The following is a 230,686-nucleotide window of genomic DNA, read 5'->3' as shown; positions in this document are numbered from 1 at the left end:
GATCCACACCGCGGCGGTGCCGTCCGCCTCGACCCGGACCTCGCGCAGGATGCCGAGGTCGGCGAGGGTGAGCATGGGCAGTTCGGGGTCGGTGACCGAGGCGGCGGCCGCCCAGAGGCGTTCGGTGGCCCCGTCGACCTCGGTGGGCTCGGTGTGTGCCGTGGTTACCATGTCGCCTCCGGGTGTTCCCGGGCCACACGCTGGAGCTCCTCCAGCAGCGGGGCGAGGTGCTCGGTGTGCGCTCCGTCCCGGCCCGCGGTCGCCTGGCCGGGGAACCGCGCCGGGGCGGGCAGGGTTGCGGCGGTCAGCACCCGGGTGACCACCTCGTGGACCTCCTCGCGCACGGAGGCCGGGTCCACTCCCACACTCCGCCCCGCGAGGGCGGCTTCGAGGGGGTGCGTGGCGAACAGCTCCCCGGTGAGCGGCCACACGTCGTCGACGGCGGCGCGCATCCGTTCGTGGGAGTAGGGGGTGCCGTCTCCCAGGCGCAGGACCCAGGCCACGGCGTACTCGCGGTGGTAGGCGAGCTCGTTGACGCCCTTGGCGGCGATGGCGGCCAGGACCGGGTCGGCGCTGTCCGTGAGGCGGGTGAACAGCGCCAACCGCCAGCTGGAGAGCACGAGCAGCGTGGTGACGGCCCGGGCGAAGTCACCGCGCGGAGCCTCGGCGAGGCGCACGTTGCGAAACTCCTCGGGGTCCCGGTGGTAGGCGAAGGCGTCCTCGTCGCGGCCGCTGCCGTCGGCCTGCCCGGCCCGGGCCAGCAGGAGCCGGGCCTGGCCGAGCAGGTCCAGGGCGATGTTGGCCAGGGCGACCTCCTCCTCCAGTTCGGGGGCGTCGGTCACCCACTGGACCAGGCGCTGTGACTGGACGAGCGCGTCGTCGCCGAGCATCTGGCAGTAGACCGCCAGGTCGGCTCCGTCCACTCCCGCGGGAAGGGTGGTGTCCACGCCCGCGAGCGCCTCGGTGAATCCGGTGCCGAAGGCCCAGCGGGCGTCGCCGTCGTGCTCCTCGGTCAGTCCGGTGAAAATGTTCTCGCCACTCATGCTTGTTCCTCGAAGAATCGTGCCGACCCGTACCCGCCCTCCCGCTAGATGTGCGGGACGTCCTCGGGGATGGGGTAGAAGGTCGGGTGGCGGTACACCTTGTCGCCGCTGGGCGCGAAGTAGGGGTCCTTCTCGTCGGGACTGGACGCCGTGACGTCCTCGGCGAGCACGACCCAGATACTCACGCCCTCGTTGCGCCGGGTGTAGAGGTTGCGGGCGTTGTGCAGCGCCATGGTGGCGTCGGGGGCGTGCAGCGAACCCACGTGCACGTGGTTGAGGCCGCGTTTGCCGCGGACGAAGACCTCGTAGAGCGGCCATTCGGGGCGGGGCGGGGCGGCGTCGTCGTTCCTGCTCATACCGTGGCCTCCCGGGCGCTCTGGTGGTGCTTCCTGGCGTGGGCGGTGGCGGCCTCGCGGACCCACGCGCCCCTCTCGTGTGCGGCGCGCCTGCGGGAGACGCGCTCGGCGTTCTTGGGGCCGTCGCCCCTGATGACCCGCTTGAGCTCGTCCCAGTCCGGGGTCCCGAAGTCGTGCTGGCCGCGCTCGGCGTTCCAGACCAGGTCGGGGTCGGGCAGCGTGACTCCGAGCCTCTCCGCCTGGGGGACGGTCATGTCGACGAACCGCTGGCGCAGGTCGTCGTTGGTGTCGATCTTGATGCCCCAGGTCATGGACTGGCGGGTGTTGGGCGAGTCGGCGTCGGGGGGGCCGAACATCATCAGCGACGGCCACCACCAGCGGTCGACGGCGTCCTGCACCATGCGGCGCTGGCCCTCGGTGCCCTCCATCATGCGCATGAGGAGTTCGTAGCCCTGCCGCTGGTGGAAGGACTCCTCCTTGCAGATGCGCACCATGGCGCGGGCGTAGGGGCCGAAGGAGGTGCGGCAGAGGGGGACCTGGTTGCAGATCGCGGCGCCGTCCACCAGCCAGCCGATGACGCCGACGTCGGCGTAGCTGAGCGAGGGGTAGTTGAAGATCGACGAGTACTTCTGGCGGCCCTCGATGAGCCGTTCGGTGAGGTCGTCGCGGTCCACGCCGAGGGTCTCGGCGGCCGCGTACAGGTAGAGGCCGTGCCCGGCCTCGTCCTGGACCTTGGCCAGGAGGATGGCCTTGCGACGCAGGCTGGGCGCGGACGCGATCCAGTCGCCCTCGGGCTGCATGCCGATGATCTCGGAGTGGGCGTGCTGGGAGACCTGGCGGACGAGGGTCCTGCGGTAGGCCTCGGGCATCCAGTCACGCGGCTCGATGCGCTGGTTGGCGGCGATCCGGGCGTCGAACTCCGCCTGGAGCGCCTCGTCCGCGCCGGGGGGCGCTTCCTGGGCCGTGGTCGGCATTGATCATTCCCCATTCATAACCGAACGTTCGGTCAGTAATTAGTATCCCCGGAGCCGGGGGCCCGGCGCAAGCCCCCGGGACCCCGGAATCCGGGCAGGTCACCGTCGCCGCCCACCCCGGCTCCGGCGCACCGGCGGTCGACCGTGCGACGGAACCGGCCCCGCCCGCCGGTACCGGGCGGCACCGGCGGGCCCGGGCCGCTACCTCCCGGTGAAGACCGGCCTCTCCTTGTTCAGGAAGGACGAGACGGCGCCGACGTGGTCGGCGGTCACCCCGAGCTGGTTCTGGAGGTCGGCCTCCTCCTCCAGCAGCTCGCGTAGATCGCTCTGTCCCTCCGCCGCCGAACGCACCTCGCGTTTGGCCGCCACGAACGCCGCCGTGGGCCCCGAAGCGAGCTGGACGGCCACCTCACGGGCGCGCGTCTGCCACTCCTGGTCGTCCACGACCTCCGTGACCAGGCCCAGCTCCAGGGCGCGCTCGGCACCGAACACGGTGCCCAGCAGCATGAGCTCCATGGCACGCGCCTGGCCGAGCGAGCGCACCAGCCGGTAGGCCAGACCGGAGTCCGAGGCCAGCCCGATCCCGGTGAACGCGGTGCCGAACTTGGCGCGGCCAGCGGCCACCCGTACGTCACCGGCCAGGGCGAACCCCAGCCCGGCGCCCACGCACGCGCCGCCGATCCCGACCACGACAGGCACCTGCACGCTCTCCAGTGCCAGAACGATCCGGTTGTAGTGCTCGCGCACCGTACTGAGCGCCTGGTCGGGGGTCTCCTCCAGAATCCGCGCGTGCTCCGCCAGATCCTGCCCCAGGCAGAACGCCCGGTCCGAACCCAGGAACAACACGGCGCGGGCGGTGGTGGACTCCGCCGCCCGGGTCACCGCCTCCAGCAGCTCCTCCTTCGCACGCCGGGTCAGCCCCGGGCGGTTGAGCCTGATGGTGGCGACCCCGTCGACCTCGCCGAACTCCGCGGCCCTGTCCTCACTCACGCCTTGTCTCCCTTGTCCCAGAGGTGGAATCCCTCGCCGCTCTTGCGGCCGAGCCTGCCCTCGGCGACCTTACGGCGCAGGAGCTCGGGGGGCGAGAACCGGTCCCCCAGTTCGCCCGCCAGGTACTCGGCGATGGCCAGGCGGACGTCGAGCCCGACCAGGTCGGTGAGCCTGAGCGGGCCCATCGGGTGGCGGTAGCCGAGTTCCATGGCGGTGTCGATGTCGGCAGGCGAGGCCACGCCCTCCTCCACCATGCGGATGGCCTCCAGCCCCAGCATGACGCCCAGGCGGCTGGTGGCGAACCCGGGGGCGTCCCGGACCACGATCTCGGTCTTGCCGAGGGCGCCGACCCAGCCGCGCACCGTCTCCAGGACGGCGGGGTCGGTTTCGGGCGTGGTCACGATCTCCACGAGCTTGGAGGCGGGGACCGGGTTGAAGAAGTGCGTGCCCAGGAACCGGCCGGGACGCTTGAGGGCCGCCGCCAGTTCGGTGACCGACAGGGAGCTGGTGTTGGAGGCCAGGACGGTGTCCTCGCCCACGGCCGCCTCGGCGGCGGTGAGCACCGCGATCTTCAACGCGGGCCGCTCCGGGACGGCCTCGACGACGAGGCCGGTGTCGGCGGGCAGCTCCGAGGCGTCGGTGACGGTGCCCAGACGGGCCAGGTAGTCGGCGGGGGCCGCCTCGATCTTGCCGCGTTCCCGGGCCTTGTCGAGCCCGGCCGACACCCGGCCCACCCCCGCCTCGGCGGCGTCCGTCGTGGCCTCGACCAGCACCACGCGCGCCCCGGCCATGAGGAACTGCTGGACGATCCCGGCGCCCATGGTGCCGCCGCCGATGACGGCGACGGTGTCGGGCACGCCCTGCGGGGTGATCTCGCTCAACGCTTCTTCCTCTCCAGGAAACGGGTCATACGGTCGTGCTTGTCGGCGCTCTCGAACAGCACCGCCTGGGTGAGGTCGTCGGCCAAGGGGTGCGCTCCCTCGGCGTCCAGCACCAGCTTGGTCATGCGCAGGGCGGTCGCCGATGAGGCGGCCATCCGGTCGATCAGGGCGTGCGCGCGCTCGCGCAGCTCCTCGGCGGGGACGACCTCGGCCACCAGCCCGTGGCGCAGCGCCGCCTCGGCGTCCAGGCGGTACCCGCCCAACAGCACCTGTTTGGCCACCGAGGCGCCCACGAGGTCCCTGAGCCGCCAGCACGCCCCCGCCCCGGCGATGATGCCCAGCCCCGGTTCGGGCTGGGCGAACACGACGGTGGGGGTGGCGATACGGATGTCGCAGGCGTAGGAGAGCTCCGCGCCCCCACCGAGCGCGAACCCGTCGACGGCCGCCACCGTGGGGGCGGTGAGGCGGTGCAGCCGCTCGAACAGACGGCTGTTGATCCCGGCCAGGGCCTCCTCACGGCCGCGTTCGCGCAGCTCGGCGATGTCGGCGCCGCCCGCGAACACGGTGCCGTGACCGGTCAGCAGAAGGGGGCGGGGATCGGCCTCGATCCGGGAGCACACCTCGTGCAGCTCGGCGATCATCCGCCCGTTGATGGCGTTGCGTGCCTCGGGGCGGTGCAGTTCCACCACCGCGCGGTCCTCGCGCCAGTCGACGCGCAGGGTCTCGAAGTCCATGGTCGGGCCGTCCTCGGTGGGGTGGGGGGCGGTGCTCTCCGGCCCGGAGCGGTCCGGACCGGTGCCAGCGGGGTCGGAACGCGGCGTCACGGGCGCTCCACCAGCAGTGCGGTGCCCTGGCCGACGCCCACGCACAGGGTGGCCAGGCCCCGCCGGGCGTCCTCGCGTTCCATGCGGTTCACCAGTGTGACGACCAGACGCGCACCGGAGGAACCCAGGGGGTGGCCCAGGGCGATCGCGCCGCCGTCCGCGTTGACGCGGGACTCGTCCAGGTCGAGCCGTCGCAGCACGCCCAGCGCCTGGGCGGCGAAGGCCTCGTTGAGCTCGACCGCGCCGACCTCGTCCAGCGTCCACCCGGCCCGGCCGAGGACCTTGCGGGTGGCCGGAACCGGCCCCAGTCCCATGACCTGCGGGTCCACTCCGGCCGAGGCGGCCGCGACGATCCGGGCGCGGGGGGTCAGGCCGTACCTGCGCACGGCCTCGCCGCTGGCCAGGACCAGCGCGGAGGCGCCGTCGGAGAGCGAGGACGAGTTGCCCGCCGTGACGATGCCGCCCTGGCGGAAGACCGGGCGGAGCTGGGCGAGGCTCTCCATGGTGGAGCCGGGGCGCGGGCCCTCGTCCCGGGTCACCTCCTGGGTCTGCCCCTTGCGGCCGCGCACGGTGACGGGGACGATCTCGTTCGCGAACCGGCCCGCCTCGGCTGCGGCCACGGCCCGCTGGTGGCTCCGCAGAGCGAAGGCGTCGCACTCCTCACGGGTGAGGCCCTCCAGGGTGGCGACCTCCTCCGCCGTCTCGCCCATCGACAGGGTGTAGCGCAGCTCGTCCGGTGAGGCGCCCGGCGGTGTGTCGGCGTCGGCGTCGGCGAAGCGCGGGTTGGTGAAGCGCCAGCCCAGGGAGGTGTCGGCGACCTCGCCGGGCTTGGCCCAGGCGGTGCCGGGCTTGGCCATCACCCAGGGCGCGCGGGTCATGGACTCCACCCCGCCCGCGACCACGAGATCGGCCTCGCCCGCGCGGATGGCCTGCGCGGCCGAGGCGACGGCGGTGAGACCGCTGGCGCACAGCCGGTTGACGGTGTAGCCGGGGACCGAGGTGGGCAGCCCGGCGAGGAGGGCCGCCATGCGGGCGACGTTGCGGTTGTCCTCCCCCGCCTGGTTGGCGGCGCCGAGGATGACCTCGTCCACGTCCTCGCCGGGCACCCCGGCGCGGCGGACCGCCTCGGCCACCGCTCCGGCGGCGAGGTCGTCGGGACGGACGGCCGCCAGGGCGCCCCCGTAACGGCCCTGGGGGGTGCGCACCCCGTCGACCACGTAGACGTCGCTCACGAACGGCCTCCCTTGCTGGTGGCGGTGGCCTGTGCCACCGTCCTGTGTGAACTGATCAACACGTCTCCTTGACACGGCCACACGGAGACTGAATAAATGCATTAGTAACCGAACGTTCGGTCAGTAAGCAAGTCGGTCCCCTCCACGGACCGGCGAAGACCCACCTCGGCGCGGTCGCACCGCCAGAACGTGCGCCGCGGCTCAGCACGGCGGACCCCGCCCCCCTCTCACGGGACGGCCGACCGAGCCCGGCCCGGCGGAAACACCGTGCACAGTACCCGGAGAGGCCCATGGCAAGCCAGGACACCACCACGCAGTCGGCCGGAACCGCCCTCCAGAAGCGTCTCGGGCAGGCCCCCGCGCCCGAGACCCTGGACCCGGCCGAGCGCATGAGTGTCGACGAGCTGCGCTCCCTCCAGTTCGAGCGCCTGCGCTGGACCCTGGAGCACGCCTACACGAACGTGCCCCTCTACCGGCGCAAGTTCGACGAGGCCGGGGTGCGCCCCGAGGACCTCGGGTCACTGGAGGACCTCGCCCGCTTCCCGCACACCACCAAGGCCGACCTGCGCGACAACTACCCGTTCGGGATGTTCGCGGTACCGCAGGAGCGGGTCAGCCGCGTCCACGCCTCCAGCGGCACCACCGGCCAGCCCACCGTGGTCGGCTACACGCGCGAGGACATCGACACCTGGGCCACCGTCGTGGCGCGCTCGATCCGCGCCTCCGGGGGCCGCCCCGGCCACAAGGTCCACGTCTCCTACGGGTACGGCCTGTTCACCGGCGGCCTCGGCGCCCACTACGGCGCCGAGAAGCTCGGCTGCACGGTCATCCCCGCCTCCGGCGGCCAGACCGCCAAGCAGGTCCAGCTCATCCAGGACTTCCGGCCCGAGATCATCATGGTCACGCCCAGCTACATGCTGACCCTGATGGACGAGTTCGAGCGCCAGGGCATCGACCCCCGCACGACCTCGCTCAAGGTGGGGATCTTCGGCGCCGAACCCTGGACCGAGCGGATGCGCCTGGAGATCGAGGAGCGCTTCGACATCAACGCCGTGGACATCTACGGCCTCTCCGAGGTGATGGGGCCGGGCGTGGCCAACGAGTGCGTGGAGACCAAGGACGGCCTGCACGTGTGGGAGGACCACTTCCTCCCCGAGGTACTCGACCCGGTCACGCAGGACGTGCTGCCCGACGGCGAGAACGGCGAACTGGTCTTCACCTCGCTGACCAAGCAGGCCATGCCGGTCATCCGCTACCGCACGCGCGACCTCACCACCCTGCGCCCGGGCACGGCCCGCCCGATGCGCCGCATGGACAAGATCACCGGCCGCAGCGACGACATGATCATCCTGCGCGGGGTCAACGTCTTCCCGACCCAGATCGAGGAGATCGTGCTCGGCCTGGACGGGCTCGCCCCGCACTTCCAGCTGGTGCTCACCAAGGAGGGGCGCCTGGACCGCATGGCCGTCAGGGTGGAGGCGTCCCCGGACTGCACCTCCGACCGGCGTACCGTCCTGAGCCGGGAGATCACCGCGACCATCAAGGACCGGGTGGGCGTGAGCGTCACCGTGGACGTGGTAGATCCCGAGCAGATCGAGCGTTCGGTGGGCAAGTTCCGCCGCATCGTCGACCAGCGCCCCAAGGGGTGACCACGGGAACGCCCCCGGCCGCACCCACCACCGCGCGTGATCACCGGGCGTGCGTGGGGCGGTGGTCCCGGGGGCTGCTCCCCAACAGCCGCGCGAAGGCCGCGGAGAACGCGGCCGGACTCCCGTACCCCAGGTCCGCGGCCACCCGGGCGACCGCCTCCCCCCGAGCCAGGGCGGGCAGCGAACGCAGCACGCAGGCGCGCTGACGCCACCGCGCGAAGCCCATCCCGGTCTCGGCCCGGAACAACCGGTTCACCGTGCGCTCGCTCACGTGCAGCCGCCCCGCCCACCGCGCGAGCGGGTCGTGCACGCGCGGTTGCTCCAGGAACTCCTCGCACAGAACGCGTAGGCCCTCGTGGCGCGGCAGGGGAAGGTCCAACGGCAGCGGCACCAGGCCCCTCAGCTCGTACAACAACAGCTCGACCAGGGCCGCGTCACGCCCGTGCCGGTCGTGGCGCGGCTCGATGTCCACCGCCGCCGACAACAGCTCCCGCAGGAGCGGGGACACCTCCACCACCTGACAGCGGACCGGGAACCACGGCACCGAGGCGGGTTCCACGTACAGGCTCCGGGTGCTGACCCCCTCCATCGTCACCTCGTGGTCCGTCCCGGCGGGCACGAGCACCGCGCGCTGCGGCGGCACGGTCCACGCCCCGTCGTCGGTGACCACGCGCATCACCCCGGTCGACCCGTACAGGAACTGGGCGCGGCGGTGCCGGTGCCGGGCCAGGACGAACCCGGGCGGGTAGTCGGTGCCGATCGCCAGCACGGGCCGGTCGACGTGGTCCACTTCGGCGATGGGGACGTTACGCACGGAAGCCGACACTAACGTGTCCGTTGCGCGATCGTTCCCGTCCGCCCATCGAATGCGCGCCACGACCGTGGTCCCTACGGTGGTGCGGGTGCTCTCCTCGACCCTTCTCCTCCTGGCCCTGGGCTGCCTGACCGGCGTCACCACGGTGGTGTTCGGCTTCGGCGGCGGCTTCGTGACCGTCCCGGTCGTGTACGCCGTCACCCTGGCCCGTGCCGAACCGGGCGTGGACGCCATGGCGGTGGCCGTGGCCACCTCCACCGCCGTCATGGTGGTCAACTCCCTGAGCGCCACCTGGGCCCAGCACCGTGCCGGGCGGCTGCGCCGGGCGTATCTGTGGCCCCTGGCCGCGCCCATCGGCCTGGGGTCGGCCGCCGGAGCCCTGGCCGCCACCGTGGCGGGCGGCACGGCCCAGCACGCCCTGTTCGTGGCCTACCTGGCGGTGACCATCGCCGACAGCGTGCTGCGCCGGGGGTTCCTCACCCCGTCGCCGGGGAGCACACCCCGAGTCCCGCGCCCCGGAACGACCCGAGCCGTCGGGTTGGGGATCGGCGCCGTCACCGGGTTCCTGGGCGTGGGCGGCAGCGTCATGACCGTGCCCCTACTGCGCCGACGCGGCCTGTCCATGGGCGAGGCCACCGCGACGGCCAACCCGCTCACCGTGCCGGTCGCGCTGGCCGGGACCCTGGTGTACGCGCTGTGCGGTACCGGTGGCGCCGGGACCGCCCACGGGCACCTGGGTTCGGTGGACCTCGCGGCCGGTGCCCTGCTCCTCACCGGTTCCCTGCCCACCATCGCCGTGGTCCGCCGCGTCACGGGCCGGATTCCCGACCGCGCGCACGCCGTGTCGTACGTGATCCTGCTGACCGTGGTGCTGGTCGTGTTCCTGGTCCTGTGAGGTGGCGGCCCGCCCAGCAGACCCGGTGTGTTGGGGAAGCGGTGCTCTGTTGTCCCGCCCCGTGAGTCCTCTGGTGCGGCGCGTACGGGGTGACGGCCCCCGAAAACGGTTCGTGGCCCCCGACTCCGCCCCGATAGGTTGCGGCCACCACGATCCGCCAAAGGGGGAGACCCAGGTGAAGCACTCCAGCGAGGAGTTCGCCCGCATCGCCGAGCGCGGCACCGTCCTGCGCTGCCAGGTCGGCTCCGTCGTCCACGGCCTCAACCTCGAAGGCCAGAACGATCGTGACGAGATGGGGATCTGCGTCGAACCGCCCGAATACGTCATCGGCCTGCGCTCCTTCGAGCAGTTCATCCTCCGCGACCAGGGCGAACACGCCCGGTCCGGTCCGGGAGACCTGGACCTGACCGTCTACTCGCTGCGCAAGTGGACCCGTCTTGCTCTGGAGGGCAACCCCACCATCCTGCTGCCGCTCTTCGTCCCCGAGGAGGCGATCGTCACCCTCACCCCCGTCGGCCGCGAGCTGCGCGCCAACGCCCACCGCTTCCTGTCCCGGCGCGCGGGTGAGCGCTTCCTCGGCTACCTGCGCGCCCAACGCGACCGTATGGCGGGCACCCGGGGCGGCAGGCACACCAACCGTCCCGAACTGGTCGAGAGGCACGGCTTCGACACGAAGTACGCGTATCACATGGTCCGGCTGGGCCTCCAGGGCGTGGAACTGATGGAGTCCGGTGGCATCACCCTGCCCATGCCCGAGCCCGACCGGGACTGGCTCCTGGCACTGCGCCGGGGCGAGCACACCCGAGACGAGGCCCTGGAACGGACCGGGGAGCTGGAGGGACGCCTGGAGGATCTGTGCCGGACCTCCCCCCTGCCCGCGGCACCCGACACCGGCTGGGCCGACGCCTGGCTGGTCCGGTCCTATCAGCGGTTCTGGAACGAGAGCTGAACCACGCTGGTCAGAGCGGCGACCCGAGGCGGCGTCCCCGCGACGGAGAGATAGGGTGATCCACCGAAGAGGTAACATGCCGCGCCCGAGACTCCGGGTGTCCCGGTGTGCCGGGCGCCGGGGGAAACGGCCCACGGCGCCCGGGGGACGACACAGTGAAGGAAGCACCATGATCGGAACCATCGCGTTCGTGCTCATGATCGTCAGCCTGTCCATGATGATCATCTCGGGCCTCATCGCGACCCTCGTGAAGACCCGCTAGGGTCCGGACGTCCCGACACCGGGTTGACGGGTGCGCCACGCGTGCGCGCGGGCGCCCGTCACCCGTCGTCCGCCGACGGGGTGAGGTAGGGGGGATGCCAACGGAGCCGCCGCGTGACAGGGTGAAGGCGGCCCGTTACCGGGGCCACACCCCCGCTCGCGAAGGACCCCCATGCTCACCCTCCCCTCCGCCGCCACGGCGCTCCCCCGACGTACCGGGCCGGTTCTGACGGCCCTGATCCTCGCCGGTTCACTCCTGTCCGCGCTCTCCCCCGCCGCCCCGGCCGCGGCCGAGGACGGACCCGACACGGCGCGCGCCACCTGGATGGCACCGATCCCCGACGGCACCAGCCTGGCCGCGCTGTCGATCCCGGGCACCCACGACACCGGTGCCTGGACCGGCACCGTGTGGTCGCGCACCCAGGACCTCACGCTCTCCGAGCAGCTCGGCTCCGGGGTGCGTTTCCTGGACGTGCGCACCCGCCACTACCGGGACGCCTTCCCCATCCACCACGGTGTCGAGTACCTGAACCTGAACTTCACCGACGTGGTCACCGACATCGGGGCGTTCCTCGACGCGAACCCCTCCGAAACCGTGCTCATGCGGATGAAGAAGGAGCACACCGAGGAGGAGAACACCCGGAGCTACGAGGAGACCCTCGACCACTACATCGAGGAGAACCCGGACACCCGGGACATCCTGGGAGAGCGGCTGTGGGTTCCCGAGCAGGGCGTCGACCGCGTGCCCGACCTCGGCGAGGTCCGGGGGCGGATCGTCATCGTGCAGGACTTCGCGGCCTCCCGTGACTACGGCGTCCACTGGAACGGCTCCTCGCTGGACATCCAGGACGACTACCGCGTGCCCACCCTCTTCGACATCCCCGCCAAGTGGGACAAGGCCCGCACGCACTTCGACCGGACCGCCGACGGCGCCGACGAAACCCTGTACGTCAACCACCTCAGCGGCAGCGGAGCCCCCTGGGCCAACCCCCGCGAGGTCGCCTGGGGCGGGCTGGGCATCCGGGGCGTGAACCCGCGCGCCGTCGACCACCTGCGCCCGGTGTCGGCGCCCCGTACCGGCGTGGTGGTCATGGACTTCCCCAGCCAGGAGCTGACCGACCTGGTCATCGCGCACAACCCCGGCTGAGTCGTCCGCGCGCGGGCCGTCGGTGCGGATCACCCGTTCCGCACCGGCGCTCGCGCGGGCCCCGAAGACGCGGGGACCTCAGGTCGGACGCACGGCGAGGGGGTGGTAGACGCGCTCCAGATCCCCGAGGGCGTCCGTGACGGCCGCCCCGAGGCTGTTGCGGATGTGGGAGCGCACCAGAGCGGCGGCGGCCGTACCGTCACCGGCGACGACGAGTTCCAAGATCCTGTGATGCTGGTTCAGGTCGAGGGTGCGCGGCTCGGCGCCCGCGGGCAGTTCCAGGCCGATCCGCCGGTAGCGGTCGGCCTTGTCCCACAGGTCGTCCAGCAGCCCGATCATCACCTTGTTGTGGGAGGCGGTGTAGATGGCCCGGTGGAAGGCCCGATGGGCGGCGATGGCGTCCTCTCCCCAGGTACGGGTGACCGGCAGGAGCGCGTCGGCCGCCGACCGCATCGCGGCGATCTCCCCCTCCGTCCTGCGGAGGGCGGCGAGCTCGGTGGCCGACGGTTCCAGCGAGAAGCGGGCCTCCAACAGTTCACGCGCCTCGGAGGCGCTCATGGGAGCCACCCGCACGTCACGGTGAGCGTCCATCTCGACCCACCTCTCACTGACCAGGCGCCTGATCGCCTCGCGCAGAGGGGTGATGCTCATCCCCAGCTCCTCGGCCAGGGCGTACTGCGACAGACGTGACCCCGGGACGAGCTCTCCGACGGTGATACGGCGACGCAGTTCGGTGTAGGCCAGCCCGCCCTTGCTGGAGAAGGCGTTCTCGCTGGTCATGGTGACCTCTCTCCTATTTTCCCCACCCACGGTCTTGTGACCCCCGTCTCATTCAGCTTAGACTCCGCCCCGTACTTATAAGAGCCTTATAAGTCCCTGCCGCAGAGAGAAGTCCATGAGAATCGTTTCCGCCCATGCCGGCACCATCCCCATCAGCTCATCGATGCGCAACGCCTACATCGACTTCAGCAACATGGACTGCACGATCCTCGCGCTGGTCAGTGACGTGGTGGTCGACGGCAGACCCCTGGTGGGCTACGGCTTCAACTCCAACGGCCGTTACAACGCCACGGCCATCCTGAACGAGCGGGTGCTGCCACGGTTGCGCAACGCCGCCGCGGAGGAACTGCTGGACGAGCACGGCGCGCTCTCCCCCGCCCAGGCGTGGGAGGTCGTGATGCGCAACGAGAAGCCCGGCGGACACGGTGAACGCTCCGTCGCCGTCGGCGTGGTCGACATGGCGCTGCACGACCTCGCCGCCAAGGCCGCGGGGGTGCCGCTGTACCGGTGGATCTCCGATCACTACGGGGACGGCGACCCCGACGAGGACGTCTTCGTCTACGCCGCCGGCGGCTACTACGCGCCCGGCAAGACCCTGGACGACCTGCGGGACGAGATGCGGGGCTTCCTCGACGCCGGGTACGAGATCGTCAAGATGAAGATCGGCGGCGCCGACCTGGCCGAGGACCTCAGGCGCATCGAGGCGGTCATCGACGTCCTGGGCGGTGACGGCTCCCGCCTGATGGTCGACGTCAACGGGAGGTTCGACCTGCGTACCGCCCTGGACTACGGCCGAGCCATCGACCAGTACGGCCTCTTCTGGTACGAGGAGGTCGGCGACCCGCTGGACTACCGTCTCAACGCGACGCTGTCGGAGGAGTACCGCCATCCCATCGCGACCGGGGAGAACCTCTTCTCGTTGCAGGACGCCCGGAACCTCATCCGCTACGGGGGGATGCGCCCGGACCGCGACTTCATCCAGGTCGACCCGGCACTGAGCTACGGGCTCACCGAGTACCGCCGTGTCCTGGCCATGCTCGACCAGCACGGCTGGTCCTCCCGCCGGTGCGTCCCGCACGGCGGGCACCAGTTCTCCCTGCACATCGCCTCGGCCCTCAAACTCGGCGGCAACGAGTCCTACCCCGGAGAGTTCCAGCCGACCGGTGGCTTCACCGACGACGCGGTGATCACGCACGGCCGCGTGGCGCCGGGTGAACTCCCGGGCATCGGGCTCGAAGGCAAGGCGGAGTTCCACAAGGTCCTCCGGAGCCTGCACGACTGACCGACCGAGAGCGAGGGCGCCGGACACGGGCGGCCGCCCCGCCCTCACGCGGGCAGCGTCGAGGCGACGCGCACCGACTCCCTGACCACGAGTGCCGCCTGGGACCCGGTTCCACCCCCGAACCGATCTCCGCAACCACGCCGAGCCGAAGAACCAGAGAAGGTACCGCAATGGCACACTCCTATCCGCATTCCCTCTGGTGGAGCCTGTGGGTGTCACACCGGCAGATCAAGGACCTACTGACGTTCTCCAAGCGCGGGACGCCGCGACGGAAGGAGCCGGTGCCGTCCGCGGCGGGCGAGGGCGCCGGTGCCGCCGAAGCGCCCGGCGATCCCGGGCCCCCGGAGTCGGACCAGGAGCCCGACGGCTCCGACCCCGGGTACACGCCCGCGCGGCTCATCGGCCTGGTCCTCGGGCCGCTGCTGTTCCTGATCACGCTGCTGGTCTTCGAACCCGCGGGGCTCTCCCCCGAGGGCAGGGCGGTCCTCGCCACCACCCTCTGGGTCGCTACCTGGTGGATCACCGAGGCGATCCCCATCCCGGTCACGTCCCTGCTCCCCATCGTGCTCCTGCCGCTCACCGGCGCGCTGGACGGGGACACCGTGTTCTCGGCCTACGGCAACGACATCATCTTCCTCTTCCTGGGCGGGTTCTCCATCGCGATCGCCATGGAGAAGTGGAACCTCCACCAACGGATCGCCCTCACCATCGTCTCGGCGATCGGCACGAGCCCGCGCCGGATCATTCTCGGCTTCATGGTCGCGACCGGATTCCTGTCGATGTGGGTCTCCAACACGGCCGCCACGATGATGATGATCCCCGTGGGGCTGGCGGTCGCCTACCAGGCCGCCCGTTCGCTGCGCGGCGGGGAGTTTGCCGACGACCTGCCGAAGTTCGAGAAGTCGATGGTCTTCGGCATCGGGTACGCGGCCACCATCGGCGGCCTCGGAACGCTGATCGGCACACCGCCGCTGGCCATCCTCGCCGCGACCTCCGGAGAGCTCTTCGGCCAGACCATCTCGTTCGGCGGATGGATGATGTTCGGCGTCCCGATCGCCGCCCTCCTCCTCGCCTTCACCTGGTTCTACCTGACGGGCATCAAGTTCAGGGTCGGGTTCAAGCACCTTCCCGGCGGCAAGGAGATCATCCGGGAGGAGAGGAGGTCCCTCGGCAGGACGTCCACCGAGGAGAAGGTCGTGTTCGGCGTCTTCCTCACCGCCGCGTTCCTGTGGGTGACCCGCTCCTTCCTCTGGGAGGACCTCCTTCCGGGCATCAGCGACGGAGTGATCGCGATCGCCGCGATGGCGGCCCTGTTCACGCTGCCGACCCGTGGTCGCAGGGACAAGAGAATCCTCCAGTGGGAGGACTCGAAGCGCATCCCCTGGGGCATCCTCCTGCTGTTCGGCGGCGGACTGGCCATCGCGGCCGGGTTCGTCGAGACCGGCCTCTCCTCGTGGATCGGCGCACAGCTGCGCACGCTCGACGGGATCAGCGTGGTGCTGATCATCATCATCTCCACCGCGCTCGTGCTGTTCCTCACGGAGATCACCTCGAACGCCGCGACGGCGACGATGATCCTCCCGGTCATGGCCGCCTTCGCGGTCTCCCTGAACATTCATCCGTACGCGTTGATGGTCCCCTGCGCGATGGCCGCGAACTGCGCGTTCATGCTCCCGGTGGGAACCCCGCCGAACGCGATCATGTTCGGCACCGGGAAACTGACGATCATGGAGATGGTCAGGGCCGGTTTCTGGTTGAACTGGGTCGCCCTGGCCCTCATCGCCGGGAGCGTCCTCTACGTCCTGCCATGGATGTGGGGCATCGATCTGATGACCGTGCCCCCCGGCTTCCTGTGACCGGGCCGGCGGCCGTCTCCCGAGCCGCGCGGTCACGACACGGCGGCCACAAACGGTGTCCCGGCCGCTGACGCCGTCGCCCCGCCGTGACCGCCACGAGGGCTGGTCAGCCCGGTGGCGTGCGGCCCGAGCGGCGGCACGACCCGCCACCGTCAGCGGCACCACGCCGCTCGGGAACCGACCAACCGCACGACCCCGGCCCGTGCCCGCGCCACCCGCATCGTGGGGGTGGCGCGGGCACGACGCTGATGGTCGCCGGTGCGGATCACCCACCCACCACGTTCCGCCCCGGCGCTCACGCGAGTCCGGAGTACGTGTCTCAGGCCCCTTCCTCGTGCGTGAACTCGGCATGTTTCTTGGATGGAGAGTGCGTCCTGGGAGCCCCACCTTTATGTCGTAGATTTTCTACTGGCACATGCCGCCTCGCGCGGGGTCGACTCACTCTCCGTGTCGAGCAGGGCCTCCGGCCACCGCGACTCCGGCCCCCGGCGCCGTGGCCGATTCCGGCCATCCTCACGTGAGGGTGCACGTGCAACGGTGCCGACGGTGGTATCACTGGGAACAGAGTCCCCCACCCGGTCGGGGACGCCAGCGCTCCGTCAACCGGGTGTACCAGGTCGGGTTCGCTTTGCCGCGAACCTCCCGCGATCCCATGGCGCGGCCGCACCGGAGACGGACGCGGCACCGCGTTCGGCCACGCGCTGTAGTTAGGGTGAACGTATGTCGATTTGGGCGCGGGGAGACCGTACCGGGCGGGTCGGGGAGGCCCTCCTGATGCTGGAGGGTCAGGGGATCATCGACGGGCTGGAGTTCCTGCCCGCCGAGGAGAAGCCCTACCGTGTGCGCATCCCGGCCGGGATCGTGCACATGGACGAGGACGAGGCCTCCATGTTCGCGTTCGGGGCGGTCGTCGGCTCGTTCGGCAAACTGGCCCGGCAGCGGTCCTGAGCCCCCGGGGCCCGGACCGCGAGCCTACCTGCGGCCCATGACGCGCAGAATCGCGTCGAGCAGCAGGTCCCGCACCATCGCCCGGTGCTCGGGGGTGCCCGGAACCGTCAGCTCGTTGTTGAACGTGGACAGGCACAGCCCCACGGTCATCTCGGCGAGCGGCAGGGCCGGGCGCCCGTCCCTGGGCAGTTCCTCGACGAAGCGCGCCACCTCGATCGCCTCGCGGACCGCCTCGGTCCAGGGTTCGGTGCGCTCGCGCCACCACAGGCTCTGCTCCCCCGGTTCCGAACCCAGGCCGGAGGCGGCGGCCAGCAGGGCTCCCGACTCCAGCCACAGCGCCATCCAGGCGTCCACGAGGCGTCCCATGTAGCCGTCGATGGACTCCATCCGGCCGAAGGTGAGGTCCACCTGGGAGGCGAAGGCGGTCAGGCGCACGTCGACGGCGGCCTGGAGCACCTGGTTCTTGTGGTTGTAGTACCGGTAGACGGTGGAGCGGTCGATGTCGACGCCCTCGGTGATCTCCTTGTACGTGATCTGGCTGAACGGTTTGGCACGCAGTAGTTCCACCAGGCTGTTCTGCAACTGGAGCATGCGCTGAGCGGCCCTGAGGCTCCCGCTGGTCCCCGAACCCGTGTCCCGCGGCAGCGTCATACCCGATCCGTCCGTCATGAGCCTGCGCGGCCCCCGTGTGCCAACGCCCACCAGCTTGCCCCAGATCGGAACGGATGCCAACACGCCGTTGGGCTGCCAGGGAACCCTGTGGGCGCGGGGTCCGGGTACCACTCGGCCCCGTGTCCGGGCCTCCCCTCCCCCGCGCACCACGGGCCGGTCCGCTTCGGGCCCCGGCGCCCCTACTCCCGGCGGGCCCGGTGCGCGGCGACGTGGTCGCGGTACCAGTGGTAGCTGTCCTTGGGGTGGCGTTCCAGGCTGTCGTAGTCCACGCGCACCAGGCCGAACCGGCGCTCGTAGCCGTAGGCCCACTCGAAGTTGTCCAGCAGCGACCACACGAAGTAGCCCCGCACGTCCACTCCCGCGCGGATCGCGCGCCCGAGGGCGTCGAGGTGCTCGTTCAGGTAGGCGATGCGGTCCGTGTCTCGGACGCGGCCCCCGGCGTCGGGCTCGTCCGGTTCGGCCGAGCCGTTCTCCGTGACCAGGATCGGCGGCAGCCCCGGGTACCGACGGTCGAGGTCCACCAGCAGCTCCTCGAAGCTCTCCGGAACCACGGGCCAACCCATGGTGGTGGTCCGGTACCCGTCGAGGTCCACCTGTTCGGCGCCCACGTCCACGGCGGTGCGCAGGGCAGGGTCGGGTTCGGTGTGCGGGGCGGCGCGGAACATGAGCGGCCGGTAGAAGTTGACTCCGAGGAAGTCCAGGGGGCGGCCGATGGTCTCCAGGTCCCCTTCCTCGCGATGGGGCATGTCGGCCAGCGGCCCCCAGACCTCGCGCTCGTTGTCCGGGTAGGCACCGGTGAACAGGGGGTCGAACCAGGTCCGGTTGTGCAGGGTCCGCACGCGTTCGACGGCGGCGAGGTCGGCCTCGGAGCCGGTGGCGGGAATCAGGTGGTCGGGGTTGAGCGTGATGCCGACCTGGCCTGCCCCGGCGTCACGGAGCTCCGCGACGGCGTGGCCGTGGGCGAGGAGGAGGTGGTGGGCGGCGGCCAGGGCGCCGGCGCCCTCCCGGGTGCCCGGCGCGTGTCGGCCGACCGCGTGCCCGACGAAGGCGCTGCAGAAGGGCTCGTTGAGGGTGATCCAGCGGTCGACGCGGTCGCCGAGGCGATCGGCGACGATCCTCGTGTAGTCGGCGAAGCGGTGCGCGGTGTCACGGACCCGCCAACCGCCCGTCTCCTCCAGTGCCTGCGGCAGGTCCCAGTGGTAGAGGGTGAGGACGGGTGCGACTCCCGCCTCCAGGAGGGCGTCGACGAGGCGGTCGTAGAAGGCCAGGCCCCGGGGGTGGGGGCGGCCCCCGCCGTCGGGCTGGACCCGGGGCCAGGAGACCGAGAACCGGTAGAGGTCCACGCCGAGCCCGGCGATCAGGGCGACGTCCTCGGCGTAGCGGTGGTAGTGGTCGCAGGCGACGTCGCCGCTCTCGCCCCGGGCCACGCGCCCGGGCGTGCGGCAGTAGGCGTCCCAGATGGACGGCCCCCGGCCGTCCTCGGCGGCCGCCCCCTCGACCTGGTAGGCGGCGGTGGCGGTGCCGAACAGCAGGTGCGGGGGCAGGTGTGGCGCGTTCATGGGTGGGCCCTTCGTTGTGGGAGCGCTCCCAGTCTGGACTCCCCGCCCGCCTCGGGGCAACCCCCCGCGAACCAGGACCGCGCGGGGGCCGTCACAGTCCCGTGTGCGCCCCCGCGACCGCAGGCGCGCAGGGAAAGGGAACCCATGAGCTACACCGACTACTCGCAGATCTTCTTCAGCAGGGACGGTCGCCAGGACCGCCGAATCCGCGCGCTCCAGGACGACCTCAGCGACGCGTACTCGCAGATGCATCGCGAGCGCAGCCGGATGCGGTCCGAACTGAGCCGGGTGCGGGGCACTTTGGAGCAGCGGTTGGACCGGGTGTCGGCGACCCTGGACGCCTTCATCGAACTCAGCGACGTGCGCGCCACCCTGGCGATGTTCGACCACGCCGCCATCGCCCGCCACCGCACCCTCCAGCTCCTCGACGGCACCCCGATGCCCAGCCTGGATCTGCGGGACGTCCCCGGGTACTGGCTGGTCCCGGCCGCCCGCGGCCTGCACTCCCTGCTGGCCGACGACGTCTCGCGCGCACGCCTGCACTTCGACGAGGCCTCCCGGATCGACGCCCCGCGCGCCCGGAGCTTCGCCGCGCTCTCCTGTGCCCTCACCCGCGCCGAGCACGCCCGCAGCCTCGGGGAGAGCGTGTCGGCCGACCTGCTCCCCCGCCTTCCCGGCCCCGACACCCAGGTGACCCGCGGCCAGCGCGCCCTGTGGATGCTCACCGCCGACGGCTCCTTCGGCGACGACCCCCGCGAACACCTGCTGCTGTCCACGCTGCGCGGCTGGTCGGCGGAGGGCGAGCGGGCTCCTGCGGTCGACGCGTGGTCGGTGCCCGACTCCGGCGGCCGGGTCCGGGGACCCAACGGCAGGAACTCCCCGCGCGTCTCGGCCACCGCCGATCCGCAGCGAAGGGCCGCCCGTGGGCTGGCCGAACTACGGGAGCAGATCACCGGGATCACCGCCCCGGACGGCGGGATCGGCTCACCCGAGGCGCTCAGTCCGGACCGGGACAGCTCCGACTTCCTCTGGGAGACCCTGCGACTGCTCGTGGAGGAGGGCAGCCGGGAGGAGGCCCCGCTCCTGCTCGAGGCCAACCGCCTGCGCGCGGTGATCGAGAACAACGGCGAGGCGGGCACCCCGGCCGCCTGGGGCGACGACCTCGGCACCGCGAGCTCCCTGCTGCTGCGGGACCTGACCCGGGAGGACGCGCCCCCGCACCGCCGGACGTTCTCGCTGGTACTCCTGCGCACCGCCGTCCTGGACACGGCCCAGGACCTGGCCGCTCGGGCGGGGGAGCAGTTCCCGGCCGCGACCGACCTGCGGCTCCACGGGACGACGGTCACCCTCACGTCCTCCGGCGCCGACCGCCAGCAGGTGGAGGAGGCCCGACGGCGACTGCGTCAGCGGGCCGCCTCCGAGGGCGGCACCGGCGGGGTCCTGTGGGGCGTGGCCGCCGTCACCGGCGTCATGCTGCTGTTGTCCCTGGCGACCGGTAACACCGTCCTGTGGACCCTGACCGTGGCGGGGGCGGCCGCGGCCGCCTACGTCTTCTTCGCGGCCGAGCGGGAGAAGGGCGACGCCGAGGCCGTGCTCCGGCTCCAGGAGCGCAAGCTGGACCAGCAGGTCGAGGAGGCGGTCCAGGAGTGGCGCCGGACCCGGGTCGAGGCCGAGGAGCACGCCGCCGAGGCCCACCGCGAGCTGGAGGCGATCCGTTCCCTGCTCGACCCGTGAGCCCCGCGCCGAGGGCCTCACAGCCAGTCGTTGCGCCGGAAGAGGAGGTAGAGCAGGAGCGAGGAGAGGAACATGAAGGTCAGGACCAACGGCCAACTGAACACCCAGTGGAACCCGGGCTGCGGGGCGATGTTCATCCCGAAGATCGACGCGATGAGCGTGGGGACGACCAGGATGCCGCCCCAGGACGACACCTTCTTCATCGCCTCGTTCTGGGCCCGGTCGACGAGGTTGCTCTCCACGGTCATGATGTTGCCGAGCAGCTGACGGAAGCCCTCCACGTGGTCCTGGGCCGAGGCCACGTGGTCGGCCACGTCGCGCAGGTGCTCGCGCAGCTCGTCCCGGTGGCTCTCGCCCGGCTTGGGCATGTTCGGCCCGAACCGTTCGGGGCGGTCCAGCGGGGCCATGATCTCCTCCAGGACCCGCCCGAGCGGGTAGACGGCCCGTTGCAGCAGGATGATCTCCCGGGCCAGCCGGTAGGTGCGCCGGGAGGCGTTCCTGGCTCCCGACAGGACCGCGCTCTCCACCTCGTCGATGTCCTCCTGAAGGGCCGCGACGACGGGAGCGTAGTCGTCCACCACCCGGTCCAGGACGGCGTAGATCACGCCGAGGGCGCCGTGCCCCATCAGGTGCGGGTTGGCCTCCAGCCGTGCGCGAATCCGTTCGACGTCCACGGAGGGGTCGTGGCGGACGGTGATGACCACGTCGCTCTTGCCGAAGACGTGCACCTCGCCGACCCGCACCGTCTCCTCCCGTTCGTCGTAGGCCGCGGGGCGCAGCACCAGGAAGAACACGTCGCCGTAGATCTCGGCCTTGGGCCTTTGGTGGGCGACGATCGCGTCCTCCACCGCCAGACGGGGCAGGTCGAACTCGCGGGCGGCCTCCAACAGCTGGTCGCGGTTGGGTTCGGTGAGGCTGACCCAGACCCCCAGTGAGGGGTCGGCCCGCACGGCGGCGTGGGCCTCGGCGAGGGTGGCCGCCTCGTGCTGGCGTTCACCGGACCGGTACAGCGAGATCCGGCACTCGCCAGGTGGCGCGTCCGTCGGGAGCGCCGCCTTCGCGCGTCCCAGCGCCATGGTGCGTTCGGGCGCGGAATCGGTCATGGTGTGCCCTTCCCTGCCTGGCCTGACCAGCCCGATCCTGACGCGGGCGGGGCCGTGGTGACGGCCCGACACGCCGGGTCGCCGGGGAGGGCTCACGGGGGCGGCGGCTCTACGGGGCCGGGCCGCCCCCGGGCCCGGTCCCGCAGCCCCGAGGCCCGCAGGGTGATGTTGAGCCGTCCCTCCAGGCCCAGGGCGGGGCCGGCGGTGCCCGGCCGCGTACGCGGGACCCCGTGGAAGGCCAGACGGGAGGGGCCTCCGAAGACGAACAGGTCGCCGCTTTGGAGTTCGACGTCGGTGTAGGGACGGGCGCGGGTCTCGGTGTTGCCGAACCTGAAGACGCAGGTGTCGCCGAGGCTGATCGAGACCACCGGCGCCGGGGAGCGTTCGTCGCGGTCCTGGTGCATGCCCATGCGCGCGTGGGCGTCGTAGAAGTTGACCAGGGCCACGTCGTAGGGGTCGCCGTCGTGGGGGGTGCCGTAGGCGTCCCGGACGGCGCGCGCCGCCAGGTCGCCGAGCAGGTCCGGGAAGGGCTGGACGGGGGTGCCGTCGGGGAGCCGGCGGGCGTAGGAGGAGCCGCCGCGGCGGCCCGCCCCCGGGCCGCCCTCCGCCTCCGGTCGCGGGGCGTACGGGTTGGGTCCGGGGCTCCAGTGCCACCCGAGGGAGGTCATCGAGACGCTCATGACGCCGCCGCGCGGCATCGGATGGCGGCGTGTTCCGGCCGGACCCCGGGCCCACCCCCGGCACCGGCGGACCAGGTCGGCCTGGTCCCGCGCGGGAAGCCAGCCGGGCAGGTGGACCGCCCCCGGGGCGACGGTGACCGGGGGTCGTGCGAACAGCGCGTCGTCCATGGGACCATCATGCCCGTTCGCGACGGCGTCCCCCGGCGCGGGCGGTCCGGACCCGGAACCGGGCGGGGCCCGCCGGTCAGCGACGCAGGAGGTCGCGGATGTTGACCACCAGGAGCACGACCACGATGAGCACGATCGGGACGGTGACGGCGATACGCCAGTCCGCGACGAAGGCCGCCACCACCCCCACGACCAGCCCGACGACCACCGCCGCGATCGCGATGCCGGTCAGGTACTGGACGAACTTGCGGCGGGCGACGGAGTCGATCGCGGCGAACGCGAGCACCACGCCGAGCATGGCCCACAGCGTCATCTGGCCGTCGAGCAGGAACAGCGTCAGCGCCAGCGAGATGAGCAGCAGCGGTGTGCTCAGCGCGACCCACAGGTGGAGGAAGCGGTTGGCGCGCTGCTCACCGGAGGCGTAGGGCATGTGCGGCGCCCTCAGGTGGCCCGTGGGTGAGGGCACGAGCGGCGTGTCGCTGGCCAGGGCCCGGAGGAGGGTGTCGCGCTCGTCGGCGAGCAGGACGCGCTTCTCGTAGACCTCGGCGAGCTCCTTCTCCAGGACCTCGATCCGCTGGGCGTACTCGCGGGCGCGCGGCCGGGAGGCGGCCTCCCGTTGCAGGGCCATGCGGGCGGAGTCCAGTTGGCGCAGGCCGTCGCGACGGCTGACGACGTCGCCGTCGAGCCCGCGCAGGCGCGTCTCCAGGCCGCGCACGTGGGAGCGGAGTTCGGAGCGGGCGGCGCTCTCGGTCGGTGCGACCTTCTGGAGTCCGACCCACGCGAGCGGGTCGGCCCAGGAGCGGCGGATGGTGCCGTCGCGTTCGTAGCGGGGGCCGCTGGGGGCGCGCTCCCCCTCGAAGAAGTCGCGGGTGTCGCGGCCCCACAGGCCGCGGAAACCGTTCACCCAGGGGGTGTCGTCGTCGATGAGGACGGCGTTCCACTCGCGGTCGCCGCCGGGGCCGAGGCGCTCACCGTCACCGCGCGCGTAGTCGACGAAGGGCACGCCGATGCCGTGCCGGTTGATGGCCGCGTCGGCGCGGAACAGCCGCTCGGAGATCCGCCGCCAGCCGCGTACCAGACCGCGCAGGAAGGAGGGGTCGACCTGGATGAGGTAGTCGCCGGGGAGCATCTGGTGCGAGTGCGAGCCCGCTCCGACGTAGATGACCGGGTGCGACCCGTCCCGGTGCAGGTCCGGGTCGGCCCAGGAGCGCCGCAGGTCGTCGCCGTGGTACTCGTGCGAGGACGCGCCGACCCAGACCGGGCGCGTGGTGCCGTCGGGGTTCTCCACCACGTAGACGGTGACGCGCTCCCAGTCGGCCTCGTGGTCGTTGACCCCGCCGTAGATGGTGCGCCAGTCGTTCATCGCGTAGAAGAACCAGTACTGGAGGACGACGTAGCCGCCTTCGCGGGTCACACGGCCGTAGTAGGTGGCTCCGCCGTTGTCCACGCGCTCGCGGTAGCGGGTGACCGCCGCGAAGGTCACGCCGCCGGGGACGGCGCCCCGGATGAGCAGGGAGAGCTTCATGAGGATGTCGAGGACGCGGCCGAGGACGCCGACGGCGGCGAGGCGGCCGCTCTTGGGGATGACCGAGCGGGCCATGCCCCTGAACCGGCGGGCCTCCTCCCGCAGGGACTCCTCCTGGACGAAGCGCAGGTGCTTGTGGCGGCCCGGCCACTCCTCCTCGGCCCGGGAGAGCCGGTCGAGGGTGAGCTCTCCGGCGGGGACGATGACGCTCTCGCGTCCGCCGGGCTCCTCGATCCAGAGGCTGCAGTTGCGTACGTAGGCGTCCACGTCGGTGGGGAAGAAGAGTTCCCCCTTGGTGCACATGAGCACGGGTTCGTGGGCGCGCAGGAGTTCGAGGTCAGATGTGGCCGCCATGATTCGGACCAAGGTAGTACATGGAGGGGCGGCCGCGCGCGCCGAGGAGCGGTTCGGCGCGGTGGCGCGCGTCATGTCGCCGCCGCGCCGGGAGGGCCGTGGCAGCGGGCCCGACGCGCGGTCGTCCACACCACCGGCGGACGTCACTTGCCCGAACGGAAAGTGAGTGCGAGCATAGAAACATGACAGCGATCGAAGGAGCCCCCATGCGCCGCGAGGACGCCTACGACGCCCTGGAGCGGGCCCGGTTACTGGACGCGAGGATTCGCCCGAGGGGCCGTTGGTACACGCTCTACGGTGTCGTCTTCGGCCTGACGAGCGCGGTCCTTCTGCTGATCGTCGGGATCACCGGGACGGTCACGGGGGTCGTGGTGGGCCTGGCGCTCTACGCGGCCGTGCTCGGTGCCCTGATCGTCTACAGCGTGCGCCAGCCCGTGAAGCCGTTGGACTACGCCAGGCTGCACAACTGGGGCATGGCGGGGTGGACCCTGGTCTACACCGTCGCGATCGTGGCCGGGTCGGTGTTCTTCCGGGGCGAGCCGCTGTGGTGGGTGCCGATGGCCGTGCTGAGCGCCGTCCCCACGACCGTGGTCGGGCTCGTCGTCCTGCGCCGCAGCGGGAGAGGCCGGTGAACCACCCGCGCAGCAGACTGGACGAGGTGATCCACTCCCCCGTCCGGTTCTCCATCGTCGCGGCACTGGCCTCGGCCAGCCAGGTCGAGTTCCGGGTCCTACGGGACACGGTGGAGGTCAGCGACTCCGTGCTGTCCAAGCAGATCGCGACGCTGGAGGAGGCCGGGTACGTGGGGGTGAGCAAGTTCCGGGTCGGCCGCCGGACCCGCACCTCCCTGACCCTCACCCCTCAGGGGAGGGAGGCCTTCGAGCAGCACGTGCGGGCCCTGCGGGACATCGTCTCGGGCGCGGACCTGCGCCTACCCGCGGGCCTGCACCTGCCGGAGACCACCTGAGCCGTATCCGGCCGCGCAGCGTCGCGCCGCTCCCAGCGAGGGGGCGCCCCGTGCTCGGGACGGGCTGGCGGCGCCCTGCGCTCCCACCGTCCCCGGTAGGCGCACGGCGCGTGAGCGGCCAGGTGTGAGAACGCCCCCGCTCCCGCCTCGCCATGCGGGAAACGGGCTGGCGGTTCCCCGCCGCGCCGCGTCCGCCCTCTTGGGGGCACGCGGCGGGGAACCGGGTTCGGGCGGCCCGTGAAGGCCTGTGGGCGGGGCCCGGACGCCGGGGAGGACGACGGGGTCACGGAGCGCTCGGGGCGGCGGACGCCACCGGCGCGGCCCGCCCGGCGCCCGGCCCCGTGCCCGGGTCCGTGGTGAGCGCGGTCCCGGACTCCTCGGCGGCGCCCACAGTCACTCTCGGACACTCGTCGGTCGGCGGGGCGCCCACCCCGGCCTCCCCTGCCGCCCCGGCGGGGGACCGGCGCACACGCACGGTCTCGCGCCGGGGGACGGCGGGGCGCGATCCGCGGTCGCCCCGCGCGGCACCCACGCCCGCGACCACCACCAGTCCCATGCCCACCAGTTGCACGGCGACGGGCGCCTGACCGATGACGATCATGCCCATCACCAGTGCCACGGCCGGTTCGAGGCTGCTGAAGGTGCTGTAGGCGGTACGGCTCATCCGCTGGAGGGCGACCATCTCCAGCAGGAACGGCACCATCGGGAAGAGCAGAGCGATGAGCAGGGTGAACGCGATGAGCCCGAGGTCGGGCTCGGCGACCGCGGCCGGCGCCCCCAGCGGCGCGGTGACCAGCGCGCCCACGGTCATCGCCAGGGCCAGGCCGTGCACCGCGCCGAACCCGGCCCCGACCCGTTGGGTGAGGACGATGTAGCCGACGACGCAGACGGCACCGGCCAGCGCGAAGCCGATGCCCGCGAGGTCGAGTTCGCTCTGCCACGGGCGGGTCAGGCAGACCACGCCGACCACCGCCGCGACGATCCACACGAGTTCCCTGCGGCGGCGCATGGCCGCGACGGCGACCACGAGGGTGCCGAGGAACTCGATGGAGGTGGCGGTGCCGAGCTCGATGCGTGCCGTCGCCTCGGAGTAGAACAGCATCATCCCCGCGCTCGCTGTGCCCAGGATCACCACCGCACCCAGCTCTCGCGGGGTCGCCGCGCGCACGGCCCGCCACAGGGAGGGGCCGCCCAGTGCCAGGAGCAGGAGCGCCGCCCACGTCAGCCGGAGCCAGGTGACCGTCGCCGGGCTCGCCTGGTCGAAGGCGGTCACGGCCAGGGCGCTGCCCGTGTGCAGCGTGAACATGGCGACGAGCAGCATCAACGGTGCCGGGACCTGAATCCGGGCATGGCGGGGCGAGGTGAGGAAGGAGCGGATCACCCGACCATTGGACTCATTTCATTCGTTTCTGTCCACGGACTGATGGTTGATGAACCATGTACCTTTGGTTGATGGACTTCACCCGGCTCCGCCTGCTCGTCGAACTGGAGCGACTCGGCACGATGGCGGCCGTGTCCGAGGTCACAGGCATGAGCACGTCGGCCGTCTCGAAACACTTCGCCGTCCTGGAGAGGGAGGCGGGCGTGCCGCTCCTGGCCCCGGACGGCCGCCGGGTGCGCCTCACCCCGGCGGGGCGCCGACTCGCCGAGCACGCCGTGGACATCCTCGCCCGGGTGGAGGCCGCCCAAGCCGAGTTCGACGGCGACACCGACCCCGTCGGCCGCGTCGACCTGGTGATGTACACGTCGGCCGCGCCCGTCGTCCTGCCCGCCCTGCGCCGCCTGCGCCGCGACCACCCCGGGATCGACATTCGCCTCACCGAGTACGAGTCAGACCAGGCGCTGGATCTGCTCCAGGACGGAGGGGCGGACCTGGGGGTGGTGTACCAGTACAGTCTTCTCCCCCGGGAATTCCCGGGCACGCTGACGGTGTATCCGGTGGGCACCGAGGCCCTCCTGCTCTCCCAGCCCTCCCAGGGCGCGGACAGCCGGACGCTGACCCGGCGCCGCCTGCGCGAACTGGCCGACGCCTCATGGATCGCCAGCCCCTTCCGGGGCGACGAGGAGGCCCTCCTGCAGCGGATGTGCGCCGACGCCGGGTTCACCCCGCGCATCCGGCACCGGGTGGACACCCTGGAGCTGTTCGAGGAACTGGTGGCCACCGGGGTGGGTGTGGGGGTCGTGCCCAGGTTGTCGACCAGTACGCGGCGCGGGGTGGCCCACGCGCCCCTGGGCGAGCTGGGCGGGGTACGGCAGGTCTACCTCGCGGGGCGCACCGGCGGCTGGGCCTGGCGCCCGATCCGCGTCGTCGCCTCCTATTTGCACCAGGCGGCCGAGGACGTCCTCGACGAGGTGCCCGCCCTGCCCTTCTGAGCCCGAGGGCGCGGACGGCCGGGTGCGCCCGACCGGTCAGCCCGCGATGGCGAAGGGTCCGACCGAGGGGACCGGAACCTTGCTGGCGGCCTCACGGATCGCGGTGAGCAGCGGTTCGGGGGTGGACCCGGCCCGCGACAGCACGATGATGTGGCGGCGCGCGGTCTCGCGCACCCCGCGTACGACGATCTGCGGGTGGTTCAGCCCGGTCCAGGCCAGTCGCGGCATGAGGGCGACCCCCAACCCCGCCTGGACCATGGAGAACACCGCGCTGAAGTCGTCGACCGTGTGCACGACCCGCGGCTGGAAGCCGGCCTGGTTGGCGGCGGCGGTCACGCACGAGTTCCAGGCGGTACCCGCTCCGGACATGATCCAGTCCTCGTCGGCCAGGTCCTCCGCCAGGTGCAGGCTGGTACGCGTGGCCAGCGGGTGCTGGTAGGGCAGGATCGCGTCGAAGAGCTCGACCATCACCGGGTCGCTGCGAAAGTCCGGGTCGCCCGCCGGGGGCAGGTGGCTGGTGGACATGGTGACGGCCACGTCGAGTCGGCCGGAGCGCACCATCTCGGCGCTCTCCTCGGGTTCGGCCTGGACGACCTCGAAGGTCCAGCCGGGGTGGCTGGTGCGCAGCCGGGCCAGGGCGGGGGCGACGAGGTCGCTGATGCCGGTGGAGAAGGAGCCGACCCGGACGACACCGCGGTCGCCGTCGGCGTACTCGGCGAGGTCGGCGGCGGCGCGCTCCATCTCCGCGAAGATCACGTGCGCGCGCTTGAGGAGCACCCGGGCGGCACCGGTGAGCAGGAAACGGCGGCCCTGGCGTTCGACGAGGGGGACCCCGGCCTCCTTGGCCAGGGCGGCGAGCTGTTGGGAAACCGCCGACGGGGTGACGTTGAGCGCCTCCGCGGTGGCGGCCACCGTGCGGTGGTGGTCAAGGGCCTGAAGGAGCTGCAACCGCCGAACGTCGATCATGCGTTCCAATTTAGGACAGAACGGCCAGGTTTCGATCGTGTTCCGGTCTGATGACCCGCACTTTGATGGTGATTCCGTACACATCGTCCACCGGAGCCCGGGCCGACACGTGAGAAGCCGCGGCGAAGAAAGATTCGATATTTTTCCTTCATGGGCATGTCGTGCACGCTTTTTTTCCGTGTCGCACCTGTTCCGATTGATACCGGCACGTACAGTCAGATCCACAGCTCAACCAAGGAGGCGCAGAGCGCGACTCCCGGGGGATCGCACCCCCTGCTGGTGGAACGGGTGAGAAGAACATGCAAACTTCGCTGATGACCAAACCTCGTTCGTCGAACGTCGGCGTTCTCGGCTTCCGTTACCTCGGCGCCCACGAGGTGGAGGAGCTGGCGGACCTGTGGGGCGCCCTGCACCAGCAGCACCGGGTGAGCGCACCGCACCTGGAGGACATCATCAGCGCGGTGAGTCTGGACGAGTCGTGGCGTCGCCGCAGGTCCCAGTACCTGGCCTGGCTCCGCGACCCCGACACCATGGCGATCCTCGCCGAGCACGACGGCGACCTGGCCGGGTACGCCATGGTCACGGTCCGCGAGAGCGCCCAGGGCAGCTGGGACCGGGGCGAGCGGGTCGCCGTGGTGCAGACCTTCGCGATCGACCCCGAGTACACGGGTCTCGGCGTGGGCTCCAAGCTCCTGGAGGAGGTCCGGCGCCAGCTCGCCGCGATGGGCGTCCGGGACATCGAGTTCTCCGCCCTGGCCACCGCCTCCGAGGACATCAGCTTCCTGGAGCAGGAGGGCTTCCGCCCCTTCGTCACCACGATGGTGTGCCGCGTGGACGGGTTCGGCGCCCACGACTAGACACTCCCGACCGACCGCCTCCGGCCGCCGTCGCCCGCCGGGTCGGTACCGGTCCCTTGATCCAGCCCCCGCGCGGTCCTACCCACGTCCCGCGCGGGGGCTTCTCGCGTCCGGCGACACCCCGCGACACACCCCGGCACAGGCGGGGCGCGAACCGCTACGCTCGGGCCCGTGGCCTCCTCCGACTCCAGCACCTGCATCTTTCCCGGCTGTTCGCGCCCGGTCCCCCGCGGCTCCTCCCCGGGTCGTCCTCCGCAGTACTGCGACCTGCCCGAACACACCCGCTGGCGGGCGTGGAAGGAGCGTCAGCGCCTGGCGCAGGAGGCGGAGAACGCCGAGGAGGCGGCCCGGGCCGAACCGGACGAGCGGGCCCAGCCCGCGGCGCCCGCCCGTGCCGAACCCGTGACCGCCGCCCGGCTGCGCGCCGACGACCTCCTCACCCGGTTCGCCGTCCAGGCCGAGCAGCTCGGCGCGACCCTGGAGTCGGCCACCGAGGCCTTCGCGACGATGTCCGACCCGGCCGCGGCCGAGGCCCAGGTGGAGGCGGCCCGGCTGGCCGCGGCCCGACAGGTGTCCGAAGCCGACTCCGCGCGGCTGGAGGCGGAGAACCGCCGCCGCGAGGCCGAGGCGGCCCGCCGGTCCGCGGAGGAGACCACGGCCGCCGCCGTCTCCGCCACCCAGGAGGCCGAGCGCATGGCGGAGGACGCCCTGCGCCGCAGGGACGACGCCGAGACCGAACGGGACCGGCAGGCGGAGGTGGCCCGTACCGCCGCGGCCGAACGCGACGCGGCGGTCGCCGAGGCCCACGCCGGGCTGGCCGCGGCCGAGCGCCGGGTCACCGAGACCTCCGAACGGGCCCGTACCGAACTCCTGCGGGAGAGGGCCGAATCCGCGGAACTCCTGGAAAGCGTCCGGGCGGAGGCCGACGGCCTGCGCGCCGAACTGGCCGAGCAGTCCCGCCGCCGGGACGAGGCCGAACTCGCCGAGCGCGGTGCCCGGGCCCGGGCCGAGGACGCCGAGGAGCGGGCCGGTCGTCACGCCCGGACCCTGGAGGAGGAGCGCTCCCGCTTCGACACGGAGCTGGACCGCGCCCACCAACGGCTGGAGTCGGACCGCGTGGCCGCCGGAGCGGAGCGCGCCAGGCTCACCGCCGAGCTGGAACGGCTGACCCACGAGCTGGAGGCCCAGCGCCGCAACGCGGAGATCACCCTGGCCGAGGCCCGTGAGGCGGCGGCCGCGCGCCTGTCCGTGGCGGAACAGGCACGGGACCGCGCCCTGGAGCGGGCCGAGCGCGCCGAGCGGTCGGAGGCCCAGCTCAGGCAGGCTGCCGAGACCGTACCCCCGAGTGCCTGATAGCGCACATCCGCCACCTACGTGCCCTTTCGTCACGATGTATCGGCTTAGGATGGCCACGTGCGAGATCTGGGAACCACTGGCGAGACCGGCCCGATGAACCTGGGCGGGAGCGAGTCCGCGAGAGCCCCGGAGCGCGTCACGGTGGGTGAGCGCCCGCGACCGCGCGTCGACCTCAAGGCGGTCTTCGGCCTGGAGGCGGGCCCCTGGGCCTGGACGACCGCGCTCCAGGCGGCCGTCGCCATGACGGTGTCCTTCGCCCTGGCCTCGGTCATCTTCGGACCCCAGATCGGCACGCTGGCCGCCCTGGGCTCCATGACCGTCCTGTACGAGAAGAAGACCCCCTACGCCTACCGTGCGGCCGCACTGGCCCTGGTCGGCCTCGGCTTCGTGGCGGCGGTCACCGTCAACTCGCTGGCGGCCTCGCTCTCGCCGTGGGCGGCGGTGGCCTCCATCGGGCTGACGGCGGGCATCGCCACCTGGGTGTGCGCCGCCTGGCGGGTGGACAAGCCCGGCACCATGTTCTTCGTCCTGGTCGCCACCATCTCCACGATCGCCCCCGGCGGTCTGGCCGAAGTCCCCCTGCACGCGCTGGTCGCCGCCCTGGGTGCCGCGGTGGGGTGGGCGGTCTCGATGTCGGGCGCGCCGTTGCGCGCCCGGCACCCCGAGTACAAGGCGGTGTCCGCGGCCTACCGCGAGCTGGCCACGCTGTTGCGCGCGGTGGGAACCGCCGAGCTCGACCACGCGCAGCACGCGGCGTCGGTCGCGCTCGCCGACGCGTGGCGGATCGTGCTCCTCGGCCAGACCCGCGGCTACCGCACCACGGCCGAGGCCGCACGGCTGCGGGCGCTGCTGCGCTGGGTGTCCGACATCCACCTGGCCGCGACCCAGGTGTGCATGGCCCGGCCCACGCCGCTGCCCCAGGAGGCCGCGGAGTTCGCCGACCGGATGGCGTTGGCCGTCGCCGACCCGGCGGGCGCCCCCGACCCCGACTCGTTGGACGAGCTGCGCCGGGGCATGCGCCCCCGTTCCCTGGAGGCGCGGCTGTACAACCTGCTGTCGCGTGCGGCCCAGTCCGCGCGACGCGGGTCCGAGGACGAGGAGGACTCCCGGCGCACCGCCGACCTGCACGACGACCGCTACCCAGCGCTGTGGAGCTCGCTGCGGTCGAGCCTGAGCGGCGACTCCCTGATCCGCCCGACCGCGCTGCGCATGTGGTTGACGGTGACCCTCGCGGGCGCGTTCGGGCTGTCGATGGGGCTGGACCACTACTACTGGGTGGCCCTGACCACCACCGCGGTCCTCCAGGGCGGCAACGTGGTGCTGACCCTGAACCGGTCGGTGCAGAGGTCGCTGGGCACCCTGCTGGGCGTGCTGGGCGGTGTCGCGCTGCTCGGCTTCGACCTGCCGCTGGTCGTGGTGATCGTCCTGGCCGGGCTGCTCCAGGGTGCCACGCAGCTGGTGGTGGGCCGCAACTTCTTCTACGGCTCGGTGCTGTTGACGCCGATGGCGCTCATGCTGTCGTACACCGCCAACCCCTACCCGGTGGCCGAGCTGGCGGGGTCCCGGATCATCGACACCCTGGTGGGTTCGGCGTTCGGCATGGCGGGCGCTCTGCTGCTGTGGCGCAGCGCGTCGGCGACCCGGCTGCCGCAGGCCATCGCGAAGGTCCTGGAGAGCACCCGGCAGTGCATGATGGCGGTGCTCGACCAGGACGTGGAGATCACCGAGGAGCGCCGCTACCGGCTGCGCCGCGACATGCGGGCGGCCCTGGTCAGCCTGCGCGGTGTGTACGACAGCGCGATCGGCGACGTCCCCCGCGCGGCCTCCACCCGCCCGCTGTGGCCGGTGGTGGTGGCCACCCAGCGCATCGGCTACCTGGCGCTGGCCGCGCTGTCACAGGACCGCAGCCCGGACCCGGCGGGCACCATCACCCTCCAACGCGTGGACCTGGCCTTCCACGAGCTCATCTCGGCCATGAGGGAGCGACGCACGCCGAGGCTGGGCGCCCTGCCCCGCCTGCCCGCCTACCCGAGGATCAACATGGAACTGCGGGCGCTGGCCAACGCGATGACCAGCGCGGTGGCCCAGGACGAGCGCTCCGCCCAGCAGGAGGCCGAACGCCGGGCCCAGCGCGAGCGGCGCCGCGCCCAGAAGGACGTGGACGCCGACCTGTAGGGGGCCGGGCCCGGAACGGCGCGCCTCAGGGGACCACGGCGAAGGCCCGAACGGGGAAGGCCGCCATCCCCCTGACCTTGGCGGGGACGGCGTGGAACCGGAACCCCTCCTCCGGCAGCCGGTCGAGCAGGCACAGGTGGGTGACGATGGGGACGCCCGCGGCGAGGAGCACGGCCTGGGCGGGCCTGGCCCCCTCGGTGGCGGGGGCGGTGTCGTCGACGCTGACCGAGTCGATGCCGACCAGGACGGCACCGGCCTCGACCAGGGTCTTGGCGGCCGTCTCCGTGAGGTGCGGGTGGTCGAACGACCCGTAGGCCTCGGTACGCCAGTGCCGGTCCCAGCCGGTGCGGACCAGGACGGCCCGGCCCCGCAGGTCGAGCCCGGCGAAGGACTCGGGGCCGATCCCGCGCGCTCCGGTGGCACCGACCACCACACCGGGCAGGTCGGCGACGCGTTCCAGGTCGAGGTCGGCGGGGTCGGCCCCGTCCCGGTACCGGTGCGCGGGGATCTCGACGTGGGTACCGGTCGCTCCGACCAGGGTGACGCGACCGCTGCTGTCGCCGTGCCCGGGGACGCCCCCCGCGACGGTGGTGCTCTCCTCGACCACCGGTCGTGGCAGGCCGGGGCAGGTGCTCATCCCGTCGGTGATCTGGTGGCTGACGTCGACCAGTTGCGCCATGGCTGTGTTCCTCGCTCGCGTCCGGAGGGGACCCCCGACCGGGATCAGAGGTCTAGACCATCACCCTAGCGCGCGTGCCCCAGGTCACGGCAGTGGTCGACGGCACCGAACTTCGACGGACCTGCGCCGACGGCCCGTCCCGAACCCGGATAGGCTCTGGTGGCGCGTCGTGGCGGCCACCCCCTGCCGGAGCCCGCACACCCGCGCCGTCCCCGCGTATCCCGCGAACCACCGAGAAGGGGCTACCTGTGTCACCGTACGGAGCGGCCAAGGCCGTCGTCGCACCCGTCACCCGCGTGGTGTGGCCCCAGAGGGTGGAGGGCGCCCACTTGGTTCCGGAGGACGGGCCGGTGATCCTGGCCTCCAACCACCTGTCGAACATCGACCCCCTCTTCCTGGGCCTGGCCTGTTCCCGCCAGGTGCGGTTCATCGCGAAGAAGGAGCTCTTCGACGAGAGCACGTTCCCGCGCAGGCTGCTCTCGCGCGCTCTGAAGCTGCTGGGGCCGGTCTCGGTCGACCGACGCCCGGGGCAGAGCTCGCAGGAGGCGATGAACAACAGCGTCGAGGTCATCAACGGCGGCGAGGTGTTCGGTATCTTCCCCGAGGGCTCCCGTTCCCCTGACGGGCGCCTGTACAAGGGCCAGACCGGCCTGGCGTGGCTGGCGCTGAGCACGGGGGCGCCTGTGGTGCCGGTGGCACTCACGGGGACCGACCGCATCCTCCCGCCCGGCCGCAGGGTCCCGTCGTTCAACCGTGTGGGCGTGCGTTTCGGGGAGCCCGTCGACCTGTCACCCTGGGAGGGGAAGGCGGACCGGGCCAAGGCCCGGCGCGAGTCGACGGACGCGATCATGGCGGCGATCGCGAAGCTGTCCGGGCAGGAGCAGATCTCCCGGTACGCTTCCTCAGTCAAGGCGGAGCTGGAGAAGTAGTGACTTTCCCCACAGGCCGCTCGGGGCTGAATCGGCCTTGACGGGGCGTTGACCCCAGACTGAAGGCCCCTTGCGGCGAGGTCGGACCCGGCCCCCGCCTGGAACGCGGCCTCGGGGCGGCGGCGCGGAGCCCTTCCCCTCCCCGGCGGGAAGAGAAGAATTCCCTACCCTTATAGTAGGTTTTTCCGGTGGCGACATCGGATAGATTAGGCAAGCCTTACCTATGGCGTCCGACCCTGGCGCGAAGACTTGGAGCTGTGCGATGACGCGACCACTGCGAGTGGGAATCGTTGGTGCGGGCCCCGCGGGAATCTACGCCGCGGACCTGCTCACCAAGGACGAGACCCTGTCCTCGTGCGGCACGTCCGTCAGCATCGACATCCTCGACAAGCTGCCCTCCCCCTACGGCCTGGTCCGCTACGGCGTGGCCCCGGACCACCCCCGGATCAAGCAGATCCAGGGTGCCCTGCACAAGATCCTGGACAAGCCGGAGATCACCTTCTACGGCAACGTCGAGTACGGCGTGGACCTCAAGCTGGAGGACCTGCGTCGGCACTACGACGCCGTCGTCTTCGCCACCGGCAGCGACCGCGACCGCCCCCTGGACATCCCCGGCGTGGACCTGCCCGGCAGCCACGGCGCCGCCGACTTCGTCTTCTGGTACGACTCCCACCCGGACGTGGCCCCCTCCTGGCACGTGGACGGCACCAGTGTGGCCGTGATCGGCGCGGGCAACGTGGCCGTGGACGTCGCGCGCATCCTCGCCAAGGACGCCGACGACCTGCTGTCCACCGACATCACCGACAACGTGTACGAGGGCCTGCGCGCCAAGCGGATCACCGACGTGCACGTCTTCGCCCGCCGGGGCATCGCCCAGTGCAAGGCCACCCCGATGGAGCTGCGCGAGCTCGACAAGCAGCCCGGCGTCGAGGTCCTGGTGTACGCCGAGGACTTCGAGATGGACGAGGGCAGCCTCCGGGCCTGCGAGGAGTCCAACCAGGTCAAGACCAACGTCAAGGTCCTCCAGAACTGGGCGATCCGCGACGAGCGCGGGGCCGAGCGCCGCCTGCACCTGCACTTCCTGCACTCGCCCGTGGAGATCCTCGGCGAGGACCGGGTCAGCGGCATCCGCACCGAGCGCATGGAGCTGACCGGGGACGGCAGCGTCAAGGGCACCGGCGAGTACGTGGACACCGAGGTCCAGGCCGTCTACCGGGCCATCGGCTACCTGGGCTCGCCCCTGGCCGACCTGCCCTTCGACGAGGAGCGCGGGGTCGTCCCCAACTCCGGCGGCCGCGTCCTGGACCTGGACGAGCGCCACGTCGACGGCGTGTACGCCACCGGCTGGATCAAACGCGGCCCGGTCGGCCTCATCGGCCACACCAAGGGCGACGCCCTGGAGACCGTGACCAACCTGGTCGCGGACCGTGAGACCTTCACCCCCGCCGCGGAGCCCGACCCCTCGGCCTTCCGCTCCCTGCTCGCCGAGCGCGGTGTCGAGTACACCACCTGGGAGGGCTGGCAGCGCATCGAGGCCCGCGAGGAGGAGCTGGGCGCCGAGCGCGGCCGTAAGCGTCTCAAGCTGCTCACCCGCGAGGAACAGACCAGCGTCGCACGCCAGGTCTAAGGGCGTGTGAGCTTCCCGGCCGGTCCCGTACCCCTTTGCGGGACCGGCCCTTCGTTCTCCCCCGTGCCACACGTGAGATTGCGCATGGGGTTCTCCTCCGTCGCGTGGAACAACTCCTCGGACGTATGGGTTAGAGTCACTGTTGGTCGGTGTGGTAGCAAGTGTCCCCCGGGCCTCAACAATTGCCTTCGCGGAATACCGCGTCCGGCACCCGCCCTTCGCGGACGGGCTGATCGGACGGCCAGGAGCCCCGTTGTGCCCCGCGCCGAGAGGCGACCGCCATGCCGACCTCATCCTCGTGCCCCGCTCCCACCGAGGTGGGAGCGGGGCATCGTGGTCTCTCCAGGAAAACGTAACGAAGGACGGTCAGGCGTGGACGAACGGTCCCCCCGGCAGCCGGATTCCTCCGGGCCGCCCGAGGATTCCGACGGTACAGAGGCGCGTCGACCGCGCCCGGAGAACCCCTACCGCATCCCGGAACGGCCCTCGGGCGCCCGCCCCTCGGACACCGGGAACTTCGGGCTGGGACACCCGCGCCCGATGGACCCGCCGGTGGCACCGGCGCCCGAGCCCGGCACGTACTCCGAGCCCTGGGGCTCCCCCGTGCACGATGACAGGGCGCCCTCACCCGACCCGCGCGAGGAGGCGGACGCCCCCTACCGGGGCACCCACCAGGCCTCCGGCACCGGGTCCGCCACCGACGACTCCCACGAGCCGTGGGGGACTCCCGTCGCACCGCGGCCCTCCGAGCGGGACCGGGGTGTCATCGGCGACCCCGAGGGCTCTGTGGCGGGCTGGTCCGGGTCGCCCGAACCCCGGGAGCCGTGGGGCGCTCCGTCCGACGCGCGGCCCGCCGTCGAGGACCGGGGTCCGCTCGACGCTCCCGCCCCGTGGGAGACCTCCGCGCAGTCCTCCTCCAGCGAGGACTGGAACACCACCGCCCCGGCGGAGCCCGCCACCGACGGCTGGGGCACCCCCGAACCGTCACCCGGCTCACGTGAGTCCTGGGACACCACGGCGGACACACCCTCCTCCCCCGCACCGTGGGACACCTCCGCACCGCCCTCCTTCCGGGACGACTGGAACACCACCGCCCCGGCAGAGCCCGACACCGACGGCTGGGGCACCCCGGAACCGGCGGACGACACCTCCGGCGGGTGGAACGCGCCCTCGGGACCGCAGGCCTCCCTGTCCGGGAACGGGGACGTCCCGTCGGGACCGCAGGAGGCGGCGCGGGCCTGGGACACCACGGCGGACACACCCTCCTCCCCCGCGCCATGGGACACCTCCGCGCCGTCCTCCTCCAGCGAGGACTGGAACACCACCGCCCCGGCGGAGCCCGCCACCGGCGGCTGGGGCACCCCCGTACCGGCACCCGGTACCCGGGACGAGTGGGAGTCCCCCTCCGGCGCGCCCTCGGCTGGAGGGGGCTGGGGCACCCCCGTACCCGCACCGGGGACCCGGGAGGGCGCCGACGCCTCCGACGAGGAACCCTACGAGCCGTGGGGCACACCGGTCGCGCCCAGGCCCCGCGACACGGCCGCGCCCGTCTCCCAGGAGGGGTGGCCGCAGACCGCCCGGGGCCACGAGGCCCAGGGCGGCCCTCCGGGGTCTTGGGAGACCCCGTACGCCGGGCAGCCCGCCTACGAGGGCGACACCCCCTACCCCGGTACCGCCCCCGAGCCGCCCTCAGGGGACGAGCCCCAGCCGCAGGGCCGCGACGGCGCGGGCGAGGGCTACGAGTACCTCTACGGTGCCGCGGGCGCCCCGAGCGGCCCCGAGGGTCCGCGCGGCCCCGGAGGACCCGACGACGGCCATGACTATGACGGCTACGACGACGGCCCCCCGCCCAGGAAGTCCAGGCGGGGTCTGGTCATCGGCGTGGTCGCGGCCGTGGTGGTGCTGGCGCTGGTCGGCGCCGGAGCCGGTTGGTACGTCTACACGTTGCCGCAGCCCGAGGAGGCCACGGCCGAGTTCGAGGCGGCCTGGGAGGAACAGGACTACGGCCGTCTGGCCGCCGTCACCCGGGGCGCCGACGCCGAGGCGATCCTCGGCGGAATCGACTCGGGTCTGGGCGTGAGTGGCGTCGACGTCGAGATCGGCGCGCCCACCACGGACGGCGGTACCGGAAGTGCCCCCTACGAGGTGACGCTCTCGCTGACCAACGCCAGCGACTTCGGTTGGGAGGGCGAGCTGCCGTTGGTCCGCGAGGACGGCGCGTGGCTGGTCGAGTTCTCCCCCGAGGTCGCCTACCCCGGGCTGGCTGAGGGCCAGACCCTGACCCGCACGGCCGTGTGGGGCGAGCGCGGCCAGGTCCTGGCCGCCGACGGCACCCGCCTGGACGCCCCCGACGTGTCCGGATCGATCCAGATGATCGTGGGCGAGCTGGGTGAGGCCGACGAGGAGGACGTCGAGCGGTTGGGTCCGGCCTACAACGTGGGCGACACCATCGGCAAGACCGGTCTCCAGCGCACCTACGAGGAGCGTCTGGCCGGTGAGGCCGCCACCACGATCGTCATGGTGGACACCGCCGAGATCGAGGACGGACAGGCCCCGGAGGTGACCGAGGAGAACACCGTCGCGTCCCTGGACGGCTCCGACGGCGAGTCGATCACCACCAGCTTCGACATGGGCGTCCAGAGCGCCGCCGCGAACGCGATCATCGACGCCGACGACCCCGCCGGTCTGGTGGCGGTGCGCCCCTCCACGGGTGAGGTCCTGGCGGCGGTGAACGTCCCGGGCGGGTTCAACCGGGCCTTCGAGGGCCAGTACGCGCCGGGTTCGTCGTTCAAGATCGTCACCTACAGCGCGCTGCTGGACAACGGCCTGTCGGTCGACGCGACGATGGACTGCCCCGAGGAGTACGAGCTGGGCGGGTGGCCGTTCCGCAACGCGGGCGGTGCCGAGTACGGCCAGCAGTCGGTGACCGAGGCGTTCGCGACGTCCTGCAACACCTCCCTGGTGCACGAGATCGGTCAGGTCCTCAGCCCGGAGACGCTCCAGGCCAGCGCGGAGCAGTTCGGCATGAACGCCCCGCTGGACCTCGGCGTGAGCACGCACGAGCCCAGTTTCCCGCCCGTGGACAGCACCACGATGATGGGCGCCCAGGGCATCGGCCAGGGCCAGATCCTCACGTCGCCGCTGCACATGGCGACCGTGCCCGCCGCCGTGGCGGACGGTTCGTGGCGCGCCCCGGTGCTGGTCACCGAGCCCGCCCGGGACGACCTGCGCGACCCCACGCCCATCGCGAACGCGCAGGCCCTGCGTCCGATGATGCGGGCGGTGGTCACCGAGGGCACCGCGAAGGACGCCGGTTTCCAGGGTGAGGTGTTCGGCAAGACGGGAACCGCCGAGTACGGCACCGCCGACGACGCGGACGAGGACGGCGAGCTGCCCAGTCACGCGTGGATGGTGGGGTACAAGGGCGACGTGGCCTTCGCCCTGGTGGTCGATGGCGGTGGCGGCGGCGGTTCGGTCGCCGGTCCGCTCGCGGCCGCGTTCACCAACGCGCTGTAGCCGCGGACGCCGTCGGCCCCGTCCGGGAGTTCCGGGCGGGGCCTTGGCCGTGGTGGCGCCGCGGCCCGGTTGTCGGTGGTCGCGGCGACCCGTTTCAGTCGGCGGGCGCGGGTATGCGGTCCGCCGTGCCGCCCTCCGGCGCCGGGTCGGCGTCCTGGGAGCTCTCGGCGGGGCGCGGTGTGTCGGGCTGCTGGGCGCTCGGCGTGAGCACGAACAGCAGGACGAGGAGACCGGCGGTGACGGCGGCGATCAGTCCGCAGGCGACCCAGGGTCTCCAGCTCGTCAGGCCGGGGTCGACGGGGGCGTCGGGATCATCGCTCCCGAAGGCCTCCAGGCGTCCGGCCAGGGCCGGAGCCTCCTCGCTGAGCTGTCGCTCTATTTCCGCGAGGATGCGTCGTTCGTGCTCTCGCAGGGACATGGAACCCTCCTCGGTCACTGAGGGAAGGACTGTCGTCGCCGGATGTTCTACAGTCTCCCCCGCGAGTAGGCCGGATATCCAAGGGTCCGTCGGATTTCCGTACCATTTTTTCACGTTTGACGTGGAATGAAGCGTTTGTTCCGTGATGTGAGAACGGTGTGTCACGGACGCCGCTGGGAGACCGGGCGGCCTCCTCCGTGGCCGCCGCCCGCCCGGCGCCGGCCTCACCCCGGATAGCACTCCACCTCGGTCGCCTTCACCCCCGCCCACACCGGATCGCCCCGGGACAGCCCCAGCTCCGCCAGGGCGGCCGGAGTGATGTCCGCCGCCAGGGCCAGCGTGCCGCCCAGGTGCACGCGGACCTGGTCGCCGAAGCGCTCGATCCCCTCCACCCTCAGGCGCCACACGTTGCGCGTGCTGCCGTGGGGGTGTTCCGGGTACAACGCCACCGCGCGCGGCGGGAAGGCCACCAGAGCCGGGCCCTCGTGGGGTTCGCGGACCGCCACCCGGGCGGTGTCCGCCAGAGCCGCCCGATCCCGGTTCCGCGCCCCCGCCTCCTCGGCGGGTTCCAGGCGCACCGTCCGCCCCTCGCCCACCCCTCGGAAGAGATTGAGCCCCACCAGCCGGGCGACGTAGGAGGTGCGCGGGCGGCGTGCCACCTCCGCGGGATCGCCCCGCTGCACGACCCGGCCGTCCTCGATCACCGCGATGCGGTCGGCCAGCACCATGGCGTCGAGCGGGTCGTGGGTGACCAGCACCGTCACCCCGTCGAAGTCCTCCAGCAGGTGCCTCAGACGCGCCCGCACGTCGATCCGGGTGCTGGCGTCCAGGGCGGCCATGGGCTCGTCGAGCAGGAGCAGGCGCGGCCGGACCGCCAGAGCGCGGGCCAGCGCCACCCGCTGGGCCTGCCCGCCGGAGAGCTCGCGCGGCCGGGAGCGGGCCTGGTCGGCCAGGCCCATGTGGTCGAGCAGCGCCGCCGCCCGGGCACGGGCTCGCGCTCGGCCCTCGCCCTGGCAGCGCGGCCCGAAGGCCACGTTGTCGAGGGCGCTCAGGTGCTCGAAGAGGAGGTAGTCCTGGAAGACCATGCCGATGGGCCGGTGTTCGACGGCGGTGGTGGTCTCGTCGGCGCCGTCCAGGAGCAGGCGCCCGCCGGTCAGCGGGACGAGTCCGGCCAGGGCGCGCAGGGCCGAGGACTTGCCCGCCCCGTTGGGGCCCAGCAGGGCGATGATCTCTCCCGGTCGCGCGGTCAGCGCCACGTCCAGGGTGAAGTCGCCGCGAGTCAGCCGCAGCTCGGCGTCGAGCCCGCTCGCCGCGGGGTCCGGGGAGGTCCGCTTCACGACGCGTTCACCCACCTCTCGCGCAGGGTGGCCAGGACCACCAGGGACACCAGGAGCAGGACCAGGCTGAGCACGATGGCCGCCTCGGGGTCGCGCTGCATGGCCATGTACACCGCCAACGGCATGGTCTGGGTCGTGCCGGGAAAGTTCCCGGCGAAGGTGATGGTGGCGCCGAACTCGCCCAGGGCCCGTGCCCAGCAGAGCACCGCTCCGGCCCCGATGCCGGGCAGCACCATCGGGAGGGTGACGCGCGTGAAGACGGTGACGCGGTCGGCACCCAGGGTCGCGGCGGCCTCCTCGTAGCGCCGGTCGGCGCCGCGCAGGGCGCCCTCCACGCTGATGACGAGGAAGGGCATCGCCACGAACACCTGCGCCACGACCACGGCGGCGGAGGTGAAGGGGAGGGTGAGGCCGAACCAGTCGTCGAGGTAGCGGCCCACCAGCCCGTTGCGCCCCAGGACCAGCAGGAGCGCCACGCCGCCCACCACCGGGGGGATGACGAGTGGGACGGTGACCAGGGCGCGCACGAACCGGCGTCCGGGGAACTCGGTCCGGGCGAGCAGCCAGGCCAACGGGACGCCGAGGAGGAGGGACACGACGGTGGCGACGGTGGCGGTGGACAGCGACAGCCACAGGGCGGAGAGCACCGCCGGGTCGGTGACGCGCTCCCCCATGGTGGCCCAGGGCGCGCGCACGAGCAGCCCGGCGAAGGGCAGGACGAGGAAGAGCACGCCCGCCACCGCCGGGACCACCAGAATCCAGGGCGCGCGCCCGCGCCGGGGGCGGGAGGACGTCGCCGCGCTCACGGGGTCGCGAAGCCCGCGTCGCGCAGGACGGCCGCGCCGTCGTCGGAGGTGACGGCCTCGACCCAGGCGGCGGCCAGGGCGGTGTCGCGGGACGCGGACAGGACGCCGAGCGGGTAGTCGTTCACGGCCTGGTCGGCCTCGGGGAACTCCAGCCCCTCCACCCGCCCCTCGGCGGAGAGGACGTCGGTGGTGTACACGAGCCCGGCGTCGACCTCGCCGAGCTCGACCTTGGTGAGGACGGCGCGGACGTCCTCCTCGTAGGTGACCGGGGTGATCTCCAGACCGGCGGCGTCCAGAACGGCGTCGGTGGCGGCCCCGCAGGGGACCTCCTCGGCGCAGAAGGCCGCCTGCACGCCGTCCCCGGCGAGATCGGCCAGGTCGACGATCCCGGCGGGGTTGTCCGGCGGCACGGCGATGCGCAGGGTGTTGGTGACGAAGACCAGACCGTCGTGACCGTGCTCGTCGGCCCAGTCGGTGTCCAGGCCCTCGCCCTCGACCACCTGGTCCATGGTGGCGGTGTTGGCTGCGGCGAACACGTCGGCGGGCGCCCCGGAGTTGATCTGCTGGGCGAGTTCGCTGCTGCCCGCGAAGTTGAAGGTGACCTCGACGCCGGGATGGCGCGCCTGGAAGTCCTCGGCGATCTCGGTGAAGGCGTCGGTGAGGGAGGCGGCGGCGAACACGGTGAGCTCCCCGGACAGGGTGCCGCCCGAGGGCCCGGAGGGGTCGCCGGGGCCGGTGTCCTCGGTGGCGCAGGCGGCCAGCGCGACCAGGCCGAGCAGGGCGACGGCCCCGGCGACCGGTCGTCGGGGGGCGCTGCGAGGGGTGGTCTCACGCATGGTGGTCTCCGGTGGTCTCGACGATGACGTTGGTGGACTTCACCACGGCCGTGGCCGTGCTGCCGACCTCCAGGCCGAGCTCGTCGGCGGCCTCGCGACTCATCAGGGAGACCACCCGGTGCGGTCCGGCCTGGATCTCGACGCTGGCCATGACCTCGTCCCGGATCACGTGCGTGACCAGGCCGCGGAAGCGGTTGCGCGCGGAGGAGACGCGGCGGCCGGGGTCGTCGTCGGCCCCGGCGCGCATGAACGCGGCGAGTTCGGCCCCGTCCAGGTGGCGGCGGCCGGAGGGGGCGCGGGTGGCGGCCAGGCGACCGGAGTCGACCCAGCGGCGGACGGTGTCGGCGCTGACGCCGAGCAGGTCGGCCGCCTCGCTGATCTGGATGGTCGGCATAGGACGAACCTACTCCTCGCACCTACGAGGTTTCTAGGGCGAAAGGACTGGCACATCCTCACTTTCGCGGCTGATTCCCGGCGGATGTGCCAGGAAGCTCCGATGGTTGCCGCGCGGGATGGAGTGCGCGGAGGGCCGGACAGCACCACGGGCCCGCCCCCCGTGTGGGGGCGGGCCCGTGGGTCCTTCGAGGTCAGCCGCGCGGGTCGGCGATCTCGCTGACCGGCCCCTCGGCCCGGTAGTCGTCCAGGGCGGTGACCACGTACCCGGCGCCGTCGTCCAGCGGGGCGGTGTCGGTGAGGGTCGGCTCACCGGTCATGCCCACCAGGCTCTCCGGGGAGAGCGCGGCGCAGTACGCCCCGTCGTCACCGGCCTCCAGGGCCTGGGCGGCCTCTGCGGACAGGCGGTAGACCGCGTAGAAGCGCGCGTCCTCGATGGCCTGCCACTCCACCTCGACCCCGCCGTCCGCCTCGCGGGCGGAGACGCCGGTGGGAGCGCCGACCTCGGTCCGCGCGCCCTCGGGAGCGTCGATCACCGGGGGCAGAGCGGGCTGGCCGTAGTGGGCCTCCTTGAGGTGGTCCACGGCCTCCGGGTTGTCGCGCATGCTCTTGATCGAGAAGTAGACGTCACCGGTGACCTGGTCGATCTCGCCCGAGTAGTCGAGCTGGGTGCTGAGCGCGTCCTCGTCCTTCCAGCCGCTCTCGCCGAGCCGGTAGGCGCCCTGACCCACGTACAGGTCCACGTCGGTGCCCTCGACCTCTTCGGCCCACCAGTCGGTCATGGCCTCGTAGTCGGCGGTGGAGAAGCCGCGCTCCCAGTACAGCTGGGGCGCGACGTAGTCCACGGTCCCCTCCTGAATCCAGGTGCGGGTGTCCGCGTACTGGGCGTCGTAGGACTGGAGCCCCGAGCTGGGCGAGCCGCTCGGGTCCGTGGAGTCGTTGCGCCAGATACCGAACGGGGAGACGCCGAAGCTCACCCACGGCTTGGTCTCCTGGATCTGGCCGTGCACGTCGCGCATGAGCTGGTTGACGTTGTCGCGCCGCCAGTCGCCGCGGTCGTCGAAGTCGCCCCCGTACTCCTCCCAGGTGGCGTCGTCGTCGAAGGTCGCGCCCTCCTGCGGGTACGGGTAGAAGAAGTCGTCGAAGTGCATGCCGTCGACGTCGTAGCGTTCGACGACGTCCATGATGACGGAGGTGACCCACTCCCGGACCTCGGGGTTGCCCGGGTCCACGTAGGCCTCCTTGCCGAAGTCCACCAGCCAGTCGGGGTTCTGCTTGACGGGGTGGTCGTCGGTGAGGTTCTCGACGTCGGGGTCCTGGAGGCCGACGCGGTACGGGTTGAACCAGGCGTGCAGCTCCAGGCCGCGCTTGTGCGCCTCCTCCACGGCGTACTCCAGCGGGTCGTACCCGGGGTCGCCGCCCTGCTCGCCGGTGAGGTAGCGCGCCCACGGTTCGAGGTCGGAGTCGTACACGGCGTCGGCGGTGGGCCGGGCGTGCAGGAACACGGCGTTGAGGCCCATGTCGACGGACTCGTCGAGCCACTCGTCGAGTTCGGCCTTCTGCTCGTCGGCGGACAGGCCCGGCTCGGAGGGCCAGTCGATGTTGCGGACAGTGGTGAGCCAGGCCCCGCGCATCTGGCGCTTGTCGCCATCGTCCCCGCACTGGGCGGGGGCTGCGATGCCCTCACCACCGGGGACAGCGGCCTCGGCCCCGGTCTGGGCCGGGTCCTCCTTCGCGGAGCACCCGGCCAGCAGCACCGCCGCGGCGGCCGCGGCCGCCGTCCACCGTGCTCCGGCTCGGGGCGAGGTCAGGGCCCGTGCGTTCCAACGCTTCAACAAAAGTCCCTCCGGGAGGTCCGCGCGCCTGCCGTCCCCCCGGCAGCACGCCGCGACCCAGAGTAGAGCAAGATGTCAATTTTCGGACACGATTCGGGCAAGTTGTGGATAACGTCGCACAACGCGCCCAACGGGAATCTTTTGCCTGGTCAACGAAGCGTCGTCCCTCGCGCCCTTCCCGGCAGGCCACACCCCCTTCCGGGCACGATCCTCCGCCGGGTTCCCGGGGGCGGACCGGCGGAAGCCCTACCCCGAGACGCCCAGACGTGGGCCGGCCCAGGACACAACGTCCCAGGCCAGGTCCTAGAATCGGGTCCCGTGAACGCCGTGCCCCACCCCCAGAAGCCGAGCCGCCCGATCCCCGACGCCAGGAAGCTGTACGTCCGAACCGTCGCCCTGCGTGACCGTGCGGGCAGCGGCCTGGTGGGACGTCTGCCCGCCGGGGTCCCACTGGCCTGGCTGACCGGGGACGACGGCATCGTGGGCTGGGGCGAGGCCGCCCGGTTGGAGTGCGCACCGCTTCCGGCGGGCACCGAGCCCACCGACACCACCCGCTTCGACGACGCCGCGCGCTGGTTCGACTCCCTGCTGGAGAACGCCGAGGTCCTGGACGAGGTCGGCCTGCCCGGCACCGGTCTGGTCACCTTCGGCACCTTCACGTTCGCCCCCACCTCCTCCGGTTCGGCACTGATCGTGCCGCGTGTGGTCGTGGGGCGCCGTGCGGGCCGTACCTGGCTGACCACCGTCTCCGACGCCCCCGGAACCCACCCCGGGGAACTGCTGCGCCCCCGTTCGGCCCCGCGCCCGGTGGGCCCCGTGCGGTGGCGGCCCGGGTCGCTGACCCGCGAGGAGTGGATGGGCGCGGTCGCCGGGACGGTCGATCGCATCCGCGCCGGCGGGCTGGAGAAGGCCGTGCTGGCCCGCGACTCCTTCGCCGACGCCGACGCCCCCATCGACGTGCGGGTGCTCCTGGAGAGGCTGCGCGCACGCTTTCCCGCCTGCTTCACCTTCTCCGTGAACGGCATGGTGGGCGCCACCCCCGAACTCCTGCTGCGCCGCGAGGGCGACCAGCTCACCTCGCTGGTCCTGGCCGGGACCCGCCCCCGGGGCGAGGACGCCGAGGCCGACCAGCGCCTGGGCCAGGAGATGCTGTCCTCCGCCAAGGACATCGAGGAACACGGGCTGGCGGTGGACTCGCTGCGCGTGGCCCTGGAACCGCTCTCCGAGGAGCTGGCGGTGCCCGCCTGGCCGCACCTGCTCAAGCTCGCCAACGTGCAGCACCTGGCCACCCGGGCCCACGCCCGGCTCTCCGCCGGGGTGTCGGCCCTGGACGCGGTGGCCGCCCTGCACCCCACGGCCGCCGTGGGCGGCACCCCCACGGCGACGGCGATGCGGCTCATCGCCGAGGTGGAGGGCATGGACCGGGGCGGGTACGCAGGTCCGGTGGGCTGGCTGGACGGCGCCGGGAACTCCGAGTGGGGCATCGCCCTGCGCTGCGCCCACGTGGACGGCGCCCACGCGCGGCTGTACGCGGGAGGCGGGATCGTGGCCGGTTCCGATCCCGCCTCCGAGGTCGCCGAGGCCGAGTCGAAGTTCCGTGTGATGCGCGAGGCCCTCACCGACCCCGAGGGCTGAGGGTCCGGGAGCGCCCGGCCCGGTCCGCGGTCGGTCCGCTCCCCCGCCCGAACGGCGGGGTCACGGGGCCGGAACCCGTCGTTCACACTCCCGGAACACGCGGGCGTGATACTGCCGACCGTGAACGTCGAAACGGTCCCCTGGGACCACCCCGAGGCAGCCGCCCTGCGTGCGGGCCAGCGGCGGGAGATCGCCGCCCGCTACGGCACCCCCGACTCCGAGCCCGGCACCCCGCCCTCCGCCTCCGACATCGCCGTGTTCGCGGTGGTGCGCGACGGGGGCGGCGCCGCCGTGGGCTGCGGGGGCCTGCGCGACCTGGGCCGGGGTGCCGGCGAGGTCAAACGGATGTTCGTGCTCCCGGACCACCGCGGTTCCGGGGCGGCCCCCGCCCTGCTGCGGGCCCTGGAGGACTGGGCCCGCGTACGGGGCTGGGAACGCCTGCTGCTGGAGACGGGCGACCGCCAGCCGGAGGCGGTGCGCTTCTACACACGCGAGGGGTACAGCCCCGTCGCCCCGTTCGGCGCCTACGCGGACGCGCCCGGCTCCCTGTGCTTCGAGCGGGCCCTGTAGGGGGTCCGGCACACGCGGAACCGGCCCCGGTTCCTCCCCCACGACAGAGGGAACCGGGGCCGGTGGTCCGCTCCGGGCCGACGCGGTCGGCCCGGTCACGCCCCCACGGGGCGCGGGTCAGCTGCCGATGTCGCGGCCGCCCTTGTGCCAGGCGCACACCACGGACGGGCGGGGGAAGTCCCCGTCCGGCCAGACGCTGGTCGGCTGCTCGGCGGTCCCGTTCTCACCCGGGTGCTGAGGGGCGAGGAAGACGGTCTTCTGGTCGTCGGTGATGAGCGGACCGCAGGTCTCGGCCTCGATCGGAACGGTGGCGAAGGTGCGCAGCTCGCCCCGGAAGCGCCCCTCGACCGGGACCACGTGCAGGGCGTCGTTGATGCCCAGGCTGCCGGGCTGGCCGTCGGTGGAGATCCACAGGTTGCCCTGCTTGTCGAACGCCACGTTGTCGGGCGCCGAGATCGGCATGACCTTGGACTTGTCGTACCCGGCGAAGTAGGTGGACTCGTCCTCGGGGTCGCCGCAGACGATCGGGACCACCCAGGTGAACGTGGTGGCGGCCGAGTCGGCCCCGTCCTCGATGATCTCCAGGATGTGCCCGTATTTGTTGGGGCCGCGCGGGTTGGGCTCGTCGGCCTGGCCGGGCTCGCGGGCACTGTTGTTGGTCAGCGCGCAGTAGACCTTCCCGGTCACCGGGCTCGGTTCGAAGTCCTCGGGGCGGTCCATCCTGGTGGGGCCGACCCGGTCGGCGGCCAGACGGGTGTGGACGAGCACCTCGGCCACGGAGAAGCCCTCGACGAAGCTCTCGGTGTCGCTGCACAGGGGAATCCACTCCCCCGTGCCGTCGAACTCGCCGTCCGAGGGCAGCGCGCCCGTGCCGTCGATCTCCTCCCGGGGGCTGTTGCCCTCCAGGCGGGCCACGTACAGCGTGCCGGTGTCCAGCAGTGTCATGTTGTGCTTGCGGGAGCCCTCGACGTACTTCTTCGCGCTGACGAACTTGTAGATGTAGTCGAAGCGCTCGTCGTCGCCCATGTACGCGGCGACACGGCCGTCCTCGGTGAGGTTGACGTTGGCGCCCTCGTGCTTGAAGCGGCCGAGCATGGTGCGCTTGGCCGGGGTGGAGTCGGGGTCGTGCGGGTCGATCTCCACGATGTAGCCGAAGCGGTGCGCCTCGTTGGGGTGCCTGGCCAGGTCGAAGCGCTCATCGACGCGGTCCCAGCGGCGGCCGTCGTAGCCCGTGGAGAAGCCGTAACGGGCGTAGGACTCGGTCGCGGGGGCTCCCACGAAGTACTGGTTGAAGTTCTCCTCACCGCTGAGGATGGTGCCCCAGGGGGTGGTGCCGCCCGCACAGTTGTTGAGCATGCCCAGGACCCGGGTGCCCTCGGGGTCGGCCCCGGTGCGCAGGAGTTCGTGCCCGGCGGCGGGACCGGTGAGCCGGAACTCCGTGCCAAGGTGGACGCGCCGGTTGAAGGGGCGCTCGCCCTCGGAGAGCACCCACTGGCCGGTGCCGTCCACCCGCTCCAGTTCCACCACGGAGCCGCCGTGGGCGGCCATCGCGACGCGAATCCACTCCAGGTCGGCGTCGGCGCCGCCGGAGTACCCGCGAAACATCAGCTCCTCGTTGGTGTACTCGTGGTTCACCCAGAGCAGGCCGCTGTCGTCGTCGAGCGGGAGGAAGCCGACGTAGTCGCAGTTGTAGCCGAACTGTCCCGCCTGCGCCTCGGCGGTCTGGTTGTCGAAGTCGAAGGCGGGCGCGTCGGGGAGCACGGGGTCGCCCCAGCGGACGATCACGTGGTGGTCGTAGCCCTCGGGAACGGTGACCGCGTCGAGGTTGTTGGGCCGCACGCTCTTGAAGGTGGGCCGGGGCGAGGGGTGCGGGCGGTGGGGGCCGCGGTCCGCGGCGGCGGGGCTCAGGGCCGCCAGGCCCAGGGCGCCGGCGCCCGCGCCGACCGCCGCGCCCCTGAGGGCGGCGCGCCGGGAGAGCACGCCCTGGAAGACGTCACCGAAGTACGGGTTGTCACTCCTGTTGGGAGCGGGGTGGAAGCAGGCGTTGCCGCACCGGTACTCGCAGGTCTTGGGGGAACGTCCTCCTCCGACTCCGAGCAGGGGCAGGAGGCGGCGGCGGGGCGCGGATGGGGTCACACGTTCTCCTCGGGGATCGTGACCGCTGACGTGGTCCCGGCCGAGCCGCTGGGCTCGGGCGCCGGGGCACGACGCGATCGTGCAGGAGGTCCTGCCTGGTCGCTCACGACCTTGGCCGAGCTTTCACACGCCGTGGTGAAAGCCGGGTGAACGCGTCGCCAACTCCCCAGGCACGCCCGGGGGCATCACCGTGCAAAGTCGTACGAACACGCTCCGTCGGACCTTTGTCGCGATCCTCGCTCACCGGGCCGATCACGTCCAGATGCCTCGCCCGACATCGTGGACCGCTTTCCACGATGTGGGCCCCCTGCGTCACGGGAGCCCTGGGGGCAACGCGTTCGCCCCTGTGCCGCGTCGTGGTTCAGTGCCCTGTGCGCCCCACCGGTACCACCAGCGGCCCTCCGGAGACCGGGTCCTCGGTGACGACGGCCTCCAGGTCGAAGGCCCTCCTCAGAAGTTCGGGGGTGAGCACCTCCGAGGGCGGTCCGCTGGCCACCACCCGCCCGTCGCGCATGGTGACCAGGGTGTCGGCGTAGCGGGCGGCCAGGTTGAGGTCGTGGAGCACCATGACGATGGTCCGTCCGCCCTGCCGGTGCAGGTCGCGCACGAGGTCGAGGACGTCGACCTGGTGGACCAGGTCCAGGAACGTGGTGGGCTCGTCCAGCAGGAGCAGGTCCGTGCCCTGGGCCAGGACCATGGAGATCCAGGCCCGCTGGCGCTGGCCCCCGGACAGTTCCTGAAGCGGGGTGTCCGCGAACTCCAGCAGACCGGTGCGCTCCAGGGCGGCGGAGACGGCCTGGTGGTCGTCGCCGGACCACTGCCGGTACCACCGCTGTGACGGGTGGCGCCCGCGCGCGACCAGGTCGGCGACGGTGAGGCCGTCGGGGGCGACGGGCTGCTGCGGAAGGACGCCGAGCACCTGGGCGACCTCGCGGGTGGGTACCCGGTGGATGTCGCGTCCGTCGAGTTCCACCACCCCCGCCCTCGGGCGCATGAGACGGCCCAGGGCGCGCAGCATCGTGGACTTGCCGCAGCCGTTGGGACCGATCACACAGGTGACGGTCCCTTCGACGATGTCGACGTCCAGGCCGTCGACGATGGCGCGCTCGTCGTAGGCCAGGGTGAGGCCGCGCGCGCTCAACCGGGTCCGGTGCGCCTGGGGGCCCACGGCGGGGGCGACACCCGGAAGGGGCCTGGGATGGGTCTGTTCGGTCGTCACGCCTGGACCTTTCGATTGCCGTGGACGAGCAGGTACACGAGGTAGAGGGCGCCCAGGCAGCCGGTGACGATGCCCACCGGGAGCTGGACGGTTCCGAAGAGGTTGCGGGCGACGAGGTCGGCACCGGCCACCAGAGCCGCGCCGACCAGCGCCGAGAGCAGCACCGGCGGCCGGGCGGCGCGCCCCAGCCGAAGGGCGATCTGGGGGGCCGCCAGCGACACGAACAGGATGGGTCCGGCCGCGGAGGTCCCGAAGGCGGCGAGGAGCACGGCCAGCACGAGCATGCCGGTGCGGGCCGTCTCCACCCGCACGCCCAGGCCGCGTGTGACGTCGTCGCCGAAGGACAGGGCGTCCAGGGTGCGTGCTCCGACCAGGGCCAGCGGCAACAGGACGGCCAGGGCGACCGCCACGGGCAGGGCGTGCGCCCAGGTGCGCATCGACAGGCTGCCCGCGATCCACACCATGGCCCGGCCGCTGTCGTTGACCTCGCCGAGGGTGAGCATCCAGAGGGTGAGGTTCATCAGGACGGTGGACACTCCCACGCCCACCAGGAGCAGTCGGAAACCGTCGATCCCGTTCCGCCAGGCCAGGGCGTAGCAGAGCACGCCGGCTGCCAGCCCGCCCACGAGGGCGAGGGCGGGGACGCCGACCTGGGCGAGCGGGCCGCTGACGATCCCGTAGCTGCCGCCGAAGGCCATCACCGCCACCACCCCCGCACTGGCCCCGTGGGTGACGCCGAGCAGGTCGGGGCTGGCCAGCGGGTTGCGCATGATCGCCTGCGTGATCGCTCCGGCCGCGGCGAGCGCGGCCCCGGCCAGGAGCCCCACCACGACGCGGGGCATCCGCACCCGCCAGATGGTGAAGTGGTCGTCGTAGGTGGTGCCGACGATGTTGGCCCACACCTGGCCGGGGGCCACGAACACGTCTCCGGCCGACAGGTTCAGGCCGGTCAGGACGACGATCGCCAGCGCGGTGAGCGCGCCCGTGGCGAGCAGGCGGGGGCGGAGCCGGATGGCGACCGGTCCGAGGATGACCGCGCGGGCCCGGCGCGCCAGGGGGTCGCGCGGGGGCGGGGGTTCGAGGGTGGCGGTCACAGCGCGAACAACCTCCTGCGGCGGACGACGTGGATGAAGAAGGGGGCGCCGACCAGGGCGAGGACCACCCCGACCTGGAGTTCGCCCGGCGGTGCGAGGAACCGGCCGAGGATGTCGGCGGTCAGGAGCAGGACGGCGCCCATCAGGGCCGAGTAGGGGATGAGCCAGCGGTAGTCGGAGCCGACCACGCCCCGGGCCAGGTGGGGGACGATCAGGCCGACGAAGGCGATGGGGCCGCAGGCGGCGACGCTGATGCCGGTCAGGAGCGTGACCGCCGTCAGGCCGACGAGGCGGGCACGGCCGACCCGGAAGCCGAGAGCGCGGGCGGTGTCCTCGCCCAGGGCCAGGGCGTTGAGGGCTCGGGCGTTGGCCAGGGCGAGCACGGCGCCGAGCGCGACGACGGGGAGCATCTGGGGGATGATCGAGGGGTCGCGGCCGGAGAGCGATCCGACCCGCCAGAAGCGGAAGTTCTCCATGGTGGACTGGTCGAGCAGGACCAGTCCCGAGGCCAGGGAGTAGGCCATCCAGCTGACGGCGGTCCCGGCGAGCGCCAGGGTGAGCGGGGTGGGTCCGCGTCCGGGGACGGAGGCCACCGCGTAGACCAGGACCACGGCCGCCCCGGCTCCCGCGAAGGCGAACAGGGCCTGGGTGCGCAGGTCGGTGACGCCGAGGAAGTACAGGCCCGCGACCACGGCGAGGGCGGCTCCGAAGGTGACTCCGAGGATGCTGGGGTCGCCCAGGGGGTTGCGGGTGTGGCCCTGCATGAGGGCTCCGCCCAGGCCCAGGCTGATCCCGGCCAGGAGGCCGAGCACGGTGCGGGGCAGGCGGATCTCTTGGACGATGGTGTCGGCCTCGGGCCCGGCACCGGTGGTCAGGGCCTGCCAGACCGTGACCGGGTCCAGGGTGCGGGCCCCGACGAGCACACTGGCGGCCAGGGCGAGGGCGAGCAGCAGTGTGAGCAGCGCCAGCCCGGCGAGGCGGCGCGATCTCCGGTCCGCCACGGCGGAGCGCGCCGGTTCCCGGGAACGCGGGGCCCCCGCCGCCCCGGTGACGGGACCTGTGGTCTGGCTCACCCGATCTCCCCTCACAGGAAAAGGCCAGGCAGACCTAAGTTAGGTTTGCCTAGCCACACTTGGATGATCTAAGTTTGCCACGGTTCACACCAGAGCGTCACCCCCGTCCGACCGCTGGTCACGTTCCGAACGCCCGCCGGGGCACCCCCGACGGTGCGGCGCCGGGACCGGCCCCACCCCACCGGAGCCCCACCATGGATCATCTCCTCCTCACCCGCCGCTCGGGCCTGGCCGCCCTCGCGGCCGTCTCCTCACTGGCCCTGCTCACCGCCTGCGGCGCGGCCGGACCCGGCACGGACTCCGCTGGAGACGGCGCGGGCACCGGCGGCGCGGAGGCCGAGGGCTTCCCCCTCACCGTCGAGCACGCCCTGGGCAGCACCGAGGTCCCCGCCGCCCCCGAGCGGGTGCTGCCGCTGGACTTCACCTACGTGGACGCCACCCTGGCCCTGGGCGGGAACGTGGTGGGCTACACGCAGATCGCGGAGAACCAGGACGCGCTTCCCGACTACCTGTTGGAGAGCGACTGGAACACGGGCAGCGCCGACGACGCGGCGTCGGTCGGGCTGCTGTGGGAGGTCAGCCCGGAGCTGGTGGCCCAGACCCGACCGGACCTGATCCTGTCCGCCGAGGTCCGCCACGGTGACGGCTACGACCAGTTCACTGAGGTCGCGCCCACCGTGATGTCGAAGGACACCGGAGTCTCCTGGAAGGACAACCTGCGCCTGACCGGCCAGGCCCTGGGCCAGGCCGAGGAGGCCGATCGCCTGGTCGCGGAGTTCGAGGATCGCGCGGCCGCCATCGGCGAGGAGATCACCGAGGCGCACGACGGCCGGGCCCCCACGGTGTCGGTGGTGCGCTTCGCCGGTGACGCCGAAGGGGTGCGGCTGTACACCCGGCACTCCTACGTGGGCGTGATCCTGGACGACCTGGGCCTGCCCGCCGGTGAGCACACCGCGACCGACACCGAGGAGATCGCGACCTACCACAGCCCCGAGCGCCTGCTCGACCTGGACGCCGACCGCATCCTGGTGGCCACCTACGACGACGGCGCGGGCGAGGTGGACGACGCCAAGGACGACTACGTCACCAACCCCCTCTGGGACCAGCTGGAGGGCGAGAAGACCGACGTCGACGACGCGTACTGGATGTCGGGCGTGGGCCTGATCTCCGCGCACGCGGTGCTCGACGACGTCGCCGAGGTCTTCGGCGTGGACCCCCGGCGCTGAGTCCCCTGGGGGCCCGGCTCGCCGGGCCCCTCCCCCGCCCGGAACCGCGCACGCCCGGCGCCCGGACCCCGACACGACGAGAGGGCACCCCCGTGGAACCTCCCCGCTCCTTCGAACACACCCCCGCACTGCCCGCCGACACCCTGCCCGAGGCGGTCCGCCGCTCCGCCCTCGACCTGGCCCGCTCCCCCGGTTCCGGGTACGTCTACGACCCGGCGCTGGCCGCCGACCGGGCCCGCACCCTGCGGGCCGCCCTGCCCGACTGGGCCCGCGTGTACTTCGCGGTCAAGTCCAACGGGTTCGCGCCGGTGCTCTCGCACCTGGCCGAGGCGGTGGACGGGTTCGAGGCGGCGTCGCTGAGCGAGGCCCGCACGGCCCTGGCGGCCCTGGGCGAGCGCGACCTCCCTCGCGGGCCGGGCGGGCGGATCGCGGTGAGCGGCCCGGGAAAGACTCCGGAGATGCTGTCGGGTCTGGCACGGCTGCGCGCCGAGCGGGGCGCGGACGTGGTGGTGAACGTGGAGAGCGAACTGGAGCTGCGCCGGGCCGCCTCCGCGGCCCGGGAGGCAGGGGTGGTGCTGCCGGTGACGCTGCGGGTCAACCCCGAACGCGTCCCGGTGAGCGGCGCGCTGGTGATGGGCGGCGCGCCGAGCCCCTTCGGGCTGCCCGAGCCCCGGGTGCCGGAGGCGGTGGCGGCGGCGCTCGCCCTGCCCGACCTGGACCTGGTGGGGTTCCACGTGCACGCGGTGAGCGGGAACACCGACGCACCAGCGCACGCGGAGTACGTGCGCTGGTGCCTGGAGTGGGCGGCCCGGACCGCCGAGCGCCACGGAGTGCACCTGCGCGTGGTGGACGTCGGGGGAGGCTTGGGGGTGCCCTTCGAGGAGGGCGACCCCGAGTTCGACCTCACGGCGCTGGGCGGCGCGCTGGCGGCCCTGCCGGACCCGGGGGTCGAGGTGGTGTTCGAGCCCGGCCGGTGGATCGCCGCGCCCGCGGGCTGGTACGCGGCGCGGGTGACCGACGTGAAGTCGGCCTACGGCGAGCACTTCGCCGTGGTGCGCGGCGGCATCAACCAGTTCCAGCTGCCCACGTCCTGGGAGATCAGGCACAACTTCGCGGTGGTGGAGGGCGCCGACTGGCCCGAGGGCCTGCCCAGGCCCGGGGTGCGGGACGTCTCGGTGACCGTCTCGGGCGAGCTGTGCACACCCGAGGACGTGCTGGCCAGGGACGTACGGGTGGGGTCGCTGCGCGCCGACGACGTCCTGGTCTTCCCCAACGCGGGCGCCTACGGCCACGAGTTCGCGATGCCCGCGTTCCTGGCGCATCCGGGGGCCCCGAGGAGGACGGTCGACTCCCGCCGGACCCGCGCCCAAACGTGAACTTGAGCACTCCACGGGAGCATTGACTTGATTAGGTTAGCCTGCCCTAATTAGACCCGGCTCGCATCACGCGGTCGTGGCACGGCGGGTCTCCCCCTCCCTCGCGCCACCGCCCCGAGGACACCGACGAAAGAGCGCCCCCGATGCCCGTGACACCCGCTCCCACGGCTGGACCGGCCCCCGACGCCCGGTGGCACCTGGAGAACCTCCGGGGCCCGGACGTCCTGGCCGATCCCCGGCCCTGGACCGAGGCCTACCAGATGGTCTACGCCGACTCCCTGCACCTGCCCGACCACCGGGAGCCCGCCTTCGGCGAACGCCTGGCGTTCAGCGCCTCCCGACCCGGCTTCCGCCTCACGGCCTGCCACGTCGACGACGAGCTGGCCGGATTCGCCTACGGGTACACGCTGCCCACCACCACCGGCTGGTGGAACGGGTTCGAGCCCCGGACCGGAGTCGACGCGCGGGAGACCACCCGGGAGCACCCCGGCCGCACCCTCGCCCTGTGCGAGGTCCTGGTCCACGACCGGTTCCGCGGCCACGGCGTGGCGCGCCGAGTCCTGACCCTGCTGTTGGGGGGCCGCCGCGAGGAGCGCGCCGCCGCGCTGGTCGCCGAGGGCAACACCCGTGCCCTGGACCTCTTCCTCACCAACGGCTGGCAGCACGTGGGAGAGGTCGCTCCGCACCCGGGCTGGCGCAGGCACCACGGCCTGGTCCTCCCGCTGCGTCCCTGACCGGAACGGTCGCCCCAGCCCGCCGCGCGTTCCGCACCCGGACCCACAGGAGTTCGACACCCATGCCCATCACCCAGAGTGACACGACTCTGACCGTGAGCGCCACTCGCGCGAGCGACCCGGTCGCTCCCCGACCGGCCGCCACCCTCGCCGGGTCCCCCGAGGGCCCCGCCGAGGTCGCCGCCCTCGTCGACGGCGCCACCCGGGCCCTGGCCACCGCCACCGCCCTACGCGCGGGCCCCCTGCCCGCGCACGGACCCGCCGAGGTCGCCGAACGCGTCCGCGCGGCGCTGGGTCCCCTGCTCCCCGAGCCCGACGCCGACGCGGGAACCGTCCTGGAACGCCTCACCCACGCGCTCACTCTCGGAGCCGCCGACCCCGCGCACCCCCACTGCGCCGCGCACCTGCACTGCCCGCCGTTGGCCGTGGCGGTCGCCGCCGACACCGTCGCCTCGGTCCTCAACCAGTCCCTGGACTCCTGGGACCAGGCCCCCGCCGCCACCGCCCTGGAGACCGAGCTGGTCGCCGAGCTGGCCGGGTTGGTCGGCTATGACGGGCCCGGCGCGGGCGGCGTCGTCACCTCGGGCGGCACCGAGTCCAACCTGACCGCCCTGCTCCTCGCGCGCGACCACGCCCTGCCCGGAGCGGGCCGCCACGGACTGGCCGGGGCCTCGGGCACGGCCCGGCCCCGCGTGCTGTGTGGCGAGGTCGCGCACTTCTCCGTGCAGCGCTCCGCCGCACTGCTCGGCCTGGGCGAGGACGCCGTGGTCACCGTCGAGGTGGACGCACGGCACCGCATGCGACCCGAGGCGCTGCGCACCGCCGTCGAGCGCGTGCGCGCCGAAGGGGACGCGGTGGTGGCCGTGGTCGCCACCGCCGGCACCACCGACCTGGGCGGCGTCGACCCGCTCGACGCCGTCTCCCGCGTGTGCCGCGAACTCGGCGTGTGGCTGCACGTGGACGCCGCCTACGGGGGCGGCGTCCTCTTCTCACCGCGCCTGCGCGCACTGCTCACCGGGATCGCGCACGCCGACTCCGTCAGCCTGGACCTGCACAAACTGGGCTGGCAGCCGGTGGCCGCCGGGGTCCTGCTCACCCGCGAACGGGCCCTGTTCGCCCCGCTCTCACGCTCGGTGGACTACCTCAACCCCGCCGACGACGAGGAGGCGGGCTACCCGAGCCTGCTCGGCTACTCGCTGCGCACCACCCGCAGGGCCGACGTCCTCAAGATCGCCGTCACCCTGCGCGCCCTGGGCACCGACGGGCTCGGCCGCCTGGTGGAGGCCTGTCACGACCTGGCCCTGGAGACCGCCTCCCAGGTCGCCGACCACCCCGACCTGGAACTCCTGGCGACGCCCGGCCTCACCACCGTGGTCTTCCGCTACCGCGCGGGCGAACGGTCCGACGCCGTCAACGCGCGCCTGCGCCGCCGCCTGCTCGACGAGGGCCGCGCAGTGGTGGGCCGCACCGCCGTCCACGGGCGGGTGTGGCTCAAGCTGACCCTGCTCAACCCCCACACGACCGTCGACGACACCGCCGCGCTACTCGCCGAGGTGGTGCGGGCGGGCTCCGCCGAACGGTCCGCCCCTGAGGAGACCCGTTGACCCTCCCCTTCGACGACCCCCACGGCGTCCACGACCTGATCGGGGTCGGGCTGGGCCCCTTCAACCTGTCCCTGGCCGCCCTCGCGGACGCCGTGCCCGAACTCTCCGCGTGCTTCCTGGAGGCGCGCCCCGACTTCTCCTGGCACCCCGGCCTCCTGATCGAGGGCGCCCGCCTCCAGGTTCCCTTCCTCGCCGACCTGGTGAGCATGGTCGACCCGACCAACCGGTGGTCGTTCCTCTCCTACCTGCGCGAACACGACCGCCTCTTCCCCTTCTACTTCGCCGAGCACTTCCACGTGCCCCGGCGCGAGTACGACGACTACTGCCGGTGGGTGGCGCACGCCCTGGGCTCCTGCCGCTTCGACGCGCGGGTGACCGCCGTGCGGGCGGAGGGCGACGTGTTCGCCGTCGAGTACGCGCGCGCCGACGGCTCCCGGCAGGCGGTGCGCGGCCGCGCCCTGGTGATCGGGATCGGCACCGCGCCGGTGCTGCCCGACCCCCTGCGCCCCCTGGAGGGCGACCGCGTCCTGCACGCCGCCGACTACCTCGACCACACGGCCGCGCTGGCCGGGGCGGGCGACGTGACGGTGGTCGGCTCCGGGCAGTCGGGCGCCGAGGTCTTCCTCGACCTCCTGCGCTCCCCCGACCACCGAGACACCCGGGTGCGCTGGCTGACCCGCTCACCCGCCTTCGCCCCCATGGAGTACTCCAAGCTCGGCCTGGAACACTTCACCCCCGACTACACGGCCTACTTCCACGCCCTGCCGGAGCCCGTACGGGACCGGCTGGTGCCCGAACAGTGGCAGCTGTACAAGGGCGTCAGCGCCGACACCATCGCGCAGATCCACGACGTGCTCTACGAGCGTGGCATCGGCGGCGCGGAGGTCGGCGCGTCCCTGGCCGCCCAGTGCGAGCTCGTCGGCGCCCGCGCCGAGGGGGGTGGGTACGCACTGGACTTCCGCCACCGTGGCCAGGAGCGCGCGTTCACGGTGCGCACCGACGCGGTGGTGGCCGCCTCCGGCTACGCCCAGCGCACACCCGACTTCCTCGCGCCGGTGGCCGCGTTCCTACGCACGGACGCTCGCGGGCGACACCTGATCGACCCCGACCACCGTCTGGAGACCGATCCCGCTCTGACCACCCCCATCCACGTGCAGAACGCGGAGCTGCACACCCACGGCGTCGGCACCCCGGACCTGGGCCTGGGGGCCTGGCGGGCGGCCACCATCCTCAACGGCCTCACCGGACGCACCGTGTACCGGCTCCCCGAACGCACCGCCTACCAGACCTTCGGCGTCCCCGACGAGGGGCGCCCGTGACCCACCCCTGCACCACACCGACCGACCACCGGACGGAAGGCGACCCCTTGCCCGAGACCGCACCCGCCACCGCCGACCCGCTGGGCCGCGCCGCCGCCGACGCCGAGAACTGGCGCCGGGCCGGACGGCGCGTGCTCGCCCACATGATCGGTGAGATGGCCTACGAGGAGATGGTGGTTCCCGAGGCCGCCTCCACCAACGTTCCCGGCGGCGCGCCAGGCTGGACCCTGTCCGTGGACGGCGGCGTCACCTACGGCTTCACCGCGCGCAGGGGCGGGTTCGGTTCCTGGCACGTGGACCCCGCGTCCCTGGTCCGCCGAACGCGGGAGGGCGAGGCACCCGCCTGGGACCCCGCCCTGTTCGTGACCGACGCCCAGGCCACCGTGGGTCTGCCCGGCGACTCCCTGGCCGAGGTCGTCCGCGACCTCCTGGCCACCCACGCGGCCGAGGCCCGGCTGGCCTCCTCCGCCCTCGGTGCCGCCGAGCTCGCGGACCTGCCGTACGAGGACCTGGAAGGACACCAGACCGGCCACCCCTGCATCTTCGTCAACAAGGGGCGCCTGGGGTTCTCCGCCGCCGACGCCGCCCGCTACTCCCCCGAGGCCCGGGGCTCGTTCCGTCTCGTGTGGATCGCGGTCCACCCCGACCTGGGACGCTTCCAGTCCATGGCCGGCACCGAACGGCACGAGCTGCTCACCCGCGAACTCGACGGGGATCAGCGGGAGGAGTTCGCGGAGGCCGTGCGAGGGCGTGGCGAGGACCCGGACGCCTACCTGTGGATGCCGGTCCACCCCTTCCAGTGGGACGAGGTGATCGCACCGCTCTTCGCCTCCGAGATCGCCCTGGGACGGGTGGTGCGCCTCGGTGTGAGCCGCGACCGCTACCGCCCCTTCCAGTCGATCCGCACCCTGATGAACCTGGACCGGCCCGACCGGTTCAACGTCAAGGTGCCGCTGATGATCCGCAACACCCTGGTGTGGCGCGGACTCTCGGCGACCCAGACCGGGTGCGCCCCGCACACCAGCACCTGGTTGCGCTCACTCGCCGAGCGCGACCCCTACCTCGCCGAGACCGGGGTGGTCATGCTCGCGGAGCGCGCCTCGGCGACCGTCTCCCACCCCGTGTTCGACCGGATGCCGCAGGCCCCCTACCGCTTCCACGAACTCCTGGGCACGATCTGGCGCGAGCCGGTCCACGGACACCTCGCCCCCGGGGAGCGGGCCCGCACCATGGCCTGCCTGCTCCTGGAGGGCTCCGACGGGAGGGCGCTCGTGACCGAACTGGTCGAGCGTTCGGGCCTGGAGCCGCAGGTGTGGCTGGATCGGTTCCTGGGAGCGCTCTTCCCCCCGGTCCTGCACTACCTGCACCGCTACGGAGCCTCGTTCACCCCCCACGGCGAGAACGTCGTGCTGGTCTTCGACGGCGACGAGACCCCCGTCCGCATCGCGCTCAAGGACTTCGGCTCCGACGTCGAACTCCTCCCCTTCGACCTGCCCGAGTACGCCGAGATCCCCGACCCCGTGCGTTCGGTGCTGCACCGGTGGAAGCCCGAGGAACTGGCCCATTCCGTGCTGTCCGCGATCTGCGCGGGCCACCTGCGCTTCCTCGCCGACATCGTCGAACGCCAGCTGGGAGTGCCCGGCGCGACGCTGTGGCGGCTCGCCCGCGAACAGGTCCTGGCCTACCAGGAGCGCTTCCCCGAGCTGGCCGACCGCTTCGGGATGTTCGACCTCCTCGCGCCCCAGGTGGGCCGGGTCGCCCTCAACCGCGAACAGCTCATGGGCGGCGGCTTCCACGAGCGCGCCGAGCGCGACGCCGAGTTCGACGTCATGCACGGCCTGGTCGACAACCCCCTGTCCCAGCCGTGACCGCCACCAGCCCGGAGAACCCGCCCATGCCCACCGAGAACCCCGTCCGCGCCCAGGTTCGGGCCCCGCTCCCGGACCCGGTCACCGCCCCGAATCCGCTCCCGGTCCCGCCGGAACTCACCGCCGAGCGCTGGGAACGCGCCAGCCGCCACCTGGCCGCCAAGATGCTGGCCGAACTCTGCTTCGAGTACGCCTTGCGCCCCGAGCCCGGGGGCCCGGGGCTCTGGCGGGCCCGCGTGCACCCCGGCGCCGCCTACGTGTTCGAGGGACGGCGCACCAGCATGGACGGCTGGCGGGTCCGCCCCGGCACCGCCCGGCGCGAGGCCGCCGACGGCACCCGGACCGCCGCCACGCCCTTCACCCTCCTGCGCGACCTCGGCACGGCCGGAATCGTCGCCCCGGACGTGGAGGCGTTCACCGTCGGGGAGCTCACCGCCACGCTGAGCGGCGACGCCCGTCTGGCGTCCTCCCGCACCTCCAGCGCCGCGCTGGCCGCGCTCCCCCACGCCGAGTTGGAGGGCCACCAGACCGGCCACCCCTGGATCTTCGCCAACAAGGGCCGGGTCGGCTTCTCCGCACGGGACCGCGCCCTGTTCCCGCCGGAGGCCCGGCGGCCCGCGCGGATGCCCTGGATCGCGGTGCACCGCTCCCTGGCCGAACACCACGGGGTCCCGGGCCTGGACCAGGAAGTCCTGCGCGCCCGCGAACTGGGGCCCGAACTGACCCGCGCGTTCACCGACCGGCTGGAGCGGACCCTGCGGGGCTCCGGGACCGACGCGACGGAGTTCGTGTGGCTGCCGGTCCACCCCTGGCAGTGGGACGAGGTGGTCGTGCCGCTGTTCGCCGCCGAGATCGCCCACCGGCTCGTCGTACCGCTGGGAGAGGCGGCCGACGCCTACCTGCCGCAGCAGTCCATCCGCACGTTCACCAACCTCGACCGCCCCGACCGGCTCAACGTCAAGCTGTCGCTGGCCATCCTCAACACGATGGTCTACCGCGGCATCCCCACCGAGCTGTGCCGGGCGGCACCGGCCAGCACCGGGTGGGTGCACGCCCTGCGCGCCCGCGACCCCTTCCTCTCCGAGCGCTGCCGCGTGGTCCTGCCCGGCGAGGTCGCCGCCGTGGCCGTGCGCCACCCCGTCCTGGAGGACATCCCGGGCGCCCCCTACCGGCACCGCCAGCTGCTCGGCGCCCTGTGGCGCGAACCGGTCACCGAACAGCTCGACCCGGGTGAACGCGCCCGCACCCTGGCCGCGCTGCTGCACGTGGACGGCGAGGGCCGGGCCCTGGTCGGCGAACTCGTAGAACGCTCCGGCCTGGGTGCCGAGGAGTGGCTGCGCGCGCTGTTCGCGGCGCTCCTACCGCCGATCCTGCACCTGCTCTACCGGTACGGTCTGGCCTTCAACCCGCACGGGGAGAACGCGATCGTGGTCCACGACGGCGACGACCGCCCGGTCCGGCTCGCCGTCAAGGACTTCGTGGACGACATGAAGCTCCTCGACACCGACCTGCCCGAGTACGCGGACCTGCCCGAGGAGGCCTTGGGCGTGCTCATGCGCTTCGACGCCCGCGAGCTCACCTCGTCGGTCGTCAAGTCCCTGTTCGTCGGCCACTTCCGCTATCTCGCGCCGCTGGTCCAGGAGCACCTGGACGTGCCCGAGGAGCGGTTCTGGAACCTGGTGCGCGCGGAGGTCACGCGCTACCAGGAGGAGTTCCCCGAGCTGGCCGCGCGGTTCGCCATGTTCGACCTGCTCGCCCCCGAGTACGAGCGCGTGTGCCTGAACCGGGAGCGCCTGCTGGGCGGCGGCTACCACGACCGGGCCGAACGCGACGCGGAGTTCCACCTGGACGCGCCACCCATCCCCAACCCGCTCCACCGGGCCCCCGCCACCGGTCCCGAGGAGGCCCGGTGAACCGGATCGTCGGCGACGGACTCCCGCCCCTGACCGAGACCCTGCCGCCCTCCCCACCGCCGCCGCCCTTCCCGGTACCGATCGAACGCCTGCGCGCCGACGTGGAGTCGGGCGCGATCACCGACGTGATCGTGGCCCTGCCCGACCTCCAGGGACGGGTGCAGGGAAGCCGGATCAACCCCCGGGACTTCCTCTCACGGACGCTGGACCGCGGCTTCGACGCCTGCCTGTACCTGCTCGCCACGGACGTCGAGATGGAGTCGCGCCCCGGCTACGCCGTCGACCCCTGGCACGGCGGGCTCGGCGACCTCTCCGTGCTGCCCGACCCGGGCACCCTGCGCTACCTGCCCTGGGACCCGGGCACCGCCCTGGTGCTCGGTGACGCCCGCGACGCCGGGGGGAGCCCGGTCCCGGTCGCGCCCCGGCAGGTGCTGCGCACCCAGCTGGACCGGCTCTCCGAACGCGGCTGGCACGCCCTGGCCGGGACGGAGCTGGAGTTCCTGGTGTTCCGCGACTCCTACCAGGAGGCCTTCGAGGCCGACTACCGGGGCCTGACCACCGCGACCCGGTTCAACTCCGACTACGCGGTGCCCGAGGTCACCGAGATCGACCCGCTCATGCGGCGCGTCCGCACCGCCATGGAGCGCACCGGCATGACCGTGGAGTCGGCCCGGGGCGAGTGCCACCCCGGCCAGTACGAGATCGTCTTCCGCTACGACGACGCCCTGCGCACCTGCGACAACCACGTCGTGTACAAGGCGGGGGCCAGGGCGCTGGCGGCGCAGGCGGGGGTCGCGCTGACCTTCATGGCCAAGTACGACGACGGCGAGGGCAACTCCTGCCACGTGCACCTGTCGCTGCGCGACGAGAGCGGTCACCCGGTCTTCGCCGACGACGGCACGGGCCGGTACGGCATGTCCCGGCACATGGAGCACTTCGTGGCCGGGCAGCTGGCCTGCGCCCGTGACTTCGCCCTGCTCCACGCGCCCAACGTCAACTCGTACAAGCGCCTGTCACCGCAGGCCTACGCGCCGAACACCATCACCTGGGGGTTGGACAACCGCACGTGCCCGGTGCGGGTGATCGGGTCGGGCGCGTCCGCGCGGATCGAGTTCCGGGTGCCGGGCGGGGACGCCAACCCGTACCTGACCGTGGCGGGCATCGTCGCGGCGGGCCTGTACGGCATCGACCGGGCGCTTCCCCTGCCCGAACCCACGGTGGGGGACGCCTCGGCCAGCGGTGCCGCCCGCCTGCCCGGCTCCCTGGAGGAGGCCGTCCGGGCCTGGGAGGACAGTGAGATCGCGCTGGCCTGCTTCGGCCCGGAGGTGGTGCGCAACCAGGCGGCGGCGGGCCGCGCCGAACTCGCGGCCTTCTCCGCCACGGTCACCGACCTCGAACGCCGCCGCCACTTCGAGCGCGGCTAGGCACCGAACGCCCCGCCGGTGACGATCCGGCGGGGCGTCGGGCCACCGGCCCGCACCGGTCAGCGTTCCACCCGGTAGCGGAGGTAGACGATCTCGCCGCCGACCCGGCCGCCGACGGTCCGGGACTCGACGAGGCGTAGGTCCTGTCGGCGCTCACCCCGGGGAAAGAAGGGGACGCCGCCGCCCACCAGCACCGGATAGACCCGAAGCCGGAACTCGTCGACCAGACCCAGGTCGGCCGCCTGGGCGGCCAGGGTCGCGCCGCCGACCGCGATGTCGCCCTCGCCCGGCTCGGCCCGCAGGCGCGCGATCTCCTCCGCCGGACTTCCGGACGCCAGGCGGGTGTTGCCCCGCACCTCGCTCAGCGTGGAGGAGAACACCACCTTCGGGAGCGCCCGCCAGATCCGGGCGAACCCGACCGTCGAGTGGTCGTGTGCCGGATTCTGGTCGACGGTCTCCCAGTAGGCCATCGTCTCGTAGAGGCGCCGCCCCAACAGGTAGACGCCGACCCGGCGCACCTCGTCGGTGGCGAGGGCGAAGACCTCCTCGTCCGGTACCGACCAGTCGAAGGAGCCGTCCGGCCCGACGACGTAGCCGTCCAAGGACACACCCATCGAATAGACCACGTCGCGCATCCGGCGCCCTCCTCGGTGACGGTCCCGCCAGTATGGCCGCCCGGCCCCCGGGGGAACCCGTCACGACGCGCGCCGCGAGGGACCGGGCGTGTCCCGGGCCCGTGGGCGACCGCCTCCCCGGGGCCTGGTGCATCCTCTGGGTAGGAATCATCGCGAAAAGCGACACCAGGGACGGCGGGATGGCTACTGTGAGCGACAAGAACGATCCGACGACCGAAGGCAGTCACATGTCCGCTCCGACAGTGGCCGAGCAACAAGCGCCAGAGTTCGAGGACACCGTGGTCCTCCCCATGCCACCGCAGGACGGCTTCACGGCTGACGACCTCGACCGTATCCCGGATCTTCCGCCGCACACCGAACTCATCGACGGAAACCTGGTACTGGTGAGCCCCCAGAAGCTGTTCCACATGCTCGTACTCAAACTGTTGGAACGCGAACTCGACCGGTGTGTGCCCACCGGGCTGCGGGTCGCGAGGGAGTTCACCGTCAGACTCTCCGAACGGCAGCGGCCGGAACCGGACCTCATGCTGGTCCGTACGGACGCGTTCCGGGAGCTGGAACAGACCTGGTTCCCGCCCGAGGCGGTGGAGCTGGCGGTCGAGGTGGTCTCCAAGGAGTCGGAGGTACGGGACCGCGAACGCAAGCCCGAGCTCTACGCCCGAGCCGGAGTGCGCTTCTACTGGCGCGTCGAGCAGGACGGCAACGACGCGGTGGTCTACGAGTACGAGAAGGACCCGGCCAGCCCCTCCGGCGACTACGGCAGGCCGACCATCCACCGGAAGTCCCTCAGGACCTCCGTTCCGCTGGAGTTGGAGCTGGACCTGACGAACGTCCTGGACCGCTGACCCGGAGCGCGAGGGGGGAGGCACGGTGCTCCGTGCCTCCCCCCTCGTGTGATGCGCAGCTAGGCCGGGGCGCCGAGCGCGGTGTCCACCGCGTCCTGAACGCGGCGCCGCAGCGCCGCGCTGCCCGCCCTGGTCGTGCGGACCTCCACCATCCGCAGGCCCTCGCCGAGCAGGGCCTTGGGCAGGTCCGTGGCCCACTCGACCCGGGTGTAGGGCAGGTCGGCCACGGCCGCCACCCGCTCCATGGAGACGCCGTGCGGGGTGCCGAACACCCGCTCGAAGTCGGGGTGGCCCGCCTGCTCCAGCCCCGAGAAGATGCCGCCGCCGTCGTTGTTGACCACGATGATCGCCAGGTCCGGGCGCGGCTCGCCGGGGCCGATGATCAGCCCGTTCTGGTCGTGCAGCACCGCGAGGTCGCCCAGCAGCGCGTAGGCGGGCCCCTCGTCCCGCGTCTGGTGGGCCAGGGCCGCGCCGATCGCCGTGGAGACCGTCCCGTCGATCCCGCTCACACCCCGGTTGCCGACCAGGCGCACGCCGCAGCGGGCGAGCATCGTGGCGTCGAGGTCGCGGATGGGCATACTCGCCCCGGCGAAGAGGAGGGACCCGGAGGGCAGCTGAGCGACCAGGTCGCGGGCCAGGCGCGGCTCGGTCAGGGTCTCGTCGGCGTCGAGCACGCCGTCGATGGCCGCCCGGGCCGCCTCTTCCGCGCGTTCCCACGAACGCGACCAGTCGGTGCGGCGCGGGTGCGCCCACTCCAGACCTGCGGGCGGGGCCACCGCCGCGACCACGTCGGTGGCGGTGCGCGCGGGATCGGAGAAGTCGTCGGCCAGGCTCGCCGCCGGGTCGCCCAGCGCTCCGGCGGTGACCACCACGTGGCGGTCGGCGCGGCGCAGGAAGGCCAGGACCTGCCGGGAGAGGTTGGGCCGCCCCACACTCACGACCAGCTCGGGCGCGTGCGCGTCGGCGAACCCCGGCGCCGCCAGGAGCTGGCGGTAGGTGGAGAGCGCGCCCGATCTGCGGGCGTTGGAGGTGGGTTCGGCCAGCAGGGGCCAGCCGGTCACCTCCGCCAGGGCCAGCAGGGGTACGGGGTCGTAGTCGCCGTCACCGCACACGATCACCCCGCGCTCCACGTCCGGCAGGACCAACGGCGCGGGCTCGGTGAACGGGCCGGGGCGGGAGATCCAGGGGCCGCCGTCCGGGCGGCCGTCCAGCGGTGCCGTCCAGGTCGGGGCCGCGGAGGGCTCGTCCGGGGTGAGGGGGTCACGGAAGGCCACGTTGAGGTGGACCGGTCCGGGGCGGCCACCGGTCGCCGACGCCCAGGCGCGACAGGTCAGGGAGCGCCAGTACGCCACCATGCCCGGAGCGGGGTCCGGGGTTCCGACCTCGGCGAACATGCGTACCGCGCCGCCGTACAGGCCGATCTGGTCCACCGTCTGGTTGCCGCCGGTGCCGCGCAGCTCCGGGGGCCGGTCAGCGGTGAGCACCAGCAGCGGCACTCCGCTCTCGTCCGCCTCCAGCACCGCGGGGTGGAAGTTGGCGGCCGCCGTACCGGAGGTGCACACCACCGCCACCGGTCGGCGCGAGGCGCGGGCCAGACCGAGGGCGAGGAAGGAGGCCGAACGCTCGTCCACACGCACGTGGACCCGGACGCCGGGGTGGGCGACCAGGGCCAGCGCCAAGGGCGTCGAACGCGAGCCGGGGGCGACGACGGCCTCGACCATCCCGCAGCGGGCCAGTTCGTCGACGAGGACCCGAGCCAGGGCGGTAGACGGATTCATCAGAGTCTTTCGTTCGTCAAGGTATGTACCAGTATCCCCGGGCGAGGCGGCCCGGTCGAACGGGCCCGGTCCCCTCCAGTGAACCCCGTTCGGTTCCGATCCGCGAGCGAAACCGGCTGTGATCTCCTGCCCACCCGGGTCGGTCGCACGTCACCACGGGGCGCCGGTCACGGGTGCGGGCCGTGCTCAGGACGGGGCGGACGGGGTCCGACCGGCCGCTTCGGCGGCCTCGGCCCGCGCGCGCCAGGCGCCCGGGTCCACCTCGACCGCCGCCAGCGCGGCCTCGTCCACCGCCACCGGCCGGACCGGGAGGAATCCGTCCGCGGGCAGGAGCGGGTCGGCGCAGACGTCGGCGGTCAGCATCTGCATGGTCGCCAGACCGCAGGCGTAGGGAAGCTCGGGCAGGCAGGCCGCCAGGGCCACCCCCGCGGCCAGACCCACCGACGTCTCCACGGCGCTGGAGACCACCACCGGCAGTCCGCAGGCCTCGGCGACCCGCAGCGCGGCGCGGACGCCGCCCAGGGGCTGCACCTTGAGCACCACGATGTCGGCCGCCTCGGCGGCACGCACCCGCAGGGGGTCCTCCGCCCGGCGGACGGACTCGTCGGCGGCCACCGGCACGTCCACCCGGCGGCGGACGGAGGCCAGCTCGTCCAGGGACGCGGAGGGCTGCTCCACGTACTCCAGGTCGAACCGGTCCAGCTCGCGCGTCATCCGTACGGCGGTGTCGACGTCCCAGGCGCCGTTGGCGTCCACCCGGACGCGTCCGGCGGGGCCGATCGCGGAGCGGACCGCCTCGACCCTGGCCACGTCCTCGCGCCAGCCCTGGCCCTTCTCCGCGACCTTGACCTTGGCGGTGGCGCAGCCGCCCGCCGCGACGATCGCGGCGGCGCGCTCGGGGTCCACCGCGGGCACGGTCACGTTGACGGCGACCCGGTCGCGCACCGGCTCCGGCCACCCCCGGTGCGCCGCCTCAAGGCAGGCCGCCCACCAGCGGGAGGACTCGCGCGGCCCGTACTCGGCGAAGGGCGAGAACTCGCCCCATCCGGCGGGGCCGCGCACCAGCATGCCCTCGCGCACCGTGATCCCCCGGAAGCGGTTGCGCAGGCCGATGGCGAAGGCCCGCCCCCCGGCGGCGGCCGCCGCCGGGTCGGGCTCCGAGGGCCCGGTCACGGGCGACGCGGGAACTTGTCGAACTCCGGACGGCGCTTCTCCTTGAAGGCGTCCCGGCCCTCCTGGGCCTCCTCGCTCATGTAGTAGAGCATCGTGGCGTCACCGGCGAACTGCTGCATCCCGGCGGCGCCGTCGCTCACCGCGTTGATGGCGCCCTTGAGCATGCGCAGGGCCAGCGGCGACTTGTCCAGCATCTCGCGGGCCCAGGAGACGGTCTCCTTCTCCAGGTCCGCCAGCGGCACGACGGTGTTGACCATGCCCATGTCCAGCGCCTCCTGGGCGCTGTACTGGCGGCACAGGTACCAGATCTCGCGGGCCTTCTTCAGGCCGACGGTCTCGGCGAGCAGCCAGGCGCCGTAGCCGCCGTCGAACGAGCCGACCTTGGGGCCGGTCTGGCCGAACTTGGCGTTGTCGGCGGCGATGGTGAGGTCGCAGCAGACCTGGAGGACGTTGCCGCCGCCGATGGACCAGCCGGCGACCATGCAGATCACGGGCTTGGGCAGGCGGCGGATCTGCACCTGGAGGTCGAGCACGTTGAGGCGGCCGATGCCCTGCTGGGCCACGGCGTCGTCGCCGATGTAGCCGTCGTCGCCGCGAATCTTCTGGTCGCCGCCGGAACAGAACGCCTGGTCACCGGCGCCGGTGAAGATGATCACCCCGACGTTGGAGTCGTCCCGCGCGACGGAGAACGCCGTCTGGAGCTCGAAGAGCGTCTGGGGGCGGAAGGCGTTGTGCCGCTCTGGGCGGTTGATCGTGATCTTGGCGATGCCCTCCGCGGTCTCGTAGATGATGTCGGAATACTCGCCCGACCGCTGCCAGTCGATCACGCTGCTCACGGCTTCTGCTTCTCCTCACGGGGACGGGGACGGTGTGGGCGCGGCCGGGATGACCGTCGCGCCCAGACGTCAACCCTACGCATTGTGCCAGGCGGGCCGGGACGGACGGGCACGCACCCGACACCCGGCCCCACCGGACGCTCCCCGTCCCGCTCGGGCGTACGCTGGGGCACCGTGGCACGAGCAAGCGAATCCCGGTCCCAGGTCCCCGCCGGTGGGGGCGGCCGCGCCCTCCAGGCGGTGCGCGGCCTGGCCCCCGACGTCATGCACCGGCTGCTCTCGCGGGCCCTGGACGGTTCCGGCCCCGCGCTGCTGCCCGTCCCCGACGGCACTCCCGAACCGCGTGTCCGGGCCCTGCTGTCGGCGCTGCGCCCGGCCTCGCTGCGCACCCCGGAGGGGGTCACGCGGGTGCCCGGCGGCGTTCCGGCGGGCCCGGACGCGGCGCTGGTGGTGACCACCTCGGGGTCGACCGGTGAGCCCAAGGGCGTGGAGCTGTCCGCGTCCGCGCTGCGCGCCTCGGCCCGCGCGTCCGTGGCCCGGATCGGCGCCGTCCCGGGCGACCGCTGGCTGTGTGTGCTGCCCGCCGGACACATCTCCGGTATCCAGGTGATGATCCGCGCCCTGGTGACCGGGGGCGAGGTGGTGCACGCGCCGTTCGACACCGCGACCGTCGCCGAACTCGCCCGGGACCTGCGGCCGCACGTGTCGCTGGTACCCACCCAGCTGCGCCGCCTGCTGGCCGCGGGGGTCGACCTGTCGCGGTTCGGCACGGTCCTGCTCGGCGGCGCCGCCGCCGAACCCCCGCTGCTGGAGGCCGCGCGAGCCGCGGGCGGGCGGGTGGTGACCACCTACGGGATGAGCGAGACCTGCGGCGGGTGCGTCTACGACGGTGTCCCGCTGGACGGGGTCGAGGTGCGCGTGGACGGCGAGGGGGCCCGCCCCGGCGAACCCGGCCGGATCGTGCTGGGCGGGCCGACGCTGCTCACCGGATACCGGACCCCGCCCGGAGCGGGGTCGGACGGGTGGGCCCGGGACGGGGGCGGCGCGGGCCTGGTCCGCGACGCGGACGGTCGGCCGTGGCTGCGCACGAACGACCTCGGCGCGCTGGACGGGCGGGGGCGCCTGCGCGTGCTCGGACGGATGGACGAGGTGGTCAACACCGGCGGCCACAAGGTGGTACCCGGCCAGGTGAACGCGATCCTGGCCGCCCGTCCCGAGGTCGCCGAGTCGGTGGTGGTGGGGCGGCCCGACCCCGAGTGGGGGCAGCGGGTGAGCGCGGTCGTGGTGCCCGCCGACCCGGGGAACCCGCCCACGCTGGAGGATCTGCGGGGGTGGGTCCGCGAGAGGCTGCCCTCCTACGCGGCCCCTCGGGAACTGGACCTGCGCACGGCCCTGCCGATGCTGGCGTCGGGCAAACCCGACCTGGTCGCGCTCCGCCGCCCCGCGGACTGAGTGGCGGACCGGACCGCTCCGTCGCGGCGTCGGTCGGACGCCGCCGCTGGTCGGAGCCGGGATGCCCCAACGGGGGGCCGGGGCACGCGTGTACCGGTGTGGTCCGCACACGTGGGACCCTGGCCGGGAGACCTTGTCCGGTTGGCGGGGAACTTCCGAAAGCTCCCTGGCGTCTACCTGAGTATCCGGTCTCTTCGGCCCCTCTCCCAAGGAGGTCCGCGGTTGGCGGCAGCCATCGACTCCATCGTCCGCTCCCCTGCGCCCTCCCCCGCGCCCGGAACGCCTGTCGCGCGGCGGTTCCCGTACCCGCGCCGAACGTGCGCCCTTACCCGCACGGGCCGGTCAGTCGCCACTCGTGACACAGTGATCCATGCCACCCTCTTCGATATCCAATCGAGACAGGGAACATTTGACTCGCCGACACGTTGGACATATTGGCGCGACCAGTCGGCGGGAACCCTCCGCCGCGCGCCACACGTCCTGGAAGGGAGGGAGGTGCCCACATGACGAGCACTGCCCTGACCGCTTCGGGCTCCGGGCCCGAAGTCCCCGACGGCAACGCTCCGAACGAGGGCCGGGCCGCCGACGCGGCCCTGACCGACCTGATCACCCAGGGGCGCGCCCAGGGACACCTGTCCCTCTCAGAACTACGTACCGCTTTCACCGCGGCCGGAGTCACCTCCAGTGACGGCCGCTCCATCCTGCGTGAACTCACCGAGAACGGGGTCCGGCTCGCCAACGGGGGCGACGACTCCGCGATGGTGGCCGACCCTGACGCCGAGGACGACGTGCTGGAAAACACTCTCATCGCGACGGTACCCGACACCGACGAGGCGCCCAAGACCGCGACCGGCAAGGCCGCCTCGCGCAAGGGCCCCTCCCCCCGGAGGAAGACCCGTACCACGCGGCGCAACAAGAAGGCCGAGACCAACCAGGCCACCACCGATCCGGAGACCGGTGAGGCCGACCTCGACGACCAGTCCCCCGCCATGGGCGACTCGGTCCACACCTACCTGAAGGCCATCGGGCGGCGGCAGCTGCTCACCGCCGAGCAGGAGGTGGACCTGGCCAAGCGGGTCGAGGCCGGACTCTACGCCGAGTACCGGCTCGGACAGCACGGCGAGGTCGACGGCTCCGTCGCGATGGCCGACGCCGAGCGCGAGGAGCTGGAGTGGGTGGCCGAGGACGGCCGCAAGGCCAAGTCCCACATGCTGGAGGCCAACCTGCGCCTGGTCGTCTCCGTGGCCAAGAAGTACAGCGACCGTGGCATGTCCCTGCTGGACGTGGTCCAGGAGGGCAACCTCGGCCTCATCCGCGCCGTGGAGAAGTTCGACTACACCAAGGGTTTCAAGTTCTCGACGTACGCGATGTGGTGGATTCGCCAGGCCATCCAGCGCGGGTTCGCCGACTCCGCGCGCACCATCCGCCTGCCCGTGCACGTCCTGGAGCTGCTGAGCAAGGTCAGCCGTCTGGAGCGCGACATGCACCAGGCGCTGGGCCGCGAGCCCACCCCCGAGGAACTGGGGCTGGAGCTGGACAAGACCCCGGCCCAGATCGAGGAGCTGCTGCGGGTCACCCGCCAGCCGATCAGCCTCGACTCCACCATCGGCGAGGACGGCGAGACCCGGATCGGCGACCTCATCGAGGACGTGGACGCCTCGGAGGCCTCCGAGGTGGTCGACCGCCAGCTGATGGCCGACCAGCTGCGCAACGCCCTGTCGGACCTGGAGCCGCGCGAGGCGACCATCATGTCGCTGCGGTTCGGGCTGATGGACGGCAGACCGCGCACGCTCGACGAGATCGGCAAGCACCTGGGGCTCACCCGTGAGCGCATCCGGCAGCTGGAGAAGCAGTCGCTGTCCAAGCTGCGCCACCCGAGCCGCGCGCAGCAGCTGCTGGACTTCGCGAGCTGACGCGCCGCCGCTCACGGTGACGCGTGGGGCCGCCCTCCCGAGGGGGCGGCCCTTCGTCATGTCCGTCTCAGGGACATCCCCGAACTTCCCCTGGAATCGGGGGCGGAGAGGGGCCGGAAGCCCGCCCCGGTGCGACGATGGAGCGATGACGAACAACCCCCACCGCCACCAGGACGAGATCGCCGCCGCGCTGCGCGCCAGTCGAGAACTGGGCCCCGAGTACGACGAGGCGGTGGCCTCCTCACTCGTCGAGCGCGTCGACGCCACCATCGAGGAGCGCGTCAGGTTCCACGTGGCTCGTCAGAGCGGCGAGGACCGGGCCCGGTCCGGGGTGGCCTCCAACACCGTGCGCATGGTCCTGGCGCTGGTGTGCCTGGGGATCAGCCTTCCCATCACGGCCATCGTCGCCTCCCTCGTCGGGGGCGCCGTGTCCGTTCTCATGGTGTGGCTGGGCCTGATCGGCTTCTACCTCGTCGCGGTCCTCGGCCTGCGCCGCTGAGCCGCGTACGCGCGACCAGCGGGGGCGGGAACCCGGTGCTCCCGCCCCCGCTGGCCGTGTGCGGCCGACCACGCCCTAGTAGCCGCAGGCCTCCAGAATCATGCTCTGGGTGTCGGCCTCGAAGTTCAGCGCGTCGGCCAGGGTGTCGTAGTCGCCCTCGTCCAGTTCGACCAGGACGGAGTCGACGGCGTCGGCACGCTCGGCGGCGACGTCCCTGAGGTCTCCGCGCGCGGCGTCCTCCAGCTCCAGGACCACGTCCAGGTGATCCTCCAGCACGGCGCGGTGCTGGTCCTGGTAGGGGATGTCGTCGACGAGGATGTCCTGGTCGATGCCCTGGGCGGCCAGGTCGACCGCGTTCATGTCCCGGTCGATGTCCAGGCAGGCGGCGTCGATCCGCTCGCGGTCACCCGAACACGCGGTCAGGAGCAGGGGGGCGACGAGGGCGGCGGCCGTCAGGGACAGGGCGCGGGCGGGGGTTCGGGGGTGTGACACGGGTGGGTGCTCGTTTCCTTCTCGGGGTTCTTGCCAGGGGATCACGCGGACGCGAGCGGGGACCGCGGGGTCAGAGCAGCAGGGCGACGACCAGCAGGACGGCCAACAGGGCGACGACGGCCCCCAGGCATCCCAGCACCGCTCCCAGGCCGCCGCCGCGCGGGGCGAAGTCGGGGCCGTCGTGGTAGTAGTGGCGGTTCCGGCGGAAGTACCAGCGGTCGCGGGGGCGGCCGGTGTGCGCGGAGCCCACGACGTGGGTGTGGCGGCTGCGGTTGGGCCGGGGGGTACGCGACGGCCTCGATCCGCGCGAGGACCCTCCTCGGGAGGAGAAACCTCCGCCGGCGCGCGCCGCACCGCCACCGCCGCCACGCGAGCTGAAGCCGCCACCGGAGCGCCCGGCCCCGCCACCACCGCCACGCGAGCTGAAGCCGCCGCCACGACGGGCGGCGCCACCGCGCGAGCTGCCGCTTCCTCCGGACCGTCCGCCACCGGACCGTCCGCCACCGGACCGACCGCCTCCGGAACGGCCTCCGCCCGAGCGTCCGCCTGATGACCGTCCGCCGCCAGATCTCCTGCTCATCGGCGCCTCCTTGGGGGTTGTCGTTCGACGCCGCCGGGGGAGGGCAGCGCGCACCACGAGGGTAGCGCCGAACTCCGCAGTTCAGACGAATCGGGAGGGGTGGGGACCGATTGCGGTCATCACGTGCCGGAGAGGGAACCGCACGGTCCCCGTGCGCGTCGTCAGTGACCGGTGCCCGGAGAACCCTCCAGAGCCGCGCGCAGGATCTCGACGGCCTCGTCGTGTTCCAGACCGACGCGGGTGATGACCTCGGCGTAGGCGCGCGCGGCGGCCAGGGCCTCGGCGCGCTGGTCGTCCCCCGCGGCGGCGACGAAGGTGCCCGAGCGGCCCCGGGTCTCCACGACCCCGGCCTGTTCGAGTTCCCGGTAGGCGCGGGCGACGGTGTTCACCGCCACGGACAGGTCCTGGGCCAGGGCCCGGACGGTGGGGAGCCGGTAGCCGACGGGGAGTTCACCGTTGGCCGCGGCGATCGCGACGAGCGCCCTGATCTGTTCGTAGGGCGGGACCTTCGACGTTGGATCGATGCGGAGGAAGTCCGCCATGACCTTCTGTGCTCCCCACGTGAATCGCCGACACACACCCGGCGCGGACCGGGTGGTTGTCCAACCTACCGTTCGCCGTCCCCGCGCCGGACGCTCCGCGTCGCGGCGCCCTCCCTTCGGTCACCTTCCGGCGACCCTCGCACGACACGCTCCGCGCGGTTATCCCCGTTCCTCACCCTCCACCAACCCCGGAAAGGTCACGCTCCGCACACAGTTGGTCTCACCCGTCACTGGCGAACGCGGTGCCACTCGGGCCCCGGGCCCGGACACACGGAGGCCCCGCGGCGCGCGCCGAGGGGCCTCCGTGCCGGGGGTCAGACCGCCACGGAGCGGGGCACCTGCTGGATGCCGTGCAGCCGGTGCGCCTCACGGACCGTGAGCAGTTGCTCGGCGACCTCGGTGGCCCGCCTGACCTCGGGCCGGGCCAGACGCTTACGGCGCCTGATCCGATCCGTGTACCCCTTCGCTCCGACCAGGACGCGCTCCTGGGCGTAGGCGGCGCGCATGGCCTCGGTCAGCACGGTGTCGTACCGCACGCCGTGGTCGTGCAGCTCCTCGACCGGGGTGTCCTGTTCCCGGGCCCGGTCCAGGTCGCGCTTGGCCTCGGCCACCGACCTCAGGAGTTCGGGCAGCCTCCCGGCCCTCTCCTCGTCCAGGGCGAGTTCCTCCCTCGCCCGCGTCCTGTCCTGTTGGTCACGTCCCATGTCCGCTCTCCGGGGGTTGTAGCGTCAGCCCTGTCGAGGCAACTCTATGGGTGACGAAGGTCATCCGGCGCTCCGGACGGTGCGTCGGTGGTGGCGTCGCGGCGGCGGACCTGCCAGCTTGACTCCGTCGACCCCCCTGACCCCCGAAAGGCACCAGAGTGAGCAGGAACTACGCGGGTCTGAGCCGCGAGCGCATCATCGTCGAGGCGCTCCACATCATCGCCGGGCGGGGGCTGGGCGGGTTGTCCATGCGCCGTCTGGGCGACGCCCTGGACGTGGAAGCGATGGCGATCTACCACCACTTCCCCAAGGGCAAGGAACAGCTGTTCAACGCGATCGCCGCCTACGTGACCACCGCGCGGGTGGTCAGCGGTCTGGCCGAGGGGCAGGGCCCGCCCGGGGAGGCCGCCGACGACGAGGAGGCGGCCGGGACCGACCCGGTGGCGGCGGCCGGTGGCGGCGACCTTCCCTGGGACCGGCGGCTGAGCGCCTGGGCCGAGGCGTACCGGGGGCGCCTGCTCGCCTACTCCGGCGCGCTGTCCCTGCTCGTGCACCGGGCCCCGCACACCCTGGGCGAGGAGGACACGCGGGCCCTGCTCCACGGGGCCTTCGCCGAGGCGGGGCTGGCCGGGGACGCCGTGTCCCGGGCCTGCGACGCCCTGAACGCCTACTGCCTGGGCTCGGTCGCCCATCAGGTCCGGCACGAGGACCGCGAGGACGCGCCGCAGGACGCCGAGGCCCTGGCCGGGTTCCGGTTCGGTCTGGAGGCCCTGCTCCGGGGTCTGACCGGCTGACCAGCGCGAGCCCCTCACGCCCCCCGGGCCCGCATCCGCGCCCGTTCGGCGCGCAGGTCGCGGGCCTCGTCGGGGTCGAGCACCGGAGCGGCGGTGAGCAACTGCTTCGTGTAGTCGCTCCGCGGGTTCTCGTAGATGGTGTCGCTGTCACCGAGCTCGACCACCTCACCCTTGCGCATGACGGCGACGCGGTCGCTGACCTGGCGCACGACGGCCAGGTCGTGGGCGACGAAGATGTAGGTCAGGCCGAAGTCGTCCTGGAGCTCGGAGAGCAACCGCAGCACCTGGTCCTGGGTGGACACGTCCAGCGCCGAGACGGGTTCGTCGCACACGATGAGCCTGGGTTTGAGGATCAGCGCGCGGGCGATGGCGATGCGCTGGCGCTGGCCGCCCGAGAAGGCGTGCGGGAACCGGTTGTAGTGGCCCGGTTCGAGCCCGACGCGTTCCAGGAGTTCCTGTACCCGGGCGCGGATCTTCGCGCCGTTGCGCTCGCCCTGGACGCGCAGTGCCGTGCCGATGCTCTCGCCGATGGTCAGGCGCGGGTTGAGCGAGGAGTAGGGGTTCTGGAACACCATCTGCACGTCGCGGCGGAGCGGACGCAGGCGGCGTTCCGAAAGGTGGGTGATGTCCTGGCCGTCGAACTCCACGGTGCCCTCGGTGGGCTCCAGCAGGCGCATGACCATGCGCGACAGGGTGCTCTTACCGGAGCCGGACTCGCCCACGATGCCCAGGGTCTCGCCCTTGAAAAGGTCGAAACCGACCCCCTTGACCGCCCAGAAGTCCGTGGCCCGGCCCCACATGCCGCCGCGCACCTTGAAGCTCTGTGCGACGTCGCGGACGCGCAGCAGGGGCTCGCCCCGGTCCGGGGTGGTCGGGGCGGCGGGCGCGAAGGCGGAGAAGGGCTCGGGTACGACGGTCTCCCCCTCGTGCGCGTCCTCCGGCCCCGGGGCCCGGCGCTGCTCCCGCCGTGTCCTCTCGGCCCGGTCCGCGCGGTCGCGGGCGCGGCGTTCGGCGCGGGACATCTCCACGCGCGGTACGGCGGCCAGCAACGCCTGCGTGTACGGGTGCTCCGGCTCGGCGAGGACCCGGTGGACGCCCCCGCGCTCCACCGCCCTGCCCCCGCGCATGACCACGACCTCGTCCACCGAACCGGCGACCACCGCGAGGTCGTGGGAGACCAGGATCAGGGCCATGTCGAGGTCGCGGCGCAGCTCGTCCAGCAGGTCGAGGATCTGGGCCTGGACGGTGACGTCCAGGGCGGTGGTGGGCTCGTCGGCCAACAGCACCCTGGGGTCGCACATCAGACCCATGGCGATCAGCACGCGCTGGCGCATACCGCCCGAGAACTCGTGCGGGTAGGAGTTGATCCGCTTCGCGGGCTCGGGGATACCGACCCGGTCCAGTGACTCGACGGCCCGCGTACGGGCCTGGGAACGGGACACCCGGGGCCGGTGCACGCGCAGCGCCTCGATCAGCTGGTTGCCGATCGTGTACTGGGGGTGCAGCGACTGCATGGGGTCCTGGAACACCATCGCGATGTCGTTACCCCGCATCGACCGCAGCCTCTTGTCGCTGGCGGTGACGACGTCGGTGCCCGCGACCTCGATGCCTCCGGTGATCCGGGCACGGCTGCCCCGGTGCAGACCCATCAGGGCCAGCGAGGTCACACTCTTGCCGGAACCCGACTCGCCCACGATCCCGAGGGCGCCGCCCGCGGCCACCTCGAAGGAGAGGCCGTCCACCGCGCGGACGTCGCCGTCCAGCGTGGGAAAGGTGACGTGCAGGTCGTCCACGCGCACGACCGTCGCGGCGGAGGAACCGGCCCGGGGCCCCGGAGGGGTGTCGGTCATCGGAAGGCCTCTCTCAGTGGTGGATGCGCACGCGCGGGTCGATCAGCGGGTAGACCAGGTCGACCAGCAGGTTGCAGATGACGATGAAGAACGCGCCGAACAGGGTCACGCCGAGGATGACCGGCAGGTCGCTCTGGGTGATGGCCTGGACCGCGTACCGGCCGATCCCGTTGAGGGAGAAGACCTGCTCGGTCAGGACGGCGCCGCCGAGGACCAGGCCCAGGTCGAGGCCGAAGATGGTGACGATGGGGGTGAGGGTGGGGCGCAGCGCGTGCTTGAGCACGACCGTGCGCTCGCTCAGGCCCTTGGCCCGGGCGGTGCGGATGTAGTCCTCGTTGAGGGTCTCCAGCATGCCCGCGCGGGTCTGCCGCGCGTACATGGCCGCGTGCAGGAAGGCGAGGGTGAGCCACGGCAGGAGCATGCCCTGGGCCCAGGCGAGGGGGTCCTCGACGAAGGGCACGTAGCGGGGGGTGGCGAACAGGCCCCAGGAGTGGACCAGGAAGGCCAGGGCGAGCAGACCGGTGAAGAAGATCGGCAGGGAGACCCCGGCCAGCGCGACGCCCATGGCCAGGCGGTCGAAGAGGCTGCCCTTCCACACGGCCGAGACCACACCGACGGCCACACCGCCCACCAGCCAGATGATCCCGGCCCCCAAGGCCAGGGAGGCGGTTACCGGGAGGCGGGAGAGGATCTCGGGGAAGACCTCCTGGTAGGTCTGGAAGGAGTAGCCGAAGCAGGGCGCCGAGCATTCGATGGTGTCCCGGCCGAACTGGTACTGGGCACCGAAGAGGATGCCCCGCACGAACTCCCCGAACTGGACCGCGATCGGCTGGTCGAGGCCCAGGCGTTCGATGGTGGCCTGGATCGCCTCGGGGGTGGGAGCCCGGCCCACGTACATCGTGGCCAGCTGCTCGGTGGTGCGGCCCGCCCAGCGCGGGACGACGTAGAAGATGACGAAGGTGACCATGGTGACCACGGCCAGGAGCAGCAGACCGGCGCCCAGGCGGCGCAGGATGTAGGTCAGCAAGGCGTGTGCCTTCTCTCGTCAGGGGCTGGGGCCCGGGTCCGGGGTGGGGCGATTCCACCCCGGAGCCAAACCGTAACTCATGGCAATCACGCGATCACGCCACGAAGTCGGCGTGTACGCGGGGGTGTCGTGACCGCGCCGGGCGGCCACCACGCCGTGCGCGGCGGCCGCCCGCGGCCCGCCCGGGGGTCCGCCCCACGGGTGACGCCGGGTGCGGGCCCGGGGCCGGGCCGCACCCGCCGGGATCAGTTGTTGCTGGTCCCCAGAGCCATGTAGTCGTACATGCTGTAGCCCGAGTGGTAGTACACGTTGGTCAGGTTGGCCGGACGGTAGAGCACCGTCCGCTCGAACACCGCCGGGAGGATCGCGGCCTCCTCCATCGCCCGTTCGTCGATCTTCGTGTAGATCTCGGCGCGCTGGTCCGCGTCGGCGACCGAGACCACCTCGTCGAACCAGTCGTTGATCTGCGGGTCGTCCAGCTCGGAGATGTTCGAGTTGCCCGCCTGCTGGATCGCGTCACCGTCCAGGATCTTGCTCATGAACCCGTAGCCGCTGGCCCAGTCCGGCGCCCAGCCGTACACGGTCAGGCCCAGGTCGTTGTCGGCGACGAAGGACGGCGACCCCGCCTGCGTGTTGGTGTAGGTGTCGGACGGGTACTGCTTGATCTCGGTGTCGATGCCCACCCGGGCCAGGGCCTGCTGGAGCGCCTCGGCCGTACTGACGTCGGAGGGGCGGTCGGCGCGGGCGCCGATCGCGGTGGAGAAGCCGTCGGGCTGGCCGCACTCCTCCAGCTTCTCCCGAGCCTTGTCCAGGTCGCCCTTGTTGTCGTCGGACGGGTACGGGTCGAAGCCCGGGTCGGAACCGGGCAGCGCCGCGGGCATGATCTGCGTGGCGACGTCGCCGCCGGTGTCACCGCCCCAGGCCCGCTGCAGCGCGTCCCGGTCGGCCGCGTACATGACGGCCTGGCGACAGGCCGGGTCGTCCAGCGGCGCCATGACGGTGTTGATGTTGACGTAACGCAGGGTGTTGGTCTGCGGGTTGTCGACGTTGTGGCGCTGCCCCTCGTCGGTGATGACGGTGCCCTTCATCGCCGGGCCCACACCGGCACCGGCCAGGTCCACGTCGAGCTCCCCGTTGACCAGCCGCTGGTCGATCTCGTTCTGGTCCACGCCCAGCTCCACCTCGACGCGGTCCGGCAGCGCCTTGCGGGTCGGGTCGGAGGAGGCGTCCCACTGGTCGTTGCGTTCCAGGTTGAGGGAGACGCCCGGGCGGTAGTCGCCGTCGAACTTGTAGGGCCCGGAGGAGATCACGTGGCTCTGGTACTGCTCGCCCCGGTCCGCGTCGGCGGGCACCGGGGCGGTCTGCGGCTGGAGGAGCACGTACGGGAACTCGGCGAAGCTCTCCTTGAGGTGGAAGACCAGGGTGTGGTCGTCCGGGGTCTCGATGCCGTCGAACCCGGCCAGCGGGTCGCCCTCGTCCGCGTAGGGGCCCTCGTAGTCGTCGCTGTCGGCCAGCAGCCCCTGGAAGTACTTGGGCCCGTTGGGCAGGGCCTGGTCACCGAAGTTGCTGCGGGCGATGGCGTACTTGACGTCCTGGGCGGTGATCTCCGAGCCGTCCTCGTACTTCAGTCCCGGCTTGATGCGCACGGTCCACTCGGTGGAGTCCCCGTTGCCCTCGGGCATCGCCTCGGCCAGGTCGGGCTGGAGCTCGATGCCCTGTTCACCGGGTGCCTCGGTGTAGGTGAGCAGGGTCCGCGCGTAGTAGCGGGAGAAGTTCCAGCTGAACGCGTAATAGGTGTTGCCGGGGTCGGGCGAGTCGAAGTCGGAGGAGATGGCGTAGCGCAGGGTGCCACCGGTCTCGTCGGACGGGTTGACGACGGTGGTCTCGCCCTCGTTGAACTCGGCGTCGGACTGTCCGCCGCCTCCGCCCCCGCCTCCGCCGCAGGCGGCCAGCAGGACCGCCGCGGCGGTTCCCGCGGCCATCGGCGCGACGGCTCGTCGGAGCGCACGGCACCGCCGGGGCGGTTCCTGGCGCGGGGAGTGATGGGTGGTCACCTGGGCCTCCTGGTCGGGTTCGCTGGTGGAACCGTGCGGCGCACGGTTCCGGATCGCCGAAGGGTTCGGCTGGACTGTGGGGCCGGGGGCGGGTCGGGCGGGGGCGGTCAGTCGGAGGAGCGCGGGTCGAAGGCGTCGCGCAGGCCGTCGCCGAAGAGGTTGAAGGCGAGGACGGTGACGAAGATGGCCAGTCCCGGGATGATCACGAAGTGCGGTGAGGTGGTGTAGAAGCGCAGGGCGTTCTCCAACATGCCGCCCCAGGTGGCCATGGGCGGGTTGATGCCCACGCCCAGGAAGCTCAGTGCGGCCTCGAAGAGGATGTTGGTGGGGATGAGCAGGGTGGAGTAGACGAGGATCGGCGTGACCAGGTTGGGCAGGATCTCGCGGAAGACGATGTGGGGACTGCCCGCTCCCAGGCTGCGCGCGGCCTCCACGAACTCGCGCTCCTTCAGGGTGAGGGTCTGGCCGCGCACGATACGGCCGATGTAGGGCCAGTTGAAGAACCCGATGATGAACACCAGCACGCCGATGCGCAGGTTGTTGCCGGACAGTCCGAAGGCGCCGTCGGGGATGACGCCGACCAGGGCGATGGCGAAGAGCAGCAGCGGGAAGGCGAGGAAGATGTCCATGGTGCGGCTGATGACCACGTCCACCCAGCCACCGAAGTAGCCGGCGAGCACGCCCAGGACGGTGCCGATGACCACGCACACCACGGTGGCGACGGTGGCGACCAGCAGCGAGGTACGGGCCCCGTAGACGATGCGGCTGAACAGGTCGCGGCCGTTGACCGGTTCGACGCCCAGCAGGTGCTGCGCGCTGATCCCGCCCCAGGGGTCCAGCCCCTGGGCGGGGTCGTCGGGATCACGCAGGACACCACCGGTGAGCGGGTCGACCAGGCCCTGGTTGAACTGGTTGGGAGGGTGACCCAGCCAGGCGGTGAGCAGGGGCGCGAAGATCGCGACGAGGATGAGCAGGACGACCACGACACCGCCGGCCATACCGACCTTGTCCTTGCGGAAGCGCTGCCAGGCGATCTGGCGCAGGGAGCGGCTGGCGGCGTTCCTGGCCCCGGCGACGACCGCTTCTGGCTCGGCGTGCTGGGACGACTCGGGCACGTCCATCGGCGCGGTCATGTACCCCTGCCTCCCGCTGTCTCTGCGTGTGGCCACACATCGCCATCAATGTGTGGCCACTTGACTACGCAGAGTTTGCCCTAGTGGAGTGGGGCGTTTCCACCTTCCGCGCCGACGAGGACACCGTCGCGGGCGACGACCGCCCCGGCCCTGAGCACGAGGTCGCGGGCGGGCACCTTCGCCACCGCCTCTGCGGCCGATCGGGCGCCGACGACCACCAGGTCGGCCGGGCCCCCCACCCGAAGGCCGTGGTCCTCCACGCCCAGCACCCGGGCGGCGTTGGTCGTCACGGTGTCCAGGGCGAGGAGCAGTTCGTCGTCGCACCGACTGGAGTTGCGGTAGGCGATGAGCATGGCCCGCCGCAGCATGTCGCCGTCGCCGAAGGGACCCCACAGGTCGTTGATGCCGTCCGTGCCGCCCGCGAGGAGCACCCCCCGCTCCGCACAGGCCCGCAGCGGCGGCACCGGGGCGTCGTAGACCGCCGCGCTCACCAGGGCGACGCCGACCTCCGCGAACCGTTCCAGGAGGCGCTCCCGGGTGGGCGGATGGGCGATGCCGAAGGCGTGCGAGACCGCGACGCGCCCGCCCAGGCCGTACTCCTCGGTCATCCGCGCGATCAGGCCCATCTCCCAGGCGCCCAGTGAGCCTCCGTCGTGCAGGTGGACGTCGATACCGGTTCCCGTGGACGCGGCGAGGTCGAAGACGGCGTCCAGGTGGGCGTTGGGGGCGTCGTCGAACCCCGCGGGGTCGAGCCCGCCGATCACCGAGGCCCCCGCGTCCACCGCGTCGCGCAGGAGGTCGAGGGTGCCCGGGTTGGTGATCAGTCCGCCCTGTGGGAAGGCCACCTGCTGGACGTCGATCACCCCCCGGTAGCGGCGCGCGACCTCCGCGACGGCGGCCACGCCCCGCAGACCGACTCCGGGGTCGACGTCCGTGTGGGTGCGCAGGTGTGTGGTGCCCGCCGCCACCATGGCCTCCACCAGGGCGGAGGCGTACTCCGTCGAGGGAAGCCCGTGGGCGTCCCGGTGGCGCCGTTCGTGGGCGACCCGCTCGGCCACGGTCTCCACCTGTGGCGCGGAGACCCACGGTCCCCCGAACAGGGTCTTGTCGATGTGGGCGTGGGCGTTGACCAGCCCGGGCAGAACGGTGCGCCCCGCCGCGTCGATGTCCTCTCCTCCCCCTCCGCCGGGCGGGGCGGGGGCGTCGGCCGCGTCCTCGATGGCGGTGATCCGGCCGTTCTCGAAGAGGATGGTGGCCGGGGCCGCCCGGCCGGGCAGGACGGCGTTCGTGACACGCGGCATGCGTGGGGTTCCCTTCCTCCGGTCGCGGGGACCGGACGCGGGCTAGAGGTGGATGAACAGTTCGGCGAGCGTGGCGGAGGCGACGATGGTGGTGGTGAAGGTCAACACCGCCGCGACGACGATCTTCCAGCTGAGCTGGGAGAAGGCCTGGCGGTCGCGGCCCATGGTCATGCCGACGAGTGCGAGCTGGGGCAGCCCGATCAGGAGTACGTTCAGGTTCTGCACGAGGTCGGCGATCAGCCCCGCGACCGGGGAGAGGGGTGTGGTCACGATCGTCGCGATCGCCAGGACCCACACCGTGGCCGGGATGGCCCTCACCTTGCGGGACAGCAGGATCGCGACCCAGGTCATCGCCAGCAGCACCGCCATGCCCACCGCGTCCCGCGGGTGGAAGGAGCCGGTGCCCAGCCAGTTGAGCAGCAGCCCGCTCACACCGGCGAAGGCGTAGGCGGCCAGGCCGGGACGCCAGCCCCGGGGGATGTCCGGGTCCCGAGGGCGCTCCGCCCCGGGCGTCGCGTCCCCGTCCTCCTTGGCGCGCACCGAGGCGTCGCCCTCGGGGACCCGGCCCCTGGCGACCAGCCGCGCCTCCTCGATCTCGGGGGCGGGGCGGCGGAAGACGCGGCACCAGAACCCGTAGAGGCGGCGGGCGACGGGCAGACCGATGAACACGCCCGCGTAGAAACCGACGATGTTCGTGACCAGGTTGGACAGCGCGGCCAGCGCGGCGATCTCGGCCGCCTGGTCCGGGTAGAGCAGGGCCAGCGCTCCCACGCCGCCGAGCATCATCGAGGTGGAGCCGACGCCGAGCGCCAGGGCCAGCGAGAGCGGGTTGTACAGCCCCGTACCCCCCAGGACACCGGTGATCAGGGAGATGAACACGGCGCCGAACATCGAGCCGATGATCCAGACGCCGAACACGCCCCGGTACTCGGGGGAGGAGGTCCCGAACCGGTCGATGGCGTAGGCCAGGTAGGACTCGCGGTCGATCGCCCAGGTGGCGCCGATGGCCGCGCGCCCCATACCGAGCAGGACGGCGATGGGCAGCGCGAGGATGATCGTCCCGAAGAGCTGGCCCACCTCCTGCATCAACAGGGCCGGACCGACCCGTTCGACCATGCCGATCGACGGCCCGATCCCCGTACCGAGCATCGCGAGGAAGAGGACCATGCCGACCGGGATGAGCGCCTCTCCGGCGGAGCGGGCGCCCCCGCGCAACGGCAGCCACCGCTGGAGTCCGACGACGGCGCCCAGGAGCACCACCCAGACCAGGGGGAACAGCACGATGGCGGCGGGGCCGACCCGGAACTGGTGTTCTCCGACCAGGACGGCCGCGACACTGATCAGCAGGCTCGCGCCGACCGCGACCACCCAGTCGCCGCGCCCGACCGAACCGCGGTCCGACGCGTCCGCGCGCGTCTCCGCCTGCTGCCTTCTTGCCCTCATCTGGGATACCAATCAGTGAGCCGCTGAATTTTTGAGGAGCCTATGGTTGGCGCAAAACCGCTGTCAAGAGCGTTATGAACCCGGTTTCCGCACTCCTCGCGGCCGCAAACATTCAACGTTCACACGTGAGTGGTATACAAGTTCTCATGAATCAGGTCATCAGGGCACGGTACGTGCTGGCGCATTCCGAGGGTTCCCACGTCTGGCTGGAGAACGGCTACGTCGCCCACTCCGACGGAGTCGTCACGGAGGTGGGCACCGGAACCCCCGCCTCCACCGCCCCCGTACTGGACCTGGGCGAGACGGTCCTCACCCCCGGCCTGATCGACCTCGACGCCCTGGTGGACATCGACCACCTCATCCTCGACGCCCACCACTCCACCGAGCACGCCCGATCCCTGGTGGGCTCCGTCGAGCACTGGCGCGACCGCCCCGCCGACGTGCTCACCCCCCGGCAGCGCGACACCCTGCGCCGCTTCGGCCTCGCCCAGCTCGCCCTGCACGGCATCACCACGTACATGCCGATCGCCTCCGAGATCCACCTGGAGTGGAACGAGTCCGCCGACGAACTCCGACGACTCGCCGACCTCACCAGGGAGTGGGGGCTCCGCGGCTACCTGGGCCCCTCGTACCGCTCCGCCGTGGGCGCGCTCGACGACGACGGGCGCACCTTCGTCGAACGCCCCGAACGCGGCGAGGCCGGACTCGACGCGGCACTGGAGTTCGCCGACGAACTCGCGGAGAACGACGACGACCTGGTCCGTCCGGTCCTGCTCCCCTGCCGTATCGAGACGCTCACGCCCGAACTGATGGAGCGCACCGCGCGCGAGGCCGCCCGGCGCGGCCTCCTGGTGCGGCTGCACTCCCTCCAGCAGCCGTGGGAGCGCGAGGTCGTGCTCCAGCGGCACGGCGTCACCCCGCTGGACCTCATCGAGCGCACCGGCCTGCTCAACGACCGCCTGCTCATCCCGCACGCCCTGTGGACCGACCGCAACTCCCAGCTCACCGGGCCGGGCGGTGTCGACCTCGCGCGGCTGGCCGGGGCGGGCGTCAGCGTCGTCCACTGCCCCCTGACCATCTTCCGGTACGGGGACGTGCTGGAGACCTTCAACGACTTCCTGGAGGCCGGGGTCACCATGGCCCTGGGCACCGACTCCTTCCCGCCCGACCTCGTCCGCGGCATGGACGTGGGCCTGCACGCCTCGCGCCTGCTCCACGGCCACGGCTCCGTGAGCCTCGGCGACTACATGGAGGCGGCGACCACCGGCGGCGCCGCCGCGCTCAAGCGCCCCGACCTCGGCCGCCTGGAGGTCGGTGCCAGCGCCGACCTGAGCGCGTTCTCCCTGGACGACTTCCGCGACGGCGTCGTCGAGGACCCCCTGCGCACCCTCGTACTCAACGGCACCGCCCGCAACGCCACGCACACCTTCGTGGCCGGGCGGCCCGTCGTCACGGACGGCGCCCTGCCCGGGGTGGACCTGGTCGAGCTCAGGAAGCGGGCGCAGGAGGTGTTCGAGGAACTCCGGCGCGGCTACAGTGAGCGGGACGGCCTCCACCGACCGGTCGAGGCCCTCTTCCCCCCGTCGTTCCCGGTTCGCGGCGCCCAGTCCCCGGAGCCCCGGCAGGGGTGACCAGGCACGCACGGCGGGAACGGGTCTCATGGCACGGACATCGGGTGGTTCGGCCCCTCTGACGGAGGCGGCCGAATCCGCCATCCGCGAGGGGATCATCTCCGGCCGCTATCCCCCGGGCGCGCGACTTCGCGAACGCGAGCTGTCCGAGGAGCTGGGCGTGTCCCGGCTCCCGGTACGGGAGGCGCTGCGCAACCTGCGGCACGACGGGTTCATCATGACGAGCGCCCACAGGGGCGCGACCGTGCGGACCATGTCGACCACGGGCGTGGACGAGCTCTTCGACCTGCGGGTCCGGTTGGAGCCGTTCGCCGCCGAGCGGGCGGCCCACCGGTACTCCGAGGGGCACGCGCACCCGGGGCTGGAGGAGGCCATGGAGGCCACCGCCCACGCCACGGAGACCGGTTCGCTGGAGCACATCATGACCGCCAACGCCCACTTCCACGCCCAGGTGGTGGAGGCGGCCGGTCACGAGCTGCTGTCCGAGCTCATGGTCCCGGTCCTCTCGCGTTCCCGCTGGCTGTTCGCGATGACGGCTTTCCGCGACCCGCACCTGGAGTTCCAGGCGCACCACGAGATCTACGCGGCGGTCAGCACCGGCAACGACCGGCTCGCGCGACTGACCATGGCGGCGCACATCGAGGCCGGGCGCGGACCGTCGCTCCAGGCGGTCAGCCCCGACCCCGAGGACTAGAACCGGGAGGCGCGTACGCGGGCACGGCGTACGCGCCTCCCGCAATTCCGGTTCCCAGCGGAATTCCCTTTCGGGAAGTCACTGCTGGATTCCGGGAGAATACGCTAGTTCAGGCAGTTAACGTCGAGTTTCGCCAGGTCGGAAACGGGAATCCACTCCCCCTCCCTGAGATACCGAAAACCGTTCGTCTGCGCCTCAGTCGCGAGGACCGTGTGGTTTCTGTACAGATAGCGCACAAAGGGGGCAGTCTTGCTGGGCCGTTCCTTGATGGCAGACACGTCCACTTTCACAATGTAGCGACACAGGACAGCCTGGGTTTCCACCTCCCGCACCTGTTCGGCCTGGGCGGGCACCGCGGTCAGCAGGGTTCCCCCCACCAGGGTGGCGGCGGCCAGTGCCAGGGTGGCCACGGCCCGGGACACCCGTCCGGTCTGTCGTGAACGCAAGGCGGACTCCTTCGGTCAGACGGTCAGGGAACACCTCGGCCGAGGAAGGGCTCCGGCGAAGGGCGCTCTCCTCCATTCGCCGAACCCAGGAAAACCATAACCGGGGAATTCCCCGACCGCACTGATCAGACCGAATGCGGTCACCAGGGGGCCGTCCGAGCCGTTTCCACCGGAAAACGTCCGAGAGGAGAACGGCCCTCTTGTCGCTCAGCGCCCGCGCAGGTCCCGGTAGCGCCGGACCAGGGCTGCGGTGGAGGCGTCCAGGCCCGGCACCTCGGCCCCCTCGGTCAGGGCGGGGCGCAGCCGCGTGGCCAGGACCTTGCCCAGTTGTACCCCCCACTGGTCGAAGGAGTTGATGTTCCACACGGCTCCCTGGACGAACACCTTGTGCTCGTAGAGCGCGACCAGTTGGCCGAGCACCGACGGGTCCAGCCGGTCGGCCAGGATGGTGGTGGTGGGCCGGTTGCCGGGGAACGTCCGGTGCGGGATCAGGTCCGCTGGCACGCCCTCGGCGGCGACCTCATCGGCGGTGCGGCCGAAGGCCAGCGCCTGCCCCTGCGCGAACAGGTTCGCCATGAGCAGGTCGTGCTGGGGAACCAGCCCCTCGGGCAGGTCAGGCGCCGGGCGCGCGAAACCGATCAGGTCGGCCGGGACGAACCGGGTGCCCTGGTGCAGCAGCTGGAAGTAGGCGTGCTGGCCGTTGGTGCCCGGGGTGCCCCACACCACGGGGCCGGTCTGCCAGGCCACGGGACGTCCGTCGCGCTGCACCGACTTGCCGTTGGACTCCATGTCCAACTGCTGGAGGTAGGCGGTGAACCGCGACATCTGGTGGCTGTAGGGCAGCACCGCGTGGGCCTGGGCGTCGAAGAAGCCGCCGTACCAGACCCCGAGCAGGCCGAGCAGGAACGGCAGGTTGCGCTCGGCGGGGGCGGTGGCGAAGTGCGTGTCCATGAGGTGGAAGCCCGCGAGCATCTCGCGGAACCGCTCCGGGCCGAGGGCGACCATCAGGGACAGGCCGATGGCGGAGTCGTAGGAGTAGCGTCCGCCCACCCAGTCCCAGAACCCGAACATGTTGGCGGTGTCGATCCCGAAGCGCGCGACCTCCTCCTCGTTGGTGGAGACCGCCACGAAGTGCCGGGCGATCGCCTCCTGGTCCGCCCCCAGACCGGCCAGGAGCCAGTCACGGGCGGCCGTGGCGTTGGTGACCGTCTCCAGGGTCGTGAAGGTCTTGGAGGCGACCACGAACAGGGTCCGCTCGGGGTCGGCGTCGATCAGCGCCTCGTGCAGGTCGGTGCCGTCGACGTTGGAGACGAACCGGAACTCCAGACCCCGGTCGGTGTAGGGGCGCAGCGCCTCGTAGGCCATGGCCGGGCCCAGGTCGGAGCCGCCGATGCCGATGTTGACCACCCGGGTCACCGCCCTGCCGGTGTGGCCCAGCCACCCGCGGGCGCGCACGCGCTCGGCGAAGACGGCCATCCGGTCCAGGACCTCGTGCACCCCGGGCACCACGTCGTGTCCGTCCTCGCGGATCACCGCACCGCGCGGGGCCCGCAGGGCGGTGTGCAGGACGGCGCGGTCCTCGGTGAGGTTGACGTGGTCCCCGCGCAGCATGGCGTCGCGCAGCGAGGCGACCCCGGTGGCCTCGGCCAGGTCGGTGAGCAGGCGCAGGGTCCGGTCGGTGACGAGGTTCTTGGACAGGTCCGCTCGCAGGTCGCCGACGTCGATCGAGAACCGGTCGGCGCGTGAGGGGTCGGCGGCGAACAGGTCCCGCAGGTGGCTCCCGCCCCACGCCTCGCGGTGCTCGGCGAGGGCGCGCCACTGCGCCCGACGGTCGAGGGGGACGGCCGCACCCGACCGGTTCCCGACGTCCTCGGCCCGAGGAAGGGGTGTACTCGCAGACATCGGGTGGCTCCTCGTCGTCCAGGATCGGCTCGGGTCCGTCCGGTGGGGCCGGACACCGTCGACGCCGCGTGCGGCTGTCCCCCTACCCTCCCACGAAAGCCGTCAACCACCGGCCTTTCCGCGCACGTCAGAGCGACAACGGGCCCGCCCCGTCCCTAGATGCGCCCGCGCTCGCTCCGGAGCAGTTCGCGCTCGTCCCTCAGCGAGGCCACCTCCGCGCGCAGCGCCCTCAACTCGGCGAGGATCTCCCCGTGCGCGTCGTCCGGGCCACGGCCCGCCCCGCTGTCGGGGGAGCCGCCCGACCCGCCGTCGGGACCCGCGCCCTCGGCCCCCGGCGCGCCGCCCTGGCCGGGGTTGCCGTACTGCTCCTCGTGCCCGGCCTTGTCCAGCGCCTCCACGGCCACCGCGATGAACAGGTTGAGCGCGATCAGCGTGGACACGAGGACGAACACCACGAAGAACACCCAGGCGTAGGGCTGGTTCTTCATCACCTCCGCCGCGATGTTGCTCCAGCCGTCCGCGGTGAAGATCTGGAAGAGGGTGAACAGCGAGGTCCCCAGGTCGCCGAAGTACTGCGGGGCGTCCGTGGAGAAGAGCCGGGTGGCCATCACCGCCGAGACGTACAGCAACAACACCACCAGGACCATGATCGACGCCATGCCGGGCATCGCGCGGAACAGCCCCGCCACCACGTGGCGCAGAGACGGGATCACCGACAGCAGGCGCAGGACCCGCAGGACCCGCAGGACGCGCAGGACCGCGAACGGCCCCGAGGCCGGGAGCAGGGCGACGCCGATGATCACGATGTCGAACCAGCTCCAGGGGTCCCGGAAGAACTCCCTGCGGTGGGCGAACATCCTCAGGCCCATCTCGACGACGAACAGCGTCAGGATCACCCGGTCGACGGCCTTGAGGAGGTCGCCGTGGTGGTCCATCATCCGCTTCGACGTCTCGAAGCCGAGGACCACGGCGTTGATCAGGATGAGGGTGATGACGCCGGCCTGGAACCAGGGGGCCTCGACGAGGGCGCGGACCCGTTCACGCGTGGTCACTGGGAGGAGGGCTCCGTCTCTTTCTTCGGCAACGGCGCAAAAGCCTACCGCCGGCGGCGGTGACCCGTTTCGTCCTCGTCGCCGCCGATACGTCCCCTACTGGCGTCTCCCGCCGCGACCAGGCATGATCGAAGACAGGGAAACCGAGGCGAGGGGGCCGCCGGTGACGGAATCCGCCGATTTCGACAGGGACGCCACGGACATCGACGACGTCGACGCCGCGATGGACGTGGGCGCCCCGGACCAGGACTCCGCCGTGGCGGAGTACCTGGAGGACCACCCCGAGGACTACCGGATAGCGGAAATCGAGGATCACGAGGTACTCGGTATAGACGCCGAACTCGGCCAGGAGGTTCCGGACGGGGAGGAAGAGCCCGACGCGGCCTCCCCCGCCGGGCGGGAGAACCTGTCGCGGGTGCTCCGGGCCGAGGGGTACGCCGACCGGGTCAACCGCCGCCTCGAAGGCTGAGCCAGCGCTCCACCCGCAGCACGTGCGCGACGGCCGCCGCACCGGCCGCCTCGGGGTCGCGGGCCAGGAGCGCCTCGTGGACGCGCCGGTGGTCCTGGAAGAGCGTGTCGGTCAGCCCCTCGTCCGCCAGCCCGGCCCAGACGCGTTCGTTGAAGGTGCGTGAGGACAGTCCGGCGTGGACGGCGGAGAGCGTGGCGTTTCCGGCGCAGGCCACGACGGCCCGGTGGAAACCGAGGTCGTCCGCGCCGTGGTCGGCGGTGGTCCGCCCGCCCTCCTCCATCCGGTCGAGGAGCCCGCCGATCCGGTCGAGTTCCTCGGGGGTGGCGCGCGCGGCGGCCAGGGCGGTGGCGGCCGGCTCGATCATGCGGCGGACCTGGAGGACCTCCAGCAGGGTCTCGTCGCGGGAGACCTCGGCCAGCACGGAGAAGGCCTCCAGCAGGTCGGCCGGGCGCAGGGCGGTGACGTAGACGCCCGCCCCGTGCCGGACCGACAACACGCCCAGGGTGGTGAGGGAGCGGATCGCCTCGCGCACCGACCCCCGGGAGACGCCCAGTCGGGCGGAGAGCTCCCTCTCGGTGGGGAGCCGTTGCCCGGGTCCGACCTCGCCATCGGCGATCATCTCCTTGATCCGCTCGACGGCCCGCTGGGCCACCGGGGTCCGCACACCCTCGACCACGCCACTCCCCCGTCTCCGCCGCGAACACGGCGATTCTACCCTCGGCGATGGTGGTGGCGCCCCAAGACACTCCGATTGGTCGGACCACTGTGCGGCTGAGCGGTCAACGGGAGGACGGGGCCGCGACCCGGTCCACACCTCCGGGCTGAGGAGCTATCCCTACCTTGATCCGCCCACGCGTCGACGGCATGGACCTGGAGACCGGACCTCCCGCACCCGCGCGGGGTGCTTGATCGTCCGCGCACCCCTGTGCGAAAGTGGTCGGACCACTCGCCCTGGTTGCGAGGTCCGGACGCTCCGCCCGGTCCGGGGCGCGAAGGAGGACCATGCGGATCGCCCTGTTCGTCACCTGCGTCAACGACACGCTCTTCCCCGACACGGGACGCGCGGTCGTGCGGCTCCTGGAGCGGCTGGGCCACGAGGTGGTCTTTCCCACGGGGCAGACCTGTTGCGGTCAGATGCACTACAACACGGGCTACCGGCGCTCCGCCGCCCGCCTCGCGGTGCGCTTCGCCCGGACCTTCGACGGCGCCGACGCGGTGGTGGTCCCCTCGGCCTCCTGCGCCTCGATGGTCCGCGACCACTATCCCCGGCTGGGCCGGGAGGGCAGCCGCCTCTCCCGCAGGATGGCCGACCTGGGGCCGCGAGTGTACGACCTCACCGAGTTCCTCGTGGACGTCCTGGAGGTCACCGACGTGGGCGCCTACTACCCGCACCGGGTCGTCTACCACCCCACCTGCCACGGACTGCGCTTCCTCGGCCTGGGTGACCGCCCCTACCGGCTGCTGCGCGCCGTGCGCGGCCTGGAACTGCTCGAACTCCCCGGGGCGACCGAGTGCTGCGGGTTCGGAGGCACGTTCTCGGTGAAGAACGCCGACGTCTCCGCCGCGATGGGGTTCGACAAGGCGCGCCACGTGGCCGGGACCGGGGCCGAGGTCCTGTGCGCGGTGGACAACTCGTGCCTGGCGCACATCGGCGGCACCCTGTCCCGCCAGCGCTCCGGCGTCCGGATCGCCCACATCGCCGAGATCCTGGCCAGCACCGAGAAGGAGTACGCGCACACATGAGCGCCACGTTCCTGGGTCTACCGCCCTTCCCCGAGGCCGCCCGATCAGCGGTCGGCGACTCCCGCACACGCCACAACCTGCGCGAGGCCACCCACACCATCCGGGGCAAGCGCGACGCCGTCGTCGGTGAGCTGGGCGAGGACTGGCTCCGCCTGAGAGCGGAGGGCGAACGGATCAAGACCCACACCCTCCGCCACCTGGACCACCACCTGGAACGGCTGGAGGATTCGGTGCGCCGGGCGGGCGGCACCGTCCACTGGGCGGCCGACGCGGCGGAGGCCAACGCGATCGTCACCCGCCTGGTGCGCGAGACCGGCGAGACCGAGGTGGTCAAGGTCAAGTCCATGGCCACCCAGGAGATCGAGCTCAACTCCGCTCTGGAGGCGGCGGGGATCACCGCCTACGAGACCGACCTGGCCGAGCTGATCGTGCAGCTCGGCGACGACCTGCCCTCGCACATCCTGGTCCCCGCCATCCACCTGGCCCGCTCCCAGATCCGGGAGATCTTCCTGGAACGGATGGCCGAGTGGGGGGTGCCCGCCCCGCCCGGACTGACCGACGACCCGCGCGCCCTGGCCGAGTCCGCCCGCGTCCACCTGCGCGAACTGTTCCTGCGCGCCAAGGTGGCGGTGTCGGGCGCCAACTTCGCCGTGGCCGACTCCGGAACGCTGGTCGTCCTGGAGTCCGAGGGGAACGGCCGCATGTGCCTGACCCTGCCGGAGACGCTGATCTCCGTGGTGGGGATCGAGAAGGTCGTGCCCACCTGGTCGGACCTGGAGGTGTTCCTGCAACTGCTGCCCCGCTCCTCCACCGGGGAGCGGATGAACCCCTACACCTCGACCTGGACGGGGGTGACCCCGGGTGACGGCCCGCGAGAGTTCCACCTGGTCCTGTTGGACAACGGGCGCACCGACGTGCTCGCCGACACCGTGGGCCGCCAGGCACTGCGCTGCATCCGGTGCTCGGCCTGCCTGAACATCTGTCCCGTGTACGAGCGGACCGGCGGCCACGCGTACGGGTCGGTCTACCCGGGGCCGATCGGCGCGATCCTCACTCCCCAGCTGCGGGGGACGTCGTCGGAGGTGGACCGGGCGCTCCCGTACGCGTCGTCGCTGTGCGGCGCCTGCTACGACGTGTGCCCGGTGGCCATCGACATCCCGGAGGTGCTGGTGCGCCTGCGCGAGCGGGTCGCCGAGGGCCCGGGGCACCTCGGTGAGAGGGCCGTGATGGCCGGGGCGGAGGCGGTGTTCGGTTCGTCCGGGGCCCTTGACGCCGTGCAGCGGGCGGCGGGTCTGGTCGGCGGCGCCCTGCCCCGGCACCTGCCGGGGGCGGCGAGCGGGTGGACCGACACCCGGGACGTTCCGGACGTGCCCGAGGAGTCGTTCCGGCAGTGGTGGAAGCGGCGCGGAGGGGAACGGCGATGAGCGGTACGGAGGCGGGGGCGCGGGGCGGCGGGGACTCCCGTGCGAGGGTGCTGGCCCGAGTACGGGCGGCGCTGGCGGACGTACCCGCCGACGAGCCCGTGGAACCTCCCCCGGGCGGGGGGTACGCGGAGTGCCACGCCGAGGGCGACACCGTGGACGTGTTGGTGGACCGCCTGCTCGACTACCGGGCCCTGGTGGAGCGGGTGCCCGAGGACGCGTTGCCAGAGCGGATCGCGGCCGCCCTGGAGCGCCGTGCCGCCACCCGGGTGGCGGCCGCCCCGGGGGTCGCGCCGGAGTGGTTCGCGCGGACCGGTGCGCGGCGGCTCACCGACTCCCCCGAGGAGCCGCTGTCCGTGGCCGACCTGGACTCCTGCGACGGAGTGGTGACCGGGTGCGCGGTCGCGGTCGCCGAGACCGGCACCATCGTGCTCGACGGAGGGCCGGACCAGGGGCGCCGGGCCCTCACACTGGTCCCCGACTACCACCTGTGCGTGGTGCGCGTCGACCAGGTGGTGGACGGGGTCCCGCAGGCCGTACGGCTCCTGGACCCGGGGCGGCCGCTCACGTGGATCAGCGGCCCCTCGGCCACCAGCGACATCGAGCTCGACCGGGTGGAGGGCGTCCACGGCCCGCGCACCCTGGAGGTGTTCGTGGTGGAGCCGGGCGGCTGAGGCGCCGGTGGGAGTGCCCGGGTTCGTGCCCGCCCCACCGGACGGCTCGGGCCCGCCCCCACCGGGGATTGCCGGTGCGCACCCTCGTGCCGGGTCCGCCCCGTTCCTACCGTTGTCGGAGACGGTTCGCCGACCACGACGGGAAGGTTCTCCGATGCCCCACCCCTGTGTTTCCCCCGCGCCCCCGCGACGGCGGTCCGCGCCGCTGGCGCTGAGCCTGGCCCTGCTCCTGGCCGCGGGATGCGCCCTCACCGCCGGTCCGGCGGCCGCCGCGGCCTCCGCCGAACGGCTCTTCGCCGCGCTGCCCGCGCCCACCGGCGCCTCCCCCGTGGGAACCACCGACCTGCACCTGGTGGACACCGGGCGCGAGGACCCGTGGTCGGGAGGCGACCGGGAACTCATGGTGACCCTGTGGTACCCCGCCCGCACGGACGCGGGACGACCGGCCCCCTACCTGACCGAAGCCGAGTCCGAGGCGATCCTCTCCCAGGACGGCTACGACCACCTGCCCTCCGACGCGTTGGCGCGCGTGCGGACCCACGCCGTGGAGAACGCGCCTCCGGTGCGTGTCGGCGGCGGTCTCCCCCTGGTGGTGCTCTCCCCCGGCGCCGGGGTCTCGCGGACCTGGATGTCCTCCCTCGGCGAGGAGCTGGCCAGCCGGGGATTCGCGGTCGCCGGGATCGACCACCGCAACGAGGCGGCGCCTGTGGAGTTCCCCGACGGCCTCGTCGAGCGGTGCGGGGCCTGCGCGACCCAGCGTTGGGAGGACGGAGCCGTCAACCGCGCCGACGACGTCTCCTTCCTCCTCGACGAACTGGAGGAGGGCCGCGCCTGGCGCTGGTCCGAGCTGGTCGTGACGGACCGGACCGGCATGGTGGGCCACTCCTGGGGCGGGGCCGCTACCGCGCAGACGCTGCTCACCGAGGAGCGTGTGACGGCCGGGCTCAACCTGGACGGCCCCTACTACCCGGCGCAGCTGATCGGGGAGATCGATCGGCCGTTGGCCCTGCTCGCCAACGGCCAGGGACAGCCCTGGGAGGGCTGGGAGGAGCGCTGGGCGGACCTGACGGGCTGGCGTCAGTGGATCACCGTCACCGGCTCCGGGCACTCCACCGCCCTGGACCGGGGCGTACTCATGGAGCAGCTCGGGCTGCGGGACACGCTCACCCCGGAGCAGTGGCGCGCGCAGTTCGGCGACCTCCCGGTGGAGCACGGGGTGGGCCTGGTGCGGGCCTACTCCACCGCGTACTTCGACCACCACCTGCGCGGCGGCGAGCAGCCGCTGCTGGACGACCCCGAAGGTGTCCACCCCGAGCTGGTCGTGGTGGACCCGGATCTCGCCTGAGATCCGTTCCGGGAACGGCTCCCGGGCCCCGGAACCCCCGGGGCCCGGGCACCGGTTGCGCCCGGAGGCGGTGCGCACGATACTTCGGCTGAGCCTGGAAGCCCCCCACCGGAAGGCCCCCATGACGGACACCCCGAGCACCGCCCCCCTGGACACGACCGTGGCGCACTCCGCGCGCGTGTTCAACTACTGGCTGGGCGGCAAGGACCAGTTCCCGGTCGACCGGGAACTGGGCGAACGGGTGGCGAGCTCCTTCCCCGAGATCGTCGAGCTCACCCGCGCGGACCGACAGTTCATCGTCCGCACGGTGACCCATCTGGCCCGGGAGGAGGGGGTCCGGCAGTTCCTGGACATCGGGACGGGGCTGCCCACCGCCGACAACACCCACGAGGTCGCCCAGAGGGTCGCCCCCGACACCAGGATCGTCTACGTCGACAACGACCCGATGGTGCTCACGCACGCCCGCGCCCTGCTGACCAGCACCCCCGAGGGCGCCACGCACTATGTCGACGCCGACCTGCGCGAGCCGGAGGCCCTGTTGGAACAGGCCCGACGGTACCTGGACTTCAGTCAGCCGATCGGCCTGAACCTCATGGGTACGCTCGGGCACTTCCCCGCCGACGAGCGCACCTACGAGCTGACCCGCGCCTACGTGGACGCCCTGCCCTCGGGGAGCTTCCTGGCGCTGTGCGACAGCACCGACACCAGCCAGCAGATCGTCGACTCCGCCGCTGTGTGGAACGAGAACGCCGCGCTCCCCATCCACCTGCGCACCCCCGAGGAGATCGCCCGCTTCTTCGACGGGCTGGAGCTGTTGGAGCCCGGGGTGGTCTCCGTCCCGTTCTGGCGTCCAGGCCCCACCGAGGTCGGCCTGGCCAGCGAGGTGGCCCACTACGGCGGCGTGGCCCGCAAGCCCTGAGCCCGCGTCACGGTCTCCGGCCCCGGGGCACGGCCCCGGGGCGCGTCGCCCCCGGCCGGGGAGCCGTGGGGCGGACGGGACCGCGGGGCGGCCGGGGGTGTCCGCTCCCACTCGACGGACGAAGCCACAGGCCACCGCGGGCCGGTAGCATGTCCAGTCGGCCCGGAGGGGGTCGCACGGCCGCAGGGCCCGACAGTGTCTCGAGCGGGGAGTACCACCGTGAGCAGGAAGGGCCGCAGACGCGGCGACGCGCGGGCCGGGGCGGAGTGGGCGGGCCCCACCCCCTCCGACACCCCCGTCGAGGTGGTGACCGGCGCCGTCGAGGCGCTCGTGCGCGATCAGGACGGCGGCGGCGTCGACCTCGCCGCCGCACGGCTGGCCGACGCCGAGGACCCGGCCTGGGCGGAAGCGTCGGGCCGCGCGCTCCTGGACGCCCTGCTCTTCGCGATCGCCGACGCCTGGGCGCGGGGCTGGCAGCCCACGGAGACGGTCCGGCACGTGGCCCGCGAGTCCGGTCCGCTGGCCGCCTCCGTCTGCGCCGACGCCGTCACCGCCGACCTCGAACGCCACTCGGCGGCCGCGGTGGACCCGCGCTGGACCGAGCAGGTGCGTGCCCTGGCGGGCCGCGCGCCGTCCTCCGGCGACCAGCACCTGACCCGTCTGGGTTCCGAACACGGACTGCTGCGGTTCGAGGCCGTCGAGGTGGTCCTGCGGCTCCTGGCACTGTTGCGCGTCCTACCGCCGATGCGGCGTCTGGGCCCGCCGCCGGGCACCTACCGTCCGGGGGCGAGCCTGTCCGCCCCGGTGGACCGGGGGCGGCTCCAGCGCGTGCGGGCGCTGCTCGCGAAGGCCGAGTCCACGGAGTTCCCGCAGGAGGCGGAGGCGTTGACCGCACGGGCCCAGGAGATGATGGCCCGGCACAGCATCGACCTGGCGCTGGTCGAGCACGACCCCGGGGAGCCGGAGGCCGCGTCGGCCCGCAGGCTTCCCGTCGACTCGCCCTACGACGAGCACCGGGCCGTGCTCCTGAACGAGGTCGCCGAGGCCAATCACTGCCGTGCCGTGTGGCACCGCGAGCTGGGGTTGAGCACCGTCATGGGGTTCCCCGGCGACGTGGAGGCGGTCGACCTGCTGTACACGTCCCTGCTGGTGCAGGCGGACGCCGAAATGCGGGTCAGCGGGGCCCGCCGGGACCGCTCCGGGCGGGGGGCGCGCAAGGACTTCCGCGCGTCGTTCATGTCCGCGTTCGCGGTGCGGGTGGGCGAACGGTTGAACGAGTCCGCGCGTGCCGCCGAGGAGGCCGTCACCGCCGAGACCGGCACGGACCTGGTCCCGGTGTTCGCCGCGCGGGAGAGGGCCGTGGAAGCCGCCGTGGAGGAGGCCTTCGGCGCGCTGACGTCGTCGCGGGTCCGCGGGCCCTCCGACGCCGAGGGCTGGCACGAGGGCCGGGCCGCCGCCGACGCCGCGTCCCTGGGCACCCGCGCGCGCCTGACCTGACGGGCGCGGCGGGGAAATCCGCTGGCGGCGGGGACTCCCGTTGTGTAGAACCATCACATGCTTCACAAGTACCCCCGGACCCGGCACATCCGCGGTTCGCGGCTCCAGCACGGTGACCACGACCTGTCGGCCGAGCCGTTCGCGCGTCTGGCCGGGCGGCACCTGGTCGTGGAAGAGAAGCTGGACGGCGCCAACGCCGGGATCAGCTTCGGACCGGACGGGCGGCTGCGGCTCCAGAGCCGGGGCCACTATCTGGGCGGCGGGCCGCGCGAACGGCAGTTCGCGCCGTTCAAGGCGTGGGCGGCGACGGTCGCGCCCGTGCTGCGCCCCGTCCTGGGCGACCGGTACGTGCTCTACGGCGAGTGGCTGTACGCGCGGCACACCGTGTACTACGACGCGCTGCCGCACTACTTCTGCGCGTTCGACGCGCTGGACACCAGTGACGGGACCTTCCTGTCCACGCCACGCCGGAGGGAGCTCCTGGCCGGTACCCCGGTGGTGTCGGTGCCGGTGCTGCACGAGGGACCGCTGGCCTCCCTCACCGCACTCACGGCGCTGGTGGGGGCCTCGACCTTCCGTACCCCAGGCTGGCGCGCGGCGCTGGCCGCCGCCGCCCGGGCCGGAGGAGCCGACCCCGAGCGGGCCCTGGCCGAGACGGACGGCTCGGACCTCATGGAGGGCCTGTACGTCAAGGTCGAGGAGGACGGCCGCACGGTCGAGCGGTTCAAGTGGGTGCGCGCGGAGTTCACCTCGGCGGTGCTGGACTCCGGCACCCACTGGCTGGACCGGCCGCTGGTCGCCAACGCCCTGGCCGACCCGGAGGCGGCGTATGCGCCCGTTCGATGAGCTGTGCCCCGCGCCGCCGCACTGGGACCTGGACTGGCCGCGCGTGCGCGAGGCCTTCCCGTGGGTGCGGGAACTGGCGGGGGTGGAACAGGACCCGGTGCACCACGCCGAGGGCGACGTGGAGGTGCACACCCGCATGGCCTGCGAGGCGCTCGCCCAACTGCCCGCATGGCGCGCCCGCCCCGTCGGGGAGCGGGTCCGGCTGTTCGCGGCGGTGCTCCTGCACGACGTGGCCAAACCCCGCTGTACCCGGCGCGGCGCGGACGGGCGGGTGACCGCGCACGGGCACTCGCGGGCCGGTGACCTGACGGCCCGCCGCCTCCTGTGGGAGGCCGGGGCCCCGATCGGGTGGCGCGAGCACGTGGCGGCGCTGGTCCGCCACCACCAGGTGCCCTTCTGGGCCCTGGAGCGGCCCGACCTGCGCCGGATCGCCTTCCGGGTGAGCCTGCTGGCCCGCAACGACGACCTCGTGCTGCTGGCCACCGCCGACATCCTGGGGCGCCGCTGCGGGGACGCCTCGGAGGTCCTGGACCACATCTCGCTGTACGCCGAGTACTGCGCCGAGCAGCGCTGCCTGGACGCGCCGCGCGCCTTCCCCTCCGACCACGCCCGGTTCTGGTTCTTCCGCAGGCCTGACCGCGACCCCGACTACGCCGCCCACGACGACACCCGGTCGACCGTGACGCTGATGTCCGGCCTGCCCGGTGCGGGCAAGGACCACTGGATCGCGGAGTACCGCCCGGGCGTCCCGGTGGTGAGCCCGGACGCGCTGCGGGCCGAACTGGGGGTGCGTCCCACCGCCGACCAGCGCCCGGTGGCGGCGGCCGCGGTGGAGCGTGCGCGCGAGCACCTGCGCGCGGGCCGGTCCTTCGTCTGGAACGCCACCCACCTCTCCCGTGACCTGCGCGGACGGTCGGTGTCTCTGGCAGCCGACTATCGGGCGCGCGTGGAGATCGTGGCCCTGGAGGCGCCGCCTCGGGTGCTGCGCGAGCGTGTGGAACGCCGGGCAGCTCCGGTTCCGGCGGCGGCCGTGGAGCGGATGGTGCGGCGCTGGGAGTGCCCCGACCCCACCGAGGCCCACCGGGTGGTCCGGCGGGTCACCGGGTAGCGCGCGGCCGCGGTGCCTCCGGCCGTGTTAGGGCGGGGGCCGATCCGCACCGGAACCGTCCCCGGGGGTTCGCGGCCCCCGGGTCGGTGGGCACCCGAGGAGTGCGCGGCCTGGACCACGATTGAGGCCAAGCGGAGGAATCATCATAAATCGGCCTGTCACTCTTTACCCTGTCGACACTCTCGACCCACGGGCCCATGTCGAACACCAACAGGCCGAGTCGGACGGCCTTTCCGGTTAGCATGTTCCGGGACCCTCAGAACCGCGTGGACCACGCCGATCGGGTCGACGCAAGCCCGACACAGCAGGGTTTGTGGCATTCGGATTCTTCACCCGGCACCCCTCGCGGTGTTGTCGTCACCCACGTTTTCCATCTGTATTGAGAACGATGTCAACAACGGAACCCCGTGTCGGGGAGACCTTTCCGAAACACGACACCGGACGCTGGCGACGCCATTTCGCACTGCTCTGGAGCAGTGTGGCACTGGCCGGCCTCGGGACCATGACCTTCGGCCTGGCCGTCCCCCTGCTGGCCCTCTTCCACACCGGGTCACCCGTCCTGGCAGGCTGGATCGCCGCGGCGGGCATGGTGCCCCGCACCGTCCTGCACATCCCCGTCGGCCTCGTGGTGGACCGGCACGACCCCCGCAGCGTCATGGTCGTCGGCCTGGCCGCCCGGATCGCCTGCGTGGTCCTGTTGGTCGCCCCGGTGCTGCTCCTCGACGCCCCCGTGGTCCTGCTCGCCGCGGCCTCGGCCCTGCACGGCGTGTGCGGCACCCTGCACGCCACCGCCGGAGCCGCCGCCGTACCCCGGCTGGTCCCCCGGGACGAACTGGCCGGTGCGGCCGCCAAGAACGAGGCCCGCACCGACGCCACCCAGATGCTCGGCCGCCCCCTGGGCGGCGCCCTGTACGGGCTGGCGCACGGTCTGCCCGCGCTCTTCGACACCGTTGTCTCCGCCCTGGGCCTGTGGGCCGCCTGGCTGCTGCCCCGCTCACGGCCGCTGCCCCGGCGCGAGGGCCCGCGGGTCGGGGTCGTCAGGGAGCTGGCCGGGGGCTTCCTCCTCCTGCGCGAGGACCGCTTCCTCCTGCGCTCGCTGTTCGTGTGCACGATTACCAACGCGCTGTTCCAGTCCGTGTGGCTGATCGTCATGCTGACCGCCACCGAGGAGGGGTTGTCCGCGTTCCTGCTCGGCCTGGTCCTGGCCGCCACCGGAGCCGGGGGGCTCCTCGGCGCCCTCCTCGCACCGGTCCTCGTCCGCCGGCTGACCCCCACCCGGATGGTGGTGCTGTGCCTGTGGTCGTGGCTGGCGCTGACCGTACTGCTGGCCGCGGCCGAACGCGCCGGTCCGGGCTGGCTGCTGGCCGTACTGCCGCTGGTGTGGGGCGGGATCGGCTTCGTCGGCGCTCACATGAACGTCACCGTGGCCACCTACCACACCACGCACGTCCCGCCCGAGCTCCTGGGAAGGCTCACCGGGACCGTCCGCTTCCTCAGCGGAGGCGCCCTGCCCGTGGGGATGCTGTGCGGCGGCTACGCGCTGGAGGCGCTGGGCGTGCCCGGCACCGTCCTGCTCGTGTGCGGGACCACCGGAGCGCTGGCCCTGGGCTTCACCCTGGCTCTGTCGCTGCGTCCGGGGCGTCCGGTCCCGTGGCGGACCCGGTCGCGCCCTCGGACGCGGCCGCGCGCCGGGCGACCGGTCCCCCCGCTTCCAGCACCCACTCCGTCGGAACCGCCTCCGCCAGCGCCCGAAGACCCGACGCCAAATCCCGGTGCACCCGGTCGGCGCTCCGGTCGGTTCGCGCCTGGACGTGGTTGAACACCCGGTCCACCGCGTCGCGCAGCTCGTCGACCCGGTCCTGGTGGTCCGGCGGCAGCACGTCGCGCATGCGCTCCACCGCGATCACCGCCTGGTAGATGTCGGTCCGGGCCTGGCGCACCAGTACGGAGAGGTCGTCGCCGCCCTGGCGGGGAGGTCCGTGCGCGCGGGTGCGTGCGATGTTGCGCATCCCGATGTCGAGCCGCAGGACGCTGGCGCGCAGGTCCTCCAGCCGCGAGCGCACCTCCCGTTCCCTGGCCCGTTCCCGCTCGTACCCCCGCTGCTCGCGCTCCCGCTCCAGTTCGTGCTCGGCCCGCCAGCGCTCGACCTTGGCGTTGCGGTACCCGGACAGCGCCGTGGCGCCCAGGGTGCTGACCGCCGTGACCACACCGGTGATCAGGGCGACCAGGACGGTGGGGTCCAGACTCATCCCCTCCCCCCGTCGGGCGCCGCCGCCCCCTGTTCGGCGCGGATCTGTCCGCGCGTGCGCCGCGCCTCGGTGATCCCGCCGCCACCCACCATCGCGCCCTCCAGGACGTCCAGGGCCGAGTTCCCCTGGCCCGCGAGCCAGAGCACCTGGCCGATCCCGGCCCGCAGGCTGGGGTCGTGGTGCACCCGCCCCTCCGCCGCGGCCAACGCCGTCAGGCCCGCGGACCGCTCACCCGCCATCAGGCGGTTGCGCGCCTCGGCGACCAGCAGGCGGGAGACGGCCGCTCCGTCCCCGACCGCCTCGCGCTGGCGAGCGGCGTCGGCGTAGTACCCGGCCGCCGCCGGGTGGTCTCCGCGTTCGAAGGCGAGGTCGCCCAGGAGAGCGGTGAGGAGCGCCCGCTCCCTCGGAGCCGGGGCGGGCCGGGCCGCCAGCGCGCGCCGGGCGTGCGCCGCGGCCAGCTCCGTCTCACCCCGGGTGTGCGCGGCGCGGGCCGCGGTGAGGGGGTCGAAGCCACCTCCGTCGGACGGCCACCCCCCGCCGAACGCGGACAGCGCCGCCAGGGGGCCGGCCAGACCCGGATGGCACAGCAGGTAGGCCGAGCCGTCCCGGTTGGCGGTCACCAGGTGACGATCCTCCAGGGCGTGCACCACGCCGGGGGTGAGCGCGTTGCCGGGCTCCTCCCGTGCGGGCCTGCCCACGCCCCGCGCCCCGGCCGCCGCGACCGCGCGCAACCAGTCGAGCGGGACCCGCGCCGACACGAGGTGTTCGTCGGCCACCTCCGCCAGGACCTCCGTCAGGCGCCCGGTGAGGACGCGGTCGACGTCGGCGCCGGAGTCCGGGACCAGGGGGGCGCGGGACCCCTCGGCCGCCTCCCAGAGCGCCCGTCCCAGGAACTGGAGGAAGGCGGGGCCGACCGAGGCCCCGCGAACGCGGGACGGATCGGACGACGGTGCCGCGTCGCCTGCCAGGCCGACCAGCGCCGCGGCGTCTCGGGCGGCGGTGCGCGAGCCGCCCAGGGCCAGGCCGCGCGTCACGGCCTCGGCCGCGGTGTCGGCGGTGAGCGGGGCCAGGGCCACCTCGGCGTGGTCGACCTCGCGTTTGTCGACGAGTCTGCGGAGCTCGTCCAGGTGCTGGGTGCGCACGGTCAGCAACAGGCGCAGGTCGGGACGGTGCTCCACGGCGGTGAGCAGTTCGTCCAGGAAGTCGCGGCGGACCGGCTCGGGCGCGCAGGAACGCCGCAGGAGGAGTTCGGTCTGGTCCAGGACGGCGAAGACCGGCCGGGGCAGGCCCTGCCGGTCGGTGCTCTCGTGGGTGCGCAGGTAGTCGGTGATCGAGGTGCCGGGGCCATGGGTGGGGAACTCGGCGGGGCTCCACAGCGCCAGCAGTGCGCGGCTGTAGGGGTTCTGCCCGGGCAGGATCGCGGCCGGGAAGGCCGGGTCGAAGCGGAGTTCACCTCGGGGCAGGACGGTGCTGCCGCGGTCGGTGAGGGCGGGGACCGCGCCGGCGTCGACCAGGGAGGTCTTGCCCACCCCGTTGTCCCCGTGCAGGACGGTGAGCCGGTGGCGGCTCCAGGAACGCACCAGTTCCTCGGTCTCGGAACGGCGGCCGAGGAAGTGTCGCCGGTCCCGGGCGCCGAAGGACCGTGTCCCGACGAAGGGTCCGTGCGCGTGGACGATGGCGGCCCGTGTCATGAAGCAGCTCCCGGCCAGCGATAATGGGGACGGCACCGGGTACGGGCCCAGTCCGTGGTGTCACGGTTCGGGGCTCGGCCCCGAGCCCCGGCGACATTCCTGTTTCCTTTTCGCCGCACCGACGACGTGCGCCGCCACACGGCCCTATTCGGGGTCGTTGACGAATCCGGCCACCGCCTCGGCACCCGCCTCGCCGGGGTCGAGCACCGTACGCAGTGCCTCGGCGATCGCCGAGCCACCGATTCCGTCCAGGTCGCGCAACGACAGTCCGCCCACGTCCACCAGCGCCGTTCCGCCGGTGGAACCGTGCTCACCCATGTGCTCGCCTCCGCGTGCTCGTGGCCGCCCTCGCGCGACCGGCCGCGAAAGGACGGTGGGGTCCGCCCTTTCGCCCCGGCGTTTCTCGATTCGCCGTACAGAAGTTCCTACCACACACCTGTCGTTCCCTAACCTCTTCGCCTACGCTGATGGCGTTGACGAATCCCTCAGGCAACAGCCATCGACACGAGACGACACCGGGATTTCCTGAGTTGTGTGAGAAAGGAATTCCGAGTGGGGCCTATGTGAAACCGGAGGACAACGCGTGACCGATTCCCAAGGCAACCCCCCGGGCCAGACCAGGAACCGTTTCGCGGAGGGTCCCGGTCACGTCGGGAACAGGTTCCCGGAGGTGTGGGGCCGCATTCCCCCGCGCCACAAGAACTTCACCGGCCGCGACGAACAGATCAGCGAACTGCGCGCGGGCCTGCTCAACCAGGTCACCGCCGTCGTCCCCCACTCCCCCTCGGACCCGGTGGTCCCGCACACGCTCCAGGGGTACGGCGGTGTCGGCAAGACCCTCATGGCCGTGGAGTACGCCCACCGGTACCGCGGCGAGTACGACCTGGTCTGGTGGATCATGGCCGACCAGCCGGGGCTGGTGGACTCCGCGCTGGCCCACCTGGCGCCGCACCTGGGGCTGCCCGGACCGGCGGTGACCGGGGTCGAGGACGCCGCGGACGCGGTACTGGAGGCCCTGCGCAAGGGCGAGCCGTACGCGCGCTGGCTGCTCATCTTCGACAACGCCGACGAGCCCGAGGAACTCACCGACGTCATCCCCCAGGGCCCCGGACACGTGCTCATCACCACTCGCAACCACCGGTGGGAGGGCGTGGCCGAGACGGTGCCCGTCAACGTCTTCAGCGAACACGAGAGCGTCGAGTTCCTCAGGAAGCGCATCCCGCGCGGCATCACCCATGAGGAGGCCGTCCAGCTGTCCGAGGCGCTCGGGCACCTTCCGCTGGCGCTGGAACAGGCCGGAGCCCTGCAGTCCGAGACCGGCATGTCCACCCAGGAGTACCTGCGGCTGCTCTCCGAACGCACCGGACCGCTGCTGCGCGAGGGCAAGCCCCCGGAGTACCCCAAACCGATGACCGCCGCCTGGCAGCTGTCCGTGGAGAAGCTCAAGGAGAACCTGCCCGAGGCGATGGAGCTGCTGCGCTGCTGCGCCTTCTTCGGCCCCGAGCCCATCCCCCGCGACCTCTTCTTCCCCGTGGACGAGGGCACCATCCGCCCGGAGATGGCCGCCCTGATGGACGATCCCATCCGGTTGAGCAAGGCCATCGGCCAGCTGGGCCGGTACGCGCTGGTCCGCCTCGACCAGGCCAACCGCACCATCCAGGTGCACCGGCTGATCCAGGCACTGCTGCGCGAGGAACTGGACGAGGCCACCCAGGAGTCCATCCGGGTCGAGGTGTGGTCGCTGCTCAGCGCGGCCGCCCCGAAGACCTTCACCGACCCCGCTTCCCAGGCGCGCTACCTCGAACTGCTCTCCCACATGCGCCCGGCCGGGGTGGCCGAGTCCGAGCGTCCCGAGGTGCGGCGCTTCGCCCTGGACATGCTCACCTTCCTCTACGTGTCCGGGAACTACGAGACGGCGGGCAGGTACGCCGAGAACTTCATCGAGAAGTGGACCGCCGACTCCGGGGACGAGGACTCGTTCGTCCTGGAGGCGCAGGCCAAGTACGCCAACCGGCTCCGGGACATGGGGCGCTACGTCGCCTCCCACGACCTGAACCTGGCGATCCTGCCCAAGATGCGCCGCACTCTGGGGCCCGCGCATCCCGAGACCCTCTCGGTGCTCTCCGGTCTGGGCGCGGACTACCGGGCGCGCGGCGACTTCTGGCAGGCCCGCGAGCACGACGAGGAGGTGCTGCGCCAGTACCAGGAGGCGTTCGGTCCCAACGACACCGCCACCCTGCGCGCCATGAACAGCCTGGCCCTGGACCACGCGCTCACCAGCGACTTCGCCGGCGCGCAGAGCAAGCACGAACGCGCCTACATGCTCTTCAAGCGCAGTGGTCCGGCGGGGGGTTCGCCCACCCTGTTGGCCTTCTGGTCCGGTCTGGCCCAGGTGGTGCGACTGGCCGGTGACTACACCGAGGCCTGCGACCTGGGCGAGGACGCGCTCGCCTACGGCCGGGAGCACCTGGGCGTGGACGACCCGCGCACCCTGCGGACCCAGGTGGACCTGGCGATCGCCCGTCGGCTCTCGGGCGAGCTGGACGAGGCCCTCGAACTCGGCCAGGACGCGCACTCCCGCTACCTGAGACTGCACGGCATCAACCATCCCAGCACGCTGGCGGCGGCGATGTGCCTGGCCAACCTGTGGCGGATGACCGGCGAACTGGCCGGCGCGCTGGAACTGGCCGAGGACACCGACATGCGCTACGCCCAGGCCTACGGCGCCGACCACCCCTACAAGCACGGCTGCACGAGCAACGTCGCACTGCTGTACCGGCTGATGGGGGACCCGGCGCGGTCCCGCGCGATGAACGAGTCGGCGCTCACCGCCCTGGAAGCCCGGCTCGGCCGCAACCACCACTACACGCTCGCGGCCGCCACCAACCTGGCCAGCGACCTCGCCGCCCTCGGAGAGGCCAAGAACGCCACGCGGTTGGGCCGGGGCACCGTGCGCCGGTTCCGGGCCCTGTTGGGCGAGGACCATCCGAGCACCCTCGTCAGCGCGTCCAACCTGGTGCTGGACCTGCGCGCCGAGCGGGAACCGGAGGAGGCCGAGGAGCTGGCCGAGCAGACCTTCACGGGGTTCCTGCGCGTCCTGGGCCGTGAGCACACCTTCACCACCGCCGCGGGCGAGGGCCGTCGGCTGGTCGCCGACTTCGACCCTCCCCTGCTGTGACCCGCGAACGCGCGCAGCCCGGGGGCGTCCAGGGCACGGTCAGCCGTGGAGTTCGAGCCAGCGGGCACGGTGGGCGCGGGCCGCGGCTCCCGCGGCCGCCTCCGCCCGGGCCGGGACCGGCTCGGTCAGCCACGAGCGCAGGGTGCGGTCGGTGAGGGCCAGGAACCGCTTGCCCTCGGGTGTGAGCCGACCCGAGTCGGCCAGGGCCTGCGCGGCGTCCGCGGTGGACCGCCGCCAGTGCGCGAAGTCGGCGTGGGCCCGGGCGGCCGCCTCCCCGTGCACGGTGTACCGGTGCCTGCGCCAGAACCCGGCCACGCCCAGGTGGGCGTAGACCCCCTGGAACAGCCCGGACGCGGGGCGGGGGTCGGGGCGCCAGGGGGCGTAGAAGCGGCTGCCGTCCTCGGGCAGGGTCAGCTCCACCAGGTCGAGGAGGGCGGTGAGCTTGGCGTGCTGCACCTCGTGGGCGAAGGTGAGGGCCAGCAGCGTCGCCCCGGGAGGGGTGGACAACCCCAGGTTCCCGAAGGCGTGCCGGGCGGTGGCGCTGGTGTGGGCGCGCCCTCCCGGCGAGGTGATGGGGGTCAGGGTGACCACGGTCCCGACCGTCTCGGCCGCCACCGTCCAGTGGTGGTCCACCAGGAGCCGCCAGGCGTCGGCGAGGGTGGCGCGCCAGTGGGCGAGCTCGGCCGGGCCGAGCCGCCGGGCCACGAGGTCGGCGCCGGGCATGCGGTCGGGGTCCTGGTCGTCCAGGAGGAGGCTGAGGCGCCGCCCCCGGTGCTCGACGGCCAGCCGCCGCAGGGCGTGCCAGCCGGGAGCGTCTTCGTGGGGGTCCTCGGGGACGAGGATCTCCGGGCCGCGCCCGGCGCGCAACACGGCCCGTCCTCCGGCGGTCTCGAACAGGACCCTCCCCCCGCCCGAGGGCCCGGCCCCGGTCCCCACAAGCGCGCGCCCCAGCGAGGGCAGTGGAGCGGTGGGGCCGTCCGCCGGTACCTCCAGGCGCGCCTCGGCACCGCCGCGCAGGGCGGCGGCGGCCGCGACCGCGGCCAGTCCGCTCACCCGGGGAGGTTCGGGCCGGTGCCCGGCCAGTGACAGGGCGGTCCGCCGGGCCCACACCCCCACGCCTGGGTGGCGCAACACCGGTCTGACCCGTGCGGGCGCGAGTTCCTGGGCCCGTGCGAGGAGGTCGTAGGCGTCTCGCGCGCGGTCGGCGTCGGGATGGCCCGCGCCCCGGGCGGCGTCCACGACCCGGCGCAGCAGCAGGAGGTGCTTGCCGAACTGGGCGGCGCGCAGGTGGGCCGCGGCCGCGTCCCCTCCGCCTCCGCGGGCCAGGGCGTCGAACACCGGTTCCGGGACCGGATCGGCCATTCAGGGCCCCTTCCTGATCCGGGCCACGTCCGCGGCCACGGTCTGGTGGATGTGGGTGATCAGGTGGAAGAGGTCGGCGCAGTACACCGAGGGGTTGCGGAACCCCGTGCCCCTCCGGTAACGGTGCGGGTAGAGGCCCCCGCCGCAGATCCTGGCCAGCGGGCAGGCGGCGCAGGTGGCCCCGAGCGCGCGGGCCCCGATCTGGCGGGCGGCCACCGCGGGCAGGTACAGGGCGTCGTCGAAGGTGTGGGTGAAGGTGTGCAGCGGTGTGCTCGCGGCGCCCTCGAACGCCGACTTGAGGCTGTCGACCTGTTCCACGCTGCCGTCGGTCTCCACGACCACGAGGGCGGCCGGGGACAGCCCGACGCTCTCCGTGCGCGAGGGGCTGCCGAGCACGAGGCGGATGATCTCGTTGAACATGCGGATGTTGGTCTCGCGCTCGTCCGAGTGGTACCAGCGGTCGAACACGGACACCAGCCAGGCGCCGTAGCGCGGCTCACCCGCCGACCAGCCGGGGGGCGGCTCGTCCCAGTTGCCGTGCGGCAGCAGGAAGTCGACGCCCGGGGGGTCGTATTCCAGGAGGTGCTCGAAGGTGGCCACCGGGTCCGACTCCAGGTCGACCGTGGTGAGGAGCCCGGCGAGCAGGCGTCCGTCCCGGGCGTTGAGCCGTTCGATACCGGCGCGCACCTCGGCGTGGGTGCCGCGCCCGTTGGCACGTGTGCGGTGGCGGTCGTGGTCGGCCTCGGCGCCGTCGATGCTGACCCCCACACGGATGCCGAGTTCCTCGAACAGGTCGAGGAAGTGGGAGTCGATCAGGACACCGTTGGTCTGCATCCTGATCGCCACGTGGACGTCGGGCTCGCAGGTCTTGCGCAGGGCCTGGACGGTGTACCGCAGGTGGTCGAGGCCGACCAGCAGTGGTTCGCCGCCGTGCAGGACGACGTCCACCCGCTCACGGCCGTGGGCGCGCGCGTGCTCGGCGACGCGCTCGGCGACCCGGTCGACGGTGGGCCTGGCCATGCGGCGGGGCTGGGAGCGCCAGCCCTGGTCGGCCATCTCGTACATGTAGCAGTAGTCGCAGGCGAGATTGCAGCGGCTGTGGATCTTGAGAATGAACTCGCGAAAGGGTGTGGGGCGCCAGCCCTGCCCCAGGAGCTCTTCGACATCCATGTCATCGGGCCATTCAGGGCGTCTTACGGGTTCGGTGCTCCGTGCCACGCGGGCGACCTCCTGGGATGACGGAAAGGGCGAAATCCGGTGGATTATCGCCTTTGTCGTTCTATGTACTCCCCATAGGTATCCACAAACCTCAGGCCCGGACGGCCCTTCCCGCCACAGCCCGGTCCGCGCCTCCGACCGGCGCCCGATCGCCCGCGCACGGGCCCCTTTGACCGCCTCCGGCGATTCTTCCCGACACACGAACACCAAACATCACAGCATCCGACGAAATGACCGATTCCGGCCAGCGAAACGGTGATTGGCTCCGCCTCGAAGGAGCACCTCGAAGCCGAACGGGGCCAACGGAAATGACGGCGCCCCCGTTTTCTCCGGACCCTTTCACCACGTCGGCGGCGCCCGAGACCCAGAACCGGCCCACTGGGCCGCCGTCCTTTCGGGACCTTTCACGCGACGCGGTCCCGGGGCGTCAGACCTTGAGTACGAGTTCGTAGGCGAGCAGGTCGACACCGGGGACCGGGACCCAGTCGCGTTCGGGCACACGGACGAACCCCTGGGCCTCGTAGAGGTACTGGGCACCGGTCATCACGGTCCGGGTGCACAGCACCAGACGGCTCACCCCCTCCGTGCGCGCGCGGTCCACCACGGCGCGCACCAAGGCGGCGCCGACACCGCCGCGCCGGGCCGCGGGGTCCACCGCGAGCGCGCGGACCTCGGCCTCGTCCGGCCCCCGGGCGACCTCGCAGCGCGGCCCCCAGGGGACGTAGACGACCGTGCCGACCACGCGGCCCCGTTCCTCGGCCACCAGGACCAGGTCACCGCTCTCCCAGCCCAGCTCCCGCAGGGTGTGCGCGTAGGAGGGGCTGGCGGACAACAGGCCCTGGTGCTCGTAGGCCCGGACGCGGAGTTCCGCGACGGTCCGTCGTTCGGAGCGCGGCGCGGTGCGGATCAGCATGGGCGTATTCAACCAGGGGTCGCGCTGGCCTTCCACCGGGCGTTGCCCGGTACCCCACGGACGTTCACCCCCTCCTCCTCCCAGCGCGCGAGACTGGGTTGTCCACAGGCCCCCGGCACGCGATCGCGACCTGACCGATGATGGAGGGGCGACCGCGTCACCCCCGGTGGTGCCGACGGCGCCGCCGCCCCGCCCCCGGGAGACCAAGCGAGGACGCCATGACCGTTTCCGTTGCCGTCGCCGACGCCGTCCGCTCCTGCCTCGGCTGGGCCCGCTCGACCAGCCGGGAGCACCTCGTCGACCCGGCCTCGCTCACCCGTCTGCTCACCGTCCACGGCCAGCTCCGTTCCGACCCGGGGGACTGGGACCGCGACGACGTCACCCGGGTCGTCCTCACCCTGTCCGCAGGGGGAGCCCTGCCCGAGGGGTGGCGCGACACCTGGCTCGCCTGGATCGACCACCTGGTGGACCGCGGTCTTCTGGGCCCCGGGGAGAGCCCCCGTGCCCTGCGGGCCGCGGTGGCCGCCATCGATCCCCCACCCGTCGGGCGCGCGCCCTGGCCGACCGTCGGGGACGACGGCCCGTGGTGGGGGCCGCCCTGGGAGCCCGATGACCTTCCGCGCGTCCACCTCCTGCCCGCCGCGCCCTGCGCCCCGAGGGCGCGGGACTGCGCTGACCTGGAGCGGGCCCTGCGCCTGGCCGAGTGGGCGGGTGACGGACTGCCGCTGGCGGAGGGGGCGGCCGAGGCCCTGCCCGAACCCGCCGCGGACGAGGCCGCGACGCACCTGGGCCTGGCCCGGGAGGAGGTGGAACGGCTGCTGGAGGTGGCCCTGCGCGCCGGGTTCCTGCGCGCGACCTACACCGAGGTGCGCCCGGGTCCGGCGCTGCTGGACTGGGACGACGACACCCGCGTCGTCCGGGCCTGGGTCCGCGCGCTGCCCGCGATGACGGAGCGGCACGGCACGCTCGGGTCCCGGATTCTCGGGGAGCTGTTCACCTCCGGGGGCGTGTGGTCCGTGTCCGACCTGGTGGAGGTCCTGGCCCCGTGGCCCGCCGCGCCCCCGGCGGTCCCGGCGCCCCGGGCAGCGCCCCCGGCCGAGGCGCGGCCGCTCCGCTCCGCCGAGGAACGGGTGAGGGCCGTGGTGGCGGACCTGGTCCGGCTGGGCGCGGCCGAGGAGGTCGCCGGCGCGGGGCTGCGCATCACCCCCCTGGGCGACCACGCCATGGCCCACCGGTGGCGGCGCTGGGGCGTGCGCCTTCCCGGGTACCCGCCCACCGGGGCGATGACCGCGCGGGAGCTGCTGTTCCAGCTCTGGGAGGGCCGTCCCGTGGACGCCGGGGTCCTGGGCCGCGCATGGTTGGCCGGACGCGGCGCCACCGGCGTCCGCGAACTGCTGGAAGTGTGCGCGGAGCTCGGTTCGTGGCGCCAGCGTCTGGAGGTCTTCCGGCTCCTCGACGGCCTCGGGGAGGGGTGCGAGCGGGAGTTCGAGGTGTGGCGGGACCACCCGGTGCTCGGCGGGTGGATCGCGCACGCCCGCGCCGAACCCGGCCGGGTCCGGCTGGAACAGCTGGTGGTGGTCCTGCTCGACACCTACGCCCTGCGGGTGGAGCTGGGGGCGCCGCTGCCCGCCGACGCTCCGCTCTGGCGGGACCCCGAGGCGGTGACGGGGCTGATGTGGCGTTCGGGGCATCCGGCGGCCGACGGCGTGCTGACCGCCATCGCCCGCGGTGCCCTGGGGTCGGACGCCGCGCGGGCCGCCTGCCGGGTCCGTCTCGGGCCGGTGGCGGCGGGCACCTGACCCGACACGCGGGAGGCGATCGCCGCAGCGTGGGTTCGGGGGAGGCGGGGAGCCCGCCTCCCCCGCCGAGTCCGGCCACCGGTAGCCTCGGGGCGCCGTCACTCCGTCGAAAGGTCACACCATGAGTCGCGACGTGCTGGTCACGGGTGCCGCCCGGGGCATCGGTCGGGCGGTGGCCACCGCCTTCGCCGCGCGGGGAGACCGGGTCGCCGTGCACTACGGATCACGGCGTGAGGAGGCCGAGGCCACGGTGGCGGCGCTGCCGGGCGAGGGGCACGTGCTGGTCGGTGCCGACCTGGCCGCACCGGAGTCCGCGTCAGCGCTGGTGGACGAGGTGGTCTCGCGTCTGGGTGGAGTGGACGTGCTGGTCAACAACGCGGCGGTCAACGTCGCGCACCCGGTCGCCGAGACCTCGCTCGACGAGTGGCGGCTGGCCTGGCGCACGACCATGGACGTCAACGTGTTCGCCGCGGCCGACCTGTCCTACCTGGTCGCGCGGCACATGATCGGTCGGGGGCGGGGCGGGCACATCGTCAACGTCGGCTCGCGCGGCGCGTTCAAGGGCGAGCCGGACCACCCGGCCTACGGCGCCAGCAAGGCCGCGCTCCACGCGCTCGGCCAGTCCCTGGCGGTGGCCCTGGCCCCGCACGGCATCGCGGTGGCCTCGGTGGCCCCCGGGTTCGTGGAGACCGAGCGGGTGTCCACCCGCCTCACGGACGAGGTGCGCGGTCAGAGCCCGTTCGGACGGGTGGCCTCACCGGAGGAGGTCGCCGCGGCCGTGTGTTACCTGGCCTCGCCCGAGGCGGTCTGGTCCTCCGGGACGGTCCTGGACGTCAACGGGGCCTCCCACCTGCGTTGATCTGCGAATCCACCCTGTACGATCCAGGATTCCAGGGTGACGAATCCCGGACAGATCGTTAACGGAAGCCGAAGAGGGGTTTTTCCGCCGAGATTCCCGGCTTCTCCCCCATCCGCAACCCACTTTCGACGGCAGCACGCCCACGATGTCCTCGAAAACGCTCCGCCGCCCCCGTTGCCGCTGTAAAAGTGAGAGAAACTCGGAGCGAGGAGAAGTCAGGGGCACAGATGTCATCCCACCATCCGGAGGCGCCGTCCCACCGCCGCTTCGCGGCCCGTCCGGTGTCCCTCCTCCCCATCGAGGAACTCGCCCACAGAGCCCGCTCCAGCCGCCTCATGCGCGCCACCGTCGACCTCGCCCGCTGGTGCGGTCCGGTCACCCCCGTCGACGTGGACGGCCTGCCGGACCCCTCCGACGTCCGCGCGGCCGTCGCGGCCTTCGGGCTGTGGCCGCGCGCGGTCAGCCACGACCCCGCGCGGCGCGGGGCCTGGACCGACGCGATCACCTCGGTGCCCCAGGCGGAGGACTTCGTGATCGCCTGGCGCAACGCCCAGCACCTGGGCATGGTCGAGTGCGAGACCGGTCAGGCCCGGCCCGCCCCGGACCTGGAGCGCTGGCTCACCTCGCCCGGCCGCGTCCTGCGGTGGTGGACCCTGGCCTTCCACGCGTGCGTCGAGAGGTCCCTGCGCGGCACGGCCGGGCTCGAACCCCACACCGCGCTGGCCCGCCTGTACGAGTCGCCCAACGGTGCGCGGGTACCGCTGAGACTGGTCACCCAGGAGATCCTGCCCGCCCGCGAGGCCCATTACCTCCCCGCCCGCTGCCCCGCCTGGAGCACCGTCCTGCTGACCCGCGCCCTGTGGCAGCTCGCGGACACCGGGGCGGTCTCCCTGGGCTGGCACACCCCTCGTTCCGAGGGGTCCGGGGCGCACGCCCACCGGGCGGCCCCTGCCTGGGTACGCCTCACCGACCTGGGGCGATTCGGTATCCGGCAGATCCTCCTGGCGCAGGAACAGCACGCACCCCTGACCGAGGAGTTCGTCCGCCTGGACGCCGACGAGTTCCTGGACGCCCTGGCCGAGTTCTCCCCGGACGGCCAGCTCGTCGCCCTGACCGCGTGGCTGGACGCGCGCGCCCCGGAACAGGCGCTGCGCGAGATCGTCTCCGTCTGCGCGGGTCCGGGCCGGGCCCTGCGCCGATGGAACGCCACCCTGGCCCTGGGCACCATCAGTTCACGGGTGGAACCCCAGTTGCACGGCCTGCTCCGGAGCGACGACCCCACCGTGGCCAGTCTGGCGTCGGTGGTCCTGCTGGCCTCGCGGATGCTCACGGACCGCGAGCGGGCCCGGCTGACCGCCGAGTACGGCCACTGGACCGCCATCGACATGTTCGCGGCCGCCACCTGCCTGGGAGAAACCGGACTGAAGTCGTTCCTGGTCTCCGAGGCGGCCGAGGGCATCGACCGCTTCCTGCTCGGCGACGTCGCCCGGCTGTGGCGGCGCGAACACCCGGACACGCGCTCGGTCCTGCGGCTCCTGGGCCAACACCACCCGGACCCGTCGATCGCGGCCAGGGCGCGAGCCGCCGCGGCCCACGCACCGTCCGCGCCCCGGTCCTGAGTGCCGGTGTTCCGGGGCGCCCCGAAGGAGCGCCCCGGAAAGCGGCCGCTAGGCCGCCGTGAGTTCCTCACTCCGCTCGGCCGAGCGCTGCTGCTCCTTCAGGCGCCGGCGCCGGAGGACGACCAGACCGAAGAAGAGTGAGACGACCATCGTCGCGGCCATGATGGCGAGGAAGCCCCAGGGGCCGACCAGCGGGCTGACGATGAGCGGGATGGCGGCGGCGGTGACCAGGCCACCGCCGAAGAAGGGCTCGAACACCAGCTGCTTGTACCCGAAGGCCGGGTAGGCGGGGGTCCTGACCTCGGGGTCGACCACGCGCATGAGCACCATGCCGGTGGCGGTGACGCCCAGGGACTGGCCGAACTCGCCGATACCGCGCTCGAACCAGTAGTTGGGCATGATCTTCGGCGCGAGGAAGAGGAAGGCGAACAGGCACCAGAGGATGCCCGACACCGACAGGATCGCGAAGGCGGCGAAGTTGTCGGCGATGGCCTGGAGGGACAGCGTCGCCATGGCGGCGATGACCAGCACGTCCAGGGACAGCCCCTGGATGCGCTCGATCGACTGCTCGTCGACGATCTCGTTCTTGTCGAACCGGTCGATGAACAGCTGCACGATGATGCCGCCGATCATCGCCAGCGGGAAGAGCGGCACGTAGGCCATGATCTCGATGCTGTCGGCCCACACCAGCTGCTCCACCCACTGGAGGGCGGACAGGATGAGCTGGCCGATGAGCACCGCGAGGCCGACCAGGCCGAAGTGCAGGGTCAACGGGTCCATGGAGGAGGGGTGGACCGTCATCATCGAGCCGGCGGTGCGGTTGTCCCGCTCGACCAGACCGGCCTGCTCGCGGTCGGTGCCCCTGTTGCCGGAGCTGATGACGTTGGTCTTGCCGCGCCGCACACCCCAGTTGATCAGGATGATCCCGATGACCACCCCGGAGAGCAGGCCGATCGTGGCCATGCCCAGCGCCAGGTCCTGGCCCTCGGCCCAGCCCACCTGCTCGAAGGTGTCGCCCAGGCCCGCGGCGGTTCCGTGCCCGCCCAGGAAGCCGATCTCGATCAGGGCGCCGGAGATCAGCGGGACCCCGAAGAAGGGCGCCAGAACCAGCAGGGCCAGCAGCAGACCGATCACGTACTGGCCGCTGGCCACGGTGATGCCGAAGGAGAGGTTGGGTCCGGCCAGGTCGACCGCCTCGCGCATCTTCGGCATGCGTTTGCCCAGGAAGAGGCTGGCGAAGACCACCGAGATGAGCAGCCCGGGCAGTGAGGACCAGACGGACATGATGTCGACGCCGAAGAGCCCGCCCTCGGCGGCGCGTTCGGCGAACCGCACCGCGATACCGCGGTCGGCCAGTGCTCCCATGGCCCGACCGAAGAGGTCGGGGCCGAGCAGCAGCGCGATGCCGCCGCCGATGATCGAGCTCGGCAGGTACAGCCTCTGGGTCAGCTTCCAGCGGACCCGGACGAGTTTGGAGACCAGGAGCAGCACCCCCAGGAGGAGAAGTGCCAGTCCTACGGTGTTAGGGGACATGCCTGCCTTTCATGACGCTCCCGTGGCCGTGCGGGGGGTCAGGCCACGCCAACGAACGCGACGAAGCGCGATCAGGGCATGCGGACGCACAGGTGGTGTCGCTGGAGTGGGTGGAACGCGCAGGAAAGGGTCAGATAACGCGAACCCGGGGGAAATCCTACACACAGTCACGACTGCTCTGAGACACCCCTCGATCACGCAGGCGGACATGGAGCTCGGATAACGGTCGCCTCGCTCGCGGACACTCTGGTCAGTGGAGGGGCCCGGGTCCACGGATCGGCCGCCAGTGGCGCGTTCACGGTCCGTCGTCCCGTTCTGGGGCGACCGGGCGGTACCCGATACCCGTGGCCTCACACACCGTGCGGGACGGTGGTCCCGGTGAGGATGATCATGTCCGGGCCGTGCCGCGCTGTCAGGTCCGATCGGCTCCGAAGACGTCCCTGGCCACGTCGCGCAACCTCCGGTGGAGCAACTCCGCCGGTCCGGTCACACCGTGACCGTCGTCCCGCTCGCGACCCGCACCCCGGTCCGGTCCGGCACCGTCCGAGCCCGTGCGCCCCCGCGCCTCGGCGGACCGCCGCGCGCGCCCTCCGGCCCCCTCTGTCCCCGCCACGGGGGCACCCGTGCCCCGGGGCGGGGCACCCTCCGCCGCGTACTCGGGCCCGGTCCCCGGCTCCGCATGATGCTCGGGCCGACGCGGGCCGAGGGCGCGGCGGACCGCCGCCACCGTGTCCGCGCTTCCGTGCGGCCAGACCTGCCACCGGCCCCGGCAGCGCCGTGACAGCGCGCGTCCCACCTCGGTGGTCGCGCCGCCGAAGACCGCGCCCAGCAACTCCGCCTCCCGCGACGCCCGCACGACACGCCCCACCGTGTCGGGCTCGGACTCCACCGAAGGCTGGTACCACGTGACGGCCGCGACCAGCCAGCGCGTGCCCGTGCGCGGTTCCCGGCCCTTGGCCCGCTCCTCCAACGACCGCCGTCCCACCACCCCGGTGCTGGTGCCCCAGGGCAGGTCGTTGAGCGCGCAGGCCACCGCCCACCTGGTCCGTGCGCGCCCCGACCTGTCCCGGGGGGCGTCCGCCGTCTCCGGACTCGGCCACCACAGGGAGGCGTCCTCCGTACCCGCCCAGGCCTCCGTCAGCGCGGCCAGACGGCGCTCGGCGCCCAGACGCCGCCAGGCCCCGGCCTGTTCGGAGAGCACGACGCGACCCCGGCGGGCGCCGAGGAGGCCGAGGACCGCACCGGCCTCCAACCAGACCCGGGCCAGGTCCTCGTCGCCCTCCACCACCCGGGAGAGGCGCCGCCGCTCACGTGGGGCCAGCAGGCCGTCACCGCGCAGGGCGGGCGGCTGCTCGGCGACCGCGTCCAGCAGTCGGACGTCGGCCCGGGCCAGCGCGGTCAGGGCACGCCGTGCCCCCTCGACCACGTCCGCGCGGCCGCCGGGCATCACGTGTTCCACCGGGACCCCCACCACCGCCTGCGGCCCGGGGTCGAACGGCCAGGGGTGGGTGGAGCGGACCGCCAGCGCCACCTCCCTCGGCATGACGAACCCCGTTCCGGGAGACTCCGCGGGCAGCAGGAGGCCGCGCTCGATCATCCAGTCGAGGTCGGGGTCCCCGGTGCCGTCCGCCGGGAACCGGATCGGCTCCCCGCCGACCCGGGTGAGGAACGCGGGGGCCTCCCTGCCGAGGAAGGCGTGGTCGAGCAGTTGGTGCGCCACGTCGCCATCGGCCGTGCGGCACAGGTCCCGGACGCGCCCGGTCGTTCCCAGCACGCGCACGATCGCCTCGGTGAGGGCCCCGCGCCCGCCCGTCGGGTCCAGACCGAGGGTGAGGGCGATCCGGCGCACCCCGGCCAGGTCGAGTTCTCCCAGTCCCACGGCGGCCGGGGGCGGAACCCGGGGCAGGCCGAACTGCTCGAACGCGTCGTCGGGCAGGTGGTAGCCGCCACGACCGTCCGGCCAGAGCAGTGCCAGGCCGACGAGGTCGGCGACGGTCTCCTCGGCGCGCACCCGCGCGAGGCCCGGGCGGTCGGCGTCCAGGCGTGCCAGCAGCGTCTCGTGGTCCACCGGCGCCGGCAGTCGGGGCCGGGGCTCGCCCGCACCGGCCCTCGTGGCACGGAGACGCTGCCTGTCCTCCGCCGCGCCCACGGCCGCGTAGAGGACCTGGTGGTGGGCGAGGGTCAGCCGTTCGAAGGCGCCGGGCCGGTAGGCCAGGATCGGCAGCAGGTACAGGAGGGTCTGCGGGGTGGCGCGAGCGTAACGGACCACGCCCTCGGAGAGGGTGGCGAGGAGGTCGGCGACCCGTTCGGCGGACAGGGATCGGACATGCGACTCCAGCGCTGCGCGACGGTCCATCCCACCAGCCTAGGCATCACACGGCCGCACCGCCTCCCCCGCGTCCGGTTCTGTGGACGACCACCTCCCGGGTTCGTACCGATCTGCGCGAAACGGCCCCGCCGCACCGCGCCCGGACGGTACAAGAGGGGTCACGAGGACCTGCGGAACACTCCCCCGACCGAAGGTCCGCAGACGACCCCCGAAAGGAAACCGGGAGCGGACATGCCCTCTCATGACCCGTCGAACCCGGAGCACCCACCCCTCGCCGCAAGGCCCGTGTCACTGCTCCCCTCCGACGCCCTCGCCCGCATGGCGCTGGACTCCCCCCTGCTCTGCGACGCCCTCAGCCTGGCCCGCTGGAGCGCCCCGGCCGTCCCCGTCACACCGCACGGGGTGCCCGGCATCGACGACGCCCGGACCGCCATCACCCGGTTCGCGCTCTGGCCGCCCGATCTGCCCTGCCTCATCACGGAACGGGCCACCTGGCTGGGCGGACTCCACTCGGTGGCCGAGGTCGCCCACTTCGTGGTCCCCTGGTCCGCCGCGCTGCGCCTGGGCCTGGTGGAGATCGACGACGCCCACGCCCGCCCGGCTCCTGAGCTCGAACGCCGGGCGCGTGATCCCGAGCAGGTCCTGGACTGGTGGTTCCGGGAGTTCGAGCACACCATCGAGCACGCCCGGGGCGACCTCGATCAGACGGAGCCGCCCGTGCCCGGCACCACCGGCCCGGACCTGCTCCCCGGGGTTCTGCGCCACCTCTACGAGGCCCCGGACGGCTCCCGCCCCGACCTGGACACCCTCGCGCGCGAGGCCCTGCTCTCCCCGGCACGGCCGGCCCGGGCGGCCGAACGGCTCCTGCACGTTCTGTGGCAGCTCTCCGACACCGGGGCGGTCGCCCTGGACCACCGCCCCTCCGCCGCACAGGGTCCGGGCGGGCACGGTCACTGCACCGTGGAACTCACCGCACTGGGCCGCTACGGGGTCCGCCGGCTCCTACTGGAGGTCGGCATCCACGCCCCTCTCGTGGACACGCTCGCCGAGGCCGGGGCCGCGCGCTTCCTGGACGCGCTGTCCGTCCTTCCGTTCGAGGAGCGGCTCACCGAGGCCGGCCCCTGGCTGGACCGGCGCGGGCCCGCCGAGGCGCTCCGGCAGATCAGCGAGGTGGTCTCCGGTCCCGGCCTGGCACTGCGACGATGGGTGGGCACGCAGATCCTCAACACCACCAGTTCCGAGCTCGAACCCGAGCTGCGGTCCCTGCTGCACTCACCGCGCCCGGCCGTGGCCAGCATGGCGGCGGTGGTACTGCTCTCCTCGGGGATGCTCACCCAGCGCGGTATCGACCGGGTGCTGGGCGAGCACGGCCCGTGGGTGGTGATCGACATGATCGCCGCGGCGATGACCCCCGACAACGAGGACCTCACGGAGTTCCTGACGGCGCGGGGGACTCCCGACGTCCAGCGGAGCGTGCTGGAGGACCCGGACCCGGTCCGCCTGGCCGCGCACCCGGACACCCTGCCCGTCCTGGACGCCCTGGCCCGGCACCATCCCGACCCGGGTACCGCCGCCCGGGCGCGCGAGTTGGCCCGGCGCCTGCGCGAGCGGCGCTGACCGCCGGGCGTCCGCCCCGGGGCGGACGTCAGTCACCGAGGGCGTCGAGATAGACCCAGGCGCCCTCGTGACGGCGGAACCGGCTGTGCTCGCGCAGCTCGTGGTCGCGACCGTGCTCCCGGTAGAGGGCACGGAACTCGACCGTCCCCTCCTTGTGGAAGGGGGTGCCCTCACTGGTACCGACGACGTCCAGTCGCACCCACTCCGTTTCCGGGTCCAGATCGACGTCGTCCGGCCGGGTGTCGGGGTGCCAGGAGCGGAGCAGGTAGGCCGCGTCGCCCACGGCGAAGGCGCTGTACCGGGAGCGCATCAGTTCTTCGGCGGTGGCCGCCGTCGCCAGCCCCGCGTGCAGTCGTCCGCAGCACCGGCCGTAGGTCCCGTGCCCGCAGGGGCAGGGCCGGTCGGCGGGCGGGGGCGAGGGCGAGGGCGGGTGTGGCTTGCGCTTCGACATGCCTCCATTGTGGCGGTACTCCGGTTCCCGCGCGGCCGGGAGCCGCCGCCCGTCGCGGAGCCTCGGGGAGGCCGGGGCGGGAGGCGGGGTGTCGTCCGGGAGGTGGGGCTGGCCGTGCCGGGAGAGGTTCCGGCACGGGCGGCCCGGTGAGCCTAGGCTCCGGGGCGGTGGGGGTGGCGCGGGTCGTGGGGCGGGAGCGAGCGGGGAGGAGGACCGTCATCGGGTGCCGGTCGCGGACGTGGGATCGGGAGTACTTTTCCTGTGCTCGTTTGCGTGTCCATCCATGGGAACCGTACCCAGAACACCCGGGTGCATAAAACCCGATATCACCTCTTCCCCTCCTACCCTCCCTTTTCTGATACGGAGGAGGACTGCTCCCGGAAACGGTTCCATGAGGTCAGGACGGGGCGCCCGTGTTCCGTTCCGAGAGTGCTGATCGCCCCGGTGTCGAGTCGGAACAGGGCCCCCGCGGCGGGCGGAAGCCGCAACCTCCTCGCGGTGAGCACCCGCAGGAGGTGGCCGTGGGCCACCAGCACGACGTCACCGTGTTCGAGGGCGGGAGCGACGGCGTCCAACACCCGGTCCGCCCGCACGCCGACCTGCTCCGGGCCCTCTCCCGGGAACCCCTCGCCACCGACCGGCACCCCGTCGGTCCACAGGTTCCAGTCCGGCCGCTCGCGGCGGACCTGGGCGGTGGTGATCCCCTCGTAGGCCCCGTAGTCCCACTCCACCAGGTCGGGATGGGTCGCGGCACCGCTGAGCCCGGCCAGTTCGGCGGTGCGCGCGGCGCGGCCCAGGGGGCTGCTGAGCACGAGGGCGAACCGGCGGCCCGCCAGCATCGGGCGTACCGCCCGCGCCTGCCGCTCGCCCTCCTCCGTCAGGGGGAGGTCGGTGCGCCCGGTGTGCCGCCCCGCCCTGCTCCACTCGGTCTGACCGTGCCGTACCAGTACCAGTTCTCCCATTCCGGCCTCCTTCCCGACCCCCGGTCAGCGGATTCCCCCTCGTGGGGAAAACCTCCGTGGCCATCGTCGGAAGAAAAGCCGCGACAGCGACCGAAAACGATCCATCACTGCGAAAGGGACACCCTTCTCGGACGCCGATAGGATTCGGCTCGACGCACCGGCACGAACGCGGGACACCCCGGGAGGAAACGAAATGCCCACCGTTGACTGGAATCGCCGGACCTGGGGCGGAACGCACTCCTGGGAACGGAGCGGCGACGAATGGGCGCACATGGCCGCCTACTGCGGCCAGCCCTACGAGGAGTGGAAGGCCGCGTTGGTCGGGGAACTGCTCGTACCGGGCGCCACGCGGGGCACCAGCCTGGAGATCGGCCCCGGGCACGGCCGTTGGACCGAACACCTGTTGGAGCACGCGGACCAGGTGTGGATCGTCGACGTGAACGAGAGCTGTCTGGACCGCTGTCGCGAACGGTTCGACGGCCACCCCGGGCTCCGCGTCCACCACACACCCGGCTCCTCGATGGACCCCGTCCCCGACGCGTCGGTGTCCTTCGTCTGGTCCTTCGACGTCTTCGTCCACCTGGACCCGGACGTGGTCGTCGGATACCTGTCGGAGATCGCCCGTGTGATGGCCCCTGGGGCTACTGCGGTGATCCACCACGCGGGCAAGCCCGACTGGACGCTGCGGCTGGCGCCGGTGCTCCGCAGGGCCGGTCGTCCCGGCAAGATCGTCCAGCGGTGGCTGAGTCAGCGCCGGTGGCGCGACGACGGCAACCGCTCCGACGTCTCGCCCGAGGCCTTCGCCCGATGGGCGGGTGAGGCGGGGTTGGAGGTCACCGGGCAGGGTTCCTCGTGGGGTCCGGACGGCCGGTTCACGGTGGACAAGTACCGTGACTGCGTCACCCGGCTGCGCAGGCCGGTATAGGGGGCACGAGGAGGCCCCGGTCGCCGTCGTACGGTGACCGGGGCCTCCTCGTGGAGGGCGGCGCGCTAGGCGGCGGCCTCGGCGGCGCGCTTGGCGACGCGTTCGGCGCGCAGGTCGCGGGCCTCGTCGGGGTCGAGCACCGGAGCGGCGGTGAGCAACTGCTTCGTGTAGTCGCTCCGCGGGTTCTCGTAGACCGAGTCGCTGTCGCCCATCTCCACGATCTCGCCCTTGCGCATGACGGCGACGCGGTCGCTGACCTGGCGCACGACGGCCAGGTCGTGGGCGACGAAGATGTAGGTCAGGCCGAAGTCGTCCTGGAGCTCGGAGAGCAACCGCAGCACCTGGTCCTGGGTGGACACGTCCAGCGCGGACACCGGCTCGTCACAGATGATGAGCTTGGGCTTGAGGATCAGAGCGCGGGCGATGGCGATGCGCTGGCGCTGGCCGCCCGAGAAGGCGTGCGGGAACCGGTTGTAGTGGTTGGGCTCCAGCCCCACCCGCTCCAGGAGCTCCTGGACCTGGGCGCGGATCTTCGCGCCGTTGCGCTCGCCCTGGACCCGTAGTGCGGTGCCGATGCTCTCGCCGATGGTCAGGCGCGGGTTCAGTGAGGAGTAGGGGTTCTGGAACACCATCTGCACGTCGCGGCGGAGCGGACGCAGCCCCCGCTCGGACATGTGCGTGATGTCCTGGCCGTCGAACTCCACGGTGCCCTCGGTGGGCTCCAGCAGGCGCATGACCATGCGCGACAGGGTGCTCTTACCGGAACCGGACTCGCCCACGATGCCCAGGGTCTCGCCCTTGAAAAGGTCGAAACCGACCCCCTTGACCGCCCAGAAGTCGGTCGCCTTGCCCCACATGCCGCCGCGCACCTTGAATCGCTGGGCCACGTCCACCACCCGGAGCAGCGGCTCGCCCTCACGGTCGGGCGCGGCGGGGGTGAAGGCCTCGAAGTCGCCCGGGCGGGTGACCGCGCCCTCGCGCTGGTCCCGTTCGATGCGGTCGGCGCGGTCCTGGGCGCGGCGTTCGGCCCGGGACAACTCCACGCGCGGTACGGCGGCCAGCAACGCCTGCGTGTACGGGTGCTCGGGCGCCGAGAGCACCCGGCGCACGTCACCGCGCTCCACGGCCTGGCCGTGCCGCATGACCACGACCTCGTCCACCGAACCGGCGACCACCGCGAGGTCGTGGGAGACGAGGATCAGGGCCATGTTGAGGTCGCGGCGCAGCTCGTCCAGCAGGTCGAGGATGCGCGCCTGGACGGTGACGTCCAGGGCGGTGGTGGGCTCGTCGGCCAACAGCACCTTGGGGTCGCACATCAGACCCATGGCGATGACCACGCGCTGGCGCATACCGCCCGAGAACTCGTGCGGGTAGGAGTTGATCCGCTTCGCGGGCTCGGGGATACCGACCCGGTCCAGGGCCTCCACCGCGCGCTGCCTCGCGGCCGCCTTGCCCGCCTTGGGGTGGTGCACCAGGTAGGCCTCGACCAGCTGGTTGCCGATCGTGTACTGGGGGTGCAGCGACTGCATGGGGTCCTGGAACACCATCGCGATGTCGTTGCCCCGCATCGACCGCAGCCTCTTGTCGCTGGCGGTCACCACGTCCTGCCCCGCCACCTCGATGGCACCGGTGATCCGGGCGCGACTGCCCCGGTGCAGACCCATCAGGGCCAGCGAGGTCACACTCTTGCCGGAACCCGACTCACCCACGATGCCCAGCGCGCCACCGGCGGGCACCTCGAAGGAGAGGCCCTTCACGGCGTGGACGTCGCCGTCCATCGTCGGGAAGGTCACCCGCAGGTCATCCACGCGCACGACTGCGTCAGAGGCAGCCGATGCCGGTCCGGTCGAGGCCATGTCACATTTCCTTCAGTAGAGCTGGTCTGGTGTCAGCGTTCGGGCGCTGGGGCGAGTGCGGCGCGCCCTACCTGGCGATGCGCACCCTGGGGTCGACGACCGGGTACAGGAGGTCGACGATCAGGTTGCAGACGACGATGAACACCGCGCCCAGGAGCGTGACGCCCAGGACGACGGGCAGGTCCTTGGCCACGATCGAGGTGATCGCGTAGGCACCCACGCCGTTGAGGGAGAACACCGTCTCGGTGAGGATCGCGCCACCCAGGACCATGCCGATGTCCAGACCCAGAATGGTGACGATGGGGGTGAGGGTGGGGCGCAGGGCGTGCTTGAAGATCACCTTGCGCTCGCTCAGGCCCTTGGCCCGGGCGGTGCGGATGTAGTCCTCGTTGAGGGTCTCCAGCATGCCCGCGCGGGTCTGCCGCGCGTACTGGGCGGCGTGTAGGAACGCCAGCGTCACCCAGGGAAGGAACATGACCTGGAACCAGGCCACCGGGTTCTCGGTGAACGGCACGTAGCGCGAGACCGGGAACAGGCCCCACTCGTGGACCAGGAAGGCCAGGGCGAGCAGACCGGTGAAGTAGATGGGCAGGGAGACGCCGATGAGGGCGACGCCCATGGCCAGGCGGTCGAAGATGCTGCCCTTCTTGACGGCGGAAAGCACCCCGACGGCCACGCCGCCGACGACCCAGATCACCGCGGCGCCGAGGCCGAGGGACAGGGTGACCGGGAGGCGGTCGAGGAGCTGCGGCAGCACCGGAGAGTTCGTGGTGAAGGAGTAGCCCAGGCACGGGGCCGCGCACTGGACCGTCTCACGGCCGAAGGTGAACTCCTGGCCGAGCACCAACGTGCGGATGAAGTCGATGAACTGGACCGCGACGGGCTGGTCGAGGCCAAGGCGCTCCACGGTGGCGTCGAGCGCCTCCGGTGTGGGCGCCTTGCCCACGTACATCGCCGCCATGCCGTGCGGGGTGACGCCCGCCCACCTGGGCAGGACGTAGAAGATCCAGAAGGTCACCGCCGTGACGACGGCGAGAAGCAAGAGACCCGCACCAAGGCGGCGGAGAACATAATTCAGCATCGCGGTCGGCGGCGGGGACACCCGAGGGATCGCCTCGGGCTCCCCGCCGCTTTCACCTGCCTTCTCGTACTAGTTCAGGCTGGTACTTCGGGACCTAGCCCCGGTCGACGCCCAGCGCCATGAAGTCGTACATCATGTACGCGGGGTGGTAGTAGGCGTTGGTGAGCTCGTCGGAGCGGTAGATCAGCGTCTTGTCGAAGACCACCGGCAGGATGGCGGCGTTCTCCATGACGAGGGTGTCGATCTTGCCGTAGAGGTCGGCGCGCTCCTCCGGGTCCTCGGTCTTGAGGGCCTCGTCCCACAGACCGTTGATCTCGGGGTCGTCCAGCTCGGAGGTGTTGAAGTTACCGGTCTCCATGATCGCGTCGCCGTGCGTGATCTTGGAGGCGAAGCCGTAGCCGCTCGGCCAGTCCGGGCCCCAGCCCGAGACGCTCAGACCGATGTTGTTCTCACGGACGTAGTCCTGCGAACCGGCGTACTGGCCGAAGAAGTCCCCGGACGGGAACGACTTGATCTCGACGTCGATGCCGACACGGGCCAGGGACTGCTGGAGCGCCTCGGCGGTCTGGACGTCCTTCTCGCGCTCGGTGCGGACCGCGATGTTGGTCTTGAAGCCGTCGGACTCGCCGCACTCGTCGAGCTTCTCCTGGGCCTTCTCCAGGTCACCCTTGTGGTCGTCCGACGGGTACAGGTCCGCGTCGGTGTTCGAGCCGGGGATGGCCGGGGGGAGCAGGCTGGTGGCGCGGTCGCCACCGGTCGCGCCGCCCCAGGCGCGCCACATGCTGTCGCGGTCGGCGGCGTACATGATCGCCTGGCGGCAGGCCACGTCCTCGATGATCGGGAGGTGGATGTTGACGTAGCGCAGCGCGCCGGAGTACGGGTTGTCCAGGTTGCCCTGGGCGCCCTCGTCGTCGAGCAGGCGGGCGTTCATCGCCGGGCCCACGCCGGTGCCGGCGAGGTCCACGTCGATCTCACCGCTGAGCAGGCGCTCGTCGATCTCGTCCTGGGCGACGCCGAGCTCGACCTCGATGCGGTCGGGCAGGGCCTGGCGGACCGGGTCGGTGTCGCCGTCCCAGTGCTCGTTGCGCTCCAGGTTCAGGCCGACACCGGGCTCGTACTCGCCGTCGAACTTGTACGGACCGGAGGAGACGACCTTCTCCTGGTACAGGGCCTCACGGTCGGCGTCGATCGGCACCGGGGCGGTCTGCGGCTGGGTGAGCACGTTCGGGAACTCGGCGAAGGAGTCCTTGAGGTGGAAGACCAGCGTGTAGTCGTCCGGGGTCTCGATGGAGTCGAAGCCCGCGAGCGGGTCGTCACCGTTGTCGTAGACGTTGTGGTCCGCCTGGTCCAGGTGCGCCTTGAAGTACTGCGGGCCCTCGGTGAACACGCCGCCGTTGAAGTTGGCGCGGGCGATGCCGTACTTGATGTCCTGGGCCGTGATCTCGGAGCCGTCCTCGTACTTGAGGCCCTCCTGGATCTTGACGGTCCACTCGGTGAAGTCCTCGTTGGGCTCCGGCAGGTCCACGGCCATGTCCGGGATCAGGTCGGTGGCCTTGTCGCCCGGCTCGGGGTTGAAGGCGAGGAGCGTACGGGCGTAGTAACGGGAGAAGTTCCAGTTGAACGCGTAGTACGTGTTGCCCGGGTCGGTGGAGTCGAAGTCCGCCGCGAGGGCGTACTTCAGGGTGCCGCCCGACTTGTCCGAGGCGTTGACGACCTCGGTCGAGCCGAGGTCGAAGCTGCCCGCCGAGTCGGAGTCGCCGCCACCGGTGGCGGCGCCACCGCAGGCGGACAGGAAGAGGGACGCCGCCGCGCCGAGCGCGACGAATCCGAGGGTGCGCTTCATCAAGGAAGTACCTCTCTGAACCTGGTGTGGGATGGTCGGACCATGGGTTGACCGGTGTCCGGGCGGGGACGGGAGACGGGCCTCCCCGCTCGGGGTTGGGTCAGTCCGAGGTCCGGGGGTCGAAGGCGTCGCGCAGGCCGTCACCGAAGAGGTTGAACGCCAGAACGGTGATGAAGATGGCCAGACCGGGGAAGATGATGAAGTAGGGCGCCGTCTGGTAGAAGGGCACCGCTTCGGAGAGCATCTTGCCCCAGCTCGGGGTGGGCGGGTTGATGCCGACGCCGAGGAAGCTCAGAGCCGCCTCGAACAGGATGTTCGTGGGGATCAGGAGCGTGGAGTAGACGATGATCGGCGTGACCAGGTTCGGCAGGATCTCCTTGAAGAGGATGTGCCGGTTGCTGGCGCCGAGGCTCTTGGCCGCCTCGACGAACTCGCGCTCGCGCAGGGCGAGTGTCTGTCCGCGGACGATGCGGGCGATGTAGGGCCAGTTGAAGAACCCGATGATGAAGACGATGACGCCGATCCGCAGACCGTTGCCGGACAGGCCGAGGACGCCGTCGGGGATGACGCCGACCAGGGCGATCGCGAACAGCATCAGCGGGAAGGCCAGGAAGATGTCCATGGCACGGCTGATGACGGTGTCGACCCAGCCGCCCTTGTAGCCCGCGATGATGCCGAGCAGGGTGCCCAGGGCGACGCAGACCAGCGTGGCCAGGAAGGCGACCAGCAGGGAGATCTGGGCCCCGTAGAGGATGCGGCTGAACAGGTCGCGGCCGGTGGTGGGCTCGACGCCCAGCAGGTGCTCGGAGCTGATCCCGCCCCAGCGGTCGATACCCAGGTCCGGGTTCTCCGGGTCGAGGTAGGGAACGCGGCGGCTCGGGTCGATCAGGTCCTGGTTGAACTGGGTGGGCGGGTGCCCGAACAGCTTCACCAGGAAGGGCGCGAAGATCGCGGCCAGGATGAGCAGGACCACGACCAGGCCGGAGACCATGGCGACCTTGTCACGGCGCAGCCGCTGCCAGGCGATCTGCCTCAGGGACCGATTGTCGGCGTCGCTGCGACCCGAGGCCGAGGCGCCGGGTACCGAGTCGACCGTCTCGGCCGACTCAGGGGCATGCGAGGGCGCGCTCATCAGGCCACCACTCTCCACTCATACGCTTCTGGCCGAGGGGACCGATCCCACACGTGAGCCGCTCGGGGGGTGACCCTTCCGGGTCTCACGGTGGGGCCTGCCGGTTCTCGACTCTGGCTGGCTGGGCGTCGGACCGACGGGGCGAGAGGGTGGCCCGTCTCGTCGGTACTGGCCCGTGACGCGCCGACCGTTGAGAGGTTGGACACGACCACGGAACTTTCCGCCCGGGATGTTACACAGCGACCAATTTACTCGCCCTTTGGACGCATGTCGTCCAAAGTCTGCCCGTGTAGCCAAAACGTAACAAACACTAACAAACAACCCACATGGCCACTTAAGCCAACAAACCACGCAAAGCACGCATTCGTCGGACGACCCGCGCTGAGCTGGCACAAGACCGCCCGGACGCCTCCGCCCACGATACGGCCACAACGGTGCGAACCAGGCGCGTACAGGGGACCTATGGCAAGTGCTATGAAACCGTAAGTATTGACCCGATTTCACAAAGTGATCCAGGCCACAGGAAGCACTCCCCCACTGCGGGCCGCGTCGCCCGGCGCACGGTCGCCGAAGGCCCGGCACGCACACGGGGGCGGTCCCGCCACGCGGGACCGCCCCCGTCGTCGGAGCGTGGGCCGGCTAGGGCCTGTTTAGTGGATCATTCCGCGCTCGCGTGGCCAGGCTGCCTCTCGCTGCGCCGATGAAGCTCGGACAGCCAAACCCGGGCTGACCTTCGCTCATCGTCTTGCGAGAGATGGCCTGGCGGCCGCTCGCGGAGCTGGCGGCTCCGCCACCAGATGGCGAAAGCACCCACAAAACACGCCCTAGTCGATACCGCGCTTGCGCAGCAGCGCCTCGATGTCACCGAAGTCGTCGTCGGCCGCGGCGGCCTTGGGCTGCTTGGGCGCGCCCACCTGACCGGCCGGTGCGGGTGCGGCTCCCGCGGCGGGCGCTGAGGCGTCCCCACCCTCGGCCCTGGCCCTGGCCCGGTCCTCGGGACGCGCACCGGGCTTGACCCCGATGCCCTTGGACTTCATGAAGCCCGAGACCACGTACAGGACCACCATCAGCACGGCGAGCCCGATGCCGACCCACGACTGGAGCTTGAAGGCCATCGTCAGCAGGATGCCGAGCACGCCGAGGACGAACTGCAACACCACGTCCATCAGCAGCAGCAGTCCCGCGATCACGGGCAACAGCGACCAGGCGACGCCGCGCAGACCGTAGGCCGCGCCCTTCCTCCGCCACACGAAGTAGGAGATGACGAAACCGACCGCCGTCAGGGCCGCCCCCAGCCCCACACCGACGTTCTCACTCAAAGTCTCAGGCATGCGCCCAGTCTCCCATCCCGCGCCCGCGCCCACATCCGGCCGATCCCCTAGGGCGCGTGCCCGGGCCGAGCGCGCGTGAGGGGGACCGACCCGTCCGTGTCTCCCACGCTACCCACGGGCGGGCGCGGCACCAAGGGACCGCCCGCTGCGGCCACGCCCCGGCGGGCGCGGCGTGGAGCGCGCGGTGGTGCGCCCGGCCCCGGCGCGCGGCCGCGCCCTCAGGCCCGGACGCCGGCCACCAGCGACTCCAGCCACTCCAGGTCCACCCCGACCAGGCTGTCGCGGAAGACCACGCCCTCGCGGGGCTCGATCTCCACGTGGTTGGGCACGGCGACCGTGACGCACCCGGCGTCGGCAGCCGAGGCCACCCCCACCGCCGAGTCCTCCACGGCCACGCAACGCCTCGGGTCCACGCCCAGGCGACGCGCGGCTCTCAGGTACGGGTCGGGGTGGGGCTTGTTGGCGTCCACCTCGTCCCCGGCGACCGAGTCCACGAATCGCTCCAGACCGATGCCGCGGATGGCGGTCTCCACCAGGGAGCGCTCGGTGGAGGTGACCAGCACCGCCGGGACCCCGGCCTCGGCCAGCATCGTCACGAGTTCCTTGGCGCCGGGCCGCAGGTCGGCGCCGCGCTCCAGCTTGGCGTGGAAGCGCTCGTAGAGCGTGTCGGCCACCTGGCGCGGGGTGAGGTGAACGGCGCCGGTCCGCTCGATGATGTAGCGGCCCACCGGTTCGGCGGCGTTGCCCACGTTGGCCTCGTGGTCGGCCTCGGTCCACTCACCGCCCAGCTCGGCGACGAGCTCGGCCTCGGCCTCCCCCCACAGGTGCTCGCTCTCGATGAGGGTGCCGTCCATGTCCAGCAGCACCGCCTGGAGTCGGCGCTCCACCGCCACGGCGGACTCGGTCAGTTCGGTACTCACAGTGCTCAATTCGCTCATCTCGACTCGTGGCGCGGTGGCCGGTGGTGCCGACCCCCAAGGGGCGGGCCCCGCCGGTCCGGCGGGGCCCGCGCCCTGGCAGGTCAGACGTTGAAGTATGTCGCCTCCGGGTGATGGATGACGATCGCGTCGGTGGCCTGTTCGGGAACAAGCTGGAACTCCTCGGACAACGACACCCCCACCCGCTCGGGTTCCAGCAGCCGCATGATCTTGGCGCGGTCCTCCAGGTCCGGGCAGGCCCCGTACCCGAGTGAGAACCGGGCGCCCCGGTACCCGAGCTTGAAGAACGCGTCCAGCTCGGCGGGGTCCTCCCCCGCGAAGCCGAGCTCCGCGCGCACCCGGGTGTGCCAGTACTCGGCCAGGGCCTCGGTGAGCTGCACCGACAGGCCGTGCAGCTCCAGGTAGTCGCGGTAGGCGTTCTTCTCGAACAGGGCGGCGGTGGCCCGGCTGATCGCCGCGCCCACCGTCACCACCTGGAAGGTGACCACGTCCAGGTCCCCCGACTCCTTGGGACGGAAGAAGTCCGACAGGCACAGGTGGCGGTCGCGGCGCTGGCGCGGGAACGTGAAGCGGGTGCGCTCGGTCGTCCCGTCCTCGTCGAGCACGACCAGGTCGTCGCCCTCGCTGTAACAGGGGTAGTGGCCGTGCACCACGGCGGCCTCGAGCAGGCCCTCGGTCTGGATGCGGTCCAGCCACATCCGCATGCGCGGTCGGCCCTCGGTCTCCACCAGCTCCTCGTAGGAGGGCCCCTCACCGCCGCGCGAGGCCTTCAGCCCCCACTGCCCCATGAACGTCGCGCGTTCGTCGAGGAAGGCCGCGTAGTCCGCCAGCGGGATGCCCTTGCTGATGCGGTCGCCCCAGAAGGGCGGTACGGGCACCCGGTTGGTGGTGGAGACGTCGCTGCGGGCGGGCATCTCCTCCGGCTCGGTGACCTTCAGCGTGGCGCCGCGCCGTACCCGGCGCTGACGCAGTTCGGGGAGCTTGGCCCCCTCCTCACCGCGCTTGACCGCCATGAAGGTGTCCATTAGCCGCAGGCCCTCGAAGGCGTCCTTGGCGTAGCGCACCTCGCCGCCGAACATCTCGGCCAGGTCCTGTTCCACGTAGGAACGGGTGAGCGCGGCACCGCCCAGGAGCACCGGGAAGCGTTCGGAGAGCCCCCGGGAGTTCATCTCCTCCAGGTTCTCCTTCATGATCACCGTGGACTTGACGAGGAGGCCGGACATGCCGATCACGTCGGCCTTCCTCTCCTCGGCCGCCTCCAGGATCGCCGAGACCGGCTGCTTGATGCCGAGGTTGACCACCTCGTAGCCGTTGTTGGAGAGGATGATGTCCACGAGGTTCTTACCGATGTCGTGGACGTCGCCCTTGACGGTGGCGAGCACGATGCGGCCCTTGCCGTCGTCGTCGCTCTTCTCCATGTGCGGTTCGAGGTAGGCGACCGCGTTCTTCATGACCTCGGCGGACTTGAGGACGAAGGGCAGCTGCATCTGCCCGGAACCGAACAGCTCGCCGACGGTCTTCATGCCCTTGAGCAGGGTGTCGTTGACGATGGCCAGGGCGGGCCGTTCGGCCAGCGCCTCGTCGAGGTCGGCCTCGATACCGGCGAGTTCACCGTCGATGATCCGCCGTTCCAGGCGCTCCCACAGCGGCAGGGCGGCCAGTTCCTCCGCGCGCGAGGCCTTCATGGCCTTGGCGTCGACGCCCTGGAACATGTCGATGAACTCCGACAGCGGGTCGTAGTCGCCCTCGCGCCGGTCGTACACCAGGTCGAGCGCCACCCTGCGCTGGTCCTCGGGGATCTGGTTGATCGGCACGATCTTGGAGGCGTGCACGATGGCCGAGTCCAGGCCGGCCCGCACCGCCTCGTGCAGGAACACCGAATTGAGCACGATGCGGGCGGCCGGGTTGACGCCGAAGGACAGGTTGGACAGCCCCAGCGTGGTCTGCACGTCGGGGTAGCGGTTCTTGAGTTCGCGGATGGCGTCGAGGGTCTCGATGCCGTCGCGACGCGTCTCCTCCTGCCCGGTGGTGATGGGGAAGGTGAGACAGTCGATGACGATGTCGCTGGTGCGTAGCCCCCAGTCCCCGGTGATCTCGTCGATCAGGCGGCTGGCCACCCGCACCTTCCACTCGGCGGTCCGGGCCTGGCCCTCCTCGTCGATGCACAGGCCGACCACGGCGGCTCCGTGCTCCTGGACCAGCCCCATGATGCGGGTGAACCGGGAGTCGGGGCCGTCGCCGTCCTCGTAGTTGACCGAGTTGACCACCGCGCGGCCGCCCAGGACCTCCAGCCCCGCCTCCAGGACGGCGGGCTCCGTGGAGTCGAGCATGAGGGGCAGGGTGGAGGCGGTGGCCAGCCGGGAGGCCAGGGCGTGCATGTCCCTGACGCCGTCGCGGCCCACGTAGTCGATGTTGAGGTCGAGTACGTGGGCGCCGTCGCGAATCTGGTCGCGGGCGATCTCGACGCAGGCGTCCCAGTCCTCGGCCAGCATGGCCTCGCGGAACTTCTTGGAGCCGTTGGCGTTGGTGCGCTCGCCGACCGCGAGGTAACTGGAGTCCTGACGGAAGGGGACGCTCTGGTACAGCGAGGACGCGGCGGCCTCGACCAGCGGTTTGCGGTTCCTCAGCCCGCGGCCCTGGACCCGCTCGGCTACCTGGCGCAGGTGTTCGGGGGTGGTGCCGCAACAGCCCCCCACCAGGTTCAGCCCGAACTCGGAGGTGAAGGCGTCGTGGGCGTCGGTCAGCTCCTCGGGGGAAAGGTTGTAGACGGCGCCGTGGGGGCCCAGTTCGGGCAGGCCCGCGTTGGGCATGCAGGAGATGGGGATGGGCGAGTGGTGCGACAGGTAGCGCAGGTGCTCGCTCATCTCGGCGGGGCCGGTGGAGCAGTTGAGGCCGATCACGTCGATGCCCAGCGGGGCCAGCGAGGTGAGGGCCGCGCCGATCTCCGAACCCATCAGCATGGTGCCGTTGGTCTCGATGCTCACCTGGGCGATGACGGGCACGTCCCGGCCCAGGGCCGCGCGGGCGCGCTTGGCGCCGACCACGGCGGCCTTGACCTGGAGCAGGTCCTGGCAGGTCTCGATCAGGATGGCGTCCGAGCCGCCGTCGATCAGGCCGCGCGCGGACTGCTCGTAGTAGTCGCGCAGGAACGTGTAGGGCGCGTGCCCCAGGGTCGGCAGGCGGGTGCCGGGCCCGACCGACCCGAGGACGTAGCGGGGCTGGTCGGGCGTGCTGTAGGCGTCGGCCGCCTCGCGGGCGATACGCGCACCGGCCTCGGCGATCTCGTAGGTGCGGTCCTCGATGCCGTACTCGTAGAGGCCTCCGTAGTTGGCGGAGAACGTGTTGGTCTCCACACAGTCGGAGCCCACCTCGAAGAAGGCGGCGTGGGTGTCCCGGACGATGTCGGGCCGGGTCAGGTTGAGGATGTCGTTGAGGCCCTCGTGGCCCTCGAACTGGTCGAGGTCGAGATCGTGCGCCTGCAACATGGTGCCCATCGCCCCGTCCGCGACGACTACTCGCTGGGACAGTGCTTCACGGAATGTCCGTCGATCTCTCATGTTCAGCAACTCTAGTCTCGGGGCGCGGCGGGGCCCAGCTCAGTCCCGGTGACACTGGGCACGGAGACGTGTGGTGCTGGGGCGACCCGCGGGCGCGGGCAGGAGCGGGGTCGGCGTTTCCGGGGACGGCGGTGTCCTTGGTCAGTCGCTGGTCGCGAGGCTACCCCATCGGCGTTTCGCCACGTGAGACAGGCGTCCCACTGTGGTGGACGGGGCGGGAGTCGGCGGTCCCGCGTCAACGGTTTCCCGCCCGCCGTGCCACCCCGTAGGGTGGTGTGCGTCCGCGTCCAGGAAGGGGCCGTCCATGATCCAGCTCGACCGCGAGCTCGTCGAGCCGGTGATGGTGGCGGCGTTCGAGGGGTGGAACGACGCGGGTGAGGCCGCGAGCCTCGCGGTGGCGCACCTGAACGAACAGTGGGATTCCACCGAACTGTGCGCGCTGGCACCGGACGACTACTACGACTTCCAGGTCACCCGGCCCAGGATGACGGTGACCGAGGGCCGACTGACCGAGATGGAGTGGCCCACCACCCGTGTCCGGGTGGTCCGCCCCCCGGGCTCACGCCGCGACGTCGTCCTGGTCAGCGGCCCCGAGCCCAACATGCGCTGGCGCTCCTTCACGGCCGACCTGCTCGCCGTCGCGCGTGAGCTGGGTGTCAGGCGTGCCGTGATCCTGGGTTCGCTGCTGGCCGACGCCCCGCACACCCGGCCCATCCCGGTGACCGGGATGAGCTCCCCACCGGAGCTCGGGACCCGGCACGGGTTGGAGTTGGCCAACTACTCGGGGCCGACCGGGATCGTGGGGGCGGTGCACGAGGCGTTCAGCTCCGTGGGTGTGGAGACGGTGTCGCTCTGGGCGGCCATCCCGCACTACGTGGCGCAGCCGCCCTGCCCGAAGGCCGCCCTGGCCCTGCTCGGCTGGGTCCAGGACTTCGCGGAGACCGAGGTGCCGCTGGGAGCGCTGCCGGAGGAGTCGGTGTCCTGGGAGGCGGGTGTCAACGACCTCACCTCCGAGGACGAGGACATCGCCGCCTACGTGCGCGGGCTGGAGGAGGCCAAGGACACCGTGGAGCTTCCCGAGGCCACCGGTGACGCCATCGCCCAGGAGTTCGAGCGCTACCTGCGCCGCCGCGACGACGGGTGAGGTGACCCGGTCCGGTCCCGATGTTCCGGTTTTCCGTTACCTCGCCTTTAGGCCGATGTGGCTACGTTGCGATGGATGGCTCGCGGATCGGGGTGACACAGGGCCGGGGCCCGGGGCGCGCGGTACGGGGGTACGCGTGCTCCGGGGCCGGGTGGGGCCGCCGTCCTCCGATGCCTGGGACAAGTGCCCGTCCCGACCGCGCGGGGCGGGATCTGGGGCTGCTTGTGAGGATCGCCTTCGTCATCGCCAACGGCTATGCCATGGGGGGCACGGTACGGACGGTGCACAACCTGGCGCGGGGACTGTCGGAACGCCACGAGGTGGAGATCGTGAGCCTGGTGCGCAAGAGGCGCCAGCCGTTCTTCGTCCCCGCCGACAACGTGCGCCTGGTACCGCTGAGCGACGACACCGACGAATCGCGGGTCAGAGTCCCGAGAAAGCGGGTCATGGACCACTGGCACCGACGGGCGCGGCTGATCGTGCCCGAGGCCGAGCGGCGCCGCAACAAGAACTTCACCCCGGAGGCCGTCACCGGGTTGCGCGAGTACCTGCGCACCACCCGCGCGGACGTGGTGATCGGGACGCGCCCCGGGATCAACCTGCTCCTGGCCGCGTGGGCGCCGCGACGCGTACTGACCATCGGTCAGGAACACCTCAACCTGGACGAGCACAAGCCGGAGGTGCGCGCGGCCATCACGCGCGCGTACCCGAAACTGGGCGGTCTGGGCGTGCTCACCGAAACCGACCGGATCGCCTACGAGGGCCTTCTCGGCTCCCCCGAGGGGTGGCTGACGGCGCTGCCCAACGCGCTGGAGCCGGGCGAGCCTGCCCGGTCCACGCTGGACGAACCGGTGATCGCCGCCGCCGGGCGCTTCTCCCCGGTCAAGCAGTATCCGATGCTCGTAGAGGCGTTCTCGCACGTGGTGGCGGAGCACCCGGAATGGCGGCTGCACATCCACGGCGGCGGCGACCGGGACGAGGAGCTGCGTGCGACCGTGCGGCGCCTGGGCCTGGAGGACCACGTGGGCCTCATGGGCCGGACCACCGACATGCTCGGGGAGCTCTCCAAGGCCTCGTTGCTGGCGGTGAGTTCACGGGTGGAGGGATTCGGGATGACCATCATCGAGGCCTTCTCGGTGGGGGTCCCCGTGGTGAGCTTCGACTGCCCGCACGGCCCCAGGGAGATCATCGACCACGGCCGCAACGGCCTCCTGGTACCACCGCAGGACGTCGGGGCCCTGGGCGCCGCGCTCAACCGCCTGGTGGCGGACCGGGAGGAGCGCCACCGCATGGGCGCCGGGGCGCTGGACTCGGCCTCCGGCTACCGTCTGGAGGACGTCACCGCGCGGTGGGAGGGGTTCCTGGCGCGGCGTCAGGCCGAACGCCGCCGCGGGCCGCTGGCCGCGCTCCTTGGCTGAGCGCCCCGCGTGACGGGCCCGCGCGTGACCCGGGAGGGGCACGCGCGGGCGGGTGTCACAGGCGCAGGCGGCGCCACTCCCCCGTGGCCACGACGGCCGCCCAGGCTCCGGCGACGCGGGCGAGCCCACGACGGACCTCGTCGACGACGGCCGGGGCGAGGGGGGACTCGGCCTGCTCGGCCGGTTCGAGTCGCACGGTGACGCGCAGGCCGTCCAGGACCTTCTGGGCGCGGGCCAGGGTCTCGGGGTCGGGGTCGGGGTCGCGGTCGAGCAGCGCGCGGATTCCGTCGCGCAGGGTGATGGCCTCGTCGAGGTCGGCCAGGGTGATGGGGATGGCGCCCTCGGTGACGAGTCGGTGCTCCCGCAGGAACCGGGCCAGGTCGGCTCGGTCGGTGAGGCGGCCGCCGGTCGAGACGAAGTCGGCGATGAGCTCCGCGGCGGCGCTGGGCCGGGTGGGGGTACTGGTCGTGGTCGTGGTCATGGGCGCCATCCCATCACGGGCCGCCCTCGGGTGGTGGCGATTCGGGGAGGTCGTGGCCACAGGTGGTCACCACGAAACCCAGCAAACCGGACATTGCTCGACAAGCGCACCATGGGTCACTTCGTGGCCAGTGACCGCAGCTCCTCGCGCTCCTGCGGCAGCCCCAGACTCGACAGGACGAAGGAGAGGTTGGCCACGCGCGAACCCCACAGCCGGTCGCCGTCGACGACCGCGCTCAGGTAGGCGCGCTGGACCTCGGTGGGGGCCACCACCCGGGGCGCGGGCCGCCCCGGCACCACTCCCAGTGCCAGGCCGAGGAGCCCGCGCAGATCCGCCTCCACGGTGAACGGGCTGGCGGTCGCAGCGAGCGCTCGGAAGACGGGCAGGAGGTCGGCGGCGTCCCCGGGCCGGGAGCGCTCCACCAACGCGGCGACCAGCGAGAAGCGGACGTGACCGGGAAAGAAGCCCGGACGGTCCCGGAACCAGGCGTCGGCGGCGCAGGGGTCGGCCAGGGCGTCCCGCAGCGCGCCCGTGGCGACGGGGTCGCCCGCCAGGTCCCCCGAGAGCGCGGCGCAGGCGCGGATGGCCGGGTCGGGGTGGGAGAGGAACTCCGAGGTGTCACCACCGCCCTCCACCAGGGCCAGGACGATGGCGGCTCCCTCGTCCCGGTTCTCGGCGAGGTCGGCGGCTCCCGAGAGGTCCACCTCCGGTTCACCGCCCAGGCGGCACAGTGCCCCGCTGGCCGCCACCGCGTGCTGGCGCACCCGCCCCTCCGGGTGCGTGAGCAGCGGCCGGACGGCCTCCAGCAGAGCGGGCGCGGCCAGGTGCAGGTCGTACAGGGCCCGGTGGAAGACGGTGTCCAGGAGCGGGTCCTCCCAGATGTCCTCGTCCCCCTCGGCGTCGCTGTCGGCCATCCGGGACAGGAGCGCGTCGACCCCGTCGCGACGATCCCCCGGGTCGGCCAGCAGCTCCAACCGTGTCATCGAACGGTCGGCCGTGAGTTCGGCGGCCGCACGGGCCACGTCGGCCAGGAAGTCGAGCAGGCGGAGGCGCAGCGGTGCGGCCGGAAGGTCCGGGGCCCCACCGAACGGGTCGCCCACCGGGGCCTGGGCCCGGGGGTCCGTCAGCAGGCCCGCGACGAACAGCGCGACCGGCGGGGTGGCCGGGTAGATCGTGCCCTGGTGCAGGATCGCGCTGTTCAGGTAGCCCAGGGCCCGCTCCCGCTCCTCCTCCCGCTCGGACAGCAGCCCGGCGAGGAACTCCGGCGCCTCGGAGGCCGGGCCGTAGGCGTGGAAGGTCCGCGACCAGTCGGTCGAGTGGAGGATGTCAGCTCTGGTGTCCATGGCGGCATGATGGCAGCGGGCACCGACCGTTGGCGCGGTGTCGGGCGTGGCGTCCCCCGCGCGGGCCCGGGTGCCTCACTACACTCGGGCGCTGGAACCCAGGTCAGGAGGCCCTCATGACGTTCGCCCAACCCCCGCGCGACCCGCTCGGGCGCGCCCTGTACCGCGCCCCGATCTGGATCTACCGGCTGGGGTTGGGTGCGCTGCTGGGCGGGCGCTTCGTCCTGCTCACCCACCGTGGCCGCACCACCGGAGAGGCACGGCAGGCGGTGCTGGAGGTGGTGGGCCGCAACCACGCCACCGGGGCGGTGCTCGTCGCCTCGGGGTACGGGGACCGGTCCCAGTGGTTCCGCAACATCCGCGCGGAGCCCCGTGTCCTGTTCCAGGAGGGCGGGGTGCGACGGCGGGCCGTGGCCGAACCACTGCCCCCCGGGGAGTCGGGGCGGGCGCTGGCCCACTACGCGCGACGGCACCCGGTGGCGGCGGCCGAGCTGATGCGGGGGCTGGGCCACGACGTGGAAGAGGGTCCCCGGGCCTACGAGCGGATCGGGGCCGATCCCGCCAACGGCGTCCCCGTCGTACGGCTCCTTCCGGACTCCGGGGCCACGACGTTTCCCGACTTCACCGCCCCGACCGGCCCCGGGGTGCCGCGCCCCCGGGGCTGAACCCCGGCGCCCGCGACCCGGGCGCGGCGACGCCCCGGGGGTCCGGCATCGCCCCGGGGCGTCGTGGTGTCCGGACGCGGCGGACTAGGTGTACTGGCCTGAGAGGTCAGTACACCTAGAGCCTGACCCCGAGGAGGGTGTCCACGGTGGTGCGCACCAGGCCGGGGGCCGAGGTGTCGGACCCTCCGCTCCCGGTGAGGGCGGCGGTCGCCCAGGCGTCCACCGCGGCGAGCGCGGACGGGGAGTCCAGGTCCTCGGCGAGCGCGGCGCGCACGGCGGCCAGGACCGGGGCGGCGTCCGGTCCGGCGCCCAGTGCGGTCGCCGCGCGCCAGCGCTCGGCGCGCTCGGTCGCGGCGGGCAGCTCGGAGTCGGTCCACTCCCACGGGGTGCGGTAGTGGTGGGTGAGCATGGCCAGGCGGATGACGGCCGGGTCCACCCCCTGCTGGCGCAGTTTGGACACGAAGACCAGGTTGCCCAGCGACTTCGACATCTTCTCGCCGTTCAGACCGACCATGCCCACGTGCAGGTGCTGGTGGGCGTTGGGGCGGCCGGTGGCACAGCGGGTCTCGGCCGCGCCCATCTCGTGGTGCGGGAAGATGAGGTCGCTGCCGCCGCCGTTGATGTCGAACGAGGGACCGAGCCGGTCCAAGGCGATGGCGCTGCACTCGATGTGCCAGCCGGGGCGCCCCCGACCGAGGGGGCTGTCCCAGGCGGGTTCGCCGGGGCGCTCGGCGCGCCACAGCAACCAGTCGAGGGGGTCCTTCTTGCCCGCGCGCGAGGGGTCCCCGCCGCGCTGGCCGAAGAGCTCCAACATCTCCGCACGGCCGAGGTTGCTGATCTCGCCGAACTCCGGGGCGGACGCGACGGAGAAGTAGAGGTCGCCGTCGACCTCGTAGGCGGCACCGGTCTCGCGGATGCGCACGGCGAGTTCGCTGATGAGGTCGACGGACTCCACGACGCCCACGTACGAGGCGGGCGGGATGATCGCCAGGGCGGCCATGTCGTCGCGGAAGACGTCGATCTCCCGGTGGGCGAGGTCGCGCCAGTCGACGCCCGTAGCCTCGGCCCGCTCGAGCAGGGGGTCGTCGATGTCGGTGGTGTTCTGGACGTAGTCGACGTCGTGCCCGGCGTCCCGCCACACCCGGTTGACCAGGTCGAAGGTCAGGTAGGTGAAGGCGTGCCCCAGATGGGCGGCGTCGTAGGGGGTGATGCCGCAGGCGTACATGCCCGCGGTCGAGCCCGGCGTGGTCGTCCCTATCCGGCCGGTGGCGGTGTCGTGGATACGGAGAGGGCCGCCGGTACCCGGCAGGGGGACGATGTCAGGCGCAGACCATGAACGCATACCGGGAAGCCTATCCGCACGTGCACGCGACAAACGCACAGATAGCGGGCGGGGCGTGAGGTGATGATTTCCCCAGGGTGGAGCGGGAATACCGGTCAGCGTTCCTGGGGAGCGGCGAAGATCCCGACGCGGCCGATGAGCAGGACGCTGAACACCGCGACGCCCCCGCACAGGGCCGCGAACAGGGCGTTGCCCAGACGCCAGTGCAGGAGGGCTCCGCTGAGGGAGACGACGTAGAGCAGCCAGTACGCTCCGGTTTCGAGGTGGTAGCCGCTTCGGCCCATGGTGGTGCCCCCTGCTGTGTACGCGTACGCTCCACGCGCCTTCGACGACGAATGCGCCGTCTCCCAGAGAGACGCCGCGGTCACGCAGGGGGTTTACGCGGTCCGGGGGTGACGGCGGACGCGCCGCCGTGTGCCCTCGGCCTCGCCCGTCCCACCCTAGGCGGGAGCGGCGGGACCGGGGGCGTGCGACGCACCCGTGTTCACGGGTGGGCGGTCAACTGCAGGTCGAGCAGGTCCAGGTCGGCGGCTCCGGGGAAGGCCGGGTCGTCCATGACCGCCCGCAGGCGGCGGCGGACCGGGCGGGCCTCGGTGCGGCGGGTGACCGGCTCGGCGACCAGGCGTCCCCGCTGCGAGACGACACCGGTCGGGGTGCGCAGGGACCAGCCCGTGCGGTCGGCGCGGAGCAGCAGCCCGACGGTGCCGTCCTCCCTCACCCGGACCCACTGCCCCACCAGGTCGGCGGGGTCGGACGGGGGCGCGGGGACGGCGTGGGCGCTCAGCATGTGGATTCCTCGGTGGATCGTCGAACTACTTTCCCTGAGGAAACGTTCCACCACCGCTCCTATGACGCGCTTTCGGAAAACTTCCGAGAAAACCCGGGGCACCCGGCCTTGTGCGCCTGACTTACTGAACGTACAGTAACTGATCAACACCACAGGTCACCGAGCGACCACCCCGGGTCGCGGCGTACGCGTCCGGACCCGCACTCCACCGCCCCTGTGGGGGCTTCCCCCCGGAGCAGCCCATGCACCGCGCCCTGTTCATGGCGGTCGTCACCGCCGCGGCCCTGATCTCCCCCGTCACCGCCTCCGCGTCCACCACCGGGACCGACACGCGTGCCGCCACCCTCGTGTGGTCGGACGAGTTCGACGGCCCCGCGGGGAGCGCTCCCAACCCCGCCCACTGGAACCACGAGACCGGCGACCACGGCTGGGGCAACAACGAGCTCCAGAACTACACCGACAGCCGGGCCAACTCCGCCCTGGACGGCAACGGCCACCTCGTCATCACCGCCCGCCAGGAGGCGCACGGCGGCTACACCTCCGCGCGCATCACCACCCAGAACAAGGTCCAACCCCAGTACGGGAGGGTCGAGGCACGCATCCAGATCCCCCGGGGCCAGGGCATCTGGCCCGCCTTCTGGATGCTGGGCGCCGACTTCCCGAACACGCCGTGGCCGCACTCGGGCGAGATCGACGTCATGGAGAACATCGGACGCGAACCCCACCTGGTCCACGGGAGCCTCCACGGCCCCGGATACTCCGGAGGCAGCCCGCTCACCGGCTCCTACATGCACCCGCAGGGGTGGTCGTTCGCCGACACCTTCCACACGTTCGCGGTGGACTGGAGGCCGGGCTCGGTCACCTGGTCGGTGAACGGCGTCGCCTACCAGACGTACACGGCGGCGGACACCCGGGGGAACCCGTGGGTGTTCGACCAGCCGTTCTTCATGATCCTCAACGTGGCCGTGGGCGGGGACTGGCCCGGGTACCCCGACGGCACGACCCAGCTCCCCCAGGAGATGCGCGTGGACTACGTCCGCGTGTACTCGCTCGACTAGGCGCGGTCGCCGACCGCGCCGCGACACGGCATGATGGTGGCCATGGACGAGAACGAGACCGACCTGGGCCCCTTCGCTCCCGGCGACGCGGAACGCTTCCGCCTCAACTCCCTCATCGCCCTGAGCGCCTTCGTCTCGGTGACGCTCCTGGCGTTCCTGACCTTCCTCCTCATGTCCTGACCGGACGACGACACGGGGCCCGGCCTTCGGCCGGGCCCCTTCGCGTGCGGGGGCCGCCGACGACCCCAATCGGGGACGCGCCGCCCCGCCCGATCTTCCGGGGATCGCGGACCGGCCGTGCGGCGGTCCGGCTCAGTCCGGGAGGTCGACCATCGTCCACGACTCCGGGACGGCGGGGGTGTCGGTGAAGGCGTAGCGCACCGTCTCCCGGTCCAGGGCCACCAACGTGACCGAACCCGTGGCCCACACCTGGCCGTCGCCCAGGTCCGCGTGGGCGATCAGCCCAGTGGGGTCCCCGCCCGGGGTGGTGCCCGCGGACCGGGGCTGGTCGTGGGCGGCCCGGGTGATGAGGGCGATCCACTCCCCCCAGATCTCCCCCGGGGTGCGCGCCTGGGCGAGGACGGGGTCGGGGCGGGTCCGCGCGAACTCCGGGGTGTGGCGGGCCGCGCGGGGGTCGGCGGGGTCGAGGCCCGTGTTGACCAGCGTGGTCACTCCCCGGGGCAGGGCCCGTGTGTCCAGGCAGCGCCCGTCCCAGCTGTGCAGGGTCGCCACGTGGGGGTCTGCGTCGAGCAGGTGGAAGGGGGCGTACCGGGTGGGGTCCTCCCCCGAGAGCGGGTCGCGGTTCTGGGAGAGCGCCCTGAGGGGGAGGTCGCCGCGGCTGGCGGGGTAGGTGCCCTCCCACGGCATCGTGCCGTCCCACGGCCAGCCGTTGAGCAGTGCCGCCATCCGCCTCTTGTGGGCGTCCACGGCCAGCCAGGTGCCGCCGGCGAGCTGGTCGCGTCCGCCGACCAGGTGGGGGCGGTCGGCCCAGTGCGGAGCCGGCCAGGCCCAGGGACGTGAACGCATCTCGTCCCTGAGCGCGGCGACGACCAGCGGAGTCCTGGCCTCCGGGTCGAAGCCGACGATCACCGTGCACATCTTGGTTCTCTCCCCTGTTCGGGTCCCTTCCCAGGACTCTACGTCGGAAGGGCTCCGCGTGCCCGCCCCCGGGAGCGGCCCGGGGGTGGGGCTGGCCCCCGGGCGAGGAGTCGTCCCCGCCCCACGGCGCGGACCGGGCGTGCTCCTCTACTCTGGGGGCTCCCTAGTCTTGTGTGCGTTGACGCCGGGGCCCGGTTGAGCGTGGGTTTCACCGCTCCGGTCCCCTTCGCCCTCCTTTTCCCTACTGGAGTCCTCCCGTGCCCGACGAAGCCGACCGGCCACCGCCCCCGAACCAGGCCGCCCCGGCCCGGACCGCCCTTGCGGGGCCGCCGCCGGAACGGGGGCTGTCGCGGGACGAGGTCGCCGAACGCGTCGCCGCGGGCCGCACCAACGACGTCCCCGTCCGGGCGAGCCGGAGCGTCGGCCAGGTCATCCGGGGCAACGTCTTCACCCGCATCAACGCGATGATCGCGGTGCTGTTCGCGATCATCGCGGTCATCGGGCCCGTACAGGACGGCCTGTTCGCCCTGGTCATCGTGATCAACACGCTGATCGGCATCGTGCAGGAGCTGCGGGCCAAACGCACCTTGGACCAGCTGGCGATCGTCAACGCCGCGCGCCCCCGGGTGGTGCGCGAGGGCGAGACGGTGCGGGTGGCCACCCAGGAGATCGTCCTCGACGAGGTGCTGGAGGTGGGGGCTGGCGACCAGGTGGTGGTGGACGGCGTCGTGACCTGGGCTGGAGGACTGGAGGTCGACGAGTCCCTCCTGACCGGCGAGGCCGACCCCGTGGTCAAGCGGACCGGTGACGCGGTGATGTCGGGCAGCTTCGTGGTGGCCGGGACCGGGCGCTTCCGTGCGACGAAGGTGGGGCGGCACGCGTACGCCGCGCGGCTGGCGGAGGAGGCCAGCCGCTTCTCGCTGGTGCGTTCGGAGCTGCGCTCGGGCATCAACACGATCCTCACCTGGATCACCTACGCCCTGTTTCCCATCGGTGCCCTGCTCGTGTACAGCCAGCTGTTCCTGAACGGGCACGTCGCGTTGGACCACCCGGTCTCCGCCGGTATCTCGGGACCGCTGGCCGACGCCCTCAGGGGCATGGTGGCGGCACTGGTGTCGATGATCCCCGAGGGGTTGATCCTGCTGACGAGCATCGCGTTCGCGGTGGGGGTGATCCGGCTGGGCCGCCACCGGTGCCTGGTCCAGGAGCTGCCCGCGATCGAGGGCCTGGCCCGCGTGGACGTGGTGTGCACGGACAAGACCGGCACGTTGACCGAGGTCGGGATGCGGCTGGCGGAGATCCGTGACCTGGGCGGCTCCGACTCGGAGTCCCCCACCCTGGTGCTGGCCGCCCTCGCGGCGAGCGACCCCGACCCGAACCCGAGCATGGCGGCGATCGCCGAGGGCTGCGCGGCCAGCGGCCAGGCGGCCCCGGACTGGACCGTGACCGCGCTGGCCCCGTTCTCCTCCGCCCGCAAGTGGAGCGGCGCGAGCCTGGTCTCCCCCGTGGGTGAACGGCACTGGGTGCTGGGCGCGGCCGACGTCCTGGCCGACCCCGGGTCGCCGGCCGCGGCCGAGGCGGCCCGGCTGGGCGCCCAGGGCCTGCGGGTGCTGCTGCTGGCGCGCGCGTCGGTGCGGATGGACGACGAGTCGGCTCCGGGAACCGTGGAGCCGGTGTCGCTGGTCGTGCTCGACCAGCGGGTGCGCGAGGACGCCGCGCCGACCCTGGACTACTTCTCCGCACAGGGCGTGGACGTCAAGATCGTCTCCGGCGACCACGCGGCCTCGGTGGGCGCGGTCGGCCGCGTGATGGGGCTGCGCGGGGCCGACCGCCCGGTGGACGCCCGGGACCTGCCCGAGGAGTTCGGGGAGATGGCGCGGGAGGTGGAGGGCCACTCGGCGTTCGGGCGGGTCACCCCCGAACGCAAACGCGACATGGTGCGCGGCCTGCGGGAACGCGGACACACGGTGGCGATGACCGGTGACGGCGTGAACGACGTGCTCGCGCTCAAGGAGGCCGACATCGGCGTGGCGATGGGTTCGGGCAGCCCGGCGTCGCGTTCGGTGGCCCAGCTGGTCCTGCTGGACAACCGCTTCGCGGTGCTGCCCCGGGTGGTGGCGGAGGGCCGCCGGGTGATCGGCAACATCGAACGGGTGGCCAGCCTCTTCCTCACGAAGACCGTGTACACGATGACGCTGGCGATCATCGTGGGGCTGCTGGCGGTGGCCTATCCGTTCTTCCCCCGGCACGCGACCCTGATCAACGCGGTGACCTTCGGCATCCCGTCGTTCTTCCTGGCCCTGGCGCCCAACACCGACATCGCCCGGCCGGGGTTCGTCCTGCGCACGCTGCGGTTGGCCGTCCCCTCGGGCCTGGTGGCCGGACTGGCGGCGGTGACCACCTACCTGCTGGTGTTGGGCGGGCGCACGGTCCCCGATCCGGCGGACCGCACGGCGGTGGTCATCACGCTGTGCGCCACCACGCTGTGGGTGCTGTTGCTGGTGGCCAAGCCGTACGTGTGGTGGAAGGTCGTGCTGGTGGGTTCCATGGTGGGGCTCCTGACGCTGGCGATGGTGACGCCGTGGGGGCGCTGGTTCTTCGACCTCGACGTGAGCGATCCGGCCAAGGTGGTGACCGGGTTGGCCGTCGCGGGGGTGGCGATCGCGGTGATCACGGTGATCCGCGTGGTGGACGACCGGATGACGGCCAGAGCCGGGGAGTAGGCGGGGTCCGGGGGCCGTGGACGCGGTTCGGGGTACCACCTGGCGCCCGGTCAGCGTGGGAACTGTTCAGCCGCGGTGCCGAGCCGAGATCCTGGGAGCGCCACGTGTCCGGATCGACAGGAGCCACATTGAGCATCCCGAACACGCACATCCGCGCCGTGCTGGACGGCTATCTTGAGCGCTTCCCCAAGGAGGCGGAGGCGGCCGGTCCCCTGGTGCGGGCCCTGGACGGCGGACACGAGCTGTCCTCGCCCAAGGAGTTCCGGGTGGGGCACGCGACCGCCGGAGCCGTGGTGCTCGACCCCTGTTGGCGGGTGCTGATGGTGCGAGGGGGAGACCGGGGCGCCTGGCTGCTGCCGGGCGGGCACCTGTCCGGAGGGGACGGCGCTCTGGACGAGGCCGCCCTGGCGCGTCTGACGGAGGCGACGGGCCTCGCACCGGAGCGGGTGGAGGCGGGGGCTCCGGGTGGGTCCGGGCGCCCGCTCCCGTTGGACCTGGACGTCCACGGTGTCCCGGAGGACCCGGACCGGGGTGAGCCCGAGCACACGCACTTCGCCTTCCTGTACCTGTACCGGGCGACGGCGGCGACGGTTCCCGCGCGGGGAGGCGACTCCGGCGCGCTGGCGTGGCGCCCCCACACGGACGTGCCCTCGGCGCGGTTGGCGGCCAAGATCTCCCAGACGCTGGCGGCCTCCAGAGCGGGCTCCACCGTCCGGGGATGAACGGGGGACCCCGTCGCGAAAAGATCGCCACGACTGACTATGGTTCGGTGTGCTGGGCCTGGCCGCGGTGGTCCTGGTGCACGAGGTGGCGGGTGGTGGTCATCGCCAACGGCCTGCGCGCGGGGCGGCGTCGAACCGCGGGCGGAGCCGGGGCAGGGGCTCCGCGTCCGTCAACCGCCCACGAGGTGGAGTCCCGCCACGCCGACGACGATCGCGGCCACGCTGACCAGGCGGCGGGGGGCCGCTGACTCGCCGAGGAAGAGCATCCCCGCCCCGGCCACGCCGACGGCCCCGACGCCCACCCACACGGCGTAGGCGCCGCCGACCGGCAGCTCGCGCAGGGCCAGGGACAGCAACCCGAGGCTGACCAGGGCCACCGCGATCCCGAACACCAGCCATCCGGGGCGTTGGAGTCCGCCCGCACGCTTGAGCGCGAGCGACCACACGGTCTCCAGCAGGCCCGCGACGAGAAGTACGAACCAGGCCACGGTCACTCCCCCCGCCCGACGGCAGCCGGGGAGCGGTCGGGGAGGTTGAGCCCGACGACCCCGGCGAGGATCAACGCGAGGAAGAGCACCCGGACCACTCCCGCGGGTTCGCCGAACCACAGGATTCCGGCCACCGTGACCCCGACCGTCCCGAGTCCGACCCACACGGCGTAGGCGCCGCCGACCGGCAGCTCGCGCAGGGCCAGGGACAGCAACCCGAGGCTGACCAGGGCCACCGCGATCCCGAAGGCCACCCACCCGGGGTGGGGACGGGCGAGGGCCAGTGCCCAGACGACCTCGAGGAAGGCGGCCGCGAGCAGGACGGCCCAGGCCGCGCCTCGGGAATTCACGCGGTGACCCCGCCGTCCACCGTGACGGACGTGCCGGTGATGTAGGCGCCCGCCGGCCCGGCGAGGTGCGCGATCGTGGCGGCGATGTCCTCGGGGGTGGCGTAGCGGCCGAGCGCGGTCAGGGCGCGTTCGGCGTCGGCCCCGGGGCCGTCGGCGGGGTTCATCTCGGTGTCGGTCGAGCCCGGGTGGACGAGGGCCGCGGTGATACCCCGGGGACCGAGGTCCCGGGCGATGCCCTTGGTGAACCCCACCAGGGCGGACTTGCTCATCGAGTACAGGCTGTTTCCGGGGTCGGGCACGCGTTCGGCGAGGCTGCTGCCGACGCTGATGATCCGCCCGCCGGGCCCCATGTGGCGCAGGGCCGCCTGGACGGCGACGAACACCGCCCTGACGTGGACCGCCATGGTGGTCTCGTACTGCTCCAGGGTGAGTTCGTCGATCTCGCCGAAGACGAACATCCCGGCGTTGTTGACCAGGACGTCCAGACCGCCGAGCTCACCCGCGGCGCGGTCGACGGCCTCGGTGACGGCCCGGGGGTCGGCGGCGTCGGCGGACAGGGCGAGGGCCCGGCCGCCCGCCTCCTGGATGCCCCGGACCACCTCGGCCGCCCGCTCGGGCGAGTCCCGGTAGGTCAACGCGACCGCCGCCCCCTCCGCCGCCAGCCGTCGCGCCGTGGCCGCGCCGATCCCCTTGCTACCCCCTGTGACCAGGGCGATCTTTCCTTCGAGCACACCCGAGGACCGTGATTCCATGACTGCCTCCCACATTATGTATCGTTCACTACATAATTGATAGCATGGCCCTCGCGGCCCGGGCAAGGGGTCGGCGATCGGAGACGGAGGACGACCGTGGCGGGACGACCGAGGAAGTTCGACCGGGGCGCGGCCCTGCGCACCGCCATGGAACTGTTCTGGGAGCACGGTTACGAGGGGACCTCGCTGACCATGCTCACCTCGGCGATGGGCATCACCCCGACCAGCCTCTACGCGGCGTTCGGGTCCAAGGACGCACTGTTCGAGGAGGCCGTGACGCTGTACAACTCCGCCGCCTCCTCACCCATGACACGTCTCGACCTCTCCCCCACCCGCGACGCGATCGAGGCGATGCTGCGTCGGAACGCGGACGCCTACGCCGACACCGGGACCCCGCTCGGGTGCATGATCGTGCTGGCAGCGACCAACCTGGGCCGGGGACACGAGCACGTCGGGCGCCTCCTCGCCGACCTGCGCGCCCAGGACCTCGCGAAGGTCACCCAACGGATCGAACGGGGGATCGCCGAGGGCGACGTCCCCGAGGGCGTCGACGCACCCGCGCTGGCCTCCTACCTCGTCACGGTGTCGCAGGGGATGGCCCTACGGGCGCGGGACGGGTGCACCGCGCGGGAGGCGCACACCGTGGTCGACGCCGCCATGACCGCCTACGACGCGATCACGGCGGGGGCCGGGCCCGCGATCTGAGACCGGGCGCGTCAGCCGGGCCGGACGCCGCGCACGGCGTCCACGGGTCCCGGGCGCGCCCCGCGATACGGTGGCGCCGAACCCGAGACGAAGGAGCCCGTCATGGTGAACGACGCCGACCTGCGCCACCTGCGGCGCGCGGTGGACCTGGCCGCCGAGGCGCTGGAGAAGGGTGACGAGCCCTTCGGATCGGTGCTGGTGGGGGCGGACGGCACGGTGCTGTTCGAGGACCACAACCACGTCGCCGGGGGCGACTCCACCCGGCACCCGGAGTTCGCGATCGCCCGCTGGGCCGCCGAGCACCTGCCCGCCTCCGAGCGCGCCACGGCGACCGTCTACACCTCCGGCGAGCACTGCCCGATGTGCTCGGCCGCCCACGCCTGGGTCGGCCTGGGGCGGATCGTGTACGCGAGTTCGTCCGAACAGCTGGGCTCCTGGAGGGCGGAGTGGGGCCTACCGGCCGGTCCGGTGCGCGCGCTGTCGGTGAACGAGGTGGCTCCCGGGATCGCGACGGCGGGACCCGTGGGGATGTTCACCGAGGAGATCCGGGCCCTGCACGCCCGCCTGCACGGCCGTGGCACCGGCGACTGAACCGGAACCGATCACGGGGCGGGGCGGGGCGCGCGTCACGGTGGTGATCGAAGATGATCGAAGCGATCGGAACCGGCGGGACGCGCCGACGGGTCGTCCGATACCGGCACCGCGCGACCCGGGCCGACCCCGGTCCCCCACCCCCGCGCCCCGTGCTCAGCCCTCCCGGATCGTCATCCGGGCGATCCGGTCGCCCACGACGGTGAAGGCGAAGGAGCTGAGCCCGTTGGCGTGCTCGGACCGCCAGTCCCCGACCACGGTGACCCCGTCCTCGGTCGGTTCGGACGAGCGCACGTCCAACACGCCCCTGGCACCGATGAACTCCACGTCGCTCCACGCCCGGATCGCTGCACGCCCCCGGAACTCGCGCCCCCAGTCGTCCACGACCCCGTCGGGGGTGAAGGCGTCCAGGAAGGCCTGCTCGTCGTGCGCGTTGACCGCGTCCACGAACGCCGCGACGGGTTCGGGAACGTTCGCGCTCATGGCGCTCCTCCGTGCTCGGGGACCCCGGTGGTCCACTCCCTTCCGGATGTTCCCAGCCCCGGGGTCTCCCGGAAGCCGACGGCGCCCCAAGGTCGGGCAAACCCCTCCCGTGCCTCACCCGGCGCCGCACACCGCCGCGTTAACCTCCCCGCGACCGGTGGCGTCGTCCGGGGCGCGGCCGGTGACGGACGGCGGAGGGCTCCCATGCTTGGTCGACCGGGGCGGTCACGCCCCCTGGTGGCGTTCCTGGCGGCCTCGGCGCTACTGCACTTCGCCTATCCGCTGACGCTGCTCGGGCCACTGTGGGAGATGCTGTACGTCCTGCTGTACCCGGCCGTGGTCGTCCTCGGCGTGCGCGTGGTCCGCCCCGGGGGTCGTCGCCTGCTTCCCTCGGTCGTGCTCTCGGTGGTGTTCCTGGCCACCGGGTTCTGGGCCGCGCTGCACCCGGAGGTCCCCGCCGCCCGGCTGGGGCTCTTCTGCGCGGTGGTCCTGTTCCAGGGCTACCTGATCTACCGGCTGCTGGAGTTCGTGTTCACGTACCGGCAGCGGCACCGCGCCTGGGGCGGGCCCGAGCTCATCATGGCGGCGATCAGTGCCTACCTGCTGGCGGGCGGGGTGTTCGCGGCGCTGTTCGGCATCGTGGAGGCGCTGTGGCCGGGTGGCTTCGTGGACTCCCTGCACCCGAACGCGCCGGTGGACTGGCAGGACCTCACCTACCTGAGCTTCGTCACCCTGGTGACGCTCGGGTACGGGGACCTGGTTCCGGTGGCCCCGTGGGCGCGGTCGCTGGCCACCGCCGAGGCGGTGGCGGGAACCCTCTTCCTGACCACGGTGATCGCCCGCATCGTGGGCGCCTACGTGTCCGCGGCCCCATCCGGCGGCCCCGCCCCGGACCCGGGTGCGGACCCCCCGCCCGGGCGCCCCTGACGGCGACGGGGGCCGTCTCGGCGGCCGTCTCAGGACCGGTCGTCGTCCTCGGGCTCGAAGTGGCCCTGGATCACGCGGCCGCGGTTGGCCGCGGGACGTTCGGTGGAGTCCCCGCTGTCGGCGGCTCCGGGGCGGGGGTCGAACGGGTTGCGGGGCGTGCCGGGACCGCCCGGGCCACCAGGCCCGAAGGGCGCCTGGTTCGGGATGGTGGCGCCGCGGGCGGCGAACTCCTCGTTGACGCGCTCCTGCATCTTCCTCATCCGGCGCGCCGCCCAGCCCGCGAACACCCACCGCAGGGCGGGCCGGGTGACCGGGGTGGCCAGCAGCAGTCCGACGGCGGCGGTGAGGAAGCCCGGGATGACCAGCAGGATGCCGCCCGCCATGAGCATCAGCGGGTCGAGCAGGCCCTTGCGGGGCTGTTCGCCGGTGCGCATGGCCTCGTCGGCCTCCTGGACGACCTCGCGGAAGGCCCGGCCGGTGTGCCGCAGCACGGCGAAGCCCAGGACCGTCAGCGAGACCAGGGCAGCCAGTGTCCACGGCACACCGATCTGCCCGCCGACCCAGATCATCAGGCCGACCTCAAGGAAGGGCAGGGCCATCAGGGCCAGCACGATCAGCAACGGCATCGTGAATCATCCTCAGTGTCGTGGGACCGGGATCGTCCCCCTCTTGCTGGAGAACGCGCCCCCGGTGTGAATGGTTCCCGCTCCGGGCGCCTCCCACGCCCGGGGAGGGCCGCGGGAGGGGTCAGGCGCGGGTCCGCGCGCGGCGGGAGGCGATCACCGAGGCGACCACCGCGCCCAGGCCGAGCGCGGCCAGCAGGGCCTCGGGGACGGCCCCAAGCCGGGTGGCGACCGTGAGTCCGTCCATCGCCGTGATGTCGGTGACGTGGAGGTCGCGTACGGCCTCGGGCGACTCGTAGACGACGCGGCCGTCCGGCTCTACGACGGCGCTGACCCCGCTGGTGGAGACCACCACTGCCGGTCGGCCGTGTTCGACCGCACGCAGCTGGGTCATCGCCAGCTGCTGGTGGGACTGGCCGGTGAAGTTGTAGTTGGCGTTGTTGGTGGGGATGACGATGATGCGCCCGCCCGCGGCCACGGAGTCGCGCACCGCCGGGTCGAAGGCCACGTCGAAGCAGATGCCCACGGCCAGGGTGGTGCCGCCGATGTCCAGGGCTCCGGGCTCGGTGCCGGGTACGGCGTCCGAGCTGACCTGGCCCAGCCGGGAGACGAACCTCGTGAAGAAGTCCCGGTAGGGGACGTACTCGCCGAAGGGGACGAGGTAGCGCTTGTCGTAGAAGTCACCGGGCCCGGTCTCGGGGTCCCACACCAGGCTCCGCACGTGGCGCGTGCCGTCGTCGTTGAACCGGCTCATCCCCCACAGCAGGGGCGCGCCCATGTCCCGGGCCGCGGACTCCATGGTCCGCTCGGCCTCGGGGTCGCGGTAGGGGTCGATGTCGCTGGCGTTCTCGGGCAGGAGCACCAGGTCGGGTTGGGGGTAGTCGCCCTGCCGCACCTGGTCGGCCATCTCGTGGACGCCGTCCGCGTGGTTCTGGAGCACCTCGGCCCGTTCGCCGAGGACGGAGACCTCGCCCACGTTGGGCACGTTGCCCTGGACCATGCCCACGGTGACGGTCTCCGCCGGGGCGGGGCGGCCGATCGCGGGGGCCGCGAGACCGCCCAGGACGATCGCCGCTCCGGCGACCAGTCCTGCGGCGGGCAGGAGTACACGGGCGCCTCCCCGGGCGGACACGGCGCGCAGGACCGTCCACACCAGCAGGGCGCCGGTGAGCGCGACCGCGAACGAGACCAGGGCCGAGGAGCCCAGGGCGGCGTACCCGACGAAGGGGGTGTCCGGCTGCGCGTAGGCGAGCTTGCCCCAGGAGAAGCCGCCGAGCGGCCACCGGGCGCGCACGGCCTCCTGGGCCACCCACACACCGGCGGTCCACAGCGGCCAGTACGGCAGGCGCGCGACCAGGGCCAGGCCCATGGCCATGGGCAGGAAGTAGGCGGTCTCCAGGGCCGCGGTGGCCAGCCACACGTCGACGCCGAAGATGCTCTGCCAGTGGACCAGCGGGACCATGAGGGTGGCGCCGGAGAGGCCGCCCAACCAGGCGGCGCGGCGCGGGCGGGCGCCGCCGACGGCGAGGAGCAGGAGCGCGGCGCTGAACGGGCCCAGCCACCAGAGGCCGTGGGGCGGCAGGGCCAGGAGCTGGGCCAGGCCCGCCCCGACCGCCGCCAGGGTTCGCCAGAGGAGGTCGAGGCGACCCCAGCGGTGCCCCGGGGCCAGGGGGGACCACGTCGTGGCCCGCGCCCTCGACTCCGGCGCCGTGGTGTTCGGCGAGGGTCTTGCGGGGTTCGGAGCGGTCTCCGACCCCCTCTGCTCGGCAACCACGTGGGGTGCTCGCTTTCCGCTGGATACTGAGGGTCTCCTGCGGTCAGCATATTGGGGGGACGCGGAAAAGGCCCGAGCCACCCTTCGGACCGGCTCCGTCCCGTCGGCGGCGAGCTCGGAAGACCGTTGTCTACTGGATGTTCGGGCCTTTTCCGGGTCCAACCCCCCGCCCGGTCGCGGTACACCGCCCCTCACCCGATCCCAGCTGCACCTGGCGCGTGATGCAGCGTCCGATCGGACGAGTGGGGGCCGCACAACCGGTCCGTCCAGTGCTGGACTGGTCGTTAGGTTACCCAGACTCCCCGACCCCTTGTCTCAATCCGGAAGCCGTGTCGTGGCCACCGGCCCAAGTGGTGGAAGGGGAGAACAGTGGTGAACCGAGCGACAGGCTAACGCACCTGAGCCGTCCACGCCAGCTGGCAGCGGGTGGTTTGCGGATGACCGCAATCGGATCGAAACCTCACTCGCCCTGGACATTTTGATCGCGATGATGTCTGATGTGATCAAGAAACACACCCGTTTCGATCAATTCCGAACATCGGGTGTCACTGGAGAGTTCCCTCAGGGGTCGCGGCCCCGCCCTCCGGCGACCACCATCGGATACGCCACACCACCGAGCCAACGCGGGAGCTGACCACCATGGCGGAGATCGTCCTCGAGGGCGTCGACAAGATCTACGGCGGCGACGTCAAGGCCGTCGACGACCTCAACCTCCGGATCAACGACGGCGAGTTCATGGTGCTCGTCGGCCCCTCCGGCTGCGGCAAGTCCACCGCCCTGCGCATGATCGCGGGCCTGGAGGAGATCTCGGCGGGCACGCTGGTCATCGGCGACGAGATCGTCAACGACCGCCCGCCCAAGGACCGCGACATCGCCATGGTCTTCCAGAACTACGCGCTCTACCCGCACATGACCGTCGAGCAGAACCTCGCCTTCGGCCTGAAGCTGCGCAAGGTCCCCAAGGCGGAGATCGCCCGCCGTGTCGGCGAGGCCGCCGACATGCTCGGCCTGGACCCCTACCTCAAGCGCAAGCCCGGCGCGCTCTCCGGCGGACAGCGCCAGCGCGTGGCCATGGGCCGCGCCATCGTCCGCGAGCCGCAGGCCTTCCTCATGGACGAGCCGCTGTCCAACCTGGACGCCAAGCTGCGCGTGCAGATGCGCGCCTCCCTGAACCAGCTCCACGAGCGTCTGGGCGTCACCACCGTCTACGTCACCCACGACCAGATCGAGGCGATGACCCTCGGCGACCGGGTCGCGGTCCTGCGGGACGGACGCCTCCAGCAGGTGGACACCCCCAAGCGCCTGTTCGACTCCCCCGTGAACCTGTTCGTGGCCGGTTTCATCGGCTCCCCGGCGATGAACTTCGTCGACGCCGAGCTCGTGCGCGACGGTGACGGCGCGATCCTGAAGTTCGCCGAGCACCAGCTGCCGGTTCCGGCCTCGGTCATCAAGGAGCGCCCGCACCTGGACGGGTACGTGGGCCGTTCGGTGATCCTGGGCATCCGCCCCTCCGACTTCAGTGACGCCGAGTTCGACGGCAACGGCGACCCGCGCATCGAGGTCACCGCCGACGTCACCGAGGAGTTGGGCACCGAGATCAACGTGATCTTCGGCATCGACGCCCCGCCGGTGCGCCACGAGGACGCCGCCGCCCTGGCCAAGGACGCCGCGGGTGACGACGAGGAGAGCGCCGAGGCCGCGCTTCCGCTGGGTGACAACCGCTCCCAGTTCACCGCGCGCGTGAGCCCGCGCAGCAGCGTGCGCCCGGGCAGCACGATCAATCTCGCGGTGGACGTCAGCCAGCTGCACTTCTTCGACCAGGAGAGCGGCCTGGCCATCGGTCACCCGGACAACGTCTGACCCAGACCCTCCCCGGTCCGGTCCGCGCCCCGCGCGGACCGGACGCACGGGCGGCGCCCCGTCCCCCCGGGGCGCCGCCCCTCATCGTCTCCCAGGGGTGTTCCGGGCACCACCGGGTACCGGCACGTCCGTCAGTTGACCGCCCAGACGGCGGCGTTGAGCGCCGCGGCGAAGGCCACCCACACCAGGTAGGGAACCAGGAGCAGGGCCGCGGTCCCGCTGTGGGGTCGGGCCAGGAGGAGCGTGCCCGCCACCGCCACGACCAGCAGCAGGATGTCCGCCAGCGCCGTCCCGTAGAGCCCGGCGCCGAAGAACAGCGGGGTCCAGGCCGCGTTGAGCAGCAGCTGTAGGACGTACACGCCCAGGAAGACCGCCGCTCCCCGGACCCCGGCCGCGCGCCACACGAGCCAGCCCGCGACCGCGACGAGCACGTACAGGACGGTCCACACCGGTCCGAACAGCCAGGAGGGCGGGGCCCACACGGGCAGTTCGAGGTTCGCGTAGACGGCCCCCGCGTCCTGGGCCGCGGTTCCTCCGACCAGCGCCGTCACCAGGACGGCCGCGGCGAAGCACAGCGCCGCTCCCAGCGAACGGCGGGGGTCACGGGTCCTGCGGGTGGTGGTTCCCACGGGTCGCTCTCCTCACGTCGGTGCCCCTACCCCACCGGCCGGGGCTCCCCCGCTTCCTACCCGTTCGCCCCGCGCGGCACCGCCGTCGAGTCGCGGCTGGCCCCGCTCCCAAACCTTCCTCCCGGGCCACACTCACGGCCGGTGGGGCCAGGTATCTCTTCCTTGACCGTCCTGTCGGCCGCTTGAACCATGTGATGGTGCGTAACCGAGCCCCCGGAACCGCCCCGGCCCCAGGCCCCGTGTCGGTGGTCGACACCCTGCACGGCCCCCCCGTCCCCGACCCCTACCGTTGGCTGGAGACCCCCGACTCCCCGGCGACCGAACGCTGGCTGGCGGACCGCGCGCGGGAGTACGAGCGCGAGGCGGCGTCCTGGCCCCTGCGCGACCACCTCGCCGGGTTGATCCGAGAGCTGGTCGCCACCGACCTGTGGTCGCCTCCGACGCACCGCGCCGACGCGGTGTTCGCCACCGTACGCCACGCCGGGAGCGAGCACCCCCGACTCGTGGTGTGGCCAGCGCGGGCGCACGACAGCCCGCCCGACAGCGGCGCGCGGGCACCTCGAACGGTCCACGACCCCTGCTCGGACGACCCCGACGGAGGGACCACCCTGGACGCCTGGGAGCCGGCTCCGGACGGCACCCTGGTCGCGGTGCAGACCTCGTCGGGAGGGGTGGAGCGCGGTGCCCTGCGCGTGCTGCGGGCCGCCGACGGGACCCAGGTCGGACCGACCGTCCACGGGGTGCGCTACTCGCACGTGGCCTGGCTCCCGGGTGTCCCCGAGGCGTTCTACTACGTGCGCCGCGACGGTGTCAGGGGGATGCGCGGCGTGTGGCTGCGCCGGGTCGCGGACGGCGCCGAGACCTTCGTCCACCCGTGTTCGGGGCCGGGCACGGTGCCGGGCGTTCGCGTCCTGGGCGACCGGTGGCTCCTGGTCAGCGAGGGGCACGGCACCGGGCACCGTACCGACCTGTGGCTGGCCGACCTGGCCGCGCGGGGGCCGGAGCGCCCGGATCTGCGGCCCCTCCAGGTGGGCCACGAGGCGGAGACGGAGGTGCGGGCGGGCCCGGACGGCCTGCTGTACCTGCGCACGTCCCTCGACGCGCCCCGCCGACGCGTGTGCGCCGTGGACCCCGCCGCGCCCCGGGGGCGGATCACCCCCGAGTACTGGCGCGAGGTCGTTTCCCAGGACCCCGGCACGACCCTGGACGCGTTCTGTCCGCACCGCGCCCCCGGTGGCACCGCGCTGCTGGTGGTCCGGACCCGGTTGGGCATCAGCGAGGCCTCCGTGCACGACGCCGTCACCGGAGCCCGTTCCCACGCCGTGCGGCTCCCGGGCCAGGGGATGGTCTCGGGTCCCGTCGCGGCGCCTGACGGCACGGTCTTCCTGGAGTACGCGGACGTGGCCGCCCAGCGGAGGGTGCTGCGCCTTCCGCCGGGCGGCACCGACCCCGAACCCTGGCCCGGCCCGGCCCGCGCCGAGGCCCCCCGGGCGCGCGCGGTCCGCTCCGGCGCGCCCGGCGGCCCGGGTTCCGCCCCCTCGGTGGTGCGCACCGTGGTGTGGTCCCGTTCCTCGGACGGCACCCGGGTACCGGTCACGGTCTTCGACGTCTCCGGGCGACCCGGTCCGGGCCCGACCCTGCTGCACGCCTACGGCGGCTTCGGGCGCCCGCGCCAGTTCGGGTTCAGTGCGACCGTGCTCGCCTGGCTGCTGTCCGGCGGCCGCTACGCCGTCGCCCATGTCAGGGGCGGGGGCGACGCCGGGCGACGCTGGCACCTGGAGGGCTCCGGCCGTCACAAGACCCGCGCGGTACGCGACCTGGTCGCCGCCGCCGACACCCTGGTCGCCACCGGGTGGTGCGCCCGGTCCGAACTCTGCCTGTCCGGGGGCTCGGCGGGCGGGCTGCTCGTGTTGGCCGCCGCCACCGCCCGCCCCGACCTGTGCGCGGCGGTGATCGCGTCGGCGCCGCTCGCGGACATGGTGCGCTTCGAGCACCTGGGGCTGGGCCGTATGTGGACCCGCGAGTTCGGTACCACCGCCGACCCCGACGACTTCGCCGCCCTGGTCTCGTACTCGCCCTACCACCGCGTCCTGGAGGCCTCCCCCCGCGCGGGCGGCACCCGGTACCCCAGCGTCCTGCTGACCGGCTTCGACGGCGACACGCGGACCGACGCCGCCCACCCGCGCAAGATGTGCGCGGCGCTGCTGGCGGCCGGGCCGGAGGACGACCTCCCCCGCGCCCTCCTGCGCTACGAGCGCGACGTCGGGCACGGCCCGCGCGCCGTGAGCAGGGCCGTGGGGCTGGCCGCGGACGCGCACGCGTTCGCGGCCCACAGAACGGGGCTCACCGGGCGCTGACGGCGTCCGGCCCGGCCCTGGCCAAGAGGATCGACGGCACACAGAAAGCGAGGTGCGGTATGGACCCCATCGAGGTTGAGGTCGAGGAGCTGGCGGAGGTGACCTCCCGCGACACCACCGCGGGCGGCGACAACGACGGCACCGACTCCAGCTCCGACTTCATCTGATCTCCGCTCGCCCGGTCCGGCCGCCACGCGCGGGCCGGGCGGGCCCGGCCGGGTACCGCCCCGGTCCCGCTCCCCTTTTTCCGTTCCCGTCCGCGCCCGCACGCACGCACCGTAACGTCCGACCCCCGGAAAGGGGACAGCCGTGTCCGATCCCGGCAGCCTGTTCACCCGAACCCTGTGCGACGTCGTGGGCCGCGACGCACTCACCACCCGACTGTCGGAGGAGTTCGTCTTCGCCGACCTGGGCGCGGACGCCGTGCGCTCGCTCCTGACCTTCGAGGACCTCAACCGGCTGCTGGCCGACTGCGCCCCGGAACCGCCCCGGCTGCGGCTGCACCGGGACGGGTCCCCGGTTCCGCTCGACCGCTACACCGACCGCACCCGGGTCTCGCGCGCCGACCGCCGGACCATCCGCCCCGAGTCGCTCTACCGGGAACTGCGTTCGGGGGCCAGTCTGGTGCTGGACGGCGTCGACCGGATGCACCCGCCGGTCGGAGCGGCCGCCGACGACCTCATGCGTCTGACCCGGGAGCGCGCGCAGGCCAACCTGTACCTGATCTGGGGAGAGTCGCGGGGGTTCGACACCCACTGGGACGACCACGACACGGTGATCGTGCAGCTGGAGGGTGAGAAGCACTGGCAGGTACACGGCCCCGGCTCGCGCCCGTTCCCGATGAAGAACGACACCGACCACGCGCACACCCCGCCCCGTGACGCGGACGGCGAGCCGCACCTGGTGTGGGAGGGGGTGCTGCGGCCCGGTCAGGTGATTCACGTGCCGCGCGGCTGGTGGCACACGGTGACCGGCACCGGCGAGGTCAGCATGCACCTGACCTTCGGATTCACACGCGCCACCGGTATCGACTGGGCGGACGCGCTGGTACGCGAGCTGTTCGAGGAGGAGGCGTTCCGGCGGGACCTGCCCCGCTTCGCCGATCCGGACACGCGCCGCAAGCACCGGCACGAGCTGGTGGCACGCGTCACGGAGCTGGCGGAGCGTCTGGATCTGGACACCTTCCTCGCCGAGCGTGACGCCCGCTTCCCGCGCCGCACCTCGTTCTCCCTGCCATGGCCGGTGGAGGACGGCGCGCCTCCGGGGCACGCCCGGGTCGAGTTCGTCCCGATCCTGCCGCCCCCGGTGGTGCGCGAGGGTGAGGGTCCCGGCGCCCGAGTGGCCGTGACCGTGGCCGGTAAGCGGTACCGGTTGCCGGTCCTGGCGGAACCGGTGCTGGAGGCGCTGGCACGGCACCGGGAGCTGTCCGTGACGGCGTTGGCCGACCTCGCCGGTGTGGAGGCCGAGGCGTGTGGGCGGGTGGTGGCCGCGCTCGCCCGCCACCACCTGGTGCTGGTGCGCTGAGTTTCGGGGACGGGAGCGTTGTCGACGCGCGGCCGGGGTTCGGGCCCCGCCCGCGGTTCCGGTCCCCGTCCCCTCAGTCCCCCGCCCGGTCCCGCCCGGTGGAGCGCACGTAGGCGTCGACCCCGTCGAGGATGCGCTGGATCGCGAAGCCCAGACCGCCCATCGCTCCGTCCTCTTCCCGGTAGCCGGGCGGTTCCTCGGCGAAGGTTCCCTGGTCCAGGGCCCACAGGAGGGTCGGGTACTCCTCGGGGTCCAGGACCCCGCGCAGGCCCCGGACCCACTCGTCTCCCTCGTTGTCCAGGGGTACGCCGCGCTCGCGCGCGGCGCGGGCGATGTCCTGTTCCATACGGAACAGGTCCCTGAGGGAGTAGGTCAGCAACAGCAGGATCTGGAGCGACTCGGGGGCGTCGAGGCCGGAGGCGGCGATCTCACGCAGTCCGGCCTCCATCCACCGCAGGCCGTTGGGGCCGCTCGGCGGGCCCGACTGCGGGACGTAGGCGGCCCAGGGGTGCCTGCGGTACTGGGCGAGGGCTCCGTGGCACCACTCCTCCGTACCGGCCCGCCAGTCGCCGTCGTCACGGGGCCCGGCGGGGTGCTGGGACATCGCGGCGTCCTGCATGAAGACGAGCAGGTCCTCCTTGCTGTCCACGTGCCGGTAGAGCGACATGGTGGTGAAGCCGAGCTCCCGGGCCACGCGCTGCATGGAGACCGCGTCCAGGCCCTCGGCGTCGGCCACCGCCACGGCGGCCTCCACGACCGCCGCGCGGCTGAGTTTCGGTTTGGGTCCGCGTCGTGGCGTCTCCCGCCGCCCCCACAGGAGTTCGATCTCGCGGGTGGTCCCCGCCGGCCGCTCGTCGCTCGTCATACCCCGCCCGTCGTCGCCTCCCACACGGGTCCGCCGCCGGGCCCCGTCGCCGTGGTTGACACCCATCCTAGAACTGTGTACTACTTACACTAATACGTTTATGACATACACAGTTTCTGAGGAGTCACCATGGTAGCGACCCCTCCCCCGGCCGTCGAGGCCAGGGGACTCCACAAGCGCTACGGCGACACCCGCGCCCTGGACGGACTCGACCTCACCGTGGAACCGGGCACCGTCCTCGGCCTGCTCGGTCCCAACGGAGCCGGGAAGACCACGACGGTGCGCGCCCTGGCCACCCTGGTCCGCCCGGACTCCGGAACCGCCGCCGTCTGCGGTCACAGCGTGCTCACCGAGCCCGCGCTGGTCCGCTCCGTCATCGGACTCACCGGCCAGTACGCCTCCGTCGACGAGATCCTGACCGCGAGGGAGAACCTCGTGATGTTCTCCCTCCTGTACGGGTTCGACCGCACCGGAGCACGCGACCGCGCCGAGGAGCTGTTGGAACGCTTCGACCTCGTCGAGGCCGCCGACCGCCCCGCCAGCGGGTACTCCGGCGGGATGCGGCGCCGCCTCGACCTGGCGGTCAGCCTCATCCAGGAGCCGCGTGTCCTGTTCCTCGACGAACCCACCACCGGCCTGGACCCGCGCAGCCGCATGCGGGTGTGGGACGCCGTGCGCGACCTCGTCCGCGGCGGCGCCACCGTGCTGCTCACCACCCAGTACCTGGAGGAGGCCGACCAGCTCGCCGACAGGGTCGCGGTCATCGACCGCGGCCGGGTGATCGCCGAGGGCACCCCCGACGCCCTCAAGGGCCAGGTCGGCGGGGACCGCCTCGACGTACTCGTCCACGACCCCGCCGACCTGTCCGCCGTCGCCGACCTCCTCGGCGACGCCCTGTCCGCGCCCGCCAGCGTGCACCGCGACGAACGACGGGTCAGCGTGCCCGCCGAGAACCGCATGGCCGCCCTCACCGGGGCCGTGCGCGCCCTCGACGGCTCCGGCCTGGGCGTCACCGACCTCGGAGTGCGCCGACCGAGCCTCGACGAGGTCTTCCTGGGCCTGACCGGGACCGCGACGACGACCACGACAACCACCGAAGAGGTCTCCCGATGACCGCCACCCGCCCCACCCCGACCCAGCCCGCCCGTACCGGAGCCCCCACTCGGGGACGCGTCCCCGGCTCGGGGGCCGGGACCTGGTCCGACGTCCTGGTCCTGAGCCGACGCAACCTGCGGCACATGCTCCGCGACCCCTTCGAGCTGGCCATCGCGATCAGCATGCCCCTGCTGATGGTCCTGCTCTTCGGCTACGTGTTCGGCGACGTGATGTCGAGCGGCGGCGCCGACCACTACCGCGCCTTCCTGGTGCCCGCCATGCTGGCCATGGTGATGGTCTACGGCATCGCCGGGACGTCGGCCGGGATCGCCCGGGACTCCTCGCGCGACGTCATGAGCCGCTTCCGCTCCATGCCGATGACACCGATGGCCGTCCTGGGCGCGCGCACGCTGACCGACATGCTGCGCGCCGTCCTGGAGATCGCGCTGCTGCTGGGCTGCGGCGCGCTGATGGGCTGGCGCTTCGAGGACGGCCCGGTCCGGGCGCTGGCCGCCGTGGGCCTGCTGCTGCTCTTCCGCTTCGCCCTCGTGTGGGTCGGCGTCCTGGCGGGTCTGTACGCCACCAACCCGGACGCCGCGAGCATGCTCGTCTACCCGCTCGCGTTCCCGCTCACCATGCTGTCCACGAGCTTCCTGCCCTCGTCCGCGATGCCCTCGTGGCTGAGCCCGATCGCCGAGTGGAACCCGCTGTCAGCGGTGGTCACCGCCACCCGTGAGCTGTTCGGCAACGAGGTGCTGCCCTCCGACACCTGGCCCGCGCAGAACGCCCTGCTGCTGGCGGTGATCGTGCCCGCGGCGCTGCTGGCCGTGAGCGTACCGCTGGCGTTGCGCCGCTTCCGCGGCCTGGCCGACTGACCGGCCGACCTTCGGGAGAAACGGGGCCATGTTTGGGCAAACCTCCAGGCGGACACATTGCGGGGGTCCGGATAGTTAGGGTAGCCTCACTTCACGGGCACACGTGAACCGGGCCCTCCGACGGTCGCCGCCGTACGACCCGGACCCACCGGTTCCGTTCCGCGACGAAGGGTTGCCAGGTGAGTCCAGATCCGCTCGACGCCCTGCGCGGCGCCAGCGCGCGGCTGAAGTTCGCGCCGCTGCCGACGTTCACCACCTCCGACGCCCTCCACGGGCGCCCGGCGGAGGGTACCCAGTTCCACTCGGTCGCCTCCATGACCGGGGACGGCTGGCTCCCGGTCCTGTTCGACAAGCTCAGGACCGAGCACGGCCCCGGTCACCGGCTGCCCGCCGCCACCAACTTCCTGCGCGTGACCCTGCGCGAGCCCGTCTTCCTGGTCGCCTCCTGCCTGTACCTGACCGGACGCGGGCCGCTCCTCACACCCGGCTCCCTGTACCTGCCCTGGGACACGCGCTCGAGCCGGTTCGGCACACCGGCCGTGGCCGACACGCGTACCGTGGTCCTGCCCGACGACCCCGCCGTCGGCCACCCCGACACCGTGCTGGCCCGCGACGAGGACCACCAGCTGCGGCTGGTCGCCGAAGCCCTGTTCGCCACCGTCGGCCCCCTGGTCGACTCCCTGCACGCCCACTCGCGGGCCGGTCGCCGCACCCTGTGGGGCTGGGTCCTGGACACCCTGCACTTCTACATGCTCAACCCCGCCCGCTACCTCGGCCGCGACGCCGAACAGGCCTGGGATCTGGCCACCCGGCTCGGTGACGCGGTGGTCGAGGCGGGGGCCGTCACCCGCAGACGCCCGCGCCTGTTCCCCTTCGCACCCGACCACCCCCGCGGTACCTGGGCGGTCCGGGGCACCTGCTGCTTCGACTACAAGGGCGACCCCGAACACGGCTTCTGCACCACCTGCCCGCTCAAGTGCGACAGCGAACGCCGGGAGGACCTGTCGGAGTGGCTGCGCGACCCCGCGCTCGCCCCCTGACGGGCCCCGCGCCGCCGACGCGGTTCAGGTCACGGGAGCCTCGACCGGGCCCGTGAAGTAGGGCTCGAAGAGCACCCGCTCGGCCTCGATCTCACCGGGGACGGTGATCGTCCCGGTCGCGCTCTGCCCGGGTTCCAGGGTCTGCACCCCGAGCTCGTTGGCGTCCATCGCGATCGCGTCGCCCGGGGTGTGCTCGACCCCCTCGGCGTCGACCAGGACGAAGTAGAGCGGGTTGACGTCCAGCGCCTCGGAACCCGAGTTGGTGACGGTCACCTCGACGCTGGTGAAGTCGCCCTCCACATACAGCGAGCTCGGTTCGAACTCGGTGGCGGAGGCGGTGAGCCCCGCCTCCGAGGGAGCGCCCTCCTCCGACGCTCCGCCCCCGGGCTCCTCGACGCCCGGACCCTCTCCGCCGGACACCCTCTGGTCCGCCAGGACCAGGGCCACCGCCGCACAACCGCCCAGGGCGAGCAGGAGGACGAGCAGGACACCGCACCCGATCCCGACGATCTTGCCCCACGGCGTGGGCCGGGAGGGCGGAGGCCCGTAGCCGCCCTGTCCGGGCGGCCCGTACCCGCCGGGTGGGCCGTAACCGACCGGCTCGTTCGGGTATCCGCCGTACCCGGGCGGATACCCCGCGTTCTCGGCACCGGCCTCGCCCGGACCGCTGGGCCCCTGCGAGTACTCCCCCGGTCCGGTCGGCCAGGAGCCGCCCTGTCCGGGGGGCTGCCCCGGCGGCGGACCGTGCGGGGCGGGCCCGCCCGGCGGGGGTGCCATCGGCGGCCCCGGAGCGGGTCCGGGGGGAGGCCAGCCGGTCGAGGGCCAGCCGTACGGCTGTTCGCTCCGTGGCGGACCCCCGTGCGGCGGCGGGCCTCCGTGGAGCGCCCCGCCCGGGTACGGTCCGCCGGGAGGCGGCGCGTACGAGGGCTGGTCCGGCGCGGGGGTGCCGTAGCCGTGCTCCGCGCCCGAGGGGGTCCCGTGCGGGGGCTCCCCCGGCGGCTGCGGACCGCCCTCGGCCGGGTCCCCGGGGTCTCCCGGCCGCCACTCCTCCGGCGGGTGGTGGTTGACGGGGTCCCGGTCCGGCCGCTCCCCGGCGCCCTCGTCGGGCTCGCGATCACTCACCCACACCACCCCTTCGTCCGCCAGCGCGGCCCGCCGCGAACGGCGGACCCCTCCAGAACCGCACCGTAGCCGCGCGGAGGGCGCCCGAAGCCGAGCGCAACGGGCCTTTACGATAAAGGTCAGGAAGTGTTTGCCCGCGTGCGCAGGGCCAGCGCGAACACCGGCACGGTGAACAGGGCGGCGAACAGGCTCAGGCCACCGAAACCGACCGTCGCGAGCACCATGCCGGACACCCCCGCGGCCGAGGCGGCGCCCAGGTTCATCGCCAGGTCGCCGACCCCCTGCGCGCGGGGGCGCACCCCGGCCGGCAGCGACTCCGCGAGCAGGGTGCTGGCGGAGACCAGGCCGAAGGACCAGCCGAGGCCGAGCAGCACCAGCCCGACCGTCACCTGGAGGGCGTGGTGCCCGGCCGTACCGGAGACGGCCGCCGCGACCAGCAGGAGCACCTGCCCGACGATCAGCGTGGGCACCCGGCCGACGCGGTCGGCCAGCCACCCCACGAGCGGCGACAGCCCGTACATTCCGGCGATGTGCAGGGAGATGGTCAGTCCGATCACGGTGAGCGCGGCCCCGTGGTGCGACAGGTGGACCGGCGTCATCGTCATGATCGCGACCATCACCGTGTGGCTGGCCACGACCCCGACCACCGCCAGCAGCGCTGCCGGGGTCCGACCGATCGCCCGCAGCGCGTCGGCCAGACCGACCCGCCCCTCGGGTTCGCGGCCCCGGTCCCGTTCGGCCCGCGCCGCCTCGGCGGTAGCGGTGAGCAACGGGTCCGGGCGCAGCAGGACGGCGATCAGCACGGCGCCGCCCAGGAATCCGGCGGTGGTGAGCAGTACCGGGCCCAGGAGGTCCGGCAACCCCAGACGGGCGGCCAGGCCTCCGGTCGGACCGACGAGGTTGGGGCCGACCACCGAACCCGCCGTGGTCGCCCACACCACCAGGGACAGGTCGCGGCCACGGGTGCGTTCGGTGGCCAGGTCCGCGGCCGCGTGCCGGGCCTGGAGGTTCGTGGCGGTTCCGGCGCCGACCAGCAGCATGCCCAGGAGGAAGAGGGGAAAGGACTCCGCGAGTGCGGCGGCGATGACCACGGTCCCGCCCAGCGCTCCGAAGAACCAGCCCAGGGCCAGACCGGGACGCCGCCCGCTCCGGGAGGCCAACGAGGCCAGGGGGAGCGCGAACACGGCCGCACCGAGGGTGATCATGGTCGTGGCCATTCCCGACCACGTGTCGGAACCGCTGAGGTCGAGGGCGATGAGCGCCCCGACAGCCAGCATGGCACCCATGCCAACACTCCCGACGACCTGGGCGAACACCAGGACCAGGACCGTGCGGCGCTGGAGGCGGGCGCGCCCCGTCTCGGAGAGGGGACGATCGTGCTGGCTGGTTTCTGGGGACAAGGGGCGTTTTCTCCGATTCGTCCGGCTCGCGGATGCATCGTAGCCCCGTGCCCGGGCCCGGGCCAGGTCCTGGGGTCGTCGAACCTCACGCTCCCGCGCGGCCGCGCCCGTAGCGCCACCTCAGGAAGTCGTGCTCGCGTTCGACGTAGCGCATCTCGGCGTAGAGCAGGTCGGGGTCGTCTGCGTGCACCACCACACCCCCGACGGGGATCACCGGCCAGGCGGCGAAGGCCCAGAAGCACCGGGTGTAGCACCCCCAGAGCACGACCCACGCGCCCTGCTTCTGCCACTCGATGTGCGCGGCGACCAGCCGCCGTTCCTCGTCCCGTTCGTCCATGGCGCCACTGGACATACCCGGGACCCGGAGGTCCGATCAGGCCGGAACCGGCCATCCGGCGGGGTTTTCGGCCCGCCGCACCGGTTCGTCACCCGCTGGGGGCCGACGCGGGCGCCCGTGCCGGGGCACGGGCGCGCCGTCGCGGTGATCCGCCTCAGCGCCCCGCGACCTGGTCGCTGCCGGGGACCGGCTCGGCCGGGTCGTTGCCCAGGGCGACGATCCGGTTCCGCTCGTCGACGTGCACGATGTGCTGGACGTGGTCGGCGCGCTCGCGCTCGTCCACCTGCGCGTAGCCGATGATGATCACCAGGTCGCCGGGACTGACCAGTCGCGCGGCGGCACCGTTGATCCCGATCACCCCGCTGCCCCGCTCACCCACCAGAGCGTAGGTGACCAGGCGGGCGCCGTTGTCGATGTCGACGATGTGGACCTGCTCGCCGTCGACGATGTCGGCGGCGTCCATCAGGTCGGCGTCGATGGTGACCGATCCGACGTAGTGCAGGTCGGCCTGGGTGACCGTCGCCCGGTGGATCTTGCCGTTCATGAGGGTACGCAGCATGGCTGAAGCCTCGATTCAGGAGGTGTGGCGGACTACAGGCCCCCGTAGGGGTCCCGTGCACCTCCCATGATGGCGCCCCGTATGGCCCGTTTCGACCACCGGGGCACCACTGTGCCCGGTTCCGACCCTAGGTCAGGGAGGAATAGGCCACCACACCGCGTCGGACGAGATCGGCCGCCTTGCGGGCGGTCCCGCGCACATGCGGGTCGACCGCGGCCCCCGCGATCTGGCTGAGCATGTCCGTGAGCATCTTCGCCGTGCGGACGAAGTCACCCGCGGTCATGTCCGACTGGCGCAGGATCGCGTCCAGCCGGTCGCCGCGCGCCCACCGGTGCGCGGTCCACACGAATCCCAGGTCGGGCTGGCGCAGGAACGACACCCGGTGGCGCGACTCGACCTCGTTGAGCTCGCCCCACAGCCGCGTCATCTCCGCCAGGGCCTCCTCCACCTTCCCCTCGGGCAGGCGCGGGTAGGCGTCGTCGCCGCGTCGCGCCTCGTAGACCAGCGCGGCGGCGCAGGAGGCCAACTCCACCGGGTTGAGGTCCTCCCACACCCCCCGGCGCAGGCACTCGGCGACCAGCAGGTCGAGCTCGGAGTAGATCTTGGCCAGCTTGCCGCCGTCCTCGGAGACGTCGTCGCCGGTCAGGTACTCCAGGTCCTCCAGCACCCCGCACACCCGGTCGAAAGTGCGGGAGATGACGTGCGAACGCCCCTCCACCCGACGCCGCAGCGCGTCGGTCTCCTTCTGGAGGCGGAAGTACCGCTCCGCCCAACGGGCGTGGTCCTCGCGGTCGGAGCAGCCGTGGCAGGGGTGTTCCCTGAGGGCGGCGCGCAACCGGCGGACCTCGGAGTCCTCCTGTGCGCCCCGGTTTCCGCCCCGCTCGTAGGAGGGGTCGGTGCCCTCCTGCCTGAGCTTGTTGCGCAGGGTGGAGGCCAGGTCCTGGCGCGAACGCGGCGAGCGCGCGGAGAACGACTTGGGGATGCGCATCCGCCCCGAGGGGTGCACCGGCACCGGGAAGTCGCTGGAGTTGACCCGTTTGACCTGCTTGTCCACCGTGAGCACCAGGGGGGCGGGCAGGTCGTGCTTGAGTCCGGGGTCCAGGACCACGGCGTGCCCGGAGTAGCGACCGGCCGGAATACGGATGATGTCGCCCGGCCGGAGCCGCTCCAGGCTCTCCAACGCCTCGTCGCGCCGCTGCGCCGAACGGTTCCTGGCCAGCATCGCCTCGCGGTCGCTCAGCGCCCTGCGCAGACCGGCGTACTCCATGAAGTCACCGAGGTGGCACTCGGCCGCCCTGGCGTACCCCTCCAGCGCCTCCTCGTGCTTACGCAGCTGCTTGACCAGACCCACCACCGCTCGGTCGGCCTGGAACTGCGCGAAGGAGGCCTCCAGCATGTTCCGGCTGCGCTGGCGGCCGACCTGGCCGACCAGGTTGACGGCCATGTTGTACGAGGGCTGGAAACTGGAGTTGAGCGGGTAGGTGCGGGTACCGGCCAGGCTCGCCACCGACTCGGGGTCGGTCCCGGCCTGCCACACGACGACGGCGTGCCCCTCCACGTCGATGCCGCGCCGACCGGCGCGCCCGGTGAGCTGTGTGTACTCACCCGGCGTGAGCGAGGCGTGGGTCTCGCCGTTCCACTTGTCGAGCTTCTCGATCACGACCGTGCGCGCGGGCATGTTGATACCCAGGGCCAGCGTCTCCGTGGCGAAGACGGCCCGGATGAGCCCCTTGGAGAACAGGTGCTCGACGATCTCCTTGAAGGTGGGCAGCATCCCCGCGTGGTGGGCGGAGATGCCCGCCTCCAGCGCGCGCAGCCAGGAGTCGAAGCCCAGCACGGTCAGGTCGGCGCGCGGGATGTCCGCACAGCGCGACTCCGCGTACTCGCGGATGTAGGCGGCCTCCTCGGGAGTGGTCAGCTCCAGCCCGGAGGCCACGCACTGGCGGACGGCGTCGTCGCACCCGGCCCGGCTGAAGATGAAGGTGATCGCCGGGAGCAGACCCTCCGCGTCCAGCTCCTCGATGATCATCGGCCGCGAGGGCGGGGCGAAGCGCGTGCGCGGGCGCACGTTGCCCCGTGCCCGTGTCTGCGGGTGGCGACGGCGGTTGGCGAGCTGGGTGGTGCGCGCGTCGTCCTCCGCCGTACGGGTGAGCTGCGGGTTGATGAGCAGCTTGCGCCCGCCCACCTGGATCTCCCGCGGCCGCTGGTGCTGCGCCCGTCGGCGTTCGCGCCTGCGCCGGCCCCGGCCGCCGCCCTCCCCGTCGTCGTCCTCCTCCTCCGGACGCTCCTCCACGAACAGGTCGTGGATGCGCCGGCCCACCATGACGTGCTGCCACAGCGGGACCGGGCGCTTCTCGTCGACGATCACCGTGGTGTCGCCGCGCACCTGCTGGAGCCACTCGCCGAACTCCTCGGCGTTGCTGACGGTCGCGGAGAGGGCGACCATCCGCACCGACTCCGGGAGGTGGATGATCACCTCCTCCCAGACCGCGCCGCGGAACCGGTCGGCGAGGTAGTGCACCTCGTCCATGACCACGTAGGCCAGACCGCCCAGGGTGGACGAGCCCTCGTAGAGCATGTTGCGCAGCACCTCGGTGGTCATGACGACCACGGGTGCCTCACCGTTGACGCTGTTGTCACCGGTGAGGAGGCCGACCTGGTCGGCGCCGTAGCGCTTGACCAGGTCGTTGTACTTCTGGTTGGACAGGGCCTTGATCGGCGTGGTGTAGAAGCACTTGGTGCCCTCGTCGAGGGCCTGGTGCACGGCGAACTCGCCGACCACGGTCTTACCGGAACCGGTCGGGGCGGCGACCAGCACCCCGTGTCCGCTCTCCAGGGCCTTGCAGGCCCGGATCTGGAAGGGGTCGAACTCGAACCCGTACAGGCCTTGGAAGGCCTCGATCGCGGCGCTGGAGGCGCTCTGGCGCCTGCGGAAGGCGGCGTAACGCTCGGAGTGACTACTCATAGGACGTCCAGCCTATGAGGTCAGCTCCAACATCTCGACCGACTTCGGCACCACCTCGCACACCAGGGTCGGCGCCCCCGTGGGCTCCCCGTCCGCGTACGCGGTACCGGCCTCGCCGCGGATGGTGACCCGGCGTCCCCGCGCGAAGACCACCTCGTCCAGTTCCAGGTGGCTGCCGTTGAAGACCCGGGGGAACAGGCGGAGGAAGCGGCCGAGCGGCCCCTGCCGCACGAACACCACGTCGAGTAGCCCGTCGTCGGGGACGGCCTCGGCGCACACGTGCATCCCGCCGCCGTAGGCGCTGGTGTTACCGACCGCCACGAGCATCCCGGGCTCGGCGATCCGACGGTCGTCGACGTCGATCCGGAAGTCGATGGGCCGGAAGGAACGGAGCTCGGCGACGAACCCGACGAGATAGCCGAACCGGCCCATCCCGAACCGGAAGTTGTTCACCCGTTCGTTGACCCGGGCGTCGAAACCGCAGGCCAGCACACTCATGTAGTACCGCTGGCGGCCGTCGGCGGTGGTCAGGCGGACGACGTCGCTGGCCCGTGTGCGCCCGGCCAGGATCGCCTCGGCCATTCTGTCGGGCGAACCCTTGGGGACGCCGAAGGCGCGGGCGACGTCGTTGCCGCTGCCCGCCGGGATGACGGCGAGGGGCACACCCGTGCCCACCACGCCCTGGAGAACCTGGTGTACCAGGCCGTCACCGCCCACCGCCACCAGGGCGTCGGGGCGGTCGGCCGCGGCCAACCTGGCCAGCCTGCGGCTGTCCGCGGCCGACCGTCCGGTGTAGACGTGAACGCGCGCGCCCCGCGCGCGCAGGGCCTCCTTGAGCCGCACGGCGATGACGGCGGCGCGGCCGCGGCCGGAGGCCGGGTTGGCCACAAGAGCGATATGAGGGGACATGGTCCGGTCCTCTGCTACCCACATCTGGGGACGAAAGGGTGTACGGGTCGGGTGAGGAACCCGCACACCCGCGCGCCCGGGTGTGGGTGAACCGCTCAGTCGTCCTCGGTCGTGGACTCCCGCTCGGATTCCTCACGTTGGCGGCGATGGTACTCCTCCATCGCCTCCGGTGTGTTCAGAGGGGAGGGAACCCACGTCGCCTCGACCTCGGTCTCGCCGCGCTGGATCGCGATCTCCTCCTCGGTGAGGTACTCCTCGGGGATGTCGAACTCACCGTCGCGGGCGCCCAGGACGAAGGCCTCCCACTCCTGGGGGGTGAAGAACAGGGTGCCCTTCTCCGGGGACTTGCCGTCGCGCACCGCACGGAAACCGTCGTCGAACTCGGCGACCTCCACGACCGCCTCGGACTCCTCCTTGGACAGGGAGGAGCGCAGCCACACCGCGTGGGTGGTGTCGTGCCACTTCTCGTTTCCCATGGCCTCGGGCGGCAGTTCCCTCTTGGTCTCTGTCTGCTCGCTCATCAGCACTTCCTAGTCCGGGAACCCGTTCGGGGCGGGCTCCGTGGTGTCTCAGCGGTGAGAGGGGGCGGCACCGGGCGGCGGTCGGGCGGACCGGCCCGCAGGTGGCCCACGGTCTCCCCCGCCGACCCTAACGCGTCGGCGGTTCGCTCAGGAACGCCGGCCCGAACCACCGTCGGAGTCGGTGTCCTCCAGGGGGAGGGGCGTGTGGTCCAGTTCGGAGGGCTGGTCGTCGAGCTCGGAGATCTCGTCGTCGTCCAGCGTGCTCGTGGGGTCGCGGCGCTTCTTGCGGCGATCGTTGAAGAAGCAGAACACCTCGGCGATCTCGAACAGGATCACGAGGGGCACGGCCAGGGCGAGCATCGAGATCGGCTCGGCCGGGGTGATGACGGCGGCCACCAGGAAGGCGGAGAAGATGATCACCCGGCGCCACTTGGCGATGGCCTCGTGGGAGAGGATGCCCACGATGTTGAGCAGGACCACCAGCAGCGGCATGACGAAGCCCAGGCCGAACATGCTCATCATGATGAGCATGTAGCTGAGGTACTCGCCGATGGTCAGATAGGGGTCCGCGTCGTCGGGCAGGAACCCGAAGAGCATCTGGAGCGCCAGCGCGGTGATCGAGTACGCCAGGGCCGCTCCGGCGACGAAGAGGACCCCGGCCAGCGGGGCGAAGATGTACGCGTACTTCTTCTCACCGCTGTGCAGCGCCGGGGCGACGAAGGCCCACAGCTGGTAGAGCCAGAGCGGGGCGGTGACCAGGGCTCCGACGAAGATCCAGACCTTGAAGGCCACGAAGAAGGCGTCGAAGGGGCCCGTGACGATGAGGGAACAGCCGCCGCCGTCGACCACCTGGGAGGCGGGCAGCGAACAGTAGGGCTTGGTCAGGAAGTCCCAGATCTGGTCGTAGAAGACGAAGCCGACCACGGCTCCCAGGCACAGGATGAGGAGCACCTTGGCCAACCTGTTGCGCAGTTCGCGCAGGTGGTCCATGAGGGGCATCCGGGCGTCCGGGTTCGCCGAGCGGCTTCGGGGCCTCATCTCGCGGTCACTCTCTTCTCCTTGGGCCCGCTGCGGGGCGGGCGCTCCCCGCTGGCGACAGCCGACCGGCGCGGCACCTCGCCGGTGCCACGCCGGTCCGCCGGGACGGTCTAGTTGTTGTAGGTCTGGTTGGTCGGCTCACCGGACTCGTTGACGATGCGCTGGCCGGGGGGCAGCTGCGGGTAGCCCTGCTGCTGCGCCTGCTGGTTCTGCGACGACGTGTTCTGCGGAGCCTGCTGCTGCGGCTGCTGGGCCTGCTGTTGGGCCTGCTGACCCTGCTGGCCCTCGCTCTCGTTGGCGTCGTCGTCGACCAGGCCCTTGCTCTCGGCCTTGAGGATGCGCGCGCTGCGCCCCAGGGAACGGGCCAGGTCCGGAAGCTTCTTGGCTCCGAACAGCAGGATGGCCAGGATCACCAGGATGGCGATGGTAGGTCCGTTGAACGGTCCCATGGTTCTACCTCTCTGTGGGGCGCGACCAGGCGCCTCTGATGGTACGCGCGTTCGTCCGCGGGGCCGTCATGTCCCAGCACCGCCACGGCGGACGCGCTCACGCAGGTCAGCGCGGCTCGCCTGGTACCCGCCCGCCGCCCGTGTCACCTCGGCGGACAGCGCGGAGGCCGCTCGGCGCACCCTCAGCGCGAGGGCGCCGGCGGCGAGGACTCCTGCGCAGAACACACCGCAGAGGACAGCGAAGGCGATCACGGATTCACCATACTCCTTCCTCCGTGACCCGCACCCCACCCCCCGGTGAACAGGTCGGCGTCACTCGGGCGACGAAGTGGTCTCGACCAATCCGACCGGGTCTCGAGCGGTGCGGTAGTGGCCCAGGGCGCGTTCGGCCTCGGTGCGCACGTCCTTGGCCAGGACCGTCGGAGACACCACCCGCCCCTCCCGCCCCAGGGAGAGCGCCAACCGGGTCACCCACGCCGGGGCCGGGGTACGCAGGGTCGCCCGGGTACCGCCTCCGGGCAGTTCGGACACCGACTCGCACACGTAGTCCTCGGTGACCCAGCGCGCGGACGGCTCCAGTGCCAGCGTTACCAGCGCGTCGCGCTCGGAACGCTGAAGGACCCCGGCGGACAGGTCGCGGCGCGACACACCCTCGGGCACCTGGGCGGCGAAGGGCAGCACGGCCAGTTCCAGGACCCGGTCCAGACGGAACAGCCGCACGTCCTCGCGCAGGTGGCAGTAGCCCTCCAGGAAGGTCTGGCCGTCCTGGACCACCAGGCCCATGGGGTCCACGTCGCGTTCGGTGACCTGGTCCAGGTACCCCGACAGGTAGCGCAGGTGCAGGCGCTGTCCGCCGTTGAGGGCCTCCGCGCAGGTGCGCTGGGTCCGGGCCACCTGGTCGTCCACCTCGACCCGCACCTGTACGGCGTCGGCCAGGTCGCTCACGGCCGACCCCGCGGCCGTGCGCAGCTTCTCCCCCACGCGCCGCAGCGCCCCGCCCTCGACCCCCTGGGCCTCGGGGAGCGCCTCCAGCAGCGACAGGCCCACCACCAGGCTCGCGGCCTCGTCGGCGGTCAGCCGCAGCGGCTGGGCCAGGGTGTCGGCGTTGGCGATGATGATCTCGCCGGTCTCACGAGCCGCGTCCAGGTCCACGTCGATCAGGTCGCCGGGAGTGTACCCGGGCAGGCCGCACATCCAGAGCAGGCTCAGGTCCGAGACCACCTGCTTCTCGCTGAGCCCGAAGTGCCGGGCGACCTCGGGCACCCGTACGTCGCGCCCGAGCGCGTAGGGGACCAGCATGAGGAGCCTGCGCAGCTGGTCGGCCGAGCGCGGACCCCGCGCCGGAGCGTCCGCGCCCGGCGCGTCCTCGACGTCTCCGGCCTCCTCCGCCGCGACCGATCCCTCGACCACTCCCGCCAGGTGGTCCGCCATCGCGGCACGCACCTGTTCGGGTTCGACCACCACCGCGCGAGAGCCGTGCGACGCCACCCTCCGCACCAGCGCCGACGTGCTGGTGAAGGGCAGGGTGAGGGTGTCCCAACCGTCTCCGGTGCTGTCCCGCTCACCCGGGACCACGCGCAACGCGAGCCTGCGCAGGTCGTGGGCGGAGTCGGTGCGCACCCGCAGGACGGCGGTGCGCTCGGGGACGGCGCTCTGCCGGGAGACCACCGACCGCAGGTCCACCCCCTCGGGGACGACCACGTCCGGGCCGGTCCGCAGCACGGTGACCCCGCCCCGCATCCGGCCCAGCCGGAACACCCGGCGGGCGTCGCGCAGCCGGTCGTGGCCGACCAGGTACCAGTGCCCGCGCAGGTTGACGATGCCCCACGGCTCGACCTCGCGCCGCTGGACCGCGCTCTCACCGGGCTTGCGGTAGTCGAACGCGATGGGACGGCGGTCCCGGATCGCCTGCCACACCGGCCCGAAGGCGGGCTCGTCGGTGCGCATCGCCGGGGTCAGTCCCGGAGCGGCCTCGGTGTCGACCGGCACCCCGGCCGAGCGCAGCTTGAACAGGGCGTTGGCGGCCGCCTCCCCGAGGGAGGCGTGCCTCCAGGCCCGGGCCGCCAGGCCGAGCACAACCGCCTCGTCCGGCAGGAGTTCGATCTCGGGCAGCTCGTAGTCGGAGCGGGAGATCCGGTAGCCCTCCTCCCCGCTGAAGGCGTCCCCGGTACCGACCTGGACGGGGATACCGCTGTCGCGCAGCTCCCGCTTGTCCCGCTCGAACATGCGCTTGAAGGCCGACTCGGTCTCGGCCTCGGCGTAGCCCTGGACCGTCGCCCGGATCTCCTGGGCGGTCAGGTGGCGTCGGGTGGACAGCAGGCAGATGACCAGGTTCAGCTGCCGTTCGGTCTTCCTGCGCGACATCGTCCGTACTCCTCTTGCCCGCTGTTGCCCGCTGTGGTGGACCGGGCGGGGCCGCGAGGGCGCGTCCTCCCACCTTCGGTTCAGGTCCGACGGTACCGTGCCCAGCATGATCCGGTGGCGCCGCGGCGAAGTCGTAGAGATCCTGCCCTCCTGGCCCGGTGTCCGCGTGTGCGCGGTCTCCGTGCCCGCTCGCGGAGCACCGCCCGAGCAGGCCGTGACCTGCGCCGCCCTGGCGTACACGGACCTCGTGGGAGCACCTGAGGTGGGCGACGCGGTCCTGCTCAACACCGGCGCCCTGGACCTGGGACTGGGCACGGGAGGGTACGCCCTCGTGGTCGCGGTGCCCGACCGGTTGCCCTCCGACCGGGAGGGGCCCGGGCACCTGGTGAAGGCACGGTACACACCGCTCCAGGCGACCGTGCTCGGCGCGGACGAGCAGGGGTCGCCCCACCACGCGGCGCTGCGCGCGGCCGAGGGGGTCGACGGTATGCCGGTGGTCGTGGCCGACCTGCACTCCGCGCTGCCCGCCGTCCTGGCGGGGGTACGCGTCGAGCGGCCCGGGACGCGGGTGGTCAACGTCATGCTGGACGGCGGCGCGCTGCCCGCCGCGTTCTCCCGGGTCGTGGGGGCTTTGCGTGAGGACGGCCTGCTCAGCGGGTGTGTGACCACGGGACAGTCCTTCGGCGGCGACCTGGAGGCGGTCACCGTCCACTCCGGGCTGTTGGCCGCCCGGCACGTCCTGGACGCGGAGATCGCGGTGGTGTGCCAGGGGCCGGGCAACCTGGGCACCGGCACCCCGTGGGGCTTCTCCGGTGTCTCCTGCGGTGAGGCGGTCAACGCCGCGGCCGTCCTGGACGGGCGGCCGGTGGCGAGCCTGAGGGTCAGCGAGGCCGACTCCCGGGAACGGCACCGCGGGGTGTCCCACCACAGTCTGACCGCCTACGGACGGGTGGCGCTGGCCCCGGCGGACGTGGTGGTACCCCGGCTACCGGGCTTCTTCGGGGAACGCGTCCGCGACCAGGCCTGGCCCCTCGGAGAGCGGCACACCCTGGTGGAGGTGTCGGTGTCCGGCCTGGAGGACGAGGTGCGCGCGCTCCCGGTCAAGGTGTCCACGATGGGGCGCGGGCTGGACGAGGACCGGTCGGCGTTCCTGAGCGCGGCCGCCGCCGGGCGCCACGCCGCGACGCTCATCGACGGTTGAGACCGCGCGGCGCGTCCGGGCCGACCGGGTGGTCGGCGTCGTGGTCCCCGGTGTACTGGGCCGCGAGGAGGGGGCGTTCGGCCCCCGGGAGCGGCGTGCGGCGGGTGATGGCCATCATGTGTTCGCTGGGCACGTCGAAGAAGCGTCCGGGGCGGAACATGGCCAGGGAGGCCGGATCGGCGCGCACCCCCTCGTCCACCCGGATGACGTCGGGCACGAAGACGCTTCCGTCCCCGCAGGTCACCCCCCACTGACGACCGGGGCCGGCGGACACGACCTGTCCCGGGTGCCCGCCCTCGACCTCGTGGGAGAGGCGCCCGCCGCACAGGGTGATGCGCGCGCCGCCGAACATCGCGAACGCGCCGGGGTAGGGGGAGGCCAGGGCGCGCACCATGCGGTCCACGTCCCGGCCCGCCGCCGCGAGGTCCAGGTGGCCGTCGCTGGGACGGCGCCGGGGCCACTCCGAACCGTGGCCCCTCTGCGGCTGTCGCGGAGCGCGCCCCTCCAGGAGGGCGCCGAGGTGGCGCACGAGCAGCTCCGCCTGGAGTGTCGCGGCACGCTCGTACAGGTCGGTGGCGGTGGCGTCCTCGGCCACGTCGAACCGGATGCGGTCGACGATGTCGCCGCTGAAGGCGTCCCGGTCCAGGTGGAGGAGGGTGACAGCGCTGGAGCGCATGTCGCGCAGGATGGTCCAGGGAATCGGCGCGCGGCCCCGTCCGACCGGCAGCGGTGAGGGATGCAGACCCACCCCGCCCAGCGGAAGGGAGGCCAGCACCTCCTCGTGGACCAGCTGGGACCAGCCCGCCACCACCATCAGGTCGACGCGGTGGGCGACCAGGGCGTCACGGACCTCGTCGGTGTTGATGTCGGCGGCCCGCAGGTGGGGCAGCCCGTGGCGGCGGGTGACCTCCTCGAAGTCCGCGTACCCGCAGCGATGCGCCAGCTCCGCCGGGTAGGAGACCACCAGGTCCGGCGGGCGCCCCTGGGCGCAGAGCTCCTCCAGCGCCGGGACCCCCAGGCGTAGTCCCGACACGTAGCAGTACCGCCGCTGGTCCGGCATGGTTCCCCCTCGACCCGCCCCGCCGTGCGCAACCGACTCTACGCACGCCGACCGCGCCTTCCCGGCAGCACGGACCCGTTCTGCGTGTCACCGGACCGGTCCGACGCCGCCCTCCTCACGCGGATCGGGGGCCGTGGACACGCCTCCGCCCCCGCGGCTCCGGGAGCGCGGGGGCGGCGGTGCGAGCTGATCCGGGGGCTACTCCTCGGACTCCTCGGGTTCCTCGGCGACCTCGTCGCCGCCGGCCCCCTCCTCGGACTCCTCGGTCTCCTCCGGCTCGGGCGGCGGCGGGTTGTCGTAGGCGCCCAGCACGTCGACCACGAACACCAGGGTCCCCGCAGGGGCGCCCATCGCCTCCTCGGAGGTCGCGCCGTAGGCCATGTCCCCGGGAACGACCAGCATCAGGCGGCTGCCGACCCGCTGGCCGACGATGCCCTCGTCCCAGCCCTTGATGACCGCTCCGGCACCGATCGTGGTGTCGAAGGGGATGCCGCCCTGGGTCCAGGAGGAGTCGAAGACCTCGTGGTCGCCGTTCTCCTCGGGCTCCCAGCGGATGCCCGTGTACTGGACGATGATCTGCTGACCCTCCTCGACCTCGGCGCCCTCGCCCTCGATGAGGGGGACGACGTCGAGCTCGTCCGGGGCGTCCGCGCCGGGGATCTCGATCTCGGGCTGGCGGTGACCGTCCTGCGTCACCGTGGGCAGGTCGCCGCCGCCGTCGTCGGTCTGCTCTCCGGGCACGACCGCGCCCTTGCTGAACCGGTCGACCATGTCGATGACCAGGACACTGGCGCCCTCGGGGGCGGTCTGGCCCATGGCCTCGGCCTGGGCCATCTCCTCGGCGGACAGCGCCGGGAAGACGTAGACGGCGCGGCTGCCGATGGGCTGGCTGACCAGCGTCTCGGTGATGTACTCGGGCATCTGGTCCATGCGGATCAGGTCCGGAGCGCCGTTCTCGTAGCTGGACTGCCCCTCGACCGGCTCGCCCTCACCGGGTGCCGTCCACTGGTACTGGACGACGTTGGCGATGACCAGGTCGTCCGCACCGACCAGGGCGTCCTCGCCCGACCCCTTGCTCACGACACCGGAGATCTCCTCGTCCGGGGGCTCGATGTCGGGGAAGGTGATCTCCGGTTCCTCGCCGACGTCACCGGTGACCTGCGGCAGGCGGGAGTCGAGCGTGTCGTCGTTCATGCGGAGGAAGGCGGGGGTACGCCAGTCCTCCGGGAGCGATGAGCAGCTGGAGACCGCCAGGGCGATGGCGGTCAGTGGCACCGCGAGGGCGGCAGCACGTCGGTGCATGGGTCACAACCTCTGATTTCCGGCTCAGGACAGGGTCACACTACCGAACAGTCGGAGTTCGGCCAGCCCCTGGGAGCATCCGGTTCCGGATTTCGGTTGACGCGAACGCGGTGTGGACCGGCACCGTAAGCGGGACCCCTGGTCGCGTGGGGCCACGGCCCCGGGGGTGACCGTCACCGGCCATCCCCGGGGCCGCTTCCGCCGACCGGCTCACATCCCGGCGATCAGCTTCTCGACCCGCTCGTCCACGGACTTGAAGGGGTCCTTGCACAGCACGGTGCGCTGCGCCTGGTCGTTGAGCTTGAGGTGCACCCAGTCCACGGTGAAGTCGCGCCGCTGTTCCTGGGCCCGCCGGATGAACTCGCCGCGTAGCCGCGCGCGGGTGGTCTGCGGAGGCACCGACTTCGACTCGAAGATCTTCAGGTCGCCCACCACCCGGTCCATCTGTCCGCGCTTTTGCATCAGGTAGAACAGGCCTCGTTCACGGTGGATGTCGTGGTAGGTGAGGTCGAGCTGGGCCACCCGGGGGGAGGAGAGGGTGAGGTCGTGCTTGTCCCGGTAGCGCTCCAGGAGCATGTACTTGGCCACCCAGTCGATCTCGCGCTGGACCGTCTCCAGGTTCTGGGTCTCCACCGCCTCCAGGGTGCGCTGCCACAGGTCCAGCACGCGCTTGCCCACGGCGTCGGTCCCGTGCCGGTCCACGTAGCCCTGCACCTTCTCCAGGTACTCGCGCTGGATCTCCAGGGCGCTGGCCTCGCGCCCGTTGGCCAGGCGCACCTTGCGGCGACCGGTCATGTCGTGGCTGACCTCGCGGATCGCCCGGATCGGGTTCTCCAGGGTGTAGTCGCGCATGACCACCCCGGCCTCGATCATCCGCAGCACGAGATCGGTGGAGCCCAGCTTGAGCAGGGTGGTGGTCTCGCTCATGTTGGAGTCGCCCACGATCACGTGCAGACGCCGGAACCGTTCGGCGTCCGCGTGGGGCTCGTCCCGGGTGTTGATGATGGGGCGGGAGCGCGTGGTCGCGGAGGAGACGCCCTCCCATATGTGCTCGGCCCGCTGGCTCACGCAGAACAGCGCGCCCCGGGGCGTCTGGAGCACCTTGCCCGCACCGCAGACGATCTGCCGGGTGACCAGGAAGGGGATGAGCACGTCGGCCAGACGGCCGAACTCTCCGTGCCGACCGACCAGGTAGTTCTCGTGGCAGCCGTAGGAGTTGCCCGCCGAGTCGGTGTTGTTCTTGAACAGGTAGATGTCCCCGGCGATGCCCTCCTCGTGGAGGCGCTGCTCGGCGTCGACCTGCAACCCCTCCAGGATGCGCTCGCCCGCCTTGTCGTGCGCCACGAGGTCCACGAGACTGTCGCACTCGGGGGTGGCGTACTCGGGGTGGCTGCCCACGTCCAGGTACAGGCGGGCCCCGTTGCGCAGGAACACGTTGCTGCTGCGCCCCCACGAGACCACCCTGCGGAAGAGGTATCGGGCGACCTCGTCCGGTGACAGGCGGCGCTGCCCCCGGAAGGTGCACGTGACCCCGTACTCGTTCTCCAGCCCGAAGATCCGTCGTTCCACGCGGCCTCACCAACTTCCCGTCACCGTGGTGTGGACGACGGGGCCGCGTCGCCCACCACCAGCCCGGCCGGTGCGGCGCCCGGGCGGCGCCGCACCGTAGTGCTGTCAGATCACTCGTCGGTCCCGTCCCCGGCGGCGCCGCGCTTGCCCTCCTCGATGAGGGCGGTCAGGCGGTCGCCGTGGATACGGCGGAACTTGCGGTGCTCCCGGGAGCGCTCCAGCACGGCGACCTCCAGGTTGGCGGCCTCCAGCTCACGCTCCTCCCCGTTGTCGTGGGCCAGCGCGCGGGTGGCCGCGTTCAGCGCCGCGCTGAGCGGGGCGTCGGCGGCGAACCTGTCCTTGAGCTGGCTGGACACGTGCTCGGAGGAGCCGCCCACCGCGACGAAGCCCTGCTCGTCGACGATGGAGCCGTCGAAGGTGATGCGGTAGATCTCGTCCTCGGCCGCCGTGTCGCCGACCTCGGCGACCACGATCTCCACCTCCCAGGGCTTGAGGCTCTCGCTGAAGACGGTGCCCAGGGTCTGGGCGTAGATGTTGGCGAGCTGGCGGCCGCTGACGTCGCGGCGGTCGAACTGGTACCCGCGCACGTCCGCGAAGCGCACGCCCATCAGGCGCAGGTTCTCGAACTCGGGGTAGCGGCCGACGGCGGCGAAGCCGATCCGGTCGTACAGCTCGCTGATCTTGTGCAGGGTGCGGGACATGTTGTCCGCCACCAGCAGGATTCCGCCCTCGTACTGCAGGACGACGGCGCTGCGGCCGCGCGCGATGCCCTTGCGCGCGTAGTCCGCCTTGTCCTTCATCTGCTGTTCGGGGGCGACGTAGAACGGCATCGACACCGCGGATCGTTCCTTACCTAGTCGGGAGAGGTCTGGGGTGGAGGCTCGGGTCGCCTCAGCTCAGCCGTGCCTTGGGGCCGTCGGGCTCGGCGGCACGGCCCTCGACGACCTCCGTCGCCAGCCGGGCGACCTCGTCGGAGCCGACACGCCGGTGTCCGTCCTCGGTGATGACGTCGACGAGGGGGAAGATCCTGCGGTGCAGGTCGGGTCCGCCGGTGGCGGAGTCGTCGTCGGCGGCGTCGTAGAGCGCCTCCAGCGCCACCTTGACCGCCGTGGTCTCGTCCATGTCGTCCCGGTAGAGCTTCTTGACGGAGCCCTTGGCGTAGACCGATCCGGAGCCGACCGAGTAGTAGCGGTGTTCCTCGTAGCGACCGCCCACGGCGTCGTAACTGAAGACCCGTCCCTGCCGAGTGTTCTCGTCGAACCCGACCAGGAGCGGAACCACGACGAAGCCCTGCATGGCCATGCCGAGGTTGCCGCGTACCATCTGGGCGAGCTTGTTCGCCTTGCCCTCCAGGGAGAGGGAGCGGCCCTCCAGCTTCTCGTAGTGTTCGAGTTCCACCTGGTACAGCTTGGCGAGCTCGATGCCGATGCCCGCCGAACCGGCGATGGCCACCGCGGAGAACTCGTCCGTTCGGTAGAGCTTGTCCATGTCACGGTTGGCGATGACGTTGCCCTGCGTGGCGCGCCGGTCGCCCGCGAGCAGGACACCGCCGGGGAAGGTCAGCGCGACGATGGTCGTCGCGTCCGGGGTGAGGTGCTCGGCCGTGCCGTGGGCCCCGGCCGAACCGGCGTGGTGGCCGGGCAGCAGCTCGGGCTTGACCTCCCGAAGAAACTCGGTGAAGGACGAGGTCCCCGCACTCATGAAAGCGGCCGACATCCGTCCGCCCTCGAAACCTTCGAACACGCGACTCCCTCCGCTCGCGCCCCACCCCGTCTCGGGGGCGGGTGGGGCGCCTGTCGTCTGTCTGTCGTTCCTGGCGGCCGGGCTGGTACCGGCCGGTGGGACCGACACTAGTCCCGCGCGCCCCGGGGCCGTCGCCGCCCGAGTGCGCTGTCAGCGAACCCCGGGGTCACTGACCGCCCTTCTGCACGAACTGGCGCACGAAGTCCTCGGCGTTGCTCTCCAGCACGTCGTCGATCTCGTCCAGGATGTCGTCGACGTCCTCGTCGAGCTGCTCGTTGCGCTCCTGCGCCTCCGGTGCCGCCTCGGTCTCCTCGACCTCCTCGTCACGCCGGGTGGAGTGCTTCTGGCCGCCGTTGTCATTCGCCATCTGTCATTACCTCCCGTTCGGGGCCCTCGCCCTTATCTTGGCCCAACGGCCCCCGACTCAACCGTCTTCCACAGGCCCGATACCCGCTAGTTACCTCGGATCGTCCCGTCGGATCGGTGCGGCGCGGGCACGAGGAGCGCCCGCGCTCCGGGCGTGTCCACGCGAAGGGGGACGAAGTCCCGCGAAGCACCGGGTGACGCTGCGTCGCGCCCTCCCCCACCCCTTCCGTTCGCCATGCGCACACACATTCGAGTGCCAAACGACCTTCGCGCCACTCCCCCATCCTGACCACGGGGTGTACGCGTACGTCACCCCGCCGTCACTGTTGGCACCCGGTTCCCGTGTCCGCATCCGGCCAGGCGAACTCCTTGATGTACTCGCGAGTATGTGATCCGCGCACGGTGCGTCATCGAAGACGGTGGTCAGAGCGGTCCCACGCCAACACACGACCCCACGCCCTCCGATGACCGGATCACCCGTGGACTCCCGCCCGGGCGAGGAAATCCCTGACCGGGCTTCCGCCGCCGGAGGCGTTCACCTATGGTGTGGGTCCGTTCACCGAGCGTCTCGGTGCACGGTGGAGACCCTCGGCAGATCCGAGGCTCCCCGGGGCCGGTCCCCTCGGGGAACCGCCCCCGCCCCCACCCTCACCCCCACCCCAAGGAGTACACGCACCATGCGACCCTCCCCCGTCGTCTCAGCGATCGGCACGGGAGCGCTGGCCTTCGGGCTCGCGTTCTCGGTCGCGCCCGGCGCCTCAGCCGTGACCGCGCCCACCGAGCCCTCGCCCCAGGGCGAGGCGACCACCATGCAGGAAGCCCTGGAAAGGGATCTCGGCCTCACCCCGCTCGAGGCCGAGGACCTTCTCGACGCACAGACGGAGGCCACACAGATCGACACCGCGGCCGCCGAGGCCGCCGGAGACGCCTACGCCGGCTCGGTCTTCGACACCGACACCCTGGAACTGACCGTCCTGTTGACGGACGGCGCCGCGGTGACGGCCGTCGAGGAGACCGGCGCCCGGACCTCGCTGGTCTCCCTCGGCACCGAGGGCCTGGCCGCGATCATGGACGAGCTCGACGCCGCGGGCGGCCAGCCCGGCGTCGTCGGCTGGTACCCCGACAGCGCCGAGGACGCCGTGGTCATCGAGGCCACCGACGCCTCGCACGCCGAACGGCTCGTCGAGGCCGCGGGCGTGGACCCCTCCGCCGTCCGCGTGGAGAGCGCCGGTGAGACCCCCGAGCTGTACGCCGACATCGTCGGCGGCGACGCCTACCACATGGGCGGCGGGCGGTGCTCGGTCGGCTTCGCCGTCACCGACTCCTCCGGCAGTGACGGCTTCGTGACGGCCGGACACTGCGGAACGGTCGGCACCACCGCCTCCAGCGCGGACGGCGGCGGCTCCGGCGTGTTCGAGCAGTCGGTCTTCCCGGGCGACGACGCGGCCTTCGTCCGCGCCACGTCCAACTGGACCGTGACCAACCTGGTGAACACGTACGGAACGGGCAGTGACCAGACCGTCGGCGGCTCCAGCCAGGCGCCGGTCGGTTCCGCCGTGTGCCGGTCGGGCTCCACCACGGGCTGGCACTGCGGGAGCATCGAGGCCCGCGGCCAGTCGGTGAGCTACCCCGAGGGCACCGTCACCGACATGACGCGTACCAACGTGTGCGCCGAGCCCGGCGACTCCGGCGGTGCGTTCATCTCCGGCGACCAGGCCCAGGGCATGACCTCGGGCGGTTCCGGAAACTGCTCCTCCGGCGGGACCACCTTCTACCAGGAGGTCGGACCGGCACTGAGCAGCTGGAACCTCAGCCTCGTCACCGGTTAGCCCACGCGCGGGGTCCGTCGGACCCCGCCCGAGCGCCCTCGTCCGCCACCCGGCGGGCGGGGGCGCTCCGCGTTCCCTACACCCCCGAGAGGCCGGACGCGACCGTTCCGCCCCCGGACCGCACCCAGCCACCCGCCATTCGCACGCCCGGGCGCTGTGCGCACGGGCCTGTCGCCGCGAGCGAAGCCATGACCACCGGTGTTACGCCTGCGTGTCCGAGCGGCCACGTTTGGTACGGGGTACCGGTGTCCGCATGTGGCCAAAATGCCCCTCTTGCGGCAGGCGCACGAATTCGGTCGGTAGCGCATCGACTCCGACAACCACGAGGTGGCCGCCGACACCGCCACGTTCTGCGACCGCCAGGTGACCGGTCATCCGGTGACCCGACACCGATCTGAATGCTGCACCCTTCTGGCGGTCTTTCCCTCACCAAAACGTGCACCTATGGTTAGGCGTTGTTTACCGAATGTCTCGGTGAACGCCTGGGGTCGGCACGAGTTCGACCCCGATCCCCCGTCAATCCCCCCAGGAGAGTAGGGACCTCATGCGACCCTCCCCCGTCGTCTCCGCCATCGGAACGGGAGCCCTGGCCTTCGGCCTAGTGCTGTCCGCGACTCCGGGCGCCATCGCCGGCACCGCCTCGCTCCCCCAGTCACCCACCCCGGAGGCTGACGCCGTCTCCATGCAGGAGGCGCTCCAGCGCGACCTCGGCCTGACCCCGCTCGAGGCCGACGAACTGCTGACCGCCCAAGACCACGCCTTCGAGGTCGACGAGGCCGCGGCCGAGGCCGCCGGAGACGCCTACGGCGGCTCCGTCTTCGACACCGAGTCGCTCGAACTGACCGTTCTGGTCACCGACCCCTCCGCCGTCGACGCCGTGGAGGCCACCGGCGCGGAGGCCGAGCTGGTCTCCTACGGCATCGAGGGCCTCGACGCGATCGTCGAGGAGCTCAACGCCGCCGAAGCCGTGCCCGGCGTGGTCGGCTGGTACCCGGACGTGGCGGGCGACACCGTCGTCCTGGAGGTCCTGGAGGGTTCCGGCGCCGACGTGGACGGCCTGCTCGCCGACGCCGGTGTGGACGCCTCGGCCGTGGAGGTCACCAGCAGCGAACAGCCCGAGCTCTACGCCCAGATCATCGGCGGTCTGGCCTACACCATGGGCGGCCGCTGCTCGGTCGGCTTCGCCGCCACCAACGCCTCGGGCCAGCCCGGGTTCGTCACCGCCGGCCACTGCGGCCGCGTGGGCACCCAGGTGACCATCGGTGACGGTCGGGGCGTCTTCGAGCAGTCCGTCTTCCCGGGCAACGACGCCGCCTTCGTGCGCGGTACGTCCAACTTCACGCTGACCAACCTGGTCAGCCGCTACAACACCGGTGGCTACGCCACCGTCACCGGGCACAGCCAGGCACCGATCGGCTCCTCCGTCTGCCGCTCCGGCTCCACCACCGGTTGGCACTGCGGCACCATCCAGGCCCGCGGCCAGTCGGTGAGCTACCCCGAGGGCACCGTCACCAACATGACCCGGACCACCGTGTGCGCCGAGCCCGGCGACTCCGGCGGCTCCTACATCTCCGGCACCCAGGCCCAGGGCGTGACCTCCGGCGGTTCCGGCAACTGCCGCACCGGCGGGACCACCTTCTACCAGGAGGTCACCCCCATGGTGAACTCCTGGGGCGTGCGGCTCCGGACCAGCTAGTCCGGGCTGCCCCCGCGGCACCTGACCCGGTTCCCCGAACCGGTCGCTCCACCGGCGTCCCCGTCCGCGTCCAGCGGGCGGGGACGCTCGCGTGCGGCCCCCGAGCCCGCAGGCCGCCACGGGGACCGGACGGTGGGCCGCCCCCGGAAGGGGACACACGGACCACCGTCCACCGAGGTCAGCCCCTGCGGTTGCCCCCCAGGACGGCCACCAGGTCGGCGGCGGTCGGCGAGGCGTCCAGCAGCCCGCCCACGTGCTCCCTGGTCCCTCGGCTCGGCTCCAGGGTCGGCACGCGCTGGAGCGAGTCGTACCCCGGGAGGTCGAAGATGACCGAGTCCCAGGAGGCGGCGGCCACCTCGTCGGCGTACTTGGCCAGACAACGCCCCCGGAAGTAGGCACGGGTGTCCTCGGGCGGTTCGGTGACCGCCCGGACCACGTCCGCCTCCTCCACCAGACGCCGCATCCGGCCGCGCGCGGCCAGCCTGTTGTAGAGGCCCTTGTCCTCACGGACGTCGGAGTACTGCAGGTCCACCAGCTGTAGCCGGGGGTGGGACCAGTCCAGCGCGTCCCGGGAGCGGTAGCCCTCCAGGACCTTGAGCTTGGCGACCCAGTCCAGTTCGGCCGCCAGGTCCATCGGGTCGGCGGCCAGCCGCGACAGGACCGACTCCCAGCGGTCGAGGACGTCGGCCGTGTCGGGGTCCACGTCGGTGCCGAAGCGGTCCTCGACGTACTTGCGGGCCTGGTCCAGGTACTCGCCCTGGAGCTCCAGCGCCGTCATCCGGCGCCCGTCGCGCAAGCGCACCCTGTGGGTCAGCCCCGGGTCGTGGGAGACCGCGCGCAGGTCGGCCACTGAGGTCTCCAGGGACAGGTCCGCGCTGAGGAAGCCGTCCTCGATCATCGACAGCACCAGCGCGGTGGTCCCCAGCTTCAGGTAGGTGGAGACCTCGCTCATGTTGGCGTCACCGATGATGACGTGCAGGCGCCGGTACTGGTCCGGGTCGGCGTGCGGCTCGTCACGCGTGTTGATGATGGGGCGCTTCAGGGTGGTCTCCAGGCCCACCTCGACCTCGAAGAAGTCCGCCCGCTGGGAGATCTGGAAGCCGCTGCCCCGGCCGTCCGCGCCGATCCCCACCTTGCCCGCACCGCAGACCACCTGCCGGGAGACGAAGAACGGGATGAGGTGCCGGACGATGTCGCCGAAGGGCGTCGACCGGTTCATCAGGTAGTTCTCGTGGCAGCCGTAGGAGGCGCCCTTGTTGTCGGTGTTGTTCTTGTACAGCTGGATCGGCTCGATGCCCGGGGTTGCGGCGGCGCGGGCGGCCGCGTCGGCCATCACCCGTTCGCCCGCCTTGTCCCACAACACCGCGTCCCGGGGGTTGGTGACCTCCGGCGCCGAGTACTCGGGGTGCGCGTGGTCCACGTAGAGCCGCGCACCGTTGGTGAGGATGACGTTGGCCAGGCCCAGGTCCTCGTCGGTCAGCTGGGTGGGGTCGGCGACCTCACGGGCCAGGTCGAACCCGCGGGCGTCGCGCAGCGGGTTCTCCTCCTCGAAGTCCCAGCGCGCCCTCCTGGCCCGGGCCGCCGACGCGGCCAGGTAGGCGTTGACCACCTGGGTGGAGGTGACCATCGCGTTGGCTCCGGGGTTTCCCGGCACGGAGATCCCGTATTCGGTCTCGATACCCATAATCCGCCGCACACTCATGATGAGAGGTTATCCGCCGCGGACCTGTCTTGAACGCTTCCGCGCCAATTGTGGCCTAAGCGCCGTCTTCCCGGGCGTTTCCGAGAGCCCATCATCGGCGTGTCGCCGCAGTTCGTAGTGGTTTATCCAGTTTCTCCCGAAAGGAAAACGGGAACCGATCCGCACGACCCCCGCCCCGGTTCCATTGCGCTCCCCCAAGCCGCAGAGGTACCGGGGGCCGTGGGTCATCACCGTGTCGACACGGGCGGCGGTTCGTCCGGACGGCGGGAGGGGCCGACCAGAGTCCTGGTCGGCCCCTCGAACGCTTCTCTCGCGGTGTTCCTACAGGTACTGCCCGGTGTTGGCGACGGTGTCGATGGACCGACCGGCGTCGGCCCCCTTCTTCCCGGTCACGAGCGTCCGGATGTAGACGATGCGCTCGCCCTTCTTGCCCGAGATCCGGGCCCAGTCGTCCGGGTTGGTGGTGTTGGGCAGGTCCTCGTTCTCGCTGAACTCGTCCACGCACGCCTGGAGCAGGTGGGAGACGCGCAGACCCCGGGACTGCTGGTCGATGAAGTCCTTGATCGCCATCTTCTTGGCCCGGGAGACGATGTTCTCGATCATCGCGCCGGAGTTGAAGTCCTTGAAGTACAGGACCTCCTTGTCACCGTTGGCGTAGGTGACCTCCAGGAAGCGGTTCTCCTCGCCCTCGGTGTACATCCGCTCCACGACCCGCTGGATCATGGCGTCCACCGTGGCCCGCGCGGAACCGCCGTGCTCGGCCAGGTCCTCCTCGTGCAACGGGAGTTCCTCGGTGACGTACTTGCCGAAGATGTCCCGCGCGCCCTCGGCGTCGGGCCGCTCGACCTTGATCTTGACGTCCAGACGACCGGGCCGCAGGATCGCCGGGTCGATCATGTCCTCACGGTTGGAGGCGCCGATGACGATGACGTTCTCCAGGCCCTCCACACCGTCGATCTCGCTGAGCATCTGCGGGACGATGGTGTTCTCCACGTCGGAGGAGACCCCCGAGCCGCGGACACGGAAGATCGAGTCCATCTCGTCGAAGAACACGATGACGGGGGTGCCCTCGGAGGCCTTCTCCCGAGCGCGCTGGAAGACCAGGCGGATGTGCCGCTCGGTCTCGCCCACGTACTTGTTGAGCAGTTCCGGACCCTTGATGTTGAGGAAGAAGCTCTTGCCGACGTCCCTGCCCGTGCGCTCGGCCACCCGCTTGGCCAGCGAGTTGGCGACCGCCTTGGCGATCAGCGTCTTGCCGCACCCGGGCGGGCCGTACAGCAGTACGCCCTTGGGCGGGGTGAGCTGGTGCTCGCGGAAGAGGTCCTTGTGGAGGAAGGGCAGTTCGACCGCGTCGCGGATCATCTCGATCTGGCCGGACAGTCCGCCGATGTCGGTGTAGGAGATGTCGGGGACCTCCTCCAGGATGAGCTCCTCCACCTCGGACTTGGGAATGCGCTCGTACACGTACCCGGAACGCGGCTCCATCAGCAGCGAGTCACCGGGACGGACGGGCTCGTCGCGCAGCGGCTCCGCCAGGCGGACGATCCTCTCGTCGTCGTGGTGCGAGATCACCAGGGCGCGCTCGCCGTCCTCGAGGAGCTCCTTGAGCATGACGACCTCGCCGACCGTCTCGAACGACTCCACCTCGACGACGTTGAACGCCTCGTTGAGCATGACCTCCTGGCCCGGACGCAGGTTGTCCAGGTCCACGGAGGGACTGACGTTGACCCGCATCTTGCGGCCGTTGGTGAAGATCTCGACCGTGTCGTCCTCACGCGCACCGAGGTAGACACCGAAGCCGGACGGCGGCTGCGAGAGCCGGTCGACCTCCTCCTTGAGCGCGACGATCTGTTCGCGCGCCTCCTTCAACGTGGAGACGAGCCGTTCGTTCTGCCCGTTGGCGCCCGCGAGGTTGGCCTGGGCCTCCCGCAGGCGCTCCTCCAGCAGACGTACATGTCGGGGTGAGTCGGCGAGCTTGCGCCGGACCACGCTGAGTTCCTTCTCCATGTAGGCCACCTGGGCCGTGAGCTCAGCGACTTCTTGGTCCCGATCGCCCTGGCGCTCGTCCTCGCGTTCGGCCACGTCCGCCACCTCCCTGTAGGAACTACTCGGAAACCTACCTACCCATGCCCAATTCCTAACCTGCAACCCCGCACGAGTGTCGTGGGCCTCATTTCGGGAACTTGTGTCCAGCCAGGTCAGAGTGGTAGCGAAAGGCCCGACGTAATGAGAAAGTAACCTCTGCGGCGGGGTTGCGGCAAGCACCTTCCCCGGAGCGGGGCGCGCCACGCCTTTCCTGCGGCGCCTTTTCCGGACACTCTCGAACACGCGGAAGGGGCCCGCCCGGATCGACTCCGGACGGGCCCCTGGGCCGTGGGCGCGGCGCGATCGCTACGCCTCGCCCCCGGTCTCCGTCCGGTCCGGGGCGCCGGCCTCGACGCCCGTCCCCTCCGCAGGGGCGGGCGCGGCCGGGACGGCACCGGCCGCGGCGGCGCCAGCGTCGGCGGCTGCGCGGGCCGCCTCGTAGTCCTTGCCGTAGGCGCCCTTGGCCGGGCGGCGCCGGCGCTCGGGGGCCTCCACGCCGTCGGCGAGGCGGCGCGCGACCACGAGGAAACCGGTGTGGCCGATCATCCGGTGGTCGGGGCGCACGGCCAGGCCCTCCACGTGCCAGGTGCGCAGCATGGTCTCCCAGGAGCGCGGCTCGTAGAAGCGGTCGTCGGCGCGGAGTTCCTCCACCACGCGTGACAGCTGGGTGGTCGTGGCCACGTAGCAGCACACCAGGCCGCCGGGGATGAGGGCTCCGGCCACCGCGTCCAGGCACTCCCAGGGGGCGAGCATGTCCAGGAAGACGCGGTCCACGTCGGTCTCGTCGAGCTCCTCGACCAGGTCACCCACCGTGAGCTTCCACGCCGGGTGCGGGCCGCCGTGGAAGTTCTCGACGTTGCGGCGGGCGATCTTCGCGAAGTCCTCGCGGCGCTCGTAGGAGTGGACCATGCCGTGCTCGCCGACCGCGCGCAGCAGCCAGTTGGACATCGCTCCGGAACCGGCCCCGGCCTCGACCACCCGGGCTCCCGGGAAGATGTCGGCCTCCACCAGGACCTGGGCGGCGTCCTTGGGGTAGACGATGGTCGCCCCGCGCTTCATGGACAGCGTGTAGTCGATGAGCAGGGGGCGCAGCGCCACGTACGCGGTCCCGGTGTTGGAGCGCACCACGCTGCCGTCGGGCTCACCGATGAGGTCGTCGTGCTCGACCTTGCCCTTGTGCGAGTGGAAGGTCCCGCCCTCGCGCAGTGTGATGGTGTGCATGCGACCCTTCGGGTCGGTCAACTGCACGGTGTCGCCGTCGGTGAAGGGGCCGCGGCGGCCATGGATACCGGTCAACGTCGCTCTCGTCTTCCCACGTCGCGTTTGGTCTGGGCAGTCGCCCAGCGTATCGGCCCCCGGGCACCGCGAAGAACGGTCCGCCCCGCCGGGAACGCGTGGACGGGTGTGCGGGAACCCCGGCGGTTGGGCAGTATCAGGCGTGTGGACCATCCACCGCGCACATCCGAACACGAGGACCTCGGGAGACACGACCCATGTCACAGCAGACCACGGGCCTGGGAATCGACATCGGCGGGAGCGGGATCAAGGGCGCCCCGGTCGATCTCGTCTCCGGTGAGTTCCTGCGGGACCGCCTGAAGATCCTCACCCCCGAGCACGCCGATCCGGCCGCCGTGGCCGAGATCGTGGGCGAGATCGCCGCGCACTTCCCCGAGACCGGGGACTACCCCCTGGGCGTCACGTTCCCCGGCGTGGTACAGGGCGGGGTGGTGCGTACCGCCGCCAACCTGGACAAGAGCTGGGTGGGCACCGACGCTCGCGCCCTGTTCGCCGAGGCCGCGGGCCGACCGGTGAGGGTGCTCAACGACGCCGACGCGGCGGCCCTGGCGGAGAACCGCTACGGCGCGGCCCGGAACGTGGACGGCACCGTGCTGCTCACCACCCTGGGCACCGGGATCGGGAGCGCCCTGGTCGTGGACGGCCGACTGGTGCCCAACACCGAGTTCGGCCACCTGGAGATCGGCGGCCACGACGCGGAGTCACGCGCCTCCTCCGGTGCCAAGGAACGGGAGGGACTGTCGTACCACGACTGGGCCAAGCACCGCCTCCAGCGCTACTACAGGACTGTCGAGGACCTGGTGTGGCCGGACCTGATCGTGGTCGGCGGCGGAGTGAGCCGCAAGGCGCACAAGTTCCTCCACCACCTGGACATCCGGACGCCGATCGTGCCCGCGGAGCTGCGCAACACGGCCGGGATCGTCGGGGCGGCCCTGTCCGCCGCGGAGGTCTAGGGGTCCTCCGCGGCGGACCGTCGGGGTGAGGGCCCCGACCCCGGGGCAGGAGTCGGGACCCTCGGGGGTGAACACCACCACCCCGCGTGGAGCTCCGGCCACTGGGCGCGACCGGCGGGGCGGTACCGCTTCGGGTGCCGTACGGGTCTGGGGCCCGCGCAGAGGGAGACTGGGGCACGGGGGCGCCCCAGACACCGTCACGACACCCGGGACCGTGCTCCCGCACAGCCCGTCATGGTGGTCCGGACCCGGGAGGGGGCCCGGGTCCGGACACGTCAGCCGCCCTCGCTCGCGTGGCTCAGGGCGCCGACGATCCTCCTCGCCGCGTCGGAGGTACGGGCCACCGGGGAGAGCGGGACACCGCACGGGCCCGAGGGGACGTCGTCCTGGCAGGGCCAGCGCATCCACCACCAGAGGTCCCCCCGGTGCGGCCGCAGCAGGGCGCGCTGCGGGCGGGTGAGGGGCCCCGCGTCGACCAGGCCGTACACACCGTCCTCCCGCGCCTCGACACCCCGTGCGCGGAGCTCGGCGGCCATGCCCCGCAACGCCAGGGTGGCCAGGTCCACCCGGCACACGGCCTCGGTGGGGACGTGCGCGCCGAACACGCCCGCGGGCGGGGCACCACGGTCCCGGCGTCCGCTCCCGGCCAGGCTCGGGCTCCCCGCCGGCGGTGTCTCAACGGTCACACGGCCTCCCTGTCTTCCTCCGGGCCCGGCGCGACACGTCGCGCGCCGAACCAACGACCACACCCACTGTGCACCACCCTGAGCAGGCACGAACACCGGTATGCGGATCACGCATCACACTTTCTTTTTCACACATAGCCACCAAGCGCTCACGGAATCCCTAACCTTGGCCTCATGCCCCATCACGACGGTGAACTGCCCCACGACCTGTGGACCCGACCGCGCATGGCCGACGCTCTGGCCACCTGCGACATGCCGACGGTCATCGAGGGCGTGCGCGCGGCGCGCGGATGGTCCCAGGGAGAGCTGGCGCAGGCCCTGACCTACTCGCAGAGCTGGGTCTCGCGGGTCGTCAACGGGCAGCAGTCCCTCACCGTCAGCCAGGTGCACGACCTCGCCCGCCGCCTGGAGATCCCGCTCCACCTGCTGCGCTTCGGCGGTACCGGGGACGGCCCCGACACGGGAGCCACCGAGGCCCCCGGCGCTCCCGGATGCACGCGGGAACCGAACGAGGTCGGCACGCGTACGCCCGGCGCGGGAGCCCGCGAGGAGCCCGCGGCGAGCGGACGCAACCCCGTCCGCCGCCGTGACCCCGCCAGACCCGTCACCGGTGGGGCCGCCACCGTGCCGGGGCGCCCGTCCGGAGGACAGGAGGTCCACCACGGCATCAACGAGACCACCGCACCGGCCCTGCGCTCCATCACCGGAGGACAGCGCCGTATGGACGCCACCTCCCCCGCCCGTCACCTGCTGCCCAGCGCCGTGGCCCACGTGCACCTGGCCGAACAGATGCTCGGCAACGCGCGCGGGACCGTCTTCCACACCGAGCTCAGCGCCGCCGCCAGCGAGGCCTCCGGGTTCGCCGCCTGGCTCAGCGCCGACCTGGGCGACATGGGTTCGGCGCGCATGCACTACCGGACGGCCGTGGTGCGTGCCCGTCAGGCCGGGATGCGGCTGCTGGACGTGTACATGCTCGGATCGCTGGCCTCCTTCGAGATCGACGTGGCCGAGGACCCCGAGCTCGGCCTCGGCCTGGTCCAGGAGGCCGAGCACGTGCTGGGTCCGTCCGCGCACCCCACCGCACGCGCCTGGCTGGCCTGCATCGGGGCGCTCGCCCACGCCGGTCTGGGCGACCGCGTCTCCGCCGCCCGCGCCATCCGGCGCGCCGAGCGTGAGGCGGACAGCCCGGACAACGCGCAGCCGCCCTGGCCCTGGGTGTTCTCCTTCGACCGGGCCAAGGTCGCCGGGTACCGCGCCCTGGTGGGGGTCCGGCTGCGCAGCCCGCACGACGCCCGCGCCGCCTTCGCCGAGGCCGTGGCCCCCGCGCCCCGCAACGTCAAGCAGTCGGCGCTGCTCAAGGTGGAACTGGCCTCCGCCCACGCCGAGGCCGGGGACGTGGACGAGGCCTTCCGCCTCGCCCAGGAGGCGCTGACCACCGGAGTGCGCTTCGACTCCGAGCGCGTGGTGGGCCGGGTCCGCTCCTTCCGCCGGCGCTACCGGGGGCCCAGGGCGCACTGCGTCGAGGACCTCGACGGCAGGCTCTCCTCACTGGTTACCGGTATCCCCATCAGTGGGTAGAAAGTCGGCGAAGCGAGCAGCAGGGAGGTTATGTGATTCGTATCGGGATCACCGGACACCGCAACCTGACCCCTGACGTGAGCGGCGCCGTCGCCGATCTGGTCAAGGCTCATCTGGAACCGTACGGATGCGAGATGGTGGGCCTGTCCTGTCTCGCCGACGGGGCCGACGTCGTCTTCGCCGAGGCGGTGGTGGCCACCGGCGCCCCGTTGGAGGCCATCATCCCCGCGACCGGGTACCGGGAGGCACTCCCGAACGAGCACCACCCGGTGTACGACCGCCTCCTGGGGCAGGCCGTCCTGGTCCACGCGTTACCGCACGACGAGTCCGACCCGAGCGCTCACATGGCCGCGGGGCGCCTGCTCGTGGAACGGTGCGACCAGTTGGTGGCGGTCTGGGACGGCGAGCCGGCCCGTGGCCCCGGAGGAACGGCCGACGTGGTCGCCTACGCCCACCAGGTGCACCGCCCCGTCACGGTGCTGTGGCCCGAGGGTGCCAGCCGCTGAGCCCCCCGTACCGGGCCCGGGCTCCACGGTGTCCGGGCCCGCCTCGCGCCCCCGTCGTCATCCCCGCCGGGCGGAGCGCCCGGAGATCACGGCGTTGACGTCCGAGGCCCGCAGCAGACCCAGTAGCGCGCCGTCGGCCTCCCGGACCAGGTACTCGGGCAGGGGGTGGCGGGTGAGCTCGGTCAGCAGCTCCTCGCCCTCCAGGTCGGCGGAGACGGTCGAGTGCTCGGTGAGCGCGCGCGCCACGTCCGAGACCGGCACCCAGGCGCGGCGGGCGTCGGTGATCGCCTCCGCCGCCGCCGGGTGCACCACGGAGACCACCGTCCCCCCAGCGTCGGTGACCACGACCTCGTCCGCCCCCTCCTCGTCGGCGCGCCGGTCGGCACCGGCCAGCGGCAGGTCGGCGGGGACGGACACGACCGGCCGCGCCAGCTCGCGGGCCCGGAGTCCCGGTACCCGGGCCCGGACCCGGGCGTTGTTGAGGGCCTCGGTCGCGCCCATCCACATGAACCCGGCCAGGAGCACGCCCCACACGATCGCCCACGGTCCGGGGGCGCTGCCCGCGCTCCACGCGAACAGGAACGGCAGCGCCACCACGAGCAGGGCCAGGACGCGGCCGCCCCAGGCGGCGACCACGCTCGCGGTGTGCGGGCGACCGGTCAGCTTCCAGACCCCGGCGCGCAACAGGCGGCCGCCGTCCAGCGGCAACCCGGGCAGGAGGTTGAACACGCCCACGAGCAGGTTCGCGATCCAGAGCTGGAACAGCAGCTCACCGGGCACGCTGAACGGGTCGGCCAGATGGGCGAGCGCGAACGCGCCCGCCGCCAGCAGGAGTGACAGCAGGGGCCCGGAGAAGGCGATCCAGAACTCGCGTCCCGGGGTGGGGGCCTCCCGGTCGATCTCGGAGACGCCGCCCAGCACGTACAGGACGATGCGGCGCACCGGCAGCCCGTAGCCGCGGGCCACCAGCGAGTGCGCGAGCTCGTGGACGAGCACCGAGGCGTAGAGCAGGACCGCGAAGACGAACGCCAGCAGGTAGGAGGCGGGGCCCAGGGCCAGGCGCGACTGGACGATCCCCCCGTACACCAGTGTGATCAGGACGGCGACGATCCACCACGACGCGGTGACGTAGACGGGGACACCGAAGGGGCGGCCCAACAGTAATCCGGGCCTCTTCCGCTCACGGTCGTCGGGACGGGGCCGGGACTGGTCGCTACCTCTGCTCACTCCTCCACACTAGGGCGTGTTCCCCGGGCGCCCCCGCCAGGTGCGGTCGGGGTCGGCGCGTGCCCCCGGTCCGCGGGAGGGCCCCGGACGGGTGCGCGCCTCTCATAGGCTCGCAACATGACCACCGCGCCCCTGCCGTCCGCCCTCTCGCCCTCCCGGGCCTCGGACTTCCTCCAGTGCCCGCTGCTGTTCCGGTTCCGCGCCATCGACCGCCTTCCCGAGGCTCCCAGCGCCGCCGCCCTGCGCGGCACCCTGGTCCACGCGTGTCTGGAACGGCTCTACGAGCTGCCCGCGCGGACCCGTACCCCGAGCACCGCGGTCGACCTGGTCGACCCCGAGTGGGCGCGGATCAGGGACGGCAGGCCCGAGGTCGCCGAACACCTCTTTCCCGGCGGGGAGGGGCTGGACACGTGGCTGGAGTCGGCCCGGACCCTGGTCCGGCGGTACTTCGACCTGGAGGACCCCGAGCGCCTGGAACCGCGCGAGCGGGAGATGCGGCTGGAGGTCGCGCTCCCCACCGGCCTGCGGCTGCGCGGCTACGTGGACCGGCTGGACGTGGCCCCCAACGGACGCATCCGCGTGGTCGACTACAAGACCGGCAAGTCACCGCACCCCCGTTTCGAGGACAAGGCCAAGTTCCAGATCTTCTTCTACGCGGTGATGATCTGGCGGGACCTGGGCGTGGTGCCCGCCCGTCTCCAGCTCGTCTACCTGGGAGACGGTTCGGTCCGTTGGTACGACCCCACCGAAGAGGAACTCGCCGCGGCCGAGGCCGAGATCGGCGGGATCTGGGCGCGGATCGAGGAGGCGGGGCGCGCCGGGACGTGGGAGCCGCGGCGCAGCAAGCTGTGCGGCTGGTGCGAGCACCAGGCCCTGTGCCCGGAGTTCGGCGGGACACCGCCCCCGCTGCCGAGTCCCTGGATTCCCGCCTCTGGCGACCCCGAACACGGGTAGTCCGGCGGAGTACCGCGACCGTTCGGGGGTAGGGCGGCGCCCCGTCGACCCCGAACACGGGTAGTCCGGCGGGTTCGGGGCCCGAGAACTCCCGTTGTAGGGGAGAATCGGGCCGTGTCCGACTCCGTACCCGTCTCCGTCCTCCTCGTCGACGACCAGCCCCTCGTCCGCGCCGGCTTCCGCATGATCCTGGAGTCCTCACCCCACCTGTCCGTGGTCGGCGAGGCGGCGGACGGCCGCGAGGCCGTCCGGGCCGCGCGCGGTCTGCTCCCCGACGTCGTGCTCATGGACGTGCGCATGCCCGGCATGGACGGGATCGAGGCCACCCGGCGCATCGTCGAGTGGGCCCGCCCCCTGGGCCACCGGGTGCACGTCCTCGCCCTGACCACCTTCGACCTGGACGCGAACGTCATCGGAGTGCTGCGCGCGGGCGCCTCCGGGTTCCTCCTCAAGGACGTTCCGCCCACCGAGCTCGTGTCGGCGGTCGAGGTGGTCGCCCGGGGCGCCTCGGTGGTCTCCCCCACCGTCCTGCACCGCCTGCTGGACCGCTTCGCCCCCCTCCTGCCGACGCCGGACGCGGCACCCGAACCGGACGAGGACCCCCTCACCGTCCGCGAGCGCCAGGTGCTGCGGCTCATCGCCCGGGGCTGGTCCAACGCCGAGGTCGCCGCGCACCTGGTGGTGGGCGAGACCACCGTCAAGTCCCACGTCGGCAGCATCCTCACCAAGCTCGGCCTGCGCGACCGCGTGCAGGCCGTCGTGCACGCGTACGAGAGCGGACTGGTCCGCCCCGGACAGCACACGGAACAGGACGGGGCCCGCGACTCTCGGGCCCCGGGTCCTCCGTCCTGACCACCGTCGTTCGAGCCCCGCGCGCGCCCGAGACCCGGCGCGTCGCCCACCATGACGAACCACGCCCCTTGACAGGATGATCCGGTGACCGAACTCACCGCCGCCGCCGCGGCCGGAGGGCGAACCGCGCGCACGGACGCGGCGTCCCCCTTGGGGTTGCCGAGGCAGTACGCCGATCATCAGGGGTGCGGGCGACGGGGAGGAAACGGAGTACAGCCATGCCAAGCAAGCGGGATCGCTCGGGGCCGCCGAGCGAGGAGTTCATGCTCAGCCGGATGCGCGACTGGCGCGCGGAGCACGAACGCGAGCTGACCCCGGACAACCTGGAGGACGACGAGGACGTCCACCTCCCGGACGCCCGGGTGATCAACCTCGTCCTGCGCGTGGGCGAGCTGATGCTGGCCAGCGGCGAGGGCACCGAGGCCGTCAGCGAGGCCATGCTGAGCCTGTCGGTCGCCTTCGACCTGCCCCGCTCGGAGGTGTCGGTCACCTTCACCACCATCTCCCTGTCCACCCACCCTGGCGGTGACAGCCCTCCCGTCACCGGGGAGCGGGTGGTGCGCCGCCGTACCCTCGACTACTTCCGCGTCAACGAGCTGCACACCCTGGTGCAGCAGGCGGCGCTGGGGCTGCTGGAGCTGGAGGACGCCAACGCGCGTCTGGAGCAGATCCGCAGGGCCCGTATGCCCTACCCGAACTGGATGATCGCGGTGGGTTTCGGCCTGATCGCCTCCAGCGCCAGCCTCATGGTGGGCGGCGGTCTGACACCCCGTGACCTGATCGTGGCGGCCGTCGCGTTCCTGGCCACGGTGCTGGGCGACCGCACCTCGGTGTTCCTGGCCAACCGGGGGGTCGCGGAGTTCTACCAGATGGCGGCGGCGGCCGTGGTGGCCTCCTCCATCGGTGTGGGCCTGCTGTGGGCCAGTACCGAGCTGAACCTCGGGCTCCAGGCCGGGGCGATCATCACCGGCAACATCATGGCGCTGCTGCCCGGCCGCCCGCTGGTGTCCAGCCTCCAGGACGGCATCAGCGGCAGCTACGTCTCGGCGGCCGCGCGCCTGCTGGAGACCTTCTTCATCCTGGGCGCGATCGTGGCGGGTGTGGTCTCCGTGGCCTACACCGCCACCCGGCTGGGCATCGACCTGGACCTGGAGAACCTGCCCTCGGCCGGGACCGCCATGCACGTCCCGGTGCTGATCGGCGCGGCCGGGATCGCCATGGCGTTCGCGATCTCCCTCGCGGTCCCCCCGCGCATGCTGCCCACGATCGGCGCCCTGGGCGTGATGATCTGGCTGATCTACGCCGGGCTGCGCCTGTGGCTGGAGGTGCCCCCGGTGGTGGGCACGATCATGGGCGCGATGGCGGTGGGGGTGGTCGGGCACTGGTTGGCCCGGCGCACCCAGCGGCCGGTGCTGCCGTATCTGATCCCGTCGATCGCGCCGCTGCTTCCGGGCAGCATCCTCTACCGGGGTCTGATCGAGATCACCCAGGGCACGGCGGTGTCGGGGCTGCTCAGTATCGCCGAGGCGGTCATGGTGGCGCTGGCCCTGGGCGCGGGGGTCAACCTCGGCGGCGAGTTGGTGCGGGCGTTCCAGCGGGGCGGCCTGGCTGGCGCGGGCATGAGAGGCCGCCCGGCGGCGCGCCGGACCAGAGGCGGCTACTGAGTCCGCGCTCCGTCGGCACGGTCCCGGTTCCGGGGCCGTGCCGGGTGGGTCTGGCCGCATCCGGTCACGGTGAGGGCGGGGAGGAACCGGACGCGCACGGGGCGTGTCCCACTTGTGGAAGGCCAACAGGACACGCCGGGGAACATTGTCGGCCCAAACCGGCAACATCATGTGATGTCAGCCACTAATGTTGGCCTCAGCTCAACGAGGAGCACACCGACGAAAGGCTCTGACATGTGCAGCCATTCACCCTCCTGCCCTTCCTTCGAGGACACCGACCGCGAAGCCGCCCGTGTGGTCTCCAGCCACCCCGAGCAGGGCTGGAGCCTGCTCTGCAACGGTGTCGTGCTGTTCGACGACACCGGTGAGCTCCTCCCCGACGGCGCTGTCGTGGCCCCCCACCGCCCCCGGGTCGCGGCCTGAACCGAGCGCCGCGAGCGCCCTCGGGAGAGTCCTTCGCGGCCCCGGCACCGCCCCACGGGAGCCCGGGCCCGCTCAGCCCCCGTCCGGCCACTGCTCCGGCAGGACGTCCTCACCCACCGCCTCACTGAGCCGCCGCCTGAAGTCGGCGTGCAGGGAGCCACCCCACACCAGCTCGCTCGGCGTGCGCAGCGCGGTCTCCATGGCCGCGCGCAGGACCGCCGGGCGGGACTCGCCCTCGACCACCGGCACCGCCAGCAGCGCGTGTACCTGTGTGAGGACCGCGAACAGCTCCCCGGCCAGGGCAGGAGCGCTGGAGGTGGCCACCGCCTCCTCCAGGTACCCCTCCCACCATGGTTGGGGGTGCTCCTCTCCGTCCCCGGACGGCTCGTGGGCGAAGGGTCTGCGCAGACGGGCGCGTACCGCCTCCGCGGTCTCCCGGTCGCGGTCGTCCAGACCGGCCCGCCAGACACGCGCCGCGGCGTCCGGCTCCCCCCGCAGGGACAGCAGTCCCGCGAGCAGCTCCACCGCCGCGCCCGAGGTGCGGGGCTCCGTCCGCCCGCGCTCCTCCTCTGACGGGGACGCGGGGTCGACCACCGTGCCCGCGTCCGCGATGGCGCGTTCCAGGTGGGTGGCGGCGCGCAGCAGCCGCAGCCCGGGATCGTCGCCGACGCTCAGACCGCGCTCGACCGCGAGGGCGGCGGCGTCCGGACGTCCCCGTGCGAGGAGCCGCCCGGCGAGGTCGCGGGCGGCCTCCGCGACCGTGGCCGCGTGCAGGCGGCTGATCGCCTCGTCGCCGGGCGGGAGCTCCAGGGCCGCCTCCCAGTGCCGCTCCGCCTCCTCGTCCCCGCCGCGCAGTTCCGCCTCGCGTGCCAGCCCGTAGTGGGCCACGGCGACGTGGGCCGGGCCGCCCAGGTCCAGGAGGCGGTGCCAGGTGCGGACCGCCTCGCCGTGGTCGCCCTCCTGTTCCAGGGAGAGGGCGAGGTGGTGGGCGGCGCGCGGGGCGTACCGGGTGTCGCCGGTGGCCAGGGCGCGTCGTGCCGCCTCCCGGGACGCGGCCGTGTCCCCGCGTTGGTCCTGGACCACGGCCAGGCCGAGCAGCGCCCGCGCCTGCGTGCGGGGCGGCGGATTGGCGGCGACCGCCCGTTGGTAGAGCGTGGCGGCTTTCTTGAGGTGTCCGTTCTCCGCGAGGTCCCGGGCCTGGTCGCACAGGTCCGAGACGGACTCCGACGAGGACGCGGCGGCGTCCTGGTCGTCCTCCGGGTCGGTGGCCCTGGGAGCGGGTGGCGGTGGGTCGGCGGGGCCAGAGCGTGCGGGGGTTCCGGACGTCGTGGTCATTCGATCCGCTTTCCGTGGGGGTGTGGGGCCCGAGCGACGGGGAGCGCGGACCGCGAGGCGTGACCGCGACCGGTCTGGGCGGGGTCGGCGGCTGTGCAAACTCTAACGCGCCGCTCCTCCACCGTCGCGGTGCGCGCGGGCACGCCCGGGAGCGCGCCGCGCACGCGCAAGGGGGGCGCCCCCTCGCACACGGGCGGGCGCCCCCTCGTACTCAGGCCCCGGAACGCGTACGTCCCGAGTCCGCTCGCCTACAGCTCGAAGGCCTCCGGCGGCGGGCAGGAGCAGACCAGGTTGCGGTCGCCGTAGGCCTGGTCGATCCGGCCGACCGGCGGCCAGTACTTGTCCTGGCGCAGCGACGCGAGCGGGTACGCGGCCTCGGCACGCGTGTAGGCCCGGTCCCACTCGTCGGCCGTGACCGCCTCGGCGGTGTGCGGGGCGCGCCGCAGCGGGTTGTCCTCGGCGTCCCACTCACCCTTGGCCACGCGGTCGATCTCACCCCGGATGGAGATCATCGCCCGCACGAACCGCTCCAGTTCGGCGAGGTTCTCGCTCTCGGTGGGCTCCACCATGAGTGTGCCGTTGACCGGGAAGGACATCGTGGGCGCGTGGAAGCCGTAGTCCATCAGGCGCTTGGCGATGTCCTCGTTGCTGATGCCCGTGGCCTTCTGGAGCGGGCGGATGTCGATGATGCACTCGTGCGCGACCAGCCCGTTCTCACCGGTGTAGAGCACCGGGTAGTGGGGTTCCAGGCGCTTGGCCACGTAGTTGGCCGAGAGCACGGCCGTCTCGGTGGCCGCGCGCAGGCCGTCGCCGCCCATCATGCGCACGTACGCCCAGGAGATGGGCAGGATGCCCGCGGAGCCGAACGGGGCGGCCGAGACCGGACCCACCCCGGTGTGCGGGCCCGCGCCGGGCTGCCCTGGGTGGTTGGGAAGGAAGCCGGCCAGGTGCGAGCGGACCGCGACCGGGCCCACGCCCGGGCCGCCGCCGCCGTGCGGGATGCAGAAGGTCTTGTGCAGGTTCAGGTGGCTGACGTCGGCGCCGAACTCGCCCGGCTTGGCCCAACCGACCAGGGCGTTGAGGTTGGCGCCGTCCACGTAGACCTGGCCGCCCGCCTCGTGGACCAGTCGGCAGACCTCGGTGATGGTGTCCTCGTACACGCCCGCGGTGGAGGGGTAGGTGACCATGATGGCCGCCAGCTCCCCGCCGTGCTTGGCGATCTTGGCCCGCAGGTCGTCGAGGTCGACGTTGCCGTCCTCGGCGCAGGCCACCACGGACACCCGCATGCCCGCCATGACCGCGCTGGCGGCGTTGGTGCCGTGCGCGGAGCTGGGGATGAGGCAGACGTCCCGGTGCTCGTCACCGCGCGAGCGGTGGTAGCCCCGGATCGCGAGCAGTCCGGCGAGCTCGCCCTGCGAACCGGCGTTGGGCTGGAGGGACACGGCGTCGTAGCCGGTGACCTCAGCCAGCCATCCCTCGAGGTCGCGGATGAGCGAGACGCTCCCCGCGGCCTGGTCGAGCGGGGCGAAGGGGTGCAGGCCCGCGAACTCCGGCCAGGTGATGGACTCCATCTCGGCCGTGGCGTTGAGTTTCATGGTGCACGAGCCCAGCGGGATCATCGTGCGGTCCAGCGCCAGGTCGCGGTCGGACAGGCGGCGCATGTAGCGCAGCAGGGAGGTCTCGCTGCGGTGGGTGTTGAACACCTGGTGGGTGAGGTAGTCGACGCCGCGCGCGAGGTCGGCGGGCAGCAGGTCGGCGTCCTCGTCCACGGCCACCGGGGCCCGACCGGCTCCGCGGTCGGCCTCGCCGAAGGCGGCCAGTACCGTCTCCAGGTCGGCGACGGTGGTGGTCTCGTCCACGCTCAGGCCGACCGTGGTCTGGTCGACGCCCAGCAGGTTGACTCCGGCCTCCAGGGCGCGTTCGACCACGCGGTCGGCGCTGGGCACGCGCACGCGCAGGGTGTCGAAGTAGGAGCCGTGGACGACCTCGAAGCCACGCCGGGTGAGGGCCCGGGCCAGGGCGGCCGTGCGGGTGTGCACCTGGCGGGCGATCGCGCGCAGCCCGTCGGGACCGTGGTAGACCGCGTACATCCCGGCCATGATGGCCAGCAGGACCTGCGCGGTGCAGATGTTGCTGGTGGCCTTCTCACGGCGGATGTGCTGTTCGCGGGTCTGGAGGGCCAGGCGGTAGGCGGGCTTGCCCGCGTCGTCGACCGAGACGCCGACCAGGCGGCCGGGCAGCTGGCGTCGGAGCTTCTCCCCCACCGACATGTAGCCGGCGTGCGGTCCGCCGAATCCGAGCGGCACGCCGAAGCGCTGGGTGGAGCCGACCGCGATGTCGGCGCCGAGGTCGCCGGGGCTGCGCAGGAGGGTCAGCGCGAGGATGTCGGCGGCGACCACGGCCAGGGCCCCGCGCTCGTGTGCCTGGGCGATGACGGCGCTCGGGTCACGCACGACCCCGCTGGAGGCCGGGTACTGGACCAGGACGCCGTAGGCGTCGCCCTCGGGCAGGCCCCGGGTGAGGTCGGCGACGACGACCTCGATGCCCAGGGGTTCGGCCCGGGTGCGCAGGACCTGGAGGGTCTGCGGGAAGACGTCGGCGTCGACGACGAAGACGTCGCTCTTGACCTTGCTGGCCCGGCGCGCGAGGGTCATGGCCTCCGCGGCGGCGGTGGCCTCGTCCAGCAGGGAGGCTCCGGTGATGGGCAGACCGGTGAGGTCGGAGACCATGGTCTGGAAGTTGATGAGGGCCTCCAGACGGCCCTGGGAGATCTCGGGCTGGTAGGGCGTGTACGCCGTGTACCAGGCGGGGTTCTCCATGATGTTGCGCAGGATGACCGGGGGCGTGAGCGTGCCGTAGTAGCCGCGGCCGATCATCGGCGTGGTGGGCCGGTTGCGCGAGGCCAGCTCGCGGAGCTCGGCGAGGGCCTCGGCCTCGCCGACCGCCTCGGGCAGGTCGAGCGCGGCGCTGCGGCCCGGGGCGCTGAGGATGGACGCGGGCACGGCCGCGGTCATGAGCTCGGCGGTGGAGCCGTAGCCGACCGTCTTGAGCATCTCGTCGGTCTCGGCGGGGGCGGGTCCGATGTGGCGGTCGGCGAACACCCGGGCGGGGGCTCCCGGGGTGGGGGCGTTCGACGGGTCAGGCACGGAGACCTCCTGGTGACAGGGCCGATCGGGTCGGCGGTGTTCCTCACGGTCTCCCCCTCTGTCACCGGGCACGACCGCGCCCAGGCTTCAGAGCGGCCTCCTCCGCGCGGTCCATGGTGCCTGAGAGGTTACTGGGGAGTATTGCCCCGTCGGCGCCCCGTTGCCGAGGTCTCTCCCGTGCGGTATCAGCGGCCTACTGACGCTCTGTATGTGTGTACAAGCAGGACGAATGTCGGTTTTCATCCCCGTTGTGACTACGACCGTACTCGATCGGGCACCGCGGCACCGCGCCAGGGCACGCCTTGCCCCGGATTCGGCGAGCCGATGACGGCGCGACCGCCAGGTTCACCCGGTGCGCCGCTCCCGGCGCCGCAGGGCCAGTTCGTCCACGGCCTGGGGCGCGGCGACGGGCAGGTCGGCCCGCTCCTCGGCCGGAACCACCCCGAGCGCCTCCTCAAGTTCGCGGGAGACGTTGGCCAGGGCCAGCCCGAACATGCCCTGCCCCCGCTGCATGAGGTCGACGACCTCGTCGGGAGAGGTGCACTCGTAGACGCTGACGCCGTCGCTCATCAGGGTGATGCGGGACAGTTCCGCGGCGGGGCGACCGCGCAGGTGGTCGACGGCGGTACGGATCTGCTGGAGGGAGATCCCGGTGTCCAGGAGCCGCTTGGCCACCTTGAGCATCAGGATGTCGGGCAGACTGTACAACGGGGCGTTATGGGCACCGGTGCGCACGCTGGGCACCACCAGGCCGGTCCTGGCCCAGTAGTCCAGCTGTCGATAGGTGATCCCGGCGGCCGTACACGCCGCTGGGCCCCGATACCCGACGTCCGTAGGCAGCGCCATCACGTCCTCTTCGCACAGTAGGCCCTGCTGCCCCGCTAGCCGCAGCGCGGACCGCCTGTCATGGTGATCCCGCTTGCCGCTCGCTACCGCCACGCCGACCTCCGGCTTCTCGTCCCACGGCGGCATCGACAGGGGAGTCCACTCAGAGAACGGGCGCGCCGTGGGTTTCACAGCACTGACGGTAGGACGACCGCAGGGCAGCGTCAACGAAGGCGCGCGGCGCGTCGCCAAGTGCGCACGCCAACGGGGCCGCGGCGCCGGACCCCGTCAGGCCGAAACCCGTCGGTCGGTTTTCGGCTGCGCCCTCCACGACCATTCCGTTCACCCAATCTATCACCACTACGACCGAAGAACTTGCAGGTCACGGCCGCGACAAAGAGATCGGGGCCCGCGAGGGCGAGCCCCGACCGCCTCAGGTACCACGTTGGCCGAAATCCTCCGGCGAAATGTTGTCCAGAAACTCCCGGAACGCCTCGACCTGATCCTCCTGCTCGTCAGGGATCGGCATCCCGGCCTCCTCGATCACGTCCTCGTGGGCGTAGATCGGCGTGCCGGTGCGCAGGGCGAGGGCGATGGAGTCCGAGGGGCGGGCGCTGACCTCCACGCCGTTGCTGAAGACCAGCTCGGCGTAGAAGACGCCGTCGCTCAGACCGGTGATGTTCACCGTCTCCAGGCCCGTGTCCAGGGCGTCCAGGACGTCACGGAACAGGTCGTGGGTGAGCGGGCGCGCGGGCGAGACGCCCTGCTGGGCCAGCGCTATCGCGGAGGCCTCCACACCGCCGATCCAGATCGGCAGGTAGCGGTCCCCCTCGGATTCCTTGAGCAGGACAATCGGTTGGTTCGAGGGCATCTCAACCCGGACGCCGACGACCTCCATGTGCTTCACAGCGGCTCCGTCCCACGAGTCGTCATGCCGGATGGGCGCTCGTCCCTGCTCCCCCGTCGGATCAGGACCCGAGGGCGAAATCGGCACCCTTCGTTACAAAGCTCTCCGGAGGCGGGGGGCCGCAAACCTCATCGGCACACCCGCCCCCGTCGACCGTGGTCAGCGCGGCGTCATCGGCGCGGCTTGGTCAGCAGGACCATCCGGAACTTGCCGATCTGGATCTCGTCCCCGCCGCCCAGCTCGGCCTCGTCCACCGGTTCGCGGTTGACGTAGGTGCCGTTGAGGCTGCCGACGTCACGAACCCCGAAACCGTTGCCACGGCGGAAGAACTCCACATGGCGCCGGGACACGGTGACGTCGTCGAGGAAGATGTCGCTGTTGGGGTGGCGGCCAGCGGTGGTCACGTCGCTGTCCAGCAGGAAGCGGCTCCCCGCGTTGGGGCCCCGCCGGACCACCAGCAAGGCGGTTCCGGGAGGGAGTGCGTCGGTGCTGGCGGGGTCGTCACCGCCGAGTTCGACGCCCTGTTCCTCCTCCTCCAGCGCCTGTATACCGGAGATGGAGATGGTCGACGTGACGTCTCCCGCGGAGTCGCCGCCGGCGTTGGGCCGTTGGCTCTGCTGTTCGGCCCTGCGGACCGGAGTTCCACAGTGGGAGCAGAAACGGGCATCATCCGCAACGGCGTGACCGCACTGCGTGCAGTAAACGCTCGACATAGGTCGGCTCGGCCTCCTACCGCACGGGGCGGTGCTTGATTCGGCTGGTCGGTGGCGCGTCCCGGTCGACGGGCGGGCCAGGGGCCCGCACACCGTCCGGGACACGGTGGGTCGTTCCACTGCCAGGGCAGTGGACCGCTCCACACGGTCGGTCGCTAGGTCTCATCCCCCAAGTAGGACTCCTTGTCACCCCCGTTGGATGTCCGCCGTCGCCGGGATTCCCGTGGCGGGTGGTGACACGGTGCCTCAGGGAACACTCGACTTTAAACCATATCCCTGTCCAGACAGGGTTTCGCTCCCCCTCGGCCCGCCGCGAACGCCCTGCGGGCGCCCGCCGGACGAGTCGGCCCCCTCGACGCCCGGGGCGCCGCCGCGACCGGTTCTGGTCCTCGTAGGAGACCTCCACCTGTTCTGGAACTGATGCGCGACCCGGGTGTTTGGTTCTCGGTGACACCGGGTGGATTTCCGCGAACTTCCGCCCCCTGCCCGGACCTGCCCCTTCGTCCGCTTCGTCCCCGGATACGGCGTGACGGGCACGCACCCCGCGCGAGGCACCCGACACGGCGCGTGGGCGCGGACGACCGAACCGCCCGCGCCCACGCGCGCCCCACCGGTCGGCGCCTAGCCGTCGGCCCGTTCCACCACGGCGGCCCACGCGTCGAGCAGACGCTGCACGGTGTCCGAATCAGGACCTTCCGCCCAAAGATGTGTGACGGCCTCCGCCGTGTCCGGCAGGACCAGCGCCCAACTGCCGTCGGGCTCGATCACCCGCACCCCGTCCGTGGTGTCCAGCTCACGCTCGCCCGCGGCCTCCACGACCGCGCGCATCACGCTCCCCTTGACCGCCCACGGGGTGGGCACCGAACGGCGCAGCAGGTGCGCCTGGGGGATCGCACGGTCGATCTGGCCGAGCGACCGGCGGGTCCGCGCGACCAGCCCGAGCAGACGCACGAACGCCGCGATCGCGTCGCTGGTCGGACTGAACTCGGGGACGACGAAGCCGCCCCGGCCGTCGGCCGCGAAGACGATCTCCGCCCCCTCGGCAAGCACCGCCTTGGTCAGCTCGTCCGTGGCGGTCGCGGTCCACAGCACCTCGGCGCCGTGCGAACGTGCCACCTTCTCCGCGACCCGGGTCGTGGTGACCGGCAGCGCCACCCGGCCGCCGCCGCGTTCGGCGGCCACCAGGTCCAGCACCACCAGGAGCGCGCGGTCGCCGTCGACCAGCTCACCGTTCTCGTCCACGATGGAGAGCCGCTCGGCCACCGGGTCGAAGCGCACTCCGAAGTCGGCCCCCGAGTTGGCGACCAGTTCGCCCAACCGCTCCAGGTCGCGCATCTTCTTCGCGACGGTGTCGGTGGGCGAGGCCTCGTCCAGCCGGTTGTTGACCGTGAGCACGTCCACACCGATCCGGCCCAGCAGAGAGGGCAGGATCAGCGAACCGGTGCCGCCCGCGCAGTCGACCACCACCTTGAGCTCCGCCTCGGCCACACCGGAGGTGTCCACGGACCTCAGGAGCTCGTGGGTGTAGTGCTCCACGTTGCGGGAGGGGAAGGACAGCTCCCCGATCTCCCCGGGGAAGGCCCGCCGGTACTCGGCCCGGGAGAAGACCCGGTCGAGCTTGCGCTGTGCCCCGGGCGACAGGTCGGCTCCCTGGCCGTCCAGGAAGATGATGTCCACGGACTCCGGGTCGCCGGGGCTGGTGCGCACGGTGATGCCACCGCTGACACCACTCTGCGACGTGTGGAAACGCGCCACCGGCAGCGGGACCACCTCCAGGTCGCGCACCTCGATGGCGGCGGCCGTGAGCGCGCTGATGACCGCCCGTTTCAGGGTGCGCGCCGCGCGCGAGACGTCACGGGAGGTCGTGACGATCGCGCCCTTCTTGAGTGTGGTGGCGTAGGCGTTGGCCAGGCGCACGGCGAGCTCGGGGGTGATCTCCACGTTGATCAGCCCGGAGACCCCCCGGGGACCGAAGAGGGACCGCTGCCCGCGCGACTCCCAGATCACGTTGGTGCTGACCACCGCCCCGGCCTCGATGGTCTTGAACGGGTAGACCTTGACGTCGTTGCTCACGTACGCCTCGGACTCGATGACGCAGTCCTCGCCGACGATCGCGCCCTCCTCGATCCGGGCGGCCGCCATCACGTCGGTGTTCTTGCCGATCACGGCGCCGCGCAGGTTGGCGCCCCGGCCGACGAAGACGTTGTCGTGCAGCACGGTGCGGTGGCAGAAGGCCTCCGCCCGCACGACCGTGTTGCTGCCGACCACGGTGTACTCGCGCAGCTCCGCCCCGGCCTCGACCTTGGCGTAGTCACCGACGTAGAGCGGGCCCTTGAGCACGGCGCCGGGATCGACCTCGGCACCCTCGCCGACCCACACACCGGGAGAGACCTCGAACCCGTCGATCTCGACGTCGACCCGGCCGGAGAGCACGTCGGCCTGGGCGCTGAGGTAGCTCTCGTGGGTGCCCACGTCCTCCCAGTAGCCGTCGGCGACGTAGCCGTAGAGCGGTTCCCCCTCCTCCAGGAGTTCGGGGAAGACGTCGCCGGACCAGTCGACCACCTCTCCGGCGGCGACCCGGTCGAGTACCTCCGGTTCCATGATGTAGATGCCGGTGTTGACGGTGTCGGAGAAGACCTGACCCCAGGTGGGCTTCTCCAGGAAGCGCTGGATGCGCCCCTGGTCGTCCACGATGATGATGCCGAACTCCAGCGGGTTGGGCACCCGCTTCAGGGCGATGGTGACCTTGGCCCCGCGCTCCTTGTGGAACCGGACCATGTCCGTGAGGTCGATGTCGGTGAGCGCGTCGCCGGAGATGACGATGAACGGCTCGCCGCGCAGGTGCTCCTCGGCGTTCTTGACACTGCCCGCGGTGCCCAGCGGCACCTCCTCCGCGACGTAGTGGAGCCGCATGCCGAGCTCCTCGCCGTCGCCGAAGTAGTTGCGGATGAGGGTGGCCAGGAACTGGACGGTGACCACGGTCTCGGTGAAACCGTGTTTGTGCAGCAGGCGCAGCACGTGTTCCATGATGGGGCGGTTGACCACCGGCAGGAGCGGTTTGGGCTGGTTGGCGGTCATCGGGCGCAGGCGCGTGCCCTCGCCCCCCGCCATCACCACGGCCTTCATGGGGGGCGGCGCGGGCTGGTCCGCGTGCGGGGGCCGTGTCGTGGGGTCGGGCGCGGTCATCGCGGGCACCCCCGCGCTGCCGTGCCGTCACAGGACGCGGCGAAGGACTGGTGTTCGGAACGCGCACGGTCGCGCGCGGTGGGACATGTTCTCATTGCGGAGACGACACTCCCTTTCGATCCGACAGGACTCTGGTGAGCCGGTCCGCCGGTTCGCTCGGTGGATCAGGGCGCGGTCCCGCCCTGGTCCGACGGGCCCGGTCCGTCCGAGCCCTCGGGTTCCGCGCCGGAGGCGCCGTCAGCGGTCGCCGGAGCGGACGGGTCGGGTCCGTCCACGCCGTGGCCGCGTGCGGGGTCGCTGTCCCGGGAACCCGTGTGATCAGCGCGTTCGTCGCGGCGGGTCTGGTCGATCAGACGCAGACCCTGGACGGCGTAGAGCAGTCCGGCCCACCAGTAGAGAGCCGTTCCCCACAGCGCGAAGGCCCAACCTATAATCCGGGCCACATCTCCGACGACCGACGCGTACCCGGCGATGAAGAGCAGCGGGAACGAGTACAGCAGGCACAGGGTGGCGGCCTTGCCCGCGAAGTTCACCGGCAGCGGACCGTAGCCGAAGTGGCGCAGCAGCGGCAGCGCGCCGAGGATGAGGACGTCGCGCAGCACCAGGATGCCCATCAACCACCAGGGGATGATGCCGCGCAGGACCAGGCCGAGCAGGGCCGCGAAGATGTACAGGCGGTCGGCGAGCGGGTCGAGGATCTGCCCCAGCTTGGTGGCCTGGTTCCAGGCGCGGGCGATCTTGCCGTCCAGCCAGTCGCTGAGTCCGGCCAGGGCGAGCACGAGCAGCGCCCACCAGTCCGCCTGCGGTACCAGGATGAGCCAGAGGAACAGCGGCACGCCCAACAACCGGAGCATGCTCAACAGGTTGGGAACCGTCCAGATGCGGTCACTGACCACCGGGCTGGCCACGCTGCCCCCCGCCTCGTGTCTGCCTACTTCCGCGGATCGCCCCATACCGCCCACGATAACGGGCGGGGACGCCGGTCCCCGCCATCGCGCGCCAGGCCGGGACCGGGTCCCGGACGGACGTCCGCACGCCAATCGTACCGCGTACGGAGTTCGCCCGGGCCCGGGTCGTGACCTGCGTGGACGAGGCCCCGTCGGAGGCTCAGCCCCGACCCAGGACGCGGTCGGCCTCGCGGCGCCCCGAGAGCAGGGCGCCGTGCACGGTGGCGGTGTGCTCGGTCTCGGTGGCCTCCCCCGCGAAGAAGAGCCGGTCGCCGACCGGGTCGCCCAGCGCCACCCGGTCGCCGTCCCCGGCTCCGACCGCGGTGAACGAGAACCCTCCCCGCGCGAAGGGGTCGTCCATCCAGTGCGTGAGGTGGTGCTCCACCGGGTCCGGGGCCTTCTTGAACATGCCGCGTAGCGAGGCCATGGCGTGTTCGACGACCTCCCCGTCCTCCATGCCCGCGAGGAAGCGCGCGGCGTTGCCGCCGTTGCGGCTCACCAGGATGGGCTGGCCGAGGACGTTCTGCCCCGCGTACCAGTGGAACCAGGTGCCCTCCTCCGTACCGAGGTGGACCAGTACCTCGGCGTCGCCCCAGAAGACGTCGTCGAAGCGGAGGAACAGCTTCTCCAGTCGGCCGTTGCCCAGCCTCGACAGGGCGGCGCGCTTGTCCTCGGGCAGTTCGGGGGTGAAGCCGACCTGACCCGACTGGAGGACCCCGAGGGGCAGCGTGACCAGGACGCGGTCGGCGGTCAGCGTCTCCTCGCCGTCGGGGGTGTCCACCCGCACCGAGGCGCCCTCGTCGTCGTGGGCGACCTCCAGGACCACGTGTTCCAGACGCACGTCCAGACCCCGTGCGAGGTGGTCGGTGAGCTGGCTCATGCCCTCGGGGAAGACCACGTCGTCGCCGCTGAACTCGTGCCGTGAGGCGACCGCCGTGAAGGCGACCTCCTCGGCGTCCGCCCCGTGATCGGTCTCCGCGATGCGGTGGACGATCTCGGCGGCGTCCCTGGCCCGGGAGCGCACCAGGTTGGCGTCGTAGAGGGCGTGGTTGATGCCCTCCTCCATCGACTCCTCCGGGCTGGCGCCGACCGTCGCCCAGTACATGTGTTCGTGGAGGAGGTTGACGTCCTCCAGGTTGCGGCGGTGCCGGTCGAACAGCAGCCTGCGCCCCTTGGGGTCGTAGGCGGTCTCGGTGGCGCGGTTGAACACGGCGGTGCGGGCGCCCGCCTCCTCGACCAGCCGGGAGAGCGGGTTGTTCTCCTCACCGCGCATCCAGGAGGCCCCCACGTCCAGGGTCGTCCCCTCCCAGTCGCGCACCGAGTGGATGCGTCCGCCGGTGCGGTCGCGGGCCTCGACCACGGTGACCCGCTCACCGTTCTCGGCGAGGCGGTCGGCGGCGGCCAGACCGGCCATTCCGGCGCCCACGACGATGGTGTGGCCGCGTCCGGGCGCCGCCTCGCGTCCGCGCGGCTCGGGTTGGGCACGGGCGGCCTCCCCCTGCCCGTCCTCCGTGCCGGAGATGTCCTCCTCGGTGATCTCCGCGCCCACGTCCTCGCTCATCGCGCTCCCCCTCCGTGTCGGCGGCCGACTAGTGCGACCCTAAGCGCCCGATCTGTCCCGACCAGGGAGGACACACCAGAGGAAGCGGCTGACGCTCTCCCTCGCGGGGACCTCCTGGCCGAGGCCCTGGACGACGGGGTGCGCTCACCGGCGTCCCATCCGCCCCACGCGTCCGGTGATCAGCGAGGGTCAGGACCCGGCCGTGCTGGTCCGGGAGATCGCCGACCGGCCGCGCGCACGCCCCGGCGGGGAGTCGGAGCGGGGCCCCGGGTCAGGGCTCGACGTGGGCGGCGAGGTGGGCCAGTGACGAGGTCAGACCCGTCTCGTGGTCCTCGGGCCGGATGCCCGGGGGCACGTCCGTGGCCTCGACCGTCACCCGGGTGCCCTCGGGGACGGCCTCCATCCGCCAGTTCATGGTCATGGTGCCGTGGAAGGCGGGGTCGTCCGAGGCGAAGTCGACGGACTGGACGACGCGGTCGTCGGGCACGAGTTCCTCGAAGCGAACGTTGGTGACGTCGGTGGACTCGGTGGTCTTGCCGCTCGCGGTGTCGGCGTCGAGGTAGGTGAGCACCATGCTGAACCCGCCGCCGATCCGGGCGTCGAAGTTCTCGATCCGGCCTGCCATGTCCTCCGGCGGCAACCAGGCCTGGAGGGCCGTGCCGTCGGTCAGCGCCGCGTACACCTCGGACGGCGGCGCGGCCACCACCCGTGTCGCCCGGTCGATCCGTCCGTTCTCCCGCTGCTCCGTGCCCACGGGGCCCCTCTCCGACCGTCGTCCGGGCGGTCCGGACGCGCGCCACGACCCTAACCCGGGGCACCGACGAAGTACGGATGGCGGGGCGGCGGTCAGCACTCTTCCCACCCACCGCCGCCCCCACAGTCACGGGCCCGTCCCGTCCCGACCGGCCCGAACGAACGAGCGGTCCCGTCCTGACCGCTCCGGGTACCCGGGTGGCAGGGCCCGGGTCCGCGTCCTCACCGGGGGCCGTGGTTCCACCACCGCCGCCTCAGCGTCCGTCCGCCAAGAAACCTAGTGCGCAAGGCTTTCAGATTTCTTCCGTTCGCCCCGGAGAACGCGGGCCCCTCAGACCAGCCGGTCCTCGCGGGCCACGACCCGTCCCGCGCGGACGACGGCGTGGCGTCGGGGCGTGTCCACCACGACCTGGGCCAGGCACTCGCCGTCCACCAGGAGGAAGTCGGCGGGCGCCCCGATCGTGAAGTCGGCCCGCTCCAGGCCGACCAGGGACGCGCCGTCGTGCGCGGCGGTCAGGAAGGCGTCCTCCAGCTGCTCGTCGAGCCGAGCGCGCAGGGCCCGGGCCAGAAGGTGGGCGCGGTGCAGCATGTCGGCGTCGCCGAACGGGCTCCAGGAGTCGCGGACCCCGTCCGAGCCCACACCGACGCGCACCCCGTGTTCGCGCAGGCGCGCGACCGGCAGCACCCGGGCCGGGTCGGGAGCGACCGTGGTGAGCGCGATCCCGGCCTCCCCGAGGGCGGCGGCCACGGACGCGAAGTCCTCGGCCGCCGGGGTGACGCCGAAGGCGTGGCTGACGGTGACGTTTCCGCCCATGTCCAGCGCACGGGTGCGCTCGATGATCGCCCGCATGGTGCGCGATCCCACGGCGCCGCTGTCGTGCAGGTGGAGGTCGACTCCCACCCGGTACCGGTCGGCGAGGCCGAACACGAGGTCGAGCTGGCCGTCGAGGTCGGCGTCGAAGCCCTCGGGGTCGATGCCGCCGACCAGGTCGGCCGCGCCGGTGCGCAGCGCCTCCTCCAGCAGGGAGTCCGTGCCGGGGGCGCGCCGGACCCCGTGCTGGGGGAAGGCGACGATCCGCACGTCCAGGGCGTGCGCCAGGCGCCGGGCCGCCTCTCGGACGCCGTGCAGGCCGTCCAGGCCGTAGGCGGGGGCGATGTCGGCGTGGGCCCGCATCGCACGGGTGCCCCGGGTGACGGCGTGGCCCATGAGGCGTTCGGCCCGGTCGGCCACGGGGCTGGGGCAGCTGCGGAAGAACTCGGCGTCCTGCTCACCCAGCTCGCCGATCCCCCGCGCGGGACGCCGGGACTGCCAGGGTTCGCCCCAGGAGGTCTTGTCCGGGTGGATGTGCGCGTCGACCAGGGTGGGCAGGGCGATCCGGCCGCCGCAGTCGACGACGTCGGCCCGACCGTCGGGCACCCGGTCGGCCACCCGTCCGTCGATGACCACCAGGTCGACGGGGTCGCCTCCCATCGGGCGGACGTCGCGGAAGATCGTGGGGCTCGTCTGCTCGGTCATGACAACCTTCCTCTTAGTGGTATACCGAAAAATAGGGGATGGCGGCCCCCACGCCAACCGCCGAGGCCGGGGCGGCTCCGCCGACGCCGCGCGCGGCCCGGGAACGCCCGGAGGCCGGACGCACCGGTTCCACGGGCGCCGACCGACCGGTACGGGTGCTAGCGTCCGGGACACCACGACTTCGTCCCCTTCGGAGCCCCATGTCACCCACGAGAACTCCCCCCGACACGGTGGAGGTGCGCCTGCCCGCGTCCGCGGAGGCCCTCCCCGCGAACGCACCCCGCAGCATTGGTCGCTACCGCGTCCTCAAACGCCTGGGCGCGGGCGGGATGGGGGTCGTCTACGCGGCGTCCACCCCCGAGGGTCAGGCCGTGGCGGTCAAGACCGTGCACGCCGAGTACGCGGAGAACGCCGACTTCCGCGCGCGGTTCGCCCGTGAGGTGGCCCTGCTCCGCCGGGTCGGCGGCGCCTGCGTGGTGCCCCTGCTGGACGCCGACACGGCCGCCGACCGCCCCTGGCTGGTCACCCCGCTCATCGAGGGGCCCACCCTGGGCGCCCACGTGCGCGAACACGGACCCCTCGCCCCCGAGCTGTGGGGCGGACTGGCCGCCGGCGTGGCGGAGGCGCTGTTGAGCGTGCACTCCCAGGGGGTGGTGCACCGCGACCTCAAACCGGCCAACGTCATCCTCTCCCCGTCGGGCCCCCGGGTCCTGGACTTCGGCATCGCCCGCGCCGTCGACGAGACCGCCCTGACCCGTACGGGGTCGGTCATCGGTTCGGCCGGATGGATCAGCCCTCAGCACTACCGGGGCGAGGCCGCGACCTTCGCCGACGACGTGTTCGCCTGGGGCGCCCTGGTGGCCTACGCGGCGACGGGACGGTCCCCCTTCGGGGGAGGCGCGCCGGACGCCGTCTCCTACCGTGTCCTGCACGAGGCCCCCGACCTGACCGGCCTGACCGGGCCGCTCGCACCCCTGGTCGAACGCGCGTTGGACAAGTCGGCCGAGCGGCGCCCGAGCGCGGCCGAACTCGTCCGGGAGACCGGCGGCGGGCCGGGAGCGGACTCCGCCGAGGCCGCGGCGAGGGCGGTCACCGAACTGCTCCGCCACAGCTGGTCCGGGGTTCCCGAGGCGCCCACGCGACAGCACCGGGTACGGGTCGGTACCCGCCCCGCTCCCTCCCGGGGAACCCGGGGGCGCGCCCTGGCACTGGGCGCCGGAGCCACGGCCCTGCTCCTCGCGGTGGTCGCCGGCGGATGGTGGCTCGGGCGCTCGGCACAGGTCGGCGACGAGCCGGAGGAGGTGCCCTCCGACACCGCGTCCGCGTCACCGTCCGTGGTCACCACCCCGGCCCTGCTCGGGTGGTCCGCCGAACCCGACACTCCGCGCCCGGAGGAGGAGGCGCTCGGCCTCCACCCGTTCCGGTACCTGGACGAGCCGTCCGACCCGGAGTTCGGCATTCACGAACAGGACTTCTCCGGATCGGAACCGCTGTGGGCACGGATACCTGACGACGCCGACCTCTACTGCGTCTCACTCCTGTGCCCTCCGGAGCTGATCGCCGAGCACGGCCGGGGCGAGATCGACAACTCCGGATACGGCCGCACGCCGGTCCAACGCGAGGAGGTGCTCGGCTACTTCGCCGAGAACCGTCCGAGCGCGATCCGCCCCGAGGTGCACGTCGTGGTGGACGTCGACTACACCCTGGGGGAGGACGGGATAGCGCAGATCCACCGCCTGTCCGAACACTTCTTCCCGTGACACGCGCCCGCGCGTACGACGGCGCCCGCACCGGGAACCGGTGCGGGCGCTCAGGCGACCGGGCTCAGACCTTGCGGTACTGGGGGACCCACACGCCGTCCTCGACGGTGTAGTCGCCGAAGAGCGCCGGTGCCTCCTCCTTCAGCGTCTCGCCGACGAGGTTGAACAGCAGACGGATCTCCTCCTCGGCGCCGGGGGCCGTACGGGCCTCCAGGGTGTGCCGCAGGGTGCGCACGTTCGCGGTCCACACGAGGCCGGTCGCCACACCCTCGGGGGCGAAGCGGCGCATGAAGGAGGTCTTGTGCTTCTTCTCCGCGAACTTGACCCCCTCGTCGTCCAGACCGAAGTGCTCGGCCATCCAGAACTGGAAGTCCTCCATCTGCTGGAGCATCGCGGAGGCGCGCTCCATCAGCTCCGGGTCCTCCTCCGCCCACTCGGGGAACCAGAACGGCAGGTCGGTCAGGCGCACGAACCGCAGCGACTCCTGGGAGACCGCCACACCGGGCCGGTGCCGGATGAGCTCGTGGGTGAGGACCCGCGAGACGTTGTGCAGCACGAAACTGAAGCTCACGTGCTCCAGCACCGAACCGTGCAGGCTGGCCAGGATGTTGCCGAGGTAGGCGTCCTGGTCCTTGCGCACGCGGGTGACGTTGGGGTTCAGGCCCGGCTCCCACGACCGGTAGCACAGGCGTCCGGCGAACTCGGCGAGGTTCTGGGGGTCGTTGAGGTGGGCGTCGAGCTCACCCCGGTCGAACCGCTCCAACCACGCCTCGCCGCCGACCTCCTTGAGGTAGTCGGCGATCGCGTCGTAGTCCACCTGCGGACGTGCAACCAGGCGGACCTGGGGCTCGACCTTCTTCACGGCACCCTCTCCTAGCAACTCCCCCGCACCAGGGCACGCGTCAGGGCCGCGACCAGGGGTGTCCGGAGCACGGGAGCGTGTGTGGGGCGGGGCCGATTGACCTCCCCCGAGAGTACACGTCCCGCAGGTCGGCCGTGGTCGGCCGTGCGAGGGACGCCGCCGCCCCGGCAGGACGCGGCGCTAGAGGCCGTAGAAGTAGCCGGGTGCGACGAAGAGGCCGAGGACGATGGCCGCGGCACCCCAGAGGAGCTGACCGCGCAGCACTCCCAGAACACCGGAGACGATGAGGACGATCCCGAGAATTGATAGCAAAATACCCATGCACAACCCCTGTCCGGTCACGATCCGGTCAAACTTCGCCCCGGTGGACTCTTCCCTTCACACGGCGTCGACGCAGGTGGGCGGCGGTCACTGTGACACGGGTCGCGCCGCCGCCCCCACCGGTTCAGCCTCGGGCCAGCTCCAGGACGCGGGCCACGACGCCCTCGCCGACACTCGCCGTGAGGATCGACTCCGGGTGGAACTGCACCGCGTACCAGCGCGCCACGGGGTCCTCGATCGCCATCACCACGGGCTCACCGCCCGGCTCGTCCAGGACCGCGGTGACCTCGAAGCCCTTCACGAGGTCGGGGGTGCTGTGCGTGGAGTGGTAGCGGGCGGCGGGGAAGGCGCCGTCCTCGCCCATACCGGCGAGCAGCCGCCCTCCGGTCACCCGGACCCGGCCCGGCTTGCCGTGCACCGGCTCGTCCAGGGAGCGCAGTTCCCCGCCGGCGTGCTCGACCATGCCCTGGAGTCCCAGGCACACCCCGAACACCGGCAGGTCCCGGGCGGCCAGGGCGTCCAGCAGGTCCGCCATGGCGAAGTCCTCCGGCAGCCCGGGCCCGGGCGAGAGCACCACCAGGTCCGGGGCCAGTCGGTCCAGGAGTTCGGGAGCGAACCCGTACCGGACCGTGGTGACCTCGGCTCCGTGTCGGCGCACGTAGTCGGCGAGGGTGTTGACGAAGGAGTCCTCGTGGTCCACGAGCAGGACCCTCATACCCGCTCCGGGCCGGGGGCCCCCGGCGTCCTCGGCTTCGGCGGCGGTCCGTGCGGCACCGTCGGCGTCCTCCTCCCCCAGGGCGAGGGTCTCCAGCAGAGCGCGGGCCTTGAGGAAGGTCTCCTTCTCCTCGGCCTCGGGGTCGGAGTCGTAGAGCAGGGTCGCCCCCACCCGTACGGCGGCCACCCCGTCGCGGATGTGGGCCGTGCGCAGGGTGAGGCCGGTGTTCATGGAACCGTCGAAGTTGACCACGCCGACGGCACCGCCGTACCATCGGCGCGGGCTGGTCTCGTGCTGCTCGATGAAGCGCATCGCCCAGGTCTTGGGCGCACCGGTGACGGTCACCGCCCACATGTGGGTGAGGAAGGCGTCCAGGGCGTCGAAGTCGCGGCGCAGGGTGCCCTCGATGTGGTCGACGGTGTGGATCAGACGTGAGTACATCTCGATCTGGCGGCGGCCGATCACGCGGACACTGCCGGGCTCGCACACGCGCGACTTGTCGTTGCGGTCCACGTCCGTGCACATGGTGAGCTCGGACTTCTCCTTCACCGAGGAGAGCAGCTCCTGGATGTTCTCGGCGTCGCCGAGGGCGTCCTCACCGCGCCGGATGGTTCCGGAGATGGGGCAGGTCTCCACCCGCTGCCCGGAGCCCGGCTCCCCCGTGACCCGCACGAACATCTCCGGGGAGGCGCCGACCAGGTACTCGCCCCCGCCCAGGTTGAAGAAGAACTCGTAGGGCGCGGGGTTACGCTCGCGCAGCAGTTCGTAGAAGCGCGCCGGGGAGGAGCAGCGCGCGTAGGTGCGGTGTCCGGGGACCACCTCGAAGAGGTCGCCCCTGCGGAACCGCTTCTTGGCCTCGGCGACCACCTGGGCGTAGGAGCCGGGCCGCGGGCCGGGCGGCACCTCGGCGCGGACCACCGGCGGGGTGGGCTCGGTGGCGCGCGACAACCCCAGGGTGGTGGCCTCGGCGCGCGCCCCGTCGGCGGGGACGGTGAACTCGTAGGTGTGCCGCACGCACGTCTCGCGCTTGCGGTCCCGCACCACGAGGGCGTCGGGAAGGTGCAGGACCAGGTCGCGGTCGGCGGGGTCGCGGTCGATGTGTCGCTCGACCGGCTCGAACTGGAAGGCGAGGTCGTAGCCGAAGGCGCCGTACAGGCCGAGGTTGGGGTCCTCGGGACTGCGCAGGGCCGCCACGACCGCGCGCAGGGCCGTGAACACGCTGGGGCGGCGGCTGCGCTCCTCCTCGGTGAAGAAGGTGCCGGGGTCGGCTTCGGGCACGGTCACGGCGGCGCGGCCCGCCCCCCGCTCCCGGTCGGTCGCGCCGGGCACGGCGTCGAGCGCGTCGGCCAGGACGGGCAGCAGGACCCGGCCCCGGCCGTTGAGGGCCTCGACGGTGACGCGCCTTCCCCTAGTGGAGATCTCCAGGCACGGGTCCACGTAACCCAGGTGCCAGCGGTCGTAGCGGCCCGGGTACTCCATACCCGAGGACAGGACCCCGCCCCGCCGGTACTCCACCGAACTGACGAGTTCGGTGAGGGTTTCGGGGTCACACGGGGTGGTGGTGCGGTGGACGGTCACGCCGCTCGGGGTGCGGTACGTGGTGGTGGGTGCGTCGCTGGGCTTCACTGCCGGTCCTTTGGCGCTCTGCGGTCGGGTGTCCATCGCCGTCCGGGGCCGTTGGATACGACAAACGACCGCCGGTCCGGGGCGGTCGCTGCGGTGTTCGTGGATCGCGAACTGTCGGTGCGCCGCCTAGGAGCGGCGCCACCACTGTCCCTGGCTGGTCGGGCTGGTTCGCATGGGGCCGAGTGTAGCGGGTACCCGACGCCCGGTGGGCCCGGAAACGAAAAAGCCCCGCCCGGATCGGGAGGGGTCGGCGCGAACGCCCGGAACGGAGGCCGGGCAGAGGGATGGCACAGGGGCGGGTTCGTCTGCTAGGCTACGGCGCCCCGCACATCTTTGCCAGATTCCAGAGACTTCCTCTTCGCTAGGATAACCGCAACATGGACTCCTGTCAATCAGAAGTTTCGGCCGCCTCAGCCGAGGAGGCCGCTCTCGCGGTCGAGCAGGCCCGTGTGGACGCCATGTACGCACGCCTGGACGCCCTGCGCGCCCAAACCGGGCGGAGGCTGGCCGACGCCCACCTCCAGGAACGCGCCGGATACGCCGCCATCGTCGAGCGCGAGACCCGTTCCTACGAGCACGCCCGCCGCGGGGCACAACTCGGGGCCGTCGAGGAGGGGCTCTGCTTCGGCCGGATCGACGTCGCCCACGGCCCCGGGGACTCCGAGGCCCGCTACGTGGGACGCATCGGGCTGCGCGACTCCGAGTACGACACCATCCTCGTGGACTGGCGAGCCCCCGCCGCCCGCCCCTTCTACGCCGCCACGCCCAGCGACCCGGAGGGGGTCACGCGCCGCCGCCACCTGCGGGTTCGGGGGCGGCGGGTCATCGGCCTCGACGACGAGGTCTTCGACGTCGACGGCCTCACCGAGGGCGACCGCCGCCAGCTGGTGGGGGAGGCGGCCCTGCTCGCCTCCCTCCGGCGCGGCCGCACAGGGCGCATGGCCGACATCGTCTCCACCATCCAGGCCGAACAGGACCGGGTCATCCGGGCCCGGCTGTCGGGCGTCCTGGTCGTCCAGGGCGGTCCGGGCACCGGCAAGACGGTCGCCGCCCTGCACCGCGCCGCCTACCTCCTGTACACGCACCGGCGCGTTCTGGAGCGGCGGGGCGTGCTGGTGGTCGGCCCCAACCCGGCGTTCCTGCGCTACGTCGGCGACGTGCTCCCCTCTCTCGGGGAGACCGACGTGGTGATGCGCACGGTCGGCGGGCTCTTCCCCGGTGTGGAGGCGTCGGCCCGCGACCGGCACGCGGTCGCGGCGGTGAAGGGCGGCCTGCGGATGGTCGACCTGGTGCGCGCGGCCCTGGCGGACCGCCAGCGGTCGCCCCTCAGGGCGTTCGGCGAGGCCGACCTGCGTGTGGAGGCCGACACGGGAACCCTGACAGTGCCCGCGCACGTGTGCGAGCGCGTGCTGGAGACCACCCGCGGCCTGCGGCTGCCGCACAACACCGCCCGCAAGTACGCGGTGAACACCCTGCTCGGGGAATTGGCCCGGGCCGAGTCCCTGCGTCTGGGCCGCCCGGTGACGGAGGAGGACCTGCCGCACGCGGGGGCACGGCTCTGGGAGGAGGAACCCGTCCGGCGGGCGCTGGACGCGCTGTGGCCCGACCTCACCCCCGAGGAGCTGCTCGGCGATCTGTACGCGGACCCCGTCGCCCTGGACCGGGCGGGCGCCCGGGCCGGGGTCGGTGACGCCGGGTCCCTGGCCCGTCCGGCCGACGCCCCCTGGACCGTCGAGGACGTGCCGTTGCTCGACGAGGCGGCAGAGCTGCTCGGCCGGGACGACAGCCGTGAGCGGGCCCGCCAACGGCGCCGGGACACCGCGCGGGAGGCCGAGGTCCGTTACGCGCAGGGGGTCCTGGACCTCACCGGGCTCACCGAGGACCCGCGCGAGGGCCTGGACGCGGCCCTGCTGGCCGAACGCCACCGCGACACGGGACCGGACCGGAGCACGGCCGACCGGGCCGCGCGGGACCGCGACTGGGCGTACGGGCACGTGATCGTCGACGAGGCCCAGGAACTGTCCCCGATGGCCTGGCGCACGGTGATGCGCCGCGTACCGACCCGGTCCCTGACCGTGGTCGGCGACATCGCCCAGACGGGGAGCGCGGCCGGAGCCCGCTCCTGGGAGGAGGCCCTGGAACCGTACGCACCCGGCAAGCTGCACGTGGAGCGCCTGACGGTCAACTACCGGACCCCTGCGCCGATCATGGCCGTCGCCGCGGACGTGCTGCGTGAGGCCGCGCCCGACCAGGAGGTGCCCGAGTCCGTCCGGGAGGACGGGGACGCCCCACGGGCGGTGCGGATCAGCGGCCCCGGCGACCTGCCCGCCCTGGTCGCCGAGGAGCGCCGGGTGATCGGCTCGGGCCGGATCGCGGTCGTCACCTCAGACGCCTCGCTCACCGAGGTGGCTCGGTGCCTTCCGGGCGCGACCCGCGCGGACGCCGGGGCCCGCGACACCCCGGGGGACGCCGTGGTGGTGCTGACGGCGACCGAGTCCAAGGGCCTGGAGTTCGACGCCGTGGTCGTCGTGCGTCCCGAGGAGCTGCTGGCCGGTCCTCGCGGCGCCAACGACCTGTACGTGGCGGTGACCCGCGCGACCCGGCGCCTGACGGTCGCGCACGAGGCCGCCCTGCCGGACCCGTTGGGGCGCCTCGGGTGAGCGCACCGGTTCCGGGCCCGGGCACCACGCGGGAGCGGTCGTCGCGCGCCGGTCATGGCGCCGCTCAGGTGTCCCCGACCGCCCCGCACCCGTCCATCTCCCGTGTGGTCTCCAGGTCGTAGGCGTCCTCGATCACGCCCCCGGGACGGTCACCCTTGGGCATCTCGTCGTCGTAGCTGGGGGTGAAGGTGTACTCCTCCACGCAGTGCACGGGCGCCACCGCGCGGTACCACATCGGCGCGGCCTCCAGCTCCTCCACGCCGGTGTCGTAATAGCCGACCTCTCCCAGGTGACTGGTGACCAGGCGGGTGGAGGCGGGGCGCCCCGGACGAGCGACGGGGTGCACGATGGTGTATTCGGTGACCACCGACAGGTAGTCCCAGCCCTGCTCGTCGCGGGCGGCCTCCGCGCGCATCCAGCCGTCGACCCGCACCTGGTCACCGATGGGTTCGGCGGTGCCCGGAGTGAGGTTGAAGGGTACGTGGCGGCTGTTGAGTTCGAAGTCCTCGTTCGTGAGGTTGTCCATGTACCACTCCAGGCTCTGGCCGGTGAGCAGTCCCATGAGTTCGCTGTTGTCCTCTCCGAAGACGGCGTCCTGGTTGAGGTAGACCGCCTCCAGGAGCCGCTGGGTGTGGGCGTAGGCGTACTCGACCTGTTCGCTGGTGTAGGGCCCCACCGCCTCGGCGTCGGGGACGGGAAACCCCTCGCCGTAGTCCTCGGCGGGGCTGCCCGCGAAGGGGTCGTCGCGGTCCACCCGGTCGGGGTCGAGCGGGACGAGGGCGTCCACCCCCGGGGCGGCGCGGTCCAGGAACTCCTGGGCCGGGGCGCAGCCGACGAGGGGGAGGGTGAGGAGGAGCGCGGCCCAGGGGGCGGCGGTGGTACGTGGGGGCATGACGCAGACTTTCGTTCTCATGTGGCATTTGAGAATTTAGTCCGTTTTCTACTTTTTGCTGGCCCGGCAACGCCACACTTGCGTCACGATCCGTCCGAGCACCGGCGCCGGCGCCTCCTCCGCGTCCCCGGACCGCAGTCGGGGGCGGAGCGGGCGCACGGACGGGTGCGGGCGGAGCCCCCGTACGGCTACAAAGAACGCATGGACCGCGCCGCCGCACTCCGCCTCCCCCCGCCCCCACTACCGATCCGCCTCACCGGGGTGCACGTACGCAGCGTGCGGCAGACCTCCTGCGGCGGACACGTCGCCCTGGTCTGGTTCGACGCGGGCCCCGCCCACGGACATGCCGACGTCGAGTTCGTCGACGCCTCCTCCAGTGTCGACGAGTACGGCGAGCGCCCGCCCGAGGAGTTCGCGCGCGCCTTCCTCAAAGGGCTGCGCTCGGCCCTGGAGGACGCGGGAGGGGGCCGCCCTCCCCACTCGACACGGGTGGTACTGCGCGCGCTCCGGTGGAGTGTGGTCGACTCCCACCCGCGCGGCTTCGAGATCGCGGGCCGACGCGCCGCGACGGAGATCACCAAGCGTGTCCGGAACCGGCCCGAACCACCACCCGGCGAGCGGAGTCTGACCCCTCGTAACGATCCCCCGAACGAGAAGGACCCCCGTGCGGCACAGGAACATCCTGGTCCCCCTGCTCCCCCTCGCGCTCCTGGTGCCCGTGGCAGCGTGCGACCAACAGATCAACATCACCGCCAGTGAACGCCTGGAGTCCCTTCTGCCCTCCGCGTCCGACTACCCGGACGGGTACGAGGTGGAGGCCGTCGACATGGCGGAACTGGACGGTACCAGCGTCTCCACCACCCAGTTCGACTCGATCCAGCCCGCCGAGTGCGCGGAGGTGATGAACGAGGGACCGGCCGACCTCCCCGCGGGCGCGGCCGCCGAGGGCGCGGGCCAGGTGGCGGTGGACTCCACCGTCCCCTCCGTCTACACCTACGTCCTGGTCAGCGGCGACGACGAGGAGTTCGACTTCGACCCGTCCGCGTACGAGGAGATGATCCGCACCTGCTCGACCATGACGGTGGTCAGCGAGGGGATCGAGATGGAGGCCACCCTGCGCTCCGACGACTCCCCCGAACTGCCCGACCCCGGCGGCAAGTTCGTCATGGAGCTGTCCGCCGAGGGCCTGGACATGGCGATGTGGACGGCCTGGGGGCAGGTCGAGGACGTTCACTTCGTCCTGATCCGCATGGACATGGACACAGGCGTGAGCCCCGACCGGTCACTCCTGTCCAGCGAGTGCGAGGGCGACTTCCGCGCGATCCGGGAGTGTCAGGAGCGGGTGACCGAGGAGCTCGCTCAGGAGGCCATGGACGAGGCCGACACCGAGTTCGACGCGTTCCTGGACATCGCCCTGCGGGATCTGGAAGGGGGTCTGTAGCGGTCCGGAGTCGGCGGACGGCACGCGGGCGGCCCCGGAGTACCGTTGCACCGCCGTGTCACCTGGTGCCCGCGCGGATTTCACGCAGGGGGGCTGGCAGGGCGCACCGGGAACCGGCAGGGTGAGGGGGTCCGACCTGTCACATCCTCCCCCAGGAGACACGTTGCCCGCCTCCCCCACCCCCAGCCCCTCCCCCCGCCCGCGTGCGCGGGAGACCGCGCTCGGCGCCCTGTCCGCCGTCGCCGCCGCCGTCCTGGTCGCCGTCCTCGGGTGGGCCGCCCCGGCCCAGGCCCACCACGTCCTGCCGCCCGGCATCCCCTCCACCTCCGCCGCGCAGTCCCAGCTCGACGGACTGACGGTGCGCGCCAAGAACAACGGCGCGGGTTACGACCGCAGCCTCTTCCCGCACTGGGTGGTGATCAGCAGCCCCTGCGACGCGCGCGAGACCGTGCTGCGCCGCGACGGCCACACCGTGCACGTCGACGGCAGCTGCCAGCCCACGTCCGGGCGCTGGTCCAGCGAGTACGACGGCGTGTGGACGGACCAACCGTCCTCGTTCGACATCGACCACATGGTGCCGCTCTACGACGCCTGGAGGTCGGGCGCCCACACCTGGTCCGCTGCCCAGCGCCGCTCCTTCGCCAACGACGTCTCCTCACCCCAGCTGTGGGCGGTCTCCGCCAGCAGCAACCGCTCCAAGGGCGACCGCGACCCCTCCGCGTGGATGCCGCCGCGCACCGCGATCCACTGTGACTACGTCAAGGCGTGGGTGAACGTGAAGCACCGCTACAACCTGTCCGTGACCAGCGCCGAGAAGGCCTCCATCCAGGGCACCATCAACGCTCGCTGCTGACCCGCCAGGCGAACGGGCCGTGCGCGCCGATGCCCGCACGGCCCGTCCCGTGTCCGATCCGGGGGTTCACCGGCCGGACCCGGTCACCAACCGGCTCCACCGCCCAGCTCGCGCAGGGACGGGCGCACGGCGTCCAGGACCGTGGGGAACCACACCGAGAACGCGGCCGCCTCCCGCAGGCGCTCCAGCCCGGTGGCGTCGACGAAGCAGGTCTCGGCCACCTCCTCCGGGTCGGGACGGGTCTCGCCCCGCACCACCCCGACGAACAGGTGGTTGTACTCGCGTTCCACGAGCCCGGACACCGGGTCGGTGTGGTGGTAGGTGACCGTCCCGGCCGCGCGCATCAGCACCGGGGCCACCCCCAGTTCCTCCCCCGTGCGGCGCGACGCCGCGACGAAGGGGAGCTCCCCGGGTTCGGGGTGCCCGCAGCAGGTGTTGGACCACAGACCGGGCGAGTGGTACTTGGACAGGGCGCGGCGCTGGAGCATGAGCCGTCCGCCGTCGTCCAGCAGGAAGACCGAGAAGGCCCGGTGCAGCCTCCCCGGGGCCTGGTGGGCGGACAGCTTCTCGGCGGTACCCGTCGTCGTCCCGTCCTCGTCGACCAGTTCGAGCATGATCGGGCGGTTCGCGTCCCGCACGGTGCCGTTCGCGGTGCCGGGGGCCCCGGCGTGGGTGTCGGTGGTCATGGCGCCCTTCGTGTTCGACGGTGGTGCGGCGTGCCGCCGCGTGGTGACGGCCCGGGCCGGGGCCCCCGAGGGAGGGGCGCCCCGTGCGCCGGGCCGTGGGGGGTGGGATCAGACCTTGTCCGCGGCGATGAGCAGGTAGTGGAAGCTGCCCTCCTTGTACGCGGTCAGGAAGGGGTCCTCGACACCGGTCGCGATCTGCGACTGCGCCCGCAGCTCCCAGTACGGGATGGTCGCCTCGGTGAGGTCGACGACGTTGATCGGAACCAGGTTGTTGGCGGCCATCGCCCGGAAGTACGCGCTCCGGGGGTGGATGTTGCAGGTGTAGTGCTCGTCGATCCGACTGACCGCCTTGGAACGGCCGCCCGTCACGTCGTTGTAGCAACCCGTGATGGTGACGTAGCGGCCACCGTACTCCAGGAGCCGGGAGTGCTCGCTGAACAGCTCGAACAGGTCCACGTACATGGTGGACTCGTTGTTCCAGGCCGCCCGCATCGAACCCGTCTCGAAACCGGTGTCGAGCATGTTGCGGAAGTGGAAACGCACCTTGTCGTCCACACCGCGCTCACGGGCCTGGTTGTTGGCGAACTCCACCTGCTGCTCGGAGATGCTCACGCCGTCCACGTGGCAGCCGAACCGGGCGTTGGCCATGAAGCTGGTGCCGCCCCGGCCCGAACCGGTGTCCTGGATGCGGTCGTCGGGGGTGATGTCGCCGAGGTGGTCCAGGAGCACGTCCGCCTGCGCGGTCTCCAGCCGGTGCATCTCCTCGATGATCCGCTGCTCACGCGTCTCCTCGGGGCCCTCCAGCACGGAGGGGTCGTACTCACCGAGCCCGTAGTGGTGGTGGAAGAGACCGTCGACCTCACCCAGGCGGATGTTGACCGGGTCCTTCTCCGCGTTCCAGTAGTCCGCGACGGACTTCTGGTAGGCGGTGCGCAGCACCTGGTTCCGCACCGGGTTGTGAGAGGGCATGGTCGTGGTCATCGCGTGTTGCTCCTTGTCATGGTGGTGTTCGTGTCCTCGGGCGCGCCCCTGCGGGCGGCCCGGACCGGAGCGGGGCCGTGGGGCCCCGCTCGGAGGGGTGTCGATGCGGGTCAGCGCGCGGCGGCGCCGTGGTACCGGGCGGTCCGGGCGTGCCACTCCCGGCTGCCGCCGAGCCAGGCCCACACTCCGGCGAGGAAACGGCGCAGCTCGGGTGAGCCGGACAGGGCCAGCGCGGCGGCCTCGGCCTCGTAGGTGTGCATGATCTCGTCGTGGAGGAGGACGGTGCGCTCGATCGCCTCGCGCTCCGAACAGTTCTCCTCGGTGGCGATCAGCCTCGGCACGCTGAAGTCCGAGGGGTCCTCCTTGCCCATCGAGTAGAGGTCGTTGACGATCACGCTCGCCGACCCCGCGAGGGTGAAGACCCTGCGCACCCGGGGGTCGGAGAACTCCCCGTAGGGGAGCTCGTATCCCGCGACCGCGTCGATGAGCACCATGCAGGGCACGAAGCTGTTCTCGTGCCGGTGCATGAGGAACTCCCACACCGGGGGGCGCTGGCCGGTCGCCGCCCAGACCCCCTCCTGGTTGTAGGCCACGAACATGATCCCCAGCTCGTGCCGGAGACGGCGCACCTGCGCGGCGGAGGCGTGCTTGGACAGGTTGTCCAGCGCGGAACGCAGCGCCACCATGACCGGGTCGGCCTGGACGACCTCCTCCAGCTGGGGGGCGTACCTCAGCGGCAGGTGTGCC

The 230,686-nt window shown here is 72.3% G+C and carries 196 protein-coding genes and 1 riboswitch (2 of these 197 only partly in view); of the genes, 81 read left to right on the top strand and 115 right to left on the bottom strand.

Annotated features, from left to right (window positions below; genetic code table 11):
- The 8 genes from paaD to ACFYL4_RS10650 all read right to left on the bottom strand — a co-directional run.
- Positions 1-171 carry the beginning of a 1,2-phenylacetyl-CoA epoxidase subunit PaaD gene (gene paaD / locus ACFYL4_RS10685; RefSeq protein ID WP_387518139.1) on the bottom strand. Its footprint begins 369 nt before the window's first position, so the window shows 171 of its 540 coding nt (coding positions 1-171); its start codon is at positions 169-171; its stop codon lies off the left edge, out of view.
- A complete protein-coding gene (gene paaC, locus ACFYL4_RS10680) occupies positions 165-1,043 on the bottom strand; it encodes a 1,2-phenylacetyl-CoA epoxidase subunit PaaC (protein WP_387518138.1) in 879 nt (292 codons plus the stop codon). Before paaC ends, paaD begins: the two co-directional genes overlap by 7 nt.
- Before the next feature lie 44 nt (positions 1,044-1,087).
- Entirely contained in the window at positions 1,088-1,399 is a 312-nt protein-coding gene (gene paaB / locus ACFYL4_RS10675; RefSeq protein ID WP_357762991.1) for a 1,2-phenylacetyl-CoA epoxidase subunit PaaB, read from the bottom strand.
- A complete protein-coding gene (paaA, locus tag ACFYL4_RS10670; RefSeq protein ID WP_357762995.1) occupies positions 1,396-2,373 on the bottom strand; it encodes a 1,2-phenylacetyl-CoA epoxidase subunit PaaA in 978 nt (325 codons plus the stop codon). Before paaA ends, paaB begins: the two co-directional genes overlap by 4 nt.
- 201 nt (positions 2,374-2,574) lie before the next feature.
- Entirely contained in the window at positions 2,575-3,363 is a 789-nt protein-coding gene (locus ACFYL4_RS10665; protein WP_357762998.1) for an enoyl-CoA hydratase-related protein, read from the bottom strand.
- Positions 3,360-4,244, bottom strand: coding sequence for a 3-hydroxyacyl-CoA dehydrogenase family protein (locus tag ACFYL4_RS10660; RefSeq protein WP_387518137.1), 885 nt, complete (start codon positions 4,242-4,244; stop codon positions 3,360-3,362). The genes ACFYL4_RS10665 and ACFYL4_RS10660 overlap by 4 nt, the downstream gene beginning before the upstream one ends.
- Positions 4,241-4,978 carry an enoyl-CoA hydratase/isomerase family protein gene (locus tag ACFYL4_RS10655; RefSeq protein ID WP_387518223.1) on the bottom strand — a complete coding sequence of 246 codons (738 nt, stop codon included), beginning with the start codon at positions 4,976-4,978 and terminating at the stop codon, positions 4,241-4,243. Before ACFYL4_RS10655 ends, ACFYL4_RS10660 begins: the two co-directional genes overlap by 4 nt.
- 86 nt (positions 4,979-5,064) lie before the next feature.
- Positions 5,065-6,300, bottom strand: coding sequence for a thiolase family protein (locus ACFYL4_RS10650; protein WP_387518136.1), 1,236 nt, complete (start codon positions 6,298-6,300; stop codon positions 5,065-5,067).
- Positions 6,301-6,590: 290 nt separating this feature from the next.
- Between ACFYL4_RS10650 and paaK the strand changes: the two genes are divergently transcribed.
- A complete protein-coding gene (gene paaK, locus ACFYL4_RS10645; RefSeq protein WP_387518135.1) occupies positions 6,591-7,949 on the top strand; it encodes a phenylacetate--CoA ligase PaaK in 1,359 nt (452 codons plus the stop codon).
- Positions 7,950-7,989: 40 nt separating this feature from the next.
- Here the strand turns inward: paaK and ACFYL4_RS10640 are convergent, their stop codons facing one another.
- Complete coding sequence (locus ACFYL4_RS10640) at positions 7,990-8,763, bottom strand: AraC family transcriptional regulator (protein ID WP_387518134.1); 774 nt, start codon at positions 8,761-8,763, stop codon at positions 7,990-7,992.
- A gap of 88 nt (positions 8,764-8,851) precedes the next feature.
- Between ACFYL4_RS10640 and ACFYL4_RS10635 the strand changes: the two genes are divergently transcribed.
- The 3 genes from ACFYL4_RS10635 to ACFYL4_RS10625 all read left to right on the top strand — a co-directional run bounded on the left by ACFYL4_RS10635 (position 8,852) and on the right by ACFYL4_RS10625 (position 12,015).
- Positions 8,852-9,658: a sulfite exporter TauE/SafE family protein gene (locus ACFYL4_RS10635; RefSeq protein ID WP_387518133.1), complete on the top strand. Its 807-nt coding sequence runs from the start codon at positions 8,852-8,854 to the stop codon at positions 9,656-9,658.
- Positions 9,659-9,833: 175 nt separating this feature from the next.
- Positions 9,834-10,607: a DNA polymerase beta superfamily protein gene (locus ACFYL4_RS10630; RefSeq protein ID WP_387518132.1), complete on the top strand. Its 774-nt coding sequence runs from the start codon at positions 9,834-9,836 to the stop codon at positions 10,605-10,607.
- Between the two features lie 433 nt (positions 10,608-11,040).
- A complete protein-coding gene (locus tag ACFYL4_RS10625; RefSeq protein WP_357763019.1) occupies positions 11,041-12,015 on the top strand; it encodes a phosphatidylinositol-specific phospholipase C in 975 nt (324 codons plus the stop codon).
- 78 nt (positions 12,016-12,093) lie between these two features.
- On the opposite strand, the gene ACFYL4_RS10620 is transcribed toward ACFYL4_RS10625, so the two are convergent.
- Positions 12,094-12,795, bottom strand: a complete 702-nt coding sequence (locus tag ACFYL4_RS10620; RefSeq protein WP_357763022.1) for a GntR family transcriptional regulator — start codon at positions 12,793-12,795, stop codon at positions 12,094-12,096.
- A gap of 115 nt (positions 12,796-12,910) precedes the next feature.
- Here ACFYL4_RS10620 and ACFYL4_RS10615 point away from each other — a divergent pair, with 115 nt between their 5' ends.
- The 3 genes from ACFYL4_RS10615 (at position 12,911) to ACFYL4_RS10605 (ending at position 16,881) form a co-directional block, all read left to right on the top strand.
- Positions 12,911-14,077: an enolase C-terminal domain-like protein gene (locus ACFYL4_RS10615; RefSeq protein ID WP_357763025.1), complete on the top strand. Its 1,167-nt coding sequence runs from the start codon at positions 12,911-12,913 to the stop codon at positions 14,075-14,077.
- 170 nt (positions 14,078-14,247) lie between these two features.
- Positions 14,248-15,933, top strand: a complete 1,686-nt coding sequence (locus ACFYL4_RS10610) for an SLC13 family permease (RefSeq protein WP_387518131.1) — start codon at positions 14,248-14,250, stop codon at positions 15,931-15,933.
- Between the two features lie 720 nt (positions 15,934-16,653).
- Positions 16,654-16,881, top strand: a complete 228-nt coding sequence (locus ACFYL4_RS10605) for a hypothetical protein (protein ID WP_357763034.1) — start codon at positions 16,654-16,656, stop codon at positions 16,879-16,881.
- A 24-nt stretch (positions 16,882-16,905) separates the two neighbouring features.
- Here ACFYL4_RS10605 and ACFYL4_RS10600 read toward each other — a convergent pair whose 3' ends face one another.
- Entirely contained in the window at positions 16,906-17,472 is a 567-nt protein-coding gene (locus ACFYL4_RS10600) for a TetR/AcrR family transcriptional regulator (protein ID WP_357763156.1), read from the bottom strand.
- Positions 17,473-17,732: 260 nt separating this feature from the next.
- Positions 17,733-19,112, bottom strand: coding sequence for a GH1 family beta-glucosidase (locus ACFYL4_RS10595; RefSeq protein WP_387518130.1), 1,380 nt, complete (start codon positions 19,110-19,112; stop codon positions 17,733-17,735).
- Positions 19,113-19,256: 144 nt separating this feature from the next.
- Between ACFYL4_RS10595 and ACFYL4_RS10590 the strand changes: the two genes are divergently transcribed.
- Positions 19,257-20,846 carry a hypothetical protein gene (locus ACFYL4_RS10590; protein ID WP_387518129.1) on the top strand — a complete coding sequence of 530 codons (1,590 nt, stop codon included), beginning with the start codon at positions 19,257-19,259 and terminating at the stop codon, positions 20,844-20,846.
- A gap of 17 nt (positions 20,847-20,863) precedes the next feature.
- Here ACFYL4_RS10590 and ACFYL4_RS10585 read toward each other — a convergent pair whose 3' ends face one another.
- The 3 genes from ACFYL4_RS10585 to ACFYL4_RS10575 form a co-directional block, all read right to left on the bottom strand.
- Complete coding sequence (locus ACFYL4_RS10585; protein ID WP_387518128.1) at positions 20,864-21,949, bottom strand: magnesium and cobalt transport protein CorA; 1,086 nt, start codon at positions 21,947-21,949, stop codon at positions 20,864-20,866.
- A 92-nt stretch (positions 21,950-22,041) separates the two neighbouring features.
- Complete coding sequence (locus ACFYL4_RS10580) at positions 22,042-22,797, bottom strand: alpha-ketoglutarate-dependent dioxygenase AlkB family protein (RefSeq protein WP_387518127.1); 756 nt, start codon at positions 22,795-22,797, stop codon at positions 22,042-22,044.
- Positions 22,798-22,873: 76 nt separating this feature from the next.
- On the bottom strand, positions 22,874-24,676 hold the full coding sequence (locus tag ACFYL4_RS10575; protein WP_387518126.1) for a hypothetical protein: 1,803 nt from the start codon (positions 24,674-24,676) through the stop codon (positions 22,874-22,876).
- Between the two features lie 182 nt (positions 24,677-24,858).
- On the opposite strand from ACFYL4_RS10575, the gene ACFYL4_RS10570 reads away from it, so the two are divergent.
- The gene (locus ACFYL4_RS10570; RefSeq protein WP_357763051.1) at positions 24,859-25,308 is read left to right on the top strand and encodes a hypothetical protein; all 450 of its coding nucleotides are present in this window, start codon (positions 24,859-24,861) and stop codon (positions 25,306-25,308) included.
- Positions 25,305-25,643, top strand: coding sequence for a transcriptional regulator (locus tag ACFYL4_RS10565; protein ID WP_357763054.1), 339 nt, complete (start codon positions 25,305-25,307; stop codon positions 25,641-25,643). The genes ACFYL4_RS10570 and ACFYL4_RS10565 overlap by 4 nt, the downstream gene beginning before the upstream one ends.
- Positions 25,644-25,926: 283 nt before the next feature.
- On the opposite strand, the gene ACFYL4_RS10560 is transcribed toward ACFYL4_RS10565, so the two are convergent.
- Positions 25,927-27,024, bottom strand: coding sequence for a DMT family transporter (locus ACFYL4_RS10560; RefSeq protein WP_387518125.1), 1,098 nt, complete (start codon positions 27,022-27,024; stop codon positions 25,927-25,929).
- Between the two features lie 71 nt (positions 27,025-27,095).
- On the opposite strand from ACFYL4_RS10560, the gene ACFYL4_RS10555 reads away from it, so the two are divergent.
- A complete protein-coding gene (locus ACFYL4_RS10555; RefSeq protein ID WP_357763158.1) occupies positions 27,096-28,016 on the top strand; it encodes a LysR family transcriptional regulator in 921 nt (306 codons plus the stop codon).
- A 36-nt stretch (positions 28,017-28,052) separates the two neighbouring features.
- Here ACFYL4_RS10555 and ACFYL4_RS10550 read toward each other — a convergent pair whose 3' ends face one another.
- A complete protein-coding gene (locus ACFYL4_RS10550; protein ID WP_387518124.1) occupies positions 28,053-28,982 on the bottom strand; it encodes a LysR family transcriptional regulator in 930 nt (309 codons plus the stop codon).
- 314 nt (positions 28,983-29,296) lie between these two features.
- Here ACFYL4_RS10550 and ACFYL4_RS10545 point away from each other — a divergent pair, with 314 nt between their 5' ends.
- The 3 genes from ACFYL4_RS10545 to ACFYL4_RS10535 all read left to right on the top strand — a co-directional run bounded on the left by ACFYL4_RS10545 (position 29,297) and on the right by ACFYL4_RS10535 (position 33,370).
- Positions 29,297-29,839 carry a GNAT family N-acetyltransferase gene (locus ACFYL4_RS10545; RefSeq protein WP_387518122.1) on the top strand — a complete coding sequence of 181 codons (543 nt, stop codon included), beginning with the start codon at positions 29,297-29,299 and terminating at the stop codon, positions 29,837-29,839.
- Positions 29,840-30,010: 171 nt separating this feature from the next.
- Complete coding sequence (locus ACFYL4_RS10540) at positions 30,011-31,192, top strand: hypothetical protein (RefSeq protein WP_387518120.1); 1,182 nt, start codon at positions 30,011-30,013, stop codon at positions 31,190-31,192.
- Between the two features lie 96 nt (positions 31,193-31,288).
- Entirely contained in the window at positions 31,289-33,370 is a 2,082-nt protein-coding gene (locus ACFYL4_RS10535) for an FUSC family protein (protein ID WP_387518222.1), read from the top strand.
- 25 nt (positions 33,371-33,395) lie between these two features.
- On the opposite strand, the gene ACFYL4_RS10530 is transcribed toward ACFYL4_RS10535, so the two are convergent.
- Positions 33,396-34,049, bottom strand: coding sequence for a cyclase family protein (locus ACFYL4_RS10530; RefSeq protein WP_387518118.1), 654 nt, complete (start codon positions 34,047-34,049; stop codon positions 33,396-33,398).
- Positions 34,050-34,297: 248 nt separating this feature from the next.
- On the opposite strand from ACFYL4_RS10530, the gene ACFYL4_RS10525 reads away from it, so the two are divergent.
- From ACFYL4_RS10525 to ACFYL4_RS10515, 3 genes are all read left to right on the top strand, one after another.
- The gene (locus ACFYL4_RS10525; protein WP_387518116.1) at positions 34,298-34,978 is read left to right on the top strand and encodes a lysophospholipid acyltransferase family protein; all 681 of its coding nucleotides are present in this window, start codon (positions 34,298-34,300) and stop codon (positions 34,976-34,978) included.
- A gap of 280 nt (positions 34,979-35,258) precedes the next feature.
- Positions 35,259-36,605, top strand: coding sequence for an FAD-dependent oxidoreductase (locus ACFYL4_RS10520; RefSeq protein WP_387518221.1), 1,347 nt, complete (start codon positions 35,259-35,261; stop codon positions 36,603-36,605).
- Between the two features lie 603 nt (positions 36,606-37,208).
- Positions 37,209-40,121: a penicillin-binding transpeptidase domain-containing protein gene (locus tag ACFYL4_RS10515; protein WP_387518114.1), complete on the top strand. Its 2,913-nt coding sequence runs from the start codon at positions 37,209-37,211 to the stop codon at positions 40,119-40,121.
- Positions 40,122-40,215: 94 nt separating this feature from the next.
- Here the strand turns inward: ACFYL4_RS10515 and ACFYL4_RS10510 are convergent, their stop codons facing one another.
- The 6 genes from ACFYL4_RS10510 to ACFYL4_RS10485 form a co-directional block, all read right to left on the bottom strand.
- Complete coding sequence (locus ACFYL4_RS10510; RefSeq protein WP_387518112.1) at positions 40,216-40,539, bottom strand: DUF3040 domain-containing protein; 324 nt, start codon at positions 40,537-40,539, stop codon at positions 40,216-40,218.
- A gap of 224 nt (positions 40,540-40,763) precedes the next feature.
- Complete coding sequence (locus tag ACFYL4_RS10505; protein WP_387518110.1) at positions 40,764-41,876, bottom strand: ABC transporter ATP-binding protein; 1,113 nt, start codon at positions 41,874-41,876, stop codon at positions 40,764-40,766.
- Positions 41,873-42,682 (bottom strand): ABC transporter permease, encoded by an 810-nt coding sequence (locus tag ACFYL4_RS10500; protein WP_387518108.1) that lies wholly within the window; start codon positions 42,680-42,682, stop codon positions 41,873-41,875. The genes ACFYL4_RS10505 and ACFYL4_RS10500 overlap by 4 nt, the downstream gene beginning before the upstream one ends.
- Positions 42,679-43,518, bottom strand: a complete 840-nt coding sequence (gene modA, locus ACFYL4_RS10495) for a molybdate ABC transporter substrate-binding protein (RefSeq protein ID WP_387518105.1) — start codon at positions 43,516-43,518, stop codon at positions 42,679-42,681. Before modA ends, ACFYL4_RS10500 begins: the two co-directional genes overlap by 4 nt.
- Positions 43,511-43,912 (bottom strand): TOBE domain-containing protein, encoded by a 402-nt coding sequence (locus tag ACFYL4_RS10490; protein WP_357763090.1) that lies wholly within the window; start codon positions 43,910-43,912, stop codon positions 43,511-43,513. The genes modA and ACFYL4_RS10490 overlap by 8 nt, the downstream gene beginning before the upstream one ends.
- Positions 43,913-44,105: 193 nt before the next feature.
- Positions 44,106-45,746 carry a glycoside hydrolase family 10 protein gene (locus ACFYL4_RS10485; RefSeq protein ID WP_387518103.1) on the bottom strand — a complete coding sequence of 547 codons (1,641 nt, stop codon included), beginning with the start codon at positions 45,744-45,746 and terminating at the stop codon, positions 44,106-44,108.
- A gap of 318 nt (positions 45,747-46,064) precedes the next feature.
- On the opposite strand from ACFYL4_RS10485, the gene ACFYL4_RS10480 reads away from it, so the two are divergent.
- Positions 46,065-47,381 carry an isochorismate synthase MenF gene (locus ACFYL4_RS10480; RefSeq protein ID WP_387518101.1) on the top strand — a complete coding sequence of 439 codons (1,317 nt, stop codon included), beginning with the start codon at positions 46,065-46,067 and terminating at the stop codon, positions 47,379-47,381.
- A 120-nt stretch (positions 47,382-47,501) separates the two neighbouring features.
- A complete protein-coding gene (locus ACFYL4_RS10475) occupies positions 47,502-47,951 on the top strand; it encodes a GNAT family N-acetyltransferase (protein WP_357763100.1) in 450 nt (149 codons plus the stop codon).
- Positions 47,952-48,068: 117 nt separating this feature from the next.
- Here ACFYL4_RS10475 and ACFYL4_RS10470 read toward each other — a convergent pair whose 3' ends face one another.
- The 4 genes from ACFYL4_RS10470 to ACFYL4_RS10455 form a co-directional block, all read right to left on the bottom strand.
- A complete protein-coding gene (locus tag ACFYL4_RS10470) occupies positions 48,069-50,087 on the bottom strand; it encodes a PhoX family phosphatase (RefSeq protein ID WP_357763103.1) in 2,019 nt (672 codons plus the stop codon).
- A 361-nt stretch (positions 50,088-50,448) separates the two neighbouring features.
- Positions 50,449-51,306: an ABC transporter ATP-binding protein gene (locus ACFYL4_RS10465; protein ID WP_387518098.1), complete on the bottom strand. Its 858-nt coding sequence runs from the start codon at positions 51,304-51,306 to the stop codon at positions 50,449-50,451.
- The gene (locus ACFYL4_RS10460) at positions 51,303-52,400 is read right to left on the bottom strand and encodes a FecCD family ABC transporter permease (protein WP_387518096.1); all 1,098 of its coding nucleotides are present in this window, start codon (positions 52,398-52,400) and stop codon (positions 51,303-51,305) included. The genes ACFYL4_RS10465 and ACFYL4_RS10460 overlap by 4 nt, the downstream gene beginning before the upstream one ends.
- Positions 52,397-53,473: a FecCD family ABC transporter permease gene (locus ACFYL4_RS10455; protein ID WP_387518094.1), complete on the bottom strand. Its 1,077-nt coding sequence runs from the start codon at positions 53,471-53,473 to the stop codon at positions 52,397-52,399. The genes ACFYL4_RS10460 and ACFYL4_RS10455 overlap by 4 nt, the downstream gene beginning before the upstream one ends.
- Before the next feature lie 194 nt (positions 53,474-53,667).
- On the opposite strand from ACFYL4_RS10455, the gene ACFYL4_RS10450 reads away from it, so the two are divergent.
- From ACFYL4_RS10450 to ACFYL4_RS10415, 8 genes are all read left to right on the top strand, one after another.
- A complete protein-coding gene (locus ACFYL4_RS10450; protein WP_387518092.1) occupies positions 53,668-54,699 on the top strand; it encodes an ABC transporter substrate-binding protein in 1,032 nt (343 codons plus the stop codon).
- Positions 54,700-54,791: 92 nt separating this feature from the next.
- Positions 54,792-56,075, top strand: coding sequence for an alanine racemase (locus tag ACFYL4_RS10445; RefSeq protein ID WP_387518090.1), 1,284 nt, complete (start codon positions 54,792-54,794; stop codon positions 56,073-56,075).
- A gap of 143 nt (positions 56,076-56,218) precedes the next feature.
- The gene (locus ACFYL4_RS10440) at positions 56,219-56,809 is read left to right on the top strand and encodes a GNAT family N-acetyltransferase (protein ID WP_387518088.1); all 591 of its coding nucleotides are present in this window, start codon (positions 56,219-56,221) and stop codon (positions 56,807-56,809) included.
- A gap of 62 nt (positions 56,810-56,871) precedes the next feature.
- Positions 56,872-58,413, top strand: a complete 1,542-nt coding sequence (locus tag ACFYL4_RS10435; RefSeq protein ID WP_387518086.1) for a pyridoxal phosphate-dependent decarboxylase family protein — start codon at positions 56,872-56,874, stop codon at positions 58,411-58,413.
- Positions 58,410-59,732, top strand: coding sequence for a lysine N(6)-hydroxylase/L-ornithine N(5)-oxygenase family protein (locus ACFYL4_RS10430; RefSeq protein ID WP_387518084.1), 1,323 nt, complete (start codon positions 58,410-58,412; stop codon positions 59,730-59,732). The genes ACFYL4_RS10435 and ACFYL4_RS10430 overlap by 4 nt, the downstream gene beginning before the upstream one ends.
- A gap of 47 nt (positions 59,733-59,779) precedes the next feature.
- Positions 59,780-61,600 carry an IucA/IucC family protein gene (locus tag ACFYL4_RS10425; RefSeq protein WP_387518082.1) on the top strand — a complete coding sequence of 607 codons (1,821 nt, stop codon included), beginning with the start codon at positions 59,780-59,782 and terminating at the stop codon, positions 61,598-61,600.
- Positions 61,601-61,626: 26 nt separating this feature from the next.
- A complete protein-coding gene (locus ACFYL4_RS10420; protein ID WP_387518080.1) occupies positions 61,627-63,513 on the top strand; it encodes an IucA/IucC family protein in 1,887 nt (628 codons plus the stop codon).
- Positions 63,510-64,937: a glutamine synthetase family protein gene (locus ACFYL4_RS10415; RefSeq protein ID WP_387518078.1), complete on the top strand. Its 1,428-nt coding sequence runs from the start codon at positions 63,510-63,512 to the stop codon at positions 64,935-64,937. Before ACFYL4_RS10420 ends, ACFYL4_RS10415 begins: the two co-directional genes overlap by 4 nt.
- Positions 64,938-64,996: 59 nt before the next feature.
- Here the strand turns inward: ACFYL4_RS10415 and ACFYL4_RS10410 are convergent, their stop codons facing one another.
- Positions 64,997-65,572, bottom strand: a complete 576-nt coding sequence (locus ACFYL4_RS10410; protein ID WP_387518076.1) for a dihydrofolate reductase family protein — start codon at positions 65,570-65,572, stop codon at positions 64,997-64,999.
- Between the two features lie 227 nt (positions 65,573-65,799).
- Here ACFYL4_RS10410 and ACFYL4_RS10405 point away from each other — a divergent pair, with 227 nt between their 5' ends.
- The gene (locus ACFYL4_RS10405; RefSeq protein ID WP_357763139.1) at positions 65,800-66,417 is read left to right on the top strand and encodes a Uma2 family endonuclease; all 618 of its coding nucleotides are present in this window, start codon (positions 65,800-65,802) and stop codon (positions 66,415-66,417) included.
- Between the two features lie 59 nt (positions 66,418-66,476).
- Here the strand turns inward: ACFYL4_RS10405 and menD are convergent, their stop codons facing one another.
- The 3 genes from menD to menB all read right to left on the bottom strand — a co-directional run bounded on the left by menD (position 66,477) and on the right by menB (position 70,204).
- Entirely contained in the window at positions 66,477-68,195 is a 1,719-nt protein-coding gene (menD, locus tag ACFYL4_RS10400; protein ID WP_387518074.1) for a 2-succinyl-5-enolpyruvyl-6-hydroxy-3-cyclohexene-1-carboxylic-acid synthase, read from the bottom strand.
- A gap of 186 nt (positions 68,196-68,381) precedes the next feature.
- Complete coding sequence (locus ACFYL4_RS10395; RefSeq protein ID WP_387518072.1) at positions 68,382-69,368, bottom strand: o-succinylbenzoate synthase; 987 nt, start codon at positions 69,366-69,368, stop codon at positions 68,382-68,384.
- Positions 69,365-70,204 (bottom strand): 1,4-dihydroxy-2-naphthoyl-CoA synthase, encoded by an 840-nt coding sequence (gene menB / locus ACFYL4_RS10390; RefSeq protein WP_387518070.1) that lies wholly within the window; start codon positions 70,202-70,204, stop codon positions 69,365-69,367. The genes ACFYL4_RS10395 and menB overlap by 4 nt, the downstream gene beginning before the upstream one ends.
- Before the next feature lie 174 nt (positions 70,205-70,378).
- On the opposite strand from menB, the gene ACFYL4_RS10385 reads away from it, so the two are divergent.
- The 3 genes from ACFYL4_RS10385 (at position 70,379) to ACFYL4_RS10375 (ending at position 74,068) form a co-directional block, all read left to right on the top strand.
- On the top strand, positions 70,379-71,656 hold the full coding sequence (locus ACFYL4_RS10385; RefSeq protein WP_387518067.1) for an AMP-binding protein: 1,278 nt from the start codon (positions 70,379-70,381) through the stop codon (positions 71,654-71,656).
- Between the two features lie 503 nt (positions 71,657-72,159).
- Positions 72,160-73,569: an RNA polymerase sigma factor gene (locus ACFYL4_RS10380; protein WP_357766590.1), complete on the top strand. Its 1,410-nt coding sequence runs from the start codon at positions 72,160-72,162 to the stop codon at positions 73,567-73,569.
- Positions 73,570-73,714: 145 nt separating this feature from the next.
- Complete coding sequence (locus ACFYL4_RS10375; protein WP_357766593.1) at positions 73,715-74,068, top strand: hypothetical protein; 354 nt, start codon at positions 73,715-73,717, stop codon at positions 74,066-74,068.
- Positions 74,069-74,143: 75 nt separating this feature from the next.
- Here ACFYL4_RS10375 and ACFYL4_RS10370 read toward each other — a convergent pair whose 3' ends face one another.
- The 4 genes from ACFYL4_RS10370 to ACFYL4_RS10355 form a co-directional block, all read right to left on the bottom strand.
- Positions 74,144-74,560 (bottom strand): hypothetical protein, encoded by a 417-nt coding sequence (locus ACFYL4_RS10370; RefSeq protein ID WP_357766595.1) that lies wholly within the window; start codon positions 74,558-74,560, stop codon positions 74,144-74,146.
- Between the two features lie 70 nt (positions 74,561-74,630).
- On the bottom strand, positions 74,631-74,810 hold the full coding sequence (locus ACFYL4_RS10365) for a hypothetical protein (protein WP_357766598.1): 180 nt from the start codon (positions 74,808-74,810) through the stop codon (positions 74,631-74,633).
- A gap of 491 nt (positions 74,811-75,301) precedes the next feature.
- Positions 75,302-75,682 carry a GntR family transcriptional regulator gene (locus ACFYL4_RS10360; protein WP_357766601.1) on the bottom strand — a complete coding sequence of 127 codons (381 nt, stop codon included), beginning with the start codon at positions 75,680-75,682 and terminating at the stop codon, positions 75,302-75,304.
- 314 nt (positions 75,683-75,996) lie between these two features.
- Positions 75,997-76,386: a hypothetical protein gene (locus tag ACFYL4_RS10355; protein WP_357766604.1), complete on the bottom strand. Its 390-nt coding sequence runs from the start codon at positions 76,384-76,386 to the stop codon at positions 75,997-75,999.
- A 158-nt stretch (positions 76,387-76,544) separates the two neighbouring features.
- Here ACFYL4_RS10355 and ACFYL4_RS10350 point away from each other — a divergent pair, with 158 nt between their 5' ends.
- Entirely contained in the window at positions 76,545-77,180 is a 636-nt protein-coding gene (locus tag ACFYL4_RS10350) for a helix-turn-helix domain-containing protein (RefSeq protein ID WP_357766607.1), read from the top strand.
- Between the two features lie 14 nt (positions 77,181-77,194).
- Here ACFYL4_RS10350 and ACFYL4_RS10345 read toward each other — a convergent pair whose 3' ends face one another.
- The 6 genes from ACFYL4_RS10345 to ACFYL4_RS10320 all read right to left on the bottom strand — a co-directional run bounded on the left by ACFYL4_RS10345 (position 77,195) and on the right by ACFYL4_RS10320 (position 85,988).
- A complete protein-coding gene (locus ACFYL4_RS10345; RefSeq protein ID WP_387518063.1) occupies positions 77,195-79,030 on the bottom strand; it encodes an ABC transporter ATP-binding protein in 1,836 nt (611 codons plus the stop codon).
- Between the two features lie 13 nt (positions 79,031-79,043).
- Positions 79,044-80,057: an ABC transporter permease gene (locus tag ACFYL4_RS10340; protein ID WP_357766613.1), complete on the bottom strand. Its 1,014-nt coding sequence runs from the start codon at positions 80,055-80,057 to the stop codon at positions 79,044-79,046.
- A gap of 245 nt (positions 80,058-80,302) precedes the next feature.
- Positions 80,303-82,111 carry an ABC transporter substrate-binding protein gene (locus tag ACFYL4_RS10335; RefSeq protein WP_357766615.1) on the bottom strand — a complete coding sequence of 603 codons (1,809 nt, stop codon included), beginning with the start codon at positions 82,109-82,111 and terminating at the stop codon, positions 80,303-80,305.
- 107 nt (positions 82,112-82,218) lie between these two features.
- On the bottom strand, positions 82,219-83,244 hold the full coding sequence (locus ACFYL4_RS10330) for an ABC transporter permease (protein ID WP_357766618.1): 1,026 nt from the start codon (positions 83,242-83,244) through the stop codon (positions 82,219-82,221).
- An 80-nt stretch (positions 83,245-83,324) separates the two neighbouring features.
- Entirely contained in the window at positions 83,325-84,545 is a 1,221-nt protein-coding gene (locus ACFYL4_RS10325) for an amidohydrolase (protein ID WP_387518060.1), read from the bottom strand.
- Positions 84,546-84,587: 42 nt separating this feature from the next.
- On the bottom strand, positions 84,588-85,988 hold the full coding sequence (locus ACFYL4_RS10320) for a DUF3100 domain-containing protein (RefSeq protein ID WP_387518058.1): 1,401 nt from the start codon (positions 85,986-85,988) through the stop codon (positions 84,588-84,590).
- Between the two features lie 146 nt (positions 85,989-86,134).
- On the opposite strand from ACFYL4_RS10320, the gene ACFYL4_RS10315 reads away from it, so the two are divergent.
- Positions 86,135-87,619 (top strand): chlorohydrolase family protein, encoded by a 1,485-nt coding sequence (locus ACFYL4_RS10315; protein ID WP_387518056.1) that lies wholly within the window; start codon positions 86,135-86,137, stop codon positions 87,617-87,619.
- 28 nt (positions 87,620-87,647) lie between these two features.
- Positions 87,648-88,313, top strand: coding sequence for a GntR family transcriptional regulator (locus ACFYL4_RS10310; protein ID WP_387518054.1), 666 nt, complete (start codon positions 87,648-87,650; stop codon positions 88,311-88,313).
- Between the two features lie 104 nt (positions 88,314-88,417).
- Here the strand turns inward: ACFYL4_RS10310 and ACFYL4_RS10305 are convergent, their stop codons facing one another.
- The 3 genes from ACFYL4_RS10305 to ACFYL4_RS10295 form a co-directional block, all read right to left on the bottom strand.
- The gene (locus tag ACFYL4_RS10305; RefSeq protein ID WP_387518051.1) at positions 88,418-88,723 is read right to left on the bottom strand and encodes a hypothetical protein; all 306 of its coding nucleotides are present in this window, start codon (positions 88,721-88,723) and stop codon (positions 88,418-88,420) included.
- A gap of 243 nt (positions 88,724-88,966) precedes the next feature.
- Positions 88,967-90,661 (bottom strand): glucose-6-phosphate isomerase, encoded by a 1,695-nt coding sequence (gene pgi / locus ACFYL4_RS10300; RefSeq protein ID WP_387518049.1) that lies wholly within the window; start codon positions 90,659-90,661, stop codon positions 88,967-88,969.
- Between the two features lie 155 nt (positions 90,662-90,816).
- Positions 90,817-91,713: an ion transporter gene (locus ACFYL4_RS10295; protein ID WP_387518047.1), complete on the bottom strand. Its 897-nt coding sequence runs from the start codon at positions 91,711-91,713 to the stop codon at positions 90,817-90,819.
- Positions 91,714-91,876: 163 nt separating this feature from the next.
- Here ACFYL4_RS10295 and ACFYL4_RS10290 point away from each other — a divergent pair, with 163 nt between their 5' ends.
- On the top strand, positions 91,877-92,182 hold the full coding sequence (locus tag ACFYL4_RS10290) for a hypothetical protein (RefSeq protein WP_357766641.1): 306 nt from the start codon (positions 91,877-91,879) through the stop codon (positions 92,180-92,182).
- On the opposite strand, the gene ACFYL4_RS10285 is transcribed toward ACFYL4_RS10290, so the two are convergent.
- A complete protein-coding gene (locus tag ACFYL4_RS10285; RefSeq protein ID WP_387518045.1) occupies positions 92,160-92,858 on the bottom strand; it encodes a FadR/GntR family transcriptional regulator in 699 nt (232 codons plus the stop codon). The genes ACFYL4_RS10290 and ACFYL4_RS10285 overlap by 23 nt on opposite strands.
- Positions 92,859-93,184: 326 nt before the next feature.
- On the opposite strand from ACFYL4_RS10285, the gene ACFYL4_RS10280 reads away from it, so the two are divergent.
- From ACFYL4_RS10280 to ACFYL4_RS10240, 9 genes are all read left to right on the top strand, one after another.
- Positions 93,185-93,925 carry a (Fe-S)-binding protein gene (locus tag ACFYL4_RS10280; protein WP_357766646.1) on the top strand — a complete coding sequence of 247 codons (741 nt, stop codon included), beginning with the start codon at positions 93,185-93,187 and terminating at the stop codon, positions 93,923-93,925.
- Positions 93,922-95,349 (top strand): lactate utilization protein B, encoded by a 1,428-nt coding sequence (locus ACFYL4_RS10275; protein WP_387518043.1) that lies wholly within the window; start codon positions 93,922-93,924, stop codon positions 95,347-95,349. The genes ACFYL4_RS10280 and ACFYL4_RS10275 overlap by 4 nt, the downstream gene beginning before the upstream one ends.
- Positions 95,346-96,020, top strand: coding sequence for a lactate utilization protein C (locus ACFYL4_RS10270; protein ID WP_387518041.1), 675 nt, complete (start codon positions 95,346-95,348; stop codon positions 96,018-96,020). Before ACFYL4_RS10275 ends, ACFYL4_RS10270 begins: the two co-directional genes overlap by 4 nt.
- A 154-nt stretch (positions 96,021-96,174) precedes the next feature.
- Entirely contained in the window at positions 96,175-97,365 is a 1,191-nt protein-coding gene (locus ACFYL4_RS10265) for an alpha/beta hydrolase family protein (RefSeq protein WP_387518038.1), read from the top strand.
- A gap of 121 nt (positions 97,366-97,486) precedes the next feature.
- Positions 97,487-98,284, top strand: a complete 798-nt coding sequence (locus ACFYL4_RS10260; protein ID WP_387518036.1) for an SAM-dependent methyltransferase — start codon at positions 97,487-97,489, stop codon at positions 98,282-98,284.
- Between the two features lie 219 nt (positions 98,285-98,503).
- Complete coding sequence (locus tag ACFYL4_RS10255; RefSeq protein ID WP_387518034.1) at positions 98,504-99,781, top strand: DUF2786 domain-containing protein; 1,278 nt, start codon at positions 98,504-98,506, stop codon at positions 99,779-99,781.
- Positions 99,782-99,838: 57 nt separating this feature from the next.
- Positions 99,839-100,627, top strand: a complete 789-nt coding sequence (locus ACFYL4_RS10250; protein ID WP_387518031.1) for an RNA ligase family protein — start codon at positions 99,839-99,841, stop codon at positions 100,625-100,627.
- A complete protein-coding gene (locus tag ACFYL4_RS10245; RefSeq protein WP_387518029.1) occupies positions 100,611-101,735 on the top strand; it encodes an AAA family ATPase in 1,125 nt (374 codons plus the stop codon). The genes ACFYL4_RS10250 and ACFYL4_RS10245 overlap by 17 nt, the downstream gene beginning before the upstream one ends.
- A gap of 388 nt (positions 101,736-102,123) precedes the next feature.
- Entirely contained in the window at positions 102,124-103,554 is a 1,431-nt protein-coding gene (locus ACFYL4_RS10240; RefSeq protein WP_387518027.1) for an MFS transporter, read from the top strand.
- A 426-nt stretch (positions 103,555-103,980) separates the two neighbouring features.
- On the opposite strand, the gene ACFYL4_RS10235 is transcribed toward ACFYL4_RS10240, so the two are convergent.
- Entirely contained in the window at positions 103,981-105,675 is a 1,695-nt protein-coding gene (locus ACFYL4_RS10235) for an ATP-binding protein (protein ID WP_387518025.1), read from the bottom strand.
- Between the two features lie 144 nt (positions 105,676-105,819).
- Positions 105,820-105,993 carry an FxSxx-COOH cyclophane-containing RiPP peptide gene (gene fxsA, locus ACFYL4_RS10230; RefSeq protein WP_357766672.1) on the bottom strand — a complete coding sequence of 58 codons (174 nt, stop codon included), beginning with the start codon at positions 105,991-105,993 and terminating at the stop codon, positions 105,820-105,822.
- Positions 105,994-106,258: 265 nt separating this feature from the next.
- On the opposite strand from fxsA, the gene fxsT reads away from it, so the two are divergent.
- Positions 106,259-108,853, top strand: coding sequence for an FxSxx-COOH system tetratricopeptide repeat protein (gene fxsT, locus ACFYL4_RS10225; RefSeq protein WP_357766675.1), 2,595 nt, complete (start codon positions 106,259-106,261; stop codon positions 108,851-108,853).
- Positions 108,854-108,892: 39 nt separating this feature from the next.
- On the opposite strand, the gene ACFYL4_RS10220 is transcribed toward fxsT, so the two are convergent.
- From ACFYL4_RS10220 to ACFYL4_RS10210, 3 genes are all read right to left on the bottom strand, one after another.
- Entirely contained in the window at positions 108,893-110,215 is a 1,323-nt protein-coding gene (locus tag ACFYL4_RS10220) for an HEXXH motif domain-containing protein (protein WP_387518022.1), read from the bottom strand.
- Positions 110,216-111,385: an FxsB family cyclophane-forming radical SAM/SPASM peptide maturase gene (locus ACFYL4_RS10215; protein ID WP_387518020.1), complete on the bottom strand. Its 1,170-nt coding sequence runs from the start codon at positions 111,383-111,385 to the stop codon at positions 110,216-110,218.
- 475 nt (positions 111,386-111,860) lie between these two features.
- Entirely contained in the window at positions 111,861-112,346 is a 486-nt protein-coding gene (locus ACFYL4_RS10210) for a GNAT family N-acetyltransferase (protein ID WP_357766684.1), read from the bottom strand.
- 218 nt (positions 112,347-112,564) lie between these two features.
- On the opposite strand from ACFYL4_RS10210, the gene ACFYL4_RS10205 reads away from it, so the two are divergent.
- The 3 genes from ACFYL4_RS10205 (at position 112,565) to ACFYL4_RS10195 (ending at position 116,623) form a co-directional block, all read left to right on the top strand.
- Positions 112,565-114,145, top strand: a complete 1,581-nt coding sequence (locus tag ACFYL4_RS10205; RefSeq protein ID WP_387518018.1) for a hypothetical protein — start codon at positions 112,565-112,567, stop codon at positions 114,143-114,145.
- 121 nt (positions 114,146-114,266) lie between these two features.
- Entirely contained in the window at positions 114,267-115,004 is a 738-nt protein-coding gene (locus ACFYL4_RS10200; RefSeq protein ID WP_387518016.1) for an SDR family NAD(P)-dependent oxidoreductase, read from the top strand.
- A gap of 227 nt (positions 115,005-115,231) precedes the next feature.
- On the top strand, positions 115,232-116,623 hold the full coding sequence (locus tag ACFYL4_RS10195) for a hypothetical protein (RefSeq protein ID WP_387518014.1): 1,392 nt from the start codon (positions 115,232-115,234) through the stop codon (positions 116,621-116,623).
- Between the two features lie 48 nt (positions 116,624-116,671).
- Here the strand turns inward: ACFYL4_RS10195 and ACFYL4_RS10190 are convergent, their stop codons facing one another.
- Positions 116,672-118,156 (bottom strand): sodium/glutamate symporter, encoded by a 1,485-nt coding sequence (locus tag ACFYL4_RS10190; RefSeq protein ID WP_387518012.1) that lies wholly within the window; start codon positions 118,154-118,156, stop codon positions 116,672-116,674.
- 412 nt (positions 118,157-118,568) lie between these two features.
- Positions 118,569-120,512, bottom strand: a complete 1,944-nt coding sequence (locus tag ACFYL4_RS10185) for a hypothetical protein (protein ID WP_387518010.1) — start codon at positions 120,510-120,512, stop codon at positions 118,569-118,571.
- Positions 120,513-120,716: 204 nt separating this feature from the next.
- Here ACFYL4_RS10185 and ACFYL4_RS10180 point away from each other — a divergent pair, with 204 nt between their 5' ends.
- Complete coding sequence (locus tag ACFYL4_RS10180; protein WP_387518007.1) at positions 120,717-122,102, top strand: hypothetical protein; 1,386 nt, start codon at positions 120,717-120,719, stop codon at positions 122,100-122,102.
- Between the two features lie 28 nt (positions 122,103-122,130).
- Here the strand turns inward: ACFYL4_RS10180 and ACFYL4_RS10175 are convergent, their stop codons facing one another.
- Positions 122,131-122,553 carry a YchJ family protein gene (locus ACFYL4_RS10175; RefSeq protein ID WP_387518005.1) on the bottom strand — a complete coding sequence of 141 codons (423 nt, stop codon included), beginning with the start codon at positions 122,551-122,553 and terminating at the stop codon, positions 122,131-122,133.
- Between the two features lie 341 nt (positions 122,554-122,894).
- Positions 122,895-123,515, bottom strand: a complete 621-nt coding sequence (locus tag ACFYL4_RS10170) for a histidine phosphatase family protein (protein ID WP_387518002.1) — start codon at positions 123,513-123,515, stop codon at positions 122,895-122,897.
- A 193-nt stretch (positions 123,516-123,708) separates the two neighbouring features.
- On the opposite strand from ACFYL4_RS10170, the gene ACFYL4_RS10165 reads away from it, so the two are divergent.
- Entirely contained in the window at positions 123,709-124,440 is a 732-nt protein-coding gene (locus tag ACFYL4_RS10165) for a class I SAM-dependent methyltransferase (protein WP_357766709.1), read from the top strand.
- A gap of 65 nt (positions 124,441-124,505) precedes the next feature.
- Here ACFYL4_RS10165 and ACFYL4_RS10160 read toward each other — a convergent pair whose 3' ends face one another.
- From ACFYL4_RS10160 to metH, 7 genes are all read right to left on the bottom strand, one after another.
- Positions 124,506-126,296 carry an ABC transporter ATP-binding protein gene (locus tag ACFYL4_RS10160; RefSeq protein ID WP_387517998.1) on the bottom strand — a complete coding sequence of 597 codons (1,791 nt, stop codon included), beginning with the start codon at positions 126,294-126,296 and terminating at the stop codon, positions 124,506-124,508.
- A gap of 67 nt (positions 126,297-126,363) precedes the next feature.
- Complete coding sequence (locus ACFYL4_RS10155) at positions 126,364-127,377, bottom strand: ABC transporter permease (RefSeq protein ID WP_357770033.1); 1,014 nt, start codon at positions 127,375-127,377, stop codon at positions 126,364-126,366.
- Between the two features lie 94 nt (positions 127,378-127,471).
- Entirely contained in the window at positions 127,472-129,223 is a 1,752-nt protein-coding gene (locus ACFYL4_RS10150; RefSeq protein ID WP_357770034.1) for an ABC transporter substrate-binding protein, read from the bottom strand.
- Between the two features lie 97 nt (positions 129,224-129,320).
- Positions 129,321-130,352 (bottom strand): ABC transporter permease, encoded by a 1,032-nt coding sequence (locus ACFYL4_RS10145; RefSeq protein ID WP_357770035.1) that lies wholly within the window; start codon positions 130,350-130,352, stop codon positions 129,321-129,323.
- 824 nt (positions 130,353-131,176) lie between these two features.
- Entirely contained in the window at positions 131,177-131,683 is a 507-nt protein-coding gene (locus ACFYL4_RS10140) for a cellulose synthase (RefSeq protein ID WP_357770036.1), read from the bottom strand.
- 218 nt (positions 131,684-131,901) lie between these two features.
- On the bottom strand, positions 131,902-132,621 hold the full coding sequence (locus ACFYL4_RS10135; RefSeq protein WP_387517995.1) for an HAD family hydrolase: 720 nt from the start codon (positions 132,619-132,621) through the stop codon (positions 131,902-131,904).
- 83 nt (positions 132,622-132,704) lie between these two features.
- Positions 132,705-136,178, bottom strand: coding sequence for a methionine synthase (gene metH / locus ACFYL4_RS10130; protein WP_387517993.1), 3,474 nt, complete (start codon positions 136,176-136,178; stop codon positions 132,705-132,707).
- Between the two features lie 304 nt (positions 136,179-136,482).
- On the opposite strand from metH, the gene ACFYL4_RS10125 reads away from it, so the two are divergent.
- Complete coding sequence (locus tag ACFYL4_RS10125) at positions 136,483-137,322, top strand: PAC2 family protein (protein WP_357763175.1); 840 nt, start codon at positions 136,483-136,485, stop codon at positions 137,320-137,322.
- Between the two features lie 224 nt (positions 137,323-137,546).
- The gene (locus ACFYL4_RS10120) at positions 137,547-138,740 is read left to right on the top strand and encodes a glycosyltransferase family 4 protein (protein WP_357763178.1); all 1,194 of its coding nucleotides are present in this window, start codon (positions 137,547-137,549) and stop codon (positions 138,738-138,740) included.
- 55 nt (positions 138,741-138,795) lie between these two features.
- Here the strand turns inward: ACFYL4_RS10120 and ACFYL4_RS10115 are convergent, their stop codons facing one another.
- Positions 138,796-139,221 carry an ABATE domain-containing protein gene (locus ACFYL4_RS10115; protein WP_387517991.1) on the bottom strand — a complete coding sequence of 142 codons (426 nt, stop codon included), beginning with the start codon at positions 139,219-139,221 and terminating at the stop codon, positions 138,796-138,798.
- Positions 139,222-139,337: 116 nt separating this feature from the next.
- The gene (locus ACFYL4_RS10110) at positions 139,338-140,564 is read right to left on the bottom strand and encodes a hypothetical protein (RefSeq protein WP_387517989.1); all 1,227 of its coding nucleotides are present in this window, start codon (positions 140,562-140,564) and stop codon (positions 139,338-139,340) included.
- Positions 140,565-140,680: 116 nt separating this feature from the next.
- On the opposite strand from ACFYL4_RS10110, the gene ACFYL4_RS10105 reads away from it, so the two are divergent.
- Positions 140,681-141,229: a nitroreductase family deazaflavin-dependent oxidoreductase gene (locus ACFYL4_RS10105; protein ID WP_357763187.1), complete on the top strand. Its 549-nt coding sequence runs from the start codon at positions 140,681-140,683 to the stop codon at positions 141,227-141,229.
- A 115-nt stretch (positions 141,230-141,344) separates the two neighbouring features.
- On the opposite strand, the gene mshC is transcribed toward ACFYL4_RS10105, so the two are convergent.
- The 3 genes from mshC to ACFYL4_RS10090 all read right to left on the bottom strand — a co-directional run bounded on the left by mshC (position 141,345) and on the right by ACFYL4_RS10090 (position 143,358).
- The gene (gene mshC / locus ACFYL4_RS10100) at positions 141,345-142,571 is read right to left on the bottom strand and encodes a cysteine--1-D-myo-inosityl 2-amino-2-deoxy-alpha-D-glucopyranoside ligase (RefSeq protein ID WP_387517987.1); all 1,227 of its coding nucleotides are present in this window, start codon (positions 142,569-142,571) and stop codon (positions 141,345-141,347) included.
- Between the two features lie 95 nt (positions 142,572-142,666).
- Complete coding sequence (locus tag ACFYL4_RS10095) at positions 142,667-142,855, bottom strand: hypothetical protein (protein WP_387517985.1); 189 nt, start codon at positions 142,853-142,855, stop codon at positions 142,667-142,669.
- Positions 142,856-143,055: 200 nt separating this feature from the next.
- On the bottom strand, positions 143,056-143,358 hold the full coding sequence (locus ACFYL4_RS10090; protein ID WP_357763196.1) for a hypothetical protein: 303 nt from the start codon (positions 143,356-143,358) through the stop codon (positions 143,056-143,058).
- A gap of 242 nt (positions 143,359-143,600) precedes the next feature.
- On the opposite strand from ACFYL4_RS10090, the gene ACFYL4_RS10085 reads away from it, so the two are divergent.
- Together ACFYL4_RS10085 and ACFYL4_RS10080 are read left to right on the top strand one after the other, a co-directional pair.
- Complete coding sequence (locus ACFYL4_RS10085; RefSeq protein WP_387517983.1) at positions 143,601-144,416, top strand: family 16 glycosylhydrolase; 816 nt, start codon at positions 143,601-143,603, stop codon at positions 144,414-144,416.
- Between the two features lie 42 nt (positions 144,417-144,458).
- Positions 144,459-144,596 (top strand): hypothetical protein, encoded by a 138-nt coding sequence (locus ACFYL4_RS10080; RefSeq protein ID WP_357763202.1) that lies wholly within the window; start codon positions 144,459-144,461, stop codon positions 144,594-144,596.
- Between the two features lie 132 nt (positions 144,597-144,728).
- Here the strand turns inward: ACFYL4_RS10080 and ACFYL4_RS10075 are convergent, their stop codons facing one another.
- Positions 144,729-145,514: an NRDE family protein gene (locus tag ACFYL4_RS10075; protein WP_357763205.1), complete on the bottom strand. Its 786-nt coding sequence runs from the start codon at positions 145,512-145,514 to the stop codon at positions 144,729-144,731.
- Positions 145,515-145,771: 257 nt separating this feature from the next.
- On the opposite strand from ACFYL4_RS10075, the gene ACFYL4_RS10070 reads away from it, so the two are divergent.
- Together ACFYL4_RS10070 and ACFYL4_RS10065 are read left to right on the top strand one after the other, a co-directional pair.
- Entirely contained in the window at positions 145,772-148,237 is a 2,466-nt protein-coding gene (locus ACFYL4_RS10070) for an HAD-IC family P-type ATPase (RefSeq protein ID WP_387517981.1), read from the top strand.
- Between the two features lie 128 nt (positions 148,238-148,365).
- Positions 148,366-148,959, top strand: a complete 594-nt coding sequence (locus ACFYL4_RS10065) for an NUDIX domain-containing protein (protein WP_387517979.1) — start codon at positions 148,366-148,368, stop codon at positions 148,957-148,959.
- A gap of 170 nt (positions 148,960-149,129) precedes the next feature.
- Here ACFYL4_RS10065 and ACFYL4_RS10060 read toward each other — a convergent pair whose 3' ends face one another.
- From ACFYL4_RS10060 to ACFYL4_RS10050, 3 genes are read right to left on the bottom strand one after another with little or no spacing between them, the layout of a single operon-like run.
- On the bottom strand, positions 149,130-149,447 hold the full coding sequence (locus ACFYL4_RS10060) for a DMT family transporter (protein WP_387517977.1): 318 nt from the start codon (positions 149,445-149,447) through the stop codon (positions 149,130-149,132).
- A 2-nt stretch (positions 149,448-149,449) separates the two neighbouring features.
- Entirely contained in the window at positions 149,450-149,797 is a 348-nt protein-coding gene (locus ACFYL4_RS10055; protein WP_387517975.1) for a DMT family transporter, read from the bottom strand.
- Positions 149,794-150,549, bottom strand: a complete 756-nt coding sequence (locus ACFYL4_RS10050) for an SDR family NAD(P)-dependent oxidoreductase (RefSeq protein ID WP_387517973.1) — start codon at positions 150,547-150,549, stop codon at positions 149,794-149,796. Before ACFYL4_RS10050 ends, ACFYL4_RS10055 begins: the two co-directional genes overlap by 4 nt.
- 96 nt (positions 150,550-150,645) lie before the next feature.
- On the opposite strand from ACFYL4_RS10050, the gene ACFYL4_RS10045 reads away from it, so the two are divergent.
- Positions 150,646-151,254, top strand: a complete 609-nt coding sequence (locus ACFYL4_RS10045; RefSeq protein ID WP_387517971.1) for a TetR/AcrR family transcriptional regulator — start codon at positions 150,646-150,648, stop codon at positions 151,252-151,254.
- Positions 151,255-151,356: 102 nt separating this feature from the next.
- Positions 151,357-151,845 carry a nucleoside deaminase gene (locus ACFYL4_RS10040; RefSeq protein ID WP_387517969.1) on the top strand — a complete coding sequence of 163 codons (489 nt, stop codon included), beginning with the start codon at positions 151,357-151,359 and terminating at the stop codon, positions 151,843-151,845.
- 156 nt (positions 151,846-152,001) lie between these two features.
- Here the strand turns inward: ACFYL4_RS10040 and ACFYL4_RS10035 are convergent, their stop codons facing one another.
- On the bottom strand, positions 152,002-152,328 hold the full coding sequence (locus ACFYL4_RS10035) for a nuclear transport factor 2 family protein (RefSeq protein WP_387517967.1): 327 nt from the start codon (positions 152,326-152,328) through the stop codon (positions 152,002-152,004).
- Positions 152,329-152,532: 204 nt separating this feature from the next.
- Here ACFYL4_RS10035 and ACFYL4_RS10030 point away from each other — a divergent pair, with 204 nt between their 5' ends.
- On the top strand, positions 152,533-153,255 hold the full coding sequence (locus ACFYL4_RS10030) for a potassium channel family protein (protein WP_387517965.1): 723 nt from the start codon (positions 152,533-152,535) through the stop codon (positions 153,253-153,255).
- 29 nt (positions 153,256-153,284) lie between these two features.
- Here ACFYL4_RS10030 and ACFYL4_RS10025 read toward each other — a convergent pair whose 3' ends face one another.
- Together ACFYL4_RS10025 and lnt are read right to left on the bottom strand one after the other, a co-directional pair.
- Positions 153,285-153,881 carry an FxsA family protein gene (locus ACFYL4_RS10025; RefSeq protein WP_357763231.1) on the bottom strand — a complete coding sequence of 199 codons (597 nt, stop codon included), beginning with the start codon at positions 153,879-153,881 and terminating at the stop codon, positions 153,285-153,287.
- A gap of 121 nt (positions 153,882-154,002) precedes the next feature.
- A complete protein-coding gene (lnt, locus tag ACFYL4_RS10020; protein WP_357763234.1) occupies positions 154,003-155,652 on the bottom strand; it encodes an apolipoprotein N-acyltransferase in 1,650 nt (549 codons plus the stop codon).
- A 639-nt stretch (positions 155,653-156,291) separates the two neighbouring features.
- On the opposite strand from lnt, the gene ACFYL4_RS10015 reads away from it, so the two are divergent.
- On the top strand, positions 156,292-157,512 hold the full coding sequence (locus ACFYL4_RS10015) for a sn-glycerol-3-phosphate ABC transporter ATP-binding protein UgpC (RefSeq protein ID WP_357763237.1): 1,221 nt from the start codon (positions 156,292-156,294) through the stop codon (positions 157,510-157,512).
- Positions 157,513-157,643: 131 nt separating this feature from the next.
- Here the strand turns inward: ACFYL4_RS10015 and ACFYL4_RS10010 are convergent, their stop codons facing one another.
- Positions 157,644-158,141 (bottom strand): TspO/MBR family protein, encoded by a 498-nt coding sequence (locus ACFYL4_RS10010; protein WP_387517962.1) that lies wholly within the window; start codon positions 158,139-158,141, stop codon positions 157,644-157,646.
- A 194-nt stretch (positions 158,142-158,335) separates the two neighbouring features.
- Here ACFYL4_RS10010 and ACFYL4_RS10005 point away from each other — a divergent pair, with 194 nt between their 5' ends.
- Positions 158,336-160,498, top strand: a complete 2,163-nt coding sequence (locus tag ACFYL4_RS10005) for a prolyl oligopeptidase family serine peptidase (RefSeq protein ID WP_387517960.1) — start codon at positions 158,336-158,338, stop codon at positions 160,496-160,498.
- 309 nt (positions 160,499-160,807) lie between these two features.
- Entirely contained in the window at positions 160,808-162,022 is a 1,215-nt protein-coding gene (locus ACFYL4_RS10000; protein ID WP_357763245.1) for a JmjC domain-containing protein, read from the top strand.
- Positions 162,023-162,095: 73 nt separating this feature from the next.
- On the opposite strand, the gene ACFYL4_RS09995 is transcribed toward ACFYL4_RS10000, so the two are convergent.
- Positions 162,096-162,887: a TetR/AcrR family transcriptional regulator gene (locus ACFYL4_RS09995; RefSeq protein ID WP_387518220.1), complete on the bottom strand. Its 792-nt coding sequence runs from the start codon at positions 162,885-162,887 to the stop codon at positions 162,096-162,098.
- Between the two features lie 129 nt (positions 162,888-163,016).
- Here ACFYL4_RS09995 and ACFYL4_RS09990 point away from each other — a divergent pair, with 129 nt between their 5' ends.
- The 3 genes from ACFYL4_RS09990 to ACFYL4_RS09980 all read left to right on the top strand — a co-directional run bounded on the left by ACFYL4_RS09990 (position 163,017) and on the right by ACFYL4_RS09980 (position 165,897).
- Positions 163,017-164,000, top strand: a complete 984-nt coding sequence (locus ACFYL4_RS09990; protein ID WP_357763247.1) for an ATP-binding cassette domain-containing protein — start codon at positions 163,017-163,019, stop codon at positions 163,998-164,000.
- Entirely contained in the window at positions 163,997-164,857 is an 861-nt protein-coding gene (locus ACFYL4_RS09985) for an ABC transporter permease (protein WP_387517957.1), read from the top strand. Before ACFYL4_RS09990 ends, ACFYL4_RS09985 begins: the two co-directional genes overlap by 4 nt.
- A 179-nt stretch (positions 164,858-165,036) precedes the next feature.
- A complete protein-coding gene (locus ACFYL4_RS09980; RefSeq protein ID WP_387517955.1) occupies positions 165,037-165,897 on the top strand; it encodes a (2Fe-2S)-binding protein in 861 nt (286 codons plus the stop codon).
- Positions 165,898-165,921: 24 nt separating this feature from the next.
- On the opposite strand, the gene ACFYL4_RS09975 is transcribed toward ACFYL4_RS09980, so the two are convergent.
- The 11 genes from ACFYL4_RS09975 to ACFYL4_RS09925 all read right to left on the bottom strand — a co-directional run bounded on the left by ACFYL4_RS09975 (position 165,922) and on the right by ACFYL4_RS09925 (position 177,561).
- On the bottom strand, positions 165,922-167,019 hold the full coding sequence (locus ACFYL4_RS09975; RefSeq protein ID WP_387517953.1) for a DUF4352 domain-containing protein: 1,098 nt from the start codon (positions 167,017-167,019) through the stop codon (positions 165,922-165,924).
- A gap of 119 nt (positions 167,020-167,138) precedes the next feature.
- On the bottom strand, positions 167,139-168,419 hold the full coding sequence (locus ACFYL4_RS09970) for an MFS transporter (protein WP_387517951.1): 1,281 nt from the start codon (positions 168,417-168,419) through the stop codon (positions 167,139-167,141).
- An 85-nt stretch (positions 168,420-168,504) separates the two neighbouring features.
- Entirely contained in the window at positions 168,505-168,756 is a 252-nt protein-coding gene (locus tag ACFYL4_RS09965) for a hypothetical protein (RefSeq protein WP_357763262.1), read from the bottom strand.
- Positions 168,757-168,910: 154 nt separating this feature from the next.
- The gene (gene panD / locus ACFYL4_RS09960; protein WP_387517949.1) at positions 168,911-169,315 is read right to left on the bottom strand and encodes an aspartate 1-decarboxylase; all 405 of its coding nucleotides are present in this window, start codon (positions 169,313-169,315) and stop codon (positions 168,911-168,913) included.
- Between the two features lie 127 nt (positions 169,316-169,442).
- Positions 169,443-172,280 (bottom strand): DEAD/DEAH box helicase, encoded by a 2,838-nt coding sequence (locus ACFYL4_RS09955; RefSeq protein WP_387517947.1) that lies wholly within the window; start codon positions 172,278-172,280, stop codon positions 169,443-169,445.
- A gap of 12 nt (positions 172,281-172,292) precedes the next feature.
- Positions 172,293-173,189: a YegS/Rv2252/BmrU family lipid kinase gene (locus ACFYL4_RS09950; RefSeq protein ID WP_357763269.1), complete on the bottom strand. Its 897-nt coding sequence runs from the start codon at positions 173,187-173,189 to the stop codon at positions 172,293-172,295.
- Between the two features lie 95 nt (positions 173,190-173,284).
- Complete coding sequence (locus tag ACFYL4_RS09945; protein WP_357763273.1) at positions 173,285-173,710, bottom strand: DUF397 domain-containing protein; 426 nt, start codon at positions 173,708-173,710, stop codon at positions 173,285-173,287.
- 147 nt (positions 173,711-173,857) lie between these two features.
- A complete protein-coding gene (tatC, locus tag ACFYL4_RS09940) occupies positions 173,858-174,709 on the bottom strand; it encodes a twin-arginine translocase subunit TatC (RefSeq protein WP_357763445.1) in 852 nt (283 codons plus the stop codon).
- A gap of 149 nt (positions 174,710-174,858) precedes the next feature.
- Positions 174,859-175,197 (bottom strand): Sec-independent protein translocase subunit TatA, encoded by a 339-nt coding sequence (gene tatA, locus ACFYL4_RS09935; RefSeq protein WP_387517944.1) that lies wholly within the window; start codon positions 175,195-175,197, stop codon positions 174,859-174,861.
- Positions 175,198-175,263: 66 nt separating this feature from the next.
- Positions 175,264-175,449, bottom strand: a complete 186-nt coding sequence (locus tag ACFYL4_RS09930) for a hypothetical protein (RefSeq protein WP_357763278.1) — start codon at positions 175,447-175,449, stop codon at positions 175,264-175,266.
- Between the two features lie 60 nt (positions 175,450-175,509).
- Positions 175,510-177,561, bottom strand: coding sequence for a helix-turn-helix transcriptional regulator (locus tag ACFYL4_RS09925; protein WP_387517942.1), 2,052 nt, complete (start codon positions 177,559-177,561; stop codon positions 175,510-175,512).
- A gap of 106 nt (positions 177,562-177,667) precedes the next feature.
- Between ACFYL4_RS09925 and ACFYL4_RS09920 the strand changes: the two genes are divergently transcribed.
- The gene (locus tag ACFYL4_RS09920; protein WP_387517940.1) at positions 177,668-178,762 is read left to right on the top strand and encodes a DUF3866 family protein; all 1,095 of its coding nucleotides are present in this window, start codon (positions 177,668-177,670) and stop codon (positions 178,760-178,762) included.
- Here the strand turns inward: ACFYL4_RS09920 and ACFYL4_RS09915 are convergent.
- From ACFYL4_RS09915 to ACFYL4_RS09890, 6 genes are all read right to left on the bottom strand, one after another.
- Positions 178,749-179,822, bottom strand: a complete 1,074-nt coding sequence (locus ACFYL4_RS09915; protein WP_357763286.1) for a formyltransferase family protein — start codon at positions 179,820-179,822, stop codon at positions 178,749-178,751. The two genes, ACFYL4_RS09920 and ACFYL4_RS09915, sit on opposite strands and share 14 nt — an antisense overlap.
- A gap of 198 nt (positions 179,823-180,020) precedes the next feature.
- Positions 180,021-181,124: an FKBP-type peptidyl-prolyl cis-trans isomerase gene (locus ACFYL4_RS09910; RefSeq protein ID WP_387517938.1), complete on the bottom strand. Its 1,104-nt coding sequence runs from the start codon at positions 181,122-181,124 to the stop codon at positions 180,021-180,023.
- A 210-nt stretch (positions 181,125-181,334) separates the two neighbouring features.
- Positions 181,335-182,693 (bottom strand): Pup--protein ligase, encoded by a 1,359-nt coding sequence (gene pafA / locus ACFYL4_RS09905; RefSeq protein WP_357763292.1) that lies wholly within the window; start codon positions 182,691-182,693, stop codon positions 181,335-181,337.
- 110 nt (positions 182,694-182,803) lie between these two features.
- Positions 182,804-183,529: a proteasome subunit alpha gene (gene prcA / locus ACFYL4_RS09900; protein WP_357763295.1), complete on the bottom strand. Its 726-nt coding sequence runs from the start codon at positions 183,527-183,529 to the stop codon at positions 182,804-182,806.
- Between the two features lie 55 nt (positions 183,530-183,584).
- The gene (gene prcB / locus ACFYL4_RS09895) at positions 183,585-184,436 is read right to left on the bottom strand and encodes a proteasome subunit beta (RefSeq protein WP_357763298.1); all 852 of its coding nucleotides are present in this window, start codon (positions 184,434-184,436) and stop codon (positions 183,585-183,587) included.
- Positions 184,437-184,602: 166 nt separating this feature from the next.
- Positions 184,603-184,803, bottom strand: coding sequence for a ubiquitin-like protein Pup (locus ACFYL4_RS09890; RefSeq protein WP_357763301.1), 201 nt, complete (start codon positions 184,801-184,803; stop codon positions 184,603-184,605).
- Between the two features lie 676 nt (positions 184,804-185,479).
- Here ACFYL4_RS09890 and ACFYL4_RS09885 point away from each other — a divergent pair.
- Both ACFYL4_RS09885 and ACFYL4_RS09880 read left to right on the top strand, forming a co-directional pair.
- Positions 185,480-186,631, top strand: coding sequence for a S1 family peptidase (locus tag ACFYL4_RS09885; RefSeq protein WP_387517934.1), 1,152 nt, complete (start codon positions 185,480-185,482; stop codon positions 186,629-186,631).
- A gap of 544 nt (positions 186,632-187,175) precedes the next feature.
- Positions 187,176-188,327 (top strand): S1 family peptidase, encoded by a 1,152-nt coding sequence (locus ACFYL4_RS09880; protein ID WP_387517932.1) that lies wholly within the window; start codon positions 187,176-187,178, stop codon positions 188,325-188,327.
- A 178-nt stretch (positions 188,328-188,505) separates the two neighbouring features.
- On the opposite strand, the gene dop is transcribed toward ACFYL4_RS09880, so the two are convergent.
- The 3 genes from dop to ACFYL4_RS09865 form a co-directional block, all read right to left on the bottom strand.
- Positions 188,506-190,029 (bottom strand): depupylase/deamidase Dop, encoded by a 1,524-nt coding sequence (gene dop / locus ACFYL4_RS09875; RefSeq protein WP_387517930.1) that lies wholly within the window; start codon positions 190,027-190,029, stop codon positions 188,506-188,508.
- 321 nt (positions 190,030-190,350) lie between these two features.
- Positions 190,351-192,120: a proteasome ATPase gene (gene arc / locus ACFYL4_RS09870; RefSeq protein ID WP_357763313.1), complete on the bottom strand. Its 1,770-nt coding sequence runs from the start codon at positions 192,118-192,120 to the stop codon at positions 190,351-190,353.
- A gap of 300 nt (positions 192,121-192,420) precedes the next feature.
- Entirely contained in the window at positions 192,421-193,410 is a 990-nt protein-coding gene (locus ACFYL4_RS09865) for a tRNA (adenine-N1)-methyltransferase (RefSeq protein ID WP_387517928.1), read from the bottom strand.
- A 197-nt stretch (positions 193,411-193,607) separates the two neighbouring features.
- Here ACFYL4_RS09865 and ppgK point away from each other — a divergent pair, with 197 nt between their 5' ends.
- Complete coding sequence (gene ppgK / locus ACFYL4_RS09860; RefSeq protein ID WP_387517926.1) at positions 193,608-194,363, top strand: polyphosphate--glucose phosphotransferase; 756 nt, start codon at positions 193,608-193,610, stop codon at positions 194,361-194,363.
- Between the two features lie 275 nt (positions 194,364-194,638).
- On the opposite strand, the gene ACFYL4_RS09855 is transcribed toward ppgK, so the two are convergent.
- Positions 194,639-195,049, bottom strand: a complete 411-nt coding sequence (locus ACFYL4_RS09855) for a hypothetical protein (protein WP_387517924.1) — start codon at positions 195,047-195,049, stop codon at positions 194,639-194,641.
- 225 nt (positions 195,050-195,274) lie between these two features.
- On the opposite strand from ACFYL4_RS09855, the gene ACFYL4_RS09850 reads away from it, so the two are divergent.
- Positions 195,275-196,627 (top strand): multiprotein-bridging factor 1 family protein, encoded by a 1,353-nt coding sequence (locus ACFYL4_RS09850; protein WP_387518219.1) that lies wholly within the window; start codon positions 195,275-195,277, stop codon positions 196,625-196,627.
- 32 nt (positions 196,628-196,659) lie between these two features.
- Positions 196,660-197,133, top strand: coding sequence for a hypothetical protein (locus ACFYL4_RS09845; RefSeq protein ID WP_357763322.1), 474 nt, complete (start codon positions 196,660-196,662; stop codon positions 197,131-197,133).
- A 57-nt stretch (positions 197,134-197,190) separates the two neighbouring features.
- Here the strand turns inward: ACFYL4_RS09845 and ACFYL4_RS09840 are convergent, their stop codons facing one another.
- Positions 197,191-198,360: a site-2 protease family protein gene (locus ACFYL4_RS09840; RefSeq protein WP_387517922.1), complete on the bottom strand. Its 1,170-nt coding sequence runs from the start codon at positions 198,358-198,360 to the stop codon at positions 197,191-197,193.
- A gap of 117 nt (positions 198,361-198,477) precedes the next feature.
- Between ACFYL4_RS09840 and ACFYL4_RS09835 the strand changes: the two genes are divergently transcribed.
- The 4 genes from ACFYL4_RS09835 (at position 198,478) to ACFYL4_RS09820 (ending at position 202,253) form a co-directional block, all read left to right on the top strand.
- A complete protein-coding gene (locus ACFYL4_RS09835) occupies positions 198,478-199,314 on the top strand; it encodes a RecB family exonuclease (protein WP_387517920.1) in 837 nt (278 codons plus the stop codon).
- A gap of 114 nt (positions 199,315-199,428) precedes the next feature.
- Positions 199,429-200,166: a response regulator transcription factor gene (locus tag ACFYL4_RS09830; RefSeq protein WP_357763331.1), complete on the top strand. Its 738-nt coding sequence runs from the start codon at positions 199,429-199,431 to the stop codon at positions 200,164-200,166.
- A gap of 218 nt (positions 200,167-200,384) precedes the next feature.
- The gene (locus ACFYL4_RS09825; RefSeq protein ID WP_357763333.1) at positions 200,385-201,830 is read left to right on the top strand and encodes a threonine/serine exporter family protein; all 1,446 of its coding nucleotides are present in this window, start codon (positions 200,385-200,387) and stop codon (positions 201,828-201,830) included.
- Between the two features lie 234 nt (positions 201,831-202,064).
- The gene (locus ACFYL4_RS09820) at positions 202,065-202,253 is read left to right on the top strand and encodes a DUF5999 family protein (protein ID WP_357763336.1); all 189 of its coding nucleotides are present in this window, start codon (positions 202,065-202,067) and stop codon (positions 202,251-202,253) included.
- 72 nt (positions 202,254-202,325) lie between these two features.
- Here ACFYL4_RS09820 and ACFYL4_RS09815 read toward each other — a convergent pair whose 3' ends face one another.
- From ACFYL4_RS09815 to ACFYL4_RS09770, 10 genes are all read right to left on the bottom strand, one after another.
- On the bottom strand, positions 202,326-203,588 hold the full coding sequence (locus tag ACFYL4_RS09815) for a tetratricopeptide repeat protein (protein ID WP_387517918.1): 1,263 nt from the start codon (positions 203,586-203,588) through the stop codon (positions 202,326-202,328).
- A 248-nt stretch (positions 203,589-203,836) separates the two neighbouring features.
- A complete protein-coding gene (gene gcvP / locus ACFYL4_RS09810) occupies positions 203,837-206,734 on the bottom strand; it encodes an aminomethyl-transferring glycine dehydrogenase (protein WP_357763342.1) in 2,898 nt (965 codons plus the stop codon).
- Between the two features lie 97 nt (positions 206,735-206,831).
- Positions 206,832-206,922: riboswitch (glycine riboswitch) on the bottom strand.
- Positions 206,923-207,079: 157 nt separating this feature from the next.
- Positions 207,080-207,580: a MerR family transcriptional regulator gene (locus tag ACFYL4_RS09805; protein WP_357763345.1), complete on the bottom strand. Its 501-nt coding sequence runs from the start codon at positions 207,578-207,580 to the stop codon at positions 207,080-207,082.
- 412 nt (positions 207,581-207,992) lie between these two features.
- On the bottom strand, positions 207,993-208,466 hold the full coding sequence (locus tag ACFYL4_RS09800) for a bifunctional nuclease family protein (RefSeq protein WP_357763348.1): 474 nt from the start codon (positions 208,464-208,466) through the stop codon (positions 207,993-207,995).
- Between the two features lie 170 nt (positions 208,467-208,636).
- Complete coding sequence (locus ACFYL4_RS09795) at positions 208,637-209,179, bottom strand: FHA domain-containing protein (RefSeq protein WP_357763351.1); 543 nt, start codon at positions 209,177-209,179, stop codon at positions 208,637-208,639.
- Between the two features lie 621 nt (positions 209,180-209,800).
- A complete protein-coding gene (locus ACFYL4_RS09790; RefSeq protein ID WP_387518218.1) occupies positions 209,801-212,305 on the bottom strand; it encodes a sugar phosphate nucleotidyltransferase in 2,505 nt (834 codons plus the stop codon).
- Between the two features lie 224 nt (positions 212,306-212,529).
- Positions 212,530-213,273, bottom strand: a complete 744-nt coding sequence (locus ACFYL4_RS09785; protein WP_387518217.1) for a CDP-alcohol phosphatidyltransferase family protein — start codon at positions 213,271-213,273, stop codon at positions 212,530-212,532.
- 199 nt (positions 213,274-213,472) lie between these two features.
- Positions 213,473-214,873: an NAD(P)/FAD-dependent oxidoreductase gene (locus ACFYL4_RS09780; protein ID WP_357763354.1), complete on the bottom strand. Its 1,401-nt coding sequence runs from the start codon at positions 214,871-214,873 to the stop codon at positions 213,473-213,475.
- 271 nt (positions 214,874-215,144) lie between these two features.
- Positions 215,145-215,627, bottom strand: a complete 483-nt coding sequence (locus ACFYL4_RS09775) for an SRPBCC family protein (RefSeq protein WP_387517913.1) — start codon at positions 215,625-215,627, stop codon at positions 215,145-215,147.
- A 330-nt stretch (positions 215,628-215,957) separates the two neighbouring features.
- Positions 215,958-217,142 carry an amidohydrolase gene (locus ACFYL4_RS09770; protein ID WP_357763359.1) on the bottom strand — a complete coding sequence of 395 codons (1,185 nt, stop codon included), beginning with the start codon at positions 217,140-217,142 and terminating at the stop codon, positions 215,958-215,960.
- A gap of 200 nt (positions 217,143-217,342) precedes the next feature.
- On the opposite strand from ACFYL4_RS09770, the gene ACFYL4_RS09765 reads away from it, so the two are divergent.
- Entirely contained in the window at positions 217,343-218,902 is a 1,560-nt protein-coding gene (locus ACFYL4_RS09765) for a serine/threonine-protein kinase (RefSeq protein WP_387517911.1), read from the top strand.
- Between the two features lie 64 nt (positions 218,903-218,966).
- On the opposite strand, the gene thyX is transcribed toward ACFYL4_RS09765, so the two are convergent.
- The 3 genes from thyX to ACFYL4_RS09750 form a co-directional block, all read right to left on the bottom strand.
- On the bottom strand, positions 218,967-219,764 hold the full coding sequence (thyX, locus tag ACFYL4_RS09760) for an FAD-dependent thymidylate synthase (RefSeq protein WP_357763364.1): 798 nt from the start codon (positions 219,762-219,764) through the stop codon (positions 218,967-218,969).
- A 180-nt stretch (positions 219,765-219,944) separates the two neighbouring features.
- Complete coding sequence (locus tag ACFYL4_RS09755; RefSeq protein ID WP_357763366.1) at positions 219,945-220,085, bottom strand: GPGG-motif small membrane protein; 141 nt, start codon at positions 220,083-220,085, stop codon at positions 219,945-219,947.
- 124 nt (positions 220,086-220,209) lie between these two features.
- Positions 220,210-222,426 (bottom strand): anthranilate synthase component I, encoded by a 2,217-nt coding sequence (locus tag ACFYL4_RS09750; RefSeq protein WP_387517908.1) that lies wholly within the window; start codon positions 222,424-222,426, stop codon positions 220,210-220,212.
- A 377-nt stretch (positions 222,427-222,803) separates the two neighbouring features.
- On the opposite strand from ACFYL4_RS09750, the gene ACFYL4_RS09745 reads away from it, so the two are divergent.
- Positions 222,804-225,086 (top strand): HelD family protein, encoded by a 2,283-nt coding sequence (locus ACFYL4_RS09745; protein ID WP_387517906.1) that lies wholly within the window; start codon positions 222,804-222,806, stop codon positions 225,084-225,086.
- A 64-nt stretch (positions 225,087-225,150) separates the two neighbouring features.
- Here the strand turns inward: ACFYL4_RS09745 and ACFYL4_RS09740 are convergent, their stop codons facing one another.
- Positions 225,151-225,978 carry a hypothetical protein gene (locus tag ACFYL4_RS09740; protein WP_387517904.1) on the bottom strand — a complete coding sequence of 276 codons (828 nt, stop codon included), beginning with the start codon at positions 225,976-225,978 and terminating at the stop codon, positions 225,151-225,153.
- A gap of 201 nt (positions 225,979-226,179) precedes the next feature.
- Here ACFYL4_RS09740 and ACFYL4_RS09735 point away from each other — a divergent pair, with 201 nt between their 5' ends.
- From ACFYL4_RS09735 to ACFYL4_RS09725, 3 genes are all read left to right on the top strand, one after another.
- Positions 226,180-226,737 carry a hypothetical protein gene (locus ACFYL4_RS09735; RefSeq protein WP_387517901.1) on the top strand — a complete coding sequence of 186 codons (558 nt, stop codon included), beginning with the start codon at positions 226,180-226,182 and terminating at the stop codon, positions 226,735-226,737.
- Positions 226,643-227,419 (top strand): hypothetical protein, encoded by a 777-nt coding sequence (locus ACFYL4_RS09730; protein WP_387517899.1) that lies wholly within the window; start codon positions 226,643-226,645, stop codon positions 227,417-227,419. Before ACFYL4_RS09735 ends, ACFYL4_RS09730 begins: the two co-directional genes overlap by 95 nt.
- Before the next feature lie 163 nt (positions 227,420-227,582).
- Entirely contained in the window at positions 227,583-228,272 is a 690-nt protein-coding gene (locus tag ACFYL4_RS09725; protein WP_387517897.1) for an HNH endonuclease family protein, read from the top strand.
- Between the two features lie 83 nt (positions 228,273-228,355).
- Here the strand turns inward: ACFYL4_RS09725 and idi are convergent, their stop codons facing one another.
- From idi to ACFYL4_RS09710, 3 genes are all read right to left on the bottom strand, one after another.
- Complete coding sequence (gene idi, locus ACFYL4_RS09720; protein WP_387517895.1) at positions 228,356-228,958, bottom strand: isopentenyl-diphosphate Delta-isomerase; 603 nt, start codon at positions 228,956-228,958, stop codon at positions 228,356-228,358.
- A gap of 108 nt (positions 228,959-229,066) precedes the next feature.
- Complete coding sequence (locus tag ACFYL4_RS09715; RefSeq protein ID WP_357763388.1) at positions 229,067-229,939, bottom strand: geranyl diphosphate 2-C-methyltransferase; 873 nt, start codon at positions 229,937-229,939, stop codon at positions 229,067-229,069.
- A gap of 110 nt (positions 229,940-230,049) precedes the next feature.
- Positions 230,050-230,686 carry the 3' portion of a family 2 encapsulin nanocompartment cargo protein terpene cyclase gene (locus tag ACFYL4_RS09710; protein ID WP_387517892.1) on the bottom strand. It continues 620 nt past the right edge of the window, so only the last 637 of its 1,257 coding nucleotides appear in the window; its start codon lies beyond the right edge, outside the window; the stop codon is at positions 230,050-230,052.

This window comes from Nocardiopsis sp. NPDC006938 (assembly GCF_042869555.1).
In the GTDB taxonomy this organism is placed as follows: domain Bacteria; phylum Actinomycetota; class Actinomycetes; order Streptosporangiales; family Streptosporangiaceae; genus Nocardiopsis.
This window is presented reverse-complemented; position numbering and strand designations above follow the sequence as displayed.

Bases quoted from the DNA above. Each gene is read 5' to 3' on its own strand.
- paaC (WP_387518138.1), bottom strand. From the start codon at position 1,043: ATGAGTGGCGAGAACATTTTCACCGGACTGACCGAGGAGCACGACGGC.
- paaB (WP_357762991.1), bottom strand. From the start codon at position 1,399: ATGAGCAGGAACGACGACGCCGCCCCGCCCCGCCCCGAATGGCCGCTC.
- paaA (WP_357762995.1), bottom strand. From the start codon at position 2,373: ATGCCGACCACGGCCCAGGAAGCGCCCCCCGGCGCGGACGAGGCGCTC.
- ACFYL4_RS10655 (WP_387518223.1), bottom strand. From the start codon at position 4,978: ATGGACTTCGAGACCCTGCGCGTCGACTGGCGCGAGGACCGCGCGGTG.
- paaK (WP_387518135.1), top strand. From the start codon at position 6,591: ATGGCAAGCCAGGACACCACCACGCAGTCGGCCGGAACCGCCCTCCAG.
- ACFYL4_RS10625 (WP_357763019.1), top strand. From the start codon at position 11,041: ATGCTCACCCTCCCCTCCGCCGCCACGGCGCTCCCCCGACGTACCGGG.
- ACFYL4_RS10620 (WP_357763022.1), bottom strand. From the start codon at position 12,795: ATGACCAGCGAGAACGCCTTCTCCAGCAAGGGCGGGCTGGCCTACACC.
- ACFYL4_RS10615 (WP_357763025.1), top strand. From the start codon at position 12,911: ATGAGAATCGTTTCCGCCCATGCCGGCACCATCCCCATCAGCTCATCG.
- ACFYL4_RS10610 (WP_387518131.1), top strand. From the start codon at position 14,248: ATGGCACACTCCTATCCGCATTCCCTCTGGTGGAGCCTGTGGGTGTCA.
- ACFYL4_RS10605 (WP_357763034.1), top strand. From the start codon at position 16,654: ATGTCGATTTGGGCGCGGGGAGACCGTACCGGGCGGGTCGGGGAGGCC.
- ACFYL4_RS10600 (WP_357763156.1), bottom strand. From the start codon at position 17,472: ATGCTCCAGTTGCAGAACAGCCTGGTGGAACTACTGCGTGCCAAACCG.
- ACFYL4_RS10595 (WP_387518130.1), bottom strand. From the start codon at position 19,112: ATGAACGCGCCACACCTGCCCCCGCACCTGCTGTTCGGCACCGCCACC.
- ACFYL4_RS10590 (WP_387518129.1), top strand. From the start codon at position 19,257: ATGAGCTACACCGACTACTCGCAGATCTTCTTCAGCAGGGACGGTCGC.
- ACFYL4_RS10585 (WP_387518128.1), bottom strand. From the start codon at position 21,949: ATGACCGATTCCGCGCCCGAACGCACCATGGCGCTGGGACGCGCGAAG.
- ACFYL4_RS10580 (WP_387518127.1), bottom strand. From the start codon at position 22,797: ATGGACGACGCGCTGTTCGCACGACCCCCGGTCACCGTCGCCCCGGGG.
- ACFYL4_RS10575 (WP_387518126.1), bottom strand. From the start codon at position 24,676: ATGGCGGCCACATCTGACCTCGAACTCCTGCGCGCCCACGAACCCGTG.
- ACFYL4_RS10570 (WP_357763051.1), top strand. From the start codon at position 24,859: ATGACAGCGATCGAAGGAGCCCCCATGCGCCGCGAGGACGCCTACGAC.
- ACFYL4_RS10555 (WP_357763158.1), top strand. From the start codon at position 27,096: ATGGACTTCACCCGGCTCCGCCTGCTCGTCGAACTGGAGCGACTCGGC.
- ACFYL4_RS10550 (WP_387518124.1), bottom strand. From the start codon at position 28,982: ATGATCGACGTTCGGCGGTTGCAGCTCCTTCAGGCCCTTGACCACCAC.
- ACFYL4_RS10545 (WP_387518122.1), top strand. From the start codon at position 29,297: ATGACCAAACCTCGTTCGTCGAACGTCGGCGTTCTCGGCTTCCGTTAC.
- ACFYL4_RS10535 (WP_387518222.1), top strand. From the start codon at position 31,289: ATGAACCTGGGCGGGAGCGAGTCCGCGAGAGCCCCGGAGCGCGTCACG.
- ACFYL4_RS10530 (WP_387518118.1), bottom strand. From the start codon at position 34,049: ATGGCGCAACTGGTCGACGTCAGCCACCAGATCACCGACGGGATGAGC.
- ACFYL4_RS10510 (WP_387518112.1), bottom strand. From the start codon at position 40,539: ATGTCCCTGCGAGAGCACGAACGACGCATCCTCGCGGAAATAGAGCGA.
- modA (WP_387518105.1), bottom strand. From the start codon at position 43,518: ATGCGTGAGACCACCCCTCGCAGCGCCCCCCGACGACCGGTCGCCGGG.
- ACFYL4_RS10490 (WP_357763090.1), bottom strand. From the start codon at position 43,912: ATGCCGACCATCCAGATCAGCGAGGCGGCCGACCTGCTCGGCGTCAGC.
- ACFYL4_RS10450 (WP_387518092.1), top strand. From the start codon at position 53,668: ATGGATCATCTCCTCCTCACCCGCCGCTCGGGCCTGGCCGCCCTCGCG.
- ACFYL4_RS10440 (WP_387518088.1), top strand. From the start codon at position 56,219: ATGCCCGTGACACCCGCTCCCACGGCTGGACCGGCCCCCGACGCCCGG.
- ACFYL4_RS10435 (WP_387518086.1), top strand. From the start codon at position 56,872: ATGCCCATCACCCAGAGTGACACGACTCTGACCGTGAGCGCCACTCGC.
- ACFYL4_RS10420 (WP_387518080.1), top strand. From the start codon at position 61,627: ATGCCCACCGAGAACCCCGTCCGCGCCCAGGTTCGGGCCCCGCTCCCG.
- ACFYL4_RS10410 (WP_387518076.1), bottom strand. From the start codon at position 65,572: ATGCGCGACGTGGTCTATTCGATGGGTGTGTCCTTGGACGGCTACGTC.
- ACFYL4_RS10405 (WP_357763139.1), top strand. From the start codon at position 65,800: ATGTCCGCTCCGACAGTGGCCGAGCAACAAGCGCCAGAGTTCGAGGAC.
- menD (WP_387518074.1), bottom strand. From the start codon at position 68,195: ATGAATCCGTCTACCGCCCTGGCTCGGGTCCTCGTCGACGAACTGGCC.
- ACFYL4_RS10380 (WP_357766590.1), top strand. From the start codon at position 72,160: ATGACGAGCACTGCCCTGACCGCTTCGGGCTCCGGGCCCGAAGTCCCC.
- ACFYL4_RS10375 (WP_357766593.1), top strand. From the start codon at position 73,715: ATGACGAACAACCCCCACCGCCACCAGGACGAGATCGCCGCCGCGCTG.
- ACFYL4_RS10360 (WP_357766601.1), bottom strand. From the start codon at position 75,682: ATGGCGGACTTCCTCCGCATCGATCCAACGTCGAAGGTCCCGCCCTAC.
- ACFYL4_RS10355 (WP_357766604.1), bottom strand. From the start codon at position 76,386: ATGGGACGTGACCAACAGGACAGGACGCGGGCGAGGGAGGAACTCGCC.
- ACFYL4_RS10345 (WP_387518063.1), bottom strand. From the start codon at position 79,030: ATGACCGACACCCCTCCGGGGCCCCGGGCCGGTTCCTCCGCCGCGACG.
- ACFYL4_RS10330 (WP_357766618.1), bottom strand. From the start codon at position 83,244: ATGACCGCGCCGATGGACGTGCCCGAGTCGTCCCAGCACGCCGAGCCA.
- ACFYL4_RS10325 (WP_387518060.1), bottom strand. From the start codon at position 84,545: ATGCCGCGTGTCACGAACGCCGTCCTGCCCGGCCGGGCGGCCCCGGCC.
- ACFYL4_RS10320 (WP_387518058.1), bottom strand. From the start codon at position 85,988: ATGAGGGCAAGAAGGCAGCAGGCGGAGACGCGCGCGGACGCGTCGGAC.
- ACFYL4_RS10315 (WP_387518056.1), top strand. From the start codon at position 86,135: ATGAATCAGGTCATCAGGGCACGGTACGTGCTGGCGCATTCCGAGGGT.
- ACFYL4_RS10310 (WP_387518054.1), top strand. From the start codon at position 87,648: ATGGCACGGACATCGGGTGGTTCGGCCCCTCTGACGGAGGCGGCCGAA.
- pgi (WP_387518049.1), bottom strand. From the start codon at position 90,661: ATGTCTGCGAGTACACCCCTTCCTCGGGCCGAGGACGTCGGGAACCGG.
- ACFYL4_RS10280 (WP_357766646.1), top strand. From the start codon at position 93,185: ATGCGGATCGCCCTGTTCGTCACCTGCGTCAACGACACGCTCTTCCCC.
- ACFYL4_RS10275 (WP_387518043.1), top strand. From the start codon at position 93,922: ATGAGCGCCACGTTCCTGGGTCTACCGCCCTTCCCCGAGGCCGCCCGA.
- ACFYL4_RS10270 (WP_387518041.1), top strand. From the start codon at position 95,346: ATGAGCGGTACGGAGGCGGGGGCGCGGGGCGGCGGGGACTCCCGTGCG.
- ACFYL4_RS10265 (WP_387518038.1), top strand. From the start codon at position 96,175: ATGCCCCACCCCTGTGTTTCCCCCGCGCCCCCGCGACGGCGGTCCGCG.
- ACFYL4_RS10260 (WP_387518036.1), top strand. From the start codon at position 97,487: ATGACGGACACCCCGAGCACCGCCCCCCTGGACACGACCGTGGCGCAC.
- ACFYL4_RS10250 (WP_387518031.1), top strand. From the start codon at position 99,839: ATGCTTCACAAGTACCCCCGGACCCGGCACATCCGCGGTTCGCGGCTC.
- ACFYL4_RS10245 (WP_387518029.1), top strand. From the start codon at position 100,611: ATGCGCCCGTTCGATGAGCTGTGCCCCGCGCCGCCGCACTGGGACCTG.
- ACFYL4_RS10240 (WP_387518027.1), top strand. From the start codon at position 102,124: ATGTCAACAACGGAACCCCGTGTCGGGGAGACCTTTCCGAAACACGAC.
- ACFYL4_RS10235 (WP_387518025.1), bottom strand. From the start codon at position 105,675: ATGACACGGGCCGCCATCGTCCACGCGCACGGACCCTTCGTCGGGACA.
- fxsA (WP_357766672.1), bottom strand. From the start codon at position 105,993: ATGGGTGAGCACGGTTCCACCGGCGGAACGGCGCTGGTGGACGTGGGC.
- ACFYL4_RS10220 (WP_387518022.1), bottom strand. From the start codon at position 110,215: ATGGCCGATCCGGTCCCGGAACCGGTGTTCGACGCCCTGGCCCGCGGA.
- ACFYL4_RS10215 (WP_387518020.1), bottom strand. From the start codon at position 111,385: ATGGATGTCGAAGAGCTCCTGGGGCAGGGCTGGCGCCCCACACCCTTT.
- ACFYL4_RS10210 (WP_357766684.1), bottom strand. From the start codon at position 112,346: ATGCTGATCCGCACCGCGCCGCGCTCCGAACGACGGACCGTCGCGGAA.
- ACFYL4_RS10205 (WP_387518018.1), top strand. From the start codon at position 112,565: ATGACCGTTTCCGTTGCCGTCGCCGACGCCGTCCGCTCCTGCCTCGGC.
- ACFYL4_RS10200 (WP_387518016.1), top strand. From the start codon at position 114,267: ATGAGTCGCGACGTGCTGGTCACGGGTGCCGCCCGGGGCATCGGTCGG.
- ACFYL4_RS10195 (WP_387518014.1), top strand. From the start codon at position 115,232: ATGTCATCCCACCATCCGGAGGCGCCGTCCCACCGCCGCTTCGCGGCC.
- ACFYL4_RS10190 (WP_387518012.1), bottom strand. From the start codon at position 118,156: ATGTCCCCTAACACCGTAGGACTGGCACTTCTCCTCCTGGGGGTGCTG.
- ACFYL4_RS10185 (WP_387518010.1), bottom strand. From the start codon at position 120,512: ATGGACCGTCGCGCAGCGCTGGAGTCGCATGTCCGATCCCTGTCCGCC.
- ACFYL4_RS10180 (WP_387518007.1), top strand. From the start codon at position 120,717: ATGCCCTCTCATGACCCGTCGAACCCGGAGCACCCACCCCTCGCCGCA.
- ACFYL4_RS10175 (WP_387518005.1), bottom strand. From the start codon at position 122,553: ATGTCGAAGCGCAAGCCACACCCGCCCTCGCCCTCGCCCCCGCCCGCC.
- ACFYL4_RS10170 (WP_387518002.1), bottom strand. From the start codon at position 123,515: ATGGGAGAACTGGTACTGGTACGGCACGGTCAGACCGAGTGGAGCAGG.
- ACFYL4_RS10165 (WP_357766709.1), top strand. From the start codon at position 123,709: ATGCCCACCGTTGACTGGAATCGCCGGACCTGGGGCGGAACGCACTCC.
- ACFYL4_RS10160 (WP_387517998.1), bottom strand. From the start codon at position 126,296: ATGGCCTCGACCGGACCGGCATCGGCTGCCTCTGACGCAGTCGTGCGC.
- ACFYL4_RS10155 (WP_357770033.1), bottom strand. From the start codon at position 127,377: ATGCTGAATTATGTTCTCCGCCGCCTTGGTGCGGGTCTCTTGCTTCTC.
- ACFYL4_RS10145 (WP_357770035.1), bottom strand. From the start codon at position 130,352: ATGAGCGCGCCCTCGCATGCCCCTGAGTCGGCCGAGACGGTCGACTCG.
- ACFYL4_RS10140 (WP_357770036.1), bottom strand. From the start codon at position 131,683: ATGCCTGAGACTTTGAGTGAGAACGTCGGTGTGGGGCTGGGGGCGGCC.
- ACFYL4_RS10135 (WP_387517995.1), bottom strand. From the start codon at position 132,621: ATGAGCGAATTGAGCACTGTGAGTACCGAACTGACCGAGTCCGCCGTG.
- metH (WP_387517993.1), bottom strand. From the start codon at position 136,178: ATGAGAGATCGACGGACATTCCGTGAAGCACTGTCCCAGCGAGTAGTC.
- ACFYL4_RS10125 (WP_357763175.1), top strand. From the start codon at position 136,483: ATGATCCAGCTCGACCGCGAGCTCGTCGAGCCGGTGATGGTGGCGGCG.
- ACFYL4_RS10115 (WP_387517991.1), bottom strand. From the start codon at position 139,221: ATGACCACGACCACGACCAGTACCCCCACCCGGCCCAGCGCCGCCGCG.
- ACFYL4_RS10110 (WP_387517989.1), bottom strand. From the start codon at position 140,564: ATGGACACCAGAGCTGACATCCTCCACTCGACCGACTGGTCGCGGACC.
- ACFYL4_RS10105 (WP_357763187.1), top strand. From the start codon at position 140,681: ATGACGTTCGCCCAACCCCCGCGCGACCCGCTCGGGCGCGCCCTGTAC.
- mshC (WP_387517987.1), bottom strand. From the start codon at position 142,571: ATGCGTTCATGGTCTGCGCCTGACATCGTCCCCCTGCCGGGTACCGGC.
- ACFYL4_RS10095 (WP_387517985.1), bottom strand. From the start codon at position 142,855: ATGGGCCGAAGCGGCTACCACCTCGAAACCGGAGCGTACTGGCTGCTC.
- ACFYL4_RS10090 (WP_357763196.1), bottom strand. From the start codon at position 143,358: ATGCTGAGCGCCCACGCCGTCCCCGCGCCCCCGTCCGACCCCGCCGAC.
- ACFYL4_RS10085 (WP_387517983.1), top strand. From the start codon at position 143,601: ATGCACCGCGCCCTGTTCATGGCGGTCGTCACCGCCGCGGCCCTGATC.
- ACFYL4_RS10080 (WP_357763202.1), top strand. From the start codon at position 144,459: ATGGACGAGAACGAGACCGACCTGGGCCCCTTCGCTCCCGGCGACGCG.
- ACFYL4_RS10075 (WP_357763205.1), bottom strand. From the start codon at position 145,514: ATGTGCACGGTGATCGTCGGCTTCGACCCGGAGGCCAGGACTCCGCTG.
- ACFYL4_RS10050 (WP_387517973.1), bottom strand. From the start codon at position 150,549: ATGGAATCACGGTCCTCGGGTGTGCTCGAAGGAAAGATCGCCCTGGTC.
- ACFYL4_RS10040 (WP_387517969.1), top strand. From the start codon at position 151,357: ATGGTGAACGACGCCGACCTGCGCCACCTGCGGCGCGCGGTGGACCTG.
- ACFYL4_RS10035 (WP_387517967.1), bottom strand. From the start codon at position 152,328: ATGAGCGCGAACGTTCCCGAACCCGTCGCGGCGTTCGTGGACGCGGTC.
- ACFYL4_RS10030 (WP_387517965.1), top strand. From the start codon at position 152,533: ATGCTTGGTCGACCGGGGCGGTCACGCCCCCTGGTGGCGTTCCTGGCG.
- ACFYL4_RS10025 (WP_357763231.1), bottom strand. From the start codon at position 153,881: ATGCCGTTGCTGATCGTGCTGGCCCTGATGGCCCTGCCCTTCCTTGAG.
- ACFYL4_RS10015 (WP_357763237.1), top strand. From the start codon at position 156,292: ATGGCGGAGATCGTCCTCGAGGGCGTCGACAAGATCTACGGCGGCGAC.
- ACFYL4_RS10005 (WP_387517960.1), top strand. From the start codon at position 158,336: ATGGTGCGTAACCGAGCCCCCGGAACCGCCCCGGCCCCAGGCCCCGTG.
- ACFYL4_RS09995 (WP_387518220.1), bottom strand. From the start codon at position 162,887: ATGACGAGCGACGAGCGGCCGGCGGGGACCACCCGCGAGATCGAACTC.
- ACFYL4_RS09990 (WP_357763247.1), top strand. From the start codon at position 163,017: ATGGTAGCGACCCCTCCCCCGGCCGTCGAGGCCAGGGGACTCCACAAG.
- ACFYL4_RS09985 (WP_387517957.1), top strand. From the start codon at position 163,997: ATGACCGCCACCCGCCCCACCCCGACCCAGCCCGCCCGTACCGGAGCC.
- ACFYL4_RS09965 (WP_357763262.1), bottom strand. From the start codon at position 168,756: ATGGACGAACGGGACGAGGAACGGCGGCTGGTCGCCGCGCACATCGAG.
- panD (WP_387517949.1), bottom strand. From the start codon at position 169,315: ATGCTGCGTACCCTCATGAACGGCAAGATCCACCGGGCGACGGTCACC.
- ACFYL4_RS09955 (WP_387517947.1), bottom strand. From the start codon at position 172,280: ATGAGTAGTCACTCCGAGCGTTACGCCGCCTTCCGCAGGCGCCAGAGC.
- ACFYL4_RS09950 (WP_357763269.1), bottom strand. From the start codon at position 173,189: ATGTCCCCTCATATCGCTCTTGTGGCCAACCCGGCCTCCGGCCGCGGC.
- ACFYL4_RS09945 (WP_357763273.1), bottom strand. From the start codon at position 173,710: ATGAGCGAGCAGACAGAGACCAAGAGGGAACTGCCGCCCGAGGCCATG.
- tatC (WP_357763445.1), bottom strand. From the start codon at position 174,709: ATGCCCCTCATGGACCACCTGCGCGAACTGCGCAACAGGTTGGCCAAG.
- tatA (WP_387517944.1), bottom strand. From the start codon at position 175,197: ATGGGACCGTTCAACGGACCTACCATCGCCATCCTGGTGATCCTGGCC.
- ACFYL4_RS09925 (WP_387517942.1), bottom strand. From the start codon at position 177,561: ATGTCGCGCAGGAAGACCGAACGGCAGCTGAACCTGGTCATCTGCCTG.
- ACFYL4_RS09920 (WP_387517940.1), top strand. From the start codon at position 177,668: ATGATCCGGTGGCGCCGCGGCGAAGTCGTAGAGATCCTGCCCTCCTGG.
- ACFYL4_RS09915 (WP_357763286.1), bottom strand. From the start codon at position 179,822: ATGCCGGACCAGCGGCGGTACTGCTACGTGTCGGGACTACGCCTGGGG.
- ACFYL4_RS09910 (WP_387517938.1), bottom strand. From the start codon at position 181,124: ATGCACCGACGTGCTGCCGCCCTCGCGGTGCCACTGACCGCCATCGCC.
- ACFYL4_RS09890 (WP_357763301.1), bottom strand. From the start codon at position 184,803: ATGGCGAATGACAACGGCGGCCAGAAGCACTCCACCCGGCGTGACGAG.
- ACFYL4_RS09885 (WP_387517934.1), top strand. From the start codon at position 185,480: ATGCGACCCTCCCCCGTCGTCTCAGCGATCGGCACGGGAGCGCTGGCC.
- ACFYL4_RS09880 (WP_387517932.1), top strand. From the start codon at position 187,176: ATGCGACCCTCCCCCGTCGTCTCCGCCATCGGAACGGGAGCCCTGGCC.
- dop (WP_387517930.1), bottom strand. From the start codon at position 190,029: ATGAGTGTGCGGCGGATTATGGGTATCGAGACCGAATACGGGATCTCC.
- ppgK (WP_387517926.1), top strand. From the start codon at position 193,608: ATGTCACAGCAGACCACGGGCCTGGGAATCGACATCGGCGGGAGCGGG.
- ACFYL4_RS09850 (WP_387518219.1), top strand. From the start codon at position 195,275: ATGGCCGACGCTCTGGCCACCTGCGACATGCCGACGGTCATCGAGGGC.
- ACFYL4_RS09835 (WP_387517920.1), top strand. From the start codon at position 198,478: ATGACCACCGCGCCCCTGCCGTCCGCCCTCTCGCCCTCCCGGGCCTCG.
- ACFYL4_RS09825 (WP_357763333.1), top strand. From the start codon at position 200,385: ATGCCAAGCAAGCGGGATCGCTCGGGGCCGCCGAGCGAGGAGTTCATG.
- ACFYL4_RS09820 (WP_357763336.1), top strand. From the start codon at position 202,065: ATGTGCAGCCATTCACCCTCCTGCCCTTCCTTCGAGGACACCGACCGC.
- ACFYL4_RS09815 (WP_387517918.1), bottom strand. From the start codon at position 203,588: ATGACCACGACGTCCGGAACCCCCGCACGCTCTGGCCCCGCCGACCCA.
- ACFYL4_RS09805 (WP_357763345.1), bottom strand. From the start codon at position 207,580: ATGGCGCTGCCTACGGACGTCGGGTATCGGGGCCCAGCGGCGTGTACG.
- ACFYL4_RS09795 (WP_357763351.1), bottom strand. From the start codon at position 209,179: ATGTCGAGCGTTTACTGCACGCAGTGCGGTCACGCCGTTGCGGATGAT.
- ACFYL4_RS09790 (WP_387518218.1), bottom strand. From the start codon at position 212,305: ATGAAGGCCGTGGTGATGGCGGGGGGCGAGGGCACGCGCCTGCGCCCG.
- ACFYL4_RS09780 (WP_357763354.1), bottom strand. From the start codon at position 214,873: ATGAGCGAGGACGTGGGCGCGGAGATCACCGAGGAGGACATCTCCGGC.
- ACFYL4_RS09770 (WP_357763359.1), bottom strand. From the start codon at position 217,142: ATGACCGAGCAGACGAGCCCCACGATCTTCCGCGACGTCCGCCCGATG.
- ACFYL4_RS09765 (WP_387517911.1), top strand. From the start codon at position 217,343: ATGTCACCCACGAGAACTCCCCCCGACACGGTGGAGGTGCGCCTGCCC.
- ACFYL4_RS09755 (WP_357763366.1), bottom strand. From the start codon at position 220,085: ATGGGTATTTTGCTATCAATTCTCGGGATCGTCCTCATCGTCTCCGGT.
- ACFYL4_RS09745 (WP_387517906.1), top strand. From the start codon at position 222,804: ATGGACTCCTGTCAATCAGAAGTTTCGGCCGCCTCAGCCGAGGAGGCC.
- ACFYL4_RS09740 (WP_387517904.1), bottom strand. From the start codon at position 225,978: ATGCCCCCACGTACCACCGCCGCCCCCTGGGCCGCGCTCCTCCTCACC.
- ACFYL4_RS09735 (WP_387517901.1), top strand. From the start codon at position 226,180: ATGGACCGCGCCGCCGCACTCCGCCTCCCCCCGCCCCCACTACCGATC.
- idi (WP_387517895.1), bottom strand. From the start codon at position 228,958: ATGACCACCGACACCCACGCCGGGGCCCCCGGCACCGCGAACGGCACC.
- ACFYL4_RS09715 (WP_357763388.1), bottom strand. From the start codon at position 229,939: ATGACCACGACCATGCCCTCTCACAACCCGGTGCGGAACCAGGTGCTG.